Source organism: Herbidospora sp. RD11066, from assembly GCF_054661255.1.
Genome location: NZ_BAAGDO010000009.1, coordinates 165,269 through 389,737, shown reverse-complemented (window position 1 = coordinate 389,737; position 224,469 = coordinate 165,269). Strand labels below are relative to the sequence as shown.

Sequence of the window (224,469 nt, the reverse complement as noted above, 5' to 3'; positions counted from 1 at the left end):
ACATCCGGAGGTCTTCCATTTGATCAAGCATCAGCTACGGCGAGTCACCAACCTGATGGCCGAGTACATCTAGCGCCGAAGGGGTCCCGGCGTCATCCCCACAGGTGTACGGGTTCGTTGGTGTGCATGTTGGCCATGTACTCGAGCGTCATGCGGCGCATGGCCTCGTGGCCGCCGCCGTGCTCGGCGACCTTGCGGACCTGCCAGGTGGCGCCGGTGACCCCGGTCAGGCAACGCTGCTCGATGATGCCGAGCAGGCGGTCGCGGCACTTCGGGTCGCAGCCCCACAGGTTGAGGCCGTCGTGGGCCAGCGGCAGCAGGCGGCGCAGGATCAGCTCGGACGCGGTGACCTCGCCCAGGCCGGGCCAGTAGAGGTGGGCGTCGATGCCGTACCTGGCCGCCGCGCGCAGGTTGTCGGCGGCGGCGGAGAACGACATCTGCGTCCAGACCGGGCGTTCGGCGAACGGGAGCACCCGCATCAGGCCGTAGTAGAAGGCCGCGTTCGCCAGGATGTCGGCCACCGACGGGCCGGCGGGCAGCACCCGGTTCTCCACGCGCAGGTGCGGGAGGCCGCCGGAGACGGCGTAGACCGGGCGGTTCCAGCGGTAGACGGTGCCGTTGTGCAGGGTCAGCTCGCCCAGTGAGGGGATGCCGCCGGCCTCCAGGACCATGGCCGGATCCTCGTCCTCGCACAGCGGGAGCAGCGCGGGGAAGAAGCGGTTGTTCTCCTCGAACAGGTCGAAGACCGAGGTGATCCAGCGTTCGCCGAACCAGACCCGGGGGCGTACACCCTGGGCTTTGAGCTCGTCGGGCCTGGTGTCGGTGGCCTGCTCGAACAGGCTCAGGCGGGTCTCACGCCACAGTTCCTTGCCGAACAGGTAGGGCGAGTTGGCCGCGACGGCCACCTGCGGGCCCGCGATGGCCTGGGCGGCGTTCCAGTGGGCGGCGAAGTTGCGGGGGCTGACCTGGAGGTGGAGCTGGACGCTGGTGCAGGCCGCCTCGGGGGTGATGCTGTCGGCGTAGGTGTGCAGGCGCTCCACGCCGTCGATCGCGATGCGCAGGTCTTCGCCCCGGGCGGCGAAGATCTGCTCGTTCAGCAGCTTGTAGCGGGGGTTGGCCGAGAGGGTGCCCTCGTGGAGGTCGCTCTCGCGCAGGGTCGGCAGGATGCCCACGAGCACCATGTGGCCGCCGACCGTGCGGGCCTGCTGTTCGGCGTGGTTGAGCGAGTTGCGGATGGTCTGTTCCAGCTCGACCATGCCGTTGCCGCCCAGCTCGCGCGGCTCGACGTTGATCTCGACGTTGAACTGGCCCAGCTCGGTGGCCCAGTCGGGCGCCGCGATGGCGTCGAGCACCTCGGCGTTCTTCATCGCGGGCTCGCCCTGGTCGTCGACCAGGTTGAGCTCGATCTCCAGCCCGGCCAGCGGGCGCTCGGAGTCGAAGCGGGCCTCGCCCAGCATGCGGGCGAGCACGTCGAGCGAGCGCTTCAGCTTGTCGCGGTAGCGCCGCCGGTCGTCGCGGGAGAACTGCGTCGCGGGTACGTCTCGCCCCATTCGGTCAGACTGCCACGACAGGGGCTTTCAAACCAGACGGCGTGCGGTGGCCCATCTCGACAACTCGTGGCGGTTGGAGAGCTGGAGCTTCCGCAGCACCGACGAGACGTGGGTCTCGACGGTCTTCACGCTGATGAAGAGCTCTTTCGCGATCTCCTTGTACGCGTACCCGCGCGCGATCAGCCGCAGCACCTCACGCTCACGCTGGGTCAGGGAGTCGAGCTCGGGGTCGATCGGCGGGGCCTCGGTGGAGGCGAAGGCGTCGAGCACGAACCCGGCCAGGCGAGGAGAGAAGACGGCGTCGCCGTCGGCCACCCGGGAGATGGCGTCGGTCAGCTCGGCGCCGCTGATCGTCTTGGTGACGTAGCCGCGGGCGCCGCCCCGGATCACGCCGATCACGTCTTCGGCGGCGTCGGAGACCGACAGCGCCAGGAACCGCACCTGCGCCCCCGAACCGAGCACCCGGCGCAGCACCTCGACCCCGCCGCCCCCGGGCATGTGGACGTCGAGCAGCACCACGTCGGGTTCGAGCTCGGCGATCGTGGCCACGGCGGTCTCGACGTCTTCGGCCTCGCCGACCACCTGGATGGAGGGGCCGAGCTCGGCTCGTACACCCGAACGGAACAACCGGTGGTCGTCCACGATCAGCACTCTTACCGTCTTCATCCTGTGGTCCTCTTCATCGTCAGCATGATCTCGGTGCCCTCGCCCTGGGCCGTCTTGACGCGCGCCGTGCCGCCGAAGCGCTCCATCCGGCCGATGATCGACTGGCGGATGCCCATGCGGTCGTCCGGTACGTCGTCCATGACGAACCCCTTGCCGCGATCCCGGACGAAAACGGTCGCCTCGCCGGGCTCGACCTCAAGGTAAACCGATACCACGGGCGATTCGGAATACTTCGCCGCGTTGACCATCGCCTGACGGCTCGCGTGGACCATGGCGCGCAGCCCGTCGTCGAGGTCGCAGTCGCCGACGCAGACGATCTCGATGGGGACACCGTGGGCGTCCTCCTCCTCGGCCGCGGCCCGGCGCACGGCGGCGGCGAGGGTGGCGTCGGCGTCCTGTTTCGGCATGTAGAGCCAGTTGCGCAGGTCGCGCTCCTGGCTGCGGGCCAGGCGGGTGACCTCGCGCGGGTCGTGGGCGGCGCGCTGGATCAGGGTCAGGGTGTGCAGCACCGAGTCGTGGACGTGCGCGGCGACCTCGGCGCGCTCCTCCTGCCTGATCCTTTCCGTACGTTCCTTCTGCAGCTCCCGCCACAGACCCGCCAGCCACGGGGCGGCGATCAGCGCGACGCCACCGAGCACGACCCCGGTGAAGACGAGACCGGTGCTGGCCTGGGCGAGCTGGTCTTGCGCGGCAAGGAAGCCGACCACGCCGACGCCGACGAGCAGCAGCCCGATGCCCGAGCGCACCCACGTGGCGCGCACCCGGCCGACGGTCGAGTTCATCCACTTCTGCCGGCGGCCCGGCTCGGCCTGCTGCCACAGGATGAGCGAGCCGATGCCGCCGACCGCGATCGGCCACATGGCCAGGCCACCGGCCGCCGCCCCGCTGACCAGGGCGAGCGCGCCGAACGCGAAGCCGAGCAGGCTGTAGGCGGCCACCTGGCCCCAGTCGCGGCTGCCCGCACGGTCGTGGTGCTCGGGGTGCTCGGTCGCGGTGAACATCCACAGGGCGGCGTAGGCCACCACGCCGACGCCGTCGAGGATCGTGAGCAGCACGAACGCCAGCCGCAGCACGACAGGGTCGAGGCGCAGCTGAGCGGCGGCCCCCTGGGCGACACCGGCGACCACGCGCCCGGCCCGGGGCCTCAGCATTCTGGGGGACGCCTCGGCGGCGCCAGGGTTATCCGACATTGCTCCTGCATCGTCACATGTCGCGTCGCGCGCGGGCATCAGGGCGAGCCCCTGAGAGGGGTCTCAGGGACGTCCCCGATGGCGGTCATCCCAGGAAAACGGACAGGATGGGGACCATGACCGTGGTACCACCCGAGGAGAACCCGCCGGCCCACGAGCCGCTGGCCCGTGCGTCGGAGGGGCGCATGCTCATGGGCGTGTGCGCCGGGCTGGGCCGCTTCACGGGCATGGACCCGGTGCTGTTCCGCGTCGGTTTCGCGGTACTGCTGCTGGGGTCCGGCATCGGCATCATCCTCTACATCGCCGCTTTCCTCCTGATGCGCGAGCCGGGCGGGGGGCCCGGCTACGTCGAGCAGTGGACGCGCAGGATATTCGACGCCGAGACCGTGATGGCCGCCCTGGTGTCGGTCTTCCTGCTCGGGCTGATCGTGAACCTGGCCTCGGGGGGCATCGACCGGGGCACGATCGTGGTGGGCGTGCTGCTGGCGATCGCCCTGCTGGCGGCCCACTCACGCGGCGTCGACGTGGTCGGGTTGATCACGTCGATCCCCGAGCGGCTGGCGGGCCGCCGGGGCGTGACCCGCATGGAGCCCGTGTCCGTCGCGTCCACCTCCTCCTACACGGTGGGGGCCTTCACGACCGGGGCGACGGGGGGCAACTTCCGCGAGACGGTCAAGGAGTCGTTCCGGGAGTCCTACCGGATGTCCTTCGGCCGGGAGCCCGGGGGCGTGAAGACGCCCGAACCCGAGACGCCGCCTCAGGAAGCACCCACCAGGGAGTCCAGGTCGCCCGATGGTTACCGGCGGTTGTCCGATCTGGCCTATGAGGCCAGGCAGGCGGCCTACGCGACGGGTGAGGCGTTCGCGCCCCACGGGCCGTTCGCCAAGCGGGCGCCGGCCCCACCGCCGCCGCCCCCGTCTTTCAAGGTGCCGAAGGCGCCCAAGGTCAAGAAGCGCAGGTCCTATATCGGCCGCCTGACATTCGTGCTGGCAATGCTCGTTGGAGGGGTCATGGTCGCCGTGCAGCAGCCCGGCACCGAATCGGTGAGCCTGCCGATGGTCGGCGGGGCGATGCTCGCCGTCATCGGCGGCGGTCTGCTCGTCGCCACCTGGTTCGGCCGGGGGGCCGGGCTGATCGCGCTGGGCGTGATCGTCGCGGTGGCGCTCGTCGTGGGCACCTCGGTCACCGGCATACCGAAGCGGGTCGGCAGCTATACCTGGCATCCGACCACGGTCGCCATGGCCGAGCGCACCTACGCCGTGGGCGTCGGCGCGGGCGAGCTCGACCTCACCGACCTGGAGATACCTCCCGGAACCCGCGTGCGCTTCGACGCGTCGGTGTCGCTGGGGCAGCTCACCGTGGTCGTCCCGCCCGACGCGATCATCGTGGTACACGGCGAGACCCGGCTGGGCGACATCAAGATCGACCATCAGGTCAGCGACGGCACCGACGTCCGGATCAGCCGGACGCTCAGCCCCGTGACCACTCCCGAAGGCCAGGCGGCCACGATCGAGCTGCACGTCTCCGCGGGCGTCGGCGATGTGGAGGTGCGCCGTGGCGCCTGACGTTCCCGACAGGTCCGACCGCAAGAGGGGCCACCGCACCGACTGGATGGCACTGCTGTGCGGCCTGTTGTTCGTGGGGGTCGGGGTGCGCTATCTGACCGACCCGACTCCCGATCCGGCGATCATCGGGCCTATCCTCATCGGGGGTCTGGGGATGGCCGGTATCGCGGGCATCCTGGCCAAGGTGATCCGGAAGCGGTGACCCGAGGGTTGATCTGCGACTTCGCAGGCGTACGTTCGGAGTTTGGCGGTAGTTGTCTCCGGAGCGGCTTTGAGAGAACGGAGTCGAGCCATGCGATTCGAGCACGAGTTCACCGTGCCGGTCCCGGTCGACCAGGCGTGGTCGGTGCTTCTCGACGTGGAACGGCTGGCCCCCTGCCTGCCGGGCGCCACGCTCGACTCCGTCGAGGGTGACACCGCCGTCGGCTGGATGAGGGTCAGGGTCGGGCCGATCATGGCCGTCTACCGGGGCAGCGTCGAGATCGCCAACGTCGACAAAGACGCCCGGACCGTCCAGATCACCGCGCGCGGGACGACCGGCGCCGAGACCGGCGAGGCGACCATGGTCGCCCGGCTGGCTGAGGAGGCCGAAGGCGCCCGGGTGGTCCTGGAGCTGACCTACGCGGGCCCCGAAGACGTCGGTGCCCGGTTCGCCGCCAATCTGGCCGCCGCGATCGAGGGGCGGCGGCATCTGACGGTCGTCCCCGATCCCCTGCACGAATCCCACCCTTCGGGCACGCTGCGCACCTCCCGGACCGCCGAGGAGGAGGCGTTCGACCTGCGGGAGGCCGCGGGCGCGTCGCTGCTCAAGCGGCTGGCCCCGGTGGTGGGCGGGCTCGGGGCGATCGGGCTGATCGTTTACGCGGTGCGGCGCTGGGGTCGCCGGTAAGCCGTCGGCAAAGGTTGACCACAGAGGGCAATCGTCCGATTTCATAGGGGAACATCCCATATCAGCGATTTTCGTCTGATATCGGGAGGTGGCCCATGGCGGCCCGACCGGCAGTAAGCGTGGTCGTGATCACCTACAACGACGCGGCCCGCCTCCCGAGGGCCGTGCGGTCCCTGTACGCCCAGACCCTCTGCGACCTCGAGATCATCGTGGTCGACGACGCCAGCACCGACGACACGCCCGACGTCTGCTCCCGCTTCCCGGGGGTGCGCTACATCCGGCGCGAGGAGAACTCGGGCGGCTGCGGCGCCCCCAGGAACATGGGATTGGACGCGGCGCGGGCGCCGTACGTGATGTTCCTGGACAGCGACGACGAGCTGCCGCGCCACGCGTGCAAGGCGCTGCTGACGGAGATCGAGCGGACCGGCGCCGACTTCGTGTCGGGCCAGATCATGCGCGTCTACGAGCCCAGCGGCACGACCGCGCCCTACTACCCCGAGCTGTTCACGCCCCGGCGCGTGGTCGAGGGCATCCGGGCCGAGCCCGGCCTGTTCCTCGACGGCTTCTCCACCAACAAGATCTACGACGTCGGCTTCCTGCGCCGCCACGAGCTGCGATTCCGGGAGAACCTGCACTACGAGGACCATGTCTTCACCGCCGAGCTCTACGCCCGCTCCGAGCGGTTCGCGATCGTGCCGTGGCACGTCTACCTGTGGCACCGGGCGTCGGGCGAAGGCCGGTCGATCTCCCTGAATCTGCGGGACGTGGCGAACGTACGGGCCAGGATCGCCGCCGCCGAGAGCGCCGACCAGGTGCTGCGCGACGCCCTGATGGGCGACCTCGTGGCCCATCGCCAGTTCCGGTTCGTCCAGCAGGACCTGCGGGTCTACCTCAACGCGCTGCCGAAGTTCGACGCGGTGTGGGCCAAGGAGATGGCCGCGGTCGTGCGGCCCTACCTGGAGCGGCTCGACCACGGGGTGCTGGAGCGGGCCGACCCGATGACGCGGGTCTGCGGCGAACTGCTGCTGCGCGACCGGGTCGAGGACCTGTGCGTGGCCGCCCGCAGCCTGACCGGCCCGAAGGCGCCGCCGCGCCACGCGGTCAGGGTCGACGGGCTGACCTACTGGGGCACCGAGCCCGACCCGGCGTTCGAGATCACCTCGATGCGGCTGGCCGAGCTGCCCTATTCGCAGGCGCGGCTGCGCCACGAGGTGACCGAGATCTCCGCCGCCGGTTCGATCCTGTCGCTGTCGATCACCACCTACGACCCCTTCGGCATCGTCTGCCTGGACGCCGTGGCCGACCTGATCGCCAAGGGCCGGCGCGTCCGCCTGATGCCGCGCCGCCAGCCCGACGGGACGATCCTGACCGAGGTCGACCTCGACCTGGCCACGATCCCGCTGGGCCACAGCGGCGCCTACGAGCTCCGCCTCGGCTTCACCCGGCCGCTCGACGGCCACACGGCCGGCGACAAACTGCTGGTCAGCGCCGGTCTCGAACCGCTGACCCTGACGACGAAGGGCTACGAGATCACCGCCCGCCCGTGCGGCGACACCGCGACCCTGCGGCTCCACTGGCGCAGAACCGGGCTGCTGCGGACGATCGCCCGGCGTCCCCGGATCCGCCCGCACGCCGAACGGATGGCCGGGCTGCCGATGCTCGTGCGCAGGCGCCTCGCGCTCCGCCACGTGAAACTCGCGGTCTACAAGGTGCTGGTCCGTTTCGTACCGAGAAAAAACGATCTTGTCCTGTACGAGGCCGACTGCGGCCGCGGCTACACCGGCCACCCGCGCTACCTCCACGAAGAGGTGACCCGAAGGGGCCTGGACCTGAAAGCCGTCTGGTCGCGCGCGTCGGGTGTGTTCCCCGGGCACCTGACGACGGTCCGCCGGATGAGCTGGCGGCACATCTGGACCATGGCCCGCGCGGGCTGGTGGGTCGACAGCCACGGCATGCCGCTGGGCTTCCCGAAACCGCGCAAGACCCGCTATCTCCAGACCTGGCACGGCCAGGGCATCAAGTCGGTCGGCCTGGACGCTCCCGACCTGCGCGGCGACTTCCTCGGCCCGCGCGAGGAGTGGCGCGCCAACGTGGCCCGCTGGGACGTGCTGATCTCCCCCGGCGCCGAGTTCGAGCGCACCTTCGTCCCGTCGAACGAATACGCCGGCCCGGTGCTCCGCTTCGGCTCCCCGCGCTGCGACGTGCTCTTCCACGGCGACCCCGAGGCCGCCCGGCGGGTGCGTAGAAAACTGGAGATCCCTTCGGACAAGAAGATCATCCTGTACGCACCCACCTACCGGGACCTCACGAGGGGCGCCTCCGTCCGGGCCGACCTGCGCGCCCTGGCCGAGGACCTGGGCGACGAGTGGGTCGTGGTCCTGCGCACCCATCCGATCGAGACGTACGCCGTCCCGGAGAACCTGCGCTGGTTCGTCCGCGAGGCGGGCGCCTACCCGGAGGTCAACGACCTGATGCTGGCCGCCGACGTGCTGGTGACCGACTATTCGTCGCTGATGTGCGACTTCGCCGTCACCGGCAAGCCCATGGTCTTCCTCATCGACGACTGGGACACCTACCGCACCACCGAACGCGGCAGCGCCTACGACCTGCCCGCCATCGCCCCCGGCCCCTGCGTCACCACGACGAAGGACCTGGCCGAGGCGATCCGCGCCCCGTGGAGCCCGGAGCGGTACGCCGCCTTCCGCCGCACCTGGTGCGCCGACGAACGGGGCCACGCGTCGGCCCGCGTCGTGGACGCCTTCTTCGAAGGCCGCGCCTCCGACCTGCCGGTACCCGAAATCCATCTTCCGACGGAGGCCACCCTGTGAACACCGTCGCCTTCGCCTGCATGGACGCCGACACGCTCGGCGGCATCCAGCGCGTCTCCCACACCCTGGCCCAGGGCCTGGCCCGGCGGGGATACGACGTCCACGTGATCGGCCTGCACCGCTCGGCCGACCCGGTGACCTACATCGACGACCCGGCCTACGGCCAGCACGAGATCAACCCGGGCCCCCGCTGGCGCTTCGGCGCCACCAAACGCGCCCGCGCCCTGCTCGACGGCATCTCCCCAGGCCTCCTGGTCATGACCTCACCGGGAGTCGTCACCCGCCTGGGCGGCCTGCTCGGCGGCCACCGGGGCATCGGCCAGTACCACGGCTCCTTCGCCCACGCCCGCGGCACCTGGCACTTCGGCTCGGTCAGAGCCCTGTACGGCAACCTCGACCAGTCCGTCTTCCTCAGCGAGGACGACGCCTGGCGCTTCGCCGAGGAGGCCCTGCTCCCCAACACCTGGTACATCCCGAACCCGCTCCCCGGCTGGCCCCACCGGGTGTCGCCGCTGTCGGAGAAACGCGTCTTGGGCATCGGCCGCCTGACCGGCGTCAAACGCTTCGACCGCCTGATCACGGCCTTCGCCCGCGCGGGCCACCCCGACTGGGAACTCCACCTCATCGGCGACGGCGACGACACCGACCGCCTGATGCTCCACGCCGTGACCGAGGGCGTATCGGCCCAGGTCAGATTCCGGGGCCGCATCCCTGCCGGCGAGATGCCGGCCGAATACCGCGCGGCGTCACTGGTGGCCCTGTCGAGCGAACACGAGGGCCTCCCGCTGGTCCTGGGCGAGGCCGCGGCCTTCGGCCTCCCGACGGTCGCCTTCGACGTGTCGGGCGGCGTCCGCTCGCTGATCGACCATGACCGAACGGGCCTGCTGGTCCCTCCGGGCGACGTCCCCGCCCTGGCTGCGGCGTTGACGACCCTGATGGCCGACGGGCAGCGCCGCGCGGAGATGGGCGCGGCGGCCCGAGAGCATGCAGCGACCTTCCGCCTAGAACCGGTCCTGGACCAGTGGGAACTCCTCTTCACCCACCTCAGCCGGTGAGGTCAGGCCACTTTCACCGAGTGAGAGCCCACGCTGATGGTGATGTCGAGGTGCCCGCCGAGCGCGGCGGCATAGGCGCGGAGCGTCTCCAGCTCCATGACCTCGATGTTGCCGTTCTCGATCTGGGAGATCCGCGACTGGGTCACCCCGAGGATCTCGGCGACCTCGGCCTGCGTCTTGCCGATGGCTTTGCGCAGTTCTCCGAGCTGGTAGCCAGCGATGTAGGCGTCTTGATCGGCACGGGCCTTCGCCCTGCGTTCTGGGGTGGCCCTTTCGGGATTGAGGCGGTGCGCCTCGGCTTTGACGTCTTCCCAGCGACGAGCTCTCATCGACCGGCCTCCTTCTCCAGTTTCGCCCGGTATTCGGCGTAACGTGCCTCAGCGAGCGGTATGGCCTTCTCGTACCAGCGGGACCATTCTCCCGCTTTGTCTCCGGCAACTAAGAAGATCGCAGAACGGTCCGGGTCGAAGACGAAGAGCAGTCGGATCTTCGATCGCCCACGAGAGCCGGGCCGCAGCTCTTTCAGGTTCCGGAGGTTGCTGTGCTCAAGGGTGTCGACCATTGGCCGCCCCAGCACAGGTCCGCATTCGGCGAGACGGTCGATCGCGGCTTCAATCGCATCCGCCGTCTCGGGATCGGACACGTTGAGCTTCAGAAACCACGACTCCACCGGTTCCAGAAGGACGATATCCCAGGTCATGCGAGGAACATAACCTCAGACTAATACCCTGACGGGCGATTTCCCAGGGCTGGTGTCCCAGGAAATCGCCCGCCTACGACGATTCGACCAGTTGGTGTTGCGGCAGAGGCGGGAGGCCCGCCAGGGCTCGTTGGCCCGTGGTGAGCAGGGCCGGGATCGGGCCTGGTTCCCACAAGCGGCTCAGGTGTTCGCGGCTCACCCGTTTCAGCCTGGCGCCCCGGCGCTTGGCCGCGGTCGTCCGGTAGGCGAGGCGGTGTTCTCTCGCCGCGGGGGCCGTGTCGGTCAGTTCGTAGCCGTGGCGGGCCAGCCTGGAGCCGAGCATGGTCTCGCACAAAGCTATTTGCCAGGGTTCCAGGCGGTTGGACCAGCTGCCGCTGCGTGAGGTCGTCACGGCGGAGTGGGTGTTGGCGTGCCAGACCTTGTGGGATGGGACCGCCACGTCGGCGAGGTGGTGGGGTTCGCACATGGCGGGGTCGAACTCCTCGCCGATGAAGCCGCACAGCCGCTTCAGGGACAGTTCGGGGTCGGCCGTCAGGTCCTCGTAGCGCAGTTCGTAGTACGAGCCGCCCGGCAATGTCGCCGCGTGGTGTCTGCCGAAGTCGATGGCCTCGGCCCAGTTGGCCATCGCGTGGTAGACGTCCAGTTTGTACCAGGGCATCTCCATCAGCGAGGCCACGCAGTCGCGGCCGTCGCGGACCAGGTGGATGAACTGGGCGTCCGGGAACAGGCGCAGGAGCATGTCCACGTTCTTGAAGTAGCTCGGCCTCTTGTCGCCCCAGCGCGGCTTGCCGAAGCGGGCCGCGTAGTCGCGGAAGACCGTCCCCAGGACCGAACCGAGGGTCCCGGGGGCCGACACCGCGTGCCGGACGTAGTCGCCACGGTCCAGGCCGAGTTCGCGGAACTTGGTGTCCCTGTCGCCGGCCACCCACTCGGCCAGCCGCCGCCGGTTCTCCGGCCGTCGCATGTCTCCGTGCGACCGCCGGGCGGCGTAGGCCTGGATCATGAAACGGGTCTCCGGCGGGACCGCGATCCGTGGGTGGCTGTGCAGCATGAGCTGCAGCATCGTGGTGCCCGAGCGGGGGCAGCCGATGACGAAGACCGGCCTGTCCAGTGTGGCCATAGGGTCAGGAGCCCAGCCCGGCCAGCTCTCGCTGGCCGTCGGTGAGCTGGGCGGCGACCGGGCCCGCCTCGCGGAAGCGGTTGAACCATTCCGTGACGGCGCGCTTGCGGTAGCGGCGCTTCCAGTGCGCGGCGGTCTTCTCGTACGCCGCGACGTGCTTACGCTCGGCCTTCGGGGCGCCCGACAGCTCGTAGCCGTACGACGTCAGGCGCTCGCCCATGACGGTCTCGCACAGCGAGATCTCCCAGGGCTCCAGGCGTTCCGACCAGGTGCCGGCGCGGGCGGTGGTGACCTCGCCGTGGGTGTTGGCGTGCCACGACTTGTGCGACGGGATCGTGTCGGCGACCTTGCTGGGCTCGCGCATCGCCGGGTGGTAGTCCTCACCCAGGAAGGAGCACAGCTTCTTGAGTTCGAGCTCGGGGTCGGCCGTCAGGTCCTCGTACCGGAGCTCGTAGTAGCTGTCGGGGCCGAGGCCGCACTTGCGGCCGAAGTCGATGGCCTCGCACCAGCGGTTGACCGCCTGGTAGATGTCCTCCTTGAACCAGGGCATCTCCTTCAGCGACGACACGCAGTCGCGGCCGTCGCGGATGATGTGGATGATCTGGCAGTCGGGGAACATCGCGATGAGCGCGTCCATGTGCTTGATGTACGGCGGGCGCTTGTCGCCCCAGCGCGGCTTGTCGTGCTGCTCGCCGAACATCTTGTAGACCAGCCCGACGACCGAGCCGAGCGAGCCGGGGCCGGCCACGGCGCGCTCGATGAACTCGTTCTTGTCGATGCCGAGGTCGCCGAACTGGGTGCGGGAGCCGCCGGTGACCCACTGCGCCATCTCGCGGCGGCGGTCGGGGTTGCGCAGGTCGCCGAAGCGGCGGCGCTTGAGGTAGGCCTGCACGAGGATGCGCGTCTCCGGCGGGATCGCGATCCGTGGGTGGGCGTGCAGCATGAGCTGGAGGAGCGTGGTCCCCGAGCGGGGGCACGCGACGATGAAGATCGGCCGATCAGACAAGCACTTTCACCCTTTCCGGTACGACCCGGTCGGCCTCACGGGCCGCCAGCCAGGTGCGGTAGACGAGAGCGGCCTCGAACGCGGCCAGCAGCGCGCCCGTGGCGAGCGCGGTCCAGAACATCGCGGTCGCCCCGAACAGGGGCGCGACGACGAAGATCGCCGCGTGGAACTCGATGCCGCTCATGAGATGGGTCCGGACGCGGCGCCGCCCGAGGAACAGGCGGAACCGGTCGAACCAGGGGAATCTGCGGCGGAAGGCCGACTGGAGATCGACGACGTGGTCGTCCCGAGGGTCGGCCAGCGGATTGGCCAGCAGGACGTCCTCGACGAACACGGGGTCGCCGCCCGTCGAGGCCCGCACCCGGTTGCGGGCGGCCTCCCTGACGTTGAGGAGCTGGGGGCCGTTGACGTACCGGAACAGGTCCAGGACGACGATTCCGGCCGCCAGCCACACGTGGTCGTGACCGAGGGCGAAGCCGAAGGCGCACGCCCCCACGCGCAGCCGGTCGCCGACGTAGTCGAGCCACAGGCCGAACGGGGTCCCGTTGCCCTTCAGCCGGGCGATCTTGCCGTCCATGCAGTCGACGGTGAAGCTCAGGTAGAACAGCACCGCGCCCGGAAGCAGGGCACCGGCCGCGAAGCAGGCGGCCGACGCCAGACCGAGCAGCATCGACACGGCGGTCAGCCCGTTGGGCGTGATCGAGGTGTGGTTAGCGGTCAGGAGCGCGAGCCTGCACGCGACCGGGTCGACCGCGAAGACGGTCCACCAGGAGTCCCGTGGCTTGCGCGCCGCCAGTATGTCGTCGAGCGTGAAGCCCCCCATGAACGTAAGAATGACTACGCCGAGTAGTCGTCAACGGGTTCTTCTGGGCTCCCCAGAGCATCTCGTTGCCACTTCTTGACCATTGCCCTGACGTGGGCAAAGCCCCCGCCAACGCGCTCGGACGTCCGGTAGGGTCGCCGCATTCTTCGGGGGGAGAGCCATGCCGGTGTCCACGTTGTACCGACAGCTTCACAGCCGCCTGACCGCGCGCGAGCCGATGCCGCCCAAGGTGGCGTTGATCAGGCAGGACGCCAGTCCCGCACAGGCGTCACGGGAGACTTTCGACCTGATCTGCCGGTCCCTGACCGGATCGGCCATTCCGTTCTTCTGTGTACGGCCCATGCGCGGCCGTCCACCGGTCATCGCGGTGCGCTCGTCGTACCGGCAGAGGGCCATCACGTCGCTGTCCCGCCACGGCCTCTACGCCGCGCGGCTGCCGGGTGGCCGGCACAAGGTCAACGAGCTGGGCAAGGTCCGCCAGCTGCGCCGCAACGACATGGGCGACGCCAAGGCGATCCGGCTGTGGCTCTACTACGCGAGCCCGTCCCGGACCCTCACGCTCGGCCCGGAGTCGGGCGTCGACGTGGAGTTCTGGTCGCGTGAGGGCGAGCTGCTGGTGGCGCCCCGGCCCAACCGGGTGTGCGAGGCGGTGCCGGTCGAGGACGACTGCGTCGAGGCGCCCGAGTCGATGTTCAACCGGCTCGTCTCCGACAGCGCTCGGGTCTATCCGACGCGCCCGGAGTTCGCCCGCCGCCTGGTCGACGACGTCGACTTCCCGATCGACGCGGTCTACACCTGGGTCGACGGCAACGACCCGGCCTGGCGGGCCCGCAAGGAGCTCGCGCTGACCGGCGGGCTGAGCGACCTGGCGACCAGCGACGCGCGGTTCGTCAGCCGCGACGAACTGCGCTACTCGCTGCGCTCGCTGATGACGTACGCGCCCTGGATCAGGAACATCTATGTGGTCACCGACCAGCAGCGGCCGTCGTGGCTGGTGGAGGGCGATCGCATCAGGATCGTCGACCATCGGGAGATCTTCGCCGACCATTCGGTGCTGCCGGTGTTCAACAGCCACGCGATCGAGTCGCGGCTGCACCACATCGAGGGGCTCTCGGAGCACTTCCTCTACCTGAACGACGACTTCTTCCTGGGCAAGGTGCTCTACCCCGAGACGTTCTTCGAGGGCAACGGCATCACCCGGTTCTTCCCGTCGATCGCGCAGGTGCCGTTCACGCTCAACGAGGACAACCCCGTCCACCAGGCCGGCATGAACAACCGCCGCATGCTGGAGGAGCTGTCCGGGCGCACGCTGACGCAGAAGATGAAGCACGTGCCCTACGCGCTGCGCCGCTCCTTGCTGTTCGAGCTGGAGGAACGGTTCCCGACGGCGTTCAAGGAGGTCTCGGGGAGCCGGTTCCGCCGCTCCAGCGACATCTCGACGGCGTCGTCGCTGGCCCACTACTACGGCTATCTGAGCGGCCGGGCGGTGCCGGGCCAGATCGACTACACCTACGTCGACCTGGCGCTGCCGAAGACCCCGGCGAAGCTGCGGCGGATGCTGGCCAACCGCGAGCACGACGCGTTCTGCCTCAACGACACGGCGACGACGACAGCGGACCAGGACAACGCCCTGGCCCGCTTCCTCGACGCCTACTACCCGATCCCTACACCGTTCGAGATGAACCACTGAGCAGGATGTCGACCACGCGGGACGACGCCCTCCCGTCGTCCCACGGGCAGAACCTCCGCTGGAACAGCGTGTAGGCGGGCGGCACCGACGCCTCCCTGATCGCCTCGATGGTCTCGTCGGTGGTCCGCGTCAGCGGTCCCGGCGCCTCCTCGGTGAAGTCGAAGTAGAAGCCGCGCAGCGTGTCGCGGTAGCGCTCCAGGTCGTAGGTGTAGAAGACCATCGGCTTGCCGGTGCACGCGAAGTCGAACATGGCCGACGAGTAGTCGGTGACGAGCACGTCGGCCGCCTGGTAGAGGTCGGCGACCTCGGGGTAGTTCGTCACGTCGATCGCCGGGGCCGGGACCTTGGGCCGGTCGGTGATCAGGTGGTGGGCCCGCACCAGCACCACGTGGTCCTTCAGCGCGAACTGCATGCGGGCCAGGTCGAGCTCCATCGACAGGCGGCGCCTCTTGCCGCGGTGGAGGTCGTCTCGCCACGTGGGTGCGTACAGGACGACCTTCTTGCCCGGCGGGATGCCGAGCCTCTTCCTGACGGCGAAGGCGCGGTCCCTGAAGAGCAGGTCGTTGCGGGGGTAGCCGGTCGACAGCACCACTCCCCGGTAGCCGAACGCGCGCCGCATGATGGGCGTCGAGAACGGGTTCGGGGAGATCAGCAGGTCCCACTGCGGCACGTCGCGGGCCATCCAGTCGAGCAGCTCGGTCCGCCGGAACGGCAGGTCGCGCAGGTCGTGGCCGAGTTTCTTGAGCGGCGTGCCGTGCCAGGTCTGGAGGTAGGTCTGGCCGGGCGGCTTGGTGTACCAGTGGGGCTGGGTGCGGTTGCCGACCAGGTAGCGCGCCGTCGCCAGCGCGTGTTCGTGCTCCTTGGAACCGTGCAGGACGACCCGGGAGTCCTCCGGCGTGTCGAACGAGCCGTCGCGGGTGACCCAGACGTACTCCAGCGGCAGGTTCCGCGTCCGCATCTCGTCGAAGATCGCGCGCGGGTTGCAGGAGGCCAGCCGGCCCCCATAGGCGTCGAAGACGACCGTCTCCCGCAGACCGCCCTTCTTGAAGTGCCTGACCGTCCCCCGCAGGCGCCGTTCGGCGAACCGGCCCCGCTCGTCGTCCTCCAGCGCGGGCTGCACCACCACGAGGACCTCCCCTTCCAGTTCGGTACGGAACGACACCCGGTGCACCCCGATCCGGCGCGGAGACGGCGACACCCCCACGCGCAGGCGAAGGGGTGTGCCGTCGACCTTCCGCAGGCGCCAGACGCCCACGCGGGCGGGCGGGGTGATGAGAACCCTGCCGTCGTCGCCCGGCTGGTGGGTGGTGCCCTGGAACACCAGCGGCTGGACCTTCCTGGTCTTCACCGCGAGCCGGTCGCCGGCCCACTCGACCCAGGCGTGGCCCCGGTCCTTCACCGGCCGCCGCAGCACCAGGCCGTCTTCGGTCAGGCTCGGCTGGTGGGCTCCCCCGGCGGGATAGCGCCGATATCCGGTGTCGGGATGGGCCTGCGGCACGCCCTTCCTGACGACCTTCCCGTGGGTCACCGAGCAGTGCAGGTTCCAGCGGCCGGGGGCGACGTCGGCCAGGTCGATCGAGGCCTCGAACCCGGCGTCGTCGTGGCAGGTGGCCGACTGGCCCGAGTCGGCGGTGGCGTCCATCCGTTTGGTCCGCTTCACCGCCAGGGGGAGCCGCACCCCGTCGCGCTGGAGCCACACGTCGATGGCGCCGTGCGAGCTCTCCAGGTGGGTGATGTAGGCGTAGCCGCGGGCGGTCATCCGCGATCCGTCCATCTGGACGCCGTCGACGACCGCCTTCAGGGTGAAGTCGACCGCAGGGTCGTACACCGAATCGGGGATGCCCTTCGCGGGGTCGCGCAGGCCCGGATAGTCCATGAACCAGCGGCGTTTGAACCAGCCGTGGCGGACCGCGCCCGCGTCGCTGAGCGAGGCGCGGCGGAACATCCGGACCTCGCGCAGTTCGGGCACCATCCGGTTGGCGGCCAGGTGGAGTTCGAGCCGCCGGATCGACGGCTGCCGGGCGATCGCCTTCGGGTGGAGCACGCCGAGGGTCTCGGCCAGCGAGTCGAGCAGGTCCTCCTGCTCCTGCCCCTCGGCCGTCTCCAGCGACTCCAGCAGGAACGCCAGGTCGAACTCGGTGACCTGGAGGTCGTGCTTGGCCCACAGCCTCGGCGCGCGCTCCTTCAGGAACTCCGACACCGCCCGCATCGAGGCCAGCCGGTCGAGCACGTTGGCCGGTTCGGTGCGCCGCTGGGTGATCGAGCCCGAGCGGATGCGCCAGTGGTAGACGACGTCCTCGAGCACGTCGGTCGAGCCCGCCAGGACGTGGGCCGGGATGGTGACCGGCGAGTCCTCGTAGTGGCGGGCCGGGAACGCGAAGGCGTGGCGGTCCCAGAACTCGCGCCGGAAGACCTTGTTCCAGACGGTCCGGTCGGTGATGAGCGCGTGGTGGCGGCGGATGTGGGTGCCGGTGATCGTGGTGGCGAACGCCTCGGCGTGCCCGGCCGAGGGCCGCAGCTTGCCGCTGATCAGGCGTTTGACGTTCCCGCAGGCCAGGTCGGAGCCGCTGGCCTCCAGGCTGGCCACCAGCGTCGAGTAGGCGAGCCTGGGCACCGTGTCGTCGCTGTCGGCGAAGGCCAGGTAGGTGCCCCGGGCCGCCCGCGCCCCCGTGTTGCGGGCGGGCCCGAGGCCCTGGTTCTCCTGCTCGATGAGCACGAACCGGGGATCGGCGGCGGTCATCTCCTTGGCGATGACCGCGCTGCCGTCGGTCGAGCCGTCGTCGACCAGGACGTACTCGACGCTCTTGAGCCGCTGCTTGGCCAGCGAGGCCAGGCAGCGGGGCAGGAACTCGGCGACGTCGTGGAAGGGCACCACGACCGACAGCTTCGGGCGGCTCATACGTTCACCAGCCGTCGCGCGAAGCGCAGCGCCCGCCGCCACAGCGGCACCCTGACCGGCTTCTTGACCAGGCCGTACCGGATCAGCCGCTGGCGCGGGAAGTAGCGCCAGCGCAGTTCCTTCGGCAGTTCCCGCACCGCCGCCTCGGCGCTGGCCCGCAGGTGCGGCATCCGCTTGCGCTGCGCGCAGTAGACGACCCCCTCGACCAGGCGGGGCAGCAGGTCGGGCGAGACCGGCGCCGGGACCAGCGCGCCGACCTTGGTCAGCTCGGGCACCGAGGCGTCGACGATCGTGAGGGCGACCCGGTTGCTGTTCTCGTAGGGCCGCAGCCGCTCCAGCACGCGCGGGCAGCCGACCGTGGCGACGGGGATGCCGAAGTAGTGCCGGGCGGTGATCAGGCCGGTGGAGAACGTGCCGACGACCAGGTCGGGCCGGTAGGTGGCGAAACACGTCTCGGCCGGCACCGCCTCGGGCACGACGGTGAGCTGCACGCCGAGCGACTCGGCCAGCGCCGTCATGCCGCGCACCTGGCGGCGGCCCGCCGACGGGTGGGGTTTGAACCGGACCGTGGTGAAGCCCCGGGCGACGACGCCCTGCAGCATCGCCGCGTGGATCGCCTCCTCCTCTTCCCACGTGATGAGCCCGGCGTCGGACATGTACTGGCTGAGCAGCAGCGCCCCGCCGCGCCCGCCGACGGGGGTGACCGCGCCGACCTTGCCGACGATGTCGCGGAAGGCCACGTCGGGCACCGCGACCGCCGGGACCTTGTGCTCCGACAGCAGCAGCGGGCGCATCCCCTCGATCAGGTCGAGGTAGAGCAGCCGCTCGACGCGGGCGCCCAGGTCGCCGGGGATGGGGTCGCGGGTCGGGCCGTAGCTCATCAGGCCCTCGGAGTAGACCGTGATTGGGCAGCCGGAGAAGATCTCCGCCAGCCCGCGCGCCGGGTAGGCGCCGATCGACTCGACGATCAGCTCGTCGGGGGCGTGCCCGTCGAGCAGCCGCTGGGTGAGCAGCCGCCGCAGCAGCGGCCCCTGCTCGGGGCGCACCCGCACGCGCACGGGGTGGTAGGGGGCGATCAGCTCGTTCCAGAAGTGCACGTGGTCGAACCGGTCGCCGATCGCGTCGAAGGCGGGCGTCCGGTGGAGGGGGGAGATCAGCTCGGGTACGGCCACGTTGCTCGACACGAGCAGCACGCGCCGCCCGGCCGGGCCGAACAGACCGGCGTCGATGGCCGCGGCCAGCGTCATCGCCCCGAACAACGTCGAACAGTAGAAGAGCTGGGTTTTCAAGGCAGAAACCTCCTGAGCAGCTTCTCGCGGGCGTGGCCCAGCGTCGGCAGGACCACCGCGAGGGCGTCCGGCGGGACCTCCCGCAGGGCGGCGGTGGCCCGGGTGGCGAAGGTGGCCGCGACCTCGGGCTTCAACCGCCCGCGCAGCTTGTGGTGGTAGGCGATCAGCGCGCACAGGTTGTGCGTCGCCTTGCGGACCAGCTCCGGGTCGTCCCCGTCGAGGTCGTGGATGACGCCGAGGTAGGCGTCGATGAAGTGCAGTTGCCGTTCGTCGCCGACCTGGGTGAGCGAGGCCTTGAGGCCGCGCCGGTAGAACACGCCGGTCAGCGAGGCGACGGCGAAGGTGGCGGCGTGGAGGTGCAGCCGCCACACCCAGGCCCGGTCTTCCGCGGTGGCCAGGGTGGGGTCGAACGTGAGCAGCCCCTGGTCGGCGAGGGAACGCCGGTAGATCCCGGCCCAGGGCACCGGATAGTCGACCATGCCGAGCTTCCCCATGCCCGTGATGCCCTCACGAGCGGTGAACACGACGCCGCGCCGCTGCTCGGGGGCCCGGCGCACCTCACGGTTGACGCCGGTCACCCGCACGTGGTCGACCCGGACGAAGTCGCAGCCCAGCCTCTCGATGGCGTGGACCAGCTGAGGGAGGTAGCCGGGGGCGTACCAGTCGTCGCCGTCGAGGTAGGTGACGTAGGTGCCGGTGGCGGCGGACAGGCCCAGGTTGCGGGCCGCCGAGACGCCGGAGGAGGCGTCCCTGCCGATGACGGTCAACCCGGGCAGGTCGCCGCGGAACCCCTCGGCGATCTCCCGGGTCGCGTCGGCCGAGCCGTCGTCGACGACGATGAACTCGAAGTCGGCACGCGCGTTGGCGCGCAGGGAGGTCAGGGCGTCGGCGATGTGGCGTTCGCCGTCCCTGACGGGAACGATCACCGAGAGGGTGGCGGCCATACGGGGCGACTCCAACGGGCGGAACGGTGTGGCTGACAGGGCGGTTACCCCCGCAACCCTGCCCGTCACGGTGAGTCACGGCCGATCTCTTGACCCATCCTTGAGGCGCAGGTCACCCGCCCGTGGCGGGTGCGTGCTCGCCCTCCCCCCGAAAGCCGGGATAACGTGACGCGATCGGTCAATCACGGAGAGAGTCGATGGCGAACAAGACGATCCTCACCGGCTGGGGCCGTACCTCCCCGAGCGTCGCCGAGCTGCTGCGGCCCGAGGCGGAGGAAGACCTGGCCTCGCTGGTGCTGGCCTCGGGCGGGCGCGGGATGATCGCGCGCGGCCTCGGCCGCAGCTACGGCGACCCGGCGCAGAACGCGGGCGGGCTGGTGCTCGACATGACCGGGCTGGCCGCGATCGGCCCGGTCCGCGACGGCTACGTCACGGTCGAGGCGGGGGTGAGCCTCCACCGGCTGATGCGCGAGCTGGTGCCCGAGGGGTGGGTCCCGCCGGTCATCCCGGCGACCCGGCAGGTGACCGTGGGCGGCGCCGTCGCCGCCGACATCCACGGCCGCAACCACCACGCCGACGGCTCGTTCGGCTGCCACGTCACCGCTCTCGACCTGCTCGGCGCCGACGGCGTGACCCGCACGCTCACCCACGACGACCCCGACTTCTGGGCGACCGTGGGCGGCATGGGCCTGACCGGGGTGATCACCAAGGCCACGATCAGGCTGCTGCCGATCGAGACCTCCCGCATGATCGTCAACACGTGGAAGTGCCGCGACCTCGAGACCGTGATGTCCCGGCTGGCCGAGGCCGACGCCGTCCACCGCTACACCGCCGCCTGGCTCGACTGCCTGTCGCCGCAGGGCCGGGGCGTCGTCGAGGGCGCCGACCACGCGCGGCAGGGCGCGGCCCGCTCGTTCCGGGCCCGGCCGTTCGAGGCCTCCCCCGGATTCCTGCCGGTCGGGCTGCTCAACCGCCACACCACGAGCCTGGTCAACCGGGCTGTCTACCTCACCGCCAAGCGCGAATCGGTGCAGGTCAGGCCGCTGGCGTCGTTCTTCCACCCGCTCGACAGGGTCGGCCACTGGAACCGCTTCTACGGGCCGCGCGGGCTGGTGCAATACCAGTTCGTGGTGCCGCTGGGCGCAGAGCAGACGCTCATGAAGGTCGTCGAGCGCATCAGGCGCAGCCACGCCGCCTCGTTCCAGACCGTGCTCAAGCGGTTCGGGCCCGGCAGCGGCGGCTGGCTGTCGTTCCCGACGCCCGGGTGGTCGCTGGCGCTCGACTTCCCGACCACCACCAAGGGGCTGGCCTGGCTGCTCGACCGGCTCGACGAACTGGTGGCCGAGGCGGGCGGGCGGGTCTACCTGGCCAAGGACTCGCGGCTGCGGCCCGAGCTGCTGCCGGTGATGTATCCGGGGCTGGCGGCCTTCCGGGAGCGGCGCCGGGAGCTCGATCCACGCCTGGTCTTCCAATCCGACCTCGCCAGGAGGCTGTCCCTGTGAAGAACGCGTTCGGCGAACCGCAGAGCCTGCTGCTCGTCGGCGGCGCCTCCGAGATCGCGATGGCGACCGCGATGCGGCTGGTCCGCCGCCGGGTGCACCGCGTGATCCTGGCCGGGCGGCCGTCCCCGGCCCGCGACGCCGCGGCGGTCCGGCTGGCCGAGGCGGGCGCCACGGTCGAGACGGCCGACTTCGACGCCTTCCGGGTCGAGGAGCACGCCAAGGTGATCGGCGACGTGTTCTCCACCGGCGACGTCGACGTCGCGCTGATCGCCTGCGGCCTGCTGGGCGACACCGACCTCGACCCGCTGAAGGCCGCCGACGTGGCGATGGTCAACTACGTCGGGGCGATGACCTCGGCGATCGTCTGCGCCGACGCCATGCGCCGGCAGACCCACGGCGCGCTGGTGGTCTTCTCGTCGGTGTCGGCCGGGCGCCCTTCACCCACCGATTTCCTGTACGCCTCCGCGAAGTCGGGCCTCGACTCCTTCGCCCGCGGCCTGGCGGGAGCCCTGCGCGGATCCGGCGTCCACGTGATGGTGGTCCGGCCCGGCTTCGTCCGGACGAAGCTGACGAAAGGGGTGAACCCGCCCGCCTTCGCGACCAGTCCCGAGACCGTGGCGGGCGCGATCCTCGACGGCCTGCGGGCGAAGTCGCAGGTCGTGTGGGTGCCGGGGATCCTGGGTCAGCTGATGCGGCTGCCCGGTTCGGTCATCCGCCGCATCACCGGGTGACATACCTCAGAAATCTCCCAAGAACGGGCGTTACGCTTCCGGGGTTGAGTGAAGCTTTTTTAACTTGAACCCCGCGAGACGCAGGAGTCTCTGATGCGCCGCCTGATCCCCGCCCTCGCCGCAGTCGCGATGGTGATGACCCTGCCCGCCGCGCCCGCCGTGGCGGCGCCGAAGAAGGCACCGAAGAAGCCCTTCTGCGCGACCCACAAGTGCATCGCGCTGACCTTCGACGACGGCCCGGGGCCGTACACGACCAAATTGCTGGCGACGCTGAAGAAGTACAACGCCAAGGCCACGTTCTTCGTGATCGGCCGCGAGGTGAACAAGCACCAGACGCTGCTGAAGACCGTCGCGAAGGCCGGTCACCAGATCGGCAACCACACGTGGACCCACCCCTGGCTGACCGAGCTGACCCGCACCGAGGTCTACGACGAGGTCAACGAGACCCAGAAGCTGATCAAGAAGGTCACCGGGAAGAACCCGTCGGTGATGCGCGCCCCCGGCGGCCTGACCGACGACACGGTCCGCGAGATCGCCGCCAAGCTGAACATGGTGCTGATCCCCGGCACGACCTCGACCGGTGACTGGATCGCCGACAACCGCCAGGTCGGCTACCTGACCAGCAAGACGCTGGAGGTCGCCAAGCGCGGCGCGGTCATCCTGATGCACGAGACCGTCAAGGAGACGGTCGACTCGATGCCGAGGGTGCTGGCCACGCTGAAGAAGCAGGGCTACTACTTCGTCACCGCCTCGACCCTCCTGGAGGGCACGAAGCTCACGCCGGGGATGTCCTACCCGGCGCCGCCACCCGCGCCCGAGGGCAGCGACGACGACGGCCAGTTGCTCGAAGACGAGGAAGACCCGTTCGGCGGCGAGCCCGCCGGTGAGGTCTGAGCCTTGACGATCCGCCTGCCCAGTCGCTGGGCGGGCAGTTCGACCCATCGGTAGGTCGCCCAGCTCACCAGCAGGAGCACGACCAGGTAACCGAGAGCCAGCAGCGCGCGTTCGGCCACCGGCTTCGACAGCATGTGGCCGAACAGCACCGGCACCATCCGCAGGATCGGGTGGTGCACGAGGTAGACCGAATAACTGATCAGCCCGAGCCAGACGAACACCTTCGGGAACGCGCGGTGGCGCAGCGCCCGCCCGGCCCAGAAGGTCGCCCCGGCCAGCACCAGCGTGGTGATCCACACGGGCGGCTGCACCCACCACCACCCGGCCGCGATCGCCCATCCCGGCGCGGCGGCGACCAGCGCGAACGCGGCGAACACCGGCCAGAGCGGGCCGGTGCCCCTCTCCCAGCGGTAGAGCGCGGTGCCGGCGAACATCATCGCGAGGATGGCCGCCCCGAACCACGGCACGTACGACGACCCGACCAGCAGCACGAGGGCCATCGCGCCGAGCACGTAGGCGGCGATTTTCTGCAGGCCGGGAACGAACAGCGCGACCATCCCGGCCACGAACACCACGCCCGACCCGATCGCGGGCCACGACCCCGACAGCCACGGCGCCCCGATGACGATCCCGGCGACCACGGCCAGCGCGCCGAACCCGATGGCGTACCACCCGCTGAACCGGTGGACGCCCTTCACGAACAGGGCCGTGACGATCAGGTAGAACACCATCTCGTACGACAGCGTCCACATCGGATCGGCCAGCCCGCCGACGTGGACCACGTCGAGCAGCATCGACACGTGCGCCAGCACCCCGGACGCGTCGCGCGGCACCTGCTCGCGCACCGGCACCCACAGCCCGACCAGCAGCGCGATCGCGCACACCGTGAGGTAGAGCGGGTAGAGCCGGAACAGCCGGCTGGTCCAGAAGGCCCGCACGTCTCCCCGCCCCTCGAGAGAGGCGGGGATGATGTAGCCGCTGACCAGGAAGAACACGACCACGCCGTACATGCCCACGTTCATGAACGTGGGCCGCAACGGTGGATAGACCCACGGGAGCAGGTGCTCGGCGACCACGGCGAGAGCGCCGATGCCGCGAAGTGCGTCAAGCCAGGCCAGGCGGTGAGACGTGGTCACCGGGGCCAATTTACCCCGAGAGAGACTATTCCCACTCGATGGTGCCCGGCGGCTTGCTCGTGACGTCGAGCGTGACGCGGTTGATCTCGCGGACCTCGTTGGTGATCCGGGTGGAGATCCGGGCCAGCACGTCGTAGGGCACCCGCGACCAGTCGGCCGTCATGGCGTCCTCCGAACTGACCGGCCGCAGGACCACCGGGTGGCCGTAGGTGCGGCCGTCGCCCTGCACGCCCACCGACCGCACGTCGGCCAGCAGCACGACCGGGCACTGCCAAATGTCGCGGTCGAGCCCGGCGCGGGTCAGCTCCTCGCGGGCGATGGCGTCGGCGTCGCGCAGGATGTCGAGGCGCTCCTGGGTGACCTCGCCGATGATCCGGATGCCGAGGCCCGGACCCGGGAACGGCTGCCGCCACACCATGGACGCGGGCAGGCCGAGCTGCTCACCGGCCCGGCGCACCTCGTCTTTGAACAGGGCGCGCAGCGGCTCGACCAGGTCGAACTGGAGATCGTCGGGCAGGCCGCCCACGTTGTGGTGGCTCTTGATGTTGGCGGTGCCGGTGCCGCCGCCCGACTCGACGACGTCGGGGTAGAGGGTGCCCTGCACCAGGAAGTCGACCGGGCCGTCGGCCAGGATGGCGCGCTGCTCGTCTTCGAAGACGCGGATGAACTCGCGGCCGATGATCTTGCGCTTCTCCTCGGGGTCGGTCACCCCGGCCAGCGCCTTGAGGAACCGCTCGGCGGCGTCGACCACCCGCAGCTTCACGCCGGTGATCTCGACGAAGTCGCGCTCGACCTGCTCGGCCTCGCCCTTGCGCAGCAGGCCGTGGTCGACGAACACACAGGTCAGCCGGTCGCCGATGGCGCGCTGCACCATCGCGGCGGCCACGGCGGAGTCGACCCCGCCCGACAGCGCGCAGATGGCCCGGCCGTCGCCGATCTTGGCCTTCACGGCCTCGACGGCGTCTTCGACGATGTTGAGCATCGTCCAGCTCGGGCGGCACCCGGCGGCGTCGAGGAACGCCTTCAGCACCCTCTGGCCGTGGTCGGTGTGCATGACCTCGGGGTGGAACTGCACCCCGTAGAAGCCGCGCTCGGGGTGCTCGAACCCGGCGACCGGGGTCTCGGTGGTCGAGGCGGTGACCGTGAACCCCTCGGGCGCCTCGGCGACGGAGTCGCCGTGGGACATCCACACCTGCTGGGCGACCGGCAGGGTGTCGAAGAGGCGGCCCGGCTCGACGACGGTCAGGTCGGTGCGGCCGAACTCGGCGATGCCGGTCTTGGCGACCGTGCCACCGAGGGCCTGCGCCATGACCTGGAAGCCGTAGCAGATGCCGAACGTCGGCACCCCGGTCTCGAACAGCCCCTCGGGGGCGGCGGGGGCGCCTTCGGCGTAGACCGAGGACGGCCCGCCGGACAGGATGATCGCCTTGGGCTTCTTGGCCAGCATTTCCGCCACGGGCATCGTCGAGGGGACGATCTCGGAGTAGACCTGGCATTCACGTACCCGGCGGGCGATCAACTGGGCGTATTGCGCCCCGAAGTCGACGACCAGGACCGTGTCGAACTCTGACACAGGAAGGCTCCCTGAAAGATGAACCGGCGGTGACGCCAGTCTACCGGGGTGGCCAAACGCCGCCGGAAAACGGCTGGACCGTCGCCGGACAGCCGATCTAGGTTCTGGGTCATGTCCAGCCCGGAGGCATCAAGACGGTAGCCGCTCGCGCGGCCAACCCCCGTTCACCGGAGCGGCGCCTGAGTGCGCCGCTGTCTTGTCATGCCTTCTGGAGAGCTTCGTGCCATTCGTCGTTTACGTGCTCGGAGTGGCGGTCTTCGCCATGGGCACCTCCGAGTTCATGCTGTCCGGGCTGCTCCCGGACATCGCCCGTGACCTGGGCGTATCCATTCCCGCCGCCGGCGGGCTGACCGCCGCGTTCGCGGCCGGGATGATCGTCGGGGCGCCGCTCATGGCGCTGCTGAGCCTGCGGTGGCCACCCCGGCGGGCCCTCCTCGCGTTCCTGCTGACCTTCCTGGTGGCGCACGTCGCCGGCGCGGTCACCACCTCCTACCCGGTCCTGCTCGCGACCCGGGCGCTGGCGGCGCTGGCCACGGCGGGGTTCCTCGCCGTGGCGCTGGCCGTCGCGGTGCGGATGGTCGCGCCGGAGGCCAAGGGCCGGGCCACATCGATCCTGCTGGGCGGGGTCACGCTCGCGTGCGTCGCCGGGGTGCCCGGCGGGGCCGTGCTCGGGGAGGCGTTCGGGTGGCGGTCGGCGTTCTGGGCGGTGGCGCTGCTGTCGCTGCCCGCGCTGGCCGCCGTGTCCCGGGAGCTCCCCGCCCCCGCGGCGGCGGGTTCCCGGCGGGAGACGTCGGCGCTGCGCCGTCCCAGGGTTCAGGTGGCGCTGGTGCTCGGGGCGCTGGTCAACGCGGCCACGTTCGGCGGGTTCACCTATCTGGCCGTCGCGGTGGACGGTGTCTGGGTGCCGGGGCTGCTCGCGCTGTTCGGGGTCGGCTCGTTCGCCGGTGTCACGCTCGGCGGGCGGCTGGCCGACACCCGGCCGATGCTGGTGCTGGTCCCGGGCGGGATCGCGCTGCTGGCCGGGTGGGTGCTGTTCGCCCTCACGGCCGCGCCGGTGCTGGCCTTCGTCCAGGGCACGCTGTCGTTCGCCGTCGGGTCGACGCTGATCACCCGGATCCTGTACGAGGCCCACGACGCCCCCTCGCTCGGCGGCGCCTTCGCCACCTCGGCGATGAACGTGGGCGCCACGGCCGGACCCCTCGCGGCGGGGATCGCGGTCGCCGCGGGGAGCTCGCCGTTCTGGGTGAGCGCGCTGCTGGTGGCGGGCGCGTTCGTGGTCGCCGGGGTGGCCCTCGCCGTCAGCGGAGGCGGAACCTCTTCATCGCCTTGAGCAGGGTGACCAGGGTGTCCGCATAGGTCTCGTAGGGCATGCCGAGGATCGGGTCGAAGCCGAGCCACGACGCCTGGGTCGAGATCGTCTGGCTCTCGGTGAACTTCAGCAGCCCCTCGGAGCCGTGCCGCCGGCCCAGGCCGGAGTTCTTCATCCCGCCCATCGGGGCGTCGAACGAGCCGTAGGCCGAGGCGTAGCCCTCGTTGATGTTGACCGTCCCGGCCTTGATGTGGGCGGCCAGCGCGCGGCCCTTGGCCGGGTCGCCGGTCCAGATCGAGGCGTTGAGGCCGTAGGCGGTGTCGTTGGCCAGCTCCAGCGCCTCGGCGGCGTCGCGGACCCGGTAGAGGGCCACGACCGGGCCGAAGGTCTCGTCGCGGCACAGCGCCATGTCGTCGGTGACGTTCTCCAGGACGGTCGGCTCGTAGAAGAACGGGCCCAGGTCAGGGCGGGCCTTCCCGCCGGTGACGACCTTGGCGCCCTTGGCGACGGCGTCGTCGACGTGGGCGGTGACGGCGTCGAGCTGGCGCTGGGAGGTGAGGGAGCCCATCTGGGTGGCCCAGTCGTGGCCGGGGGCGATGCTCATGTTCGTCACCGCGCGGGAGAACCGCTCGGCGAACAGGTCGTAGATGCGGTCGTGGACGTAGAGGCGCTCGATCGACACGCACAGCTGCCCGGCGTTGGTGAAACACGCCCTGATGGCACCGGCGGCGGCCCGGTCGACGTCGGCGTCGTCCAGGACGATCATGGGGTTCTTGCCGCCGAGCTCCAGCGAGCAGCCGATCAGCCGCTTGGCGGCGGCCTCGGCGACCGCCCGGCCCGCCCGGGTCGAACCGGTGAAGGCGACGTAGTCGGCGCCGTCGATCAGGGGTTCGCCGATGTCGGCCGGGTCGCCGATCACGACCTGCCAGATCTCCGGCGGCATGCCCAGCTCGACCAGCAGGTCGATCGTCCACAGCGTGGAGAGCGAGGTCTGGGTGTCGGGTTTGTGGACGACCGCGTTCCCGGCCATCAGCGCAGGTACGACGTCGCTCACCCCCAGCGACAGGGGATAGTTCCACGGGCTGATCAGGGCCACGACGCCACGCGGATGGCGGATCTCGACCGTGCGGGTGGCCAGCGGGAAAGGACCGCGGCGGGCGTGCGGGGCGAGCAGCCCGGGGGCCTTGCGCACGTAGTGGAGGCCGCTCGCGGCGACGTCGAGGACCTCCTCGTAGGCGTGGCGGCGGGCCTTGCCGGTCTCCCACTGGACGATGTCGAGGATCTCCGCGCGCCGGTCGAAGATCGCGTCGTGCAGCCGCTCGAACGGCCGGATCCGATCCTTGATCGGCAGCTCCGCCCAGGCCGCCTGCGCCTCCCTGGCCAGCTGGTGGGCCCGGCGCACGTCGTCGGCCGACGAGATCGGCACCTCGGCCAGCGGCGCCCCCGTGAACGGCGTGACCACCGTCTGGGTCTTGCCCTCCGACGTGACGTGACGCAGGAGACGGTCGAGCAGCGCGGGGTCGGGAACCCGGATTTCACCAGCCATACCGGCGAGACTATTCCGGAGCGAAGCTCATGACTACCGGCCGGTACGGTCAATTCGCAACGCCCTCCCACCCAGGTGATGGGCCACAATTCGAGTCATGGCGACTCCTTTACGGCCGACCGACCCGCGCGCGCTCGGCGGATACCGGCTCGAGTCGGTCCTCGGGGAAGGCGGCCAGGGCATCGTCTACCTCGCGACCGGCCAGGCGGGCGAGCGGGTGGCGATCAAGTGGCTGCGACCGGAACTCGCCGCCGACCAGGACATGGTGCGGCGGTTCCTCCACGAGGTCAGCGCGGCCAAGCGGGTGGCGCCCTTCTGCACCGCCCAGGTGATCGACGTGGGGGCGGCGGACGCCCGGCCGTACATCGTGAGCGAGTTCATCGAGGGCGAGTCCCTGGCCCAGGCGATCCCCCGCAGCGGCCCGCGCACGGGCAGTTCCCTCCACCGGCTGGCGATCGGCACCGCTACCGCGCTGGCCGCGATCCACCAGGCGGGGATCGTGCACCGCGACTTCAAGCCGCCGAACGTGATCCTCGGCTCCGACGGCCCGCGCGTGATCGACTTCGGCATCAGCAAGGCCCTGGGCAGCCACACCGCGCTGACCTCGACGATGATCGGCACCCCCGCCTACATGGCGCCCGAGCAGCTCGTCGGCGGCCCGATCGGCCCCGCCGCCGACCTGTTCGCCTGGGCCGGCACGATCGCCTACGCCGCCACGGGCCGGGCCCCGTTCGGCAACGACACCATGCCCGCCGTGATCAACCGGGTGCTGCGGATGCCGCCCGACCTCGGCGACATCCCCCAGCCGCTGCGCGGCATCCTGCTCGACTGCCTGAACAAGAACCCCGCGCAGCGCCCGACCGCCCGCCAGGTGATCGACCGGCTGCTGGTCAGCGACCCGGCGACGGCCCGGGTGACCGTCCCCGGGCAGCTCCCCGTTCCGCCGCGCAAGTTCCCGACGCTGGCCGTCGTGACGGGCGCGACCGCGCTGGCGGTGATCGTGGCGCTCGGCGGCGTGTGGGCCGCCACCACCGGCGACGAGACACCCGTCGCCAGGAGGAGCTCACCGGCCCCCGTCTCGGCGCCGCCCAGCCCCAGCCCCAGCCCCGAACCCATGGTCATCGACATGGACGACACCACCGCCGTGGCCCGGGAGCTGCCGACCGACCCGGCCTACCTGTCGATCTTCTGGGTGAAGCTGGAGAAGTGGGACGCCTACGTCCGCGAACCCGGCAAGACCACCTTCACGCGCCACTCCTACGCCGACGCCGCCCCCAGCCCGACCGGCGACCGGCTGGCCGGGATCCCGTGGCAGTACGACGACGATGACTCCGACACCCTGAAGATCACCCAGGTGTCGACCGGCACGCCGGTGACCGTGAAGACCGTGGCCAAGCCGCTCACCACCAACTACGTCCACTGGTCGCCCGACGGCACCAAGATCCTGCTGACCTCGCTGAAGAAGACCGGCGAGAACACCGTCACCCAGGGCTTCGTGGTGGTCGACCCGGCCGCCGCGACCGCCCAGGTCGTCAGCGTCCCCGGCCTGAAGGGCGACACCGCGTTCGCCTGGACCGGCACCGGCGACTCGGTGACCACGGTCATCGACCAGACCCCCCACATCTACGACCTGCTCGGGAAGGAACAGCGGACGCTCCCGCCGATCGGCGGCACCCTGTCCGACCCGCGCGACATGTTCACCGACGGCGGCGGCTCGTTCGTGGCCCGCTGCGAGGACAAGGACGTCACCTTCTGCGTCTGGGACACCGCGACCGGCGCGATCCTCAACGAGTTCGAGTCGGGCTGCGACACCGTGCTGGGCTGGTGGGACGCCACCCACATCTACTGCACGGCCGTCGCCGACGACGATGAGGACGCCGTGGTGGTCAGCGACCTCAACGGCGCCGAGACCCAGACCCTCATCACGGCCACCGACACGGCGATGGACAAGCTCTACTTCCGCTCGTCCTATCTGCACCGGTCGTAGTCGCCCGAACCGAGGTGGCCTTCGATCCGTCTTGTGGACATGACCACCTCGATTCGCGTGGCCGGCGCCATCGCGATAGCACTGCTGGCGGCGGCGTGCACGCCGGGTGCCGCCAAGTCACCCGACCCGGTGACGCCGATCAACCTGACCGAGAACATCAAGCTGGTCTCCTTCGACGACTGCGACAGCATGCTCGAAGGGCTGCGCGAGGCCGCGGTCAAGCACGCCGAGACCTTCCAGATGGTGCCCCTGGCGGCCCGGTCGAACGAGGCCGCCGACAGCGCCAGGTCGACCGCCGCCTCCGGCGCGGCCCCCGCCCACTCGACGACCAACGTCCACGAGGCCGGGGTCGACGAGCCCGACCTGGTCAAGACCGACGGCGACCGGGTCATCACGGTCAACCGGGGCGTGCTGCGGATCATCGACGCCGCCTCGCGCAAGGTCACCGGCACGCTGCGACTGGTCGCCGCGGAGCAGGGCTGGTCCGAGGCGAACCTGCTGGTGTCGGGTGACCGGGCGCTGGTGCTGTTCAACTACGGCGGCTACGCCCCCGCCGGTGACGCCGCCCGGATCAAGCCCGAGATGCTGTCGGCACCGCGCTACGTGCTGATCGACCTGGCCGGGACGCCGAAGGTCATCGGCAGCATGGCGCCCGTCAACGCCCAGCACGTCGACGCGCGGATGGTCGGCTCGACGGTCCGGATCGTGGTGCGCAGCGAGCCGCAGGTGCCGCAGCCCGAATACGACGCCAACATGACCCAGCAGGAGATGCTCGACGCCGTCAAGGACACCTACCGGAAGGCGCCGCTCGACGCCTGGCTGCCCAAATACGAGATCGAGTCGGGCGGCCAGACCACGCCGGGCGCGGTGAAGTGCGAGAACGTCAGCCACCCCGCCGACTTCACGGGCAAGTCGCTGGTGACCGTCCACACCCTCGACCTGAACGGCTCCTTCGGCACGACCGAACCGATCAGCGTCGCGGCCGACGGCGACACCGTCTACGGCACCGGCACCAGCCTCTACGTGACGAGCAACCCGTTCTGGTGGGGCGGCTTCTTCCCGATGCCCATCGCCGTGGACGTCGCCCCGGCTCCGGTCCCCGAAGCCGCTCCCGTGGCCCCCGCGCCCGATCCGGACATGCCGACCCAGATCCCCGACCCCGGCAAGGTCGCACCCGAGGCCCAGCCCACTCCGAGTGACGGGGAAAAGGTCGTCCCCACGGCCGAGACCGTCGCGACGCCCACCCCGGCCCAGGCTCCCCCGACCGCCGAGGTCGTCAGCCCGTCTCCGTCGGAGAACGGCGACACCGTGCGTGAGGTCGCTCGCGCCGAACGCACCGAGATCCACCGGTTCGACATCACCGGCACCGGTGTCCCCCGTTACGTCGCCTCCGGTTCGGTCACCGGGCGGCTGCTCAACCAGTACTCGCTGTCCGAATACGAAGGCCACCTGCGCGTCGCCACCACGACCAACTCCTCCCAGACCTCCGAGAGCGGCGTCTACGTCCTGAACGCCGACACCCTCGCGGCGGCCGGTCAGGTGACGGGCCTGGGCAAGGGTGAGCGGATCTACTCGGTGCGGTTCATCGGCCCGGTCGGCTACATGGTCACCTTCCGCCAGGTCGACCCGCTCTACACCCTCGACCTGCGCGACCCGCAAGTCCCGAAGGTCACCGGCGAGCTGAAGATCACCGGCTTCTCCGCCTACCTCCACCCGGCGGGCGACGGCAGGCTGATCGGCGTCGGCCAGGAGGCCGACACCAAGGGGCGGACGCAGGGCACCCAGGTCTCGCTGTTCGACGTGCGCGACCCGGCCGCCCCGGCCGTGCTGTCCCGCTACCACCAGGAGGAGTCGGCCACCCAGGCCGAATGGGACCCGCACGCCTTCCTCTACTGGGCCCAGGACGGACTCGCCCTGCTCCCCATCGCCAGCTGGGGCACCGACTACTACGACGGCTCGCAGGCGCTCGTCCTCAAGATCGGCGACACGATCGAGAAGGCCGGGGTGATCACCCACCCGAAGGCCGACCCGAACGTGCCGCTCGACCCGTCGATCAGGCGCAGCGTGATCATCGGCGACACCGTCTGGACCTTCTCCGACCTCGGCGCCAAGGTCAGCGACAAGTCGAGCCTCGCCGACGAGGCGTGGATCGAGTTCTAGATCGAGTTCTAGATCGAGTTCTAGACGGGCTTACGGTCGGGCGCGGCCACCGGGACGATCTCCGGAGCGCCCAGGGTGATCGCGTCGGCCTCCTGGTCGGTGGCGGTCTCCTGGGCGGCGCGCTCGGCCTCGATCCGCTTGGTGTAGTACTCCACCTCACGTTTGACCTGGTCGTCGTCCCAGCCCAGCGGCCCCGCGAGGAGCTGGGCGACCTCCTCGGCGACGGCCAGGCCGCGGTGGAAGGTCTCGATGGAGATGTGGGTGCGGCGGCTGAGCACGTCGTTGAGGTGCCGGGCGCCCTCGTGGGTGGCGGCGTAGACGATCTCGGCCCGCAGGTGGTCGTCGGCGCCGGTCAGCGGCCGGGCCAGGCCGGGGTCGTCTTCGATGAGGGCGAGGACCTCGTCCATCATCGAGCCGTAGCGCTGGAGGAGGTGCTCGATGCGGGCGACGTGGAGCCCCGACTGCTGGGCCAGCCGATAGCGGGAGTTCCAGCGAGCCTGGTAGCCCTCGGCCCCCGCGAGCGGCACGGTGTCGGTGCACGACGGCGGCACCCGCGTGGCCAGCCCGTGGACCACCGCGTCGACCGCGTCGGCGGCCATCTTCCGGTAGGTGGTGAACTTGCCGCCCGCGACCAGCACCAGGCCGGGCACCGGATGGGCGACGACGTGTTCGCGGCTGAGCTTGGACGTCTGCTCGGACTCGCCGCGCAGCAGCGGCCGCAGGCCGGCGTACACCCCCTCGACGTCGTCTCTCGTGAGGGGCACCGACAGGACCTCGTTGACGTGGTCGAGCACGTAGTCGATGTCGGTACGTGAGGCGGCCGGGTGGGCCAGGTCGAGGGTCCAGGCGGTGTCGGTGGTGCCGATGATCCAGTGGCGCCCCCACGGGATCACGAAAAGGACCGATTTCTCGGTACGGAGAATGATCCCGGTCAGCGAGTGGATGCGGTCACGCGGCACCAGCAGGTGGACGCCCTTCGACGCCTTCACGTGGATCTGCCCGCGCCCGCCCACGAGCTCCTGGATGTCGTCGGTCCACACCCCGGTCGCGTTGACGACCTGCCGGGCCCGGATGTCGATCTCCTCACCGGTCTCCAGGTCGCGGACACGTACACCGGTGACCCGCTCGCCCTCCCGCAGGAACCCCACCACCTGGGTGCGGGAGGCGACGTGGGCGCCGTAGGTCGCGGCGGTGCGCAGCATCGTCATGACGTAGCGGGCGTCGTCGACCTGGGCGTCCCAATACTGCACGGCCCCCTTGAACGCCGTCTTCCGCAGCGCCGGGGCCAGCCGGAGCGCCCGGGTGCGGGACAGGTGCCGGTGCCCCGGCACCCCCCGCGTGAACCCGAACGAGAACCCCAGCGAGTCGTAGAGCACCAGCCCCGCGCCCACATAGGGCCGCTCCCACCCGGCGTGGGTGAGCGGGAACAGGAACGGTACCGGCCGCACGAGATGCGGCGCGATCCGCTGCAACAGCAGCGCCCGCTCCTGGAGCGCCTCTCTGACCAGGTCGAAGTTGAGCTGTTCGAGATAACGCAGCCCGCCGTGGATCAGCTTGGACGACCTCGATGAGGTCCCCGAGGCGTAGTCGCGCGCCTCCACGAGCCCCACGGAGAGCCCCCGCGTGACCGCGTCGAGCGCGACCCCCGCGCCGACCACGCCGCCACCGACCACCACGACGTCGAGCTCCTGCGCGGCCATCTGCGACAGCGCCGCGTACCGCTCCGCGGGCCCGAGCCGCCCCGTCCCCATAAGCGCGGTCATGGGTATAACTCTCCCTTTGTACGGCTAAGCGCCTACCCCTGTCGTCCTACCCATCCTGTCAGGATCGGCAGCACGACCGCCGACCGCATGGCGCCCATGTGGTCGAGCCCGTCGAGAACCCGCACCTCCCAGCCCCTGACCTCGATCTCCTCGCGCTCGCGGAGAAGTGGTCCGGCGATGTCGACGGTCACCCCACCCCACTTGTCGCTGTAGACGATCGCGTCCTCGGACCCCGCGAAGCACAGTCTGGGGATGTCCAACGCGACCGACCGGTCGTCGAATTCCTGAAGTTCCTGGTAGAGAGCCATGAACTGACCGGTCTGAGCCGGACTGGCACTCGGCGTGGCATTGTCCCAGTCGCCCGGGGCGACGTTCGCGGCGGGCGGCGCGGGGTTCTTCGCGAACTCCCAGGCCGCCTCGGTGACCGCGAGCATCTCCCGGTAGGGCCCGTGAAGGGGCGGATATCCCCCCATGACCAGATCCGTGACGCGCCGGGACCGGAGGGCGAGCTGAAGCCCCAGCATCCCGAGCCAGGAGTAGCCGTAGTAGGCGAAGGTCTCCGCCCCCGCGGCGTCCGCGACCGCGAGAAAGTCGCCGACCACGTTCCCGGGCGTCAGATCCTTTTTCGGTACGGCCAGACAGTGCCCCTCGTAGTCGAAGGCGATGACCCTGAACCGGTCTTTGAGCCCGTTGACCAGGTTGAACCCGAGGTCGGGCTCCCCGCCCCAGGCGCGCATGGCCTCGGTGGCCGGCCCGTCGTCGGCGGGCCTGGGGTTGACGGGGAGCAGGAAGGCGGGCCCGTCGCCGTGGACCTCGATCTCGATCTCTGCGCCGTCGTGAAGGGTGGCGATCATGGCGATCTCCTTATGTCGTAAGCTATTAACGAGCCCGAACAATAGCTTATGCCGTAAGGAGTTAAAAGCCGGTGGTCGTGTACGCAGGCCAAGGTGACCCCGAGCGCACCCTGGCGCTCCTCTGGCGCACGGGCGACGGCGTCCGAAAACGCGGCCCCCGTCCGGCCCTGACCGTCGACGCGATCCTGGAGGCCGCCATAGCCGTGGCCGACGAATCAGGCTTGGATGGCCTCTCGATGCGCGCGGTGGGCGATCGCCTGGGCAAGACGGCGATGGCCCTCTACACCTACGTCCCCACCAAACGAGAACTGATCGACCTCATGTACGACCAGGCACACGCCGACGCGATCCCCGACCTCCCCGGCGAGTGGCGCGAGGCGGTCGAGTCCTGGTCCCTGGCTCTCCACGAGCGCTACCTGCGCCACCCGTGGCTGTTGCAGGTCTCCCACGCCCGCCCGGTCTTGGGCCCCCACGAGCAGACGGTGCTGGAAAAACTCCTGGAGGTCCTCCCGGACGTAGCACTCCGAGCCACGGTCAACGCCCTGTTCAGCCTGGTCAGAGGCTCAGCTAGAACCCTCGCCGAAGCCCAACGAGCCGCCACCGACACCGGGACGTCGGACCAGGAGTGGTGGACCGCCAGATCCCACCTGCTGAGCGACTTGGTCCCCGACTTCGCAGAACGTTTCCCCAGGTCAGCGAACATGCCCCCGACAGAATGGGACAAGGCCGCCCGCGAGGCTTTCACGGACGGCCTGAACCTCCTCCTGGACGGCCTGGAGAGACAGACCGCCCGCCGAAACCACTAAGCCCTGCTCCGAACCACCCGAGCCCGCGCACTGTCGGCCGCCCAGCCCCGGGCACTCCGTGCCCGAAATTTCGGCATATCGCCGACCACCCAGAGGGCCCGTCTCCCAACGAAGGCAGGGACCGCGCCGGTGCGGCGAGACCCGTAACCCGCATCACCGGCGCGAGCCCGCGCGCTGTCAGCCGCCCAGCCCCGGGCACTTCGTGCCCGAAATTTCACGACATGGCCAACGTCAGACCAGGCGGCGGATGTCGCCAAACGCCCGGTAGAAGCCGCCGTTGCCCGACGGCCGCAACCCCTCCACCACGTACCGCGCCCCCGGTTCGCGGATCTCGCGGGGGAACTGGACGTTCCACGCCTCGTACCCCGGGCTGAGGACCCTGATCCGCAGGCGGCCGCCCTCGCTGAAGCACTCCACGAGCACGCCGTCGCCCGTGTCGGTCGTCGTCTCCACGGTGATCGACGGCTCGACCACCGGCAGGGACGCCGCGATCTTGACGTCGCGGGCCTGCGGCACCGTACCCTCCCGGGCCGCCGCGATGGCCTGCTCCGTCGCGTCGATGCAGGCCAGCGACCCGTCGGTGGTCACGATGTAGAGGCGCTCGTCCAGATACTGCATGGAGAACGCCGACCCGTAGCCGGTCGCCAGCTTCCAGAGCCGGGTCCCGTCCGCCGAGAAGCAGTAGACCGACGAGGACGAGTCGCCCGCGAAGACGTACTGCCCGCCGGGCGAGGTCGCGCAGGAGTAGATCGCCGCGTCGCACTGGTAGACCGCTTCGACGGCGCCGTCGGCCTTGGCCAGCTTGTGGACGGTCCGGCTCGCCGTGCCGGCGTACACCGACTTCTCCTCCTGCCAGCCGAACAGGACGCCGTCGGCGGCCTTCTGGAACCACGACTGGTTCCCCTGGAGGTCGTAGCGGGCCACGCCGCCGGAGTGACCGTGGTAGACGGCGTCGCTGTCGTTGCGCACCATCCAGCCGGAGCTGCCACCGCCGGTGCGGGCCCAGAGGAACTCGTCCTCATAGTCGATCATGGTGATCCGGCCGGAGTCGTCGGACACCCCGAGGACGCCGTCGGCGATGTCGAGCCAGTAGATGTCGACGTCGGAGGCGATCTCGTACGCCGCCCGGGGCACCTTCCCGCTCAGGTCGTAGACCTTGCCGTCGTCACAGCCCGCGTAGATCCAGAAGTCGTCGGCAACGATGCACTTGACGCCGTCGGGCAGCTTGTAGCGCCCGGTCATCACGCCCTCGGGGGTCAGCGTGAAGACGTGCCCGGCCTGGTTGCCGACCCAGCAGCGCTCCTGGTCGACGAAGATCCCGAACGCGGCCGAGCCGCTGGCGAAGCGCCACAGCACCGGCGCCTGCTTGGCGGTCGAGCGGGTGCTGGTGATCGCCCGGCGGGTGACCGCGCGACGCTGCCGGACACCCCGGACCGCGGGGGCGTACCCCTTCTTGGTCTTCTCCGCGACCTTCTTCGCCGCGGCGGCCCGCGCCTTCTCCTCCGTCGGGAAGTCGGTGACCTTGACCTGCCCGTTCTCTCCGATGCGGCCGTACGTGATGGTCACCCGCGTCCCCGAGACCACGGCCTCGTAGAACTTGTGCGCCCCGCCGCCTTCCTCGGACAGCTCCAGGTACGTCATATCCCCATTTCCTCCCTTTGCTCAGTGATCGCGAGCGTAGGGGAAGACGCAGACATTTTTTTCGGTACGGATGTAGAGACCCCGCGATCGGCTCCGACCCAGTGACGCAACGACAACCTGAGGAGCGGACATGCGCAAGCTGATCTACATCGTGAACACCTCGCTCGACGGCTACATCGACGGCCCCGGCGGCGCCTTCGACTGGACCACCGTCGGCCCCGAGTTCTCGGCCGTCTCGGAGGACCTGACCGACGCCACCGACATCCTGCTCTACGGCAGGGTCGTGTACGGCTGGATGGCCTCCTACTGGCCCACCGCCGACCAGGAGGAGGGCGCCCACCCCCACGACGTCGCCTACGCGCCCAAGTGGCGGGCCCGGCCCAAGGTCGTCGTGTCGGACACCCTGACCGAGGTCCCCGACGACGCCCGGATCGTCCGGGGCGCCACCCTGGAGGCCGACCTGACGGCTCTGAAGAACGAGGGCGGCGGCCACATCCTGCTGACCGGCGGCAACGCCCTGGCCTCGACCCTGGTCGGCCTGGGGCTGGTCGACGAGATCGTCATGGTCGTCCACCCGGTCGTCCTGACCGGCGGCACCCCGTTCCTGAGCGGGCTGAAAGACCGTCTCCGGCTGCGCCTCATCGACTCGCGGACCTGCGACGACACGGTGATCATCAACCGCTACGCCCCCGCCGCTTCCTGAGCGACGCGTCTGGATAAAGTGCCGGTTGTGACGCACACCGAATCGGAAATCGCCTCACAACCGGCCTGCTGGGCCCGAGCCGCCGAGGTCGCCGCGGGCGCCCCACTCCCCCAGCCGGGGGAACGGGTCGCCGTGGTCGGCTGCGGCACGTCCTGGTTCATCGCCCAGGCCTACGCCGCCCTCCGGGAGTCCCGGGGCCTGGGCGTCACCGACGCCTTCGCGGCCTCGGAGTTCCCCCTGGGCCGCACCTACGACCGCATCCTCGCGCTGACCCGGTCGGGGACGACGACCGAGGTCCTGGCCCTGCTCACCACCGTCGACACCCCGACCGTCGCGATCACCGCCGACCCGGCCACACCCGTCATGACGGCGGCCGGCGAGGTGGTCGTGCTCGACTTCGCCGACGAGCGGTCGGTCGTCCAGACCAGATTCGCCACCACCCAGCTGGCCCTGCTCCGCGCCCACCTGGGCGAAGATCTGACCGGCGCGATCGCCGACGCCGAGATGGCCCTGTCCGACGACCTCGGCGCCCTGACCGACGCCGAGCAGTACACCTTCCTCGGCCGGGGCTGGAGCAACGGCCTGGCGGCCGAGGCGGCCCTGAAGATGCGCGAGGCGGCCCGCGCCTGGACCGAGAGCTACCCGGCGATGGAATACCGCCACGGCCCGATCTCGATCTCCGGCCCGGGCAGGGTGACGTGGATGCTCGGCACCGCCCCCGAGGGCCTGGCGGCCGAGGTCGTGAGCTGCGGCGGCACCTTCGTGGAATCCCCGCGAGACCCGATGGCCGAGCTCGTGAAGATCCAGCGCGTGGCCGTCGCCCGCGCCCAGGCCCACGGCCTGAACCCCGACGAGCCCATGCACCTCACCCGGTCGGTGATCCTCCCGTGAGCCAGACCATCGTCGACGCCCGGATCGTCGCCGAATACGCCGTCTTCGACGGCTGGCTCTCCATCGAGGAGGGCCGCATCACCCACATCGGCCACGGCCCCGCCCCCCGCGAGGGCGACTCGGTCGGCCACCGGTTGGTGGTCCCCGGCTTCGTCGACATGCACGTCCACGGAGGCGGCGGCGCAGGCTACCCGGCAGGCTCGGAGGAGCAAGCCAGGCAGGCCTTCGCCTTCCACCTCTCCAAGGGCACGACGACCGCGGTGGCCAGCCTGGTCACGGCCCCGCTCGACTCGCTCCGCGCGGCGGCCGGCATGCTGGCGGGTCTCTGCGCCGAGGGCCTGCTGGCCGGTGTCCACTTCGAGGGCCCGTACATCTCAGCCGCGAAATGCGGCGCCCACCGCCCCGGACTACTCCGCACCCCGTCGGTCGGCGAGTTCACCGACCTGATCGAGGCCGCCAAGGGCCACGCCCGCATGTTCACCGTGGCCCCCGAACTCCCCGGCGCCCTGGCCGCCATCGCCACCTGCGCCGAGTCGGGCGTGATCGCCGCCATCGGCCATACCGACGCCACCTACGACGAGGCCCGCGCCGCCATCGACGCGGGCGCCACCGTCGCCACCCACTTGTTCAACGCCATGCGCCCCCTGGGCCACCGCGACCCCGGCCCGATCACAGCGGCCCTGGCCGACGAACGCGTGACCGTCGAACTGATCAACGACGGCATCCACCTGCACGAGGCCGTGATCGACCTGGCCCTGCGCAGCGCGAGGGGCGGCGTCGCCTTCATCACCGACGCCATGGACGCGGCGGGGATGCCCGACGGCGACTTCGACCTGGGGCCCATGAAGGTCGAGGTCCGAGGAGGCGAGGCCCGCCTGGCGGGCGGCGGCTCGATCGCCGGCAGCACCCTGACCATGGACCGCGCCTTCCGCCGAGGCGTCCACCTCAACGGCCTGTCCCTGGGCGAGGCCATCGAGGTCACCTCCCTCAACCCGGCCCGAGCCCTCGGCCTCGACGACGAGATCGGCAGCATCGCCGTAGGCAAACGAGCCGATTTGGTGGTCTTGGACGACAACCTGGAAGTCCACCGCGTCATGCGCCAGGGCGAATGGGTCTGACCCCCAAGCCTCCCGACCCACCCAACCGCCCTGACCGACCCTCAAGGACCCCGCTCCAGACGTACAAAACCTGAGGCCCCTCACCCGAGCGCCCGTGCAACATCCCCCACCACCTCCGACCCTCCGCGCCGGACATTTCGCCATACGACCCACCAGCACCGCCAGCGAGCCGCGAGACCACGCACGACCGAAAGCACCCGCACCGACCGAGACCTCGCGCGAATCTCCCGTCACCCGTGCCGGAAATTTCGGCATACGCCCACCGGAACCACCAAGTCGACTCCGGGGCCCCACAAGAACCGGCAGTAGCCATACGACCCAGAAGCACCACCGAGCCTTCCGGCGCTCTGCGCCGGAAATTTCGGCATAAGCGCACCCGCATAAGATCCGCTCCGCGCTAATTACGAGTTCCGGATGTCGCCGGACGGATCTGGATGCGAAAGGAATCCGTCGGGCGCACAACGCCGAAATTTCCGCTTTAGCGCCCCCCGAGAACCGCCTCGCAACATAAGGCCGATATTTCAGGATCCCGCAACCAAGACCCCGCGCAATTGACCTTGAGACGGCACCACCCGCCACCCGACATTTCGGCATACGCTCGCCCCGGAAACGCGACAGGGCGCCGGAGAATCCCCCGGCGCCCTGTCAGAACGGCTCTTACGGCGTCGGCGGGGCCACCACGACCTCGACGCGCTGGAACTCCTTGATGTCGGAGTAGCCCGACGTCGCCATGGTCCGCTTCAAGGCGCCCATCAGGTTCATCGACCCGTCGGCCACCGACGACGGGCCGTGGAGGATCTCCGCCAGTGTCCCTATGGTCCCGAACTCCACGCGACGGCCCCGGGGCAGATCGGGGTGGTGCGCCTCGGAGCCCCAGTGGAACCCGCGCCCGGGAGCCTCGGCCGCGCGGGCCAGCGGCGAGCCGACCATGACCGCGTCGGCGCCGACCGCGATGGCCTTGGCGATGTCGCCCGAGCCGCCCATGCCGCCGTCGGCGATCACGTGGACGTAGCGGCCGCCCGATTCGTCCATGTAGTCACGGCGGGCCGCCGCGACGTCGGAGATCGCGGTCGCCATCGGGACCACGACGCCCAGCACGTTGCGGGTCGTGTGGGACGCGCCGCCGCCGAAGCCCACCAGGACACCCGCCGCGCCGGTGCGCATCAGGTGGAGGGCCGCGGTGTAGGTGGCGCAGCCGCCGACGATCACCGGGACGTCGAGTTCGTAGATGAACTGCTTCAGGTTCAGCGGCTCGGCCCGGCCCGAGACGTGCTCGGCCGAGACGGTGGTGCCGCGGATCACGAAGATGTCAACGCCGGCGTCGATCACGGCCTTGTGGTGCTGGACCGTGCGCTGCGGCGACAGCCGCACCGCCGTGGTCACCCCGGCCGCGCGGATCTCCTCGATGCGGCGGCCGATCAGCTCGTCTTGGATCGGCGCGGTGTAGATCTCCTGCAGACGGCGGGTCGCGGCGGCCGTGCCCAGCTCGGCGACCTCGTCGAGCAGCGGCTGCGGGTCGTCGTAGCGGGTCCAGAGCCCTTCGAGGTCGAGGACGGCCAGGCCACCGAGGCGGCCGATCTCGATCGCCGTACGGGGTGAGACCACGCTGTCCATCGGGCTGACCACGACGGGCAGGTCGAACCGGTAGGCGTCGATCTGCCAGGAGATCGACACCTCCTCGGGGTCGCGGGTGCGCCGCGAGGGGACGATGCCGATCTCGTCGAGGGCGTAGGCGCGCCGCCCGGTCTTACCGCGCCCGATCTCCACCTGCTGAGTCATGTGCGTTTCCTGTTGGTCGATAGAGGTCAGCGACGGTGGTAGTTCGGAGCCTCCACCGTCATCTGGATGTCGTGGGGGTGGCTCTCCTTCAGACCGGCCGCGGTGATCGGCATGAGCTCGCCGTTGTCGCGGAGATCTGCGATCGTGCGCGACCCCGTGTACCACATGCCCTGCCTGACCCCTCCGACCAACTGATGGGCCACTGCGGCTACCGGACCGCGGTAGGGAACCTGGCCCTCGATGCCCTCGGGGATGAACTTGTCGTCGCCGCTCACGGCGTCCTGCGCGTAGCGGTCCTTGGAGAAGGACTGCCCGCCACGCTCACGATTGCGCACCGCGCCGAGCGAGCCCATGCCCCGGTAGGACTTGAACTGCTTGCCGTTGATGAAGATCAACTCACCCGGCGACTCCTCGCAGCCCGCGAGCAGGGAACCGAGCATGACCGCGTCGGCTCCGGCCGCGATGGCCTTGGCGATGTCGCCGCTGTACTGGAGGCCGCCGTCGCCGATCAGCGGCACCCCGGCGGGACCGGCCGCGAGCGAGGCCTGGTGAATGGCGGTGACCTGCGGGGCGCCGACGCCGGCGACCACGCGGGTGGTGCAGATGGAGCCCGGCCCGACGCCGACCTTGACGGCGTCGGCGCCCGCGTCGATGAGCGCCTGGGCGCCCGAGCGGGTGGCGATGTTGCCGCCGACGACCTGGACGGCGGTGTTGGCCTTGAGTTTGGCGATCATGTCGCCGATGCCCTTGGAGTGACCGTGGGCGACGTCGACGACGATCACGTCGGCCCCGGCCTCGATGAGGGCGCGGGCACGCTCCTCGGCGTCGCCGCCGACCCCGACCGCCGCGCCGACCACGAGGCGGCCGTCGGCGTCTTTGGTGGCCAGGGGGTATTGCTCGCTCTTGGTGAAGTCTTTGACCGTGATGAGGCCCTGGAGGCGGCCCCGGTCGTCGACCAGGGGCAGCTTCTCGACCTTGTGGGTGCGCAGCAGGCGGAACGCCTCGTCGCGGGAGACCCCGACCGGCGCGGTGACCAGCGGCATCTTGGTCATCACGTCGCGTACGAGCTGCGTGTGGTCGGTCTCGTAGGCCATGTCGCGGTTGGTGACGATGCCGACGAGCACGCCGTCGGCGTCGGTGACCGGGGCGCCGGAGATCCGGTAGGTCGCGCAGAGCTTCTCGACGTCGGCCAGCGTGTCGTCGGGCGAGCAGGTGACCGGGTTGGTGACCATGCCGGCCTCGGAGCGCTTCACGAGGTCGACCTGGCGGGCCTGGTCGTCGATCGACAGGTTGCGGTGCAGGATGCCGACGCCGCCCTGGCGGGCCATCGCCACCGCCATGCGCGCCTCGGTCACCGTGTCCATCGCGGCGCTGATCAGCGGAATCTTCAGCGTGATCCCGCGCGTGAGCCGGGTGCCGGTGTCGGCGTCACCTGGCTGCAGGTCCGAGTAGGCGGGCACCAACAGTACGTCGTCGTACGTGAGCCCTTGTTCGGTGAATCTGGCCATGGCGTCCGCGAACCCCCTCCGGCGGCAAAGAAGACCTTGTCAGGCCTTCGGCCCAGTCTAGAGCTCACGGAAAGAAGCGACCGCCACGGGCGCTCGTACGCAGAGTCATCTTGAACACAGAAAGGGGGGCCGCCATAAGACGGACCCCCCTGACGCGCCGGATGGCGGGACCCCCACGGTGACCGCCGAGCCCCCCTCCGCGCCCGGTCGGTCACGGCGTCCCACCCGTGCCGACGCAGGGTCAAGAGTGCGTCACCCTGGGTCCCGGCACAATGTCCGAACCTGCAATTACACGAAGCTGCACCTCTGGCGGTTTTCTCCATCGGAAACGCAATAGCGCGTTATCCTCGCGAAGTCGCTCGGTGGCCCGGCCGCGGCGGTTTCCTGGCGAGGGAGCAGACATCCGGGCGTGACCACGACCTGAAACTGGACCGACGATGACCACCTCTGCCGACCCTTTGGAACGCCTGGGCCTCAGCCGGGCCCAGACGGCGGTGTACGAAACCGTCTTACGGCTGCACCGGGCCACCCTGCCCGAGATCGCCCAGGCCGCCGACGAACCCGCCGACGACGTCGCCGGCCAGCTGGCCGGGCTGGTCCGCCTGGGCGCGATCGACGAACAGGCCGGGCAGTTCCTGGCCCGCCACCCCGCCGCCGCGATCGGCCGCCTGATCGCCGCCCGGCTCGACCGCCTGGCCGAGGAGAGCCGCCAGATCGACGAGGTGCTGGCCTCGGTGGGCGGCCTGACCCTGACCTACGACGCCGGGCGCGACTACCAGAGCAGCCGGTTCCCCGTGGAACTGGTCAACGGCGCCGACGAACTCTACGAGAGCGTGATCGGCCTGGCGCTCCAGTCGCCGCCGTCCGATCTGGTGACCGCGATCCCCGATGAACGCGGGCTCACGGATTTCATCCGGAAATACGCCGACACGTGGATCGAGGCGCTCAAAAGTGATCTCCTCACGGCCCGTGCGGTGATCCCGGCCTCCGCCCTCGCCATCCCCGGAATGCGCGACTCCCTCGACCGGCTGGCCGCCGCCGGGGCGGGCATCCGCGTTCTTGATCGCGTACCGAGCTGGTTCTTCGCGCTCGGCCACGACGCCGCCGGCCTGCCCGCCGACTGGGGGGTGTCGCTGCCCGGCAGCGCCTACAACTGTTACCTGGTCAGAGCACCTATCGTGGTCGGCGCGCTGCGCACGCTGTTCGACGAGATGTGGCAGCGGGCGACGCCGATCCGCTACTCGCCGGGGGCCGTCCAGGTGCTGCGGCTGGCGTCCCAGGGGATCTCCGACGACACCATCGCCCGGCGCCTGGGGCTCTCGGTCCGGACCGTCCGGGCCCGGTTCGCCGACGCCATGGCGGAGCTGGGGGCCCAGACCCGCTTCCAGGCCGGGGTCGAGGCGGCGCGGCGCGGCTGGCTGTCCTGACCCGGTCTTTGAGCACACCGGGGGCGATGGGAGTCATATGGTGGTTACGTGCTGGAAGACGTCCCCCGCGACCCGTTCGCGGACGACCCCAACGACCCTGCCGTGGAGCTGGGCGAGCTCGATGACGCCGAGCCGCTCACGATGTCCGAGCGCGACGAGGCCCTGACCGACCTCGCCGACGTGGAGGTCTTCCGCTCCCTGCTCGAGCCCCAGGGGGTGCTCGGCCTGGTGCTCGACTGCCCGGAATGTGGCGAACAGCACTACTTCGACTGGGACCTGCTCCGGGGAAACCTCCGCCAGATGATCGACAACGGGCGGCCGCAGGTCCACGAACCCGCCTTCCAACCCGACCCGGCCGACTACGTCAGCTGGGAGTACGCCCGAGGCTACGTCGACGGCGTCATCGACACCGAAGAGAGCCGCTGAGCTTCCTGAATGCTGTCCACATCGGCGACCAGGGCTCGCAGAACCAGGATCGCCGGATCGGAAGACCGCACCGCCTCGCGCCGGGCCAACGCGTCGAGAACGGCGTCAACGTCGATTGTCACGCAATCGACTCTAGCTCCGCCATCTGACGGAGCCGAGCAAGAGCACGATGCTGGGCCACTCTGACCGCACCGGGTGACATTCCGAGGACGTTGCCCGTCTCCTCCGCCGACAGCCCGGAGACCACCCGCAGGATGAGGATCTCCCGCTGGTTCTCCGGCAGCCGCGACAGCAGCGCGCGGGCGTGCTCGGCCTCGATGTAGCGCACCACGGTCTCCTCGGGACCTGGACCCTCGTCGGGCCCGTCGGGGAGATCCTGGGTCGGCACCGCCGACCTCACCGAGCTGCGCAGCGCGTCGGCCACCTTGTGCGAGGCGATGCCGAAGACGAACGACGCGAACGGGCGGCCCATGTCCCGATAACGCGGCAGCGCCGACAGCACCGCGATGCAGACCTCCTGGGCCACATCGTCGGCATTGTGATAATGCCCCGAAACCCGGCCGAGCCTGGCCCGGCAATAGCGCACGACCATCGGCCGCAGCTGCGTCAGCAGCCTCTCGATGGCGGTGCGGTCCCCTGTCACGGCCAGACTGGTCAGCTCCCTGAGGTCGGACTCCTCCGGCCTCACGTCGACTCTGGACCCAATCGCAAGCCTTACCCCAGTTGCGGCGTCGGCGACGCATCCCTCGGTCACGTTAGGCATGATGCCCGCCACACAGAGAACTGTCGTCATGGTGAACGGATACGGATTGGTCACATTGATGCGGCGATAACTGCAAGTAATCGCACGAACACTCGACGGTTTTGGACATTTCAGTAATACGTACAAAATGCTGCGTTTTTGTCAGATGTTCTGACAGGTCAGGCCCATAGGAAGTGACAGCTTCTATATAGAACTACGGCCCCCACCCCGCGAATGGGGTGAGGGCCGTAGAACGGCAACCGTTATTAGTGACCGTGCCCGTGGCCGTGACCGCCCGCGGGGGCGGGGGCCTCCTCCTCGGGCTTGTCGACGACGAGCGCCTCGGTCGTCAGCAGCATGCCGGCGATGGACGCGGCGTTCTGCACGGCCGACCGGGTGACCTTGACGGGGTCGATGACGCCCTGGGCGACCAGGTCGCCGTATTCACCGGTGGCGGCGTTGAGGCCGTGGCCCACGGGGAGGTCGGTGACCTTGGCGGTCACGACGTAGCCCTCGAGGCCGGCGTTCTCGGCGATCCAGCGGGCCGGCTCGACGAGCGCCTTGCGCACGATGGAGACACCGGTCGCCTCGTCGCCCGTGAGGCCGAGGTTGTCGAGGTCGGAGGCGACGTGGACCAGCGCGGAACCGCCGCCGGACACGATGCCCTCTTCGATCGCGGCGCGGGTGGCCGAGATCGCGTCCTCGAGACGGTGCTTCTTCTCCTTCAGCTCGACCTCGGTGGCCGCGCCGACCTTGAGCACGCACACGCCGCCCGACAGCTTCGCCAGACGCTCCTGGAGCTTCTCGCGGTCCCAGTCGGAGTCGGACTGCTCGATCGCGAGCTTGATCTCCTTGACGCGGTCGGCGATGGCCGAGCCCTCACCGGCGCCGTCGACGATCGTCGTGGCGTCCTTGGTGATGACGACGCGGCGGGCCGTGCCGAGCACCTCGAGGCCGACGTGCTCCAGCTTGAGGCCGATCTCCTCGGAGACGACCTGCGCGCCGGTCAGGATCGCGATGTCCTGCAGCATGGCCTTGCGGCGGTCGCCGAAGCCCGGGGCCTTGACGGCGACCGAGGTGAAGGTGCCGCGGATCTTGTTGGTGACCAGGACGGCCAGGGCTTCGCCCTCGACGTCTTCGGCCACCACGAACAGGGCCTTCTTGGTCTGGGCGACCTTCTCCAGCAGCGGGAGGAAGTCGGCCAGGGAGGCGACCTTGCCCTGGGTCAGGAGGATGTAGGGGTCGTCGAGGACGGCCTCCATGCGCTCCTGGTCGGTGACCATGTAGGCCGACAGGTAGCCCTTGTCGAACTGGAGGCCCTCGGTGAACTCGAGCTCCAGGCCGAGCGCGTTGCTCTCCTCGACGGTGATGACACCGTCTTTGCCGACCTTGTCGAACGCCTCGGCGATGAGCTCGCCGATCTTGGCGTCCTGGGCGGAGATCGTCGCGACGTGGGCGATCTCCTTCTTGTCCTCGACGTGGCGGGCCGAGTCGAGCAGCTTCTCGCTGACGGCCTTGGCGGCCAGGTCGATGCCGCGCTTGAGCGACAGCGGCTGGGCGCCGGCGGCCACGTTGCGCAGACCCTCGCGGACCATGGCCTGGGCCAGGACGGTCGCGGTGGTGGTGCCGTCACCGGCGACGTCGTTCGTCTTGGTGGCGACTTCCTTGGCGAGCTGGGCGCCGAGGTTCTCGTAGGGCTTGTCGAGCTCGACTTCACGAGCGATGGTCACGCCGTCGTTGGTGATCGTCGGCGCGCCGAACTTCTTGTCGATGACCACGTTGCGGCCACGCGGGCCGAGGGTCACCTTCACCGCGTCGGCGAGGGCGTTCACGCCACGCTCAAGAGCGCGGCGGGCGTCCTCGTCGAACGCCAGGGTCTTGGGCATTAAAAAGTCCTCTCAGCGTAGGAAACCCCGGGCGCTCGTCGCACCCGGGGTCTCCTCACGGCCTACTTCTCGATGATGGCGAGCACGTCACGGGCGGAGAGCACGAGGTACTCCTCGCCGCCGTACTTGACCTCGGTGCCGCCGTACTTGCTGTAGAGGACGACGTCGCCCTCACTGACGTCGAGCGGAACCCGCTTGGTGCCGGACTCGTCCCAGTTGCCGGGACCCACGGCGAGGACGCGGCCCTCCTGGGGCTTCTCCTTCGCGGTGTCCGGGATGACCAGGCCGGAGGCGGTGGTCTGCTCGGCCTCAAGCGGCTGGACCACGATGCGGTCGCCGAGCGGCTTAACGGGAACCTTGGTGGCGGTCGTCACGATCGGACCTCCCCTTCAGATTGCGATGAATGAGCTGAAGAGGCGACCAGCGGCCTGCCGTCGCGGGTGTCAGACCTATCTGCGTCGCATTGGCACTCTCACTAGGCGAGTGCCAACACGACACAGTATGCACCTTCCCGGAGCTCGTCAACACGAGCGCGACTACGGTCAGCGCACTCCGGGCGGATGTTGACAGTGAGGAGTCAGAGTCGTTCATTGATCTCGCCCTCGCTTGTGCCACCAATCGAAGGGAAGGGCAATGCGCAGACTGTTATCGGCCCTCACGGGCCTCCTGCTCACGGCAGGGCTCCTCGTCACACCCGCGTACGCGGAGTCGAACGGCGGCATCCGGGTGATGCCGCTGGGCGACAGCATCACCGACGGGTTCAACGTCCCCGGCGGCTACCGCATCAATCTATGGCAACGGCTCGTCCAGGCAGGTCACACGGTCGATTTCGTCGGCTCGGGGTTCAACGGCCCGGCCGGTCTCGGCGACCACGACCACGAGGGTCACTCGGGCTGGCGCATCGACCAGATCGACGCCCAGATCGTGGGGTGGCTGGCGGCGTACACCCCCAGAACGATCCTGCTGCACATCGGCACCAACGACATGGGCCAGCAGTTCCAGGTGGCCACGGCGCCCGCGCGGCTGTCGGCCCTGATCGACAAGATCCGTGCCAACGCCCCGCAGGTGCAGCTCTTTGTCGCACAGATCACACCGTCCGCCGATCCGGCGTTCAACGCCAGGATCCAGACCTTCAACGCGGCGATCCCCGGCATCGTGGCCCAGAAGGGCCCGCTGACCCACCTGGTCGACATGAACACCGGATTCACCACCGCCGACCTGGCCGACGGCCTCCACCCCAACCAGACCGGCTACGACAAGATGGCGCTCCGCTGGTGGAACGCCCTCCAGTCGGTCCCGGCCGGCCTGACCCCCGGCGCCCTCAACTACGTGAACGCCGCCTCCGGCCGCTGCCTCGACGTCAGCGGCGTCTCCCAGGCCCAGGGAGCCCAGATCCACCTGTGGGACTGCCACACGCAGGCCAACCAGCGCTGGACCAGAACGACCGCCAACGAACTCAAGGTGTACGGAACCCGCTGCCTCGACGTCAACGGCAACGGCACCGCCGACGGCACCAAGATCCAGATCTGGGCGTGCAACGGCACGGCGGCCCAGAAGTTCACCCAGAATTCGGCCGGCGCCCTGGTCGGCACCGGGTCAGGCAAGTGCCTCCACGCCACGGGAACCACCAACGGCGCCCTGGTGGAACTCCGCACCTGCAACGGCTCGACCGCCCAGCGGTGGACCACCCGATGACGGGCGAACACTCGGGCCTGTCCCTCGGGTGAGCGCTCCGCCGAACCCGGCGCCCGGCAACGGCGGATTGCCGGGCGTGGTCCGAGTTCGTGTGGGGAGCGGCGAGCGCTAGCGTCTCCGTGTGGATCTGGAGAGCTTCGCCCGCCTGCTGACGTCCGACGGGCAGACGGCCTTGGCCGAGGCCGGCGCGGTTCTGGCGAACGGCGCCGGTCCGGTCGAGGCCGTGAGCGCTCTGCGGCGCCGGTTCGACCCCGATCTGGTCTCGGCCGCGCTGACCCAGGCGGGCCTGCGGCGACGCGCGGTCGCGAAGTTCGGCGACGACGCCGCGAAGATGTATTTCACCCCCAACGGCCTCGAACAGGCCACCCGCCCCGAAGTGGCCGAACACCGGGCCAAGCGCTTGGCGGGCCTCTCGGTCGCCGACGCCTGCTGCGGCATCGGCGGCGACCTGATCGCCCAGGCCAGAGCGGGCTGCGAAGTCGACGCGGTCGACCTCGACCCCCTCACGGTCGCCGTGGCCACTGCGAACGCCGAATCTCTGGGTGTACGAGCCCAGGTCCGCATCGCCGATGCTTCGGGGTTGGACGTTGGAGCCTATGACGCCCTGTTCGCCGACCCCGCCCGGCGGACCACGAGGGGCCGCGTCTTCGACCCCGCCGCATACTCCCCTACCTGGGACGTGATCCTCGACCTCATCCAGAAGGCGAAAAGGGCCTGCCTGAAGGTCGCCCCCGGCATTCCCTACGAGTACATCCCCGACGGCATGGAAGCCGAATGGGTCTCGTTCAAGGGCGAGGTCAAAGAGGCGGTCCTGTGGTCGGGAGCCTCGGGCCGGAGGGCGACGCTGCTCCCGTACGGCGAGACGATGACGGCGCGCGACGTCGAAGCCGACGTCGCCCCGATCGGGAGTTTCCTGTACGAACCCGACGGCGCCGCCGTCCGCGCCCACCTGGTCGGCGAGGTCGCCGAGATCGTCGGCGGCTGGCTGATCGACCCCCAGATCGCCTACCTGTCGGCCGACTCCCACGTGCCCACTCCGTGGGCGGCGGGCTACCGGGTCGAGGAGGTCATGCCCTTCTCGCTCAAGAAGCTCCGTTCAGCGCTCCGCGAACGGAAAGTGGGCGCTGTCACGATCAAGAAAAGAGGATCGGCGGTCGACGTCGAGAAGCTCCGTCACGATCTGCGACTGTCCGGCGAGGGGTCGGCGGTGGTCCTGCTGACCCGTCTGGGCACCCGTCCCGTGGCCGTGCTCGCCTCGGAAATGGGCAGGTAAAGCAGCCAGTTCGGGCAATCCATCGGGAACCCCGATGTTTCCCTGTCCCCGGGAAAGTGTCGGCGCCGAGGGTTATCGTTCGGTGACATTACGTGTTCACGTCTTCCTCTTGATCCGGAGCTCCTCGGTGGAAAACCACACCCTCCTTCAAGCGGGCAGTCAGGCCGCCGTGTCCGACCGGATGCGCGAGCTGCTGGCCCGCGCGGCCCAGGACCATGTCTACGAGCAGCGCACCCAGGGGGCCGTGCTCGACGAGATCCGCCAGCGCATGGAGGGCATGGAATGGCTGCTCCGCGAGGTCCGCGAGCGCGAGCTCGGCGGCATCAGCGCGACGATGGAATCGGTCGGCGGCCGCCTCGACGACCTGACGGGCCGCCCGCCGTCGTGGGCCGAAGGCCTGGCCCAGCACATCGAGATGGTCCGTGACCACGTCGACACCGTCGGCGAGAAGGTCACCCCGATCGGCGAGCTCCCCAGCCTGTGGGCCGACGTCGGCACCGTCGGCGAGAGCGTCGAAGAGTCCCTCAGCCGCCTCACCACGGTCGCCGACCGCCTCACCCAGATCCAGGCGAGCATGGAGACGGCCGCGGCCCGCTTCAGCCGCATCGACAAGGCCGTCACCGACCTGACCGAGCGCCTCGACCGTCTTGAGGCCGACGTCACCGAGTCCCTCACCACCGGCCTCGACAACGCGGTCACCCGCCTGACCGCCACGCTCGACCAGATCGCCACCCGCATCTCCGGCGTCGAGGGCCAGCAGTCGGCCAGCAACGCGCGGCTGAGCACCATCAGCGAGGCCCAGGCCGGGGCCAAGGCCCAGTTCCACGCCCTCGAAGGCCAGGTCGCCGGCGTGACCGCCCGCCTCGACCGCATCGACTCCCGCATCGAGACGGCCGACGAGTGCCTGGCCGACATCGACACGAGGGTCACCGGCATCGAGGCCAAGCTCACCGAGAACGGCGAGAAACTCGACGTCACCGACCGCGCCGTGACCACCTTGGACGAACGCCTGGGCGTCTGCGTGGGCGACTCGGAGACCCGCCTGTCCGCCAAGGTAGAGGCCCTCGAAGAGCAGCTGGGTGAGCGCTTCGACGGCGTCGACGACCGCGTCGAATCCATCAACCAGCGCCTGGGCCAGCTGCCCGCGACGCTGGAGATCGGCGAACTCCACCGCCTGGTCGGCGAGATCGGCCCCCTGGTCGAGACCCGCCCCGACCGAGAGGCGGTCCGCGAGGCCCTGTCGACCACGGTGGAGCCCGCCCACACCGACCTGACCCGGAGACTGGGCGCCCTCGAAGAAACCATGCTGGCGCTCGCTGAGGCCCTCCTGAGGCCGACGAGGGGCACCAAAGACTGACCGTCCACACACGAAGAAAGGCCGGGACCGCGCAAGCGGCCCGGCCTTCTTCATGTGGTCAGACGTTGATCGTGGTGATCGGCATCGACGAGTCGGCCGGGATGTCGAGCAGGGAGGGCGTCGCGCCCGCCGCCACCAGGTTCGAGCCCAGCGCCGCGACCATCGCCCCGTTGTCGGTGCAGAGCCCCGGACGCGGCACCCGCAGCTGGATGCCCGCCGCGTCGCACCGCTCCTGGGCCAGCGACCGCAGCCGCGAGTTGGCCGCCACGCCGCCGCCGATCAGCAGGTGGTCGACGCCGTGCTGCCTGCAGGCCGCCAGGGCCTTGCGGGTCAGGACGTCGACCACGGCCTCCTGGAACGAGGCCGCCACGTCGGGCACCGAGACGTCGCCGCCCTGCTTCTCCACATAGCGCGCCACGGCCGTCTTCAGGCCGGAGAACGAGAAGTCGAGGGTCCCGTCGTCGACCTTGCCCCGGGGGAACGGGATCGCGTCGCCGCGCCCCTCGCGAGCCGCCCGGTCGATGTGGGGGCCGCCGGGGAAGGGCAGGCCGAGCACCCGGGCCACCTTGTCGAACGCCTCACCGGCGGCGTCGTCGACGGTCGAGCCCAGGGAGACGACCTCCCGGGTCACGTCGGGCACCAGCAGCAGCGACGAGTGGCCGCCGGACACGAGCAGGGCCATGCACGGCTCGGGCAGCGGCCCGTGTTCGAGCTGGTCGACGGCGACGTGGGCGGCCAGGTGGTTGACGCCGTAGAGCGGGACGCCGAGGCCGACCGAGTAGGCCTTGGCGGCGGCCACGCCGACCAGCAGGGCACCGGCCAGGCCGGGACCGGCGGTGACGGCGATGGCGTCGATGTCGGAGAACTTCAGGCCCGCCTTGGCCAGGGCGCTGTCGACCGTGGGGGCCATCGCGTCGAGGTGGGCCCGGGAGGCCACCTCGGGGACGACGCCGCCGAAACGGGCGTGTTCGTCCATGCTGGAGGCGATCGTGTCGGCCAGCAGGGTGTGGCCGCGCACGATGCCGACGCCCGTCTCATCGCAGGACGTCTCGATTCCCAGGACGATCGGTTCGTCAGCCATCGACTTTCCTCACCATCGTGATCGCGTCGGTTCCGTCGTCGTAGTAGCCACGGCGCAGGCCGAGGTGCTGGAAACCGAACCGTTCGTACATGGCCTGGGCGGGGGTGTTGTCCGCCCGGACCTCAAGGAAGACGGCGGAGGCGCCGCGCCGGGCGGCCTCGTCGAGCAGGGCGTTGAGCATCAGGGCGCCCACCCCGGCCCGCCGGTGTTCGGCCAGGACCGCGATGGTCTGCACGTCGCCCTGGTCGGCGGCCACGGCCAGCCCGGCGTAGCCGACGATGGCGCCGTCGCGTTCGGCCACGATGTAGTGGCGGGTGCGGGGCTGGTCGGCGAGTTCGCCGAGCATCATGCGCTCGCTCCACGCGTCGGCCGGGAAGGTGGCGCGTTCGAGCTCCATGACGGCGGCCAGGTCGTCGACCTTCATGCCGCGCAGCGTCACGACGCTCACGCCGTCACCTTCTTGGGCGCCCCGGGCACCTGAGCGTCGGGACGCCGCAGGTAGATCGGCACCGGCGGGCCGAGGATCGCCCGGTTCTGGGCGGCCTCGACCGAGTCGATGCGCCCCTCGGGCAGCTTCGCCGCGGCGGCGGCCTCCTCGGGCGACAGCTTGGCGAGCTGCGCGGCGGCCAGGGCCGCCATCGAACCCGCCGAAGGGTGCTCGGGGCCGGTCACGTCGTCGAGGTAGAGCCGCGCGCCCACGACGGCGCCCTGAACGGGCACGTCGGCGGGCCGGTCGACCCTCGGGCCGTCGAGGCGGGTCACGCCGTCGGAGTAGACCGCCCAGAAGAGTTCCTTGCGGCGCGCGTCGGTGATCACCGTGAACGGGCCGGGCAGGTCGGCCGCGTAGGCGATCGCGTCGAGGGTGCAGATGCCGTAGGCGGGCACGCCGAGCGTCGTCGACAGCGCCCGCGCCGTTATCAGCCCGACCCGCAGGCCGGTGTACGGCCCGGGACCCGCCCCCGCCACGACAGCGGTGACGTCATGGATGGAAACGCCCGCCTCGCGGAGGACGGTCTCGATCGCCGGCGCGAGCAGCTCCCCATGGCGCCGGGCATCGATGGTGGTGGATTCCGCCAGCACGCGCGTTCCGTCGTGCACCGCGGCGGTCACGGCAGGGGTCGCCGTGTCGAAGGCCAGGACCAGCACGAAAAGCAAGCCTAGCCCTACGCGGAGTGTGCTCAGGAGCGGGAGGCGTACACGATCACGTTGTCCTTGTACTCGTGGGCGTCCCAGTCGAACTGCCCGCCACACGTGACCAGACGCAGCCCCTCGCCCAGATAGACCTTCTCTGCGGGGAAGTGCTCCTTGGGGATCTGCTCGACGGCGTCGACCCGGTAGGAGATCGTCTTGCCGTCGGACCTGACCACTTTGACGACCGCGCCCTTCTTGAGCTCGCGGAGCCGGTAGAAGACGGCGGGCGCGGTCTTGGTGTCGACGTGTCCGATGATCACGGCGGCGCCCTTGTCGCCGGGGACGGCGCTGCCCTCGTACCAACCGGCGATCTTCGGCTTTTCGTACGGCGGCAGCTCGACCTCCCCGCCTCCGGTCAGGCCGAGCTTGATCAGCGGGGCCTTCATGTGGAGGACGGGGATGTCGATGCGTTCGGGCACGGCTTTACCGCGCGCGCCGTCGACCTCGGCCGTGTCGGGCTTGGTCAGGGCGAACAGGACGAACCCCGAGACGACCGCCGCGACGACCATCCGGGTGGAGACGGCCAAGGCTCAGCCCCGGGCGCGCCTGCGGGCCGCCGCGATGCCGACACCGGCCACGGCGAGGAGCCCGATGGCGAACGGAGCGACCGGCACGCCCGAGTCGTCGGTGGGACCACCGGCCGCCGTGCCGCCGCCACCGGCGCCGGGCGCCTTGGTCGGGAAGCGGGTCTCCTCGTCGGTGACGGTCCCGCCGCGCACAACCTGGAGGCGGGCGTTGCCGATGTCGTTGGTGGCCGAGCAGCGCACCTCGACGCGGTAGCCGCCGGCCTTGGCGCTGGCCTTGAGCACGGCCACGCCGGTCAGCCGGGGCGCGGGGGCGGGGGACGGCGCGGGGGTCTCGGGCGCCGGGGCCAGCAGGCTCACGATGCCGGTGAAGGCGTCGGAGTGAGCGCTGGCCTGGTAGTTGGTGCCCGGCAGAGCGGGCGGGCAGTAGGCGGTGACCCGGATGTTGCGGGACTGGCCGCCCTGGATCTCCTTGGGCTCGACGACGACCCTGACCTCCTGCCTCGGCGGCACGGTCGCGGTGATCGTCGGCGTCGGCACGGTCACCGTGATGGACGGCTCGGGCTCGACCCCCGCCTCAGCGGAACAGCCGGCGACTCCGAGTAACACCACCCCGGTCAACGCGGCCCTCGATAAAGCGTTCATGGCCCACCCCTCCCACCGCCGACCATTACCCAGAAAATCTAGGCCAATCCATCAGCAAAGATCTTCATTTTCTAACGAATCGGCGGTTGGGTGGAAGGCTCCAAGCAGGAACGTACTAGATCGTCACCACCGGAATTTCCGACCAACGATCCCCAACACCCCGTAGCAGGACATACCTACTCTCGTCGGAGTCGTCCCGGTCGATCACGATCTCAAGCCGTTCGTCCGAAAGCCCCTCCACGAGACCCTCGCCCCACTCGACCACGGTGACCGAATCGGCCAGCGAGGCGTCGAGGTCGAGGTCGTCGACCTCCAGCGCGCCGCCCAGGCGATAGGCGTCGGCGTGGACGAGGGCGGGGCCCCCGGACAGCGACGGATGCACCCGGGCGATCACGAAGGTCGGCGAGGTGATCGGGCCGCGTACCTTCAGCCCCTCGCCTATCCCCTGGGTCAGAGTCGTCTTCCCCGCGCCCAACGGGCCGGTCAGCACGACCAGATCGCCCGCCCGCAGCAGCCCGGCGATCTTCACGCCGAGCGCGCGCATGTCCTCGGCCGTGGCCGCAGGCTCCTTCACCGCTCCCCCTGTTCCGCCCGTTCGATCAGGTCGATCAGGGCGTCGTTCACGATTCCCGGGCACTCGAGCTGAACCAGGTGGGAACTGTCGCTCACCATGGTCAGCGTCGCCGTCGGGACGGCCGCCGCGATCGCCCGGCTGTGCTCGGGCGGGGTCAGCCAGTCACGGTCGCCGACGATGATAGACGTCGGCACCTTGTTCAGCACGTCGAGCGCCTTCAGCTTGTCATGTGACATGAGCGCCGGGTAGAAACCGGCGATCACGTCGGAGGGCGTGGCCCGGATCATCGACTCGGCGAAGTCGACCAGGGTCGGGCTGACCTTGGTGGAGTCGCCGAAGCCGAGGTGGCGCAGCAGCAGGAACGAGATGTCGTTGCCGGCCTGGCGCCCCCGGTCGACGAGCGCGGCCTTCTTTTTCATGACCGCAACGGCCGTCGGGGTGGCCTTGTGGACCAGCTTGGCGACCAGGGCGGGCATGCCGAGGCTGAGCTCGGCCAGCTTCCCTGCGGAGGTCGAGATGAGCGCGACGCCCTTGATCTTGTCGCCGAACAGCTCGGGCCGCTCGTCGGCCAGCGCCATGATCGTCATGCCGCCCATCGAGTGGCCGACCAGCACACACGGCCCCGGGACGAGGTCGTCGATGACCTGCGCGAGGTCCTCACCCAGGCGGTCGATCGACTGGTCGACGTCGAGCGCCCGCTCGGACTGGCCGTGACAGCGCTGGTCCCAGACGACGACGCGGTATTTCTCGCGCAGCATCCGCCACTGGTAGTGCCACGAGTCGGAGGTCAGGCAGTAGCCGTGGCAGAGCACGATGGTCAGCGGGGCGTCGGCGGGGCCGTCGACCTCGGCGGCGAGGGTGAGGTTGTCGGAGGTGACGACCCGGGCGGTGGTGCCGTGGAGCTCCCCGAAGGGCTCACTGGCCTCCAGGTCGGGCCGCAAGCGGATGCGGCCGACGGCGTAGCGCTTGGCCAGGGCGGCCGCGGCCACCCCCGCGGAGGCCGCGCCGATGACGATCCCCGCGATGCCGGCTGTGCGCCGAACTGTCATTCCCGCTCTCCTTGCCGCACGTGTACACGTGGCACCCGGGCACCGATTCTCGTCACGATCTCATGAGTGATCGTCCCGAGGGAATCCGCCCATTCCTGACATGTGGGTTCATTTCTATCGCCTGGCCCGAAAAGGACAACCTCGTCCCCCTCGGCTGCGGGATGGTCTCCCAGGTCGACGGTGAACTGGTCCATGCAGACGCGACCGGCGATGGTGAAGCGCCGGTCGTTGACGAGCACATGGGCCCGATTGGTGGCATTTCGCATGATTCCGTCCGCGTACCCCACGGGGATCAGGCCAAGCGTCGTGTCGGCCTCGGTGGTGTAGAGGTGGCCGTAGGAGACGCCGGTGCCCTTCGGGACGCGCTTGACGAGGGCGAGCTTGGCGGTGAGGGTCATCGCGGGCCGCAGGCCGAAGTCGCCCATCTCGGGGATCGGGCTGAGGCCGTAGAGCGCGATGCCGGGCCTGACCAGGTCGTAGTGGGCCTGCGGCAGGGTGACGATGGCGGCCGAGTTGGCGATGTGCCTGCGGGCGGTGATGCCCGCCTTCCTGGCCAGGTCGGAGGCCTCGTCGAAGGCCCTGAGCTGGGCCTCGATCGACGGGTGCCCGGGGATGTCGGCGCACGCGAAATGGGACCAGACGCCGTCGATCACGATCAGCCCCTCGGCCTGCGCCTTGAGCGCGGTCTCGACCAGATGGGGCCAGTCGGCGGCGGAGGCGCCGCCCCGGGAGATGCCCGTGTCCACCTTGAGGTGGACATTGACCGTCTTTCCGGTACGTCGCACCGAAGCCGCGATCTCCTCGACCAGCCACGGCGCCCCGGCCGACAGGTCGATGTGCCGCGCCACGGCCTCGTCTATCGGCTCCCCCGGCGGGATCAGCCACGCCAGCACCGGCGCGATGACCCCGCCGTCACGCAGTGCGATGGCCTCGCGGATCGTGGCGACCCCCAGACTGGACGCCCCACCCGCCAGCGCGGCCTCCGCGCAGGGGACCAGACCGTGGCCGTAGGCATCGGCCTTGACGGCCGCCATCAGCTCGGCCCCGCCCGCGGCCTCCTTCAGAAGGGCGGCGTTGTGACGGATGGCGGACAGGTCGACCCTGGCCTCGGCAGGAGTGACGAAGCTGCTGCTCATGACTCCATATTTGCAGCCGTACGGAGGTGCCGGATCACATCCGGCAACGAGATGGCCACATCGAGTGCGGCGATAGGGGCACCCCTGGCGGCCTTGCGGGCGGCCTCGCCGTGGAGGAAAGCCGCCACGCTTCCGGCGTCGTAGGGGGCCAGTCCGGCGGCCAGCAGCGTCCCCGAAATGCCCGACAGGACGTCGCCCGTCCCGGCCGTGGCCAGCCACGGGGTGCCGGTGGTGTTGACGCGGAGCGACCTGCCCTTCTCGGCGACCAGCGTGGTCGACCCCTTGAGCAGGACGGTCACCTGGAGCTCCTCCACCGCCTTCAGGGCGTGTTCGACCCGTCTGGCCTCGACCTCGCGAGGGTCGACGCCCAGGAGTCTGCCCAGCTCACCGGCGTGCGGGGTGATCAGCGTGGGGGCCTGGCGGTGCAGCAGCTTGGGGTTCTGGGACACGACGGTGAGCGCGTCGGCGTCGACGATCACCGGCAGATCGGTGCCGAGCACCTCGGCGACGATCCGCTGAGCCCGCTCGTCGGTCCCCATTCCGGGCCCCAGCACCCACGCCTGCACCCGGCCGACCTGGTGTACCGGATCGCCGTCGAGAACGGTTGTGATCGCCTCGGGCCACCGGGCCCTGACCTGGTGGACGGCGTCTTCCGGCCCGGCGAACCTGACCATCCCGGCGCCCGACCTGACCGCCCCGCCGACGGCGAGCACGGCCGCCCCCGCGAAGCGGTCGCTCCCGGCGAGGACCCCGACGACCCCGCGCCGGTACTTGTCCGACTCGATCCCCGGCACCGGCAGCAGCCGGGCCACATCGTGGCCGGTCAGCGCGGTCAGCTCGGGTTCGGGCAGATAGTCCGCCAGCCCGATGTCGACGAACTCGACGACACCCGCCCGCTCGGCCCCCGGATCGACGAGCAGCCCGGCCTTCCGCGCCCCGAAGGTGACGGTGACGTGGGCTCTGACGGCCTCCCCCGCGACCTCACCCGTACTGGAATCCACACCGCTGGGGATGTCGACCGCGACGACCATGGCCCCCGACTCGGCGGCGATCCGGGCGAGCGTGACGAACGGCTCCCGCAACGCGCCCTTGCCGCCGATCCCGAGCAGCCCGTCGAGGATCAGGTCGGGCGTCCCGACCTCCCCCGGCTGGACGACCCGGCCACCGGCCCTCTTGAGCGCCGCGAGCCCGCCCTCGTGGGTCTTGCTCCCCGCGAGCACCGCCTCCACCCGGGCCCCCCGGCCCGCGAGCCGCGCCCCGGCGTAGAGCGCGTCGCCGCCGTTGTCCCCGCTCCCCACGAGCAGGACGACCCGGGAGCCGTAGACCCCCGGCAACAGCCTCGCGCAGATCGCGGCGAGCCCGGAGGCCGCCCGCTGCATGAGCTCGCCGTCGGGCACCGTGGCCATCAGCGCGTGCTCGGCCTGCCTGACCTGATCACTGGTGAAAGCGGTCCACATGTACTCGACGCTATCCCGAAGGCCTCGGCGATCAACCGGCCCCTCGGCGCCGGTCAAAGCTCGGCCGTTGCGGCGCTTCACATGAGCGGCTGAGGAGCGTCAGGTGACGGTCCGCCACCTGGTCGGCGGGCGGTGCCAGGGTAGGCGGAGCCGTAACGGAGCGACCGAATTCCCCTGACGACGGCGGTCAGCCCTCCGCGATCACATAGGCGACCGCGAACCCCCCGTCGTGGCTCAGGGACAGGTGCCAGCTGCGGACCCCGAGTTCGCCCGCGATCTCCTCGGCCCGGCCGCTGACCATCAGCACCGGCCGGCCGTGTTCCCCCACGACGACCTCGGCCTCGCGGTGGGCCAGGCCCGGCGGGCCGCCCAGCGACTTCGCCACGGCCTCTTTGGCCGCGAAGCGCGCCGCCAGGGACGCCACCGGGACGTCGCGGCCCGCGTCGGCGAAGGTCTCGCCGCAGAGTTCGTCTCCGGCGTGGCCGGTGCACAGGGCCCCGGACTGGCCGGAGACCAGCCCGGTGGACACCGAGCGGCCCTGGAGTTCCACCTCCGTGAAGAGGCGTTCCCGCAGTGCGGGACGGCGTTCCAGGGTGGCCGCGAACCGCGCCACGTCCACCAGGTCGACCCCGATACCGACGATCACTCGTCCCCCGTGAGTGAGAGCACCCTTAGTCGCTGACCCGCCCAGATCACCGATCCGACCACGACGATCGCCATGGCCGGGACGGCGAAGCTCAGCGCCACCTCCGACTTCATGAAGGCCGAGGTCGTCACCTGGTCGGCGATCGACTGGGCCCACTGCTGAATGGAGAAGCGCCGGGCCCCCGGCACATACCCGCCGATCAGCCCTTCCCACACGAGAGCGTAGATGACTCCGATGGTGACGGCGTGCCGGGAGACCACTCCGAGGAGGAAGAAGACCGCGGCGTAGGCGATTCCGGCGAACAGGGAGCCCAGGGCGAACCCGGCGGCGATCCCCGATTCGGAGCCGATCAGGACGTAGGCCGCGATGTAGGTCGGGATCACCGAGAACCCCACCATCAGCGACGCCGCCACGAGGTATTTGGTGAACGCGATCACCGGACGCGAGATCGGCTTCGACATCAGGTGGATGATCGTGCCGTCTTCGATCTCCGGCGCGATCACCCCGGTTCCGGCGATCAGGCCCAGCAGGGGCAGCATGGTGCCGATCGCGAAGGTGCTCATGAGCTCGACCGCGACGCTCTCGTCGCCGCCCCCGATGAAGCGGAACAGGAACGCGATCGCGATCAGCGAGATGGGCAGCAGGGCCAGCAGCCAGACGCGCTTGCGGCCCAGCATGGCCCGGTAGGTGATGGACGCGACGACGGTGTTCATGATCGGCCGCTCAGGTAGGAGAAGACGCTTTCCAGGTCTTCGTCGGTCGGGGACACCTGCCACAGGCGGACGCCCAGGTCGCGGGCGAGCCTCGGGAGCTGGTGGGTGAAGCGCCGGAAGTCCTCGGTGCGGACCTCCAGGCCCTGCGGCGTGAACGAGACCCCGCCCGAGGCGGTGTCGGCGATCAGCGCGGCCGCCAGCCGCCGGTCGTCGGAGGAGCGGACCCGGAACAGGTGGGGCCGGTCGGTCATCCGCCGCCGGATCTCCCGGTAGTCGCCGGAGGCGGCGTGGCGCCCGGCGACCATGACCTCGATCTGCTGGGCGACCCGCTCGACCTCTTCGAGGATGTGGGAGCTGAACACGATCGTCTTGCCGGCCGCGCCGAGCTCGCGGACCAGGTCCATCAGGTGGAGGCGCTGGCGCGGGTCCATGCCGTTGAACGGCTCGTCGAGCAGCAGCACGGCGGGCTCGTGGACGAGCGCCCCGGCGACCTTGATGCGCTGCCGCATGCCCTTGGAGTAGGTCTCGATGCGCCGGTCCTTCGCGTCCACCATGTCGACCTGTTTGATGGCCCGCTCGGCCGCGTCGTCGCCGAGGCCGTGGAGGCGGGCCGCCGACTGCACGAACTGCCAGCCGGTGAGGAAGCCGTAGACGCCCTCCTTCTCGGGCACCAGGCCGATCGTGCGGTAGACGTCGTAGTTCTTCCAGATCGGCTTGGCGTCGAGCGTGACCGTGCCGCCGGAGGGCTGGAGGAAACCGGCCATCAGGTGGAGCAGGGTCGACTTGCCGGCGCCGTTGGGGCCGAGCAGGCCGGTCACGCCGGGGCCGATCGTCATCGTCACGTCGTTGACCGCGACGACGTTGCCGTACCAGCGGCTGACCTGCCGGATCTCGATCACGCTCATGCGGCCAGCGCCTTCCGGTAGCGGGCGTAGATCGCGGCCAGGGCGAGGGCCACCACGGCGACGACGAGCAGGATGGGGCCCGCCCCGGCCGGATAGGCGTCGCCGTAGACCGGCTGGGTGCCGAACAGATTGGTCTGGACGGCGTTGATCAGGAAGAACGGGTTGATCAGGATGCTCCACTGGGCGGCGCCGCTGTAGCCCTCGCTCATGAAGACCCCGGAGAGCACCGCGGAGGCGGCCAGCGTGAACATGTAGAACGCGATCACCGACGCCACCCCGAGCCCGCGGCGCGGCGTGAACGAGGCGAGCGTCAGCCCGACCGAGGCCAGCAGCACCGCGCCGATCACCGACGTGCCCAGCGCGGCCAGGTAGTCGGAGGTGTAGGGCGGTCCGGGCATGTCGATCAGCAGTTCGCCGACGAACTGCACGGTGATCGGCACCACCATCAGGATCAGCAGCGCCGCGATCATCGCCGCGAGCTTGGCCCCGATGTAGTCGACGATCGTGATGGGCCGCGACAGGTAGAGCGGGATCACCTTGTGGCGCAGGTCGGGCGCGACCAGCACGGGCGACTGCGCGGCCAGGAAGATCGCGATGATCGGCTGCATGAAGACGATGTAGTCGGGATAGCGCATCGGCTGCTGCTTGAGCAGCGCCATGATCGCGATCGACACCACCGCCGGCAGCATCATGGCCCCGAACAGCAGGAACGGCATGATCTTCGACTTGAACGTCCGCCCCAGCCCGAAGGTCCCGCGCAGGCTGTGCACGCCCAGGGCCACGGCGGCGCCGCCGCGCCCGAGGCGGGGCCCGTCGTAGTGGCGGTAACCGATGTCATGGATGACGCCGGTGGGCTGACTCATCGGAACACATCCTCAATGCGGGCGTGCCGCTGTTCCAGCCGGACCAGGTTGAGTTCCAGGTCGACGACCGCGTCTCTGAGCAGGTCGTAGGTCTCGTCGGCGCGGGCCTGCACCATCAGCGCGCGCCCCTCGACGGCGACGGTCTCGCCCGCCTCGGTCAGCCGCGCGGCCAGCTTCTCCATGCCCTCCTCGACCTCCACGGAGATCACCTGGGAGGCCTGGGTGAGCTCGCCGATCGCCGAGGCGCGCAGCAGCCGCCCGCCCTCGATGACGATCACGTGGTCGCAGATGCGTTCGAGCTCACCGAGCAGGTGGGAGCAGACCAGGACGCTGATGCCGAACTCGGTGCCGATGCGGTGGACCAGCCGCAGCATCTCGTCGCGGCCCTGCGGGTCGAGGCCGTTGGTCGGCTCGTCGAGAAAGATCACTTTGGGGTCGTGGACGAGCGCCTGGGCCAGCTTGACCCGCTGCTTCATGCCGGTCGAGTAGCCCCCGATCGGACGGTAGCGCTCCTCCTGGAGACCGACGTGGCGCAGCGTGTCGGCGGCCCGCTCACGGGCGGCGGTGCGCGGCAGGCCGGACATGCGGGCCATGTGCACGACGAACTCGGTCGCGGACTGGTCGGGCGGCAGGCAGTCGTGCTCCGGCATGTAGCCGACGGAGCGGCGGATCTCCTGCCCCTGCGTGGCCGGGTCGAGGCCGAGCACCCGGGCCGAGCCCTCGCTCGCCGGGACCAGCCCGAGAAGGATTTTGATCAGCGTGGACTTGCCCGCGCCGTTGGCGCCCACCAGCCCGGTCACCCCGGTGCCGACGCTGACCGTGAGCCGGTCGAGCGCGGTGACCCGGGGGTATCGCTTGGTGAGTGCCTCGGTGGCGAGGATGGTCATGATCGGGACAGTACTCCCTCACTCCACGACGGGTCGTCGGCCGTAAGAATGACTCATGGGTCAGACCTGGGTCGCGGGCCGACGCGCTCGCCGTACCGTCCCCAGAGGACGCGCTGGACCAGCAGGGTGAGCGTGCCCGCGATGACCATGCCGAGGATGTTCACCCCGAGTTGCAGTGCGGCGTGACCGACTTCGGCCCAGTCGCCGAGGGCGACCGCGACGGCGGCGTATCCGGCGGCCGGGACGGTGGTGACCGAGATGAACACGCCGACCAGCGACGACGACTTCCCCGCCGTGACCGACAGCACCCCGGCGACCCCGGCCAGCAGGGCGACGATGAACGACCACCGGTCGGGCTTGACGATGAAGTTCACCTCTTCGGTGTTCCCCTCAGCGATCATGGACGGCTCGATCCAGCCGAGCCCCCGCGCCACCAGCGCGCAGGCCAGGGTGACCGCGATGGCCACGGCGAACCCGATGAGCAGGTTGCGGAGCGCCGCCCCGATCAGCCCGAACTCCCGCTGGAGCAGCCCGAAACACACGGCCGCGATCGGCCCGAACTCGGGCCCCAGGACCATCGCCCCGACGATCAGGATCGGCGAGTTGAGCAGCACCCCGATGGCGGCGAGCTGGGTGGCGATGGCAAGGAAGACGATGAACGCCCAGGTCATGCGGCTGTCGTCGGCCACCCGCGCGGCGAGCTCCTCCCACACGACCGCGTCGTCGCCCTCGCCGGGAGCCTCTTCACGGGCCCGGTCGGCGGCGTCGGAGATGGCGATGTCGATCTTCTCGACCGCGATCGACCCTTCGGTCTCGATGCCGAGCCCGCGCAGCGAGTCGATGACCCCGTTGGCGGCCTCGCGGGCCACGTCGAACTCGACGAGGTCACCTTCGGGCGAGCGGGCCACTCCTGGTAGGACGACCACGTTGGTGACTCCGGTCGCCTCCCGCAGGCACCCGACGACCCCCTCGGTGTCGGATGCGGGGCTGATCACGCGTATGTGCAGCACGCGACCGATTATGGTCGCGGCTCAGACGCGCCTCAGCCGGATCCTTCTGATGGAGTGGTCGGGGCCCTTCTGGAGGATGAGGCCGGCCCGTCCCCGGGTGGGAGCGATGTTCTCCACCAGGTTGCGCTCGTTGATGTCCCGCCAGACGTTCCTGGCGAAGACCGTGGCCTCGTCTTCGGAGAGCTCGGCTATGTGCCGGAAGTAGGACTTCGGGTCGGAGAACGCGGTACGCCGGAGCTTGTGGAAACGGTCGACGTACCAGCCGCGGATGTCCTCGACCCTGGCGTCGACGTAGATCGAGAAGTCGAAGTAGTCGTTCACGGCCAGCGCGGTGGGCGGCGCGGGCTGGAGCACGTTGAGACCCTCGACGATGAGGATGTCGGGCTTGGAGACGATCTGCCGGGCTCCCGGGACGATGTCGTATTCGAGGTGGGAGTAGACCGGGGCGTACACCTCGGGGCGGCCGCGTTTCACGTCGGCGACGAACTTGACCAGGGCGCGGCGGTCGTAGCTCTCGGGGAAGCCCTTGCGGTGCATGATGTCGCGTTCGGCCAGCAGCGCGTTGGGGTGCAGGAAGCTGTCGGTGGTGACGAGGTCGACGCGGGGGTGCTCGGGCCAGCGCGCGAGCAGGGTGTGCAGGAGGCGGGCCGTCGTCGACTTGCCCACCGCGACGCTTCCGGCGATGCCCAGGATGTACGGCGGCGGCGCCGCGTCGTCGCCCAGGAAGGTGCTGACGGCGGCCCCGCGCTGCCGGGCGCCGGTGAAATGGAGGTTCAGCAGCCGGGTCAGCGGCAGGTAGATATCGGTGACCTCGGCCAGATCGATCGGGTCGTCGACCCCTCGAAGCTCTTCGAGTTCGGCCTCGGTGAGCGTCATCGGCGTATTGCGCCGCAGCTCACCCCACTGGGCCCGGTTCAGCTCGACGTACGCGTCGCGATCCGCCACGACGCCCAACCCTACCCCGATCTTGACCGCCGGTGGAGTTTCCAGGACTGGCGAAATGGAATGTTCTGTCCCATAAGTGATTGGGGGCGAACTATGTGCGGGATTGTCGGATACGTGGGCTCACGTCTCGCCATCGACGTCGTCGTCGACGGCCTGGCCCGATTGGAGTATCGCGGCTATGACTCGGCCGGGATCGCCCTGGTCAACGGGAAGCTCAGCGTACAGAAACGAGCTGGGAAGCTCGCCAATCTGCGGGCCGCGCTGGCCGAGACGCCGCTGGTCGAGTCGACCGTCGGCATCGGGCACACCCGCTGGGCCACCCACGGGGCCCCGACCGACCTGAACGCCCATCCGCACACCGACTGTCCCGCCCAGGTCGCGGTCATCCACAACGGGATCATCGAGAACTTCGCCACCCTGCGCGCCGATCTGGCCGCCAAGGGCCACATCCTGGCCTCGGACACCGACACCGAGGTCGTCGCCCACCTCATCGAGGACGAACGGGCCGCCGGCGCCGGGCTCGCCGAGGCGATGCGGCGGGTCTGCCGCCGCCTGGAGGGGGCGTTCACGCTGCTCGCGGTCGACACCGCCGAGCCCGACCTGGTCGTCGGCGCCCGCCGCAACTCACCGCTGGTCGTCGGGCGGGGCGACGGCGAGAACTTCCTGGGCTCCGACGTGTCGGCCTTCATCGCGCACACCCGGCGGGCCATCGAACTGGGCCAGGACCAGGTCGTCGAACTGCGCGCGCACGACGTGACGATCACCGACTTCGACGGGATCCCCGTCTCCTGCCGCGAGTTCGTCGTCGACTGGGACGCCTCGGCCGCCGAGAAGGGCGGCCACGACCACTTCATGCTCAAGGAGATCGCCGAACAGCCCCGGGCCGTGGCCGACACGCTCCTGGGCCGCGTCGACGAGCAGGGTCATCTCCGGCTGGACGAGATCCGCCTGCCGCTCGGCACCGTCGACAAAATGATCATCGTGGCGTGCGGCACCAGCTACCACGCGGGCCTGATCGCCAAACACGCCGTCGAACGCTGGGCCGGGCTGCCCTGTGAGGTCGAACTGGCCAGCGAGTTCCGCTACCGCGACCCGATCCTGTCGTCCGGGACCCTGATCGTGGTCATCTCGCAGTCGGGCGAGACGATGGACACCCTGATGGCCCTGCGGCACGCCCGCGCGCAGGGCTCGGCGGTCCTGGCGATCTGCAACGTCAACGGCTCGACCATCCCGCGCGAGGCCGACGCGGTGATCTACACCCACGCGGGCCCGGAGATCGCGGTCGCGTCCACGAAGGCGTTCCTGACCCAGCTGGTCGCCTGCTACCTGATGGCCCTCTACCTGGCCCAGTCGCGCAGCACCCTCCCCGACGAGGAGATCACCGCGATCCTCACGCGCCTGTCCAAGGCGCCCGCCGACGTGGAGGCGGTCCTGACGACCGTCGAGCCGGTACGCGAACTCGCCCGCTCCCTGAAGAGCCGGCGTTGCGTCCTCTTCCTGGGACGCCACGTCGGCTACCCGGTGGCCATGGAGGGCGCGCTCAAGCTCAAGGAACTGGCGTACATGCACGCCGAGGGCTTCGCGGCCGGGGAACTGAAACACGGCCCGATCGCCCTCATCGAAGAGGGGCTGCCGGTCGTCGTGGTGGTCCCCTCGCCCCAGGGCGAGCCCACGCTGCACGACAAGATCGTCTCCAACATCCAGGAGATCCGCGCCCGCGGCGCCATGACGATCGTCGTCTGCGAGGACGGCGACACCACCGTCGAGCCCTACGCCGACGCGCTGATCCGCGTCCCGGCCGTGCCGACCCTGCTCCAGCCGCTGGTCACGACCGTCCCGCTCCAGGTCTTCGCCTGCGAACTGGCCTCCGCCAAGGGCCTGGACGTCGACCAGCCCAGGAACCTGGCCAAATCGGTGACCGTGGAGTGAACGCGGAAGAGCGGCCCCCGGGAAGGGGCCGCTCTCAGGAAACCGACTTCATCCGCAGGTGACTCGGACGACCTCGGCCAGACGTTCGGCCATCTCCGTCGCCTGGTCGTGCGAGGCCGCCTCGACCATGACGCGGATCATCGGCTCGGTGCCGCTCGGCCGGATCAGCACCCGGCCGGTGTCACCGAGCTCCGACTCGGCCTGCGCCACGGCCGCCAGCAGGGCGGCGTCGCGGGCGCGGGACTTGTCGACGTTCTTCACGTTGACCAGGACCTGCGGCAGCTTGGTCATCACCGCCGCCAGCTCCGCCAGCGGCTTGCCCGAGCGGGCCATCGCCGCGAGCAGGTGAAGCGAGGTCAGCAGGCCGTCGCCGGTGGTCGCGTGGTCGAGCATGATCACGTGACCGGACTGCTCACCGCCGAAGGTGAAGCCGTCCTCCTGCATGCGCTCCAGCACGTAGCGGTCACCGACGGCCGTCTCCATGACCGTGATGCCCGCCTCGCGCATGGCCAGCTTGAAGCCCAGGTTGGACATGACCGTCGCCACGACCGTGTCCTTCGCCAGGCGGCCTTCGGCCCGCATCTCCGTGGCCAGGACGGCCATGATCTGGTCGCCGTCGACCTCGGAGCCGTCGGCCGTCACCGCGAGGCAACGGTCGGCGTCGCCGTCGTAGGCGATGCCCACGTCGGCCTTACGGGACAAGACGGCGTCGCGCAGCGGACCCAGGTGGGTGGAGCCCACGCCGTCGTTGATGTTGAGCCCGTCGGGGGCCGTGCCGATCGTCTCGACCTCGGCTCCGGCGCGCAGCAGCGCCTCGGGAGCCACCATGTGGGCGGCGCCGTGGGCGCAGTCGACGACGACCCGGAGGCCGTCGAGACGGTGGGGAAGCGAGCTCAGGACGTGGGAGACGTAGCGTTCGGTCTCGCCGTACGCCTCCCGGACCCGCCCGACGGCCGAGCCGACGGGACGTTCCCATTTCTCCCCGAGACGCCGTTCGATCTCGTTCTCCACCGCGTCGGGCAGCTTGAAGCCCTTGCCGGTGAAGAACTTGATGCCGTTGTCGGGCGCCGGGTTGTGCGAGGCCGAGAGCATGACACCGAGGTCGGCTCCCAGCTCAGGGGTCAGATGAGCGACCGCCGGGGTGGGCAGCACGCCGAGACGGAGCACGTCCATGCCGGACGACGCGAGGCCGGCGACCACAGCGGCTTCGAGGAATTCCCCCGAAGCGCGCGGGTCCCGGCCTACGACGGCGAGCGGGCGGCTCCTCCCGGCATCGCGCAGCACGTGCGCGGCGGCCACGGACAGGTCCATGGCCAGTTCGGCGGTGAGGTCGCGACCCGCGACCCCACGTACCCCGTCGGTGCCGAAGAGGCGGCCCAACTTAACGCTTGCTGTACTGCGGAGCCTTACGGGCCTTCTTGAGGCCGTACTTCTTCCGCTCCGTGGCGCGGGCGTCACGGGTGAGGAAGCCGGCCTTCTTCAGCGGCGGCCGGTTGGTCTCGGCGTCGAGGATGGCCAGCGCGCGGGACAGGCCCATGCGCAGGGCGCCGGCCTGGCCGGTGACGCCGCCACCGTCGATGCGGGCGATCACGTCGAACTGCTCTTCGGCGCCGAGGACGACGAAGGGCTCGTTGACGATCTGCTGGTGGACCTTGTTGGGGAAGTAGACGTCGATGCTACGACCGTTGATCGTCCACTTGCCGGTGCCCGGAACGATCCGGACACGGGCGACGGCCTCCTTGCGGCGGCCGGTGCCGTACGAGTTGCCCGTGGTGACGGGCTTGCGCACGGGGGCGTCGGCGGCGGGGGCCGACTCGGTGGTGTACTCGGACGGGAATTCCTCGCCCGCGAAGTCCTCGAGCTCGCCCTCGACGACCGTCTCGGTACCGGTGGTCTCAGCCACGGTTCTCCTCTTTACTTTCCTGGCTCGGCGTTACTGGGCGATCTGGGTGATCTCGAAGGGCACGGGGCTCTGCGCCTGGTGAGGGTGCTCCGAACCGGCGTAGACCTTGAGCTTCTTGGCGATCTTCCGACCGAGGGCGTTCTTGGGCAGCATGCCCTTGACGGCCTTCTCGACGGCCCGGTCGGGACGCTTCTCCATCAGCTCGCCATAGGTGACCGAGCGCAGACCGCCCGGGTAGCCGGAGTGGCGGTAGGCCTTCTTCTGCTCCAGCTTGTTGCCGGACAGGGCGACCTTCCCGGCGTTGATGATGATCACGAAGTCGCCGGTGTCGACGTGGTTCGCGAAGATCGGCTTGTGCTTGCCACGGAGCAGGTTCGCAACGTGGCTGGCCAGCCGGCCGAGCACGACGTCGGTGGCGTCGATGACGTACCACTGACGTTCGACGTCGTTGGGCTTCGGGGTGAACGTGCTCACGGCAGTGCCTTCTGTCGGATGGTGAACAGTCGGAGGTCGCGCGGGCACACGGCGGCACAACCATCCGTCTCCACACAACGGGAGGTGACGCCGGACGCGCCGTGTTCAGTCAGCGATGGACTGAAGCACACACAACGATCCACCACCATACCCGCAAGCGTTGACTTGAGCAAAACGCAACGGTCCAAAACGGAGCACTTGCTCCGGTGGTCTGATCTGCGGCTCCTGTACCCATCCGGTCTCTCCAATCTCATTTTCAACAGGCCGCTGTATCCCTATATTTGGCTGCGGTATGTGGCAGACCCCTCACAACCGGCATACCCAGCCAAGCGCCCGACGCGGGACGCTGCTGGGTGTTCTGGCATGCGTTCTCGCGGTCCTCGTCCTCGGCATCGTCATCGGCCGGATCACCGTGCTCGGCAACGGCGCGAGCGAGGTCTACCTGCGGGACAACCAGCCCTTCGCCAAGGCCTCGCCGTCGCCGCCGCCCCGCGTCCGGCCCGCGTTAGTGCCGGTCGCCCCCGTGGGCGGCGAGGAGCAGGTGCCCACCCCGCCGAACGGCCTCACCACCCCCCTTCCCGTCAGCCCCCACGTGGCCGAACTGGAAGACGACGTGCTCTTCTTCGTCAACGAGGCCCGCGCCAAGGCCGGCTGCCCCGCGCTGCGGATCGACTCCCGCCTGGTGGCCTCGGCCCGGCTCCACTCGGCCGACATGGCCTCCACCGGCAAGTTCGACCACGAGTCGCCCGACGGATCGAGCCCCTGGGACCGCATGGCCCGCGCCGGATACCGCCTGGGCGGCGCCGAGAACATCGCCAAGGGCTACCAGAAGGCCCCCGACGCGGTGAAGAGCTGGCTCAACAGCCCCTCCCACCGGCGCAACATCCTCAACTGCCAGCTGACCGTGACCGGGGTCGGCGTCAACCTCGATCCGAGCGGTCCGTGGTGGACGCAGGACTTCGGCTATTCCTGACCGACTCGGCACCAACCGCGCGACATGGTTAATCTCAAGGTCATGGGTTCCCCCGCCTGGCGCCGGTCCGGACTGGTCGCCCCACTGGTCATCACCGCCGTCATCGGCCTGCTCAGCGGCTGTTCCGAGGGTGCGGCGCCACCCGCCGCCACCACGTCGGCCGCGCCGAAGCCCACCATTCCCGTCGCGCCGGGAAACGAGTTCGGGTACGCCGCCTCGCGCGCCACCGACCCCGATCCGCTGACCCAGAACGAGATCTTCGGCCGCAGCGGTTTCACCAGCAACGGCCGGAAGTACAAGATGACCGTCCGCAAGTCCGACAAGGCCTGCAAGGACGCCGTCACCGGCGACAAGCTGACCAAGGCCCTGAAGTCGGCCGGGTGCACCCAGCTCCTGCGGGCCAGCTTCCACGACGCCAAGGGCGTGGTGATCGGCACGGTCGGGGTGGCCAACCTGAAGACGTCCAAGGGCGCCACGGGCGTCGCCGGGGCCGGCGCGGGCAAGGAACGCAAGGACTATCTGAAGCCCCTGGCCGGTAAAGACGAGCACACCAAGGAACTGGGCGACGGCGAGGCCTACGCCGGCGGCTGGACCCACGGCCACTACGCGATCCTGCTCTGGTTCCAGTTCAAAGACGGCCACGAACCGAAGAAAGCCGAGCTCAAGCGCCTTTACCAGGCCGCCGTCGACATCACCGACGCGATCGTGTTCCCGCCCCTCGACAGCAGGTCGGTGCGCGGCACCCGAGGCTAGCTCAATGCTGAAACGCCCATAGCGGCACGACGATCTCGTCTGCGCAGATACGCTTCCGGGTATGCGTGGCCAGGATTCCGGTTCCGAGCACGAGCACGACCACGAGGGCAAGGTGCCCCCGCCCAGCTTCGGGCAGTCGTCTCGTGACGAGAGCTACTCGCAGCCCGACGAGGGCTCGGGAAGCGGCTGGTTCGCGGCCCCGACGGCCCGTCCGCCGCAGCCCGAGTGGCCACCCGCGCCCGCCGCGCAGCGCCCCGAGCCGCCCACGTGGCCCCCGGCGCCCGCCCGCGAGCCCGCCGAGTCGTCGGGAGGCTGGTTCTCCGAGGCGACGCCCGCGGCCGAGACGGAGCGGCCCGAGGAGCCCGGCGCCACCTGGCCGACCCCCCGTTCGTGGCAGCCGCCCGCACCGGTGACCGAGCACACCCCCGAGGCGGCCGGGCATTTCGGCGCCGCCGGCCTCGACCAGCGGTCGGCCTGGCCTCCTCCCGTCTACGACGACACGACGGAAGACACCATCGACTCCCGGGCGTCGTGGCCGCTCACCGGCGACTCCAGGTCGGCCTGGCCCGCCCCCGTCTACGACCCCGACACCGAGGACACGCGCGACTCCCGGGCCTCCTGGCCCCCGCTCCAGCGCCCCGAGGGGTCCGGCTGGGCGCCGAAACCCGAGGCCGAGATCGACACGCAGGACACCCGGAACACCGACTCCGCGTGGTCGCCGCCCGTGCCCACCCCCGAAGCCGAGATCGACACCCAGGACACCCGCGACCACAACGCGTCCTGGCAGGTCCCCGCCTACGACCCCGAGACCGAAGAGACCCGCGACCACACCAAGGCCGGTTCCTGGCCCCCGGCCCAGCAGTGGGCGGGCTGGCCCACCGCCTCCGTCGAAGAGCCGGTTTCCGTGGACGCCACCACCTCCGGCCTCCCCCCGCTCCCCGAGTGGCCCGCCGGCGACGAACGCCCCGGTGAGCCCGGCGACATCGCCGTCTGGCCGCCACGCCTGCCGGGCGAGGAGACGACGGCGACCACCGTCGAGATGACCGAGTCCGACGACGACCCGCCCGTCTACCCCCGCCACTGGCCCCCACCCGCCCGCCACACCGACACGGTCACCGAGCCCGACACGGGCGTGGCCACCGTCCCCGGCGACCGCCCCGAGGGCGCGACCTGGCCGCCCGCCCACCAGTGGGCCAGCGACACCGGCACCCGCTGGCCGTCGGCCGCGATCCCCGGCGAAGAACCCGCGGAGACCACGATCCCGCGCGAAGAGGCGCCGGTCTTCCAGGAGCCCGGCCCCGCCGTGTTCAACGGCACCGTGACCGACATCCCCACCGATCCGGAGATGCCGGTGCAGAAGACCGACCCCAAACCGGAGCCCGAACAGGACAGCCTGTTCGCCTCCCCGATCCCCCCGGTCGCCCCGGCCTCACCCGGGCGTGGCTTCGAGAGCCTGGCCGCCGCCCCGGCGACCCCGCCCACAGTCGCGGCGGCGCCGACGGTGGCGGAGGGGATCGTCCACCCGCCGCTGCCCAAGGGCTACCGCCCGGCCGAGGCGACCCTGGTCACCGAGGTGCCCGCCAAGAAGAAAAAGGGCGGCGGCACCCGCAAGGTGCTGCTGGCCGGTGGCGCCGTGGTCGTGATCGCGGCCATCGGGGCCTCGGCCTACATGGCCTACAGCGGCGAGGAGGAGACGACCGGCGAGGCAGCGCCTCCCCCGGCGACCACCGCCCCCGCCACGCCCGGCGCCCAGATCGCCGACCCGGTTCCCACGGTCGAGGCGGCGGTGCTCGACTCGGAGACGACCGACCCGCGCAAGCTGACCCTCGCCGAGGCGTTCCCGGCCGCGAAGGTCACCCTCAACGGCCGGACCTTCAAGCGCGTCAAGGTCAACATCACCGACGACTGCGCGGCGGCCGCCGCGGGCGCGTTCGCCCAGTCGCTGTCGGAGAACGACTGCCGCCGGGTGCTGCGGGCGACCTACGTCGACGGCAAGAAGCAGTACGCCGTCACGACCGGCATCGCCGTGCTGCCCACCAAGGAGGCGGCCCTGGCCGTCGACCAGACCAAGAACCTCGGCAGCAACCTGTGGTTCCGCGGCCTCAACGGCGACGCCGACTCGGGCGCCGACCGCGTGGCCATCAGCGGCGGCTACGCCGCGGGCATGGTCTGGGGCCGCTACATCGTCTTCAGCTACGCCACCTACGCCGACGGCCACACCCCGGGCGAGAAGGAGAAGGACCTCGGCCCGGTCAGCGGCGCCTTCCGCGACCAGACGGCCGAGATCATCGAAAAGCGCGTGACGAGCTAGCCGTACACAACCGAAAGGCGCCCTGAAAACGGGGCGCCTTTCGCGTATTACGTGCTGAGGGTCCGCACCCGGCGGGTCATCGCCGCCCGCTCCGCCAGCTCCGCGTCGGCCGGGTAGCGGACCTCTTCCAAGGTCAGCCCCACCGCCGGAGCCACGTGTACTCCTGAATCACGCACCGCGCGGCGAAGGACCTGGCCCGGCCAGTCGATGGGCTGGCGGCCGTCGCCGACCATCAGGAGGGAGCCGACCAGCGCGCGGACCATGGAGTGGCAGAACGCGTCGGCGACCACGGTGGCGATGAGGAAGGTCTCCTCGCGCTCCCACGACAGGCGCTGGAGTTCGCGGATCGTGGTCGCGCCCTCGCGCTTCTTGCAGAAGGCCGCGAAGTCGTGTTCGCCCAGCAGGGCGGCCGATCCGGCGTTCAGGAGGCCGACGTCGAGCGACCGGTTGTACCAGAGCACGTCCTTGCGCCGTAGCGGGTCGACTCCCCCGGCGTTGTCGCTGACGCGGTAGCCGTAGCGGCGGGACATCGCCGAGAAGCGCGCGTCGAACCCGGGAGGGGCGACGCTGACCCGGTTGACCCGCACATCGGGCGGCAGCACCCCGGCCAGCCGCCGCAGCAGCGCGGCGGGCTCCTCGATGTCGTCGGCCAGGTCGACGTGGGCCACCTGCCCCCGCGCGTGGACGCCGGCGTCGGTGCGCCCCGCCACCGTCAGCGACGGCGGCTCGGGCAGGCGCAGGATCCGGCCCAGAGCGGCTTCGAGCTCCCCCTGGACGGTCCGCCGGGTGGGCTGCTTCGCCCAGCCCGAGAAATCGGTCCCGTCGTATCCGAGATCGAGCCGCAGCCGCATGGAGCACCCCTTTGGTGAAAAAGAAACGGGTCCAGTGTCCCGTAAGGACACCGGACCCGTGGAAACCCGATGGATCAGGCCTCGTCGTCCTTCTTGGCCTCGGTCTCGGTGACCTCGGCCTCGTCGGCGGCGGCCTCCGCCTTCGTCTCCTCGACCTCGTCGGCCTTGGGCTCCGGCGCCGGGGCGGCGGCGGGCTCGGGGGCCTTGCGGGTCGTGGTGACGGCGTTCAGCGGCTCGGTGACGAGCTCGATGACAGCCATGGGAGCGGCGTCACCCTTACGCTGACCGATCTTGGTGATGCGGGTGTAGCCACCGGGACGCTCCGCGAAGGTCACGGCGATCTCGGTGAACAGGTGGTGCACGACGCTCTTGTCACGAACGACGGCGGCGACCTGGCGACGGTTGTGGATGTCGCCCTTCTTCGCCTTCGTGATCAGCCGCTCGGCCACCGGGCGCAGGCGCTTGGCCTTGGCCTCGGTGGTCTTGATCTTTCCGTGCTGGAAGAGCTGAGTCGCCAGGTTCGACAGGATCAGCTTCTCGTGAGCCGCGGAACCACCGAGACGTGCGCCTTTGGCGGGCTTGGGCATGACATGCTCCTTTTGATAACCCGCCCCGGCCGTATCAGGTACCGGGGTCGGGCCGATCGAATGATCGTTACTTACCGAAGAATCAGTACTGCTCGGTCTCGATGAAACCGCCGTCTTCGTCGTCGTAGCCGCCACCGGCGACAGCGGACGGGTCGAAGCCGGGAGGGCTGTCCTTGAGGGCGAGACCCATCTCGTGCAGCTTCTGCTTGACCTCTTCGATGGACTTCGCGCCGAAGTTGCGGATGTCCAGCAGGTCCTGCTCGCTGCGGGCCACGAGCTCGCCCACGGTGTGGATGCCCTCGCGCTTGAGGCAGTTGTAGGAACGAACCGTCAGGTTCAGCTCCTCGATCGGCAGCGCCAGGTCGGCCGCCAGGGCGGCGTCGGTCGGCGACGGGCCGATGTCGATGCCCTCGGCCTCGACGTTGAGCTCACGGGCCAGGCCGAACAGCTCGACGAGGGTCTTACCGGCCGAGGCCACCGCGTCGCGGGGCTTCATGCACGGCTTGGTCTCGACGTCGAGGATCAGCCGGTCGAAGTCGGTGCGCTGCTCGACACGCGTCGCCTCGACCTTGTAGGTGACCTTGAGCACCGGCGAGTAGATGGAGTCGATCGGGATGCGGCCGATCTCCTGGCCGGGCTGCTTGTTCTGGGCGGCGGAGACGTAGCCGCGACCGCGCTCGACGGTCAGCTCCATCTCCAGCTTCGCCTTGCCGTTGAGCGTGGCGATGTGGAGGTCGGGGTTGTGCACCTCGACACCGGCCGGGGGCGCGATGTCGGCGGCGGTGACCTCACCGGGGCCCTGCTTGCGCAGGTACATGACCACCGGCTCGTCGTGCTCGGAGGAGACGACCAGGTTCTTCAGGTTCAGGATGATGTCGGTGACGTCTTCCTTGACCCCGGGAACGGTCGTGAACTCGTGGAGCACACCCTCGATGCGGATGGAGGTCACGGCCGCGCCCGGAATGGACGACAGCAGCGTGCGCCGCACGGAGTTGCCGATGGTGTAGCCGAAACCCGGCTCCAGCGGCTCGATGACGAACTTGGACCGGTGCTCGTCGAGGGACTCCTCAACGAGACTGGGACGCTGTGCGATGAGCATGCGTGATTCCCTTCGAAACGGCGGCGCCCGTTATTTGACGCCACTCGGTTAAACCAGTGTGCCGCACGGCCCGATATGCACGAGCCGTGCGGCAGACAAGCCTTACCCCAAGGACTACTTGGAGTAGAGCTCGACGATGAGCTGCTCCTGGACCAGCGTATCGATCTGCTGGCGGACCGGAAGCTGGTGCACGAGCACCCGCATGGCCTCGGGGGCGACACCCAGCCACGCCGGGACGGTCTTGTCACCGGACGTGGCGCGAGCCACCTCGTAGGGCATGAGGTTGCGCGACTTCTCGCGGATCTCCACGATGTCGTGCTCGCGGACGCGGTAGGACGGGATGTCCACCTTCTTGCCGTTCACGATCACGTGACCGTGGCGGACCTGCTGGCGGGCGGCGTCACGCGACTCGGCGAAGCCGGCGCGGTAGACCACGTTGTCGAGACGGCTCTCCAGGATCTGGAGGAGGTTCTCGCCGGTCTTGCCCGACTTGCGGTTGGCTTCCTCGTAGTAGTTCCGGAACTGCTTCTCGAGGATGCCGTAGATGCGGCGGGTCTTCTGCTTCTCACGAAGCTGGAGCTGGTACTCAGACTCCTTGGGACGACCACGACCGTGCTCACCCGGGGGGTAAGGACGGATTTCGATGGGGCACTTCGCGGACTCGCACTTCTTGCCCTTGAGGAAGAGCTTGGTCTTCTCTCGACGGCAGAGCTTGCAGTCCGCACCCGTGTAACGAGCCATTTTCTCTTATCTCCTGGACGTCAGACGCGGCGGCGCTTCGGCGGACGGCAACCGTTGTGCGGGACCGGCGTCACGTCCTGGATGGAACCGACCTCGAGCCCGGTCGCCTGCAGCGAGCGGATCGCGGTCTCCCGGCCGGAGCCGGGACCCTTGACGAAGACGTCGACCTTGCGCATGCCGTGCTCCATGGCGCGGCGAGCGGCGTTCTCGGCGGCCATCTGGGCGGCGAACGGGGTGGACTTACGGGAGCCCTTGAACCCGACGTGGCCGGCGCTGGCCCAGGAGATCACGTTCCCGTTGGGGTCGGTGATCGAGACGATCGTGTTGTTGAACGTGCTCTTGATGTGGGCGTGCCCGTGAGCGACGTTCTTCTTTTCCTTGCGGCGCACCTTCTTGGGTGCGCCCTGGCGGCTCTTCGGCGGCATTTAAGCGCTATCTCCTGAAATGGGCTGCAGCTAAGGACTACTTCTTGCCCGGCTTCTTCTTGCCGGCCACGGTCTTCTTCTTGCCCTTGCGGGTACGCGCGTTCGTCTGCGTCCGCTGACCGTGGACGGGCAGCCCCTTGCGGTGCCGGATGCCCTGGTAGCAGCCGATTTCGATCTTGCGACGAATGTCGGCCTGAACTTCGCGACGGAGGTCACCCTCGATCTTGTAGTTCGCCTCGATGTAGTCACGCATGGGCACGAGCTCGGTGTCTGAGAGCTGGTGCACGCGCAGGTCGCCGGAGACGCCGGTGGCGTCCAGGATTTCGAGCGCGCGGGTACGGCCGATGCCGTAAATGTAGGTGAGAGCGATCTCCAGCCGCTTGTCGCGGGGGAGGTCGACGCCAACCAGGCGAGCCATGGTCGGGCATTCTCCTTCGTTTCGCGGAGGTCCTGCGCCCCACGCCCCTCCCCAATGCCCGGGGTGAGGGCCCCGGCCTCCGACCGGGGGTCTCCCGCGTGGTTCGTCCCCATGAAAAGAAGACGCCTTCGCGAGTGTGGCGCGCGATTACAGACCCGGCCCCATACACGTCGAGTCCGCCACCTCGGGCGGACTCAGCAGGGACCGGTGGCGACTAGCCCTGACGCTGCTTGTGGCGCAGGTTGTCGCAGATCACCATGACTCGACCGTGCCGGCGGATCACCTTGCACTTGTCACAGATCTTCTTGACGCTCGGCTTGACCTTCATAGTCCTTAATCGTTCCTACTTGTACCGGTAGACGATCCGGCCGCGAGTGAGGTCGTAGGGGCTAAGCTCCACGACGACCCGGTCGTCCGGGAGAATGCGGATGTAGTGCATACGCATCCTGCCGCTGATGTGGGCCAGGACCTTATGGCCGTTGTCGAGCTGCACCCGGAACATGGCGTTCGGGAGCGACTCGACCACAGTGCCCTCGATCTCGATGGCGCCGTCTTTCTTGGCCAAAAGTTCCTCACGTTTCACTGATGCTCGGTCGTCTGAGGCTTCGGAACACTAATCAGCCGCGACCTTGAGGCGTTTCAGAGAGCGGCGGCTGCAAGGCCGCCCACGCAAAAGGTCATAGTGAACCGACAAAGGAGTGTACGGCAACCCGGTGCGGAACGCGAAACGATCTCGCAGAACGGGCCCTCGTACACAACCGCTCTCCAGGATACCGCAAAACCGGGCCCACCCGTCCGGCACCGCCGACATGCCGGATCGGGTGGGCCCGGTGGCTCAGCGCCCGGACGGCCCGCTCAGCCGGGACGCCCGGCGGCCGAGGGACTCCCACCCGGCCGACAAAGATCACCTACCCGGGGACAACCGCGCCAACAGGCCAGAAGGGCAAAAGATAGGGCCCGTCCTGGTCAGGACGGGCCCCGGAAGGTGGGATGCGGCATGGCTCAGAAGGCGTCGCCCCAGCCACCGCAGTCGTCGAACCTGTTGACGCCCTCGCAGACGCGGAAGTCCACGTCCTTCACGAAGCCCTTCTTGAAGCCGAAGAACTTGTTGAACCGCTTGCCGTGGCCGAACGAGTTGTTCTTGAAGAACTTCTCGTGGCTCTTGCCGAACTTGTCGGTGTAGCGGTACCAGACGTAGGTCCACTGGCGGTCGCGGTCGGTGTCGAAGACGTCGCCGTAGAACCAGTACTGGCCGCCGGTGTTGGTCCAGTAGCCCTTGAAGTAGGACTTGTGGCTCTTCTCGAAGCCGTTGCTCCAGTGGGAGTGGTACGGGCCGAAGAAGTGCTTCGACGAGGCGGCCGCGACCGAGCCGGTGGAAGCGGTGGCGCTGGCGGCGGCGGGGGCGGCCAGGGCGCCGGCCATGAGACCGGCGGCGAGGGCGGTGCCGGCGAGAACCCGGGGGAGCTTGCGCATTTGTCTGTCCTCCTGTGAACCTTCCCGGGGATGCTGCTCATCTCCGGACACCGCTCACATTAGGAAGACTCGGGCCGACGTTCTGTGCACGAATACGCAGGGCGTACAACGGCACATTCAGGAGCCCAATTCGCGCTTTTTCTCGCCGTTCTGCTTAGTCGCGAGCGTGGCGATGAGCAGGCCGATCCCCCACGGGCCCATCACCCAGAGCGGCCAGGGATAGACCGCCTCGCCACCCGCCATGAAGATCGACAGCCAGACGCCCCAGTTGACCAGAGAGACGAAGGCCCATCCGGCCCACGCGCCCTTGAGCCCGTTCGGCGGCTGGCCGACCTGCGCTTTCACCGGCTCGGGACGGGCCGGGAGGTTCTTCAGGTCGATGTCGGGCAGGTCGCGCGTGAGCACCTGGAGGTCGCCGAAGGTCCGGGCGGCGTAGGCCGCCTCCAGTCGCTCGCCGAACTCCTCGGCGTTCAGACGGCCTTCGACCATGTGCTCGCGAAGGGCGGCCGCGACCTTCTCCCGGTCGGCGTCTGAAGCGCGCATCTCCGGACTGAATGCCATGGCCGAACCTCCGAATACGTCTTTTTACCAATTATGTAGTGGCGAACCGTTCTTTGCCGCCGTCGAGTGCCGTCAATACGAGCGGCCCTTCGGCGGTCACCGCCACACTGTGCTCGAAATGCGCCGAGGCCTTGCCGTCCTGGGTGACGACCGTCCAGTCGTCGGACAGCACGCGGGTCTGGTCGGTGCCCAGGTTCACCATGGGCTCGATCGCCAGGCACATGCCGGCCTCCAGCTTCGGCCCCCGGCCGGGCTTGCCGTGGTTGGCCACCCACGGGTCCATGTGCATCTCGGTGCCGATGCCGTGGCCGCCGTACTCCTGGGGGATGCCGTAGCGGCCCTGGGAGCGCACGTACTTCTCGACACGGTGCCCGATGTCCGAAAGGTGGACGCCGACCTTCAGCGCCCCGATGCCCGCCCACATGGCCTCTTCGGTCACCCGGATCAGCTCCAGCAGCTTGGGGTCGACCTCCCCCACCGGGACGGTCACGGCCGAGTCGCCGTGCCAGCCGTCGAGGATCGCGCCGCAGTCGATCGAGATGATGTCGCCCTCGCGCAGCGGCCGGGCGTCACCCGGGATCCCGTGGACGACCTCCTGGTTGACCGACGCGCAGATCGTGGCCGGGAAACCCTGGTAGCCCTTGAACGACGGGATCGCGCCCTCGTCCCTGATCGCCTTCTCGGCGATCGCGTCGAGGTCGAGCGGCGTGATGCCCGGCTCGACCGACCGCTTCAGCAGATCGAGCGTGCGCCCGACCACCAGGCCGGCCGCGCGCATCTTGACGACCTGCTCGGGCGTCTTGATCTGGATCCCGTGCTTGTTCTTCCGAAACATCCCGTAGGCACCCCTTGGGTGGATCATCTTTCAGGGGCATATGCCCGATTCAATACATTGTCCCCCACATGCTGAACGCCACCCCACGCAATCGTGGGGTGGCGTTCCAGTGGGTCTGACGCTTCTAGTTCTTGGCGTCGTCGCCGTCCTGCTCCTGCTCGGGGCCACGGGTGAACCCGCGTAGCTCGCCCATCGCGCGGCCGGTGACCTCTTCGACCGGACCGGTCGCGTCGACGCCCCGCAGGATGCCCTCGTCGGCGTAGAAGTTGACCAACGGCGCCGTCTGCTCCTGGTAGACCTCCAGGCGGTGCCTGATGGTCTCCTCGCGGTCGTCGTCGCGTTGGAACAGCTCGCCGCCGCAGGCGTCGCAGACGCCCTCCTTCTTCGGCGGGTCGAAGTCGACGTGCCAGACCTTGCCACACGAGCGGCAGGTGCGCCGCCCGGCCAGGCGCCGGACCACCTCGTCGTCGTCGACGACGAGCTCCAGCACCAGGTCGAGCCCGGAACCCAAGTCGGCCAGCATCTTCTTGAGCACCTCGGCCTGCGCCACGTTCCGCGGGAACCCGTCGAGCAGGAAACCGTCCTGCGCGTCGTCTTCGGCGAGGCGGCCGCGCACCATCGCGATCGTCACCTCGTCGGGAACCAGGTCCCCGCGATCCATGTAGGTCTTGGCCAGCTTTCCGAGCTCCGTGCCACCCGACACGTTGGCGCGGAAAATGTCACCTGTCGAGATTTTCGGGATCGACAGATGCGATGCGATGAACTGGGCCTGCGTCCCCTTGCCCGCTCCGGGGGGCCCGACCAGGACGAGACGCACTATCTCAGGAAGCCCTCGTAGTTGCGCTGCTGGAGCTGGCTCTCAATCTGCTTCACCGTGTCGAGACCGACACCCACCATGATCAGAATGCTCGTTCCTCCGAACGGGAAGTTCTGGGAAGCGCCGGCCAGCGTGAGGGCGAAGATCGGGACCATGGAGATCAGGCCCAGATACAGCGACCCCGGTGCGGTCAACCGGGTGAGCACGTAGTTCAGGTACTCGGCGGTCGGCCGGCCCGGACGAATGCCCGGAATGAACCCACCGTACTTCTTCATGTTGTCGGCGACTTCAACGGGGTTGAAGGTGATGGACACGTAGAAGTACGTGAAGAACACGATCAGGAGGAAGAAGGTCGCCATGTAGATCGGGGTGTCTCCGGAACCGAAGTTCTGGGCGATCCACTCGACCACGACGTTGCTCTCCTGGCTGTTGGCGAACAGCGTCACCAGCAGCTGCGGCAGGTAGAGCAGCGAGGAGGCGAAGATGACCGGGATGATGCCGGCCTGGTTGACCTTCAGCGGGATGTAGGTCGAGGTGCCGCCGTACATCCGGCGACCGACCATCCGCTTGGCGTACTGCACCGGGATGCGGCGCTGCGCCTGCTCCACGAACACGACCGCGGCGATCATGAAGATGCCGACGATCATGACGATGACGAAGGTGAAGGCGCCCTTCTGCCGGAAGATGTTCATCAGTTCCGACGGGAAGACCGCGATGATCTGGGTGAAAATCAGGATCGACATGCCGTTGCCGACGCCGCGGTCGGTGATGAGCTCACCGAGCCACATGATGACGGCCGTACCCGCGGTCATGGTGATGACCATCACGACGACGGTGAAGATGTCGTCGTTGAGCAGGATCGGAAGGTCGTTGCCGGAGGTACCGAACAGCTGTCCGGACCGGGCCAGGGCGACGAACGCCGTCGACTGGAGAATCGCCAGGCCGATGGTGAGGTAACGGGTATACTGTGTGATCTTGGCGGTGCCCGCCTGACCCTCCTTCTTGAGGGCTTCGAGGCGAGGGATCACGACAGTCAACAGTTGCAGGATGATGCTGGCCGTGATGTAGGGCATGATGCCCAGCGCGAACACTGAAAGCTTCAGCAACGCGCCGCCACTGAAGAGCTGGACCATCCCGTAAATACTGCTGAGCTCGCTAGATTGAACCGCTTCCAGAGCCTTACGGGCGTTCTCGGTATTCACACCAGGGGTCGGCAGAACCGAGCCCAGGCGGAAGATCACAATGATACCCAGGGTGAAAAGCAGCTTCTTGCGCAGGTCCGGCGTCCGGAATGCCCGGGTAAGAGCGGTTAGCACGGTCCCTCCTGCGCGCCAGAGACGCGGTAACGGTGAGCGATGGTGCGGGGGTCGTCCATCGGCATGTCTTCTTGCGGTCTTGCCAATACAGCGGGTCTTACCAAACCAAACGAGCGGTTTGACAGTGAACCAGGGGCCACTGTCCAGCGAACTCTAACGCACTACGGGCGCGGAGGCTCATAACGAGCCTCCGCGCCTCGTGATGCATGAGACCTACAGCTCCGTGGTGGAGCCGCCGGCCGCAGCGATCTTCTCCTTGGCACTGGCCGAGAAGGCGTGCGCCTTCACGTTCAACGCCACGGAGATGTCGCCGGTTCCGAGAACCTTGACCAATTCGTTCTTCCGGACCAGGCCGTTCGCCACCAGGTCGGCGACGGTCACGTCGCCGGCGGAGGTGAAGACCTCGGAGAGCTTGTCAAGGTTGACGACCTGGTAGGTCGTCTTGAACAGGTGGTTCGAGAAGCCCTTCAGCTTCGGCAGCCGCCGCTGGAGCGGAACCTGGCCACCTTCGAAACCGAGGGGAACGGTGGTACGGGAGTGGGAACCCTTCGTACCACGACCGGACGTCTTACCCTTGGAGCCCTCGCCGCGGCCCTTACGGACCTTGGACTTGTTGGCACCCGGGGCGGGACGAAGGTCATGAATCTTCAGCGGTGCGTTCTCAGTCATGACTAGTCGACCTCTTCAACCTCGACGAGGTGCGTCACGACGGCGACCATCCCGCGGATCTCGGGACGGTCCTCCTTCACGACGACGTCGCCGATTCGCTTCAGGCCAAGCGAACGCAGCGAGTCACGCTGGTTCTGCTTGCCACCGATCTTGGACCGGGTCTGCGTGATCTTCAGGCGGGCCATGGCTAGCTCCCCGCCTTCGCGGCGGCCGCGGCCTCGGCGAGACCCTCGGCGCGCGCCTTGAGCATCGCCTTGGGGGCGACGTCCTCGATCGGCAGACCACGGCGGGCGGCGATCTCCTCGGGGCGCGAGAGGCCCTTCAGAGCCGCCACGGTGGCGTGCACGATGTTGATCGGGTTGTCCGAGCCGAGCGACTTGGACAGCACGTCGTGGATCCCGGCGCACTCCAGGACCGCGCGCACCGGACCACCCGCGATGACACCGGTACCGGGCGAGGCCGGACGCAGGAGGACGACGCCGGCGGCGTCCTCGCCCTGCACGGTGTGCGGGATGGTGCCCTGGATGCGCGGCACCTTGAAGAAGTGCTTCTTGGCCTCTTCGACACCCTTGGCGATCGCCGCGGGCACTTCCTTGGCCTTGCCGTAGCCGACCCCGACGAGGCCGTTGCCGTCGCCGACGATGACCAGCGCGGTGAAGCTGAACCGGCGACCACCCTTGACGACCTTGGCCACGCGGTTGATCTTCACGACGCGCTCGATGTACGAGACGCCCTTCTCCTGGGCGCCACCGCGGCGATCGTCACGACGTTCCCGCCGCTCGCCACCGCCGCCGGCACCGCGACGCGGAGCTCCAGCCATCAGTGGTTCCTCTTCTCATTGCTCATAGGACGGGTTGTCATCAGAAGCTCAACCCGCCTTCACGGGCGCTGTCCGCCAGAGCCGCGATGCGACCCGCGTAGCGGTTACCACCACGGTCGAAAACGACAGCGGTGATCCCGGCGTCCTTGGCCCGCTGAGCGAGAAGCTCGCCGACCTTCTTCGCCTTCTCGGTCTTGTCGGCCTCCAGGGAACGCAGCTGGGCGTCCATGGTGGAGGCGCTCACGATCGTGTGGCCCTGACCGTCGTCGACGATCTGCACGAACAGGTGCCGCGCCGACCGGTTGACGACCAGACGCGGACGCTCGAGCGTGCCGACGACGTTCTTGCGCACACGACGGTGGCGGCGGGCTCGCGAAATGGCGCGAGCGGCGCTGTGCTTGCCGTACTTCGCAGCCATGACTACTTACCAGCCTTTCCGACCTTCTTGCGGACGACTTCGCCCTGGTAGCGCACGCCCTTACCCTTGTACGGGTCGGGCTTGCGCAGCTTGCGGATGTTGGCCGAGACCTCGCCAACCTTCTGCTTGTCGATCCCGTCCACGTGGAACAGGGTCGGACGCTCGACGCGGAAGGTGATGCCCTCCGGCGCGTCGATGATCACCGGGTGGCTGAAGCCGAGCGAGAACTCGAGCTGCGTCGGGCTCTTGGCCTGGACGCGGTAGCCGACGCCGACGATCTCCAACGTCTTCGAGTAACCCGAAGTCACACCGACCACCATGTTGGAGATCAGCGTGCGGGACAGGCCGTGCAGCGCACGGACCTTGTTCTCGTCGTTGGGACGGGTGACGGCGATGTTGCCGTCGTCACCGCGCTGAACCTCGATGGGCTCGGCGACGGTGTGAGAAAGCGTGCCCTTCGGGCCCTTGACCTGGACAGCCCGGCCGTCGATCGTGATGTCGACACCGCTCGGTACAGGGATGGGCAGCCGTCCGATTCGCGACATGCTGTGGTTCCTCCCCTCTTACCAGACGTAGGCGAGGACTTCCCCGCCCACTCCGCGCTTGCCGGCCTGCTTGTCGGTCATCAGGCCGCCGGACGTCGAAATGATCGCGACGCCCAGCCCGCCCAGGACTCGGGGCAGGTTGTCCTTCTTCGCGTAAACCCGCAGACCGGGCTTGGAAACCCGGCGGATGCCCGCGAGCGAACGCTCACGGGTCGGCCCGAACTTGAGCTCCACCACGAGGTTCTTGCCAACCTTGGCGTCTTCGACGCTCCAGGACTGGATGTAGCCCTCCTGCTGAAGGATCTCGGCGATGTGCGCCTTGATCTTCGAGTAGGGCATGGTGACGGTGTCGTGATAGGCCGAGTTCGCGTTCCGCAGACGCGTCAGCATGTCTGCGATCGGGTCGGTCATCGTCATGATCGATGGCCCTCCTCGCCGCGGTTTCCCAAAAATGAAGGGGACCTACGGCGTAGTGAACTTGCTCTGGAATTACCAGCTGGACTTGGTGATGCCGGGCAGCTCGCCCCGGTGCGCCATCTCGCGGAAGCACACACGGCAGAGCCCGAACTTGCGGTAGACGGCGCGAGGCCGACCGCAGCGCGAACAACGAGTGTACGCGCGCACTTCGAACTTCTGCTTGCGGGCCGCCTTGACCTTGAGCGACGTCTTCGCCATGTGATCAGGCCTCCTTGAACGGGAAACCGAGCAGCTTCAGCAGCGCGCGGCCCTCGTCATCAGTGCGGGCGGTCGTGACGACCGTGATGTCCATACCGCGCTGCCGGTCGACCTTGTCCTGGTCGATCTCGTGGAACATGACCTGCTCGGTGAGACCGAAGGTGTAGTTCCCGTGCCCGTCGAACTGCTTGGGCGACAGGCCGCGGAAGTCGCGGATACGCGGCAGGGCCAGCGACAGCAGGCGGTCGAGGAACTCCCACATGCGGTCGCCACGCAGCGTGACGTGCGCGCCGATCGGCATGCCCTCACGCAGCTTGAACTGCGCGATCGACTTGCGGGCGCGAACGACGGCCGGCTTCTGGCCGGTGATGGCGGTGAGGTCGCGCACGGCGCCCTCGATCAGCTTGGAGTCGCGAGCGGCCTCGCCGACACCCATGTTCACCTTGATCTTGGTGAGACCGGGGATCAGCATGACGTTCTCGATGCCGAACTGCTCGCGCAGCTGGGCCGCGATCTCCTCGCGGTACTTCTGCTTGAGTCGGGGGGAAACCCGCTCAGCGGTCTGGGCAGTCATCAGGCGTCCTCGTCCTTCGGCTTCTCGTCATCCTTGAGCTTCTTGACGTTGCTCACGTGGATGGGGGCCTCCAGGGTGGTGACGCCGCCTTCCTTGGCGCCGCGCGGACCCTGGTTGGTCTCCTTCGAGTGCTTCTTGATCATGTTCACGCCAGCGACGATCACACGATCCTCGGACGGCAGCGCGGCGATGACCCGGCCCTTGGCGCCCTTGTCCTTACCCGCGATGACCTGAACCAGGTCACCCTTCTTCACGTGCAGCTTGCCCATTTAGAGCACCTCCGGCGCGAGCGAGATGATGCGCATGAACTTCTTGTCACGCAGCTCGCGGCCGACCGGGCCGAAAATACGCGTGCCCCGGGGGTCACCGCTGTCCTTGATGATGACCGCGGCGTTCTCGTCGAACTTGATGTACGAACCGTCCTGGCGGCGGCGCTCCTTGACGGTGCGCACGATGACCGCCTTGACGACGTCACCCTTCTTGACACCGCCACCGGGAATGGCGTCCTTGACGGTGGCGACGATGATGTCGCCGATCCCGGCGTAGCGCCTCCCCGAGCCACCGAGAACGCGGATGCAGAGAATCTCCTTGGCACCCGTGTTGTCGGCGACCTTGAGTCGCGACTCCTGCTGAATCACAGCTGAACTCCTGGTGTGTCGAGCCGGTTCTCGGGGTGAACCCCGAGCCTGGCCGAACCTACATGTCTTGTCCCTCGGCGCCAGCCATCAGCTGACCGCCGCCGCGGGCGAACCCCTCTTCCGAGAGGCTCCTTGGACACCGTCATGGGGGCCGGGCCGAAGCACGGCCCCCACGAGGCGCGATCGCGTTATATTACTTGGCCCGCTCGAGGACCTCGACCACTCGCCAGCGCTTGGTCGCCGACAGCGGACGGGTCTCCATGAGGAGGACACGGTCGCCGACACCGGCGGTGTTCTCCTCGTCGTGGGCCTTGTACTTGGTCGTACGGCGGATGACCTTGCCGTACAGCGGGTGCTTCACGCGGTCTTCGACGGCGACGACGACGGTCTTGTCCATCTTGTCGCTGACGACCAGGCCCTCACGGGTCTTGCGGTAGTTCCGCGCGCTCTTCTCGGTGGTCTCGACGTTCTCAGTTGTTTCAGCCATCGCTCGGCTCCTTCTCGACCGTGACGATTCCAAGCTCGCGCTCGCGCATCACGGTGTAGATACGGGCGATCTCGCGGCGGACGGCGCGCAGCCGCCCGTGGCTCTCCAACTGTCCGGTCGCGGCCTGGAAGCGGAGGTTGAACAGCTCCTCCTTGGCCTCCTTGAGCTTCTGGACGAGCACCTCCCCGTCCTCCACGCGCAGCTCACCGGCGGTCAGGCCCTTAGCCATCACGCCTCACCCACTTCACGCTTGACGAACCGGCACTTCATGGGGAGCTTGTGGATGGCGCGGCGCATCGCCTCGCGGGCGATCTGCTCCGGCACACCGGAAAGCTCGAACATGACGCGTCCGGGCTTGACGTTGGCGATCCACCACTCGGGCGAACCCTTACCGGAACCCATGCGCGTTTCCGCGGGCTTCTTGGTGAGGGGACGGTCGGGGTAGATGTTGATCCACACCTTGCCGCCACGGCGGATGTGCCGGGTCATGGCGATACGAGCCGACTCGATCTGGCGGTTGGTCACGTAAGAGTGCTCAAGCGCCTGAATGCCGAACTCGCCGAACACGACCCGCGTGCCGCCCTTGGCGGCACCGCTGCGGTCAGGCCGGTGCTGCTTGCGGTGCTTGACCCTGCGCGGGATCAGCATGGTCAGCTCCCTTCAGCACCCGGCTGCTCCGCCGGGCCGGTCTCGGGGGCGGCCTGAGCGGCCGCCTCATTGCGGGGGGCGCGGTCACCACGACCGGCACCTGCGCCACCACGGCGCGGACGGTCGCCGCCGCCACCACGACGGGGACGCTCGGCGCCGCCGCCGCCACCGCCACGACGGTCGTTGTCGCGACGCTGGCCACCGGCGCGGGCGCCGGCTGCAGCGGCCTCACGCTCGGCGCGCGAGGTGGGGGCTTCGCCCTTGTAGATCCAGACCTTCACGCCGATGCGGCCGAAGGTCGTCTTGGCCTCGTAGAAGCCGTAGTCGATGTCGGCGCGGAGCGTGTGCAGGGGCACGCGGCCCTCGCGGTAGAACTCCGAACGCGACATTTCCGCGCCGCCCAGACGACCCGAGCACGCGACCCGGATGCCCTTGGCGCCGCTCTTCATCGCCGACTGCATCGCCTTGCGCATGGCACGACGGAACGAGACACGGCTGGAGAGCTGCTCGGCCACACCCTGTGCGACCAGCTGCGCGTCGATCTCGGGGTTCTTGACCTCGAGGATGTTGAGCTGAACCTGCTTCTTGGTCAGCTTCTCCAGGTCGCCGCGGATGCGGTCGGCCTCCGCACCACGACGGCCGATGACGATGCCCGGCCGGGCGGTGTGGATGTCGACCTGGACGCGGTCGGTCGTGCGCTCGATCTCGACCTTGGAGATGCCGGCCCGCTCCATGCCCTTCTGCAGCATGCGACGGATCGCCACGTCCTCGGCGACGTACGACTTGTAGAGCTTGTCGGCGTACCACCGGCTCTTGAAGTCGGTCGTGATGCCGAGGCGGAACCCGTGCGGGTTAACCTTCTGACCCACTAGCGGGCCCTCCCCTTCGGCTCGCGGGACTCCACGATCACGGTGATGTGGCTGGTCCGCTTGTTGATCCGATAGGCGCGACCCTGAGCGCGGGGGCGGAACCGCTTGAGCGTCGGGCCCTCATCGACCCACGCGCGGCTCACGACCAGCGTTTCGCGGTCGAGCTTGAAGTTGTGCTCCGCGTTCGCGATAGCGGACGAGAGGACCTTGAAAACGGTCTCGCTCGCCGCCTGCGGCGCGAACTGCAGCACGGCCTGCGCCTCCGAAGCGCCCAGGCCGCGAATGAGGTCCACCACGCGGCGGGCCTTCCGGGGCGTGTGGCGCGCGTACCGCGCCTGTGCCCTGGCTTCCATCGCTGTCTCCTATTGCTTTTCGAAGGACGCTTACCGCCGGCTGCGGCGGTCTTCCTTGACGTGGCTGCGGAAGGTCCGCGTGGGCGCGAACTCACCGAGCTTGTGACCGATCATCGACTCGGTGACGAACACCGGGACGTGCTTGCGGCCGTCGTGCACGGCGATCGTGTGTCCGAGCATGTCGGGCACGATCATGGAGCGCCGCGACCACGTCTTGATGACGTTCTTGGTGCCCTTCTCGTTCTGGACGTCGACCTTCTTCTGAAGGTGGTCGTCCACGAAGGGACCCTTCTTAAGGCTACGTGGCATTTCGGCTGCTCCTACCGCTTCTTCCTCTTGCTCCGACGCCGGATGATCAGCCGGTCGCTGGCCTTGTTGGCCTGACGGGTGCGGCCCTCGGGCTTGCCCTTCGGGTTCACCGGGTGGCGACCACCGGAGGTCTTGCCCTCACCACCGCCGTGCGGGTGGTCAACCGGGTTCATCGCGACACCACGGACGGTCGGGCGCTTGCCCTTCCACCGCATACGGCCGGCCTTACCCCAGTTGATGTTGGCCTGCTCGGCGTTGCCGACCTGGCCGATCGACGCCCGGCAGCGGATGTCGACCTGGCGCATCTCACCGGACGGCATACGCAGCGTGGCGTACATGCCCTCCTTGGCGAGGAGCTGGATCTGCGCACCGGCGCTGCGGCCGAGCTTGGCGCCACCGCCCGGACGGAGCTCCACCGCGTGGATGAAGGTACCGGTCGGGATGTTGCGGAGCGGCAGGCAGTTGCCGGGCTTGATGTCGGCCCCGGGGCCGTTCTCGATGCGGTCACCCTGCTTGATGCCGGTCGGCGCGAGGATGTAGCGCTTCTCACCATCGGCGTAGTGCAGCAGGGCGATGCGGGAGGTGCGGTTCGGGTCGTACTCGATGTGAGCGACCTTGGCCGGGATCCCGTCCTTGTCGTGGCGTCGGAAGTCGATGATCCGGTACGCCCGCTTGTGGCCGCCGCCCTGGTGACGAGCGGTGACCCGCCCGTGGACGTTGCGGCCGCCCTTGCTGTGCAGGGGAGCAAGCAGCGACTTCTCGGGCGTGCTGCGCGTGATCTCGGAGAAGTCCGAGACGCTCGCGCCGCGTCGACCCGGGGTCGTCGGCTTGTATTTACGGATGCCCATCTTTTTCGTTCATCCCTGTCTCATTGCCGTGCCTCCGGCACGGCGGGCCTGGCCGCCTTCAGTCCCCGTCTCTCGACGGGGACCCGGCCAGGCCGCTACTTAACCTGCTTTCAGCCGATCTGGCCGAAGATGTCGATGCGCTCACCCTCGGCGAGGCTCACGATCGCCCGCTTGGTGGCAGGACGCTCGCCGTACCCGAACCGGGTGCGCTTGCGCTTGCCCTGGCGGTTGATGGTGTTGACGCCGGTGACCTTCACGCCGAAGATCTGCTCGATCGCGATCTTCACCTGCGTCTTGTTCACACCCTGCTTGACCAGGAAGGTGTACTTGTTGTGCTCGTCGATCAGGCCGTAGCTCTTCTCGGAGACGATCGGCTTGATGATGATGTCGCGCGGGTCGGTGATCTTTTCCATCAGGCGTCTTCCTTCCCGCTCTTCTCCAGGCGCGCCACGACGTCGTCGTAGGCGTCCTTGGTGAAGACGATGGCGTCGCTGCACAGCACGTCGTACGTGTTGAGCTGGCCGGCGTCCAGGAGGTGGACCTCCGGGGCGTTGCGCAGGCTCAGCCAGGTGAGCTCGTCGTGCTCCGTGACGACCACGAGCACGCTGCGCGAGCCGGTGATCTTGCGGAGCGCCTCGAGCGCGCTCTTGGTCTTGGGCGTCTCACCGCTGACCAGGGAGCTGACGACGTGCACGAGGTTGCCGCCGGCCCGGTCGGACAGGGCCTGGCGCAGGGCCGCGGCCTTCATCTTCTTGGGCGTGCGCTGCTCGTACGAGCGCGGCTGCGGACCGTGGACGACGCCACCGCCGGTGAACTGCGGCGCGCGGGTCGAACCCTGACGGGCGCGGCCGGTGCCCTTCTGGCGGTACGGCTTCTTGCCACCGCCGCGGACGTCGCCGCGGGTCTTGGTGGCGTGCGTACCCTGACGGCGCGCGGCCAGCTGGGCCACGACGACCTGGTGGATCAGCGGCACGTTGACCTTGGCGCCGAAGATGCTCTCGGGCAGGTCGACGCTGTCGCCGGTCTTGGCGCCGCTCGCGTCGAGGACGTCAATGGTGCTCACTTGGCAGCCCCCTTCTTGGCAGCGGTGCGGATGAGGACCAGGCTGCCGTTCGCGCCGGGGATCGCACCCTTGATCAGGATGAGGCCCTTCTCGGCGTCGACGGCGTGCACCTTCAGGCTCTGGATGGTGGTGCGGACGTTGCCCATCCGACCGGCCATGCGCAGACCCTTGAAGACGCGGCCCGGGGTGGCGCAGCCACCGATGGAGCCGGGCGAGCGGTGCTTGCGCTGGGTACCGTGCGAAGCGCCCAGGCCCTTGAAGCCGTGGCGCTTCATGACACCAGCGAAGCCCTTGCCCTTGCTCTTACCGGTGACGTCCACGAACTGGCCGGCCTCGAAGGTGCCGGCGGTGACTTCCTGGCCGAGCGTGTACTCGGAGGCGTCGTCGGTGCGGACCTCGACGAAGAAGCGGCGCGGGGTGATGTCGTGCTTGCGCAGGTAGTCGCCCAGGGGCTTGTTCACCTTGCGCGGGTCGATCTGGCCGAAGCCGAGCTGAACGGCGCTGTAGCCGTCGCGCTCCGGAGTGCGGACCCGGGTCACCACGCACGGACCGGCCTCCACGACGGTGACCGGAACGATCCGGTTGCCCTCGTCGAAGACCTGGGTCATGCCGAGCTTCTTGCCCAGGACGCCCTTGATCTGGTTAGCCATGTCAGTGCGTTCCCTCAGAGCTTGATCGAGATGTCGACGCCGGCAGGCAGGTCGAGCCGCATGAGCGAGTCGACGGTCTTGGGCGTCGGGTCGATGATGTCAATCAGCCGCTTGTGCGTACGCATCTCAAAGTGCTCGCGGCTGTCCTTGTACTTGTGCGGCGAACGGATCACGCAGTACACGTTCTTCTCGGTCGGCAGGGGCACCGGGCCCGCGACCTTGGCGCCCGTACGCGTCACCGTCTCGACGATCTTCTTGGCCGAGCTGTCGATGACCTCGTGGTCATAGGCCTTGAGCCGAATGCGGATCTTCTGTCCCGCCATAATGGCCTCGGTGTCCTTCGCTGTCGTCTGAACAAGTAACGTGCGGCAGGTTGCCGCTATGTGTCCGTGATCCGGCAGTCACTTCGGGGTTCCGAAGCGGCTGCGGGATCACGGCAGGTGGAGCAGTGGGTCGTGCAATGTGATGGCCGGGCCCCTGAGGACCCGGCCATCGGGTACTACTTGATGATCTTGACCACGTTGCCGGCGCCGACCGTACGGCCACCCTCACGGATGGCGAACTTGAGGCCGTCTTCCATGGCGATGGGCTGGATCAGCTGGACGGTCATCTCGGTGTTGTCACCGGGCATGACCATCTCGGTGCCCTCGGGCAGGTTCACAACACCGGTCACGTCAGTCGTACGGAAGTAGAACTGCGGACGGTAGTTGTTGAAGAACGGCGTGTGGCGGCCGCCCTCGTCCTTGCTCAGGATGTAGACCTGGGCCTCGAACTCGGTGTGCGGGGTGGTCGTGCCCGGCTTGATGATGCACTGGCCGCGCTCGACGTCCTCACGCTTGATGCCACGGAGGAGCAGACCGACGTTGTCGCCCGCCTGGCCCTCGTCGAGGAGCTTGCGGAACATCTCGACGCCGGTGACGGTCGTCGTGGTGTGCTTCTCCTTGATACCGATGATGTCGACGGTCTCGTTGACCTTGACGATGCCGCGCTCGATACGACCGGTCACGACGGTGCCACGGCCGGTGATCGAGAAGACGTCCTCGATCGGCATCAGGAACGGGCGGTCGATCATACGGACCGGCTCCGGCACGTTGTCGTCCACCGCGGTCATGAGCTCGATGATCGAGTCGCCCCACTTCTCGTCGCCCTCGAGCGCCTTCAGCGCCGAGACGCGGACGACGGGCAGGTCGTCGCCGGGGAACTCCTGAGCCGAGAGCAGCTCGCGGACCTCGAGCTCGACGAGCTCCAGGATCTCCTCGTCGTCCACCATGTCGGCCTTGTTCAGGGCGACAACGATGTAGGGCACGCCGACCTGGCGGGCCAGGAGCACGTGCTCCTTGGTCTGCGGCATCGGGCCGTCGGTGGCGGCCACGACCAGGATCGCGCCGTCCATCTGAGCGGCACCCGTGATCATGTTCTTGACGTAGTCGGCGTGACCAGGGCAGTCGACGTGCGCGTAGTGGCGCTTCTCAGTCTGGTACTCGACGTGGGCGATCGAGATCGTGATGCCACGAGCCTTCTCTTCGGGCGCCTTGTCGATCTTGTCGAAAGGAGTCGCCTCGTTGATCGCCGGGAAACGGTCGTGAAGCACCTTGGTGATCGCCGCGGTCAGAGTCGTCTTGCCGTGGTCGATGTGCCCAATGGTGCCGATGTTCACGTGCGGCTTGTTCCGCTCGAACTTGGCCTTGGCCACTGGTCTGTCTCCTTAGAGATTTCTGACTGACTTCATTCGCCAGGTCCCACCGGCCGCTCGCGCGGCCGGTGGTTAGCGACGGAATTACTCGCCGCGGACCTTCGCGACGATCTCCTTGGCGATGCCCGGGGGCACTTCCGCGTAGGAGTCGAACTGCATGCTGTAGCTCGCGCGCCCCTGCGTCTTGCTACGGAGGTCGCCCACGTAGCCGAACATCTCAGAGAGCGGAACAAGTGCCTTGACGACACGGGCACCGGCCCGCTCGTCCATGGCCTGGATCTGCCCGCGACGACCGTTGAGGTCGCCGATGACGTCACCCATGTAGTCCTCGGGCGTGGTGACCTCGACGGCCATCATCGGTTCGAGGAGAACGGGGTCGGCGCGGCGCGCGGCCTCCTTGAAGACCATCGAGCCGGCCATCTTGAAGGCCATTTCGGACGAGTCGACCTCGTGGTACGCGCCGTCCTGGAGGGTGACCTTCACGCCCACCATCGGGTAACCCGCGAGGACACCGAACTCGGCGGCCTGCTGGGCGCCCGCGTCGACCGACGGGATGTACTCCCGCGGGATGCGGCCACCGGTGACCTTGTTGGAGAACTCGTAACCGTCGTTGCCCTCGCCCAGCGGCTCGAGGTCGATGAGGACCTTGGCGAACTGGCCGGAACCACCGGTCTGCTTCTTGTGCGTGTAGTCGATCTTCTCCACCTTGCGGCGGATCGTCTCGCGGTACGCGACCTGGGGACGACCGACGTTGGCCTCGACCTTGAACTCGCGGCGCATGCGGTCGACCAGGATCTCCAGGTGGAGCTCGCCCATGCCGTGGATCACGGTCTGGCCGGTCTCCTCGTCGCGGCGGACCTGGAAGGACGGGTCCTCCTCCGCCAGACGCTGGATCGCGGTGCCGAGCTTCTCCTGGTCGCCCTTGGTCTTCGGCTCGATCGCGACGCTGATGACCGGCGCCGGGAACGTCATCGACTCGAGGACGACCTGGTTCTGGATGTCGGACAGCGTGTCGCCGGTGGTGGTGTCCTTGAGACCCATCACCGCGACGATCGACCCGGCGACCGCGGACGGACGCTCTTCACGCTTGTTGGCGTGCATCTGGTAGATCTTGCCGATCCGCTCCTTCTTCCCCTTCACCGAGTTGATCACGGTCGTGCCGGATTCAAGGGTGCCGGAGTAAAGGCGGATGTAGGTGAGCTTGCCCAGGTGGGGGTCGCTCATGATCTTGAACGCGAGGGCGGAGAACGGCTCGGAGGCGTCCGGCTTGCGCTCGATGACCTTCTCCTCGTCGCCGACCGCGTGGCCCTTGAAGGCCGCGACGTCGGTGGGCGCGGGGAGGTAGGCGACGATCGCGTCGAGCAGGGGCTGCACGCCCTTGTTCTTGAACGCGGTGCCGCACAGGACCGGGTTGATGACGCTCTTCAGCGTGGCGCGGCGGATGGCCGCGATCAGCTGCTCCTCGCTGGGCTCGACGCCCTCGAGGAAGAGCTCCATGAGCTCGTCGTCGTTCTCGGCCACGGTCTCGACCAGCTTGTCGCGCCACTCACGGGCGACCTCGGCGTGGTCGGCGGGGATGTCGACGACGTCGTACATCTCCCCCTTCGCGGCCTCGGCGCTCCAGATCAGGCCCTTCATCTGGACCAGGTCGATGACGCCCTTGAAGTCGGCCTCGACGCCCCAGGGCAGCTGGATGACCGCGGGGGTCGCGGCCAGCCGGCTGATCATCATGTCGACGCAGCGGTGGAACTCCGCGCCGACGCGGTCCATCTTGTTGACGAAGCAGATCCGCGGTACTTCGTAGCGGTCGGCCTGACGCCAGACCGTCTCCGACTGCGGCTCCACCCCGGCGACACCGTCGAACACCGCGACGGCACCGTCGAGGACGCGGAGCGAGCGCTCCACCTCGATGGTGAAGTCGACGTGTCCGGGCGTGTCGATGATGTTGATGGTGTGGCCGAGCCACTCACAGGTCGTCGCGGCAGACGTGATCGTGATGCCGCGCTCCTGCTCCTGCTCCATCCAGTCCATCGTGGCAGCGCCCTCGTGGACTTCACCGATCTTGTAGTTGATACCGGTGTAGAACAGGATGCGCTCGGTCGTGGTGGTCTTGCCCGCGTCGATGTGGGCCATGATCCCGATGTTGCGGACCTTGGCCAGGTCAAGCGTGGTCGCCACTTCTCTCGCGTCCTCGTCGTCTCGTCGAAATTCCGCCGACTACCAGCGGTAGTGGGCGAAGGCCTTGTTGGACTCGGCCATCTTGTGGGTGTCCTCGCGCTTCTTCACGCTCGCCCCGAGGCCGTTGCTGGCGTCGAGGAGCTCGTTCATGAGGCGCTCGGTCATGGTCTTCTCGCGACGTGCACGCGAGTACTGCACCAGCCAGCGGAGGGCCAGCGTGGTGCTGCGCGCGGCGCGGACCTCGACCGGGACCTGGTAGGTCGCGCCACCGACACGGCGGCTGCGGACCTCGAGGGTCGGCTTCACGTTGTCCAGGGCGCGCTTCAGCGTGACGACCGGGTCGTTACCGGTCTTGTCCTTGCAGCCTTCGAGGGCGCCGTACACGATCGACTGGGCGATCGAGCGCTTGCCGTCGAGGAGAACCTTGTTGATCAGGGCGGTGACCAGCGGCGAGTTGAAAACCGGGTCGGCCATGAGCTGGCGGCGGCCAGGAGAACCCTTGCGAGGCATTACTTCTTCTCCTTCTTGGCGCCGTAGCGGGAGCGGGCCTGCTTACGGTTGCGGACGCCCTGGGTGTCCAGCGAACCGCGAATGATCTTGTAACGAACGCCGGGGAGGTCCTTCACACGACCGCCACGAACGAGCACGATGCTGTGCTCCTGGAGGTTGTGACCGACGCCCGGAATGTAGGCGGTGACTTCGATGCCGTTGGTCAGGCGAACACGCGCGACCTTACGAAGAGCCGAGTTCGGCTTCTTCGGGGTGGTGGTGTAAACGCGGGTGCAGACCCCGCGCCGCTGAGGGCTGCCCTTGAGCGCAGGAGTCTTGGTCTTGGAGACCTTGTCCTGCCGGCCCTTTCGGACCAACTGCTGAATCGTGGGCACTACAACAACTCCGTTTCGTGCCTTGGCCGGTGATTCGAGAACATGCTTTTCGCAGGTACTGCCGGTGTCATGACCTGCTGGTTTTCCCTCTCCGCCGACCCACGCGGTCGGGCGTGTCGCGTACTGATGACGCAACACCCCGGACCTGGAAATCGGGAACCAGGGGCACACGGCGCGCTTCGCTTCTTCAGCTGCGCGCACGCGTGTTGGGCCCATGAACCCATGGGCACGAAAGAGAAGACTACCCAGCCGGTAGCGACACGTCAAAACGGTCGCGTATATGGGTCGTCGGGATTCGTGCTTGTGAGTCCCGCGGCCCGCCTTTCAAACGCAGGCCGTGATTGAGTCCGTATCAACTATAGCGGACGTAGACAAGTGAAAATGCCGGAAGCCCGGCCGAGGCCGGGCTTCCAGGTGAAACCTTGCTGATGCCGAGGTGACTAGCGGCCGTACTGACCGAAGTCGTACTCCTCCAGCGGGACGGCCTCGCCGCTGCCCGAACCGAAGGTGTAGTCGGACGCGGAGCCGTCGTAGCCGCCAACCGTGTACATCGCGGCCTTGGCCTCCTCGGTCGGCTCGACCCGGATGTTGCGGTACTGGGGCATGCCAGTTCCGGCCGGGATGAGCTTACCGATGATGACGTTCTCCTTGAGGCCGAGCAGGCTGTCCGACTTGGCGTGGATCGCCGCGTCGGTCAGGACCCGCGTGGTCTCCTGGAAGGACGCCGCCGACAGCCACGACTCGGTGGCCAGCGACGCCTTGGTGATACCCATCAGGACCGGACGGCCGGAGGCCGGCTGCCCGCCCTCGGCGACGCACTCACGGTTGATGCGCTCGAACCGCGGACGCTCGACCAGCTCACCGGGCAGCATGTCGGCGTCGCCCGACTCCAGCACGTTCACGCGCTTGAGCATCTGACGGACGATGACCTCGATGTGCTTGTCGTGGATCGACACACCCTGCGACCGGTAGACCTGCTGCACCTCTTCGACGAGGTGGAGCTGGACCTGACGCGGGCCGAGGATGCGCAGCACCTCGTTGGGGTTGCGGGCACCGGCGATGAGCTGGTGACCCACGTCGATGTGCTGACCCTCGGAGACCTGGAGCCGCGACCGCATGGAGACCGGGTAGGCGATCTCCTCGGAACCGTCGTCGGGAGTGATGACGATCTTGCGGGTCTTGTCGGTCTCGTCGATGCGGACCCGGCCGGTGACCTCGGAGATCGGGGCCACACCCTTGGGGACGCGGGCCTCGAAGAGCTCCTGGACACGCGGCAGACCGTGGGTGATGTCGGCGCCCGCCACACCACCGGTGTGGAAGGTACGCATCGTCAGCTGGGTGCCGGGCTCACCGATCGACTGGGCGGCGATGATGCCGACCGCCTCGCCGACGTCGACGAGCTTGCCGGTGGCCAGCGAGCGGCCGTAGCAGGTCGCGCAGACACCGATCTTGGCCTCGCACACCAGCGTGCTGCGGGTGCGGACCGTCTCGATGCCGGCCTCGACCAGCGCGGTGACGGTGATGTCGTTGATGTCGGTGCCGACCGCGGCGATGAGCTTGCCGTCGACCTCGACGTCCTCGGCCAGGATGCGGCCGTGGATGTTCGACTCGGCGTTCTCCGCCTTGACCAGGGTGCCCGACGAGTCGCGCTCACCGGTGTGCAGCGGGACCGCGCGGTCGGTGCCGCAGTCGATCTCGCGCACGATGACGTCCTGGGCGACGTCCACCAGACGACGGGTCAGGTAACCCGAGTCGGCGGTACGCAGGGCGGTGTCGGCCAGACCCTTTCGCTGACCGTGGGTGGAGATGAAGTACTCCAGCACCGACAGGCCCTCGCGGAAGGAGGACTTGATCGGACGCGGGATCGTCTCACCCTTGGTGTTGGACACCAGGCCGCGGATGCCGGCGATCTGGCGGACCTGCATGAGGTTTCCTCGAGCGCCCGACTGGACCATCATCCAGATCGGGTTGGTCTTGGAGAACGCGTCCTGCATGTCCTGGGTCACGTCGCTCGTGGCCTTGGTCCAGATCTCGATGAGCTCCTGACGGCGCTCCTCGTCGGTGATCAGACCGCGGTCGTACTCGCGCTGGACCTTGTCGGCCTGCTTCTCGTACGACTCCATGATCGTCGCCTTGTTCGGAGGCGCGATGACGTCGTCGATCGAGATGGTCACACCGGCGCGGGTGGCCCAGTAGAAACCGGCGTCCTTGAGGGCGTCGAGCGCGTTGGCCACTTCGACCTTGGGGTAGGTCTCGGCCAGCTCGTTGACGATCGCGGACAGCTGCTTCTTGCCGACCTGGTAGTTCACGAACGGGTAGTTCGCGGGCAGCGTGTTGTTGAACAGGCAGCGGCCGAGCGTGGTCTCCAGGCGCAGCGGGTCGCCGGCCTCCCAGCCCTCGGGGGCCTCCCAGCCACGCGGCGGGGCGACGTCCTTCAGGCGGACCTTGATCTGGGCCTGCAGGTCGAGCTCGTGACGGTCGAAGGCCATCATGGCCTCGGAGACCGACGAGAACACCCGTCCCTCGCCCACGGCCGTGTCGGCCTGGGTGGTGAGGGAGTAGAGGCCGATGACCATGTCCTGGGTGGGCATCGTCACGGGCTTGCCGTCGGCGGGCTTCAGGATGTTGTTGGTCGACAGCATCAGGATGCGCGCCTCGGCCTGGGCCTCGGACGACAGCGGAAGGTGCACGGCCATCTGGTCGCCGTCGAAGTCGGCGTTGAACGCCGTGCAGACGAGCGGGTGGATCTGGATGGCCTTGCCCTCGACCAGCTGCGGCTCGAAGGCCTGGATGCCCAGGCGGTGCAGGGTCGGCGCGCGGTTCAGCAGCACCGGGTGCTCGGTGATGACCTCTTCGAGCACGTCCCACACGACCGGACGGGCCCGCTCGACCATGCGCTTGGCGCTCTTGATGTTCTGCGCGTGGTTCAGGTCGACCAGGCGCTTCATCACGAACGGCTTGAACAGCTCCAGCGCCATCTGCTTGGGCAGACCGCACTGGTGCAGCTTCAGCTGCGGGCCGACGACGATGACCGAACGGCCGGAGTAGTCGACTCGCTTACCGAGCAGGTTCTGACGGAAACGACCCTGCTTGCCCTTCAGCATGTCGCTGAGGGACTTCAGGGGCCGGTTGCCGGGGCCCGTCACCGGGCGGCCACGACGGCCGTTGTCGAACAGCGCGTCGACGGCCTCCTGGAGCATGCGCTTCTCGTTGTTGACGATGATCTCGGGGGCGCCGAGGTCGAGAAGCCGCTTGAGGCGGTTGTTGCGGTTGATCACTCGCCGGTAGAGGTCGTTCAGGTCGGAGGTGGCGAAACGGCCACCGTCGAGCTGGACCATCGGGCGCAGGTCCGGCGGGATCACCGGGATGCAGTCGAGCACCATGCCCGCGGGCGAGTTGCGGGTCTGCAGGAACGCCGCCACGACCTTGAGACGCTTCAGGGCGCGGGCCTTCTTCTGGCCCTTGCCGCTGCGGATCGTCTCGCGGAGGTTCTCGGCCTCCTGGTCGAGGTCGAAGTTGACCAGACGGTCCTGGATCGCCTGCGCGCCCATGCCGCCCTTGAAGTAGCGGCCGAAACGGTCGCGCATCTCGCGGTAGAGCAGCTCGTCGCCCTCGAGGTCCTGGACCTTGAGGTTCTTGAAGCGGCTCCAGACCTCGTCGAGCCGGTCGAGCTCGCGCTGGGCCCGGTCGCGGAGCTGACGCATCTCGCGGTCGGCGCCCTCGCGGACCTTGCGGCGCTGGTCACCCTTGGCCCCGGCGGCCTCGAGCTCGGCCAGGTCGGCTTCGAGCTTCTTCTGCCGGGCCTCGATGTCGGCGTCACGACGCTGCTCGACGTGCTGACGCTCGACGGAGATCTTCGCCTCGAGGGAGGGAAGGTCCCGGTCGCGCATCTCGGCGTCGACCTGCGTGATCATGTACGCCGCGAAGTAGATGACCTTCTCGAGGTCCTTCGGGGCGAGGTCGAGCAGGTAGCCCAGCCGCGACGGAACGCCCTTGAAGTACCAGATGTGAGTGACCGGAGCGGCGAGCTCGATGTGGCCCATCCGCTCACGACGCACCTTGGCGCGAGTCACCTCGACGCCACAGCGCTCACAGATGATGCCCTTGAAGCGCACCCGCTTGTACTTGCCGCAGTAGCACTCCCAGTCCCGCGTCGGACCGAAGATCTTCTCGCAGAAGAGTCCGTCCTTTTCGGGCTTGAGGGTTCGGTAGTTGATCGTCTCCGGCTTCTTCACCTCGCCGTGGGACCACTGGCGGATGTCGTCGGCGGTGGCGAGGCCGATCCGGAGCTCGTCGAAGAAGTTGACGTCCAGCATTAGCTAATTCCCCCTCAGACTTCTTCCACGCTGCTCGGCTCGCGCCGGGACAGATCGATACCGAGCTCCTCCGCCGCGCGGAAGACGTCCTCGTCGGTGTCCCGCATCTCGATGGACATGCCGTCGCTGGAGAGCACCTCGACGTTCAGGCACAGCGACTGCATTTCCTTGATGAGGACCTTGAAGGACTCGGGGATGCCGGGCTCGGGGATGTTCTCGCCCTTGACGATGGCCTCGTAGACCTTCACACGGCCGAGGACGTCGTCGGACTTGATGGTCAGGAGCTCCTGAAGCGCGTAGGCGGCGCCGTAGGCCTCCAGGGCCCACACCTCCATCTCGCCGAATCGCTGGCCACCGAACTGCGCCTTACCACCCAGCGGCTGCTGGGTGATCATCGAGTACGGACCGGTCGAACGCGCGTGGATCTTGTCGTCGACCAGGTGCAGCAGCTTCAGGATGTAGATGTAACCGACCGAGATCGGGTGCGGGAACGGCTCGCCGGAGCGGCCGTCGAACAGCCGCGCCTTGCCGTTCGGCTGCACCATGCGGGAACCGTCGCGGTTCTTCAGGGTGCTGTTCAGCAGACCGACGATCTCTTCCTCGTGGGCACCGTCGAACACCGGGGTGGCGACCTTGGTCCACGGCTTGATCGCGGTCATCTCGGCCTCGCGCAGGCGCTCGGCCCACGCCTCCTCGATGCCGGAGACGTCCCATCCTCGGGCGGCGATCCACCCCAGGTGTGTCTCCAGGACCTGGCCGACGTTCATTCGGCCGGGCACACCGAGCGGGTTGAGCACGATGTCGACCGGGGTGCCGTCTTCGAGGAACGGCATGTCCTCGACCGGGAGGATCTTGGAGATGACGCCCTTGTTGCCGTGACGGCCGGCCAGCTTGTCGCCGTCGGTGATCTTGCGCTTCTGGGCCACGTAGACGCGGACCAGCTCGTTGACGCCGGGGGGGAGCTCGTCGCCCTCCTCGCGGCTGAACACGCGCACGCCGATGACCTTGCCGGACTCGCCGTGCGGAACCTTCAGCGAGGTGTCGCGCACTTCGCGCGCCTTCTCACCGAAGATCGCGCGCAGCAGGCGCTCCTCGGGGGTCAGCTCGGTCTCACCCTTGGGGGTGACCTTTCCGACGAGGATGTCACCCGTGACCACTTCGGCGCCGATCCGGATGATTCCCCGCTCGTCGAGGTCGGCCAGGACCTCCTCGGAGACGTTCGGGATGTCCCGAGTGATCTCCTCCGGGCCGAGCTTGGTGTCGCGGGCGTCGACCTCGTGCTCCTCTATGTGGATAGAGGACAGGACGTCGTCCTGCACGAGGCGCTGCGACAGGATGATCGCGTCCTCGTAGTTGTGGCCCTCCCACGGCATGAACGCCACGAGCAGGTTCTTGCCGAGCGCCATCTCACCGGTGTCGGTGCAGGGGCCGTCGGCGATGACCTTGCCGACCTCGACCCGGTCGCCTTCGGCGACGATGGGCTTCTGGTTGAAGCAGGTGCCCTGGTTGGACCGCTTGAACTTGGCGACGCGGTAGGTGATCCGGGTGCCGTCGTCGTTCATCACGGTGATGTAGTCGGCGGAGACCTCCTCGACCACACCCGCCTTCTCGGCGCTGATGACGTCGCCGGCGTCGGTCGCCGCGCGGTATTCCATGCCCGTGCCGACCAGCGGGGCCTCGCTCCGCAGCAGCGGCACCGACTGGCGCTGCATGTTCGAACCCATGAGCGCGCGGTTGGCGTCGTCGTGCTCGAGGAACGGGATCATGGCGGTCGCCACCGACACCATCTGGCGCGGCGAGACGTCCATGTAGTCGACCTCGGACGGGTGGACGGCCTCGAACTCGCCGCCCTTACGGCGGGCGAGCACGCGGTCTTCGGCGAAGCTGCCGTCGGTGTTCAGGCGCGTGTTGGCCTGGGCCACGACGTGGCGGTCTTCGACGTCGGCCGTGAGGTAGTCGACCTGCTCGCTGACCTTGCCGTCGATGACCTTCCGGTAGGGGGTCTCGACGAAGCCGAACGAGTTGATCCGGCCGAACGACGCGAGCGAGCCGATCAGACCGATGTTCGGGCCTTCAGGCGTCTCGATCGGGCACATGCGGCCGTAGTGGGACGGGTGCACGTCACGGACTTCGAAGCCGGCCCGCTCACGCGACAGACCACCGGGCCCGAGCGCCGAGAGACGACGCTTGTGGGTCAGGCCCGCGAGGGGGTTGGTCTGGTCCATGAACTGCGACAGCTGCGAGGTGCCGAAGAACTCCTTGATCGACGCCACGACCGGGCGGATGTTGATCAGGGTCTGCGGCGTGATCGCCTCGACGTCCTGGGTCGTCATGCGCTCGCGCACGACGCGCTCCATGCGGGCCAGACCCAGGCGGACCTGGTTCTGGATCAGCTCTCCGACCGTGCGCAGACGACGGTTGCCGAAGTGGTCGATGTCGTCGACCTCGACGATGACGTTGCCGTTCTCGCCCATCGCCTCTTCACCGGCGTGGAGCCGGACGATGTACTCGATGGCGGCGACGACGTCTTCTTCGGTGAGGGTGCCCTGCGTGATCTCGGAGTCGCAGCCGAGCTTCTTATTGATCTTGTAACGGCCGACCTTCGCGAGGTCGTACCGCTTGGGGTTGAAGTAGAGGTTCTCGAGCAGCGCCTGCGCGGACTCCTTCGTCGGGGGCTCGCCCGGGCGCAGCTTGCGGTAGATGTCGAGCAGCGCGTCGTCCTGGCCGGAGGTGTGGTCCTTCTCCAGGGTGGCGCGCATCGATTCGTACTGGCCGAAGCGCTCCAGGATCTGGTCGCTCGTCCAGCCGAGCGCCTTGAGCAGGACCGTGACGGCCTGCTTGCGCTTACGGTCGATGCGGACGCCGACGCTGTCACGCTTGTCGATCTCGAACTCGAGCCAGGCACCCCGGGACGGGATGACCTTGGCGCCGTAGAGGTCCTTGTCGGACGTCTTGTCGACGGTGCGCTCGAAGTAGACACCGGGCGAACGGACCAGCTGGGACACCACGACACGCTCGGTGCCGTTGATGATGAAGGTGCCCTTCGAGGTCATGAGCGGGAAATCGCCCATGAACACGGTCTGGCTCTTGATCTCGCCGGTGGTGTTGTTGATGAACTCCGCCGTGACGAACATCGGGGCGGAGTAGGTCATGTCCTTGTCCTTGCACTCGTCTACCGAGTACTTGGGCGGCTCGAACCGGTGATCCCGGAACGAGAGGGACATGGTGCCGGAGAAGTCCTCAATGGGACTGATCTCCTCGAAGATCTCCTCGAGACCCGACTGGGCCGGCACATCGCGGCGGCCCGCCTGGCGGGCCGCCTCGACCCGGGCCTTCCACTTTTCGTTGCCGAGCAACCAGTCGAAGGACTCGGTCTGCAGAGCTAGAAGATCAGGAACTTCCAGAGGTTCCTGGATACGAGCGAACGACACGGTGCGGGGACCGGCGGGTACGGCGGAGGCGTTGCGCGAGGCTGCCAACAGATGTCCTTCCGAGGGCTCGCGGACTGACTACACGCACGCCAGACGACCAAGGAAAGCGAGGTTACTCAGAGAAACGGTCGTCAAAGGGCAGCGCAAAGGGGCAGTGTAGCCGATGGGCATACACCTGTCCACTCCGCTCTCGCTCTGCGCTCCACGTTGCTGGCAGCATCACCCGTCTGGGCTCAAACGTCAAGCCCGAGAGACGACATTTCGGCTAACCAATGGCCAGCACGCTGGGTTTATCCCTCCCGTGAGACGACCGTCGGTTGCGAAGCCCTATCGACAACCCGCCGAGCCCAGTCGATACCCTCGACCCGAGTCCGCTAACGCTCTGTCACACGGAAGCCCCAACGATGACCGTCGATCGACCTTCCGACGCCCTGGACTTTCCCGTACACGCCTGAACCAAAACACAAACGTGACTAACAATTGGGTCGCGCGGCTCAGCGGATGGGCGTGTTGCCGATCAGAGTCGACAGGCCGGACACGAGCCAGCGACCGTCCGTAACCACCATGACCAGCCGCGCCCGGTTCTGTACGACCTCGGCCGGCCCCTCGGTCTGGCTGGTGGTCGTGTTGAGGAAAACCAGCACTTTGACCCTTTCGGGAGTGGCCTCCTCGACCGCCACGGCGGCCACCGTCGCCTGCTGCACCTTCTGCTGGCGACGCACCTGCGGGATGAACGTCCCGGCCAGGTTGGTGTACTGCTCGGCCAGCGGGCCGGTCGCGTGGCTGCGGGCCCTGGCCAGGTCGGCCTCGATGGTCCGGTGGTCGTAGGAGAGCATGTCGGCCGCGTAGGAACGCGCCGCCTGGGCGGCCTCCGCGGCCGCCGCCGAGGTGTTCTGTGCCCGCCTGAGGTCGAGATACAGCCAGCCGAGGACGCCCAGGGCCAGCACGACCAGCACCACGAGCAGCGACGTCAGCCGGAGGGCCCGCTGGACGACGGCCATCACGACACCAGCTCCGCCGCCGCGACCAGCCACTGGCCGCTCTCCTTGGCCAGGTCCATGCGCCAGCGGTAGAAGCGCTCCTCGGGCTCGTCGCCCTCGCGGCCGGTGAAGTCGATCATCACGTCGGCGACCACGAGCACCTGGGCCCGGGTGCCCTCGGCGTTCATCGACGCCAGCCCGGCGCCCCGTAGCACCCCGGTCTGGAGCACCTTGTCCTTCATCACCGTCGCGCGCGCCGCGGCCTGCTCACGTTCGTAGCGGGCCCTGGTCTCCCCCGTCGAGGTCGACAGCACCCGGCGGAAGGCCGTGTCGAAGGTGCGGTGGTCGAGCGACATCAGGCTGACGGCGTGGGTGGAGGCGGCCGTCACCGCGGCGGCCTCATCGGCCTCCCTCGCCAGCGCGCCTGATCTGAGCGTGGCGACCCACCCGATGGCGGCGCCCAGAAGGACGACGGCGGCCAGCAGGGCCAGGTTGAGACGACGAGGGGCCTCACGGCGGATCCTGGCCACGGCGGGATTGTAATCGGGCTTATCGAACGCCGGTTCAAAACAGACGGAATGGGCCTGAAGATCCGCGTACCGAAATAGCCCGGAAATGCCGAAAGCGGCCCGCCCAGGCACCTGGAGCGGACCGCTTCGCGGGACGTGCAGACTACTTGACGGTGACCTTGGCGCCGGCGCCCTCGAGGGCAGCCTTGGCCTTCTCCGCCTGCTCCTTGTTGACCTTGCCGTCGAAGACCGACTTGGGAGCGCCGTCGACGAGGTCCTTGGCCTCCTTGAGGCCCAGGCTGGTCAGAGCGCGGATCTCCTTGATGACCTGGATCTTCTTGTCGCCGGCGGCCTCGAGGATGACCTCGAACTCGTCCTGCTCCTCGGCCTCTTCGGCCGGAGCGGCGCCACCGGGGCCGGCAACGGCCACGGCCGCGACCGGGGCGGCGGCCTTGACGTCGAAGGTCTCCTCGAACAGCTTCACGAAGTCGGACAGCTCAAGGAGGGTCATCTCCTTGAAAGCGTCGAGCAGCTCGTCGGTGCTGAGCTTCGCCATGATGGTTCCTCCATAAGGATCGTGCTGAAAACGTGGAAAAGGGACCGCGGTTTGCGTTTCCCCCCGCTCGCGCGGACCTGCTTATTCGGCGGACTCCGCCGGCGCCGCAGGCGCAGAGGACTCTTCGCGCTTCGCGCGCAGGGCCTCGGCCAGACGAGCCATCTGCGTGGGCAGCGCGGCGAAGGTGGCGGCAGCGGTGGACTGCTTGGCCTTCAGGGCACCGGCCAGCTTCGAGAGGAGAACCTCTCGCGACTCGAGGTCAGCAAGCTTGGAGATCTCGGAGGGGTTCATCGCCTTGCCGTCGACGACACCACCCTTGATCACCAGAAGGGGGTTGGCCTTGGCGAACTCACGCAGACCCTTGGCGGCCTCCACCACGTCGCCCTTGACGAACGCGATCGCGGTCGGGCCGTAGAGCAGGTCGTCGAGGACCGTGATCCCGGCGTTGTTCGCCGCGATCTTGGCCAGCGTGTTCTTCGCCACGGCGAACTTCGCATGCCCACCGAGAGAGACGCGCAGCTGCTTGAGCTGGGCGACGGTGAGCCCGCGGTATTCGGTCAGAACGGCGGCGTTGCTGCCATCGAACTCAGCCTTGAGCTCATCGACAGCGCCGCCCTTTTCCGCCTTCGCCATGGGCCTCCTTCCAGATGTGCCGCCGGAAGGGTAGAGAAGACCCCAGAAAACAGACGAGCCCCGGGCGCAGGGGCGCACGGGGCTCTCAGCAAGCACGGAACGGCTTGGCAGAGGCTCTCAGTCACACCTGCGCGGGTCGCCCACAAAGTGGGACCTTCGGTCACCGGGATACACACCCGGAGACAACCGGCGGTCTTTGGCAGGACTAAGAGTACGGTGTCAAGGCCGCAACGCCAAATCAGCCGCCCAGGGGCATGTTCTTGGGCAGGTCGCCCACCTGGTCGGCGGCCGGCGCGGCGATCTCGAGCTTCTCGTTGAACGACTTGAACAGCAGGGTGGCGGAGAAGCTCGCACCGCTCTCGGCGCCGTTGATGCCGATCTTGCGCGGCAGCCCGTCGGCGTCGATCCAGGCGTCGAACTTCACGTTCTTCAGGTGCGACAGCTGACCCTTGACCTGCTCCTGGGTCTTCTGCGGCAGCAGCAGCACCGCGGCATCGGCCGGGAACGTGCCCGAGTAGTGGGTGGTGTCGACGCCGTTGACCGACTCGGTGCCGACGGCCTTGACGTCCTTGGACGCGGTCAGCAGCGTGACGCTCGTCTTCAGGTCGATCTGCTGGGCCTGCTCGAGGAACTGCCCGGCGGCCTCGGCGCCCCCGGCCTGCTTCAGGTCGACCTTCACCCACGGCTTCTCGGTGCCGAGGACGGCCTTCAGCATGTCCATCTTCACGTAGGCGATCTCGTCGGCCAGGATGACCCGCAGGCCACCCGGAACGTTCTGACCACCGAAGGACACCTGGCTGAGCGTCACGTCGGAGGCGAGGGAGGGCTTCTGCTGGAACAGCATGCTGCCCTGGACGCTCCCCTTCTGGCCCTTCGGATCGGCGAAGTCGATCACGATGTCGGCGCTGTAGGAGTCGATCGAGTCCGCCTTCTGGGCGGTCTGCTGGATGGCCTCGGCGGCGGAGAGCTTGACGTCCCCCAGCGGCTGGGCAGACGTGGTTCCGCAACCCGCGACCGCGAGGGCGGCGACGACCCCGGCGGCCACTAAGAATCTGCGCATTTTGTCAATCCCTTCGTCGGCCCGAGCCTACGTGGGGCCGTTCTGACGCGCGTTCCTGTCCTCAGGATTCGCACAGAAAAGACACAATCCCCGTCCGGTACCCGGACGGGGATTGTTCAGACCTTTTCGATCAGTTGAATGATCAGGCGACGTCTTCGACGGTCACGCGGACGACGTTGGGGTCGACCGGGATGCCGGGGCCCATCGAGGTCGCGAAGGTGACCTTCTTGAGGTAGCGGCCCTTGGCGGCGGACGGCTTGAGACGCAGCACCTCGTCGAGGGCGGCGGCGTAGTTCTCCAGGAGCTGACGCTCCTCGAAGGACGCCTTGCCAATGATGAAGTGCAGGTTCGCGTGCCGGTCGACACGGAACTCGATCTTGCCGCCCTTGATCTCGGTGACGGCCTTGCCGACGGCCGGGGTGACGGTGCCGGTCTTCGGGTTGGGCATGAGGCCACGGGGACCGAGCACGCGGCCCAGGCGGCCGACCTTGCCCATGAGGTCGGGGGTGGCCACGACGGCGTCGAAGTCGAGGCGGCCCTTGGCGACCTCGTCGATGAGCTCGTCGGCGCCGACGATGTCGGCACCCGCGGCGCGGGCCTCCTCGGCACGGTCACCGGTCGCGAAGACCAGGACCCGGGCGGTCTTACCGGTGCCGTGCGGGAGGTTGACGGTGCCGCGGACCATCTGGTCGGCCTTGCGCGGGTCGACGCCCAGACGCAGGGCGACCTCGACGGTGGCGTCGAACTTGGTGCTCGCGGTCTTCTTCGCCAGCTTGACCCCGTCGATCGGGCTCAGCAGGGCGTCGCGGTCGATCTGCGCCGCCGCGTTCTTCCAGCTCTTGCTGCGCTTCACAGCTACATCTCCTGAAGGGAGTTCGTGGTACGGGCCGCGCTAGGCCCTTCCACTGTGGTCAAGGTGCCGTGCCTGTTCGGAACGGCGGGTACTACTCGGCGATCGTGATGCCCATGGAACGGGCGGTGCCGGCGATGATGCGCTCGGCCATCTCGATGTCGTTGGCGTTCAGGTCGGGCATCTTCTGCTCGGCGATGGCGCGCAGCTGCTCCTTGGAGAGCTGGCCGACCTTCGTCTTGAGCGGGTTGTTCGAACCGCTCTTGAGACCGAGGGCCTTCTTGATCAGCTCGGGCGCCGGAGGCGTCTTGGTGACGAACTGGAAGGTGCGGTCTTCGAAGATGGTGATCTCGACGGGGATGATGTTGCCCCGCTGGGACTCCGTCGCAGCGTTGTACTGCTTGACGAACTCCATGATGTTGACGCCGTGGGGACCGAGGGCGGTACCGACCGGCGGGGCGGGGGTGGCCTGGCCAGCGGGAAGCTGGACCTTCACCAACGCCGCGATCTTCTTCTTGGGAGGCATGACTCTCTCCGGGTCCTGTTTGGGTGATGCGTTCCCCCGGCGAAACGGAGGGGGAACATGTCGGCGAGCCGCCCTTCGCGAAGGAGCGGCTCGACCGAACGTCTAATTGTAGGCGACAGCCTCAGATCTTCGAGACCTGGTTGAACGAGAGCTCCACCGGAGTCTCTCGGCCGAAGATCGACACCAGCACCTTGAGCTTCTGCGACTCGGGGCTGATCTCGCTGACCGAGGCCGGGAGCGTGGCGAACGGGCCGTCCATGACGGTGACCGACTCGCCGATCTCGAACTCGACGGTCGAGGCGGACGCCTTGCTGGCGGCCTTCTTGACCTCTTCGGTCGGCTCGGGCGCCAGCAGCTTGGCGACCTCGTCGAGGTTCAGGGGGCTGGGCTTGTTGGACAGGCCGACGAACCCGGTGACGCCCGGCGTGTTGCGGACCGCCGCCCACGACTCGTCGGTGAGCTCCATGCGGACCAGGACGTAGCCCGGCAGCACGCGCTCCTTGATCGGGGTCTTCTTGCCGCCCTTGAACTCGGTGACCGTGTGGGTCGGCACCTCGACCTGGAAGATGTAGTCCTCCATGTTGAGGCTGCCGGTGCGGCTCTCGATGTTCTGCTTCACGCGGTTCTCGTAGCCGGCGTAGGAGTGGATCACATACCACTCGCCGAGCTGACCGCGGAGCTGGCGCTTGAACTCCTCGACGGGGTCGACGTCGGGGAGGATGTCGCCGTCTTCGTCGACGTTGGCTTCGACGTCGGAGTCGGCGGCGACGGAAGCCTCAGCCTCGGTGGCCTCGTCGGCTTCCGCAGCGTCGTCAGCGGCCTCGTCGACCTCTTCAACGGCCTCGTCGTCCCACTCGTCGCGGGAGTCGTCGGCGTGCAGCGGAGACTCGGACACGATGGCTTTTCCTCTTTCCGTCGGGTTTTACGTGCGGAGCGGGTCAGGAACCGAAGACCGCCAGCACACCCTGCGTCAAAAGGAAGTCCAGTGCGGAAACGATTCCGACCATGATCAGGCAGAAAACAAGGACCACGATGGTGTAGTTGATCAGCTCCTTGCGCGTCGGCCAGATGACCTTGCGGAGCTCCGCTACAGCCTGCCGGTAGAAAAGGGCAGGGGTGGTGCGCTTGGCCTTCTTCTCGCCACTCGGCTTTTCCGGCTGAGCCGCGGCCTCGCCGCGCGTGTCGATCGCCACAGTCCTCACCTGATCCGTCGTGTCCATCGCATCTGGCGGCTCATACGCCCTTAGTGCGCGGACCGCACTCCGCAGGGCACGAGGGACTCGAACCCCCAACCGCCGGTTTTGGAGACCGGTGCGCTACCAATTGCGCTAGTGCCCTAAGCCGTGCACCACACTACAGGAGAACGGGCGTGCCGTTCACCGCCGTTGTGGCCCACTAGACGCTGAAGTGTACGCATGATCGAGCACTTCGTCGAACCAGTACGGCCGCGCAGGTCAACGGTACCGTCCGCATCGTGGAAATGGCGGGGTGGCCGGATACCGGTCTGAAAACATGTGAACATGAACCGCATCTCCGCGCGTGTCGCCGCGATTTCCGAGTCAGCCACCCTCGCCGTCGATGCCCGGGCCAAGGCCATGAAGGCCGCAGGTCGGCCCGTGATCGGGTTCGGTGCCGGGGAGCCCGACTTCCCCACGCCCGCCTACATCGTCGAGGCCGCCGTGGCCGCCTGCGCCGAGACGCGGTTCCACAAGTACACGCCGCCGGGCGGGCTGCCCGAGCTGAAGCAGGCCATCGCGGCCAAGACGCTGCGCGACTCCGGCTTCGAGGTCGACCCCGGCCGGGTGCTGGTCACCAACGGCGGCAAGCACGCCGTCTACGCGGCCTTCGCGACCTTGCTCGACCCGGGCGACGAGGTGCTGGTCGTGGCCCCCTACTGGACCACCTACCCCGAGGCGATCAAGCTGGCCGGGGGCGTCCAGGTCGACGTGCTCACCGACGAGACCAGCGGTTATCTGGCCTCGGTGGAGCAGCTGGAGGCCGCGCGGACCGGGCGGACCAAGGCGCTGCTGTTCGTGTCGCCGTCCAACCCGACCGGGGCGGTCTACTCCCCCGAGCAGGTCGAGGCGATCGGCCGCTGGGCGGTCGAGCATGATCTGTGGGTCGTCACCGACGAGATCTACGAGCATCTCGTGTACGGCTCCACGACGTTCACCAGCATCGCGACCGCCGTCCCCGAGCTGGCCGACAAGGTCGTGGTGCTCAACGGCGTGGCGAAGACCTACGCGATGACGGGCTGGCGGGTGGGCTGGCTGATCGGGCCGTCCGACGTGGTGAAGGCGGCCACCAACCTGCAGTCCCACTCGACGTCGAACGTGTCGAACGTGGCCCAGGCGGCGGCGCTGGCGGCGGTTTCGGGTGATCTGTCGGCGGTGGCGGAGATGCGGGTCGCCTTCGACCGGCGCCGCCAGGCGATGGTCCGCACGCTGAACGAGATCCCGGGCGTGGTCTGCCCCGAGCCGCTGGGGGCGTTCTACGCCTACCCGTCGGTCAAGGAGCTGATCGGCAAGGAGATCCGCGGTAAGCGGCCCGCGTCGTCGGTCGAGTTGGCCGAGCTGGTGCTGGAGGAGGCCGAGGTGGCGGTCGTCCCGGGCGAGGCGTTCGGCACGCCGGGCTATTTCCGGCTCTCGTACGCCCTGGGCGACGACGACCTCGCCGAAGGGATCGCCCGCCTGGGCAAGCTCTTCGGCGAGGCCCGCTAGCGGATCGAGATCCCCTCGACGACCTTCTCCAGGTCGGTGCCGTCTGTGAAGACCGTCACGGCCAGGCCCGGTTCGACGACCCAGAGGAAGTAGCGGCCGGTCGCCCCCGTCGCGAGGCTGCCCCGGCGGCCGGCGATCTCCGCGGTCGTGCTCCTCACCGGGATGACCTGCTCGTTTCGGTGGAAGGCCGGGTCGTCCCTGACGCCCTCGCCCCGGTAGACGTTGAGCGTGATCACCTGGCCCTGGCCGCGCCAGGTGGCGGTGGTGCAGTCGATGTCCCTCTCCATCGCGTAGGACTTGGCGGGCTCGGAAACGAGGCCGGGCGGCAGGTGGTCGAGGTCCACCGAAACGACCCGGTCGGGAGATGCGGCCACCGTGCCGAGGCTCTGGGGGATGAGGAACCACCCCACGGCGGCGAGGAGGGGGACGATCAGCGCCGCCAGGCGGGTTCGCCACTTCCTGCGGTGGGTCCGCTGTTCGACGCGTTCGGCCAGGTCGGGGGCGATCACCAGACCCGCCGTTTCGGCGGTCATGGCCGCCTTGAGGTCATGTTCCAGCATGGGTCACCTCCTCGCCCAGCAGGGTGCGTAAGCGGGCCATGGCCTTGGCGGTCTGGCTCTTCACCGTGCCGGTGGTGCAGCCGAGGATCTCGGCGGTCTGGGTTTCGGTCAGGTCCTCCCAGTAGCGCAGCACGATCACCGCGCGTTGCCGGGGTGGCAGGGCTCGCAGGCCGTCCATGAGGACGTGGCGTAGGACCACGTCGTCGGGTGGCGCCGGGCGTTCGGGGGGCGATCCCGTGGGGATGATCCGCAGGATCGCCCGTCGTCTGGCCCGGCTGATGACGGTGTTGACGATGATGCGCCGTACATAGGGCTCCGGATCGCGCCCGTCGATCCGGGACCAGTTGCGGCAGGCCTTCTCCAGGGCCGTCTGCAGCACGTCTTCCGCCTCATGGACGGACCCGCAGGTGAGGTACGCCGTCCGGAGCAGCGCCGTGCCCCGGGCGGCGACGAATTCCGCGAATCCCGTCATGCCCTCACATACGCCTGACCGATCGAGGAGGTTGCCCTACTTCTCCTGGCGGATGTGGTCGAGCACCTTGACGATCTCCACGCGGGCCTTCGACTCGCCGAGGGAGGCGCTGTAGTCGGGGCTGAACAGGACCTGGACGGCCATCCCGCCGTCGAAGAAGCGGGTGGCGGTGAGGGTGGTCGAGGGGCCCAGCTTGGCCGGCTGGCCGCCCTCGTCGAAGACGCTCAGGTAGGCCTCTCCGGGGCCGACCTTCTCGCCGGTCCGCCACGACGGACTCGGTTCGTGGGTGACGATCACCTGGACCGAGTACATGCCCTCCCCGAGGCCGGCGACGGCGTAGGGGACGGTGGCCGACTTCTTGCCGAAACCGCCCTCGTAGGAGTTGCCGGTCCAGGCGACGCCCTCGGGGAGGTAGCCGACGTGGATGCCCATCCAGGTCAGGCCGTCGCCGAGGTCGCCCAGGTCGGAGATCTTGCCGACAGCCTCGGGCGAGGCGGTCGGCGCCGGCGTCGGGACGGTGATCCTGACGGTGGCGGCCTCTTCGGCCACGGCTCCGGCGGACGGGTCCATCTGGAGCACCTTGGTGCCGGGGGGCACCGCGATGTCCTCGTCGTCGATGCCCTCGGCGACGATCCTGGGGGTGAAGCCGGCCTTCTCCAGCGTGACGAAGGCCTCCTTGACGCCCATGCCGACCACGTCGGGCACCACGATGCCGGGCACCGCCAGGGCGGGCGCGCTCTCGCTCGCCGGTCCCGAGGTCTCGGCGGTGCTGGTCAGCACGATGGGGACGGTCACGGCGACGGCCGCGGTGACGAGCACGGCTCCGGCCGTACGGAAACGGGTCAGTGAACGGCGGCGGCGGCGCCGGACGGCGGCTCCCATCGACGGCGGGGCGTAGACCTCGTCGACCCGGGCGCGCATCGCCTCTTTCAGTGCTTCCTCGACGTTCATGCGGGCACTCCTTCAACCATTGCCTGTCTGATCCTGGTGAGCCCCCGCGCCGCCTGGCTCTTCACCGTGCCGACCGAGCAGCCGAGCAGGGCGGCCGTCTCGATCTCCGACTGGTCCTCCCAGTAGCGCAGGACCAGCACGGCGCGCATCCGGGCGGGCAGTTTGCGCAGTTCGGCGAGCATCGCCTCGCGCAGACCGAGGTCCGGGCCGTCGACGGGGGTGTCGGGTGGCGCGGCGAAGGTGATCTCCTGGATCACCTTGCGGCGGCGCGAGCGGGTGATGGCGCTGTTGACCACCACTTTCCTGGCGTAGGCCTCCGGGTTGTCGGACCGGATGCGGGACCAGTGGCGGTAGACCTTCTCCAGCGCGCCCTGGACGAGATCCTCGGCGTCGTGCGCGCTGGCGCCGCAGACGAGGATCGCGGTCCGGAGCAGCGCCGTACTTCGCGCGGCCACGAACTCGTCGAAGGCCGCTTCGTCTTCATCGGTCATGGGCTCCCCTTTCGCTCGTCCACAACGCGCGAACCGGGTCCGAGGTTGAGTGCCGTGCGTCAGGATATGGAGATGCGGCGTCCACTCGACAAACTCCCCAAAGCACACCTCCACCTGCACTTCACCGGCTCGATGCGCCATTCGACGCTGATCGAGCTCGCCGAGCAGCAGGGGGTGCACCTGCCCGACGCGCTGGTGCAGGACTGGCCGCCGCAGCTGCACGCCACCGACGAGCGCGGCTGGTTCCGGTTCCAGCGCCTCTACGACATCGCCCGGTCGGTGCTGCGGCAGCCCGCAGACGTCTACCGGCTGGTCCGCGAGGCGGCCGAAGACGAGGCCAGAGAGGGGTCACGCTGGCTGGAGATCCAGGTCGACCCCTCCGGTTACGCCTCCCGGTTCGGCGGGCTGACCGAGACGCTGGAGCTGGCGCTCGACGCGGCCCGGCTGGCGGGTGAGTCGACCGGGGTGGGCGTGGCGGTGATCGTGGCGGCCAACCGCACCCGGCATCCGCTCGACGCCCGCACCCTCGCCCGGCTGGCCGGGCAGTTCGCCGACCAGGGCGTGGTCGGGTTCGGGCTGTCCAACGACGAGCGACGAGGCCGGGCGCGCGACTTCGACGCGGCGTTCCGGATCGCCAAGCGGGCCGGGCTGCTGGCCGTGCCCCACGGCGGTGAGCTGCTGGGCGCCCCGAGCGTGGCCGAGTGCGTCGACGACCTGGGGGCCGATCGCGTGGGTCACGGTGTACGCGCCGCGGAGAGCCCCCGGCTGATGGAACGGCTGGCCGACCGGCAGATCACCTGCGAGGTCTGCCCGCTGTCGAACGTGGGTCTGGGGGTGGCGAAGGGGCCTGAGGACGTACCGCTCAGGAGGCTCTTCGACGCCGGGGTGCCGATCGCGCTCGGCGCCGACGACCCGCTGCTGTTCGGAGCCCGGCTGCTGCCGCAGTACGAGCTGGCCAGGGACGTCTACGGGTTCTCCGACGCGGAGCTCGCCGAGCTGGCCCGCCAGTCGATCCGCTCGTCGGCGGCCCCCGAGCCGGTGAGGAAGGAGATCCTCGCCGACATCGACGCCTGGTTGGCGACTCCCGCCGCAGGCTGAGGCCGAAGGCTGAGGTCCGGCGCCGGTCAGCGGACCGACGAGGCGATCCTGATGGCTTCCGGCAGGGTGGGGACGCCTTCCAGGCGAAGGCCGACGCGGCCGATCTGCCAGATCAGCGTCGGGCCCGCCAGTCGCAGGGAGACCGGGTTCCCGCCACCCGCCGGCAGGTATTCGATGCCGTGCTGCTGCGGAATCCAGACCGCCGAAGTGGCGCCGATCATCGTCGATTGGGGGAACGGTTCGCCGAGTTGTTTGTGCCAGACCTCGCGCAGAGTGCCGTCGTACTGGTCGAGACGGATCCCGTCCCAGTACATGCTGACCACCTGACCGCCGTCGGCCACCCTGACCTGGTCGGGTTCGCCGAGCGCGGCCGGGACGACCAGCGGGAACGCCACCATCCGGCGGGCCTCGGCGAGGGCTGCGCTCGTCTCCGAGGGCAAGGGTTCTCCGGGCGACGCCGAAGGAAGCGGCTCCCGGTTCCCGACTTCGATCTCGACCCCCGCGAAACGCAGCACCTCGACGACGGCCGCGCGCCCCTGCGGGGTGGCGGCGACCAGCACCACCAGGAAGGCCGCCACGACGGCCACCAGGCGTTTCGTGGTGAAACGCGGCTTCCTGACGGGCTCCTGAAGAGCCGCCAAGACTCGCGCCTCCATGTCCCCCGGTGGCGGTGGCACGTGCAGCGACTCGCCCAGGGCGCGCAGTTCGGCTTCGAAGGCGTCGTCAGAGGAGTTCACGGTCCACCTCCTCCCGCAGTCGTCGCAGCCCCCGGTGGGTGCGGCTCTTCACCGAACCGATCGGGCAGCCGAGGATCTCCGCCGTCTCCGCTTCGGACAACTGCAGGAAGTACCGGCAGACCACCGCTTCGCGTTCCCGATCGGGCAGGGCCCGGACCGCCGCGAGCAACCGCGCCGACCGGTCGCCGGCCACCGCCGTGTCCTGCGGGTCTTCGGGGGTGTACGGCTCCCGCACCCCCGAAAGCCGGACCGAGAGATCGGCCCGCCGTCCCCGGGACCGGGTCAGGTTGTGGGTCTCGTTGGCGACGATCCGCAGCAGCCACGGCCGGAACGCCGAGTCGCGCCGGAAGGACCTCAGATGACGATAGGCCTTGACGAACGCCTCCTGGACCACGTCCTCGGCCTCGTCGCCGGCCCCGAGCAGGAACGCCGTGCGTTGGGCGATCGACGTGTACCGGCTGACCAGCGCCGCGTAGGCGCCCAGGTCACCGGAGAGCGCGCGGCCGACCGCGTCGTCGTCGGTCAGCGGGTCATCGGCATTCATCGGCGGGATGATTCCACCGCATGGCTCCCGAAATGGGAAGCCCGCCCAGGGCATAACCGACGCCCGCGTCGAGCGGCAGGCGCCGCCCCTCGCCGTAGGCCTCCAGGTAGTCGCGCTCCCCCAGCACCCGGCGGGTCCGCCGGTCGGTGCGGGCCCGCGACTCGACGAAGCCGGGCGGGGCGAAGTGGGTCGGGCCGAACTCCGACCACATCCGCTCCCCCACGCCCAGCAGGCGGGCCGCGCGCGGCGCGTCGCCCATCGCGACGGCGCAGGCGGCCAGGCGTTCGACGGCCATCGCGCTGCCCATGACGTCGCCCAGGCGCCAGACCGCGCGCAGGGAGGTGCGGGCGTAGCGATCGGCGGTGACGGCGTCGCCCCGGCCGAGTTCGGCGGCGGCCCTGATCTGGTCGCCCATCGAGCGGGCCCACTCCTCGCCGAGCGACTCGCACGCGGCCCGTTGGCGCTCCAGCACGAGCACCGCCTCGGCGGGGTCTCCCCGGCCGATGAGGGCCAGCGCGAGCAGCGACATGGCCGACAGGCGGGCGACGTAGCGGCCGCCGACGCGGTCGAGGTGGTCGATGGCCTCTTCGGCGAGCAGACGTACGGCGTCGAAGTCGCCCTGGAACAGCGCCAGGCCGGCGGCGCCGGTGCAGGCGTGGCCGATCGCGGCCGGGTCTTCCTGGGCCAGGGCGGCCTCGCGGGCCTGGGTGAGGCGGATGGCCATCTGGTCGTGGTCGCCCTGGGCGAAGGCGACGAACGCGGCCGACCACAGGGCGCGGGTGCGCTCGGGGCTGTCGGCGGTGTTACGTTCCAAGGCGCGATCGAGGTAGTAGCGGCCCTCGCGGGCGTGCCCGAGGCAGTACCAGACGAACCAGAGGCGGCCGACCAGGTCGAGGCCGATCGGGCTGGCGATGCTCCGGTCGAGGGCCAGCCGCAGGTTGGACATCTCGCCCCGGGCCCAGTCGGACCACGTCGCCTGGTTGGCGCCGCACCAGTCGGCCTCGGCGCGGCGGGCCACGGCGACGTAGTGGTCGCGGTGGCGGAGCATCATGTGCTCCTCCTCGCCGAGTTCGCGCAGCCACTCGCGGCCGTAGTCACGGATGGTGTCGAGCATGTGGAAGCGCTCGCCGATCGAGCAGACGACCGATTTCTCGGCCAGTTTCGCGAGCGTGCCGGGCACGTTGGGCAGCCGGTCGTCGCCGCAGACGTAGGCGGCGGCCTCGGCCTCGAACGTCCCGGCGAACACCGACAGCCGGGCCCAGAGCAACCGCTCCTCGGGGGTGCAGAGTTCGTGGCTCCAGCCGACCGAGGTGCGCAGCGCGGCGTGGCGGCCGGTGCGCCCGGGGTGGCCCGAGAGCAGTGCGAACCGGTCGTCGAGCCGGTCGGCGAGTTCTTCCGGGGTCATCGTGCGCAGCCGCCGGGCGGCCAGTTCGATGGCGAGCGGCAGGCCCTCCATGCGCCGGCAGAGCCGGGCCACCTCCTCGGTGGAGGCGAAGCCGGGGACGACGGCGGCGGCGCGTTCGGCGAACAGGTCGAGCGCCTCGGCCTCGGCCAGCGGGCAGACCCGGAACACGCGCTCGGCCGGATGCCCGAGCGGCTGACGGCTGGTGACCAGGAAGCGGACGCCGGGCGCCGCCGCGAGCACCTGCCCGACGAGGGTCCGGGCGGGCCCGAGGAGGTGTTCGACGGTGTCGAGGACGATCAGCAGACGATGGTCGGCGAGGTGCGCGGCCAGCACCTCGCCCTGGGGCCGGACCGACTGTTCCGGAAGGCCGAGCGCAGCGGAGACCGCGTGGGCGAGCAGATCGCCGTTGCGCTCGGCGGCCAATTCGGCCACCCGGACCGGCTCCAGGTGAACCTTGGCGTAAAGTTCCGCCGCGCGGAACGCCAGACGCGTCTTCCCCACGCCGCCCAGACCGGAGAGCGTCACCAGAGAAGACTCGGTGAGCAGTCGGCCGACCTCGGACAACTCCGCGTCTCGCCCGACGAACGTGCTTGTTTCCGCCGGAAGGTTCACGGCCGTCAGGCTTTCACGACACACTCACGTTTGCTGGACAGCGGTGGATAATTCTCTACCTCTGGTGGAGATTTCTAACGCCCGGTCGAGTCCCAGTCTCCGGCCGCGCGCCAACTCCGATCGGTAGGCCTCGTCGCCGAGTTCCGCGACCGCCAATCGGGCGCATTCGTCGTGGGCGGCGGTGAAGTGGCGGGAGCCGTACAGGGGAGAGCCGATCGACTCCCACACGACCGCCGCCGCCCCTTGCAGGAGCGCGGCACCGGCGGGGTCGCCGGTCCCGACCAGCACCAGTGCGAGCAGTTCGGCGTCGAGCACCGTGCCGATCAGATCGTTGAAGATCCTGCTGTACGTGAGCGACTCGCGCGCCAGCCGCTCGGCCCCGGCGTGGTCACCGGCCTGCCAGGCCAGGTGGGCCTCGACGTAGCAGACGTAGGAGAGCACCCACTTCTCGCCGTGGTCTTCGCACAGCCGCCGCACGTCGCGGCAGATCGCCCCGGCCGGTCCGAGCCGGCCGGTGAACGCCTGGGCCATGGCCAGTTCGATCTTGCCCATCAGCACGTGGGTGTCGAGCAGCCCCATGTCCTCGTATTCGGCCAGGGCGTGCAGCAGGAGCGGGATCGCCCGGTCGAGTTCGTCGCCGAGCATCGCCAGGGCGCCCAGCCGCTGGACCGCGCGGGCCCGCGACCGGTCGTCGCCGCGCTCGCGGCACTCGGCCAGCAGCGTCACGGCCCTGGAGGTGTCGCCCAGCATGATCGCGATGTATCCGGCCACCCACAGGGCCTTGGCCCGCTCGGGCGTGGGCGAGGCGTCGGAGTCGAGCACCTGGCCGAGCCAGTGGCGGCCCTCGCCCAGGTGGCCGCAGCAGATCCAGTAGAACCAGAGGGTGGCGGCCAGGTCGAGGCCGTCGCGCTCCTCGCCCGGGGTGGAGACGCAGAACTCCAGGGCGGCCCGGAAGTTGCCGTGTTCGGCGTGGGTGCGGGCGTAGATCGCCTGCTGGCCGGGCCCGAACCACTGCGACTCGCCGCGCCGGGCCAGCCGCAGGTAGTGGTTCTTGTGCTTGCGCCGCAGCCGGTCGTTCTCGTCGGGGCCGAGCCGGTGGAGCCACTCTTCGCCGTATTCGCGCACGGTGTCGAGCAGCCGATATTGCCCGCCCGACCGGGCCACGATCGACCGGTCGACCAGACTGCTCATGAGACCGAGCAGCTCATGGGCCGGGAGGGTCCGGTCGGCGCACACCTCTTCGGCGGCGGCCAGCCCGAACGACCCGGCGAACACCGACAGCCGCGCCCATAACAGGCGCTCGGCCGGGGAGCACAGCTCGTGGCTCAGCCCGATCGCCGCGCGCAGGCCGTCGAGCAGCCGGAAGCGGTCGTCGAGCCGCCGCACCAGCTCCTCGACCGGGAACTCCCCCAGCCGCACGGCGGCCAGCTCGATCGCCAGCGGGATGCCGTCGAGCCGCTCACAGAGCCCGCCGTCGTCGCCGACCGGCGCCGCGGCCCGGTCGGAGAGCAGTTCCAGTGCTTCGGTACGGGTCATCGGCGCCACCGAGAACAGGTGTTCCCCCGCGACGTCGAGCGGCTGACGGCTCGTGACCAGCACGCGCAGCCCGGGAGCGCCGCGCAGCAGTTGTTCGGACAGCTTGGCGCAGGCGTCGACCAGGCGGTCGGCGCCGTCGAGCACCAGCAGCGCCCGGCGGTCGGCCAGATGGGCGGTCAGCACCTCGTCGGCGGGCCGGGTGGTGCGGTCGGTCAGCCGCATCGCGTCGGCGACGGCATGGCTGAGCAGCTCGGGATCGCCCACCTTGACCAGGTCGGCGACGAACACGCCGTCGGGGAACCCGGCCTGGGCCACGGCCGCGACGCGCCCGGCCAGCCGGGACTTGCCGACCCCGCCCACGCCGGTCAGCGTCACCAGGCGGGAGACGTCGAGAAGGCGCGCGATCTCGGTGATCTCCGGTTCCCGGCCGATGAAACTGGTCACCTCGGCACGCATTAACGAATCGTAACTCTGTCGCGCCAGATGCCGCAGATAAGAATCGGCGCCATTCTCCGGGGCACTAGACTCGCTCGGACCGTCAGCAGCTGTGAATGAGGAGCCATGTCTGGGTACGACCGTGTAGTACAGCCCGCGGCCGGAGACGAAGCCCTGGAAAACCATCTGGGCGGCGACGAGGCGCGCAACTACCGGCAATACGAGATCGACATGGTGGCCCCACACGTCGGCCGGTCGATGCTGGAGATCGGCTCGGGTCTCGGCCACTTCGCCGAGCAGTGGCTGCCGCGCCTCGACCGGCTGGTCGTCAGCGACTTCGACCCCTACTGCGTCGAGCAGCTGGAGAAGCGGTTCGCCGACAACCCCGACGTCGGGGTCCTCCAGTTCGGCCTGCCGACCGACATCCCGCTTGAGGACAAGGTCGACACGGTCGTGCTGATGAACGTGCTGGAGCACATCGAGGAAGACGTCGAGGCGCTGCGCTCGCTGGCCCGCGTCACCCAGCCCGGCGGCAAGATCATCATCTGGGTGCCGGGCTACATGCAGCTCTACGGCGACTTCGACAAGAAGGTCGGCCACGTCACCCGCTACACGCCCAAGACGCTCGGCGCGACGGTCCGCGAGGCGGGGCTGGGCATCGACACCCTGAAGCCGATCAACTTCCTGGGCGGCATCGCCTGGTGGGCGGCCGTGCGCCGCGGCGGCGTCGGCTACCCCGACCCGCGCCTGGTCAAGATCTACGACCGCACCGTCGTGCCCGCGACGCGCTTCATCGAGCGGTTCATCACTCCGCCGTTCGGCCAGACCGTCTTCTGCGTCGCCACGGTCAAATAACTCAGGCTTTTCCCACCCTTCTCCTCCGGGCGCCACAGGCGTGGAGGAGAAGGTGTGGCGCATGAGACGCCACGATGTGACCGATATGGGGCTTTTAGTGGGAGAAAAGCACCATACTTGAGCTCGCCATGAGTGAGACCAGGATCCTCGTCGTCGAAGACGACCCGAACATCCGCGACATCATCGAGGTCGCCCTCCGCTTCCACGGGTTCACCGTCAAGGCGGTGGCGTGCGGACGCGACGCGTTGCGCGAGTTCGCCGAGCGCAGACCCGACCTCATCGTGCTCGACGTGATGCTCCCCGACATCGACGGGTTCGAGATCTGCCGCCGGGTCAGGGCCGAGGGCGCCACCACGCCCGTGATCTTCCTGACCGCGCGCGACACCGTCTCGGACACCGTTCGCGGGCTCACCATGGGAGGCGACGACTACGTCACCAAACCCTTCTCCGTGGAGGCGCTGGTCGCACGGGTCCGGGCGGTGCTGCGCCGGACGTCCGTGCCCGACGAGGCGGAGCGCCCCAGCCGTGACGTGCTGCGGGTCGCCGATCTCGAACTCGACGAGGCCCGCTGGGAGGTGCGCCGCGGCGGGACCAGGGTGGAGTTGTCACCGACCGAGTTCCGGCTCCTGGCCTTCCTGATGGAACACCCCGGGCTGGTGCTGACCAAACGGCAACTGCTCGACCAGGTCTGGGGGTACGGCGGATCGTCGCAGGTGCTGGAGACGTACATCTCCTATCTGCGGCGGAAGCTGGACCCGCTCGGACCACCTCTGATCCACACACAACGCGGTGTGGGATACGCTCTGCGGCCCTGACGACCGGGGCCAGACGAAATGGCGTTGACGATGTCGCTCCGCTCCCGGCTGCTGGCCGGGCTGCTCGCCGTGAGCACGATCCTGCTGGTGGTGCTGTCGGTCACGAGCGCGGTGGTGCTCGAACAGCACCTCACGAGCCGGCTGGAGAGCCAGCTGCTGGCCGCCACGGCGACCGCCACGCGGCGGGTCGACGCGGTGGAGTCGGTCACCCAGGCGCTCGCCGGATCGCCGTTCGCGGTCGCGCAGGTCAACCTCGAGAACCAGACCCCCAAGCTGGTCAACGGCGACTTCCCGCAGTCGGCGCGGGTGCCGGGCATGCTCACCGAGCTCGGCGTCGACCGGCTGGGCGGGCACGCCGCCGCCGGGCGCACCTTCCAGCTGGGTGACCATCTGCTGGCGAGCGCGGCCAAGGACCGTACCGGAACCAGCATCGTGGTCGTGGCGGTGCCACTCGACGCCGTCGGCGACCCGGTGCGGCACCTGCTGCTGGCCGAGCTCGTCACGGGCGGGCTGCTGATCGCGCTGCTGGCGCTCGGCGGGCGGCTGCTGATCGTCTCGGGCCTGTCCCCCCTCGACAGGATGTCGCGCACCGCGATGCGCATCGCCCAGGGCGGCGACCTGTCGGCCCGGATGCCCGAGGGAGCGACCGAGGTCGGGCGGCTGGGCGGCGCCGTCAACCTGATGCTCGACCGCATCTCCGGCGCCTTCCGCGACCGCTGGGCCTCCGAGGAGCGGGTGCGCCGCTTCGCCGCCGACGCCTCCCACGAACTGCGCACCCCGCTCTCGACGGTACGCGGCTACGCCGAGCTCTACCGCGCCGGCGCGATCCCGCCCGAGGAACTCCCCAAGATCATGGGCCGCATCGAGGACGAGGCCACCCGCATGGGCAACCTGGTCACCGAGATGCTGGAGCTGGCCCGCCTCGACAAGGGCGCCACCCTCAGCCTGGCCGCCACCGACCTGGCCGAGGTGGTCAGGGAGGCCGCCGCCGACGCGGGCGCGCTGAACCCCGGCTCCCCCATCGTCGTCAGCGCCCCCGACTCGCTGGTCGCCGTGGTCGACGAGGCCAGGATCCGGCAGATCATGGTGAACCTGCTGGCCAACGTCCGCGCCCACACCCCCGACGGCACCCCCGCGCTGATCCACCTCGACCAGGACGACACCCGGGTCCTCCTGGAGATCACCGACCAGGGCCCGGGGATGCAGCCCGAACAGGTCGCCCGCGCGTTCGACCGCTTCTCCCAGGGCTCGTCGGAACGCGCCACCGGCGGCGCCGGCCTCGGCCTGGCCATCGTGAAGGCCATCACCGACGCGCACGGCGGACGCTGCTGGATCACCTCGTCCCCGGGAAACGGAACGACCGTGCACGTGGCGTTGCCCACCGCGCGCACGGTCGTCATGAGCGAGGTCTAGGACCTGTTCTCCATGGTGTGATCACTTCTCACTGGAGTGGTTAGCTGAGACCATTCCCCAGAGAATCCAGCCTTCAGAAGGGCCGTTGCGATGGAACCTGGAGCGGTTCTGGGCGGCCGCTACAGGCTCCTGACCCGGCTCGGGCAGGGTGGGATGGGCGAGGTCTGGTCCGCCACCGACCAGGAGCTCGACCGCCAGGTCGCACTGAAGATTCTTCTGGCCCAGCTGAACGACGATCCGGAGCTGATCACCCGGCTGGAGCGCGAGGCGAAGACGGCGGCGGGCCTGCGCCACAGAGGGATCACCGTCGTCCACGACATCGGGCGGCACGACGGATATCCGTTCTTCGTGATGGAGTTACTCGAAGGCACCGACTTCAGGACTCTGACGGCCGGGGCGCCGACGGGGCTGCCGGTGAAGCGGGTGGCCGGATTACTGGCACAGGTGGCCGACGCGCTGGCGTACGCGCATCGCAAAGGGGTCGTGCATCGCGACATCAAACCGGCCAACCTCATGGAGCTCGACGAAGGCGGGTGAAGATCTGCGACTTCGGCATCGCCCGCTACGCCGACGCCACCACCCACCTCACCGCCTCGGGCGGGATCATCGGTTCTCCCGCCTTCATGGCGCCCGAGCAATATCGCGGCGAGCCGATCGACGCGCGGACCGACCTCTACGCTCTCGGCTGCACGCTCCACACCATGCTGACCGGTCAGCCACCTTTCACCGGAGCGTTCGTCACGCTCATGCACCACCATCTGACGATGCCTCCGCCCAGGCTCACCGAAGTGCGGCCGGATATACCGGCCGAGCTGGAACGCCTCGCGCTGAGACTGCTGGCCAAGGATCCGCGCGAGCGTCCCTCGTCCGCCGAGGAAGTGGCCACCACCCTCCACGCGGCCGACTCGATCGGCGTCACGCCGCCCGCCGCAGCTCCAGCGCTCGCCCGCCGTCCGGTCGCACCGATACGAGCCGTTCCACCGAACGTTCCCTCCACGCGCCCTGTGATGACGAACGTGGCACCGCACCGCTCAGCTGCGGAGATCCGCCGCCGCAGGATCCTCGAGGTGGCCATCTTCGCCGTCGGCATCACCGCCGTACCCGTCCTGTACATCCTTTTCGGGACCGAGGATGAGCTGATCACCTATGGTTCCGAGCAGCCATCACGGTCGCAACCACAAGGCGGGCCGACCGTTGTCCGCACCCTGGCCGTCCCCCGATCTCCGATGAGAAACGTGGTGTTCAGTCCCGACGGCGAAATCCTGGCCGTGGGCTACTCCGACAACGTGAGCCTGTGGAGTTGGACCACCAGCCGCCCTTTGGCCGCCGTCGAAAGCCATGCCGGCGCGCTCGCGTTCAGCCCGGACGGCAAGTTCCTCGCCACCGGCGTGGGAAAGGCCGTCCGGCTGACACAGGTGACGACCCGTCGCGAGGCGGCCACCTTCAAGGGCCTTTCCGGCGCCGCCGAGAAGTTGACGTTCAGCCCGGACGGCAAGCAGTTGGCCGCCACCGACGAGAGGAAGGTCCGGGTGTGGAGGACGTCCGACGGCCACCTCACCAGAACCCTCTCTCATCCCGGTGACCTGATGGCGATCACCTTCAGTCCCGACGGCAGGCTCCTCGCCACCAGCGGCAGGGATGGCAGGGTGCGCGTCTGGGATATCGCCGAAGGTCGCGTCAGCCACACCTTCGCCGCCCTGGTCGCCGGGGGCCTGGCCTTCGCTCCCGACGGGCAGCTGCTGATCGGTGGTTCGCAGGTCGTGTCGTTCTGGTTCCTCAATGCTGACGATCCGCGCTCTCCCAAGGCCGCCTTGGGAAACTTCGATTCCGTCGCGGCGTTGGCGCTCAGCCCGGACGGGCTGCGAATCGCCACCGGCGATTCCCTCAGTGGCCAAAAGGGCGTGCAACTGTGGGACGTGGTCACCGGCCGCAGCACGGGCACTCTCGGAAACGGTCACGTCGGCTCGCTCGCCTTCAGCCCCGACGGCGACATGCTGGCCGTCGGCGATGACGAAGAGGTCACCTTGTGGCGGCTCCGATGAGTCCACGACCCGAGAAGCGGCCCCCGCCGGGGCGGCCCGGCCGCGATACAAGCCGGGCGCGCCCACTGCCGTAGACCCGGAAACAGGCCCTAGACGCCGCTCGCCTGGGCGCGGCCCTCGTCGCGGGCTCTGGCCAGCATGTTCTCCAGGTGCCGCCTGCGGCGCTTGGTGATGGCCCGGTAGGCGAAGAAGAGGACCACGAGCAGCGCGATCAGTGCGAGCTGCGGCCACGGGACGGTCCAGACCGTCACGGCGGCGCTCATGGGCGAGCCGCCCTCGACCGAGGGGGTCACGGTGACGTTGGCGGACATCGGGCCCAGCGCCCAGACTCCGTTGATCTTCGTCTCGACCGTCCGGCTGTCGCCGGGGAAGATCTCCGCCACGTCGGCCTTGCCGTCGCGTTCGGCCAGGCCGGTGAGGTCGCTGACGGCCACCGCGCCCGCTCCGCTCGCCGCGACGTTGCCCTCGTTGGTCGCGGTGTACTTGACCGTGACGGTCCCGGAGGTGAAGGGGTTCCACGTCTGGTCGTAACTGGCCGACAGGCCGCTGACCGCGACCGCCGCCTTGATGTCGCCGGTCGCGCGCATCATGACCCGGAAGCCCACGCGGCTCTCGACGGCCACGGTGCCGTTGGCGCTGTGCACCGCCGCGGCGATGCCGGCGGGGTGGTCGCCGGGGGTGGCGTTCCGCGGCACGGTGATCGTGAACGGCACGACCTTGGTCTCGTTGGGGCCGACCTTGATCTCGTTCTGGACGTCGATCCAGGTGCCGCCGTCCTTGGAGGTCTGGTTCGACTGGAGCATGTTGAAGCGGCCCTTGTCGGTGAGGTAGCCGTCGGCCGCCTTCAGCGAGAAGGTCGCGGCGCCGTCACTGAAGTTCCGCACGGCCAGGTGCTCGGTCACGGTGGCACCTGGGTCGAGGGACAGTTCGATCCAGCGGCGGCCGTCGGGTCCGGCCGCGGTGGCCGGCTGAACCGACCAGGTGAGCGTGTCCTTCTCCGGCTCGGCCATCGCGGCGGCGGGCCAGAGGGGCACGGTCATGAGCGCCGCCGCGAGCACGGCGAGGGTTTTTCTGATCACGAGGCCCTCCGGAGAAAGGGACGGTGGGGGGCCGCGGAAACCGCGGCCCCCCACCGGGGACTACTACTCGAACAGGGACAGCGTCAGCGTCGAGCTGTAGGAACCGGCGGCCACGTCGGCCGGGGTCTTCAGGGTCAGATCGGCGTTGACCTTGTACGAGCCCTCGGTGACCTCGGCGGAGTCGAAGGTCGAGACGAGCAGCTCCTGGTCGACCAGACCGACGTTGTTGCCCGGCTGGGTCGGGGCGTCGAGGACGGTCACGACCTCCTCGCCCTCGGCGACCAGGCCGGTGTCGCCACCGTCGATCAGGTTCGGCTTCCAGCCGAGGTGGCCGGCGCTGATGGGCGCCTGGCCGGCGTTGCCGGTGAAGTCGGACGCGTTGCCCAGAACGGCCCACGCGGCGCCGTCGGGGATCTCGTCGCCGGTACGGGTGTCGGTGACGGTCACCGTCGGGAGGGTGCCGGTGAACTGGCGCTCCTCCAGGGTCGAGCCTTCCTCGGCCAGGGCGACCGAGTTGGAGGAGACCGACATGGCGAGGACGCCCGGCTCCTCGATCGGCGCGATGTCGACGGTCACCGCGACGTCGGTGCTGTCACCGGGGTCGGCCATGGCCGCACCCGTGAAGCCGACGGTGGTGGTCATGGCGACGGCGGCGGCGAGCAGCCATTTGTGCTGGATTTTCATGAAATGCTCCACCTTGGGGGGTTTTTCTAATTATGAGGGTTTTGGGACATTAGTTACAGGTGAGGGCGGCGTAATCCTCGGTGTATTCCGAGGTCGTCTCCTCACCGTCGACCGTCCCGCTGGCGGTGACCGTGACCGAACCCGCCGCGATCGAGGCCGTGCGAGTGGCGAACGACTGGTAGGCGTTACCGCCCGGCGCGACGTTCGCGAACGTCTTCTCGCCGAAAGCGGTCTCGACCTGCACGCCGATGGCCGCGTCGTGGTCGTTGCGCACCTGCACGGCCACGTACGCCTTGCCGGCCAGGCAGCGGGGCGTGACGGTGGTCGTGACGGGGATCACGGACGGCTCCTCGGGAGCCGGTTCCTGGGCGAAGACCCGCCACTCCGTGATCGCGACCGCGGAGTAGGTGGTGCCGTTGCCGTTGGCCCGGATCGTGGCCCGCACCCGGGACGTGGTGATCGGGGTGAAGGTGACGCTGTTGAACGCCGTCGTGCTGGTGCCGTAGGCAGACGGGTTCGGAACGTCCTTCCACGCCGAGGCGGCCTCGTCCCAGTACTGCAGCACCCAGCCGTCGGGCTGGGCGACTCCGTCACCGGTGCCCTGGTTGGAGTCGCGCCAGAACTTCAGCTCGGAGCTGATGATCCGGACCGGGCGGGCCCAGTCGTACTGGGTCCAGAGAGTGGCCGGGCGGGTGCCCGACCAGGTGCCCCAGATCTGCGCCTGACTCGGGTTGGCCGGGTCGGCGTTGTCGTTGAGGGCGGTGACCGCGTTCCAGCCCGCCGTGTACGAGGCGGTCGGGGTCGCGATGGGGGCGATGTTGCCGTTGAGGGGAGCCGACAGGTCGGCCGGGATGACGACCGTCTTGGCGGTCTCGATGTTGCCCGCCTTGTCGGTCGCCCGGTACGACACCGTGTACTTGCTGGCGTCGGGCGCGGAGATGACCCCACCGGCGATGGGGGTCCACGGGCCGGTGCCGATGGCGTACTCGATGGTCGCGACGCCGGAGGTCAGGTCGCTGGAGAGGACCTTGACCGTCCGGGCGGCGGCGTTCAGCGTGCCCACGCTGGTCGGCGCCACGGAGTCGATCTTGACGGCCACGCTGGCGGTGTCGGAGACGTTGCCGGCGCGGTCGGTGGCCTTGGCGGTGACGGTGTGCTCGCCCTCGCCCGTGACGTTGGCGTCGGCCTGACGGGCGTCGTTGGTGACGACCGCCGCGGCGTTGTCGACCTTCGTCTCGATGGTCATCCGGCCGCCGCTGTCGTCGACGGCCGCGGCGCGGACCCGGACCGCCGAGCGGTACCAGCCGTTGCTGCCGGCGCTGCCGCTCGGGGTGAGGGTCAGCGTGGGCTTGGTGACGTCGCCTTCGGTGCCCTCCAGCGGGAGGACGGTGACCTGGGCGGTGATGCGAGAGGCGGCGTAGCCGAGCACGGTCCCCTGGATGGAGAGCGTGCCGGGCGCGGCGACCTGCTCGGCGGTCAGCGCGTCCCAGTAGACCGGGATCTGCAGCGGGTCACCGGTGCCGAAGCTCACGGGGACGGTGGAGGGCAGTTCGCGCTCGCCCACCTCGACGCGGACGGCGGGCGGGGTGACCGAGGCCGGCTGGGCGGCCAGGATCTTCCACTCCTCGACCGCGACGGCCGAGTAGGTGCTGCCGTTGGTCGAGGCGTTGAAGGTCGCGCGGACCTGCGTGGTGGTGACGGGGTCGAAGTTGGTGTTCTGGTAGCCGTTGGTGGCCGTGCCGTACCCGCTCGGGTTGGGCACGTCGGCCCACTGGCTCGTGGCGAGGTTCCAGTACTGGATCTTCCAGTTGGCCGGAGCCGCGACGCCGACGCCGGTGCCCTGCTGCGAGTCGTTCCAGAAGTCGATCTGGGAGCCGGAGATCCGCATCGGCTGGTCCCAGGTGTACTGGGCCCACTGCTGCGGCGGGTTGTTCCCGGTCCAGGTGCCCCACATGTCCGGGGGCAGCGGGTTGGGCCGCACGAGTTCGTCGTTGAGCGACTTGATCCAGTACTGGGTCGGAACCGGCTCGTTCGAGACGGTGGCCTTCGCCTCCTGCGCGATGTTCGCGCGGGGGGTGAGGTCGCGGCCCTTGGCCGGAGTCGGCGTGACCATCTTCATGCGGGGCGGGGTCTGGGTGTCGTCCCACTCGACCGGGTCGATCGCGACCGAGCGGCGGAAGTGGTTGCCGCCGACGGCGTCGGCCGTGTGGTAGGCGATGTACCACTTGCCGTTGAACTCCAGGATGCCCGGGTGGCTGGTGGTCGAGGAGACCGGCTTGAGCACCGTGCCGCGGTAGGTCCACGGGCCCTCGGGGGCCGAGGCCGTCGCGTACGCGATGCAGGCGTGGTAGTTCGCCGGGGTGCAGGCCGAGGTCGGACCGGCGTTGTTGCCGGCGTAGGCCATGTAGTAGGTGCTGCCGCGCTTGAACGCCCAGGCCGCCTCGAAGAAGCCGGTCAGGCCGGTGACGGTGCGCGTGGTCGTGACGGGGGTCTTCATGTCGGAGGCGAGTTCCAGCATTCTCAGGTTGCTGAACGAACCCCACCAGATGAAGACGCGCTGCCCGTCGATCAGGATCGTCGGGTCGATGTTGTGGATCGTGTTGGCCGTGGGCACCCGCTGGGAGATCAGCGGCCCGCCGATGTAGTCGGTCCACGGACCGGTCGGCGAGGTCGAGACGGCCACACCGATGGCGAACTTGTCGGAGGCCGTGCTGTCCCGCTCGTTGATCGGGACGTACCAGTAGTAGCGGCCGTCCAGACCCCGGACCACCTGACCGGCGTACGCGCGGGCGGGGGTCGCCCAGGCGAAGACGGCCTCGGGACGCATCAGGGACGGGTAGTGGGTCCACTCACCGGCGGCGACGTCGGTGGTCTTGAAGGCACCCCACTCGTTCATGATGAAGTCGTTGGTGGTGGCCCCGGCCTGGTCGTGGCCGGTGTAGATGTACAGCTCGTCCTTGCCGCTGGTGTTACCCGCGGCGCCGGCCGGGATGACGATCGGGGCGGGGTCGGCGGAGTAGTAGCTGCCGTCCTTCAGGATCGGGTTGACCGTGCTGGTGAACGTGGTCTCGGCGTGAGCCGGAGCGGATATCCCGATCAGGCTCGCGGCTACAAGCGAGGCGGCCGCGGCCGCCCGTATGGCGATCTTCAAGGTGCTCGTCCTTAACCGTCGGCAGGGGTGGCGGCGCCACGAGGACGCCGCCACCAGGGGGTGCTAGCCGCAGTTCTGCGCGCCGAAGGGCACCGTGGACGTCTCGGTGACCGGCAGGCCACCAACGGTTCCGGTGACCTTCACGGTCGCGTTGCCCGCCTGAATGGTCTTGGCGCGGGTGTTGAACGACTGGAAGGCGTTCTTGCCGGGCGCCACGTTGGCCACGGTCTTCGAGCCGTACGGCGTGATGAGCTCGATCGTGACCGGCCCGTCGGTGTCGTTACGGACGTTGAGCGAGACGTAGGCGTTGGTGCCCGTGCACTGGGTCTTCGGCGTCGAGGTGACCGCGAACTGCGGACCGCCCTCGCCGACCACCAGCTTCAGCGTGGTCTTGATCGTGCCGGCCTCACTGACGTAGGGCGGCAGGATCAGGTCGCCGATGATGGTGTAGGTGCCGTCGGTCTGCACGACCGCCGGGTTGAAGTTCCAGTTGACCCCGATGGCCTGGTTGTCCCGGGAGCCGTCGTTGTACGAGACGGACACCTTGGTGGGCAGGACGGGCAGCTCGCCGACCGCGACGTGCTGCTCGAAGGTCTCGGCGCCCTGGATCGAGATGCCGTCGTCGGACATCTCGGGACGGACGTAGATCCGCGCTTCGGCGATGAGGCCGTAGGCGTCGTTGGTGCCGTACACCACGAACGGGTCGACGTTGGTCTCGGCGACCTGGTCGGCGGTGATGGGCTGCCACTTGAAGGCCACGGTGCCGGCGGCACCGCTGGTGTACTTCGCGTCGAGCGTCGCCGGGAGGGTCGGGATCATGCCGACACCGGTCCGGATCAGCACCGGGGAGGCCACCGAGTCGACGGTCTCACCGTTGGCGCGCCAGCGCAGGACGCCGGTTCCGGCGCCACCGGTCTGGAGACCGAAGATCCGGATGCGGATCCGGCTCGTGGTGACCGGCGCGAAGTTGAACTTGTTGTACGTGTTGAGCGTCAGACCGGCGGCGTACGTGGACCCGTTGTTGAGGGTGACGGGGGTCCAGGTGGTGCCGTCGTTGCTGGTCTCGATGACGTAGCCGGTGGCCGACGGGCGACGGGTGCCGCCGTTGTCGTCGTACCAGTAGATGTCGGTCGAGGAGAGCCGGACCGGCGAGGTCCAGGTGTACTGGAGGTACGCCTCGGTCGCCGGGCTGGTGCCGTTGCGCGGCTGGCCCCAGTTGCCCCAGCCGTTGCCGGCGCCGGGGTTGGAGTTGGCCGGGTTGGTGGCCTCGTTGACGCGGTTCTGGTTCTCCCACGACGCGGAGCCGCTGGAGGAGATGGTCGCCGAGGCGCCGAACTCGGCGGCCACGGCCTTCTTGGCGAGGGTCACGTTGACGTTGGCGGTCGACCGCTTCTCGCCGTCGTCGGCGAAGAACCGGAAGACGTAGTCGCCTTCGACGGTGCCGGTCACGCGGGTGGCCAGCGCCTTCGGGTCGGTGAAGATGACGCCCGCGCCGGCCGGAGCCGAGACGGTCTCCCACCCGTAGGTGAGCTCGCTGTCGTAGGGCACGCCGTCGTCGGAGAAGGTGCCGACCACGCGGGAGGACAGGTTGCCGTCCTGCGAGGCGTCCCGGACCGCGGTGACGGTCGGGGCCTGGTTGGTGACCGACGGGACCTCACGGTCGGAGTCGAACACCTGGATCTCGGAGATCGCGGTGTAGTAGGTCGGGCTGTTGGTGAAGACGACGCGCACCTTGTCGGCGGTCACCTTCGGGAACAGCGCCTCGTTGAACTTGGCGGTCGTGGCGGCCGGGTTCTTGAACTGGCCGGGCACTTCCTTCCAGCCACCGCTGCCGTTCGGCACCTGGATCCACCAGCGCGAGGGCTCGTGGTAGCCACCGGCCTGGCGGTCGGAGACGAAGAACGACTTGACGTTGTCGAACGTCTTGGCCGAACCGAAGTCCAGCTCGACGTAGCCGTTCTTGTCGGTGGTGCCGTAGTTGCCCCAGTAGGGCTCGTTGGCGGTCACACCGTCGTTGACGGCGGACAGCGCCACCGGGCGCTCCAGCTCCTTGATGGCGCCGGGGGTGTAGTTCATCGAGGTGGTGCTGTAACCCGGGGTGTGGAACTGACGCCACGCGGCGGGGCGGGCGCCCTGCTGGGTGTACGACGAGCTCAGGGTCGCGCCCTTGGCCAGGTTGGCCGAGTCCTCGGTCAGGTCGATGCCGGCCGTCTTGAGGTAGGAGACGACGCGCTCGTCCTCGATCGGGGTGTTGACCGAGGTCGGGAAGTTGGCGCCCGCGTTGGCCTGGAAGGTCACGGTGAGACCGGCGCCGGGGGCGGGGGTCACGGTGTTGGCGGCCGGGTCGTAGGTGACGTGGCCCAGCTTGTCGGTGGTGAACTTCTTCTCACCGTTGAGGAACAGGCTGTAGCCGGTGCCGAGACCGTAGGCGGTGCCGTCCGGGTCCCAGACCAGGGTGACGTCCTGGCCGTGGTACTTCAGGTTGTTGACCATGAAGTGCTCGTAACCGAAGTTGATCGGCCAGAGCTCGATCTTGTCGTCGGTACGCGGCTGAATTCCACCCATGTCCTCGACATAGATGTAGTTCATGTTGCCGAGCATCACGTGGTTCGGGTTGTTGCGGTTGTACGTCTTGGTGGTCGGGTTCCAGTTGGAGTAGTACTCCGACTGGTTCGGCACCCGCATGTCACCGGCCGGGTAGATGCTCCAGGCCATCCAGTCGAGCAGCCGCTTGGCGTACGCCGGGGTGATGTACTTGCCCGTCGGGTCGTAGTGCCGCAGCGCCGACCGCACCGCGCGGTACTGCACGGTGAAGTTGATGTTGGAGAAGTTGTTCGAGCCGCCGATTCCGTAGGCCGTCCGGTCGTACTGGTTGGCCGTGTAGAACGGGAAGATCGGGAAGTTGTCGCCGTAGGTCAGGAAGCGGAAACCGTCGACGTACGTGCTCGCCTGGTCGAAGGGGATCAGGTTCTCGGAGTAGACGTCGTAGAGGTTCGACTCCTTGGCCGGGATGCTCTTGCGGGCCGCGACCGGGAGCGGGTTCGCGGTGCCGTTGGAGGTCGCGGCGCTGGTGGCGCCGTACGAGGTCTCCGCCAGGAACATCTTGGTGTCCGGGCTCCACAGGTTGGTGAGGATGGAGTCACGGATGGCGTTGGCCTTGGTGCCCATCTCGTCGACCTTGGCCTGCGGGGCGCCGGCGATCGAGTAGAGCTGCTTGGCGGCGTCGAACGCGCCCCACACGTAGGCCGACTCGGGACGCTCGATGGTCCGGGCGCCGGGGGCGCTCGCACCGGTCTTCGGGAAGCCGAAGGAGATGGCGTCCGCGTCGTTGCCGGGCATGTAGTTGGTGTCGTAGGCGATCAGGTTGTCGCCGTCACCGTCGTAGTGCTCCAGCTGGCCCTTGCCGTCGCCCTCGAAGAACTTGGCGAACTTGTCGGCGACCTGGGCGCCACCACCGTGCACCTCGTAGGCCTCCAGGCCCGCGGTGCCGATGTACTGCGAGTAGTGGTTGTTCCAGCTCGTGTGACCCGGGCTGTCCAGGAACGCCGAGGAGCCCGAGAGCTCACCGATGTTGAGGATCTGGCCGTAGGGCAGGTACGGCGTACGCAGCCACTTGGTGTCCTGCAGGTGCATCGGCTGGGTCAGCGCCACCGCGTTCTGATAGAGGTTCACGCCCTCGATCGTGGTGGGGTACTGGTAGACGTAGCCGGTCGCGTTGGCGTCGAGCGTGTTGTACCGCTCGCCCCACCAGCGGTAGACGATGGCCTTCTCCAGCGCGGCGTCCGGAACGTCGATGTAGGGGACGTCCTTGGCCCACTGGCGGTTGAACGCGGTGATGCCGTCCTTGACGGCGTTGGCCGGGCTCTTGGCCGCGTAGGCGTTGTACTCGGTGGTGGCCTGCGGCAGCGAGTCCTGAGTCACCGCGCCGACGACCGACAGCGAGACCGAGCCACCGGCCGGAACCGTGATCTCACGGTCCAGGTTGGCGCCGGTACGGGTGAAGCCGTTACCGGTCAGGTTGACCCGGATCTGGTTCCACGGGGTGTCGATCAGACCGTTGTTCGAACCACTCGTGATGGTCCGGGTGCCGGTCAGCTCGGCGTTGTTCGCACCGGCCTGGGTGGCCAGCGGCGAGGCCGCGCGGACCGTGAAGGTCGCCGCGGAACCGCCGGGGTTGTTGAACGTGATCGCGGTGACCGCGACGTTCTCGTACGTGATGAACTTGGTCAGATCGGCGGTGACGCCGGTCGTGCCGACCGTGTACTGGCTCTTGGCGTGGGAGGGCGCGTTGAACCGGTTGGCGTTCACCTCGGTCACGGTCTGGCCGGGGACGGTGACCGTGTAGAAGTTGCCGAGGTTGTTCGGGCCGCCGACGAAGGCGCTGCCGGCGAAGCCCATGGTGGTGAAGTTGGCGTTGCTGGCGCCGCGCATGTACAGCGAGCGGCCGCGGGTCATCAGTACGGCCGACCCGATCGCGCCCTTCACACCGAGGATGCGGTCGAGGTAGTAGTCCGTTCCACCGGCCGCGAGGTCCTTGTCGAAGATCGACTGGTGCATACTTGAGGCGGTGAACGGAACACCGGGCTTGACCTGGTTGGCGACGTCTCCGACGTTGCTGTAAACCGGGTCGCCGATCTCCATGACATGGTTCTGGCCGTTGGTGTACTTACCGACGTCGCCTTCGTTGCCGGGGACAATCGGGCTTGCGGCGTGGGCGGCGGGCGGCAGGCTGACCAGGCCCGCCACAGTGAGCGCAGCCAGGGCGAGCCACGTGGGCGCCCTGCCTATGCGTCTGGCACTCATTAGACTTCCTCCAGGTACCGGGATCGGTCGGGGTTGCTCGTGAGGGGTGAATCTCGGTCAGGTCGCCGGACGGCGTGGACGCGTCGTCCGGCGACGGTGAAAGGGGACCCGTTACCGCGTTCCCCCAGAGAACGCGGGATCGGGATCGACAGGGAGCCAGACCCGCATGGTCGCGGGCCCGTGATTGCCCCAGCGGTGGTAGGCCACGAGCCGGAGGGTGATCGGCTCCTCCACCGGGGTTTCCTTCTCGGCCGTGTACGGCCATCCGGTCGGCGCCCCTGAGATCAGCGCCGCCTTGACGTCCAGCTCGATGGCCCCGTCGACCACCTGTTCCACGGGCTCGTCCGCCCGGACCACGACGTCGGCCAGCGGGGGGTGGTCCCCCACCGACTCGGCGCAGTAGACCAGCGGGCCGCGCTCGATCGCCACGCTGCCGCGGATCGCGTCGATCCGGGCGTCCGGCACGGTCCACCGTGCCGCCATCGGAAGGTCGAGGGTGATGACGTCACCGGGACGCCAGCCCTCGGAGGACTCGGCCACCGCGTAGCCGGGCGAGACCGCCCGCGTGGTGCCGCCGTACGAGAGGGTCGCGCCGTCGGCCCAGGAGGGCACGCGCAGCGAAATGGTTGCGCTACCACCCTCGACCACGCGAAGCCCGACGGATCCCGACCAGGGATAGTCGGTCTCCACCTTCAGTACCAGCCCGTCGTGCCGGATCTCGGAGGGCGTGTAGTGGTGGACGCGCACCCCCGAGTCGTCCGCGGCGGCAAGGTAGGCCGGCAGCGAGGCGAACGTGCGGGCTATGTTGTTCGGGCAGCAGGACACCGTGAACCACGGCGAGCGCAGCCCGCCCTCGGCCGCGATGTTGATGCCCTCCAGCGGTTCGGCGGGCACCCTGACCTGCAGCGGGTTGGCGTAGAAGAACGATCGGCCGTCGAGGGCGGGCGAGGTGGCCAGCACGTTGTAGAGGGTGCGCTCGGCCAGGTCGGCGTAGCGCGCGTCACCGGTGGCCAGCAGCAGCCGGTGCGAGAGCATGAACGAGGCCACACCGGCGCAGGTCTCGGAGTACGACCGGTCGGAGGGCAGCTCCCAGTCGTCGCCGAACGACTCGCCGAAGTGCCGCGAGCCCATCCCACCCGTGAGGTAGGTGCGCCGGGCGATCGTGGACTCCCACTGCGCCTCGACCGTCTTCAGCAGTTCCTGGTCGCCGGTCTCGATGGCGACGTCCACCACGCCGGAGGCCAGGTAGAGGGCGCGCACGGCGTGGCCGTGGAACACCTTCGCCTGCCGGACCGGGATGGCGTCCTGGAAGTAGCCGCGGCCGAACTCGATGTCGGCGAGGGCGGGCAGCCCCCGGCGGTCGACGAACCGGCGGGCCATCTCCAGGTAGCGCTCGGTGCCGGTCACCCGGTAGAGCTCGACCAGGGCCATCTCGACCACGGGGTGCCCGCAGGTCTCGGTGGTCTCCATGAAGCGGTCACAGATGTGGTCGGCCGCCCGGGTGACGACCTGGGTGAGCTCGTCTTCGCCGTGCATCCGGAAGCGGGCCACGCCGGCCTGGATGAGGTGCCCATAGCAGTACAGCTCGTGGCCCCACTCGAAGTCGGTGTAGCGGGCGTCCTTCCACTTGGTGTTGAGGTAGCCGTCGGGCTCCTGGGCGCGGGCCACGGTCGCGGCCAGTTCCGGCAGCGCCGGGTGGTCTGCCCAGGCCATGCCTTCGAGCAGCTTGTAGATCTCCGAGTCGCTGAACTCCCGGCCTCCGCGCGGCAGTTCGCCGCGGAAGTTGCCGATCCAGCCTTCTCGCTCCATCCACTCCTGGCAGTGGGCCATCGTGGCCTCACGGTTCAGGTCGATCCGGGTGCCCCAGAAACCGGGTGACACGCGGACGGCGTCCAGGCCGAGAGGGGACAGCACACCGGAGGTGGGCAGCACAGGACTAGCCACGCAGAGCTCCTGACATGAATCCGCGCACGTAGTGGCGCTGAAGGACGAGGAAGAGGATCAGGCAGGGGATGGCCATGACCATGACGCCCGACTGCAACATGCCGTAGTTGATGGCGCCGAACGTGTTCTGCGTCATGCTCACCACGGCGACCGGGAGCGTGAAGCTGGCACCGTCGTTGAGCAGGATCAACGGTGCGAAGAAGTCGTTCCACGACGCCAGGAAGGCGAACAGGCCGACGGTGATCAGGGCGGGCCGCACCGCGCGGAGCAGGATGCGGGTGAAGGCGCGGAACGTTCCGCAGCCGTCGACCAGCGCCGCCTCCTCCAGTTCCTTCGGCAGCGCCTCGAACGCGTTGCGCATCATGAACAGCGCGAAAGGCAGCTGGAACATGACGAACACCAGCGCCACGCCGACCAGCGAGTTCTGCAGCCCGATGTAGCCCAGCAGGACGTACAGGGGGATGAGAACGGTCGCGTACGGCACCATCAGGATCGCCAGCGTGGCCAGGAACAGCAGGTTCTTGCCCGGGAACTGGAACCGGGCGAACGCGTAGCCGCCGAGCCCCGACACGAGCAGGGTGCCGATCACGGTCACGCCCGACACGATGATGCTGTTGGTCAGGTAGGTGCCCAGCCCCTCGCCGAACTGGGCCATCTCCACGTAGTTGTGCGGTTCCTCCAGCGATGCCCAGCCGCTCCACACGAGGGGGAACAGGAAGAGCACGGCCAGGGCCGACATCGTGGTGTAGTACCTCACTCCGGCCTCCTGAGGACCCGCATCTGCAGGGCGTTGAGTGCCACCAGGGCGACGAGCAGCACGACCGACAGGGCGGCGGCGCCGCCGAGGTCGAACCGGAGGAAGGCGTCGCGATAGATGACCATGACCATCGAGACGGTGCTGTTGTCCGGGCCGCCGTTGGTGAAGATGAAGAACTGGTCGAAGGCCAGCAGCGAACCGGTGACGCTCATGATGAGCATCAGGGCGATCGTGGGGCGCAGCAGCGGCAGCGTGATCTTGCGGAAGATCACCCAGCGGCTCGCGCCGTCGGTCCTGGCCGCCTCGTACACCGCGAGCGGGATGGCCTGCAGGCCGGTGAGCAGGATGAGCATGTTGAACCCCGCGAAGCGCCAGAGCACCAGCGCGATCGTGGAGAACAGGGCCATGTTCGGCGTGCCGATCCAGCTGATCGGCTCGTCGATGATGCCCAGGGTCCGCAGGATCGGGTCGATCGGGCCGAAGTCGCTGTTGAGCATGCCGTAGAACAGCAGGCCCGCCGCCGCGAACCCGACCGCGCCGGGCAGGAAGAACGCGGTGCGGAAGAACCCCACACCGGGTCGGCGCTCCTGCACGAGCATGGCCAGCCCGAGGGCGAACAGCGACAGGACGACCGTGATGATCACGGTGTACTTCAGCGTGAACCAGACGGAGTCGAGGAAGAGGGGATTGTCGGTGATCTTGGTGTAGTTGTCCGGGAAGTTGAGCTTCGCCTCACCCAGCAACGGCCACTTGTTCAGCGACATCCAGACGACGAGGACGAGTGGCGCCAGGAAGAGCACGACCACGATGACGGCGGTCGGGGCGGCGTACATCCACCCCTGTGCTCCTTGACGGCGCCACCAGGGCGGCGGCGCAGCGGCGGCGGAGGAACCGCCGCGCGCCGCACGCCCACGGGGACGTGTCAGGGTCGTCATGACTGCAGGGAGGCGTTAATCGCAGCGTTGAGCTCGGGAAGCTTGGCGGCGTCGCCGAAGATCGCCTCACGGGCCAGGCGGAGGAACGGTCCCTGCGGGTCGTTGAAGCTCTCACCGAACTTCAGCGCCATCGGGGTCTGACCCTTGCCGACCAGCGAGTTGATCAGGACCACGCGGGGGTCCTCGGCCGAGTACTTGTTGTTCGCCAGGTCGACCCGGGCGAGCACGTCCTTGTTCTTGGCCATGATCTCGACCTGCGCCTCGTCCGAGACCGACCAGGACAGGAAGTCCCAAGCGGCGTCGGCGTTCTTGCTGGTCGAGGAGATGCCGACCGAGTCGCCACCCACGAAGGTGGACTCGCCGCCGTCGGGGCCGGCGATCGGCGCAACACCGATCTTCATGTCCGCGGGCATCGAGCCGAGCGTGGTGGACGGCATCGGCATGACGCCGACCTCACCCTTGGGGAAGAAGCCGGTCCAGGTCGGGCCCTGCTCCTCCTTGGAGGTGGCGCCGGTGACGCCCTTCTCGTAGAGGCCGCGGTAGATGGAGAACACGTCCGTCATCGGCGACTTGTCGTTGAGCGACTCGGTGCCCTCGGCGTTCAGCGTCTGGCCGCCCGCGGCCCAGACCGCCGGCCAGAAGGTGAACACGTAGCAGCCACCGCAGTTGCCGCCGAAGAACGTGCCGCTGACCTTGCCGTCCTTGCCCAGCTTCTCCTGGACGGTGGTGGCCTGCTCGGCGAACTCCTTGAGCGAGGTCGGGCCCTTCTCAGGGTCGAGCCCGGCCTTCTCGTAGAGGTCCTTGTTCCAGAACCAGACCGAGAGGTCAAGCGTGTGCGGGAGGGTGTAGTTCTTGCCCTCCAGCGTGCCCAGCTTCATGTGCGACGGGGCCAGGCTGTCCTTGAACGGAAGGGCGTTGACCCGGTCCGTGATGTCCATGAACAGGCCCTGCGACGTGTAGTTGGGGACGAAGACCACGTCTGAGGCGAAGATGTCGGGCAGCTGCCCGGCTCCCGCGGCCGCGGCGACGCGCGGCTGGTAGTTGTCCGTCGGGATGACGGTCAGTTTCACCTGGTTCTTGTGGCCCGCGTTGTAGGCCTGAACCAGTCGCTCACTCTGAGCCTGGGTCGCGGCGCGCGTCCACATCGTGACCTCGACGGCTGGTGCGTCCGTCGCGGCGGGTGCCCCGGACTGCGGCGCAGCCTGCTCGCCGCCATCCGAACTTCCACACGCCGACATTAATGACACCAATGCGACCAACGCAGCACTGACCAGCACACGTGGCTTCATGGCCTGCTCCTTCCGATACCCCCCGAACCGACGACCGAAATCACCTAAAAGGTTTTCGTAACGTAGAAGAAACCTGCACTAGTGTCAACGGTATGCCGGGTATGATGCGGTTTGACCAGGAAGTGTCAGGCGAAAGGGTTTTCGGGAGTGACCACGAGACGCGCGACCATAACCGACGTGGCCGCCCTGGCGGGCGTCTCCGTCGCCACGGCCTCCAAAGCCCTGAACGGGCGCGACGACGTCCGCGCCACCACGAGACAGCTGGTCCTGGACGCCGCCGCCCAGCTCAGCTTCTCCCCCAATGTGCTGGCTCAGGGCCTGCTCAGCGGGCAGACGCGCACCGTCGGCCTGCTCACGAGCGACATGGTGGGCCGGTTCGGCATCCCCGTTCTGCTGGGTGCGGAAAACGCTTTCGGAGCCGGTGAGATGGCGGTGCTCCTCTGCGACGCCCGCGGCGACGCGATCCGGGAGCAGCACTACATCCGCACGCTGCTCTCCCGCCGCGTCGACGGCCTCATCGTGGTGGGCGAGAGCACCAACCCCCGGCCGTCCATCACCAAGGACGTCCCGGTCCCGGTGGTGTACGCCTACGCGCCCTCAGAGGACCCCAGGGACGTCTCGTTCGTCCCCGACGACCCCGGCGGCGCCAAGCTGGCCGTGCGCCACCTGATCGCGACCGGGCGCACCCGCATCGCCCACATCACCGGCCCGACCACCTACAAGGCCGCCACCGACCGGGCCGACGGAGTCCGCGAGACGCTGGAGGAGGCCGGCCTGGAACTGGTCGGCGAGACGCTGTACGGCGCCTGGTCGCAGCGCTGGGGGCGGCTCGCCGCCGACATGCTGCTGCTCAACGAACCGAAGATCGACGCGGTGTTCTGCGGCAACGACCAGATCGCCGCCGGATTCATCGAGGCCGCCAGGGAACGCGGCCGGCGGGTGCCCGACGACATCGCGGTCGTCGGCTACGACAACTGGGAGGTGCTGTCGGAGGAGACCCGGCCGACCCTCACCACGATCGACCCCGACCTGGAACGACTCGGCCACACCGCCGCGCAGCACCTGTTCGCCGCCATCGACGGAAAGGCCACGCCGGGTGTGCACAGCATGCCCACCCGGCTGGTCATACGCGATTCCACGGCACCGTCGATGCCGGAGGCGTTCTAGAGCCTTTCGATGATCGTGACGTTGGCCTGGCCGCCGCCCTCGCACATCGTCTGGAGGCCGTAGCGCCCGCCGGTGCGCTCCAGTTCGTGCAGGAGCTTGGTCATCAGGATCGCGCCGGTGCCGCCGAGCGGGTGGCCGAGCGCGATCGCGCCGCCGTTCGGGTTGGTCTTCTCGGGGTCGGCGCCGAGCTCCTTCAGCCACGCCATCGGGACCGGCGCGAACGCCTCGTTGATCTCGACGACGTCGATGTCGTCGATGGTCAGCCCGGCCCTCTTCAGGGCCTTCTTCGTCGCGGGGATCGGCGCGGTCAGCATGTAGACCGGGTCGTCGCCGGTGAGCGCCAGGGTCACGATGCGGGCCCTGGGCGTCAGACCATGATCGTGTACGGCCTGCTCCGAGGCCACCAGGATCGCGCCCGACCCGTCGGAGATCTGCGAGGAGGTGGCGGCGGTGATCCGGCCGCCCTCGCGCAGCAGCTTGAGCGAACCCATCTTCTCCAGCGTGGTGTCGGGGCGCGGCCCCTCGTCGTCTTCGACGCCGTTGACCTGGACGATCTGGTCTTTGAAGTAGCCGTTCGCGACGGCCTTGGCGGCGCGCTGGTGGCTCTCGTAGGCGTAGCGGTCCATGTCCTCGCGGGACAGATCCCACTTCTCGGCCATGAGCTCGGCGCCCCGGAACTGGGAGATCTCCTGCATGCCGTAGCGCTCGACCCACATCTCGCCGAACGGGAACGGCATGCCCTTCTCCAGGGCGGCCGTGATGCTGGACCCCATCGGGACGATCGACATCGACTCGACGCCCGCCGCCACCACCAGGTCCTGCGTCCCCGACATGACGCCCTGCGCGGCGAAGTGGATCGACTGCTGCGACGACCCGCACTGCCGGTCGATCGTGACGCCCGCCACGGTCTCGGGCAGGCCCGCGCTCAGCCAGGCGTTCCGCGCGATGTCCATGGACTGCGGCCCGAACTGCATGACACAGCCCATGATCACGTCATCGACGGCGGACGGGTCGACACCCGTCCGCTCGATGAGCTCCTTCAGCGGATACGCGGCCAGATCGACCGGATGGACGGCCGACAGCCCGGCCTTCTTCCTGCCGACGGGAGTACGAACCGCACCGACGATGTACGCCTCTGCCACGATGGCCTCCACCAGTTCACAAAACCGAGCAACATTCGGTCGTTACTTCGGAGGCTACCCCAGACCCTTCTCAGACGCTCCTGGGCGGCAGGAGATCGGCGGGTTCGAAGACCTGGAATCCCCAGTGGTCGACCACGGGACCGTCAAGGGCCGTCCCGAGGGCGAGCGCGACGTTGCCGGGATCGAGCATCCGCGCGTCCCCTTCGAGCTCCCCGGTGACGCTGACCGTGATCTTGACAACCTCGGTCGCGTAGGGCATCAGCCCCGCCACGGAGGCCGGAAAACGATGCACAGGCGTTACCGAAACCCGGAAGCCGCCAGCCTCGTAGACCCCATCGGACGACCAGAGCGACTTACGCGCCTTGGCCGCCTCGGCCTCAGCGGTTTCGGCATCGACGGCCTTGTCGGCGTCGGCGTCCGCATCGACCGTCTCGGCACCGGCGGCGGCTCCGGCCTCATTGGCACCGGCGTTCGCGTCAGCCGCCTTGGCGTCGGAATCCGCGTCGGCCGTCTCAGCGTCGGCGGTCGTTTTGGCGTCGAGATCCTCTGAGAGGGTCGCGGTGCCGTCGGCCGATCGGTTTCCGGCGTTCTCCGCGGCCTTGCCGGAGGCGGCTCCGGCGGAGGCCTCGTTGGCGTTGGCGTCGTCGGCTGCGGTGTCGTGCGGCCGGTCGTCGGCGCTCGCGGCTTCGGTGGTCGTCTTGGGTGCGTCGGCGGTGTCCGCGGTCTCACCGGTCCCGCTCGCGGCGTCTCCCGGCTCCCCGTCGGTCGCCGTGCCTTCTGGGGCGCTGGTGGCGTCTTCTGCCCCACTTTGGATGGATTCCGCGGCCTCTGTGGCGGAGGTGTCGTCAGAGGCTTCTGAGGCGGTCTCAGCGCTCTCGGTGGCGGTGTCCTCTTCCGTGCCGAGGATCTTGATCAGGGCCGGGGTCAGCTCCGACTCCTCGACGGCCGGGAGGTAGACCGCGTACTCCAGCTCGACGTCCTCAGCGGGGTCGTCGGCGGAGCCCTCGCACAGGCAGTAGCCGCCGAGGCGGTAGGCCAGGCCGGCCGCCAGGAGCTTGTCGTAGTAGTCGACCGGCAGCGGGCGCTCGGCCACCACGCGGTGGGCCCAGAGCTTCTCCTCGACGTCGAGGCCGAGCTTCTTGGCCAGGTCGCCGGTCAGTTCGATGCCGTCGTGGATCCGGGTCGCGGCGGCCAGCACGTCGGCGCCGTCGAGTTCGGCCTGCGGGTCGGCCAGCCGGACCAGCTCCAGGATCGCCTCCGGCTTGGTCTTGGCCGGTAGCAGAACCGTGGGGCCGGTGCGAAGACGGCCAGGTAGCAGCAGATTGGAGAGAAGACCCATGTGCCCCTCCTTACGTAGAAGTCAGGACGAGGCTAGGCGCGTCCCTGTCATCGTCGCGTAAACGATGACATTGTCTACGTAGTGACGGGTGGTGCGGTTGTATGTTCCACCACATGTGATCAATCTGAGCTCGGCCATGTCGCTGTTCCCGTACACGCGATCGGTCGGGAAGATCGTCTTGTCGGCCTGCTCGATGCCGCCGACGGTGTAGATCGCGACGGTGCCGTCCTGGCGGGTGATCTCGATCGTGTCGCCATATTGCAGTTCGGCCAGCCGGTTGAACACCGCCGGAGCGTTGGTGGTGTCCCGGTGCCCGACCACGACGGCGGGCCCGGCCGTGCCCGGGGCGGGGCTGCCCCGATACCAACCGGCCAGGTTCGTGTTGGCGAGCGGCGGCGGCTCGATCGCGCCGTTCTTGTCGAGGCCCACCGAACGGATCGGGGCGTCGATGTTCAGCTTCTTGACGACCAGGCGCTTCGGCGACGAGGGCTGGTTCATCGGCGTGATGGGCGTCAGCGGAGGCAGCGGCGCCTCCGCCGTGGGTTCGGCCTGGGTGAGCGGAACACCGGGCCCGCCGGGCCCGACCGCGGAGAGCAGGGGCTTCAGCGTCACCCGGCCGCTGGGCTGCTCACGGTATTCGTCCGGGTTGCCCAGGATGAAGACCAGGCCCAGGCCGACGGTCAGGAGACCGGCCACCGCCGCGATGATCAGCACTAACCTGACGAGCTGAGTGCCGTTCTTCTGCGGCGGCTCCGGCTGCTGCTGCCCCGGGACCTGCTGGTAGAAGACGTAGCCCTGCGGCTGCTGGTTCGGATCCTGCTGCGGGTAGTAGCCGGTCACCGCGGCCTCATCCCTGGAATGGACGTCGCCGGGACCGCATGATCAGTCCGCCGATGCCGGCGGCCAGGACGACCGCCGTGCCGGTCAGCACGAACACCCGCCCGTCGGGCCCGAGCACACCACCACCGCCGGTCGCCACACCACCGTCGGGCGTCTCGACCTGGTCGTCGTCGACGGGCACCTCGGCCGTGGCGGTCTCGGTGACGGTCCTGGTCGCCCGAGCCGAGGGGGTGGTGGACGTCGACGGAGTGGTCGACGGGGTCGTCGAGGGCGTCTGGCTGGTGCTCGCGGTGCTGACGGCCAGCGTCGCGGACGCCGGAGTCGGTAGAGGTGCCACCGTCGGCAGGGAGCAGACGAACTTGGCGGCCTCGGTGGTGGCGTTGGTCATCAACCGGAGCGTGAACGTCTTGGCCGTCAGGGTGAGCTGGGTCGTGCCGGTCGACGGAGTGATCGATGCCGTGGCCGTCGGGAGCGTCGGAAGCGTTCCGCCCTGGGAGATGGGCTGCAGCGGAGCGAGGGAGGTCGTTGGCGTGACCGTGGCGACCGCCGCCGCGCTGCCGTTGCCCTTGACCTCGATCTCTTGGATGATCTGGATCGAGCCTGTTGTCTCGATGGCCGCCAGCGCGGGCGGGACGGTGCCGCTCAGCGCCACGGTCGCGGTGAACCCGGTGTTGACGACTCCTGAGGCCACCGAGGGGGTCAGCGCGACCGTCACGTCGTAGCTCATCGGGTCGGTAGTCGTCCCCTCCAGCGTCGGAATGCAGGAGTACTTCACCGTCTTGGTATCGGCGGTGGCGTTGCCGCTGAGCATGGGGGCGAGGCCAAGAAGGAACCCAGCGCTGACCACACCGGCTGCGGCGGCCTTAGTTGCGATGCGTCGCCGTGCCTTGTCTTTCAGCACTGACTCTCTCCGTTTCAGATTCGATGACCGTTTCATGGCGGATGGGGAGATCCTAGGGACAAAGCCTGGGAGAAGGCAGGGACAACCCCTACTCTGACAACATTTAGTCAAGAATCCGTCAAGACACCACGCGTCTCCGCAGTAACAGTCCGGCGATCATCGCGGCGAGCGTGACAGTGCCTCCGGCCAGCACGAACACCCGCCCGTCCGGCCCGAGCGCCCCTCCTCCGCCGGTGGCGATCCCCCCGTTGGGGGTCTCGACCTGAGCGGTGACGGTCGCGGTGGCGGTGCGGGTGGAACGGTCGACCGGTGTGTCGGCGGTCACCGTGGCGGTCGCGGTCACCGTGCCCTTGGGCGTCGGTGTGGCGCTGGGAGTCGGGGTCGGGGTCGGGGTGGGAGTGGGGGTCGTGGTCGGCGTCGGCGACGCCACGACGGTGATCTTCAGTGCGACGGGGGCCGCGGTCTCCGGCAGGCTGCAGCCGTAGAGGTTGACATCTGCGGTGCCGCCCGTGGGCTTGACCCGCAGCGCGAACTCGCGCACGGACACCTCGAACACACCGGTCGCCTTGGGGGTGATGACACCCGTGAGCTCGGGGATCGGGTAGACGCTGGCGCCCTGGGTGACCGCCGCGCTGACCGTCACCGTAGCGTTCGCCGTCGCACCGGGGTACACCGGGGGCTGGCTCGGCCCAGTGGGGGTCGGCGTGGGGGTCGGCGTCGGAGTCGGGGTCTGGCTGGAGGACGTACTCGAACTCGGCGTCGGAGTGGGCGTCCGGCTCGGCGTCGGGGTGGGGGTTCCGCTCGGTGTCTGGCTCGTCGACCCGCTCGGGGTCGCGCTGGACGACCCGCTCGGAGTCGGCGTCGGAGTGGGGGTCGGTGTCGGGGTCGGAGTGGTCAGCGCGGGACCGGTGGCCCGCAGCACGCCGGACGCGCCGAGCTGGTCTCCGACGGCCAGCGGGGTGGGCACGGTCAGCACCGGCCCGCCGCTGGCCGTGGGTGTCCCCGGAGCCATGCTGAACGCGATCGACACGGCGCCGCTCGGAGTCGGCTGGTCAGGGCCCTTGAGGGCCACCTTCACCTGGTAGGGCGTCGCCGACTCCTCGGTGCCGATGCGGCACTCGAAGGTCGCCGTGCCGTCACTGTTGCCCGCCAGCGCGGGGAGACCGAGTAACAGCAGGGCTCCCACGGCCCCGACGCCCGCTCCGCGCACGGCGAAACGGGCACGGGTCTTCAGCATCCTCATCGCTTGCCCCCGGATACGCCCGTCTATCCGCGTACCTCGGTCAGGGTCGCGTAGACGACGATGTTGTCGGTGTAGTGATGGGTCTTCGAATTGTAGGCACCACCACACGTGATCAACCGAAGGCTTGAGGTGATGGTGTTCCCGTAGACGCGCTTGGTCGGGAAGGACTTCTTGCTGACCTGCTCGACACCGTCGACGGTGAAGACCGCCAGTTTACCGTCCGCGCGCAGGATGCTGATCTTGTTGCCGCGCTTGATGTCCCGCAGGCGGCTGAACACCGCCGCGCCCGAGCGCGTGTTGACGTGCCCGAGGATGACGGCCGGGCCCTGGTCGCCCGGGGCGGGGCCGTTCTTGTACCAGGCGGTCTCCTTCGGCTTGTTCAGCGAAGGAGTGCCGATCTCGCCGTTCTTGGTCACGCCGACGGTACCGATCTTGGCCCGGTTCACGCCGACGGCCGGAATGCTGATCTTCACCGGACGCGACGACTTGGGCGCGGTCACCTTCGGCGTCGAGTTCGACTTGGCGGGCGTCTGCGGGATCTCGACGTTGACGCCCACGCCGTCCGACTGGGCCACCGTCTGCGGCGACAGCGTCAGCGGGGCGATCGGCTGCGTGGCGGGCTGCGGCGGCGGCGCCGTCGGGTCGGCCGCGGTCAGCGGCACCCCGGGCCCACCCGGGCCCACGGTCGGCGGAATGACGTAGGAGTTGCCGGCCGACTGGATGGTGACCTCGCCGTCGGCCTGCTCGTCGGCGGGCGCGGTCGGCGAGAGCACCATCAGGAGCCCGGCCATGATCGCCACGATGCCGCTGAACGAGCCACCGACCAGGAGCGCCGTCAGGGCGCGCTTGGACATCCCCTCGGCGGGTGCCACCTGCGCGGGCACCTGGATGACGGGCACGAGCTGACCGGAGGGCGTACCGGAACCGGGAGCCCCCGGAACCGCACCCGCCGGAACACCGGCACCGGCCACCGGAGCACCCGGAACCTGAGCGCCGGGGACACCTGCACCCGGAACACCAGCAGGGGGAACCTGCGCACCGGGAACCGCACCGGCAGGAGTCGCGGCACCGGGAACCGCACCGGGCGGCTGAGCGCCCGGCACCTGGTTCATCGGCACCATCATGACCGGCACCATGCCCGGCGGCACCGAGCCGCTCGGGACCATCACGACACCGCCCGGCGGAACCGCACCGGGCGCCTCGGCGGCGGGCACGGCGGGGATGTCCGCCGCCGTGGCCTCGTCGGCGGAAGCTGCGGCGGCGGGCTCGATGGGCTTGGCCGGCGTCTCGCCGCTGTCACCCTTCACGAGCTTGTGGCCGGTCGCCTTCAGCAGCCGGTCATAGGGGTGCTGCACGATCGCGGGCCCGGAGGAGGACGCCGCCTTCGGCTGCTCCTCGCCCTCCGGCTCGGGGTCGGGCGTCGGGTAGGGGTTGCGCTTGTCGGTCATCACCGCTCCCCGGCGTGGGCCGCGCGCCTGCGCAGCAGCTTGACTCCGCTGACCATGCCGCCCAGCAGCATCAACGCGCCGAGTGCCAGCACGGCGGGCCCGGAGCCCGACCGCTCGGGCGCCTCACCCGTCGCGGCGCCGCCCAGCGGCGTGATCGCCACCTGCGCCACGGTCGGGGTCGACGTGAGCGTCACGGTCGTGGTCGCCGTGGGAGTGGGCGTGCCCAGCACGACCACCGACACGAGCGGCGTGAAGTTCTCCTGCGGCGTCGCAGGCCTCGACGTACCGGGCGTCGGCGAACCGGTCGGCGTGGTCGTGGGCGTCGTCGTCGGGGTGGTCGAGGGCGTGTTCGACGGGGTGGTCGACGGCGTCTGCGACGGGTCGGACGAGGGGTCCGGCGACGGAGACTGCGTCGTGCTGCCGCCGTCGGTCACCGTCAGCGGGATGAGCGGGAACTTCGGCTCGGGGCTGCAGACCGTGCGGTAGGGCGACTCGTTCAGGTTGTCCGCGGTGCTGGCGTACACCTTCCAGGCGTCCACGCGAGCGAACTTGTCCTGGGTCTGGTTCTTGATCTTGACGGTGTACTTGCCGTAGGGGAGCTCGGCGGCCGCGGTGTACTTCTCCAGCACGCGGCGCTCACCGGCGACCTGCCAGTAGGCGTTGTACTTCTCGGAGGCCTCGTCGGGCGGGTTGCCCTGGTCGGTGACGAGCGTGAACTCGCTCATGTCGTTCTTCTTGTCACCGAAGAGGTCGGCGCCGGTGCCGACGAAGGTGAACGTCGCCTCGTCGCCCTCGTTCTTCGCCTCGCGGAGGTCGTGGTTGTAGTGGGACTTGCCGAAGTAGGCGCCCGGGTCGTTGACGAGGTTCCAGCCCGGCCCGTACCAGTGCGAGAAGTCGCCGACCGGGGTGAAGTCGTTGTTCCACGTCGACTCGACGTCGGCGAGGTCGAGGATGATCGGGCCGACCTCGATCGACCCGGCGCCCGCGCGCTCGGCCGTCGCCAGACCGGGCGAGACCAGACCCAGCGACAGCGGCTTGCCGGTGCGCAGGTCGTCCGCCGGGACCAGGCGGGTGCCGGTCGAGTCGATCGCGCCCTGGCCGGTCCACACGCCATGGGCCTTCACCCGGGCGGTGACCGCGAGGTGGCCGCCCTTGTCGTGGTTCGGGTTCAGCGGGTCGGGGACCTTCACGCTGCGCTGCGCGTCGCCGAGCTGCCAGTTGATGACCAGCTGCTGCCCGACCGTCAGCTCCTTGGACGACAGCGAGATCGACGCCGCGATCGTCGCCCCGTCAGCCAGAGGACCGACACACTTGAAATAGTAGGGACCTTCTGCCGAACCCTGGCTGGTGCCGGGGAAGACGATCAGTGCGCCAGCAGTGGCAATACCCACCGCTCCCAGGGCGGCCAAGCGCCGACGCATCCGTTCCCACCGCATTGCCCACACTCCGAAATAGCGGCATAGCAAACCGAAGGTCGATCTTATGGGGTTAAGCAAGGCCATTGGTGGGAACGTGGCGCACTTGTGATGCGGTCCTCAGCATGTTCTCGGGACTAACAGAATCGTATTCTGGTTGTCATGGACCGAACCCTCTTCGAGGAGGAGCACGAGCTCTTCCGTGAGACCGTGCGCGACTTCATGACCCGCGAGGTCGTCCCCAACCACGGGCAGTGGGAGAAAGACGGCATCATCCCCCGCGAGATCTGGAAAAAGGCCGGTGACCTGGGCATGTTCGCCATGTCGGTCCCCGAGGAATACGGCGGCATCGGCATCACCGACTTCCGGTTCAACGTGGTCGTCATCGAGGAGATCATCAAGGCGGGCGCCAGCGGCCTGGGCTTCGGCCTGCACAACGACGTCATGGCCCCCTATTTCGTCGACCTCACGAACGACGAGCAGAAGGCCCGCTGGCTGCCCGGATTCGTGACCGGCGAGCTGATCACCGCCATCGCGATGACCGAGCCGGGCGCCGGCAGCGACCTCCAGGGCATCCGCACCACCGCCCAGAAAGAGGGCGACGACTACGTCCTCAACGGACAGAAGACCTTCATCACCAACGGCATCAACTCCGACCTCGTGGTCGTGGTGGCCAAGACCGACCCGTCGGCGGGGGCGCGCGGCACCACGCTGTTCGTGGTCGAGCGCGGCATGCCCGGCTTCGAGAGGGGCCGCAACCTCGACAAGATCGGCCTCAAGGCCCAGGACACCGCCGAGCTGTTCTTCGAGAACGTCCGCGTCCCGGCCGCCAACCGGCTCGGCGCCGACGACGGTCAGGGCTTCTTCCAGCTCATGGGCAACCTGCCGCAGGAGCGCCTGTCGATCGCCGTGGTCGCGGTCGCCGCCGCCGAAGCGGTCTTCAAGGAGACGGTCGAGTACTGCCGCACCCGCCAGGCCTTCGGCCGCAACCTCGGCAGCTTCCAGAACACCCGGTTCGTCCTGGCCGAGCTCGCCACCGAGGTCGAGATCGCCCGCCTGTTCGTCGACACCTGCGTGACCTCGCTCAACGCCGGGACCCTCACGGCGGTCGACGCCGCCAAGGCCAAGTGGTGGACCACCGAACTCCAGAACAAGGTCATCGACCGCTGCCTGCAACTGCACGGCGGCTACGGCTACATGAGCGAATATCCGGTCGCCAAGGCCTGGCTCGACGCCCGCGTCCAGACGATCTACGGCGGTACCACCGAGATCATGAAAGAGATCATCGGTAGATCCTTCGGGTTCTGAACCGATCCAAAAGAGGGCCTAAAGCTTCATACTGGGCCCATGGAAATCTCCGGGCTGATCCTGCTGGTCTTCCTGGCGTTCCTGGCCGCCTGGCTGCTGAACAAGGTCCGCCGGTTCTTCCGGCTCGGCAACATCGCCTACGCCGGCGTCATGATCGTCTTCATCATCGCGATGCTGCTGATCTGGGGCCAGACCATCAAATGAAACCCGCGTTCGACCCGGCCCTGCCCGCCGCCGACCGGGCGCTCATGGCCGCCGCCCCCGAATTCCTCCACCCGGTCCCCGGCCGCCCCCGCTGGGGTGGCCGGGTGCCCACCGACGCCTGGGCCGCGCTGCTGTCGGCGTCCTTGTGGGGGTTCCTGCCCGTCGTGATCGGCCGCCTCCAGGGCCGGTGGTGGTTCCCGCTCGGCGCGACCCTGCAGGTCGTCCAGCTCATGATCTGGTTCTTTTACGGCTTCGCCTCCAGCTTCACCATGAGCCTCGCGGTCGAACTCGTGGCATTCCTCGTGCTGCTCACCCTGTCGGGCGAATCCCCCGTCGCGAAACTGGCCCGCAAGCACCAGGGCCACTACGTCATCGACCTGCACCTGCGCGACGCCGAACTGCTGGAGCGCACCCAGAAGGCGGTCGCCGCCGTGCTCGACTCCAGCGTCAACCGGGCCGGTCTGCTCGACGACATCGCCAACACCGTCACCCTCCCCCGCCAGGAGTGGGAGATCGCCGAGACCCTGGCCGAGATCACCCGGCTGCGCCGCGAACAGCGCTCGGCCCGCAAGGGCAAGGTCACCGACCGGATCAAGGACATGCTCGACGCCCACCAGGGCGCCCTGCGGCTGGCCACCGAGTCACTGACCGGTCGCGTCGAGTCGCTGGAGGACTACGCCCTGCGGGTCATGGCCGCCGACGACGCCTACCAGGAGTGGAAGACTCTCCAAGACCTGGCCGACGACGGCGACGCCTACACCGAACTCCTGGCCCGGACGGTCCGCGACCGCCTGGCCACCGAGGAGATCGACGCCCTGACCGAGAAGGCCGCCCGGGTCGAGGCCGCCCTCCGCGACAGTGTCCGCGACGCCCGCATGGCCGGTCTGGTCCTCCTCCCGAAGGCGGGCTGAGATGCCCAAGGTCTCCCCCAGGGCCCGCCGCCTCTACGAGCGCGTCCCCGTGTGGGCCGGCGTTCTCGGCGGCGCCCTCCTGATCGCCCAGGTGATCGCCGGCATCTCCCTGGCCACGGCTTCCGGCGAGAGGCCGGTGGCGATACCCGTACAGGAGCGGGAGACCCCGGCTCCCCCCACGCCGGTCGCCCCGGCGACACCCGAGCCCGAGCCGACGCCGGAACCCGAGGAGACCACCGGCCCCGAGGCCGACCGCATCCCCGAAGGGGAGGTCGTGCAGCTCCCTGCCTTCGACGGCAAGGGCTCGAAGGTGGTCGGCACGGTCCGCGACCGCAAAGCCCGCCTCCGGTTCGCCGAATTGGGCAAGCCCTGGCAACCCGCCAAGCCCCAGCCCGAGGGCCCGATCACCGACGGCGAATACTCCACCCGCCAGACCTTCGTCACCGAGGAGTACGGCGACGACCGCCGCTGGTGGGCCGACTTCGACGTCCTCGACGACCTGCCGACACGCTTCACCCCGGGCGCCACCCTCCACGCCACGGCCGCCGCGCTGCTCGACTACAAGCAGGTCCGCAACTTCCCCGGTGGCACCACCGGCATCGACATCGCCTCCCAGCCGATCAAGGACGGCTGGCTGGTGGCCCGCGAGATGCGCATGCCCCCGAGCAGCGAAGGCCGCAAGGCCGAACGGGAACTCGCCGTCGCCGTGGCGATGGACACCGGCGCCGACGACCCGGCACTCGTCTGGATCACCATCCCCGAGACGCACAAGCGCCTGTGGCCCGACGTCCAGACGGTCGTCAGTTCGCTGCGCGTGCTCCGTTGAGGATCACCCGGGCCACCAGCTCGGGATCGTCGGTCATCGGGACGTGCCCGCAGCCCGACAGGAGGTGCACCCGCCGCTGCGCCCACCGCCCCGCCCTGACCGCCTGACGCCGGGGCAGCATCCGGTCTTTATCACCCCAGGCGATCGTCACCGGCACCTTCGGCGGTGCGGGCGGCGGCATCCAGTAGAACGCGTCGAGGGTCTCGTAGAAGCCGGGCGCGTCCTTCAGCGCCTGCCAGCCGGCGTGGAGCACCTCGTCGGACACGCGTTCGGGATGGTTCACGACGAGCCCGAGACCGGCCCGGCTGATCGGCCCCGACCGCATCGCCTTGAGCACACTTCGTAGCCAGAGCAGCTCGGTACGCGACCAGAATCCGGCCGGGGAGATCGCGGTGGCCGTCCGGCAGACCCCGCGCGAGGCCATGTCGAGGGCGAGGTAACCACCGAGGGAGTTGCCGGCGACGTGGGGTTCCTCGATGCCGAGGTCGTGCCAGAAGGCCTCGACGGCGTAGGCCAGCGACTCGGCGGTGGAGATCGTGCCCGGCGGCAGCGGCGGCGAGGCGCCGAACCCGGGCAGGTCGACGGCGATCACATCATGATGCCTGGCCAGCAGGTCGAGGACCGGCCGCCAGGCCTGCCAGTGGTGCCCGATCCCGTGCATCAACACGAGTGGCGGGCCGGATCCCGAGCGGTGGTGCACCAGCTCCATGGGTTCGAGTCAAACACCGAAACCCGGAGAAAGCCAGCTCAGCGACCGCCCACCGGGATCTCGAACCACACGGCCTTCCCGTCGGGGGTCGGCCGGGAACCCCACCGCCGGGCGAGCTGGTCGACCAGGTAGAGCCCTCGCCCGCCTTCGTCGTTCTCCCCGGCGCTGCGGATGCGGGGCAGCCGCAGGTCCTGGTCGAACACCTCGACCCAGATCGACTCGCCACCCCGGCGCAGCCGGAGCGTGAACTTCTTCTCGGGGTCGGCGGCGGCGTTGAGCGCGGCGATGCCCTCACGGCCGAGGTCGAGATCGAGGTCGACGTCGAGCTCGGGGAAGTCCCACGACTCGTCGAACGGCAGCGGCGGCCCGTCGAGCACGAGCTCGCGGCGGGGCGCGCTGGTCGAGGCGGCGTGGAGCACGACGTTGGTGACCACCTCGGAGACGAGCAGGCAGGCCAGCTCACCCTTCTCCTCGGGGATGTTCCAGCGTTCGAAGGCGTTGCGGGCCATGCGGCGCGCCTCACCGACCATGATCGGCTGGGCCGGGTAGTCGCACTCCTCGAACTCCAGCTCGCCACCGCTCGACCGGACGACCAGGATCGCCATGTCGTCGTCGATCTCACCGGGGACCGCCGTGGTCGCGACGTCGGCGATGCGCTCGACCGTGTCGTCGGCGATCTTGGAGATCTCGTCGCACAGCACCCGCACGGCCTCGTTGAGGTCACGCGGAATGCCCGACTCGCGCAGCGGGCGCCGGTCGACCAGGCCGTCGGTGTAGAGGAGCAGGGTCGCGCCCGGGGGCAGCACCCGCGTCTCCTCCTTGTAGACCAGGTCGGCGTGGACGCCGGTGGCCCGCACGCCCAGCGGCTTGCCGACGTCGCCGATGTCGAGCTCGGTGACCGAGCCGTCGACGATCAGCAGGGGCGGCGAGTGCCCGGCGTTGGCGAACGACAGCTCGCGCGACCAGGCGTCGTAGACCATGTATTGGCAGGTGACGATCGGCGGGCTGGTGACGTCGGCGCCGAAGTCGTCTTCCTCGGGCGAGGCGAGGATGCGGGTCCACTCATCGAGGCGGGCCAGGATGTCGGCCGGGGGCTTGTCATCCTGCGCGAAGGCGCGCAGGGCGGCGCGGAGCTGGCCCATCACGGCGGCGGCCTTGGCGCCACGACCCTCGACGTCGCCGATCACGATGCCGACGCGACCGGCCGACAGCGGGATCACGTCGTACCAGTCGCCGCCGACCTGGGTCTGGATGCCCTGGCCGTGGCTGGACAGCGGGGCGGCCGGGAGGTAGCGCACGGCGATGTCGAGGCCGTCGAGCTTGGGCAGGTCACGCGGCAGCAGATGCTTCTGGAACGACTCGGCGGTGTGGCGCTCCTCCTCGAACAGGAGGGCGTTGTCGACGGCGATGGCGACCCGGGTGGCGATGGCACCGACGAAGTCGCGGTCGAAGGCGTCGTAGTGGGGCGAGCGCCGGTCGGTCAGGTTGGACATCGACAGGTACATCAGCCCGAGGGCCTCGCCGCGGGCGAGCAGCGGCGCCACGATCGCCGAGGTGACCCCGATCTCGCCGTCGACGCGGGCCGCGCCCTCGCTGATCGAGGGGTAGCTGACCTGGGAGAAGTCTTCGACCAGGATGGTCTCTTGGCGGCGCAGCGCGCTGTCGGCGTAGTGGCCGATGGGATAGCGGATCTCGGAGCCGACCGGCTTCCAGGAGTCGGCCGGGGGCTGCCAGCCTGCGACGTGGGTGGAGACCTTGCGGACCAGCCGCTCGCCCTCCATCAGCTCGATGAAGCAGTGGTCGGCGAACTGGGGCACGAGCATCTCGGCGACCCGGTTGAGGGTCTCCTCGACGTAGAGGGAACCGGCCAGCCGCTCACCGATGCGCTCCAGGAGCCCGAAGCGGTCTTTCTCCCGCTCGTTGCTCTTCAGCGCCTCACGCGCGGTGATCACGATGCCCGTCACCGACCCGGAGGTGTGCCGCATCGGCACGGCCTGGGCCCGGACGTATATCAACGTGCCGTCGTGGCGGACGACGTCGAACGTCCCCTCCCACACGTTGCCCTTGAGCACGTGTTTGGCGAGCTCGACGCCCAGCGGATGATCGCGCTCCATGATGCTGATGGAGATCGTGTCATCACGCCCGTGGGCATAGCCCGGGCGGCCGAACAGCTGTTCGGCGAAGGGGTTCCAGTAAAGGACGTTGCTGAACCTGTCGGTGACGACGACGGCCAACTCCGCCTGGTCGAGTACCGCGCCAGCGGAGAGGTGGTCGGTCGTGTCCTGCGACAGGTCCCCCCAACGCTTCATCCGACGACCACTCCTAGGAGAACAGAGCTGGACCCGTGGGGATCAGCGCTTGGAGACGAAAACGTGCGCGGCGACATCACGGGAGAGCTCCGCGAGGTTGTTGTCAGCCTGTTCGTCACCAGTCACCCGCACACCGTCGTCGCTCGCCGCGAGCGTCACCTCGCGTCCGGGTTGTATCCCAACTTGCTTGAGTTTAAGCATCACAGCGGGATCGCTTTGCACTTGTTCGCTAATTCGCCGCACGACTACGGGTATATCTCTGGGCCCTGCGATGTCGGCCATAGGCGAGACCGGCTCAATTTCCGTCAAACCGGACGCGCCGAGTTCTTCCAGCCCCGGGATGGGGTTCCCGTGGGGGCAGACGGTCGGGTTGCCGAGCAGCGCCACGAGGCGGACCTCGACCTGCTCCGACATGACGTGTTCCCAGCGGCAGGCCTCGACGTGGACGTCTTCCCACGGCATGCCGATCACCTGGATCAGCAGGCACTCGGCGAGACGGTGCTTGCGCATGACGCGGATCGCCTGCTTGCGACCGGCCTCGCTCAGCGTGAGGTGGCGGTCACCCTCCACCTTGACGAGCCCGTCGCGCTCCATGCGGGCGACGGTCTGGCTCACGGTGGGACCGCTCTGCTGCAGCCTCTCGGCGATCCGGGCGCGCAGCGGGACGATCCCTTCCTCTTCGAGCTCGAAGATCGTGCGGAGATACATCTCCGTCGTGTCGATCAGGCCGTGTGCGGTCAACGGTCATCCTCCCCGGTCCTGTTCGATGCTACGACCCACAAGCGCGTTCCCGCCGACCTTACTGGTCCGGGAAAGCACCTTGGGCAACAGCCGAACGACCGAAAAGCTTCCTGGCTACGAACCGACCCGGTAATTGCGGAACGACTTCACGGAAAGCCCGACCGCGAAGACGCTCACGGCGCACAGCAATCCTCCCCCGACCCACGCCGGGACCAGCCCGAACGCCGAAGCGGTGGCCCCCGCCCGGAGATCGCCGAGCCGCGGCCCGCCGGCCACCACGACGAAGAAGACGCCCTGGAGCCGCCCGCGCATCTCGTCCGGCGCATAGGTCTGGAGGATCGTCTGCCGCCAGACCGCCGAGACCAGATCGGCGAAACCGCCGACCGCGAGCAGGGCGACGCACAGCCACAGGGGCTCGGCCAGGCCCGCCAGAGCCACGCTGAGGCCCCACAGGGCGATCACTATGGTCAGGGCCACCCCCTGGCGTCGTACGCGCCCCACCCAGCCGGAGAAGACGCCGCCGACGACCGAGCCGAGGGCGATCGAGGCCGACAGCCAGCCGAAGGCGAACTCCGAGCCGTCGAACCGCTCGGCGGCCATCTGGGGGAACAGCGCCCTCGGCAGCGCGAAGGCCATCGCCACGATGTCGACCGCGAAGCTCATCAGCACGATCGGGCTGGTCCAGATGTAGCGCAGCCCGTCGGCCACGGCCTTCGGTCCGGGGGCGGTCACCTCGCCGAGGGGTTCGAGGGCGGGGAGCCGGTAGGAGGCGTACAGGGTGGCGGTGAACAGGACGGCGTCGATGGCGTACGCGGCCGAGAAGTCGGTCGTGGCCAGGATCACCCCGCCGAGCAGCGGGCCCAGCACCGAGCCGAGACTGGAGAACAGGAAGCTCAGCGTGTTCGCGGCCGGGACGAGGTCTTTGGGGACCAGCCTCGGGACGACGGCCTGCCGAGTCGGCGAACTGACCGCGAACCCACTCGACTGGACGAAGACCGCCGCCATGATCACCCAGATGTTCTTGGCGGTGAGCGCGTTGACGAGCAGGACGATCGTGGCGCCCCACGTGCACAGCGAGCTCATCAGCAGGAGCTTCCGCCGGTCCATGGCGTCGGCGACCGCGCCGCCCCACAGACCGAAGACGACCAGCGGGACCAGGGCGACCGGCCCCATCATCCCGACCCAGAACGACGACTTGGTGATCGAGTAGATCTCGGCGGCCACGGCGACGCCGGTGAGCTGGAACCCGATGAACCCGACCGCCTGCCCGGCCAGGAGGCGCCGGTAGGCGGGGATCTTCACTGGGCGGGTGTCCGCGAAGTGCCGTTCGAGTGCCCGCCTCACCTTGCTCACGGGTGGACACCCTACTCATGGGGGAAATATCACCTATTTCCGGGTATGTCCTGGTGGCGGCCCCGCCCTTGTGGGTGGGCCCGATCCTCCCGCCCCCGGCCGACAATCTCACCCGGGCCGCGCACACCCTGTGGACAACCGTCAGGGAGCCAGGCGCTCGACCGTCCAGCCCGATCCCGCCCGGCGGTAGCGCAGGCGGTCGTGCATGCGGTCTCCGCGGCCCTGCCAGAACTCGATCTCGCCCGGCATCACCAGGTAGCCGCCCCAGAAGTCGGGCACCGGCGGATCTTCCGGCCACCGTTCCGCGAGTTCCCGGTAGCGCTCTTCGAGCTGTTCTCTACTGCGAACCACGGCCGACTGTCGTGAGGCCCAGGCGCCGATGCGGGAGCCGTACGGGCGGCTGCGGTAATAGGCCGCGGTGTCGTCGCGGGAGATCCGGTAGACGCGGCCCTCGACGCGGACCTGGCGGCTCATGGCATGCCAGGGGAAGACGAGGGCAGCACGGGGGTTCTCGGCCAGATCGCGGCCCTTGCGGGACTCGTAGTTGGTGAAGAACGTGAAACCTTGCTCGTCGGCGCCTTTCAGCAGAACTGTCCGGGCCGAGGGTCTTCCCCCGGCCGACGCCGTGGCGAGCACCATGGCATTGGGTTCCGGAACTTCCGCCCGCACCGCGTCGTCGAACCAGACGGCGAACTGCGTCATCGGGTCGTCGGCCACGTCGAGCAGGGGATCACCCTGGTAGTTGCGCCGGAGCCCGGCGAGGTGCGATGCGCTGTCCACGGAACGGTATTCTTGCGCGCTTGACAGACGTCGGACACACCAGCCCTAACCAGGGACGACGGCGTTTGGGAGGGACCGGAGGCGACCCGCCACAACCCTGGGGGTTAAATTGACCCGCCGGTATCTCGACATCAAGGCTTTGGACTTCACAAGAGAGGGAGGCGGCCGGGAATGTCCGACTTCAAACCCGGGCTCGAAGGCGTCGTAGCTTTCGAGACGGAGATCGCGGAACCGGACAAAGAAGGGGGCGCCCTGCGGTACAGGGGCGTCGACATCGAAGAACTCGTGGGCCGCGTCTCCTTCGGGAACGTGTGGGGCCTGCTCGTCGACAACGAGTTTTTGCCGGGGCTGCCCCCGGCTGAGCCGTACCCCGTTCCAGTCCACAGCGGTGACATCCGGGTCGATGTCCAGAGCGCGCTCGCCATGCTGGCGCCGGCTCTCGGCTTCCGCCCGCTGCTCGACATCTCCGACACGCAGGCACGCGACGACCTCGCGCGCGCGTCGGTGACCGCACTGTCGTTCGTGGCCCAGTCGGCCCGCGGCGTCGACCTGCCGCCGGTTCCGCAGGAACGGGTCGACCAGGCCGAGAGCATCGTCGAGCGGTTCATGGTCCGCTGGCGCGGTGAGCCCGATCCCAAGCACGTCAAGGCCATCGACGCCTACTGGGTCTCGGCCGCCGAGCACGGCATGAACGCCTCCACGTTCACCGCCCGCGTCATCGCCTCCACGGGCGCCGACGTGGCCGCGTCGCTCTCGGGTGCCGTCGGCGCCATGTCGGGTCCGCTGCACGGCGGGGCTCCGGCCCGCGTGCTGCACATGCTCGAAGGCGCGGAGAAGCTCGGTGACGCACGCAAGTGGGTGCAGAACGAGCTCGACTCGGGTCAGCGCCTGATGGGCTTCGGACACCGCGTCTACCGGGCCGAGGACCCGCGCGCGCGAGTGCTCCGTCGTACCGCCAAGGAGCTGGGCGCGCCCCGCTACGAGGTCGCGGCCGCACTTGAGACGGCCGCGCTCGAAGAGCTGCACGCCCGCAAGCCCGACCGGGTGCTCGCGACCAACGTCGAATACTGGGCGGCGGTGATCCTCGACTTCGCCGAGGTGCCCTCGTCGATGTTCACCTCGATGTTCACCTGCGCCCGCACCGCCGGGTGGGCCGCGCACATCCTGGAGCAGAAGCGCACGGGCAGGCTCGTCCGCCCCAGCGCCACCTACACCGGGCCGGCCTCGCGTTCGCTCAGCGAGGTGCCGGGCAGCTCCGAGATCACCCCTGTCTGAGGTTCTCTCATGTGAGGCTCGCGTCCGTCAGGGCGCGGGCCTTTCGCATTTCTTTGTACGCGCCCATTCCACGGTGGTTACGGCACTTCCGCATCTCAACCACTGGACCGCGTCGGAGACTGATTCGTGACCTCACTAAAGTTGGGTCCGTGGCTGACATCGTGATCCCCAATGACATCAAGCCCGCCGACGGCCGCTTCGGTTGTGGGCCCTCCAAGGTCCGCACCGAGCAGCTCGCCGCCCTGGCGGACTCCGGAGCGGCCCTGATGGGCACCTCCCACCGGCAGAAGCCGGTCAAGAACCTGGTGGGCCGGGTCCGCGCGGGCCTGTCCGACCTGTTCTCCCTCCCGGAGGGTTACCAGGTCGTCCTGGGCAACGGCGGCACCACCGCGTTCTGGGACATCGCGTCCTTCGGCCTGGTCCGCGAGAAGTCGCAGCACCTGCACTTCGGTGAGTTCTCCTCGAAGTTCGGCACCGTCGTCAAGAAGGCCCCGTGGCTGGGCGACCCGACGATCATCTCCGTCGACCCGGGCACCCACCCGCTGCCGGTCGCCGAAGAGGGCGTCGACGTCTACGCCCTGACCCACAACGAGACCTCGACCGGCGTCGCGATGCCGATCAACCGGGTCGGCTCCGAGGGCCAGCTCGTGCTGGTCGACGCGACCTCGGCGGCGGGCGGCCTCCACGTCGACGTGTCCGAGACCGACGTCTACTACTTCGCGCCGCAGAAGAGCTTCGCCTCCGACGGCGGCCTGTGGATCGGCCTGTTCTCCCCGGCCGCGCTCGCGCGGGTCGACGAGATCGCCTCCTCCGGGCGGTACATCCCCGAGTTCTTCAGCCTGCCGGTGGCGGTCGACAACTCGTCGAAGGACCAGACCTACAACACCCCGGCCGTGGCGACGCTGTTCCTGCTGGCCGACCAGCTCGACTGGATGAACGGCAACGGCGGCCTGGCCTGGACGACCGCGCGCACCGCCGACTCGGCCGCGCGGCTCTACCAGTGGGCCGAGAAGACGTCCTACACGAGCCCGTTCGTGGCCGACCCGGCGCAGCGCTCCAACGTCGTCGGCACGATCGACTTCGACGACTCGGTCGACGCCGCCAAGGTCGCGGCGACGCTGCGGGCCAACGGCATCGTCGACACCGAGCCCTACCGCAAGCTCGGCCGCAACCAGCTGCGCATCGCGATGTTCCCGGCCATCGACCCGGCCGACGTCGAGGCGCTGACGGTCTGCGTCGACTACGTGGTCGAGCGCCTCTAGTCAGTCGAGAGTAGGCGGCGGAACCCAGCCGGGCGGCTGCTCCACCTGAGCCCGCCCGGCCCGCCGCGCCAGTTCGTCGAGCAGCCGCAGGGCGTCGTCGAGATCGACGCTCTGCGCGAACCTGCTGAGCACCGGAGAGCGGTCGGGGCTCTCCGCGAGCGCGGTCAGCATCAGCTCGGTCAGGTGTTCCTCGCGCGATTTGGTGGCGCCGTAGCGGAACGCCTTGCGCTCGGCCGTGCGGAACAGCAAACGTTTTCGGACCAGCCGTTCGGCGACCGTCTGGATGGTCGTGTACGCCCACGGCTTCTCGGCCCGCTGGTTGAGCAGCGTCTGCACTTCGCGGATGAGCAGCGATTCCTTGGCGTCCCAGAGAACGTCCATGATCGCGCGCTCCAGGGGCCCCAAGTTCACGAACTCGATTCTGTCAGGATCTCCGCAGCTCGCGCCATGCGAACAGTGATCCGATCGTGTCTATTCGATGCTGGCGGGCGTGACTCGTGTCACGGACGACTTCCTGCGGCGCAGCACCCACGCGGCCAACACACCGCCGATCAATCCGAACAGGTGACCCTGCCACGAGATGCCCGCCTCGCCGGGCAGCGCGCCCCACAGGATCGACCAGTAGAGCCCCGCGACGATCACCCCGAGCACGATGTCGAGCAGCCGGAAGTCGAACAGGCCGCGCGCCACGACGTAGCCGAAGTAGCCGAAGACCAGGCCGCTGGCGCCCACGGTGAGCGTGCCGGGCGGGCTGACCACCCACACGCCGAGACCGCTGACGATGGTGATGATCAGGCTGGCGCCCAGGAACTTGCCGATGCCCCTGACCGCGGCCAGGAAGCCCAGGATCAGCAGGGGCAGCGAGTTGGCCATCAGGTGCGGGAAGCCGGCGTGCAGGAAGGGCGCGGCGAAGATGCCGGCCAGGCCGTCGGGCTCGTGGGCGATGATGCCGTAGTGGTCGAGGTAGCCGTCGCCGACGTAGTCGACGACCTCCACGGCCCACATCACGCACACGAGCAGGAGAACCAGCAGTCCGGCGCCGAGGGCTCCGGCGAGAAGGCCGCCGACCTTCTGCCGGGTGGTGGGGGGAATGCCGTCGCTCATGCCCTCACGGTACGCAGTTCTCGCCATGAACGGGCAGTTCCCCCCACGGGGTCGATCATTCCCGGATCATTCACCGCGCCAGACGGGTGCCCGCTTCTCGGCGAAGGCGGCGGCGCCCTCCATGGCGTCCTTGGAGCTGAAGATCGGGTCCATCACCGCCGACTGGCGGGTGAACATCTCGTCGAGGGGCCAGTCGATCGACTCGACGACGATCTTCTTGGTGCCGGCCAGCGACAGCGGCGCGTTCTGGGCGATCCGCCCGGCCAGCTCCTTGGCCCCCGCCAGCGCCTCGCCCTCGGCGACGACCCGGTTGACCAGGCCCAGCTCGTAGAGGCGCTGCGCCGGGTAGAAGTCGCCGGTCAGGGCGATCTCCATGGCGACGTGGTAGGGGATCCGGCGAGGCAGGCGCATCACGCCGCCCGCCGCCGCCATCAGGCCGCGCTTGGGCTCGGGCAGCCCGAACTTGGCCGTCTCGGCGGCCACGATCAGGTCGCACGACAGCGCCAGCTCGAACCCGCCCGCCAGGGCGTAGCCCTCGACCGCGGCGATCAGCGGCTTCTTCGGCGGCGACTCGGCCAGGCCGCCGAAGCCCCGGCCCGCGACGAACGGCATGTCGCCCGTCAGGAACCCCTTCAGGTCCATGCCGGCGCAGAAGGTGCCGCCCGCGCCGGCCAGGACCAGGACCGACACGTCGGAGCGGGCGTCGAGTTCGTCGACGGCCGCCGCGATGCCCTGCGCGACCGCGCCGTTGACCGCGTTCTTCGCCTTCGGGCGGTTGATCGTCAGGACGGCGACGTTGCCGTCGACCTCGACCAGAACCTCTTCGGACATGGGTTTCCCCCTACTTGGGCTGGAAGCGGATGCCGCCGTCGAAGCGGATGACTTCGCCGTTCATGTAGTCGTTCTCGATCAGCGAGCGGACCAGGTGGGCGAACTCGGCGGCCGTGCCCATGCGCTTGGGGAAGGGCACCGGCGCCGACAGGTGGGCCTTGAACGCCTCCGACTCGGGGCCGCTGCCGTAGATCGGCGTGTCGATGATGCCGGGGGCGATGGTCAGCACCCGCACCCCGATCGCGGCCAGGTCGCGGGCCGCCGGGAGGGTCATGCCGATGATGCCGCCCTTGGAGGCCGAGTAGGCGACCTGCCCGGTCTGCCCCTCGATGCCCGCCACCGAGGCGGTGTTGATCACCACGCCGCGCGCGTTGTCGGCGTCGGCGGGCTCGGTCTTCGCCATCGCCGCCGCGCCGATGCGCATGAGGTTGAAGGTCCCGATCAGGTTGACGTCGATCACCTTCTTGTACGACGCCAGGTCGTGCGGCGAGCCGTCGCGCTGGACGGTCCGGGAGGCCCAGCCGATGCCGGCGCTGTTGACCACGGCCCGCAGCGGCTTGCCGAGCGCGACGGCGGCGTCGACGGCGGCCTGTACCGAGGCCTCGTCGGAGACGTCCGTGCGGACGAAGATCCCGCCCAGCTCGTCGGCCAGGGCCTTGCCGCGCTCCTCGTTGAGGTCGGCGATGACGACGGTCGCACCGATCTTGGCCAGTTCACGTGCGGTGCCCTCGCCGAGCCCGCTCGCACCGCCGGAGATGATCGCTACACAGTTCCTCAGGTCCATACGCGGACCCTAACCAAAGAACCGAATGAAGTTCTACTCGGGGTGGCCCAAAATCGCGGTGTCGACGTCGGGGTAGACCTTGATCCGCCGGTCGAGCCCGGTCGTACGGAGAATTCGCGCCACCGGCGCCTGCGGCGCGGCGAGCGTCACGCCGCCGCCCTCGCTCGTGGCCAGCCGCCACGCCTCGATGAGCACGCTCAGGCCACTGGAGTCCATGAACGACAGGGACGTGAGGTCGAGCACCAGCACGGCGCCGTCCTGTTTGATCGCGTCGCGCACCTCGTCACGCAGGAATGGGGCGGTGAACAGGTCGAGTTCGCCCTCGACGGCCACCACCACGGCACCGGAGAGTGATCTCCGGGCAAGCCGCAGTTTCATTGTCGAACCTCCATCCGCGAGGCCCACTTTACTGGTGCATCACCGTGAGTGAGGTGCTTGAACCGTAAGATCGCCTTGTGACAGATGCCGGGATTCGGCTCCCCCAGGGAAAGGTGAGCCCCCTCAGAGCCGTCCTGCAGCGGATCTGGTACGCCTTCGCCGCCCTCGGCGCCGTGTTCCTGCTGGTCGCGATCGACCTCGACGGTTACCGCGACAGCTTCGACGGCAAGGTCTCGCTCCTCGACGCCCTCTACTACGCCACGGTCACCGTCTCGACGACCGGCTACGGCGACATCACCCCGACCTCCGACACCGCACGGCTGATCAACATCGTCCTGGTCACGCCGCTGCGGATCGTGTTCCTCGTCATCCTGGTCGGCACCACCCTGGAAGTCCTCACGCGGCGGACCAGGGAAGATTTCCTCACCAACCGCTGGAGGTCGAAGTTGACCGGGCACACCGTGGTCGTCGGCTATGGCACCAAGGGCCGGGCCGCCGTGCGCACCCTCCTCGACAACGACCGGAGCCGCGACTCGATCGTGGTGATCGATCCGCACGGCGGCGTGATCACCGAGGCCAACGAAGACGGCCTGGTCGGGGTGGTCGGCGACGGCACCCGCAGCAGCGTGCTGCGGCGCGCCCGCATCGAGACCGCCAAAGAGGTGATCATCTCCACCCAGCGCGACGACACGACCGCCCTGATCGTGCTGACCGCGCGCAGCCTCAACCCGAAGGCCACGATCGTGGCGGCGGTCCGCGAGGCGGAGAACGACCCGCTGGTCCGCAGCAGCGGCGCCGACGTGGTCATCACCTCGTCGGAGGCGGCCGGGCGGATGCTCGGCGTGGCCACCCAGAGCCCGGCGGTCTCGACGGTGATCGACGACTTCCTCGCCTACGGCCACGGCCTGGACCTCTACGAACGCCCGGTCAGGCCGGGCGAGGTGGGCGGCCCGTGCGACGCGGCCGAGGGCATGGTCGTGGCGGTCGTCCGGGGCGGGAAGGTCATCCCCTACGCGAAGGTGCCGACTCTGGAGGCGACCGACAGGCTGGTCGTCATCCACGTGCCGGAGGAGTAGGGACGGCGAAGCCGTAGGGCAGTTCCAGGCGGTGTTCGGCGAGCAGGTCGCCGTCGGCCAGGATCTCGTGGGTCGGCCCGTCGGCGGCGATCACCCCGCCCGAGAGGATCACCGAGCGGTCGCAGAGCTCCATCGCGTACGGCAGGTCGTGGGTGACCATCAGCACCGTCACGTCGAGGCTCTTCAGGATCTCGGCGAGCTCTCGGCGGCTGGCCGGGTCGAGGTTGGACGAGGGCTCGTCCAAGACCAGGATCTCGGGGTCCATGGCCAGCACGGTCGCGACGGCGACCCGGCGGCGCTGGCCGAACGACAGGTGGTGCGGCGGCCGGTCGATCGCGTCGGCCATGCCGACCTTCTCCAGGGCCGTGACCACCGCGTGTTCGAGGTCGGCTCCGCGCAGGCCCATGTTGGCCGGGCCGAAGGCGACGTCTTCCCGCACGGTCGGCATGAAGAGCTGGTCGTCGGGGTCCTGGAAGATCAGGCCGACCCTCCTGCGCACCTCTTTGAGGTTCTCCTTGCGGACCGGCAGCCCGGCCACGCTGACCTCGCCGTGGCCGGGGGTGAGGATGCCGTTGAGGTGCATGACCAGCGTGGTCTTGCCGGCGCCGTTGGGCCCGAGCAGGGCCACCCGCTCGCCACGGGCGATCGAGAGGGTGACCCCGAAGAGGGCCTGGGTGCCGTCGGGGTAGGCGTAGGCCAGGTCGCGGACGTCGAGGCTCATGAGACGAACAGTACGGCGGAGGCCACGATGGGCAGCACGGCGGCCATGGCCCACTGGGCCTTCGGCGCCGCGCCGTCCGTGAGAGTGGGCATCGTGCCGGTGTATCCCCTGCTCAGCATGGCCAGGTGCACTCTCTCGCCGCGTTCGTACGACCGGATGAACAGCGCCCCCGCCGATTTGGCCAGCACGGGCGCCTGCCGGACGTCGCGCGGGGTGAAGCCGCGCGACTCCCTGGCGACCTTCATGCGGCGCATCTCGTCGAGGATGACCTCCAGGTAGCGCAGCATGAACGTGGCGATCTGGATCAGCAGCTGCGGGACCCTGAGCCGCTGCGCCCCCAGGAGCAGGGCGCGCGGTTCGGTCGTGGCGGCCAGCAGGATCGAGGCCGCCACCCCCAGCGTGGCCTTGGCCAGGATGTTCCAGGCCGCCCACAGCCCGGCGACGCTGAGCGACACGCCCAGCACCTCGGTCCGCTCCCCCACCCCGATGAACGGGATGGCCAGCGCGAACACCACGAACGGGAGCTCCACCGCCAGGCGTTTGAGCACGTAGCCCACCGGGATCCGCGCGAGCAGGGTGACGGCCGCGAGGCTCAGGGCGTACAGGAGGAAGGCCCAGAACCGCTCGCGCGGCGTCGCCACCACCACGACGGCGAAGAGCACGACGGCGACCAGCTTGCACTGCGGCGCCAGCCGGTGGATCGGCGAGTCGCCCGGCCGGTAGAGCCCCTTCACGCCGCCGTCGTCTTCTGGCGCACCGACCAGAGGATGGCGCCGCCGACCAGCAGCGTGATCACCACGCCGACCACTCCGGCGATCCCGACGGGGATCCCACCGACGTCGCCGTAGTCGGCCAGCGCGAACCCGCCGAAGGCGTGGTCGGTGGCCGCGCCGCTGAAGCCCTGCTCTTCGGCGACCTTCTCCAGGCCGTCGGGCGAGGAGGAGGCGAAGAAGCTGACGACGCCCGCCAGGACCAGCGCCACGGCGACCGAGCCGACGAGGAAGGGCCGCAGCGGCTTGGCGGGCTCGGGCCTGGCCGGCTCGATGACCTGCTCGCCGGTGGCGGTCTTCAGGATGAGGGGCTTGGTGAGGAAGCGGGCGCCGTACACGAGATCGGGACGGACCGCGAGCACGCTGCTGACGGTGACCGCGGTGATCAGCCCCTCACCGATGCCCACCAGCACGTGGACGCCGCCCATGGCGGCGAACACCGCCCCCGTCTCGATGGGCGCGGTCCCGCCGAGCACGAACAGCACCGCGAACGTGAGCGCGGCGATCGGCACCGAGATCAGCGCCGCCACGAACGACCCGGCGATCACCGAGGCCCGGTTCCGCGCCACCCGCGTGACCAGCTGGAAGATCCCCCAGCCGAGGGCCGAGGGGATGATCGCCATCAGCACGATGTTGATCCCGAGGGCGGTCAGCCCGCCGTCGGCGAAGAAGAACCCCTGCACGGCCAGCACGACCGACACGCACAGGACCGCCGTGTAGGGCCCCACGAGTATCGCCGCCAGCGCCCCTCCGAGCAGGTGGCCGGAGGTCCCGGCCGCGATGGGGAAGTTGAGCATCTGCACGGCGAAGATGAACGCGGCCACCAGACCCGCCATGGGCGCGGTCCGGTCGTCGAGTTCGGTCCTGGCCTTCTTGAGCGAGACGGCGACCGCCGCCGCCGCGACGACGCCCGCGCCGATCGCGACCGGCGCGGTGAAGAAGCCATCAGGCACGTGCACGGCGTTCCTCCACTTTTGTACGAATTTTCCACAACCATAGAGCAGTTGCGAGTCATTCGCATTAAGGGGAGGTGTGGATGAGACGACGCTCTTTCCGCAGGCTGAGTGTGCCCGTATGGGTGAGGTAGGGCAGCGCCACCAGATCGTCGGTGAACCGCACCGGCAGCGCGATGTCACGGTCACCTTCGAGCCGGGCCTGCCGTACGATCCCGTCGCACTCGGCGGTGACGTAGACGTCCCAGACGTCCTGCGGATCGCCGTCGCGCAGCACCAGCCCGATCTCCGCCTCGGGGAACCCTTCAAGAGCGGCGGTGAACTCGATGCGCAGCTCGTCGCCCTCCCAGGCGAGGTTGCGCAGCGCCCGGTGCAGCGGCGCCTCGGAGATCCGCGCCAGCCGCTCCAGCCGTCGATGATCCTGCAGCGAGGCCAGCCTGACCCGGTCGCCGGCGTCGAGCTGGGCCCGCACCCCCGGCGTCACCCAGGCCGCGCAGCGGTGCGCGACGTCCCGCACGATGGCGTCCCTGGCCGTGTCGTCGGCCTCCAGGAAGGGCTCGGCGAGGTCGGGCAGCACGTCGCGGGTGATGTGCCGGGCGATCAGCTGATCGCGGAGGTTCCCGTGGGGAAGGTGCGACTGCACCCTCCTGACCAGGCGATCGGGGTCGTGCCGCCCGGTCTGCTGCCGCCCCCGGACCGTGGCGATGCGCCCGGCGTGACAGTAGGCGTGCACCACGAAGTCGGCCGCGTCGGTGAATGTCAGGCGATCACGGAAGCCCGTGCGGAACAGCTTGCCGAGGGACAGGTCGTCGTAGATGTCGGACAACGAGGCGTCGTCACTGGCCTGCGGCGCGACGGCGACCAGGTCGGCCTCGGATCGGTCGGCCGTCTCGATCATGAGGTCGACGGGCGAGAGGTGGTCACCGGCGAAGTAGGTGTATCGGCCTCGTGTCAGGGCGTTGAGGGGATTTTTCGTGATGTGTACGTTGCGGTGGAGGCTCGCATAGAGCCGGGCCAGCCGCGAGTCGGCCACGAGGATCTCTTTGGAGGCCCGCAAAGCCAGCGCGTGCGTCAGCCACCTGTCCAGCTGAACGGGATCGGCGGCCGGAACGACGACGCTGACGTCAAATGGGTGGTGACGTTGCGCGTTCATCGCAGGACATTATGTGAGCAGCGGGTGACCTCCGGGGCCCGGACAAGGCGATATGGCCCGAGGTCTAGTCCCGGGCCATACCGTGTGGGTGATCAGCCCCATGGGTCAGTGGGGGCCGGACACCTGGCTTTCATGGGGATCGGACCGCTGGCTTCAGAGGGTCGGACTGCCGGATTTGCGGTCGGACCCGCTGGCTTTATGGTCAGATCTCCGGCCTTGCGGTCCGACCCGCTGGCTTTGTAGGGCTCAGGCTTCCGGCTCCTTGTGGGTCGTCACCGCGATGCGGTTCCAGGCGTTGATCGTGGAGATGGCCACGACGAGCGCGGCCAGTTGGCCGTCGTCGAAGTGTTCGGCCGCCTCGTTCCAGATCGCATCGGAGACCCCGGGCCCATCGGCGAGCCGGGTCGCCTCCTCGGTCAGCGCCAGCGCCGCCCGCTCCTCCTTCGTGAACGAGGGCGTCTCGCGCCAGGCCGCCACACCCCAGATGCGTTCGTCCGGTTCGCCGGACTTCTTCATGTCGGCGCTGTGCATGTGCACGCAGTAGGCGCACCCGTTGATCTGACTGGCCCGCAGTTTGACCAGCTCGATCACCCGCGAGGGCAACCCGCTGGAGTGCAGGTAGCGCTCCAGCCCCAGCATCGCCTTGTACGCCTCGGGCGCCAGCTCCGCCACATCGATTCTCATCTCAGACTCCTCAGTTTCTCCGGATTGCGGACGATGTCGACCTCGACGATTCGCCCGTCTCTGACCGCCAGCCCGAACACGGACCGCTGATCGTCACGGACCAGCCCGGGCAGCCCGTTGACCGTGACCGGCCGGAACCCGCCCTTCTGGATCCCGACGAGGAACCGCGCGACCTTGTCCGCCCCCAGGACCGGCCGCAGCGCCGACTTGACCAGCCCGCCCCCGTCACTGCGCAGGACCACATCGGGATCCAGCACGGCGAGGAGTTTCTCGATGTCCCTTCCTTCACAGGCCTGGGCGAAGGCGTCGACGACCCGCTTGTGCTCGGCCACGTCGACGTCGAACCTCGGCGCCTTCTCCTGGACGTGCCTGCGCGCCCTGGTGGCGAGCTGCCGGCAGGCGGCGGGGGTCCGGCCCACCGCCCGAGCGATCTCGTCGAAGGGGACGCCGAAGACGTCGTGGAGGACGAAGGCGGTGCGTTCGGCGGGGCTGAGGCTCTCGAGGACGACGAACATGGCCAGGCTGAGTGACTCGTCGAGGGTCACCCGGTCGGCCGGGTCGGCGTCGACGATCGGCTCGGGGAGCCAGGGGCCGACGTATTCTTCGCGTCTCTTCCTGGCCGACTTCAGCACGTCCAGGGCCAGCCTGGAGACGGTGACCACGAGCCAGCCCTCGATGTCCTCGGGCTGCTCACCGAGCCGGTTCAGGCGCAGCCAGGCGTCCTGGACGACGTCCTCGGACTCGGCGAGATCGCCCAGCAGGCCGTAGGCCAAGCGGACGAGTCTTGGCCTGAATGCCACATACGGTTCCACGTTAGAGAGAACGAGATGCGGCAGAGAGATGTGACATGGACATCATCGAACTGAGTGAACTCGCCTGGAAGGCCAACCGCGAGGGGGACGCCGGCTTCTACGACGCGTACCTGACCGACGATCCGGTGTCGATCTCACCGTGGGGGGTGGAGACGGACCGGGCGGCCATCTTGCGTCGGTTCGCGGAGAACGAGAACCCGTACACGCGTACTGAGCAGTCGGAGCACCGGGTGGTGATGTTGACCGACGCGGGCGCGGTGCACACGTCCCGCGTGGAGATCGATTCTCCGCGCGGGACGATGGTCGTCTACGCGACGACGACGCTGGTGCGTGATGAGGCGGGGAACTGGCGGGCGGCCGTTTTCCAGATCACGCCGGTCGCCTCCTAGCGGACCGCCTGGCAGCTCAGACCGTCGCCGGCGATCCTGGTGGCGCCCGCGATGACGTCGGTCGTGAGGTGTTTGCAGGCCATGTAGGGGTCACCGGTGCCGCGGAAGATCAGGCCCGAGCCCTGCGGGGTGTAGCAGCGGAGGCCGCTCGCCTCGTAGAGGCCCAGCCAGGCCAGGGGGTGGACCTTGGCGGCGCAGTATTCGCCGATGCTGAGCGGGCCGAAGTTGAGGTTGACGATGACGGCTTGGGCGGGGGCCGTGAGGACGGTGGTGGCGGTGAGGGTGGCGGCGGCTAGGAGGGTGAGTGCGCGGCGGAGCATGGGACCTCCTGGGGGTTGGATCGTCATCGGGAGTATTTATTAGGAAACTTTCCTATGCAAGACTGCCTTGACGTGCAAAGACACGAAATATTCATCCCCTCCCACCGATTTTGGTTATGGCCAGGATTTAATATTCGATTTGTCTGCCCCTTTTTAGTAAAAGCCGCACGCCGAAGGACTACAGGGAGACACTGAGAGACTGAACCACGGCACCTGCCGGTGAGACCTACCGGCGGAATCAGGTGACGGAGTGAAGGGTGTAAGCGGTTGCCCCACAAGCGAGAAGCCGAGACCCCATCGACCGAACAGGCCTTCCCGGACAACCTCGATGTGACGGAGTTGGCGGCCTCCGGCTGGCGACCAATGGCCTTCCAGCAATTCATCCTGAAAGTACATAGTCGATGCGATCTGGCCTGTCCATCCTGTTATGTCTACAAGATGGCCGACCAGGGATGGCGGTCACAACCCCGGAAAATGTCGCTCGCCGTCGTAGAGAAGACCGCAGAGCGAATAGCGGAACATGCCCGCGCGCATGACGTCGCGGAAGTCGACATCATCCTCCACGGCGGCGAACCCCTGCTCGCGGGGGCCGATTGGCTCGCCATGATCGTGCGAAAGATCAGATCAGCCTGTACGACCGTCGGAACGCGGGTCCGGGTGAGCATGCAGACCAATGCAATCCGCCTCGACGAGACCGCGCTCCGGCTCTTCGACGAGCTCGATATCCGAATCGGCGTCAGCCTCGACGGCTACCAGGAGGCCAACGACCGGATGCGCCTGTTCGCCGACGGCCGGGGCAGCTACGGTGCCGTCGCGAAGTCGCTGGCGTTGCTGTCCGCCGGTCCCTTCCACCACCTCTTCGCCGGACTGTTGTGCACGATCGACCTCAGGAACGACCCCCTGCGGACCTACCGGGCCCTGCTGGAGTTCGACCCGCCGGGCATCGACTTCCTCCTGCCCCACGGAAACTGGGCCGGCCCGCCTCCCGGCCGGTACACCGACAACCCGGTCACCCCCTACGCCGACTGGCTGATACCGATCTTCGATCATTGGCACGACGCGCCGGCGATCGAAACCGAGGTCCGCGTTTTCCGGGAGATTCTCCGGCTGCTTTCCGGCATGCCTTCGAGATGTGAATCCGTGGGGCTGTCGCCGTCGCTGATGCTGGTGATCGAGACTGATGGCTCCATCGAGCAGTCGGACATTCTGAAATCCGTCTCCGAGGGCGCGGCGTTCACCGGGCTCGACGTATTCCGCGATCCGTTCGACCGGGCGCTGACACTTCCTGGAATCGTCGCACGGCAACTCGGCGTCGCCGCACTCTCCAAAGAGTGCAACGGCTGCGTCATCAGAGACGTGTGCGGAGGAGGCCTCTACGCCCACCGTTATGCGGACGGAACCGGCTATCGCAATCCATCGGTCTACTGCCCTGACCTGTACAAGCTGATAACGCACATCGGCGAACAGCACATTCGTGACACCGCTCCGCTGAAGGGACACCCATGACCACCGTGTCCGACGCGACCTTCCGGTCTCTCGCGACAGGGGGCGGCGGCGCCACCGCCGCCGCCGAACTGTACGGCCTGCAGATCAGACGGCGCCTTTCTCTCCTCCGAGGAGTGATGGAGGAGACCCGGCTTTCGAATCACCCGCAGGCTGATCTCGTCACGGCCGCGTACGAAACGATCTCAGAACTGGCCGCGGAGTTCCCCGAAGTCGTTGCCAAGGTGATCCGCCACCCACCGGTGACGGCCTGGGCCTGGACCGTCTACCAGTCGGCACGGTCCCATGGATCTTTCGATCCGCGCCGGATGGGGGCCATCGCCGTCGCGGCCACGGTCGCGGCCGGGGCGTCCCGTCATGTCAAAGTCGTGATGGACGACGACGGAACGCTGATGCTCCCCTCGCTTGGGCTGCTGACACCGGCCGGCACCGCGACGGAGATCGACGTCGACGGCACCCGGCTCAGCGCCAGCGACTGGTCGGCGGATCTCGACCTGTCGGCCGACGGTCCCGGATGGCGTGTGCTCCACCGGATCGAACTGGCGGACGGATTCGAGGTGATCCTCGACGACCTCGACCCCCACCGCTGGTCGGAGACCGGGGAGGTCGCACCCCGCCTGGACGAACAGGCCGCAGCCGACTGGGGCGTTCAACTCCGGGGGGCTTGGAAGGTGCTCAAGGCACGCCACCCCGTCGTGTCAGCCGAGGTCGAGACCATCATTTCGGCGATCGCACCGATCAGGAGTCAGGGATCCGGGGTGGCCAGTGCGTCGTCACGCCAGTCGTTCGGCACGATCGCCATGTCCACCCCCGGAGGCAGACCTGCATGGCTGGCCGAGACGCTCGCCCATGAGATCCAGCACGCCAAGCTCGACGCCCTCATGCAACTGGTCCCGCTGATCCGCTACGAGAGAACCGACCGCTACTACGCGCCGTGGCGCCCCGACCCTCGTCCGGCCCATGGGCTGCTGCAAGGGGCCTATGCCTACCTGGGGGTGGTCGAGTTCTGGCGGCGCGAGCATCCCTTCGAAGGCCGCCTGGGCAGGGTCGAGTTCGCGCGTTGGCGTGAGGCGGTCGAGGACGTCACCGACACCCTGATGAAGGAGCACGTGCTGACGGAGGCCGGAACGACCTTCGTCGACGGAATGCGCACCCGACTGGAGGAACTGCTGGCCGATCCGCTCGACGACGAGAGCGTCAAGGCCGCCCGGAAGGCCGCCGACAGCCACCGTGCCGACTGGGTGGCCCGGAACGGCGCCTCAGATCGGTAGCGGGTCGAAGTCGCAGTTGATGCGCAGCCCCTCCGCGGCGGTCTTCGCATCCGGCTGGCCCAAGTCGAGCCTGACCCGATAACGGTTCGCCACATCCGCCTGCAACCGCACGGCGTCAGGAGCGTCCAGGGCCAGCCGGTCGAGAGCGAGGTTCGCCGCGCACGCCATCGAGAGGAAGTGATCGGCCCCGAACAGTTCGGTGAGCCGTGTGAGAGTGGCCTCGCCCAGACGCACGGCCCGCTCTGCCTCTCCCAGAGTCGCCAGGTCACTCGCGAGGTTCACCGAACACGACAAGACGTAATGGTGGGAGGCGCCCATCCGCTCGGTCATCGCCTGCCGGATGGCGTCGTTGAGCTCGAACGCCTGCTCCGGCCTGCCGAGCAGCCGGTGCAGGATGGCCAGGTTCGCCTGGCAGCCGAGGGTGAAGGGGTGGTCATCCCCGAACTGTGTGGGATAGAGCTGCGACATCTGCTCGGCCAGTTCGAAGGCGCCGACGAAGTCGCCCCGGACCCGGAGGATGTTCGACACGTTCACGGCAGCGGCGATCGTGTCAGGATGTCGAGGGCCGAAGAGCCGGTTCAACCGATGATGTGTGTCCCGGGAGTTCTCCATGGCCAGATCGAGAGCGCCCGCACGGCGTTGTGCGATCGACAGTTCCTTGGCGGTGATCAGCGTGGCCCAGTGGTCTCGGCTCAGCTTCTGCACGCCGAACGCCAGCGCGGCCTCACCAGTGTCGCAAGCTTCCTCGAACTCCCCTGTCAACCGGACCGCTCGGGCCATGCCGTTGCAGGACAGCAAGACGACCTCGGGTGCGGTCGGGTTGGCCGCTTCGCTCTGCGCCAAGTAGACCTCGGTGTGCAGATCCGCGGCCTCCTCGAATCGGCTGTTCAGCCCGTAGTCGAGGGCCAGGCTGTTCTTGGCCCGAAGCGAGAGGACGTGGTTGTCTCCCAGTAGCCGTACGTGCAGGGCCACCGACTCCTCGTCGAGTTCGAGCGCGCCCCGGAAGTCGCCGCTGGCCCGCATGCTCCCTCCCAGGCCGTTGGTGGCGATGAGCGTCTCTTCGTGCTCGGGGCCGAACTCGGCCCGGACCGTCTCAAGTCGCTGGCGATCGAGGTCGTACACCTTCCGGTAGTCACCCATGCGGCGCATGATGTTCGCCTGGTGGCGCTGGGCCCGGAGGACATCAGGATGGTCGCCATGGGGCTTCTTCCAGTCGTCGATGAGCGTGTCGACCAGTTCCAGCGCCGACTGGTAGTTGCCCGAAGAGTAGAGATACCGCACGACATCGAGCGCGAAGCTCCGGACTTGAGCCACTTCGGACGCCACCAGACCCGAGGGGCCGACATGGGGAACCAGTTCGGCGAAGTCGCGCCATTGGGTGATCTCGTCCGGCAACTTCGGCGCGGAGACGGCGAGCAGGCTGTGCACTTCCTTCCGAAGCACTTCCTGATCGTCCTCGGTGAGTTCGTTCCGGAGGAGCGCCTGGATCAGCCGGTGCACCTGGATGGTCCGCGCTTCGGCGTCGTTGCGGATGAGCGCGTGCCGGCTGAGTTCCTTGACGGCTTTGTCGAACATCCTCGGATTCCGGAGCAGCCCCCGCAGACTCTCCGCGTCGGCCTTGTTCCCGCGCCGGAAGACGTCGAGCGGAATGGGGTCGGGACCGAAGAACGCGCAACAACGGAGCAGGCTCAGCGCGACCGGGAGATGTTCGTTCAGCAGCGAGACGGAGACCCGCCAGGCCGCCGTCATCGTCAGCGGATAGTCCTTGGCCCGTTCTGCTCCCAGCAATTGGGCGGTCTGGTGGTCCAGTTGCTCGATGTATTCGTCGACCGTCATGCCGATGCGCCGTTGCAAGGCGCCGACCTGTTCCAGCGCCAAGGGGAGGTCCCCAAGTTTGTCGGCCAGACGGTAGGCATCTTCGCTGGTGATCCGGGAACCGAGCCTTTTCGTCAGGAACTCGACGCTCTCCTCCCGAGTGAAAACGTCCACCGGAAGAGACCGAAACCGGTCATCCCAGTTTGGATTCCGTGACGTGACGATCACATGCCCGGGGCCGCGGGGAATGTACTTCTCGATTCGCGAGTCTTCGGCGTTGTCGAAAATCAACAGCCAATTCGCATACGGCTCGCCATCCTGCAACGCTACGCGAACCGCCTCGGCCGCTTCCTCCACCCCCACCGCCGAAGCGGGGGGCAGGCCGAGTTGAGGCGCCATCGCCGCCAGCGCGGATGGCAGCAAATAGTACTGATCGGCCGGGATCCACCAGATCAGGTCATAGTGCGAGCTATAGCGGTGGGCGTACTCGATGGCCAGGTGAGTCTTGCCGACGCCGCCATAGCCCTGAAGGGTCTGCGGCAAGGGGATGACGGCGGTCACCGACCGGATGCCCTCACGAAGTCGCCGCAGGAGGCTTTCGCGACCGGTGAAGTCAACGTTCCGCAGCGGCACCCTCTCGAAGATCTCAGGCTGCTTACCGCCCAGCGAATGCGACGTTTCGACCACGGTAAACCTCCGGACAAGAAGTGCTCACCCTTGCTTTCCCATGATGTTCAAAGTCCATGAAACCAGCTATACCTACAGTGGAACACTATGCTCGGAATTTCGGGCATTCACAAACCAGACCAACGGCCAGCCAGAAGCGGAGTAGTCCATGATTTCGGACGACAACTTCCCCGCAGAAAACCAAGCAGCATCGGCTCTCGACGACATCAACCAGATCGCCTACGCGCCGTTGAGAGGAGTGCTCGACATGTTCGTCGAGGCACCGGGGCCCGCATCGTCTGGATTCCAGAACTTCATCTGACGGTCCGCCGCAGCACCCTAATCACCGTCCCAAACAAACCACATCAAACGTTCTCATCCACGATGCCCGCACTGACCTAAAGTTGTGATCGAGCCAGGCGTGCGAGGCGGTGTCGATGGACAAGAGCAAGATGGAAATGATGGAGGAGGCCGACTGGGATCGGCTCATCTATCAACTGGAGCGCGGCCTTTGCACCCCATTCGTGGGCGCAGGTGCTTCACTCAGCGTCCTGCCTTCCGGCCGGGCGCTGAGCCGCATATTGGCGGACAGGTGGGGCTACACCGGCAAGCACAGTGAGGATCTCCCCCACGTCATACAGTTCGGGGGCATGAAATTCGGCGACCTGCCCCACGTAAAGGAGATCGTCCGCGACGAACTCGACGTCGGCCGGGTCCCCGATTTCACCGATCCGCACGAACCCCATGGCCTTCTCGCCGGCTTCGACCTCCCGATATTCCTGACGACCAACTTCGACGACTTCATCGCACGCTCCCTGATGGCGGTGGGAAAAACACCGACGAGCGCCATCTGCCCATGGAATTCGGACATCCCGGCCGATGCGAATTTGGTTTCCGGCGACGCCGTCTGGAAGCCGGAACCGAACAACCCTCTCGTCTACCATCTGCACGGCGCCCTCACCGACCCGGGGACACTCGTCCTGGCCGAAGACGACTACCACGAATTCATCTGGACGCTCTCCGCCGAAGCCGCCACCGGACAGCGGCAGATGCTTCCGCCTGCGGTTCTCAAGGCGCTGACGCGGCAACCGCTCCTGTTCATGGGCTACAGCCTGCAGGACCTGTCATTCCGAATTCTTTTCCGGGAACTGAACAAGACGATTCCCGGGATAAGCAAGAGAAAGCACGTCAGCATACAGCTCGAGCCCGCAACCGGAGTAGACGGATGGGGCGTGGAAGAGCTGATGAAGCAGCTGCGCTGGTATTACGGGGACTGGAAGATAACCGTCTACTGGGGAGGCGCCGCAGAATTCTGCGCCGAACTCCGCGACAGGATGGCGGCTCGGAAGTGAGGCGCCCCGAGCCTTACGTCGGGCTGAGGCCGTTCCAGACCACGGAAGCCGCCAAGTTCTTCGGCAGGGAGAAGGAGTCACACGACACCGCCAACCTCTGGCAATCATGTCAGCTGACCGTGCTGTGCGGTCCTCACGGGTCGGGGAAAACCTCCTTGATCAACGCCGGGGTCATCCCGTTGATCGACGGGTCGGTCAACGAGATCCTTCCGGTGAGCCAGGTCTCGATCGGTACCGGCCTGCCCGGCACGCCTGCGTCGACCAACCCCTACACGCTCGCTGCGCTCTCCTCCTGGGCTCCAGACCGTCCGGCGGATCAACTGATCGGCCTCTCCCTGTCGGCCTTCTTCCCGGAGACTTCCGTCCGCACCGTCCATTCCCCCGCGTTCGACGAGGAGGGGGAGAAGGTGGTCGTCCTCGCGGCGATCGACAACTTCGAGGACGTCTTCGCCGGACCCGCCCGCTCCCATCAGGATCAGTTCATCGACCAGATCGTTGAAGCCCTGAGCGAGAATCCCCACCTTCATCTGCTGATCTCCATCACCGAAGATCGATCCCATGTACTGCTGAACGACCCACGACTTCGCCGGCTGCCGAAAGGCGTCGTCCGGCTCGGCCGGATGACGAGGTCGGCCGCGCTCCGCGCGGTCACCGCCCCGGTCGAGGGCACCGGCTCCACCTTCGCCCCGGGTGTGCCCGGTGCGCTGCTCGACAGACTCCCTGCCCACTCCGCCGACGACTTCGACCTGGTCCGACTCCAACTGGCCTGCGTAGACCTGTGGAATGCCGTCCGACCCGGCGAACGGACCGTCGAAGCACGGCACATCCCCACCGGCGCCGAACCGGCCACCACGGTCGCGCGGGCGATCTCCGAGATCGCGCGAAGACATCTGGAGACCGATCCTGGCCTGTTGCGCAGCTGGCTGTACGAGCACTTCATCAAGGAGCGGACCTCGGTGTACCGGGGCGAGGCACTCACCGAGGAGATGCCCAACGAGGTCGTCGACGCCTTAGTCAAGGCGGACATCCTGGCCACCTACACCGACCACTACGGCAACCGGTGGCACGCCATCGCCAAGGGGATCATGGTGGATCTGGTGGAGGGCTTCCTCCAGAACGCCTCACCCACGCGGAGTTCGTCGCGGAGCTATCTCGCGGCGGCCGGGAACGCGTTCCGGGAAGGGAACTTCCGGCTCGCCCGAGTGCAGGCCCAGGAGGCGCTGAGCCGGGCCGAGGACATCAAGATCAAGGGAGAGATCGAGGCGTTCCTCGGCAACGTGGCTTTCAGCCAGGAGCTCTACACCAGCGCAATCGAACACTACGAAAAAGCGGCCACGCTCTTCGAACTTTTCAAGGTCGCACCCGTCATCGGCCGCATGCTCGCCGCCATCGGCAGGTCACGGCGCGCGCAGGGGCACATCACCCTCGCGACCGCGGAATTCCGCGCAGCGCTGGGACGGGTCCCGAACGACTCCCTGATCCGGACCGACCTGGCCTGGGCGATGTGGTACGGCGGACACCCGGAGGACGCACAGACCATTCTGGGGGAGATCCTCAACGAGGATTCCGATCTGACCGCTGCCCTGCTCGCACGCGCCCAGATGTTCGCCGACCTCAACCGGCCTGAGGACGCGCTCCGCGACTTCAAGAGAGTGCTGCCGCTGCGGCGGCCACCGGCACGCGCCGCCTACGCACTGGCGCTGGCCTCGGCCGGGCAATTCGAGAAGGCGAAAGCCGAGGTGCAGGCCATCAAGAACAGCACCAACGGGCACGGCCCGGCCACCCTGCGGTTGGCCAGAGTCGCCCAGCTCACCGGCGATCCGGGACAAGCGGCACGGCTCGCACGCTGGGCACGAGACGCGAGATCGCCTGCACTCCCCCCACATCTCAAGTCGATGGCGCTGGAACTTCTCAGTCAGACTTAACGATCAGATCGGTTGCGGGTCGAAGTCGCAGTCGATCCGCTTGCCCGACGCGGCGCGCACCGCGTCGGGCTGGCCGAGCTCGAGCCGCTCCTGATAGCGCTCCGCCGTGTCCGCGCGCAGTTCCTCAGCGTCGGGAGCACCCACCGCCGCCCGATCGAGAGCCAGATTCGCCGCGCACGCCAGAGTCAGGAAGTGCTCAGCCCCGTAGTTCTCGAGCAGCAGCGCATAGGTCTGCTCCCCCAGCCACCTGGCCTGCTCGAACTCGCCCAGCGAAGCGAGGTCGCTCTGCAGGTTCACCGAACACGCCAGCACATAGTGGTGGGCCGGTCCCAGCTTGGCCAGGCTACGGAGGGTGCCCTCGTTGACGATGCGGGCCGTCTCGACGTCGCCGAGCAGCCGGTGCAGGATCGCCAGGTTCGACTGGCAGGCCAGCGTGAAGGGATGATCACTGCCGAACACCGACGGATAGGTGCGGGTCATCTGGGAGGCCAATTTGAAGGCGTCAGCCAGCTCATCGCGTACCCGCAGGATGTTCGAGACGTTGACCGCCGCCGCGATGGTGTCGGGGTGATCCGCGCCGAAGAGCCGGACGAACCGCTTATGGGTGTCCTGGGCGCCGTCCATGGCCTCGTTGAATGCCCCCGCGCGCCGCTGGGCGATCGACAGATCCTTGGCCGTGATCAAGGTGGCCCAGTGGTCTTTGCCCAGCTTCTGCACACCGAAGGCCAGCGCCGCCTCTCCGGTGTCGCAGGCCTCCTCGAAGTCGCTGGTCAGCCGGACGGCCCTGGCCATGCTGTTCCACGACAGCAGCACGATCTCCACCCCGGTCGGGTTGGCCGCCTCGCTCTGGTCCAGATAGACCTCCATGTGGATCCTCCGAGCCATCTCGTAGTCACTGTTCAGGCCGTGATCGAGGGCCAGACTGTTCTTGGCCCGCAAGGTCAGCACATGCTCAGAACCGAGTACCCGCACGTGAGCGTCGACCGACGCTCTGTCGAGCTCAAGGGCCTCCCGGAACTCTCCCTGTGCGCGGAGGCTGCCACCGAAGCCGTTCGTCGCGATCAGGGTCTCCGGGTGATCCGGGCCGAACTCTTCACGCACCCGCTGCAGGGTGGCCTGGTCGAGCTCGAAGACCCGGCTGTACTCACCCATGCGGCGCAGGAGGTTGGCCTGATGGCGTCGGGCCCTGAGCACGTCGGGCTGGTTCTCCCCGCCTGCGCCCCAGTGGTCGATGAACCCCTCCACCAGCTCCAGCCCCGACCGGTAGTTACCGGAGGCGTAGAGGTAGCGGACCACGTTGAGCGCGAAGTCGCGGACGAGGGGGTCTTCACAGAACACGAGCTGGGACGGTCGGACGTGCGGAACCAGGTCGGCGAAGTCGCGCCATTTGGAGTTGTCGTCCGGAGAAAGCGGCGCGCTCCCCGCGAGCAGGAGATGGACCTCGTCGCGAAGTTGGTGCTGCCTTTCCTCACTGAGATCGTTGCGGAGGAGCGCCTGGATCAGCCGGTGCACCTGAATAGTCCGGGTGTCGGGATCGCTCCGGATCAATGCGTATCGACTGAGTTCTTTCACGGTCTTGTCGAGCATGATCGGGTCGGACAGGATTTTCTCGAGGCTCGGGGCCTTCGCTCTGTTCCCCCGGCGGAAAACGTCGAGCGGAATGGGTTCCGGGCCGAAGAACGCGCAGCACCGCAGCAGATTCAGTGCGACCGGCAGCCGGTCTTCGAGCATCGACACCGAAACCCGCCACGCGGCCGTCATCGTCAGCGGATAGTCTTTCGCGCGTTCCGTGTCGAGCAGCCTGCTGGTCTGTTTCTCCAGCAGATCGATGTACTCATCGACCGACATCGTGCCGCGCCGCTGCAACGCGCCCACCTGCTCCAGCGCCAGCGGCAGATCGCCCAATTTCTCGGCCAGCCGGTTCGCCTCGTCGTCAGTGATCCGCGAGCCCAGCCTCCGCTTCAGGAATTCGACGCTCTCCGTCCGGGTGAAGACGTCGACTGGAAGGGAGCGGAACTGGTCGTCCCAGCTCGGATTGCGTGACGTGATGATCACGTGCCCGCGCCCGTGCGGAATGAATCTCTCGATCCGGGAGTCTTCGGCATTGTCGAAAATCAACAGCCAGTTGGTGTACGGCACCCCATCCTGCAACGCCTTACACACGGATTCCGCCGCCTCCTCCACACCCACGGTGGAAGCGGGCGCCAGATTGAGATGGGGAGCCATGGCCGCCAGCGCCGACGGAACCAGGTAGTACTGGTCGGCCGGAATCCACCAGACCAGGTCGTAGTGGTGGCCGAAGCGGTGGGCGTACTCGATCGCCAGGTGGGTCTTCCCAACGCCGCCATATCCCTGAAGGGCTTGGGGCTGCGGAATGACCACGGTCACCGACCGGACGCCCTCACGGAGCTGGTGCAAAAGGCTGTCGCGGCCGGTGAAGTTCTGGTTCCGATGTGGAACCCTTTCGAAGATCTCCGGCAGGGAGTTCGACGCGGAATGTGTTGGCAAAGAGGAGGATTCGGCCACCATTCGGACCTCCGCTACTTCGACAGGGAGAAGCCTGCTTCTCGTTTCCCTCGGATCAATGTCCGTAACTTCGAATCGGACAGCCGTTATCTATTCACCGGCCCATCACTCAGGGCGATGATGCAATGATGGAGACCCCGATGTTCCAGAACTTTATCTGATAAATATTCAGGTGCTTCTACGATCCTAGGAGACGTTCGACTGACCTTGTGTGAACGCCCAACTTCCGCCGCCGACATCGGAACAAGAAGCGAGCCGTGTGCATGGTCGAAATGAGCGAGGACGATTGGGAACGACTCATTTACCAGTTGAGGACCGGCCACTGCACCCCTTTCGTGGGCGCTGGCGCCTCGCTGAGTGTCCTCCCGTCCAGCCGCCGGCTCAGCGAGATGCTCGCGAAAAGGTGCGGCTATCCCGGCCCCAACCCGACCGAACTCCCCCGGGTCGCGCAGTACGCGGCCATCAAATACGGCGACCTCGATCACGTGAAATACCTCGTCCACGACGAACTCGCCAAACAGGGCGGCGCCCCCGACTTCACCGACGAGAACGAACCGCACGCCCTGCTGGCCGACTTCCCGCTACCTGTCTATCTGACGACCAACTACGACGACTTCATCGTGCGGGCACTGCACGACCGCCGGAAGGAAGCCAGAGCCGCCATCTGCCCGTGGAACGAGACCCTCTCCCCAGACCCGCTGTTCGCGGACACCGCGGGCTGGAACCCGAGTTCCGCGAACCCGCTCGTCTACCACCTGCACGGTGCCATGCGCGATCCCGCCAGTTTCGTCCTCGCCGAAGACGACTACTGGCTGTTCCAGCGGAACTTCGTCGTCGACCGCGTCACCACCAGGCAGCGCATGTTCCCTCCCTCGATCCTCGCGGCACTGGCCACCCGCCCGCTTCTGTTCGTCGGCTACAGCTTGCAGGACTGGTCGTTCCGGCTGCTGTTCCAGGAACTCGGTCAGTCGATTCCGGGGATCAACAGACGCCGCCACGTGAGCATCCAGCTCGCGCCCACCAGCCGCTGGACGATCAAAGACCTGGAGAACGAGCTCGGCTGGTACTACCGCGAATGGCAGATCTCGGTGTTCTGGGGCGGCACCAAGAAGTTCTGCACCGAACTGCGCAAGAGGATGGGAGCCACACCGTGACCGGGCGAGATCCGTCCCTGGAACCCTATGTCGGGCTGCGCTCCTTCCGCCGCCAGGACAGCGGCCGTTTCTTCGGCCGCCAACGCGAAGCCCACGAAGTGTGCGACCTGTGGCGGTCGAACCAGGTGACCGTCCTCTACGGCCCCTCCGGCGCCGGGAAGACCTCCCTGATCTACGCGGGCGTACTGCCGCTGCTCGACCCGTCGCAGAACGACATCCTGCCCGTCGGGCGGGTGTCGGCACGTTCGGGCTACCCCTCCGCGGCGCTGCCCGAGCACAACCCCCACGTCTACGCCCTGCTGTCCTCCTGGTCTCCCGGTGAAAGCCCGGCGCGGCTGGCCGACCTGAGCCTCCAGCGGTTCTTCAGCCGTCGGGGTCCTCGGCAGGACCCCTATGGAGATCCGGTACTGCGACTGGCGGCGATCGACCAGGCCGAGGATCTGTTCCTCGGGAACGACCGCCGGACGCCGTACCAGGAATGGTTCATCGACCAGCTCATCGACGTCCTCAAAGAGGACCTTGACCTGCGGGTACTGATCTCGATCCGCGACGACCAGGTCAGCGCGATCCTGCGCGACGAGCGCCTCGACGACAAGCTGACCAAGGGCCGCTTCGCGCTGCGCGCGCTTGGGCGACCGGCTGCGACCAAGGCCGTCGTGGGTCCGCTGACCGGCACCGGCTGCTCCTACGATGACGACGCCGCCCAGCAGTTGATCGCCGACCTGAGTGGGCCCGAGTCGAAGGTGATCGAGCCGGTCCAGCTCCAGATCGTCTGCACCGTCCTGTGGAACTCCCTCCCGCCGGACGTCACCCGCGTCACCAGGGAGCACGTGCTGCGCTACGCCCGGGTGCAGAGTTCCCTCGAGACGTTCATCGACCAGAACATCGCCGAGATCGCAGGCGACCACCTCAACGGCGACACCGCACGGCTGCGCACCTGGCTGCGCGCCAACTTCGTCATCGGCACCACCCGGGCCCCCGTCTTCCGGGGCGAGACCCTCACGGCGGGCATGCCGAACGCCGTGCTCACCGCCTTGGTCGACCGGCACATCGTCGCCCCGCTCGTCGATGTCGTCGAGGAAACTCCCCAGTGGTACGAGCTGTCACACGAGAATCTGGTTCGGCTCATCCGGGTCGGCGACGGCGAGACTCCGGTGTCCCGACGCACCCCGCAGGAACATCTGCACGCGGCCCAGCACGCACTTCGGGGCGGTGACTTCGCCCGGGCCAGCCGAGAGGGCCGGACGGCGCTGGCGATGACCGACTCCCTCCGCCTCCGCGCGGAGATCGAGTCGTTCCTCGGCGACGTCGCCTTCGCCGGCGCCCGGTACGCCGCCGCCATCGATCACTACCGCGAGGCGGCCCTGGTCTTCGAGGTCAACGGCCAGACCGAGGCTGTCGGCCGCCTGATGGCCGCCATCGGAAGGTCCCGGCGGGCCCGCAGCGAGCACCAGCTCGCGATCAGGGAGCTCGTCTCCGCCATCGCCCGCGTCCCCGACGACATGGGCATACGCACCGAGTTAGCCCGCGCCTACTGGTATGCGGGGCACCCAGTGGCCGCCCTTGAGGTCCTCGACCGCGTTCTCGACGAGGACGCCGGTTCCGCGCCCGCGCTCCGGACCCGGGGGGAGGTGCTGCTTGATCTGGGCAGACCGGAAGAAGCCTTGCTGGATTTCTCCCGGATTCGGCCGATGAGGGAGCCATGGGTCCGGGCGGCGTACGCCTACACCCTGGCCAAGGTCGGCCAGTTGGACAAGGCGCAGATAGAGATCACCGCCGTCCGCTCGATGACCGCCGAACACGGCCCGGCCCTCCTGTACGCGGCACTTGTCGAGGAGGAGGCCGGAAATGCCGCAGCGGCTGCCGAACTCGCCAGAGATGCCAAGGCTGCGGAGGCGCCACCACTGCCCGCGCATCTGAGGCACACCGCCGACCGCCTGGTGACCGCCGACCCGCCCGCCTGAGACGGCGATCCACATCACCATCGCCACGGCCACCATGCCGAACCCCCAGGCGAGCACGTGCGCTGCCCGTTCCACACCGTGGATCGACACCAGCACTCCGCCGAGTGGCGCGGCGAGGGTCACCGCGCTGTGGCCCAGCAGCCGCGAGGCGTCCGCCGTCCACGCCACCTGACATGGATGCCCTCATAGCTGCGCATGACGATGGTGGTGGCCGCACCTCATCCCGTCAGTGGACCCGTCGCGAACGACCACGCGTTGCGTGCACGGCACACGTTCTTCGCCTGATTCGCGCGGCCAGCAAGGTTCCGCCGATGCCGCCGAACATGAGGTGAAACCGATCTCGGTCACGCCGAGGCCGGGAACGTACCCTGCGGTGAAGACCACCATCAGAGCGTTGATCATCAGGTTGGTTGCCGTGGGCCGCAAAAACCTGGCGAGTGATCTGAATGCTGCGCTCAGCCGATCAATTCGACTATCAGAAGATAGACGGTTCTCTTTCAGAGAGTTCCGTGGTGAAGTCGAGCAACCCGCGAAACAGGACACAACGAACATTGGCCTCCCGCAATGACGGGAGACAAAAATTGGAGCCGCCTTGGGGAATCGAACCCCAAACCTTCTGTTTACAAGACAGATGCTCTGCCAATTGAGCTAAGGCGGCCTAGGCGACGCCTAGTCTAGTACACACCTACCTCCGCCGCAGGCGACTAACCTCGTAAAGCGCGATCCCCGCCGCCACACCAGCGTTCAGCGACTCCGCCGCAGCCCCCATAGGAATCCGAACCACCTGGTCACAGGCCTCCCGAACCAACCGGGACAGCCCCTTCCCTTCGGACCCGACCACGACAACAAGAGGCTCAGAAGCAAGGTTCATGTCCCCGATGTCCACCCGAGACTCACCATCGAGCCCCACGATGAACAGCCCCTCGTCCCGGTAAAGCTGCAACGACTGCGTCAGGTTCATCCCCCGAGCCACCCGCAGGTGAGCCAGCGTCCCCGCAGACGTCTTCCACGCCCCGGCCGTAACCCCCGCAGACCGACGCCCGGGAACCAACAGCCCATGAGCCCCAAAGGCAGCCGCAGACCGCGCGATGGCCCCCAGGTTCCGAGGATCGGTAACCCCGTCGAGCGCCACGATCAACGGCACCTCGGCCGCGTCACGAGCGTCGTGAACAAGGTCAAGCGGATGCGCATAGTCGTAAGCGGGAATCTGCAGGGCGACCCCTTGATGCACCCCACCCTCCGTCAACCGGTCAAGCTTCCCCCGGTCGACTTCGAGCAGCGCGATCCCGTTCCCCGCAGCGATCTTGATCGCCTCGCGAACCCGATCGTCGTTCTCGATCCGCGAAGCAACGTAAAGGGCAGAGGCAGGCACACCAGCCCGCAACGCCTCCACGACAGGGTTACGCCCCCCGATGTACTCCGGCGCGTCCTCGCTCTTGCGAGCCCGCACCGGCGTCGCACGACGAGGCGCGGAAGTGCCGCCACGCTCCTCGCGGGAGATGCGCTCAGCCCGCGCCTTGTCCTTGAACCAGTGCCGGTCCTCCGCCTTCGGAGTCGGCCCCTTGCCTTCAAGGGCACGCCGAACCTTGCCACCGGTTCCCCGGGTAGCGCCTTGCCTTTTCCGCCCTGCTGCCATAACTCTCAAGCCTATCCGTCAAATTCAGCGAGCCAGTTCCCACCGAGGGCCCTGAGGGGTGTCTTCCACGACGACCCCGGCGGCGGCCAGCTGCTCGCGGATCGCGTCGGCAGCGGCATAGTCCTTCCGAGCACGGGCGGCCTGGCGCTGCTCCAGAGCGACGGCCACGAGGGCGTCGACCACTTCGTGCAGGCCCGACTCACCCGAAGAGCGCCACTGCGGCGAGCGGGGGTCGAGGCCCAGGACGCCGAGCATGGTCTGGGTCTCGGCGAGCAGGCGGGCGACCGCCTCCTTGTTGCCCTGCGACAACGCGACGTTGCCCTCGCGGACGACCTCGTGGATGACGGCCAGCGCCTGCGACACGTTCAGGTCGTCGTTGAGTGCGTCCACAAAAGCTTGTGGCAGCGGGGCCGTCGCGTCGACGTCGTGGATGACCTCGGCGGCGCGGGAGACGAAGCCCTCGAGCCGGCGGTAGCCCGCGGCCGACTCCTGGAGCGCCTCTTCGGAGTAGTCGATCGCCGAGCCGTAGTGGGCCGCGACCAGGTAGTAGCGCAGTTCGACGGCGCGGACCTTGGTGAGCATCTCGGGGATCAGCAGGGAGTTCCCGAGGGACTTGCTCATCTTGGTGCCGCCGAGCTGCAGCATGCCGTTGTGCAGCCAGAAGCGGGCGAAGCCGTCGCCTGCGGCCTGCGACTGGGCGATCTCGTTCTCATGGTGGGGGAAGATCAGGTCGACGCCGCCACCGTGGATGTCGAAGGTGCCGCCCAGGTATTTGGTCGCCATCGCCGAGCACTCGAGGTGCCAGCCGGGACGGCCGCGGCCCCACGGAGTGGGCCAGGTGGGCTCGCCCTCCTTGGCGCCCTTCCAGAGCGCGAAGTCGCGCGGGTCGCGCTTGAGGGAGTCGGTGTCGGTGTCGCCCGCGGCCCGCATGTTCTCGAGCTTCTGGTTGGACAGTTTGCCGTAGCGGTCGGCGTAGGAGACGACGTCGAAGTAGACGTCGCCGGCCGAGGCGTAGGCGTGGCCCTTGTCGATCAGGCGCTGCATCAGCTCGATCATTTCGGGCACGTGGCCCATCGCCCGGGGCTCGACCGTGGGCGGGAGGCAGCCGAGCTGGTCGTAGGCCCAGGTGAAGGCGCGCTGATTGCGCTCGGCGACGACGAACCACGGCACGCCCTCGCTCGCCGCGACCCGGATGATCTTGTCGTCGAGGTCGGTCACATTGCGGCAGAACGTGACGTCGTAGCCGGAATGGACCAGCCAGCGGCGGAGCACGTCGAAGTTGACGCCGGACCTGATGTGGCCGATGTGGGGCGGAGCCTGGACGGTCGCACCACACAGGTACATCGTGACCCGGCCGGGCTCAACCGGGGCGAATTCACGGACCGTTCGGGTGCTGGTGTCATAGAGTCTCAGGCTCACAAAGGCAAGGCTAACGCCTTCCCGGCCAGCACAGGCCGAGTTAAGAAACCGTGAGCATCAGCCTCGGAGATAGACCTTCTCGGGGGCGATACGCACGATGACGCGTTCGTTGTCGGGGCTTCCCTCGACGAACGGCCCACCGGTGTATTTGTGGGAAAGCTCCTGGATCAGGTCGCCGTGCGGGTCGTCGAAAAGCCGCACCGGGCCCCGGACCTCGGCGTACACGTAGGGATCGGCGGGGTCCACGACCAGAATCGAGACGCGCGGATCGCGTTCCATGTTGCGGTGTTTGCGGCGGCCCTTGACGGTCGAGAAGAGAATGTCGTCCCCATCCGTGCGCACCCACACCACCGAGGCCTGCGGGCTTCCGTCGGGGTTGACGCTGGAGACGGTGGCGAAATTCGCCCCGTCGAACAAGGAACGTGCGCCGTCGGGCAAGGTCTGCTCTCCCATAGGAGCGATCATGCCATTTCGTACGTGTCATAAAACGGCCGGGGCCACCCGAGTCGCTAGGCTCGACACGCCATGGACGCGATTCCCCCCGCGACGGCAGGCGCCGCCTCCCGTCCGTCTTCCTCCGGATCCCGCCTGCTGAGCCGTGTGGCCGTGGGCCTCGCGGGGCTCGCGCTCGCGGTGCTCGCCGGGGCCGCCTGCGTGCTCTCCTTCGACGACCTGCGGGCGCTCGCGCTCGTCGGGCAGGCCGATCCCGAGTTCGCCTACCTCTATCCGGCCGGATTCGACGCCCTGCTGATCGTGGCCCTGCTCGCGGTGCCGCTGGTGCGCCCGGGACGGCTGCTGATCCGCTTACAGGCCGCCCTGATCCTGATCCTGTTATTGATCGGAGCGGCGGCGGCCGACGTCGCGCTGGCCGCCGGAGCGGTCATCCCGCTCCGCCCCGCCGCCGTCGTGGTGGCGCTGGCCCCCTGGGTCATGCTGGTCGTGGGCCTGTGGCTGTTCCTGCTGATCATCCGGTACGCCCAGACCAAGAACTCCGACCTCGACGACGACCCCGACGACGACGTGGTCCCCTTCATCCGCAGCGCCCACGTGACCGCGCCGCCCGACTACACCCCGCCGACCCCCGTGAGCCCGGTGACCGAGACCGTGGCCCCGCCGGAGCTGGCGCCCCCGCTCACCCCCGCCCCACCACCGCGCCCCGCCCGCTGGGGCGACCTGATCAGGCCCAACGTCGGCGACGTGCTCGTCCACCCGCTCCCGGAGCCCGACGACGAGACCGACAAGAAGTACGGCGAGGCCGCCGCCCAGGCCGCCGAGAAGCTGAGCCGGCGCGACGAGTCCGAGGTCGACACCCAGCCGATGCGCAACCTCCCGGCCGACCCCGACCCGGAACACGGCCCCGAGGCCGCCGACCCGGAGGAACTCGAGGCCGCCTCCTGGCGCGAGCCCTACGACGACGAGACCTCCGCTCCCCCCTCGGGCCACCTCCGCAGCACCCCGACCCCACCAAGCGAGTCCTGAACGCCCCATAGGCCATCAACGGCGGCATGTCCCCATACGGGAGGCAGGGAGCATATATCCGGCCGCGTGGGAGGTCTCAGCGCTTGGGCGTGACGGCTCCTCCCCTGAATCGGCCAAGGAGCACCGTTCCGGCCGTGTGGAAGGTCTCAGGGCCCGGGCGTTACGGTTCCTCCCACGAATCGGGCGAGGAGCACCATTCCGGCCGTGTGGAAGGTCTCAGCACCCGGGCGTTGCGGCTCCTCACGAATGACCGAGGAGCACCGATCCGGACCTGTGGGAGGTCTCAGCGCCCAGGGTTGCGGGTTCTTCCCGAACCGGCAGAGGAGCGCCGGGCAGTGAGCCGTTGCGGTGCCGAGCATGAGCGGTTGAGGAGCGCCGGTCGTCTGCCGCCGCCTGTGCGGCGGGCGGGGTCAGGGTAGGCGGAGCCGTAACGGAGCAAAAGGAGCTTTTAAAGCCCTTTGTATGAGCCCGCATGAGCCCCTGCATGAGCCCGCATGAGCAGAAAGCCCGCCGGTTCCGAAACGGAACGGGCGGGCCTTCGCGCAGAGCGCTGACGAGGTGGAATCACCGTGCGCCGCCCTGGGCGAGGTGTCGGACGGGCCGGTGCCCGGCGGCCGGGTGGCCGCCGGGCATCAACCTCTGGATGTGGGTCAGACCCTGGTCCGGCCCCGGCCTCGAATCGCGGCGACCGCGCCGACTCCGATGACCGCCAGGACGACCTGCAGCAGCAGTTCGATCCAGTCGATGCCGTCCGTCGTGGCGACGCCCACCGACTGTGCGATGGCCGTGCCGATGAGGGCGGCGACGATGCCGACGACTATGGTCAGGATCCACCCGATCGGCTGGCGGCCGGGCAGCAGCAGGCGGCCCAGCACGCCGATGACGGCGCCGATCACGATGGCGCCAAGAATGGTCTCGATGGTCATTATTCGACCTCCCCTTGAGGGTGACACCTTCACGCTCAAGCGGTCGAATACCCTCCACCGGCAAAATATGCGTTAAGCCGGAATTTTTCAGATCCCGCTGTGCCCCGGCCGGCCCGTGGCCCCGCCGTGCCCACGGCCCTTGCCCGTGGCGATGCCCCGTCCGGCCACGAAGGCGACACCGATCACGGCCAGCACGAGCTGGAGGATGTGCTCCCACCAGTCGAAGCCGCGGGTGTTGGCGAATCCGAACAGGGCCGCGATGAGTGAACCGATCAGCGCGGCGACGATCCCGACCAGGATCGTCATCCCGATGCTGATGTTCTGCCGCCCCGGCAGAATGAGGCGCGCCAGCGCCCCAATCACCACACCGATGATGATGGCGCCAAGGATCGAAGCGATCATGACATTCCCCCCGATGAGGTGACATCTGCACCTCTAGGGGATGAAGTACCCAAAAAGGGACGGCGATCCACGCACCGCGCCTGGTTACGGGATCGCCGCCCCAACCGCATATGAGACGCCACATCCCGGGCACCGGTTGCCATCCACTTTGGAACGGACCAAAGCGTTACCGTCCAACAGCGACAGAGCCCAGTCTCCGTTACGGCTCCGCCTACCCTGACCCCGACCACCGCCGCAGATCAGGACCCCACCCGGCGCCCCTCAACCGCTCACAGCAAGCGCCGTAACGCCGCAGGCCATATCCCGAAATTTCCGGCGCAGGGCGCAGGACGAGAACCCGCACCGGCTCAACCCGATCCACCGGAACGGGAGCGATCACAAACAGCCCACCGCACCGCGATCAACGCCGTCGACACCACGCCACGCCAATACCGCAGGGATATCGCCCCACGATCAACGCTTTCGACCCATACCGACACCGCGAGAATCACAGCGACCACCGTCCGCGCCGGACAATGCCGGAGCCAAAGCGTCCCGACCAGCCCTTTCGCGATGGGCAACACCAGAACGGCGGCGGCTCAACCAGCCTTCTCGACGGGCGACGCCAGAGCTATCTCGCCACGATCAGGGCGTTCGCGATCGCCGCGATCCCCTCGCCGCGCCCCGTCAGCCCGAGCCCGTCGGTGGTGGTCGCGCTGACGCTGACATCAGCCCCCACCGCGGCCGAAAGAGTCTTCTCCGCCTCGGCGCGCCGAGGTGACAGTTTGGGCCGGTTGCCGATGATCTGAACCGCGATGTTCCCGATCTCGAACCCCGCCTCACGCACCAGCCGAGCCGTCTCGGTCAGCAACGTCACCCCCGACGCCCCCGACCAGCGCGGATCGGAGGTCCCGAAGACCTTCCCCAGATCCCCCAGCCCGGCCGCGGAAAGCAGAGCATCACAACACGCGTGAGCAGCCGCGTCGCCGTCGGAATGCCCGGCCAGCCCGGTCTCGTCGGGCCAGAACAGCCCGGCCAGGTGAAGGTCACGCCCAGAAGCGAAAGGGTGGACGTCGACACCGACGCCCACCCTAGGAAGTTTCGCGCTCAGGAGTTCAGCACCTCGTCGAGCAGGGCTTCCGCTTTGTCCTCGTTGGTCTTCTCAGCCAGGGCGAGTTCGCTGACCAGAATCTGCCGAGCCTTGGCGAGCATTCGCTTCTCACCAGCGGAGAGTCCACGCTCGCGGTCGCGGCGCCAGAGGTCCCGAACCACTTCGGCCACCTTGTTGACGTCACCCGACGCGAGCTTCTCGAGGTTCGCCTTGTAACGACGGGACCAGTTGGTGGGCTCTTCCGTGTGAGGCATGCGCAGGACGTCGAAGACCTTCTCTAGGCCCTCCTGACCGACCACATCGCGCACGCCGACGAGCTCCGCGTTCTCCGCAGGCACCTGGACGGTGAGGTCGCCCTTGTCGACCTTCAGTACCAGGTAGGTCTTTTCCTCACCCTTAATCGTCCGAGTGGTGATGGCTTCGATCCGAGCAGCCCCGTGATGGGGGTAGACGACCGTGTCGCCGACCTGGAAAGTCATGTGACAAGTACCCCTTCCGCTGTACTCCAGGGTACCACGCGCCAACAGTCTCCCGGAACAGTGAAATCACCATAACTGCAGGTCAAAGCCTCATTTTGGGACTTGACAAGAGCTCGACTGTGTGAATCGAGCCGTCCAACAGGCGGGATGACCTGCACCTCCAGGGTTCCTCTGCCCAATAACAGGGCGGTTATCGGACGGCCATGCCTCGCCGATATGGTGATCCCCGCATACGATCGCGCGCGTTACAAGGAGACTCTCGACCGTGACCACGACCAGCCGCAGGGTGATCGCCATCGCCGCGTTTCTGGCCGCCGCCCCCGCGCTGGCCGCGTGTGGCGCCGGGACCGACGCGAACACCAACAAGCCCTACGCCCCGACCGAGGCCGGCGTGCTGATCCGCGACGGGGCCTACGGCGTCAACGGCATCAAGGTCAGCCAGGCCTACATGCTCGGGCCCGACCCGGGCGGCCAGATCCCGGCCGGCGGCACCGTCCCGCTCTACCTGTCGATCACCAACGACACGACCGTCCCCGACACGCTGCTGGGCATCACGCCCGACGCCAACGCCGCCGCGACCGCGCAGGGCGGCGCCGTCCCGCTGCCCGCGGGCACCCTCGTGCACACCGGCACCGGCGCCAACCCGCAGATCCAGATCCAGGGCGTCAAGAGCGCGCTGCGCGGCGGCGAGAGCATCCCGCTGACGCTCAACTTCCAGAACGCGGGCCAGGTCACGATGGTCGTCCCGGTCATCACCCGCAACCGCGAATACGCCACCCTGCCGCCGGTCCCGGGCGCGATCCCCGCCCCGAGCCCCACGGCCGCCGCCTCCCCCGCCGCGGGCGAGTCGTCCGGCCACTGAGCGAACAAGGTCCGGCCCGCGCATCCCGCGCGGGCCGTTTCGTTTTAAACCCCGGAGTTCTTGTACGGCTCCCGCCCCCTCCATGGCAGAACGAGTCTTATGCCACGCCTGACAGGACACCCGGGCGGGGTCAGGGTGGGCGAAGCCGTAAACGCCTGAAGCCGACCCGCGCGTCCGTGCACGGGCCGGCAGGAGCCGAGCGAATACCTAGTCTTCGATCACCGGGTCGAACTTGTAGCCCAGGCCGCGCACGGTGAGGATGCAGCGCGGGTTGGCCGGGTCGGACTCGACCTTGGCCCGCAGCCGCTTCACGTGCACGTCGAGGGTCTTGGTGTCACCGACGTAGTCGGCACCCCAGACCCGGTCGATGAGCTGACCGCGGGTCAAGACACGGCCGGCGTTGCGCAGCAGCACCTCAAGGAGCTCGAACTCCTTCAGCGGCAGCTGCACCTGACGGCCGCGGACGGCCACTATGTGACGGTCGACGTCCATGCGGACCGGGCCGGCCGCCAGGACGGCCGACTCGACCTCCTCGACGTCACCCTGGCGGCGCAGCACGGCGCGGATGCGGGCGACCAGCTCACGGGAGCTGAAGGGCTTGGTGACGTAGTCGTCGGCGCCGAGTTCCAGACCGACGACCTTGTCGATCTCGCTGTCCTTGGCGGTGAGCATGATGACGGGAACCTTGGACCGCTGCCGGAGGGATCGGCAGACCTCGGTGCCCGGGAGCCCCGGGAGCATCAGGTCGAGCAGCACGAGGTCGGCGCCGTTGCGGTCGAAGGTCTCCAGCGCCTCGGGCCCGGTGGCCGCGACCGCGACCTCGAAGCCCTCTTTGCGCAGCATGTAGGAAAGGGCGTCGGAGAACGACTCCTCGTCTTCCACGACGAGTACCCGGGTCATGTGGCCGCCTCCAGGGGAGTTGACGTTGTGCGGGGTGGGGCGACCGCGACCCCGCCGAAGGCGGGGAGGCGGAGTGTGAAGGTCGATCCGGAGCCTTCTTTGCTCCAGACCGAGACCTCGCCGCCGTGGCAGACGGCGACGTGTTTGACGATGGCGAGCCCGAGGCCGGTGCCACCGGTCGAGCGCGACCGGGCCGCGTCGACCCGGAAGAAGCGCTCGAAGATGCGTTCCTGGGCGGTCTCGGGGATGCCGATGCCCTGGTCGCTGACGCTGATCTCGACCGAGTCGCCGGCCGGACGGGCACTCACCACGATGCGGGTGTGCTCGGGGCTGTAGGCGACCGCGTTGTCGATCAGGTTGCGCAGGGCGGTGACGAGCAGTTCGTCGTCGCCCCAGATGTTCAGCCCACCGGCGCCACCGGCGACCAGCAGGATGTCTTTGGACGCGGCCTTGGTGCTGCACCGGTCGATGGCCTCGTGGACCGCCTCGTCGACCGGGACGGGCTCGGGAGTGGGGATCTTCTCCGCGCCCTGGATGCGGGACAGCGTGATCAGGTCTTGGATGAGGTAGGTGAGCCGGGCCGCCTCGTGTTGCATGCGGCCGGCGAAGCGGGTGACCGCCTCGGGGTCGTCGGCGGCGTCCTGGATCGTCTCGGCGAGCAGGCTGAGCGCGCCGACCGGGGTCTTGAGCTCGTGGCTGACGTTGGCGACGAAGTCGCGGCGGACCGCCTCGACCCGGAGCCGGTCGGTCTGGTCTTCGGCCAGCACCAGCACCTGGCCGGTGGAGCCGAGCGGCGCGACACGCACGGCGAAGTTGGTCGACTCCTGGCCGAACTTACGGCCCGGGACCTCGATCTCGCCCTCGCGGATCTCGCCGTCGCGGCGGACCTTGCGGGCCAGCGCGAGCAGTTCGGCCGAGATGAGGTTGTCGCCCCGGACCAGGCCGTAGGCGCGGGCCGCCGAACTGGCCCGCAGGACGCGGTCTTCCCTGTCGAGGACGACCGCCGAGGACGGAAGCACCGCGAGCAGGGAGGCCACACCCGGAGACAGCGTGTCTTCGGGTGGGGAGGTCGGCAGCGCTGGAGGTTCGGACTGCCGCCGGATCGCCAGCATGACGAGGGTGCCCACCAGGAAGCCACCCATCGCGGCAAGACTCGCCAGCAACTCATTCACGCCTCGATGCTAGGCGGGAATATGGATGTTCCTCACGGCCTAATGCCTACTGACCACGGCCTTTCCGGAAGAGTTCACTTTCCGGTTTCAGATCGTTCACGAAGCGACGATTACCGTGACGGGCATGCGCGACGCCTATCATCTCGAGTTGGACACCCTCACGATCAAGCTGGTCGAGATGACCCGCCTGGTTCGCTCGGCCATGTCCCGGGCCACCACGGCCCTTCTCGATGCCGATCTTCACCTGTCCGAGAGTGTGATCTCTCAGGACGAAGAGGTCAACCGGCTCTACGCCGAAGTTGAGACCTCCATCTACGAGCTGATGGCCACTCAGCAGCCCGTCGCGATCGACCTCCGTACGGTCATCACCGCGCTGCGCATGGCCGCAGACCTGGAGCGGATGGGCGACCTGGCCGAGCACATCGCCAAGATCGCCCGGATGCGCCACCCCGAGTCGGCCATTCCCGCCGAGCTCCGCGACACCATCGTCGAGATGGACCAGATCGCCGAGCGGCTGATCACCAAGACCGGCACCTGCATCGCCACCCGCGACGTCGAGCTCTCCAAGGAGCTCGAGGCCGACGACGACGCGATGGACATCCTGCACCGCCGCCTGTTCCGCGTGCTGCTCTCGCCGAACTGGAGCCACGGCATCGAGGCCGCGATCGACATCACCCTCGCGGGCCGCTACTACGAGCGCTACGCCGACCACGCGGTCCGCGTCGCCCGCGACGTCGTCTACCTGGTCACCGGCTCCCGCGACGGCGGCGAGGAGTAAACCCCAAAACGAAATCCCCGGCCCTCGGGGGGCCGGGGATTTTCTTATGCCTGAAACGAGTTATTTGCCCTGGTTGGCCACGGCCTCGATGGCTGCTGCGGCGGCCTCGGGGTCGAGGTAGCCCGAGCTGACCGGCTTGTAGTCGGCGTCGAGCTCGTAGCGCAGGGGGATGCCGGTGGGGATGTTCAGGCCGGCGATGTCGGCGTCGCTGATGCCGTCGAGGTGCTTGACCAGGGCGCGCAGCGAGTTGCCGTGGGCGACCACGAGGACGGTCTGACCGGCGGCCAGCTGCGGCACGATCGAGTCGTACCAGTAGGGCAGCATGCGGTCGACGACGTCGAGCAGGCACTCGGTCTTCGGGCGCACCTCGGCCGGCAGGCCCGCGTAGCGCGCGTCGGCGAACTGGGAGAACTCGTCGTCGTCGGCGATCGGGGGCGGCGGGGTGTCGTAGGAGCGGCGCCAGAGCATGAACTGCTCATCGCCGAACTCGGCGCGGGTCTGCGCCTTGTCCTTGCCCTGGAGGGCGCCGTAGTGGCGCTCGTTCAGCCGCCACGACCGCTGGACCGGCAGCCAGAGCAGGTCGGCCGCCTCCAGCGCGAGGTTGGCCGTGCGGATCGCGCGGGTGAGCAGGGACGTGTGCACCACGTCGGGGCGGACGCCCGCCTCAAGCAGCAGCCGGCCGCCGCGCGCGGCCTCCTCCTCTCCGGCGGCGGAGAGGTTGACGTCGACCCAGCCCGTGAACAGGCCCTTGACGTTCCATTCGCTCTCGCCGTGCCGGAGCAGTACCAAAGTCGCCATGACCGGCATCTTAGTGGTGGACGGTTAACGCTCCGGGTCGGCGAAACGGGCGAAAGCCTGCAAATTGGCAGTCGACTCCCCGCGTTCGAGCCGCCACTCCCACTCACGCCGTATCGAGGTGGCGAAGCCGATCTCCAGGGCCGGGTCGAACAGCTCGTCGGCGTAGGTCAGCACGCACCCGAGCAGCCGGTCGACCTCGGCCTCGGTGACCCCCTCGTGGGGGATCCGGCCGACGAGGTGGACGTCTCCCCGGTGGTCGAGGGCGAAGTGGACGCCGTACATCGAGCCGTTCTTGGCCAGGAGCCAGCGGTAGAACTCCTGGTGGTTCTCGTCGGGGCCGCGGCAGAAGAAGGCCTCGATGTTGAGGGCCTGTTCGTCTTCCACCAGCCAGACCATGGTCTGGAGCTTGTGGGTGCCGGGGAGCTTCACCAGGTAGGAGCCCGGCCGCGGGCTCTCGTAGGTGAGCTCCATCGACGTCAGGGCCGTCTCGATCACGGGTGCGACGCTCATCGGGCGGCCGCCACGGGCAGGAGCTGGCTCATGGCTCCGGTATACACCTCCACCAGCCGCGCGGCGGTGGCCGACCAGCCGAACGCGGCGGCGTGGCGGATCGCCCCCTCGGCGAGGAAGTCGCGCCAGGCGGGGCGGTCGAGCAGCCCGGCCAGCGTGCGGGCCCAGTCGGCCGGGTCGTGACCGTCGACGAGCAGGCCCGAGACGCCGTCCTTGACGGCGGTGCGCAGACCGCCGACCGACGCCGCCACGACCGGGGTGCCGCACGCCTGCGACTCCAGGGCGACCAGGCCGAACGACTCGTTGTGCGAGGGCACCACGGTGACGTCGGCGGCCCGGTACCAGTCGGCGAGCTCGGGCTGGGGCGCGGGCGGCGCGATCCGGACGAGATCGGCGATGCCCAGCTCGGCCGCGAGATCGGTGAGCAGCGACGGCCGGGCCAGGCCGGTGCCGCTGGGGCCGCCGACGCAGGCCACCACGAGCCGATCCCTTAACGCCGGGTCGTCGGCGATCATGCGGGCCGCCGCCTTGAGCAGCACGTCGGGGGCCTTCAGGGGCTGCACGCGGCCGACGAAGAGGAGCACGGCGGCGTCCTGCGGCAGGCCCAGCCGGTGGCGCGCGGCGCCCTTCGAGGCGGGCTGGAACACCCGGAGGCTGACCCCCGGGTTCACCACGCTCACGCGGTCGGGCGAGGCGGCGTACAGGGAGATGAGCTCCTGGGCCTCGGCGGCCGTGTTGGCGACCAGCTTGTCGGCGACGTCCACCACCTGTTCCTCGCCGAAGACGCGGGCCGGGGGTTCCGGGCGGTCGCCCTCGGCCAGCAGCAGGTTCTTGACCTTGGCCATGGTGTGCATGGTGTGCACCAGCGGCACGCCCCAGCGCTCCTTGGCCAGCCAGCCGACCTGGCCGGACAGCCAGTAGTGCGAGTGGATCACGTCGTAGCGGCCGGGCTCGTAGATCGCCTCGGTCCGCAGGACGCCCGACAGGAACGCGCACATCTGGCCCGGGAGGTCCGAGCGGTCGAGCTCCTCGTAGGGGCCCGCGGTGACGTGGCGGACCGTCACCCCCGGCGTCAGTTCGACGATCGGTGGCAGGTCACGTGCCGTCTGCCGGGTGAAGATCTCGACCTCTATGCCGAGCTCGGCCAGCCTTTTGGCCGTCTCCACGATGTAGACGTTCATCCCGCCCGCGTCGCCGGTTCCCGGCTGATCGAGCGGTGACGTGTGCATGCTGATCGTCGCGACCCGGTTCACCCGACGCACCCCACACCACCTCCAAACAACGACTAACCATGACACTCAGCCCAAGATTCCCGCCCTCACTAGGATTGCGGACATGACGAGAACAGCGGTGGTCACGGGGGCCAGCAGCGGAATCGGTGCCGCGACGGCCCGGCGGCTGGCGAAAGAGGGGTTCCAGGTCGTGGCGGCGGCCCGTCGTCGTGAACGGCTCGACGACCTCGCCGCCGAGCACCCGGGGATCGTCCCGATGACCCTCGACGTCACCTCGCAGGAGTCCGTCGACGCCTTCAACGCCGCCGTCCCGACGGTCGACGTGCTGGTCAACAACGCCGGTGGCGCGGTCGGCCTCGAACCGGTCGCCTACGGCCTGCTCGACGACTGGCGCGAGATGTACGAGGTCAACGTCCTGGGCACGCTCCGGATGACCCAGGCGCTGCTGCCGAAGCTGGTCTCCAGCGGCGACGGCGTGCTGGTCATGCTGACCTCGGTGGCCGGGCTGGTCTCCTACGAGGGCGGCGGCGGCTACTGCGCGGCCAAGCACGGCCAGACCTCGATGACCGAGGTGCTGCGCCTGGAGCTCGTCGGCGAACCGGTGCGGATCATCGAGATCGCCCCCGGCATGGTGGAGACCGAGGAGTTCGCGCTCAACCGCTTCCGCGGCGACGCCGACAAGGCCAAGAAGGTCTACGAGGGCGTGCCCGGCCCGCTGACCGCCGACGACATCGCCGACGTGATCTCCTTCGCGGTCACCCGCCCGGCCCACGTGAACATCGACCGACTGGTGATCCGGCCCCGCGCGCAGGCCGCCCAGCACAAGGTCCACCGCGTGTCATGAGACCCGTCGGGGCGATCACCCGGGGCACCACCGGCCACAACCGGCTCCGGCGCGCCGACCGCTGGCTGGCCGCCGTCCACGGCGGGCTGTTGCGGGCCGCCGCCGATCCGCTGGTGATGGACCTCGGGTACGGCGCCTCCCCCGTCACCACGCTTGAGCTGTTCGCCCGGCTTCGCGCGGTCCGGCGGGAGGTCGAAGTGGTGGGAGTGGAGATCGACCCCGAACGGGTCGCCGCCGCGATGGCGTACAGGACCGAGGGGTTGGATTTCCGCCGGGGCGGCTTCGAGATCCCGGGACGTTCCCCGCTGGTGATCCGGGCCTTCAACGTGCTGCGGCAGTATCCCGAGGCCGAGGCCTGGCGCCACTGGGAGCTGATGGCCTCCCGGCTCCAGCCCGGCGGGGTGATCGTCGAGGGCACCTGCTCGGAGATCGGCCACCGGGCCGTCTGGGTCGGCCTCGACCGCGAGGGGCCGCGCACCCTGACCTTCGCGGCCCGCTTCAACGGCGTCGACCGGCCCTCCGACCTGGCCGAACGGCTGCCCAAGACGCTCATCCACCGCAACGTTCCCGGCGAGAGGGTGCACGCCTTCCTCACCGACTGGGACCGGGCCTGGGCGGTCTCCGCACCTTTCCGCGCCTACGGGACCCGGCAGCGCTGGATCCGGGCGGCTGAAAGTCTTCAGGACTCCTGGCCCGTCTACCGGACCGCTCCGTTCGGCGGAACGGCCCGATGGCGGCTCGGTGAGCTGTCCCTGCCCTGGTCGGCGCTTGTAAGCTGAACCACAACCCACCCTCCCTCTACGGGACGTAGTACTACGCCGGGTAGGCTGAATGTCGTGAAGGGTCTTGGCGAGCTTGAGCGCAGCATCATGGACGTTCTCTGGGCGGAGCGGGCTCCGTTGACCGCCCGCGAGGTGGGGCGGCTGATCGCCGATCGCGATCTGGCGCCGACGACCGTCATGACCGTGCTCGACCGGCTGACGCGCAAGGGCTTCCTGACCCGCGTCCGCGACGGCCGCGCCTGGCGATACGAACCGGCCGCGAGCCGGGACGCCTACATCGCCGAGCTGATGCTGGAGGCCCTCGACATGACCGGAGACCGTTCCGCCGCGCTCACCAGGTTCGCCCAGGCCGTGTCCGGCACTGAGGCCGACGTGCTCCGAAAAGCTCTCACGGAGCTGGAGGAGGAGTGATCGCGGCCGTCGCGCTCGCCGCGCTCGCGACCGTCTGCGCGCTGGCCGCGTGGCGGATGACGTCGGTCCGCTGGACCTGGCGGGCGCCGAGGGCCGCGATCGCCCTGTGGCAGGCCCTCGGCCTGACATGGGGGCTCGCCTCGGTGGGCGCGCTGCTGGCCTACGCCCTCGAACCGTGGGGGCGCGGGGTGATCCACGGGCTGGTCTACCTGGTCACCCACTGGCGTGAGCCCGCGGGGCTCCAGCGGGTGGGCGCGCTGGCCGCCGGGCTCGCGCTGCTGACCGTGCTGCTGGCCGTGGTCGTGGTGGCCATGGCGCAGACCCTCCAGGCCCGCCGCCGCCACCGCCTGCTGCTGTCGCTGGTGGCCCGCGACGAACCCGCCGTTCCGGGTGTACGTGTGGTCGACCACCCCGGCGCCGCCGCCTACTGCGTACCGGGGCTGAAGTCGCAGGTCGTGATCAGCGAGGGCACCCTGAGCCTGCTGTCCCGCGACGAACTCGCCGCGGTGCTCGCCCACGAAGACGCCCACGCGCGCGAGCGCCACGACCTGGTGCTGCTGCCGTTCGCCGCGCTGCGCTGGGTGCTGCCGTGGTCGAAGGTGGTCCGCGACGCCAACGCGTCGGTCGCGCTGCTGGTCGAGATGGCCGCCGACGACCACGCCCGGCTGCGGGTGCCGCCCAAGCGGCTGGCCACCGCGCTGCTGCGCTTCGGCGCGGCCGGCGTCGCCCTGACCCCCCACGGCGCGCTCGGCATGGGCGCCGAAAACGTGATGGCCCGGGTGAACCGCCTGGTCAAGCCCGGTCCGGCGATGCGCAGACGCTACCGCTACGGCATCGTCGCGGGGGCCGCCCTGCTTACCACGTCGGCACCCCTTTTGTGGTTCTTGCCCCAGTGAGTTAGCTATCGTTAACCAGAGCGTTTGCAAATGCATACAAGCTCTGGCAAGCTGGACGACATGGAACTCCCCAAGGTCGGCTCGATCGGTGAATACATCCGCGAGCAGCGGACGCAGGCGAAGATCTCGCTTCGTCAGCTCGCGGCCCAGGCGGGGGTGTCCTTTCCATACCTGAGCCAGGTCGAGCGAGGCGTGCGCAAGCCGAGTGCCGAGATACTCAACCAGATCGCCAAAGGGCTGCGCATCTCGTCCCAGGCGCTCTACGTGCAGGCCGGACTGATCGACGAACGTGAGCCCGACAGTGACGTCCTGGCGGCGATCCGCGCCGACGTCACGATCACCGGGCGCCAACGCCAGGTGCTGGTCGACATCTACGAGTCGTTCCGCAAGGAGAACCGGGCCGCGGAAACCGAAGGAGCCCAGCCGACGCAACCGGCTGAGCCCCTGGATGCGGCCTCACTAAACGGTCACGCCACTTCAGAAGGGTACAACCTGTCATGACCATCGCCACCGAGGTCAAGAAGATCACCGAGTCCAAGCCGTTCTACGCGCTGACCGGCGCCGGCGACTACGCGGTCGAGAAGCTGCGCGAGATCCCCGACCGCGTCATCCAGCTCCAGCAGATCCGCCGGGAAGAGGCCTACGCCTACGCCGGCCGCGTGCAGGGCAAGGCCGAAGACGTCGCCAACACCGTCGCCGAGCGGCTCAACGCCCTCTACGAAGACCTGGCCAAGCGTGGCCGCCAGATCGTCAGCCAGGCCAGCGGCGAGGCCGCGCTGGAGCTGACCGAGGTCTCCGAGGCGGCCGACCCGGCCACCGCGGCCAAGGCCACCACGCCGGTCAAGCGCCCGGCTCCCCGCAAGACCCCGACGGCCTCGAAGGCGTCGTAACGACCGAGGTCGACGGCCCCGGCGGGAGGAATCCCGCCGGGGCCACGGTTTTCTCGTCCTGCGCACTACCGAAACCAGACACTAGGCTGGTGGACATTCCGACCTTGACCCAGCGGGAGTGACGAGATGCTCAACCCTGTTCTGGACATCATCTTCTGGGGCCTCACTGTCGCGGCGTTCGGGATGTCGGCGTGGGCCCTGATCCACGCGATCCGCACCCCCGCACGGGCCTTCCAGGCCGCAGGCAAACTCAGCAAGAACCTTTGGATGATCTTCACTGCGCTGGCAACGCTATTCACCCTCGCCGCCGCGACCGGATACATGGGCGAGGGGATGTACATGCTGAACTTCCTAACCATCGCCTCGGTGATCGCGTCCGGCATCTACCTGGCCGACGTGAAGCCTGCCGTCAACGAGTACAAAGGCGGCAGCGGCGGCAACCAGGGACCCTACGGTCCGTGGTAGGGGGCCTGTTCAGTCGAGCAGATGCCCGACGCGGGCAACGGCCGACCTTCGCCCGTCCGCGTCGTTAAAGCCAGTCGCGCTTTTTGAACTGGGTGTAGAGGATGACCGACGCGACCAGCCACAGGCCGGTCGACGTCCAGAATCCCCACGGCTGCTGCGAGCCCGGGTAGGGCACGTTCTGGCCGTAGAAGCCGGTGATCATGGTGGGCACGGCGATGATCGCGGCCCAGCTGGTGACCCGCTTCATGATCAGGTTCATCTTGTTGTTGGCCATGGTCATGTGGGCCTCGCGGATGTTGCCCAGCAGGTCGCGCAGTGAATCGGTCCATTCGGCGGCACGCACGGCGTGGTCGTAGACGTCCTGGAAGTAGGGCGCCAGGCTGCTGTCCCTGATGACGTCGTTGCGGCGGAACAGGGTGTTGACGAGCTCCCGCATCGGGGCGACCACCCGCCGCAGGCCCACCAGGCTCTTGCGCAGCTCGAAGGTCTGCCGCTGTTCGTCCCGGCCCGGCAGGGTCTCGTGGAACAGGCCCTCTTCCAGTTTCTCGATCTGGTCGTCCATCGCCTCGACGACGTCGAAGTGGGTGTCGACGACGTAGTCGAGCAGGCCGTGCAGCAGGAACGCCACCCCGTGTTCGGCCAGGTTGCCGCCGGAGTCCCAGCGCCGCTGGACCTGGTCGATCGAGAACGACTCGCTGGTGCGTACCGTGACCAGGGCCCGTTCGGTGATGAACGCCGACGCCTCGACCGACTCCAGACGACCCGTGTGCTCGTCGAAGTGGGTGGCGTAGACGTTCAGGAACATGTGGGTGTCGTAGATGTCGAGCTTGGGGCGCTGGCTCGGGTGCAGGGCGTCTTCGATGGCCAGCGGGTGGAGGCCCAGCTCCTCGCTGATCGCGTCGAGGTCGGCGCGCGTCGGCGTGCACAGGTCGAACCAGACCACCGCGTCGGGCTCGTCGAGATGATCGGAGACGTCGGCGATCGGGAAGCCCTCGGCTTCGAGTTTCCCGTTGCGGTAGAGCCGGGTGCGTGCCACCGGCTCAGCCTACTCCGCAGGTGTTTCAGGCCATTCTGACCCGGAGCTCCCCCACCGGCCGGCCGCCGCCCGTGATCGGCGGAACCAGGCCGTCGGGGACGTCTTCTCCCAGGGCCTTCAGCGCGTAGGCGGTGACCGCGACGCGGGCCCGCTGGCCGCCGTCGACGATCTTCACGGCGGCGGCACGGCCGTCGGACAGCGCGAACGCGTCGAACGCCTCCGCCCCCGCCTTCAGCATCAGCCCGGGGACCCCGCGCATGAGCGCCGCCTCGGGCCGCTTCGTGCCGCTCGTGTGCTCGGGGTGGGCGCGCATGGCGTCGGCGACCCGGCGCTCTCTCGTCCCCTCGGCGGCGGTGACGATCCGCCGGAACGCGCGGACGACCCCGACCATCGACACGTAGAACAGCGGCGCCCCACAGCCGTCGACGCCGGTGGCGGCGATCCGCTCCGAGGTGAGCTCCTCGACGGTGCCCCTGATCGACTTCTGCAGCGGATGGGTGGGGTCGAGGTAGCCCTCGGTCGGCCAGTCGTTGACCGCGCAGGTCGCGAGCATCGCCGAGTGCTTGCCGGAGCAGTTCATGTAGACGCGGCCGTGGTCGAGGGAGGCCCGGTCGTCGGGGTAGTCCTCCGGGCACCGCAGCGCCGACTCGTCGAGACCGGCGTCGCCGAGGATGCGCCGGGCGCCCTCGACGTGGATGGACTCGCCCGCGTGGCTGCCGCAGGCCAGCGCCAGCAGCTCGCCGTCGAGGTCGAGCCCGGCGTGCAGCATCCCGACGGCCTGCAGCGGCTTCATCGAGGAGCGGGGCGAGGCGGGGGCCTGCACGTCGCCATGGACCAGGACGGGGGAACCCTCGGCGTCGACGGCGACGACCCGGGCGCGGTGGACCGACTCCACGAACCCGGAGCGGACCACCTCGACCAGCAATTCGGACATGCCGTCGACTGTAGGGCATGGCAGAATCCGGCCATGCGCGCGGTGGTCCAACGAGTGAGCCAGGCCTCGGTGACGGTCGACGGGACCGTCGTCGGAGCAATAGATGAACCCGGCCTGATGGTCCTGGTCGGTGTCACCCACACCGACGGGCCCGCCGAATCGGTCAAACTGGCCGCGAAACTGTGGGGGCTGCGGATCCTCGACGGCGAGAAGTCCTGCTCCGACATCGGGGCGCCGCTGCTGGTGATCAGCCAGTTCACCCTCTACGCCGACACCAAGAAGGGCCGCCGCCCGACCTGGCAGGCCGCCGCCCCCGGCCCGGTGGCCGAGCCCCTGGTCGTCGCGGTCGTCGACGAACTCCGCAGGCTCGGCGCGCGGGTGGAGACGGGCCGGTTCGGCGCCGACATGAAGGTCAGCCTGCTCAACGACGGCCCGATCACCCTGGTCATCGACGTCTAGGCTCGCCAGATCCCGATGCCGAGCTCGGCCAGTTCGGCGGTGGCGCCCCGCGGGTCGGTGACCGCGCGTTCGGCCACCCCGGTCAGGTCGAGGGGGCTCCCGTCTGACGTGACCAGTTCGGCCGGTTCGCTCCAGGAGTGCCGGAACGTGGCCTTCCCCGCGTGGACCGCCGCCAGGTTCATCAGCATCTCCAACGGCGTCAGGAACAGCTCGGACAGTTCCTCGGTCTTGGCGTCCGGGAAGAGCGGCCGCGCGACGTCTTCGAGCTGGCCGTCTTCGAGCATCCGCAGCACCTGCGGCAGCCCAGGGCCGGTGAGCCCGATGGTGGCGAGGATCCCGTCGGCCTCACGCTGGAGTTGCGCGGTGGTGGCCGCATGGGTGAACTCGGGCCAGGCCAGCACCATGTCCTCTTCGGGCTCCCTGCCCTCGGCCCGAATGGCCGCCACAGTGATCTCCAGCAAAGTGGCTTGCACCGCCGCCTGGGCGGCGGGCAGGTCGTGGATCAGCGCTGTGGCGGGCCGCCCGTCCGACGGGACGAGGGACTCGCGAAACCGCGCAGCCCGGGTCGCCGAGGCCGGATAGGGATCCCGCCATGACTCTTTGCCGGGGAGCGGCTTGGCCCGCAGGGCGTCGACCTCGCTCTTGCGCGCGGCGACGAATTCGGCGAACCCGCCGAACAGGTCGCCGGCCAGATGTCCCGCGTCCAGACCCGGCTGCAGGTGGAACTCGTGGAAGGAGTTCCATGCGGAGCTGATCGCCCAGATCTCGTGCATCGCATCGAGCGCGGCGGCCGACCCGGCCACCCGCACGCCGATGGCATCGGCGCGGAACTCCCAGCGACGGCAGACGAAGCCGTCGATCACCCCGCACAGCCACCTGTACGCACGGAACGCCCACCCGGCCGGATTGGTGGGGCCGAGGGCCTCGGCGGTGGCGGTGATGGCCGTGCCGCACCGGAGGGCGACCCCGACCCACCGGGTGTGACCAGCGGCGAAGTGCCCCAGGTGGTGCGCAAGGCCGAACCGGACCTGGCCGACCGTCATCGTCTGGAGCAGCGGCAGACCGAGGAACAGAGCGCGGTGGCCCCGCACGAAGGCATGGCCGTACCAGAAATTGATCTCCGACGTGATCCGGACCTCGTGCGGAGGACGCGTTCCGGCCTCCTCTGCGACCTCCCGCACCAGCCGCCACAGCCCGGGGGCCTGATCGGCGTCGAGGGCGGGCCCGGACGAGTGTTCGTCCCGCCACCGCAGCGCCCGCCACAGCCCACGCCCCAGCGCGTAGACCAGGCAGCCGGCCCAGCCGAACATGACCAGCACGAGCAGCACGAAGCCACCTGCCGGCACGCCTCCCGGGGGTATCGCCCGTAACAGCAGAACGAACCCGATGAGCTGCGCAGCGGCCACTCCGATCAGCCCGCACAACATCACGATCGACACCAGGGCACGTCCCATGCGAGCACGTTAGTGCCAACGGGGCTTTTGTATCAGTTTGTGGCGTTTGCCGGAGTGTGTTCGCGGGCCGACGCCACAGTACCGCCGGGCGTTTGGAGGAACACTCACGGGCCACCCTCACGGCCTGACAACTCGGTCCGCCGGGCGCTCACATCAGGTCGGCGCGTTCAGCCAACCGCCCACCGGCCACCATCACGGCCCGGCACCGCAAGTACCGCCGGACGTTTGGCGGAGCACCCACGGGCCTCCATCACGGCCTGACAACTCGGTCCGCCGGGCGCTTACACCAGGTTGAGGCGTTCAGCCGACCGTCCACCGGCCACCATCACGGCCCGGCGGCCGCAGTATCGCCGATTGAGGCGCTCAGCCGGCCGTTCACGGGCCGTAAGGGGGCCGGCGCCGCAGTTCCGCCGGGCCTTTACATCAGATTGGGGCGTTTGGCGGAGCGCTCGCGCTCCATCTTCGCGGCCTGGCGCCGCAGTTCCGGGTCGACCGTGACGTTGCGACCGGCGTCTGGCGGCACGATCACCTCCTGCTTGGCGGCCACATGACCGGCCACCAGGTCGATGTCGACCGGGACGGTGCGCTTGACCACCGCGAGGGCGATCGGCCCGAGTTCGTGGTGGCGTGCGGAGGAGCCCACGAACCCGATCTGGCCCGGGGTCGCCGCGCCGTCGGTGGCCGCCTCGGGGTCGGCCTCGGCCGGGGTGCTGACGCCCAGAGTCACCGGGGTTCCGTGGGGAGGCAGGTCGTCGACGCTGCCGTCGAGGTGGAGGAAGACCAGCCTGCGCGGCGGGTGGCCCAGGTTGTGGACCCGCGCCACCGTCTCCTGCCCCCGGTAGCAGCCCTTCTTCAGGTGGACGGCCGTCTCGATCAGCCCCAGCTCATGAGGGATCGTCTTGTGGTCGGTGTCGAACCCGAACCGGGGGATGTACGCCTCGATGCGCAGCGCCTCATAGGCCCACAACCCGGCCAGCGACGACTGTTCGGCCAGCTCGGAGCGGGGGATCAGCCGGTCGTCGCCCGGCACGCCGGAGATCACGGCCCAGTCGGCCGAGACGTCGGTGATCTCGACACGGAGCATGAAGCGCATCTTCTCGAGCCAGGTCACCAGCGCCTCGGACGCACCGGGCTCGACGTGGATCCACGTCGTGTCGCCGTCGTCGCGGAGGTAGAGGTGGTGTTCGAGGCGGCCCTGCGGGTCGAGGAACAGCGTCTGCGTCCAGACCCCGGGCTTGAGGTCGTCGAGTTTCTGGGAGCTCAGGCTGTTGAGCCAGCTCAACCGGTCGGGCCCGGAGACGGTGATCACGGGACGGTTGCTGCGGTCGACCACGGCCCGCCCGGCCGCCAGGGCCCGCTGTTCGGCGTAGAGATCGCCGTAGTGGGCGGCCACGGCGTCGTCGGGGGACGCGGCGGGGACTGCTCCGGGGACGTCCAGCAAAGGGCTGCGCATACCTCTCAGGCTAAGCCCGCTCAGCGGCAGTCGCGGCACCGCCCGAAGATCGTCAGGTGGTGGACGTCGGTCTGGAAGCCCATCTCGGTGTCGAGCCTGGCCACCATGTCGCCGACCAGCTCGGGAGGCGCCTCGATGATCTGCCCGCACCCCCGGCAGACCAGGTGGACATGGTCGGCGTCGGCGGCCAGATGGTAGGTCGGCGCCCCGTGGCCGAGATGGGTGTGGGTGACCAGCCCGAGCTCCTCGAGGAGTTCGAGGGTGCGATAGACGGTCGAGATGTTCACGCCGCGCGCGGTCTCCTGGACCTTCGCGCAGATCTCCTCGGGAGTGGCGTGGGTGAGCGCACTGACCGCCTCGAGGACGAGCTGGCGCTGCGGAGTGACCCGATATCCGCGGGCCCGGAGCTCGTCGTGCCAGGTGTCGGTCATGCGGAAATCCTACGGCTCGTAATTGACTTGCCCGCCCCGGAAGGGAGCGCTTAGCGTACGAAGCACGCAGAAAGGAGGTGGTCCGACTAATGATTAATCATGATTGGGCTAGCGAGGTGGCTGTCCGCTAGGACATCCGATCCGGGCCAGCTCCGGGTCGGCGCGTCCGAGCGCAGATCCAGACAGACACCGGAACCCCGGGCAGCCGGCGGGTCAGGGCGTTAGACCCTTTCCCATTGGTCCAGCCGGCCCGCTCATCCGAGCGGAACGCGCCCGGGGTTTCTTCTTGCCCCCGTGTCATCGCACCACCGGGCCACACCCGCCAAAGACTTGCCTCACCACTGGGCTACGTCCGCGAACGACCCGCTGCCCGCGGGGCCGCGCCTGCGAAAGACTTTCTGTGCTGCCGGGGCCACTCCCGCGAACAACTTGCCGCACCGCCGGCCACACCCGCGAACGACCTGATGCTCGCCGGGATATGCCCAAGAAAGACTTTCTGTGCTGTCGGGCCGCCCCCGCGAATAACTTGCTGCAGCGCCGGACCACGTCTGCGAAAGACTTGGCCGCAACGCCGGGCCCTACTCGGGAACAACTTGTTGCACCACCCGCGCCATGCCCGCGAACGACCTGCTGCACCGCCGCGCCCCTACCCGCGAACAACCCACTGCCCGCCGAGCCACATCCGCGAGAGACTTCCTGCGCCGCCGGCCGTGCTCGTGAGCGGCGTGCGTGGGCCCACTTCGTGTCTTGCTTACAGGCCGCCTCAGTGGCTCCTCGGCAGGCCGGTTCGCGTTCCTGTCGGTGCGGGCCGTCTCAGTGGCCTCTCGGCTCGACGCCCAGGATCTCGCACGACTGCTGGTAGAGCTCGACAACCGCCTTGCGGACCTGGGCGCGTTCGGTGATCGGCGCGGGCCACTTGACCGTGATCGGGTCGCCGTCGGCCTCGAAATGGATCGCCTCGGTGTCGACGTCGGTCGTGCGGGCCGCGGTGGCGTCGGGCTTGCCGCCCAGGGCCCGCACGATCAGCAGCGCGTCGGCCGCGTGGTCGTCGTTCATGTGCTTCTTGATCGCCTCGACCGCGTCGGAGGTCAGCGGGGTGCTCATGGCGCCCGATCCTAGTCGGCGACCTTCTTCAGCTCCGCCGAGGCGTGGTCCTGCAGGGGGAGGCCGACGGCGGCCATCTCGTAGGCGTACATGAGATTGCCGTTGACCAGGCCGTAGAGGCGCTTGCCGGCCGCATAGTCCTTCGAGGTGACGGTGCGCGCCACGACGTCGGTGATGAGTTCGATCTTGTGGAAGACGACCTCGCCGACGTAGATCTCGATGATCCCGGTCGGGTGGGCCAGCATGACCTCGATCTGGCGCTCCGGCTGTACGCGCCAGAAGCCCGACTCGCTGGCGAGCGGACGGACCTTCTCGCCCTTCTGGTCGAGCAGCCAGGTGCGGCTGCGGTAGCTGAGGAACGGCTTGCCGTTGTGTTCGAAAACGATCTCCTGGCCGAAGTTGGCGCTCTCCATCGTCGGGTAGCCGATGACCCCGGCGCCCTCCCAGTGGCCCAGCAGGAACGCGATCGGCTCAAGATCGGGATGTACGTCCATGCCGACAAGGCTAGTGCGGGTTTAGGCTGCGGGCATGGCACGCCAACTGGTGATCAAAGTGACCGCGGGCGCCGACGCCCCCGAGCGGTGCAACCAGGCCTTCAACGTCGCCGCCGCGGCGATCGTCAGCGGGGTCGGGGTGTCGCTCTGGCTGACCGGCGAGTCGTCGTGGTTCGCCCTGCCCGGCCGGGCCGAGGAGTTCAAGCTCGCCGAGGCGGCCCCGCTCGAAGACCTGCTGGCCGCCGTGCTGGCCGCGGGCCGGGTGACCCTGTGCACCCAGTGCGCCGCCCGGCGCGGCATCACCCTCGACGACCTGATCGAGGGGATCCGCATCGCGGGCGCGCCGACGTTCGTCGAGGAAATCACCCAAGAAGGTGTCCAGGCGCTGGTCTACTGAGGCCATTAAGCTTCGGCCTGAGCGAGGCAAGTCCCTTCTATTCTTGTACGGGGCTTAAAGATGACACCCGGTGACCCGCTGGCCGAATTACGTTCCCGCCTTCAGGAGCAATACCGCGTGGCCGGGAAACCGAGCTACCGCGAACTCGCCAAACAGACCGGCATGAGCCACACCACGGCGAGAACGGTCATCCTCTGCGAACGCCTCCCCAGATGGGGCGCCCTCGAACTGATCGCCGAAGCCCTGGGCGCCCGGACCGAAGAATTCCACCGCCTGTGGCTCACCGCCGACGCCGCCATCACTGCCCCGATCGCAGGCACCCCCGCGACGCCCTCCGGCCCGGCCGCCCCCACGCCCCACGACATCGGAAGCACCACACCACATCACGAAATTTCCGGCACGGGTGCGCAAGGCCGACACCTCCCAGCAGACCAGCCACCTTCCGAGGCAAGATCCACTGCCGCGGAGGCCAAGACTGCCGGCCAATCGCTCCCCGGCGCAGGACCCGTGCCTGCGATAACACATGCTCAGACGAACCCCGCCGCGCAAGAGATCGCCGCCGCAGATACCGGGACAACGCCAACACACGCTCAGACGGTCCCCGCTGTCGTAGGACAAGAGAGCACCGCGCCCACGCCACCAGACGCCCGGACGATTCCGACAGCCACCGCGCGAGAGACCACCATCGCGGAAAAGGTGCCGTCCGCGCCCCACATTCAGACGACCCCCGCAGCGGCCGCACAAGAGACCGCCGCAGAAACCGCGCTCACGCCACCACACGCTCAGACGACCCCTGCAGCAGCCGCACAAGAGACCGCCGCAAAAACGGTGCCCGCAGGAACGCACACCCAGACGACCCCCGCACCCTCCACACAAGAGATCACCGCCGCGGAAACCGCGCCCTCAGCGCCCCACACCCAGACAATCCCCCCAGCCGCCGCGCAGAAGATCCCCGCCGCAGAAACCGCGCTCGCGCCACCACACGCTCAGACAATCCCGGCAGCAGCCGCACAAGAGATCGGCGACTGGGGTGCGGCCACACCTGACCAGGCATCCCACGCCAAATCGGATGTGGCCCGTTCCTCTGGATTGTCGCGGCGGACGCTGCTCATCTCAGCGGCACTCGTGGCTGCCGCAGGTGCGGTGCTGGTGCCTCGGTTGTGGTCGGGTGAGCCTGGGCCGCGGGAAGGGACGCTCTTCGGTGGGCCGCTGTCGGGGGAGCACGGTGCCGTCTGGTCGGTGTCCTGCGGGTTTCTCGGGGAGCGGCCCGTCGTGCTGTTCGGGTGTCAGGACGGCACGGTGCACCTCCGCGACTTCGTCACCGGTGAGCGCATCGGCGGGGTGCTCACCGGTCACGACCGGGCCGTCTTCGCCGTCAAGGTCGCCACTCCCCCAGGCGGGCCGACGATCGGGGTGACCGCAGGAGCCGACGGCACGGTCAGGGTGTGGGATCTGGCCTCGGGCCAGGGGCGGGTGCTCAACGCCGGACAGGAGACCGGCGGGATCAACGCCCTCGCACTCGGGCTCATCGGCACGCACCTGGTCGCCTACTCGGCCGGAGACGACGGAACGATCCGCCAATGGGATGTGGCGTCGGCCACCCCGGAGCACCGGGTGCTGGGCGAGCCGCTCGCGCTCCCACCCAAGGCGATCGCGTTCGACCTGGTCGGCGGGGTGCCGGTGCTGCTCTCGGGAGGGGACGACCGGCTGGTCAGACGGTGGTCCCCGCTCGACGCCAAGCCCACGGGCGTGCCCCTCGGCGGTCACGACGGCACGATCTGGAACCTCACCATGGGCCGCGCCGACGGCAAGGCGGTCGCCCTGTCGGCCGGTGAGGACGGCACCGCCCGCCTCTGGGACCTGACGGCCGAGCAGCCCCTCGGCCACCTGCTGGGGGAAAGGCTGCCCAACCCGGTCAAGTGCGTCGCGCTGGCCGACGTCGGCGGCACCACGATCGGGTTCTCGGGCGCCGACGACGGCACCCTCCGTGAGTGGAACCTGACCACGTCGAAGCAGGTCGGCCCTCCACTCGGAGGGCCGAGCACCGGGCCCGAGGGCATGGAGGTCGCTCACCTGAACGGGCGGACCCACCTGTTCGCCGGCACGTGGGACGGCTCGGTGTGGACGTGGGACCTCGGCCCTACGGCTTGAGCACGGCGTCGAGGCGTTCGTTGCGGAGGCGGTCGTACCAGGTGTCGTCGATCTGCGGGAGCGGGCCGACGGCCCAGCGGAGCAGCAGGTCGGCCAGGGCCGGGTTGCGGGCGAGGGCGGGGCCGTGCAGATACGTACCGATGATCTTGCCGGCGAAGCAGCCCTCGGTGCCGTCGCCGTTGCCGGTGCCGACGAGGGTGCGCGACAGCGGGGTCACGCCGGGGCCCAGGCGGGTCACGCCCATGTGGTTCTCGAAGCCGGTCAGGGTCGGCAGGCCCAGCGACGGGTCGACCTCGGCGGCCAGTTCGCCGACCGAGCGGCGCTCGCCCCGGCCCGACGAGATGTCGAGCAGGCCGATGCCGGGCACCGGCTGGCCCTCTTCGCCGCCGAACACCGAGCCCATGATCTGGTAGCCCGCGCAGACGGCCAGCAGGGACGCGCCCCGCTGGATCGCCCGGTGGAGGCCGCCGTCACGGCGCAGCCGCTCGGCCCCGAGGATCTGGGGGCGGTCTTCGCCGCCGCCGATGAGGTAGATGTCGCCCTGCTCGGGGACCGGGTCGGACGACCGCACGTGGACGGTCTCGACCGGGATGCCCCGGCTGCGCGCGCGCTGTTCGAGCACGAGCACGTTGCCCTGGTCGCCGTAGGTGGAGAGCAGGTCGGGGTAGATCCAGACGATGCGGAGACTAGACTGCACGGCCGAACTCCGTCCGGATCGACTGGAACGCGGTGTAGTTGGCGATGACGTCGATCTCGCCGGGAGGGAGCGCGTTGACCGCCTGGCCGAAGGTGTCGACCAGGACGAAGCGCACTCCGGCGACGTCGAGGCGCAGGGCCAGGTCGAGGCGGCGTTCGCCGGTCACGTAGACCTGGCGGCCCGAGAGGATGCGGTAGTCGACGTCCCACAGCCAGGAGGTGTCGCGGCCGTCGGGGCCCTGCGCGTTGACCGACAGGATGATCGGGCGCTCGGCGCGGGTGACGTCGAAGGCCTCCAGCCAGCCCGCCGGGTTCTTGGCCAGCAGGAGCTTCATCACGCGGCCGTCGCGCTGGACGGTCGTGTAGCGCCCGGCCACCGAGGTGACCTCGCGCAGGCGGGGCAGCGCGCGCTGGGGTTCGAGGCCGAAGGCGGCGGCGGTGGCCAGCGCGATGACCGCGTTGGAGCGGTTGGCCTGGCCGGGTAGCTGGAGGTCGAGCCGCCAGCGCTGGCCGTAGGGGTCGATGGCGTCTTCGCCGTCGAGGATCCAGTTGGGCTCGGGACGGCTGAACGTGCACTCGCGGCAGGCCCAGTCGGCGTTGACGATGCCCTCGGCGCGGTCGAGCGGGCCGCCGCACTCGGGGCAGCACCACGAGTCCTCGTGCCAGCGCTGACCGCCGGCGACCCAGGTCACCCGGGCGGCCGTGGAGGCGCCCCAGGTCACGAGCGGGTCGTCGCAGTTGGCGATCACGTGGGCGGGCTTGCCGGCCAGGGCGCGGCGCCACTTCTGCGCCAGCAGCCAGATCTCGGCCGCGCGGTCCATCTGGTCGCGGCTGAGGTTCATCAGCGTGACGACCCCGGCCTCGGTGGTGGCCAGGACCTCGGGCAGGTATTTCTCGTCGACCTCGAGCACCCCGTAGGGGGCGCTCTTCTGCGAGGAGAGCGCCGAGACGTGCCCGGCGGGCATGTTGGCGCCGAACGCGTTGGTGGCGACCTCACCGAGCTCCTGGAGCGCCGAGGCGATCAGGCGGGTCGTGGTGGTCTTGCCGTTGGTGGCGCTGACGAGCGCGAGCTTCTTGTCGGCGGCGAGCTTGCGCAGGAGGTCGGGCTCCAGCAGCATGCCCACCCGGCCGCCGATCACGGATCCGTCGCCGCGCCCGGTCGCCCGGGAGAGCGTCGCGGCGGTGCGGCCGAGCGCGCTGGCGAGCTGGGCGCGCAAGGGCAACTGACTCATGTCGGTGATCCTATCCGCGCTCGGCGGGGACGGGGTCGGTGAAGGACAGCTCGGCCGGGGTGTCGCCGTCGAACGGGAGAACGAACCGGCGCGGCCAGGAAAGGATGGTTTCCAGCCACGCCGCCCCCATTGTGTGGGCGACATGCCGGATACGTTCCCGGGGCTCGACACCGACCGCGACGGTCGAGATGTCGCGCTGGATGCCCTCGTGCTCGTCGTCGCCGAGGATCACCCGCCAGGCCAGCGCGCGGTTGCGGTCGACCTCCATCGACAGCGGATGGTGGCGCAGGGCCTTGGCCCGATGTCCGAGAAGTTCCGTTCTGGTCTCGACCGCGACGCCACCCCCGTTCACGCCGGCGTGCAGGTAGGGGCGGCCTGAGGGGTCCGTACCGAAAAGGGCGTATTCCATGGTCGGCGCGGGGCTGCGCAGGTTGGGCGCCGGGTGGCCGTAGGGGAACAGGCGGTCGACCTCGTGCAGCCATCTGATCTGCGGGATCACCCACGCCGGGCCGGGCTTGTCGCCGGCGCCCGAACCGGCCAGCAGCCCGGCGGCGATCTCGGCGGCCTTCTCGGTCAGCAGGGTCGGGTCGAACCAGGTGCGCAGCGACCAGGCGCGGCGGGCGACGCTGCGCTCCACGAGCGTCGCGAGCAGGCATTCGCGGCGCCTTGTGGGCAGTTCCGACCAGATGTCGGCCAGGATGCGCGGCACGCCGGGCAGCGACCGGTTCGCGACGAACGACAGGATCACGGTGTCGGTCCAGATCCGGAGCCACGCCCACTCGGGCGCGACGGCGAGCAGGTCCGCTTCGCGGACCTCGAAGAGCGTGCAGGCCTTTCCGGTACGGCACTCTCGACCGCAGGCGGCCGATCGGCGGCCCTTGATGGGCGGCGCCGGGCTCTGGCGCACCTGCTCCCTGCCCTCCCCCAGCGGCACCTGGATGCGCAGAGGCCGGTCCATGCCGTCGGCGAAGACCGCCGCGAAGCCCGGCTGGAGCGACACGACCTGGCGCGACTGTTCCTCCGACAGGTTCATGGCGGCACCGACGAGCAACCTGTCGTCTTCGGCGGGAAGACGGTGCACGACCTTCAGAGCGGTGTTCTTGACGACGTCCGAGACGAGCTTGGTGGGGATCTGCTCGGCCACGACGATGCCCTCGCCGTAGGCGCGGATCTCGGCCAGCATGCCCGCGAGCAGCTCGACCGCGTGGGTGGAGGCCCGCTGGGAACCCCGGTCGCGCAGCAGCCGGTGGGCCTCCTCGATCACGATGACGTGCTGGAGCCCCCGCGACTTCTCCTGGCGGGCCCGCATCCGCAGGTGCTCGACGATGCGGATGATCAGGGTGCCCATGAGGAACGCCTTGTCCTCGTCGTTGGCGACGTCCTCGATCGCGAGCACCACGTTGCGCTGGAGCAGGCCGCCGATGTCAGCGGGGTGGCCGCCCTCGAAGAACCGCCCGGCCGAGCCGACCCGCAGCGACCGCAGCCGCAGCGAGATGAAGCCCTCGACGTCGGCCTGGACCTCGTTGCCGTAGCCGATCTCCTCGATGACCTCCAGGGCGTGCTGCTGGAGCTGCTCCAGCGTCGGCACCTGCGGCTGGACCGCCGCGCCCGGTATGCCGCCGCCGGTGACGACGTCCCAGCCGTTGGCCTCGTAGACGCGCTGGAGGGCCAGCGACATGATCTGCGGGAACGGCTCCTCGGCGTCGAAGGCGGCCATGAACAGCGCCCGGACCATGTCGATGTGGGCCTGCACCGGATAGCCCGGTTCGGGCGCCAGCGGGTTGACGCTGAACGGCACGTCGCCCGGCGCCGACGGGTTGATCACGGTCAGCGGGGCCAGGCCCTCGATGCGCCCGGCCATGGCGGCGTATTCGGACTTGGCCGGTTCGATGGCCAGCCACGGGATGCCCGCCTTGGTGAGCTGTTCGAGCAGGTGCCGCACGGTCTGCGACTTGCCCGAGCCGGTCGCGCCGGTGACGAAGGCGTGCCGGTTGAGCGTCGCCAGCGGCACCCGGAAGGTGCCGACCGCCCGGTCCTGCCCGTCGACGATGGCCCCGAGGTCGAGCATGTCGCCGCCGGTCGAGTCGGCCTCGCTGGTGACGTCGAAGAATCCGGCGTCGAGGACGCGTACACCCGGAACCTCACGCCTGGGCAGCCCGGCCAGTGCCGCGAGCGCGCCCGCCGTGGCGGCGAAGGGCGCGGCGGCGCTGTCGGTCGGGTCCTGGAAGTTGACGTTGAGGGCCTCGGTGAAGCTGTAGACGGGCTCCTGGGCGGTCGGCCGGGCCGGGCCCGCCATCGCGCTGCGCAGGCGGTAAGGGTGGTGGCTCATCTCCACCGAACCGACCAATACCGGCGCTATCTGGCGGAGCTCCTCGGGGCCCGCCGCGCCCGCCAGGACGCGCACGTTCCACAGGCCCGCCTCGCGGAAGGCGTCGAGCTCCTGCATGCGGCGCTCGGCGCGCTCGGCGTCGTATCTGGAGCGTTCTGACGCGTCGCCGTACTGGCGCAGCACGTTGAGCTGGGTGCGCAGGTGGGCGACCTCGGCGTCGAGCAGGTCGGTCGGCTCGGCGACGACTACCCAGCCGAACGGGCGCGACATCAGCGTGGTCAGGGTCGACTCGAACAGGGTCGGCTGCTTCGGCTCGTCGGGCTCCGGCTCGCGCCGCCCGTTCAGCGGCGGGGCCTGACGGCCCGGACACGGCGTCCACACCAGATCGGCGAGGTCGGCGAGCCAGTCGTCGCCGATCTCGACGCCCCGGGCGCCACCGGGGAACAGCAGCGGCTGCGGCCCGGTCGGCACCACCTCGATCGGCGAGACGGCGGCCCGGCGCGGCGAGCGCGGCGGGGTCAGCGGCCCTGCGTTGGTGATCAGTTCGAGCGGCGCCCCGGACCCCCGGGACAGCCAGCCGATGACGAAGGGCCGGTCACGCTGCGCCGCTGACAGCACGGCGGGCAGCACGTTGACGAAATCCCACTCGGCCGACGACGTGCGCGAGGGAGCGGTGATCGCCTGGATCCGATACCACGGCCCGCTCAGGGGGAACGGTTGCATGAGACCCCTCTCTGCCAGGCTTTCACGGTCCTTTGCCGATCATGGTCACACATCCCCGTTGACGAACCCCTTACCCGGGGCGCATTCAGGATTTGCGCCAGTCAAGCCGGGGTGGGGGCGGACCGAGATTCGGTGGCGGTGCTTCTTCGTCGGGTTTGGCGGGGACCACGGGAGGGGTGGTGGCCAGGGTCCTGACCTCTTCCAGGGTGGTCTTCGGAAAGGTCAGGATGGCCGGGTTGGCGTCGGCGAGCCGCACCTCGCGGCCCTCGGCGGTGGCGTGGGTGACGATCACCGAGGTGGTCGGGAGCTGCTGGAGCTGGTGCGGCTCGACCAGGAACTCCCGCGACCGCTGCATGACGCCCTCGGTGACCGAACCGGCGCTGCGCCCCCACTCGGTCGACTCGGTGATGCCCTCTTTCAGGTCGCCTTCGGCGAGGGCTCCTTGGTGTGTACGTCCTTCGCCCACCGTCGACGTGTAACTCCCCCGCGACCCGTTGACGGCGGAACTCACCGACTCGGTCAGCTGGGCCAGCTCCAGGCGGTGTTCGGTGCCGACGTGCTCGCTGGCGACCCTGGCGTCCTCGGCGTTGCCGAGGCGCATGAAGGCGACGGCCGCGTGGCCTCTGCCGAGCCGCTCCCTGACGGTCGGGGTCAGGGCACGGTAGGTGAGGACCAGGCCGGTCTTGGACGTCTCACAGGCGTCCATGAGCCGGTCGAGGACGTCGCCGCGTAACTTGTCGGCCCCGGCCACGATGATCGTGTGGTGCCAGGGCCGCTCACCCGCCGGGGACTGCCGCAGTATGTGGGTCAGCGCGGTCGCCACGTAGGTGCCGAGCACCCGGTTGCCGAACACCCCGGCCTGGCGGTCCATGCTGACCACGCGTAAGCGCGCCGGGGGCAGCCGCACGGCGTCGGCGCCCAGGGTCTCCAGCTTGCGCAGCTGCGATTCGAGGGCCCAGGCGCGTTCGATGACGACCCGGTCGGCCACGCCCCGGCCGAAGAGGGTGCCGATGCGTTCCAACTGGGTCGCGGTCAGCTGCCCCGACTTGAGGTCGTCGCGCGGGTCGCCCACCTGGGCCAGGGCCCGCAGCGCGGCGGTGACCTGGCTGATCGTGGCGGTCTCGCCGAGCACTTCGAGGACGCGCTCCAGGATCGCGTTGTCGAACCCTATGTCGCGGCTGGTCTCCTCGCTGACGCTGACCACGTGGGCCAGGACGTCGGCGAAGGCCTCGGGCTTGAGGGTCGCCCCGAGGTCGAGCTTGGGCAGGTCGGAGGGGAGCACCCAGACGAGCGGGTCGTCGCCGCCGCGCCGGGCGAGCTCGATCAGGTCTTTGGCGATCACCCCCTCGGACAGGTCGAGGACGGTCAGGTGGCCGCCGCTGTAGAGGCGGGTGGCGCCGATCAGGGTGATGAGGGCCGACCAGCCGGGGAGCGTGCCACCGGCGACGTCGATGCGGTCGATCGCGTCGGGGACGGCGACGGCGTACCAGCTGATCTGCTTGTCGTAGACGGCCTTGCGCTCGGCCCACTCGCGGTAGCGCTCGGCATGCTCCTCCTGGAGCCGGACGTTCTCGCGCTCGCGCTTGGCCCGGCCGCGCTCGGCCTGGGCGAGGCGTTCCTGGACGCGGAACCGGACCGCCCGGTTGCCCTGGTTGATCGCGAAGGAGCAGACCCCGAAGACCACGGCGGCGACGATCACTCCCATGCCGACGAACGGCCAGCCGATCACCCCGGCGAACCCGAGCACGGCGACGACCACGGCGAGGCCGGCGACGACGTTGCGCAACAACTTGACCGGCCGGTTCAACAGGTCTTCTTGTAGTCGTTCGGCGCGCAGCAGTTCGGGCCCGGGATCGGGGGGTGACTCGGCGTCGTCGCGCGGGGGGCGTTTCGGCGGCGGGCCGGGATCGGGGTGCAGCAGAAGGTACTGCCACCCGAGGTAGATGCGGTCGGCGCGCAACTCCGCGTGCTCGGGGTGCGCGTCGGTCAGCCTGCCCATGGTCGCGCCTGGCCCCTCCGTATTCGTCGTAGGGTCAAAGCGTAGGAGCTACTTACCCTGTCAGGGCAGGGTTCTCGCCATTCGGACGTGTTTCCCACCAAAGATAGGGACGATTGCGGCGGATGGGTCGTGTGTGGGCGTACTACCATCCATTGCCATGAGTCGGCGAGCGGTGCGCGTGCCCGTGGTGGCGCTGCTTTCGGCGTCCCGGCTCGGGGTGACCGCCGTGACCGATGAGCAGCCCGGTTCCCCGCCCAGGCCACGCCGGGCCGAAGATCGAAGTCTCTGCCGGACTCGGTTCGTCAAGCCGGACGACCTTGCCGAGGGCCGCCGGCACCCGATGGAATTAGTACTCAAGGTCACCAACGTTGGTGACCTGACCGAAAATGGCGTCGCCGCGCACGTACGGATTGATCTCGGGCTGACCGGCGGCGAAGCGCCGGTGGAGCACAACGCGCTGGCCCGGGAGGGCACGTGAACCAGCAAGAGCCACCACGCGACTGGTTTTCCCCACCGCCGTCGCAGCCGACCGAGATCGACGACATCACCTATTCGGGACCGCTCCCGCAGATGATTCCGTCCTACATCCCGCCGCTGGCTCCGCCCAGCGACGTTCTCGTGTGGCCGCCGCCCCCGCCTCCCCCGGCGCCCGAGGAGGACGACGAGGGCTACTCGACCCAGCCCTTCCCGGCCATCGCGGCCGGGCGCCCGCTGCCGCGCACGCAGCCCCAGCCGGCCTTCCACGACCCCTATCCGCCGTTCCCCGACCCGCCTCCGGCCCAGGAGGAGCCGCCGCCTCCCCCGAGGCCGGCCGAGCCCGAGAAAAAGAAGAAGGGCTGGGGCCGCTTCTTCTGACCCCGCGCCCGTCCGTCCTAAAGGTCAAAGATCCGCCGTCCGGGCTGGTCAACGACGGGTATGCGAGGGGCGAGGTGGGACACTCCCTGAAGTCGTAGATCGGGGATTCAGACAGTGAGTGCGGAACGGGACGCCGGCCCCGGCCGGAGCCCGGGTTTCCTGCTGTGGCGGGCGACCCTTCGGTGGCAGCGGGAGATCACCACGGCGCTGAAGACGATGGGCCTGACCCATGTGCAGTTCGCCCTCCTCGTCGACCTGTGGTGGTTCGACAGTCAGGGCGTCCGCCCCAGCCAGCGCGAACTGGCCGAGCACGCCACCATCGACGTGATGATGACCAGCCAGGTCGTGCGGGTGCTGGAGGTCAAGGGCCTGCTCGGGCGCGAGGACGACCCCGCCGACATGCGCAAGAAGGTGCTGGCGATCACCGACGAGGGCCGCGGGCTGGCCGAGCGGGCCGCCGCGGTCGTGGAGGACGTCGACCACGAGTTCTTCAAGGTCGCGGGGGAGCACAACGCGCTCATCGACGTGCTGGAACAACTGGCCGGACAGCACTGAAGGGCCCGTTCACGCGGAACGGGCCCTTCGGTGGAACGCTACCTAGACGGCGACGGCGAGCTGGGCGACCTCGCCCAGCTTGGCCTCGACCGCGACGTCCTTGGTCCGGCCGCCGCCCGCGATGATGCGGACGGTCCACGAACCGGGGGCGGCGAAGAAGCGGAAGATGCCCTCGTCGGAGACGACGACCTCGCCGGTGAACTCACCGGAGTGGTCGAGCAGGCGGGCGTAGGCGGTGCCGGCGCCGGTCACGACGCCCTGGATCACGGCCTGCTTGGACAGATCGATCCCGGCCGGCAGCGCGACGGTCTGCTCGGGCGCGGCGCATCCCTGCGTCTGAATGGTCATC

Annotated in this window: 223 protein-coding genes and 2 tRNA genes (1 of these 225 running past the window's edge); 65 read left to right on the top strand and 160 right to left on the bottom strand. The window is 68.8% G+C overall.

The window, feature by feature from the left end; genetic code table 11:
• Positions 1-92: 92 nt before the first annotated feature.
• Genes ACYQ78_RS31425 through ACYQ78_RS31415 form a run of 3 tightly spaced genes read right to left on the bottom strand, consistent with a single transcriptional unit; the run spans position 93 to position 3,367 of the window.
• The gene (locus ACYQ78_RS31425) at positions 93-1,550 is read right to left on the bottom strand and encodes a glutamate--cysteine ligase (RefSeq protein ID WP_459804564.1); all 1,458 of its coding nucleotides are present in this window, start codon (positions 1,548-1,550) and stop codon (positions 93-95) included.
• 27 nt (positions 1,551-1,577) lie between these two features.
• Positions 1,578-2,216 (bottom strand): response regulator, encoded by a 639-nt coding sequence (locus tag ACYQ78_RS31420; RefSeq protein ID WP_459804563.1) that lies wholly within the window; start codon positions 2,214-2,216, stop codon positions 1,578-1,580.
• Positions 2,213-3,367, bottom strand: coding sequence for an ATP-binding protein (locus tag ACYQ78_RS31415; RefSeq protein WP_459804562.1), 1,155 nt, complete (start codon positions 3,365-3,367; stop codon positions 2,213-2,215). The genes ACYQ78_RS31420 and ACYQ78_RS31415 overlap by 4 nt, the downstream gene beginning before the upstream one ends.
• A gap of 155 nt (positions 3,368-3,522) precedes the next feature.
• Here ACYQ78_RS31415 and ACYQ78_RS31410 point away from each other — a divergent pair, with 155 nt between their 5' ends.
• The 5 genes from ACYQ78_RS31410 to ACYQ78_RS31390 all read left to right on the top strand — a co-directional run bounded on the left by ACYQ78_RS31410 (position 3,523) and on the right by ACYQ78_RS31390 (position 9,743).
• A complete protein-coding gene (locus tag ACYQ78_RS31410; protein WP_459804561.1) occupies positions 3,523-4,971 on the top strand; it encodes a PspC domain-containing protein in 1,449 nt (482 codons plus the stop codon).
• Positions 4,961-5,173 carry a hypothetical protein gene (locus tag ACYQ78_RS31405; RefSeq protein WP_459804560.1) on the top strand — a complete coding sequence of 71 codons (213 nt, stop codon included), beginning with the start codon at positions 4,961-4,963 and terminating at the stop codon, positions 5,171-5,173. The genes ACYQ78_RS31410 and ACYQ78_RS31405 overlap by 11 nt, the downstream gene beginning before the upstream one ends.
• 90 nt (positions 5,174-5,263) lie before the next feature.
• On the top strand, positions 5,264-5,860 hold the full coding sequence (locus tag ACYQ78_RS31400; protein ID WP_459804559.1) for an SRPBCC domain-containing protein: 597 nt from the start codon (positions 5,264-5,266) through the stop codon (positions 5,858-5,860).
• Between the two features lie 95 nt (positions 5,861-5,955).
• The gene (locus ACYQ78_RS31395; protein WP_459804558.1) at positions 5,956-8,688 is read left to right on the top strand and encodes a CDP-glycerol glycerophosphotransferase family protein; all 2,733 of its coding nucleotides are present in this window, start codon (positions 5,956-5,958) and stop codon (positions 8,686-8,688) included.
• Positions 8,685-9,743: a glycosyltransferase gene (locus ACYQ78_RS31390; protein WP_459804557.1), complete on the top strand. Its 1,059-nt coding sequence runs from the start codon at positions 8,685-8,687 to the stop codon at positions 9,741-9,743. The genes ACYQ78_RS31395 and ACYQ78_RS31390 overlap by 4 nt, the downstream gene beginning before the upstream one ends.
• 2 nt (positions 9,744-9,745) lie before the next feature.
• Here the strand turns inward: ACYQ78_RS31390 and ACYQ78_RS31385 are convergent, their stop codons facing one another.
• The 5 genes from ACYQ78_RS31385 to ACYQ78_RS31365 form a co-directional block, all read right to left on the bottom strand.
• Entirely contained in the window at positions 9,746-10,072 is a 327-nt protein-coding gene (locus tag ACYQ78_RS31385) for a helix-turn-helix domain-containing protein (RefSeq protein WP_459804556.1), read from the bottom strand.
• Positions 10,069-10,443: a type II toxin-antitoxin system RelE/ParE family toxin gene (locus ACYQ78_RS31380; RefSeq protein ID WP_459804555.1), complete on the bottom strand. Its 375-nt coding sequence runs from the start codon at positions 10,441-10,443 to the stop codon at positions 10,069-10,071. Before ACYQ78_RS31380 ends, ACYQ78_RS31385 begins: the two co-directional genes overlap by 4 nt.
• 73 nt (positions 10,444-10,516) lie before the next feature.
• The gene (locus ACYQ78_RS31375) at positions 10,517-11,563 is read right to left on the bottom strand and encodes a sulfotransferase family protein (RefSeq protein WP_459804554.1); all 1,047 of its coding nucleotides are present in this window, start codon (positions 11,561-11,563) and stop codon (positions 10,517-10,519) included.
• 4 nt (positions 11,564-11,567) lie between these two features.
• Positions 11,568-12,569 (bottom strand): sulfotransferase family protein, encoded by a 1,002-nt coding sequence (locus tag ACYQ78_RS31370; protein WP_459804553.1) that lies wholly within the window; start codon positions 12,567-12,569, stop codon positions 11,568-11,570.
• Positions 12,562-13,392: a CDP-alcohol phosphatidyltransferase family protein gene (locus tag ACYQ78_RS31365; RefSeq protein WP_459804552.1), complete on the bottom strand. Its 831-nt coding sequence runs from the start codon at positions 13,390-13,392 to the stop codon at positions 12,562-12,564. Before ACYQ78_RS31365 ends, ACYQ78_RS31370 begins: the two co-directional genes overlap by 8 nt.
• A gap of 175 nt (positions 13,393-13,567) precedes the next feature.
• On the opposite strand from ACYQ78_RS31365, the gene ACYQ78_RS31360 reads away from it, so the two are divergent.
• Entirely contained in the window at positions 13,568-15,082 is a 1,515-nt protein-coding gene (locus tag ACYQ78_RS31360; RefSeq protein ID WP_459804551.1) for a stealth family protein, read from the top strand.
• Here the strand turns inward: ACYQ78_RS31360 and ACYQ78_RS31355 are convergent.
• Genes ACYQ78_RS31355 through ACYQ78_RS31345 form a run of 3 tightly spaced genes read right to left on the bottom strand, consistent with a single transcriptional unit; the run spans position 15,057 to position 20,214 of the window.
• On the bottom strand, positions 15,057-17,981 hold the full coding sequence (locus ACYQ78_RS31355; RefSeq protein ID WP_459804550.1) for a CDP-glycerol glycerophosphotransferase family protein: 2,925 nt from the start codon (positions 17,979-17,981) through the stop codon (positions 15,057-15,059). The genes ACYQ78_RS31360 and ACYQ78_RS31355 overlap by 26 nt on opposite strands.
• Positions 17,978-19,270, bottom strand: a complete 1,293-nt coding sequence (locus tag ACYQ78_RS31350) for a polysialyltransferase family glycosyltransferase (protein ID WP_459804549.1) — start codon at positions 19,268-19,270, stop codon at positions 17,978-17,980. The genes ACYQ78_RS31355 and ACYQ78_RS31350 overlap by 4 nt, the downstream gene beginning before the upstream one ends.
• On the bottom strand, positions 19,267-20,214 hold the full coding sequence (locus tag ACYQ78_RS31345) for a glycosyltransferase family 2 protein (protein ID WP_459804548.1): 948 nt from the start codon (positions 20,212-20,214) through the stop codon (positions 19,267-19,269). Before ACYQ78_RS31345 ends, ACYQ78_RS31350 begins: the two co-directional genes overlap by 4 nt.
• 197 nt (positions 20,215-20,411) lie before the next feature.
• Between ACYQ78_RS31345 and ACYQ78_RS31340 the strand changes: the two genes are divergently transcribed.
• The 3 genes from ACYQ78_RS31340 to ACYQ78_RS31330 all read left to right on the top strand — a co-directional run bounded on the left by ACYQ78_RS31340 (position 20,412) and on the right by ACYQ78_RS31330 (position 23,341).
• The gene (locus tag ACYQ78_RS31340) at positions 20,412-21,716 is read left to right on the top strand and encodes an FAD-binding oxidoreductase (RefSeq protein ID WP_459804547.1); all 1,305 of its coding nucleotides are present in this window, start codon (positions 20,412-20,414) and stop codon (positions 21,714-21,716) included.
• The gene (locus tag ACYQ78_RS31335) at positions 21,713-22,447 is read left to right on the top strand and encodes an SDR family NAD(P)-dependent oxidoreductase (protein WP_459804546.1); all 735 of its coding nucleotides are present in this window, start codon (positions 21,713-21,715) and stop codon (positions 22,445-22,447) included. The genes ACYQ78_RS31340 and ACYQ78_RS31335 overlap by 4 nt, the downstream gene beginning before the upstream one ends.
• Before the next feature lie 93 nt (positions 22,448-22,540).
• Positions 22,541-23,341 carry a polysaccharide deacetylase family protein gene (locus ACYQ78_RS31330; protein WP_459804545.1) on the top strand — a complete coding sequence of 267 codons (801 nt, stop codon included), beginning with the start codon at positions 22,541-22,543 and terminating at the stop codon, positions 23,339-23,341.
• Here ACYQ78_RS31330 and ACYQ78_RS31325 read toward each other — a convergent pair.
• Entirely contained in the window at positions 23,239-24,477 is a 1,239-nt protein-coding gene (locus tag ACYQ78_RS31325; protein ID WP_459804544.1) for an acyltransferase family protein, read from the bottom strand. The two genes, ACYQ78_RS31330 and ACYQ78_RS31325, sit on opposite strands and share 103 nt — an antisense overlap.
• A gap of 25 nt (positions 24,478-24,502) precedes the next feature.
• Complete coding sequence (guaA, locus tag ACYQ78_RS31320; RefSeq protein WP_459804573.1) at positions 24,503-26,089, bottom strand: glutamine-hydrolyzing GMP synthase; 1,587 nt, start codon at positions 26,087-26,089, stop codon at positions 24,503-24,505.
• 181 nt (positions 26,090-26,270) lie between these two features.
• Between guaA and ACYQ78_RS31315 the strand changes: the two genes are divergently transcribed.
• On the top strand, positions 26,271-27,380 hold the full coding sequence (locus ACYQ78_RS31315) for a Cmx/CmrA family chloramphenicol efflux MFS transporter (protein WP_459804543.1): 1,110 nt from the start codon (positions 26,271-26,273) through the stop codon (positions 27,378-27,380).
• On the opposite strand, the gene ACYQ78_RS31310 is transcribed toward ACYQ78_RS31315, so the two are convergent.
• Positions 27,349-28,905 carry a succinic semialdehyde dehydrogenase gene (locus ACYQ78_RS31310; RefSeq protein ID WP_459804542.1) on the bottom strand — a complete coding sequence of 519 codons (1,557 nt, stop codon included), beginning with the start codon at positions 28,903-28,905 and terminating at the stop codon, positions 27,349-27,351. The two genes, ACYQ78_RS31315 and ACYQ78_RS31310, sit on opposite strands and share 32 nt — an antisense overlap.
• A 97-nt stretch (positions 28,906-29,002) precedes the next feature.
• Between ACYQ78_RS31310 and ACYQ78_RS31305 the strand changes: the two genes are divergently transcribed.
• Positions 29,003-30,892: a protein kinase domain-containing protein gene (locus ACYQ78_RS31305; RefSeq protein WP_459804541.1), complete on the top strand. Its 1,890-nt coding sequence runs from the start codon at positions 29,003-29,005 to the stop codon at positions 30,890-30,892.
• 39 nt (positions 30,893-30,931) lie between these two features.
• Positions 30,932-33,052 (top strand): beta-propeller domain-containing protein, encoded by a 2,121-nt coding sequence (locus ACYQ78_RS31300; RefSeq protein ID WP_459804540.1) that lies wholly within the window; start codon positions 30,932-30,934, stop codon positions 33,050-33,052.
• Positions 33,053-33,072: 20 nt separating this feature from the next.
• On the opposite strand, the gene ACYQ78_RS31295 is transcribed toward ACYQ78_RS31300, so the two are convergent.
• Both ACYQ78_RS31295 and ACYQ78_RS31290 read right to left on the bottom strand, forming a co-directional pair.
• Entirely contained in the window at positions 33,073-34,815 is a 1,743-nt protein-coding gene (locus tag ACYQ78_RS31295) for a glycerol-3-phosphate dehydrogenase/oxidase (protein WP_459804539.1), read from the bottom strand.
• Positions 34,816-34,847: 32 nt separating this feature from the next.
• Positions 34,848-35,669: an alpha/beta fold hydrolase gene (locus ACYQ78_RS31290; RefSeq protein WP_459804538.1), complete on the bottom strand. Its 822-nt coding sequence runs from the start codon at positions 35,667-35,669 to the stop codon at positions 34,848-34,850.
• A gap of 71 nt (positions 35,670-35,740) precedes the next feature.
• Between ACYQ78_RS31290 and ACYQ78_RS31285 the strand changes: the two genes are divergently transcribed.
• Complete coding sequence (locus ACYQ78_RS31285; RefSeq protein WP_459804537.1) at positions 35,741-36,475, top strand: TetR/AcrR family transcriptional regulator; 735 nt, start codon at positions 35,741-35,743, stop codon at positions 36,473-36,475.
• Positions 36,476-36,706: 231 nt separating this feature from the next.
• On the opposite strand, the gene ACYQ78_RS31280 is transcribed toward ACYQ78_RS31285, so the two are convergent.
• Entirely contained in the window at positions 36,707-38,116 is a 1,410-nt protein-coding gene (locus ACYQ78_RS31280) for a WGR domain-containing protein (protein WP_459804536.1), read from the bottom strand.
• A gap of 130 nt (positions 38,117-38,246) precedes the next feature.
• Between ACYQ78_RS31280 and ACYQ78_RS31275 the strand changes: the two genes are divergently transcribed.
• The 3 genes from ACYQ78_RS31275 to nagA are packed head-to-tail and all read left to right on the top strand — an operon-like array spanning position 38,247 to position 40,828.
• A complete protein-coding gene (locus ACYQ78_RS31275; RefSeq protein ID WP_459804535.1) occupies positions 38,247-38,819 on the top strand; it encodes a dihydrofolate reductase family protein in 573 nt (190 codons plus the stop codon).
• A gap of 27 nt (positions 38,820-38,846) precedes the next feature.
• A complete protein-coding gene (locus tag ACYQ78_RS31270) occupies positions 38,847-39,710 on the top strand; it encodes an SIS domain-containing protein (protein WP_459804534.1) in 864 nt (287 codons plus the stop codon).
• Positions 39,707-40,828, top strand: coding sequence for an N-acetylglucosamine-6-phosphate deacetylase (gene nagA / locus ACYQ78_RS31265; RefSeq protein WP_459804533.1), 1,122 nt, complete (start codon positions 39,707-39,709; stop codon positions 40,826-40,828). The genes ACYQ78_RS31270 and nagA overlap by 4 nt, the downstream gene beginning before the upstream one ends.
• A gap of 657 nt (positions 40,829-41,485) precedes the next feature.
• Here the strand turns inward: nagA and ACYQ78_RS31260 are convergent.
• A complete protein-coding gene (locus ACYQ78_RS31260; protein WP_459804532.1) occupies positions 41,486-42,607 on the bottom strand; it encodes a GuaB3 family IMP dehydrogenase-related protein in 1,122 nt (373 codons plus the stop codon).
• A 26-nt stretch (positions 42,608-42,633) separates the two neighbouring features.
• On the bottom strand, positions 42,634-44,115 hold the full coding sequence (gene guaB, locus ACYQ78_RS31255; RefSeq protein WP_459804531.1) for an IMP dehydrogenase: 1,482 nt from the start codon (positions 44,113-44,115) through the stop codon (positions 42,634-42,636).
• A gap of 437 nt (positions 44,116-44,552) precedes the next feature.
• On the opposite strand from guaB, the gene ACYQ78_RS31250 reads away from it, so the two are divergent.
• A complete protein-coding gene (locus ACYQ78_RS31250) occupies positions 44,553-45,542 on the top strand; it encodes a helix-turn-helix transcriptional regulator (RefSeq protein WP_459804530.1) in 990 nt (329 codons plus the stop codon).
• A gap of 48 nt (positions 45,543-45,590) precedes the next feature.
• Positions 45,591-45,968, top strand: a complete 378-nt coding sequence (locus ACYQ78_RS31245; protein WP_459804529.1) for a DUF5319 domain-containing protein — start codon at positions 45,591-45,593, stop codon at positions 45,966-45,968.
• On the opposite strand, the gene ACYQ78_RS31240 is transcribed toward ACYQ78_RS31245, so the two are convergent.
• From ACYQ78_RS31240 to groES, 4 genes are all read right to left on the bottom strand, one after another.
• Positions 45,929-46,090: a hypothetical protein gene (locus ACYQ78_RS31240; RefSeq protein WP_459804528.1), complete on the bottom strand. Its 162-nt coding sequence runs from the start codon at positions 46,088-46,090 to the stop codon at positions 45,929-45,931. The two genes, ACYQ78_RS31245 and ACYQ78_RS31240, sit on opposite strands and share 40 nt — an antisense overlap.
• Positions 46,087-46,731: a sigma-70 family RNA polymerase sigma factor gene (locus ACYQ78_RS31235; protein ID WP_459804572.1), complete on the bottom strand. Its 645-nt coding sequence runs from the start codon at positions 46,729-46,731 to the stop codon at positions 46,087-46,089. The genes ACYQ78_RS31240 and ACYQ78_RS31235 overlap by 4 nt, the downstream gene beginning before the upstream one ends.
• A gap of 245 nt (positions 46,732-46,976) precedes the next feature.
• A complete protein-coding gene (gene groL, locus ACYQ78_RS31230; protein ID WP_459804527.1) occupies positions 46,977-48,596 on the bottom strand; it encodes a chaperonin GroEL in 1,620 nt (539 codons plus the stop codon).
• Between the two features lie 62 nt (positions 48,597-48,658).
• Positions 48,659-48,970 (bottom strand): co-chaperone GroES, encoded by a 312-nt coding sequence (gene groES / locus ACYQ78_RS31225; protein ID WP_459804526.1) that lies wholly within the window; start codon positions 48,968-48,970, stop codon positions 48,659-48,661.
• A 259-nt stretch (positions 48,971-49,229) separates the two neighbouring features.
• On the opposite strand from groES, the gene ACYQ78_RS31220 reads away from it, so the two are divergent.
• The 3 genes from ACYQ78_RS31220 to ACYQ78_RS31210 all read left to right on the top strand — a co-directional run bounded on the left by ACYQ78_RS31220 (position 49,230) and on the right by ACYQ78_RS31210 (position 52,921).
• Positions 49,230-50,291, top strand: coding sequence for a ricin-type beta-trefoil lectin domain protein (locus ACYQ78_RS31220; protein WP_459804525.1), 1,062 nt, complete (start codon positions 49,230-49,232; stop codon positions 50,289-50,291).
• Between the two features lie 121 nt (positions 50,292-50,412).
• Positions 50,413-51,564 (top strand): class I SAM-dependent methyltransferase, encoded by a 1,152-nt coding sequence (locus tag ACYQ78_RS31215; RefSeq protein ID WP_459804524.1) that lies wholly within the window; start codon positions 50,413-50,415, stop codon positions 51,562-51,564.
• Between the two features lie 127 nt (positions 51,565-51,691).
• Complete coding sequence (locus tag ACYQ78_RS31210; protein ID WP_459804523.1) at positions 51,692-52,921, top strand: coiled-coil domain-containing protein; 1,230 nt, start codon at positions 51,692-51,694, stop codon at positions 52,919-52,921.
• A 58-nt stretch (positions 52,922-52,979) separates the two neighbouring features.
• Here the strand turns inward: ACYQ78_RS31210 and tsaD are convergent, their stop codons facing one another.
• The 16 genes from tsaD to coaA form a co-directional block, all read right to left on the bottom strand.
• The gene (gene tsaD, locus ACYQ78_RS31205; RefSeq protein WP_459804522.1) at positions 52,980-54,002 is read right to left on the bottom strand and encodes a tRNA (adenosine(37)-N6)-threonylcarbamoyltransferase complex transferase subunit TsaD; all 1,023 of its coding nucleotides are present in this window, start codon (positions 54,000-54,002) and stop codon (positions 52,980-52,982) included.
• Entirely contained in the window at positions 53,995-54,426 is a 432-nt protein-coding gene (gene rimI / locus ACYQ78_RS31200; RefSeq protein ID WP_459804571.1) for a ribosomal protein S18-alanine N-acetyltransferase, read from the bottom strand. Before rimI ends, tsaD begins: the two co-directional genes overlap by 8 nt.
• A gap of 20 nt (positions 54,427-54,446) precedes the next feature.
• Positions 54,447-55,148, bottom strand: coding sequence for a tRNA (adenosine(37)-N6)-threonylcarbamoyltransferase complex dimerization subunit type 1 TsaB (tsaB, locus tag ACYQ78_RS31195; protein ID WP_459804521.1), 702 nt, complete (start codon positions 55,146-55,148; stop codon positions 54,447-54,449).
• Between the two features lie 32 nt (positions 55,149-55,180).
• Positions 55,181-55,720, bottom strand: a complete 540-nt coding sequence (locus ACYQ78_RS31190) for a class F sortase (RefSeq protein ID WP_459804520.1) — start codon at positions 55,718-55,720, stop codon at positions 55,181-55,183.
• A 3-nt stretch (positions 55,721-55,723) separates the two neighbouring features.
• Positions 55,724-56,362 (bottom strand): hypothetical protein, encoded by a 639-nt coding sequence (locus ACYQ78_RS31185; protein WP_459804519.1) that lies wholly within the window; start codon positions 56,360-56,362, stop codon positions 55,724-55,726.
• 115 nt (positions 56,363-56,477) lie between these two features.
• Positions 56,478-56,906, bottom strand: a complete 429-nt coding sequence (tsaE, locus tag ACYQ78_RS31180; protein ID WP_459804570.1) for a tRNA (adenosine(37)-N6)-threonylcarbamoyltransferase complex ATPase subunit type 1 TsaE — start codon at positions 56,904-56,906, stop codon at positions 56,478-56,480.
• Positions 56,907-56,932: 26 nt separating this feature from the next.
• Positions 56,933-57,985 (bottom strand): alpha/beta fold hydrolase, encoded by a 1,053-nt coding sequence (locus tag ACYQ78_RS31175; protein WP_459804518.1) that lies wholly within the window; start codon positions 57,983-57,985, stop codon positions 56,933-56,935.
• On the bottom strand, positions 57,982-59,121 hold the full coding sequence (gene alr / locus ACYQ78_RS31170; protein ID WP_459804517.1) for an alanine racemase: 1,140 nt from the start codon (positions 59,119-59,121) through the stop codon (positions 57,982-57,984). Before alr ends, ACYQ78_RS31175 begins: the two co-directional genes overlap by 4 nt.
• Positions 59,118-60,578: an NAD(P)H-hydrate dehydratase gene (locus ACYQ78_RS31165; protein ID WP_459804516.1), complete on the bottom strand. Its 1,461-nt coding sequence runs from the start codon at positions 60,576-60,578 to the stop codon at positions 59,118-59,120. The genes alr and ACYQ78_RS31165 overlap by 4 nt, the downstream gene beginning before the upstream one ends.
• Positions 60,579-60,765: 187 nt before the next feature.
• On the bottom strand, positions 60,766-61,224 hold the full coding sequence (locus ACYQ78_RS31160) for a holo-ACP synthase (protein WP_459804515.1): 459 nt from the start codon (positions 61,222-61,224) through the stop codon (positions 60,766-60,768).
• Complete coding sequence (locus ACYQ78_RS31155) at positions 61,221-61,937, bottom strand: ABC transporter permease (RefSeq protein WP_459804514.1); 717 nt, start codon at positions 61,935-61,937, stop codon at positions 61,221-61,223. The genes ACYQ78_RS31160 and ACYQ78_RS31155 overlap by 4 nt, the downstream gene beginning before the upstream one ends.
• Complete coding sequence (locus ACYQ78_RS31150) at positions 61,934-62,842, bottom strand: ABC transporter ATP-binding protein (RefSeq protein WP_459804513.1); 909 nt, start codon at positions 62,840-62,842, stop codon at positions 61,934-61,936. Before ACYQ78_RS31150 ends, ACYQ78_RS31155 begins: the two co-directional genes overlap by 4 nt.
• Positions 62,839-63,705 carry an ABC transporter permease gene (locus ACYQ78_RS31145; protein WP_459804512.1) on the bottom strand — a complete coding sequence of 289 codons (867 nt, stop codon included), beginning with the start codon at positions 63,703-63,705 and terminating at the stop codon, positions 62,839-62,841. The genes ACYQ78_RS31150 and ACYQ78_RS31145 overlap by 4 nt, the downstream gene beginning before the upstream one ends.
• Positions 63,702-64,592: an ABC transporter ATP-binding protein gene (locus ACYQ78_RS31140; protein WP_459804511.1), complete on the bottom strand. Its 891-nt coding sequence runs from the start codon at positions 64,590-64,592 to the stop codon at positions 63,702-63,704. Before ACYQ78_RS31140 ends, ACYQ78_RS31145 begins: the two co-directional genes overlap by 4 nt.
• A 53-nt stretch (positions 64,593-64,645) precedes the next feature.
• Positions 64,646-65,602, bottom strand: coding sequence for a DUF389 domain-containing protein (locus tag ACYQ78_RS31135; protein ID WP_459804510.1), 957 nt, complete (start codon positions 65,600-65,602; stop codon positions 64,646-64,648).
• Between the two features lie 21 nt (positions 65,603-65,623).
• Positions 65,624-66,547 (bottom strand): type I pantothenate kinase, encoded by a 924-nt coding sequence (coaA, locus tag ACYQ78_RS31130; protein ID WP_459804509.1) that lies wholly within the window; start codon positions 66,545-66,547, stop codon positions 65,624-65,626.
• Between the two features lie 60 nt (positions 66,548-66,607).
• Here coaA and glmS point away from each other — a divergent pair, with 60 nt between their 5' ends.
• On the top strand, positions 66,608-68,476 hold the full coding sequence (gene glmS, locus ACYQ78_RS31125) for a glutamine--fructose-6-phosphate transaminase (isomerizing) (RefSeq protein ID WP_459804508.1): 1,869 nt from the start codon (positions 66,608-66,610) through the stop codon (positions 68,474-68,476).
• A 48-nt stretch (positions 68,477-68,524) separates the two neighbouring features.
• On the opposite strand, the gene glmM is transcribed toward glmS, so the two are convergent.
• The 3 genes from glmM to rplM are packed head-to-tail and all read right to left on the bottom strand — an operon-like array spanning position 68,525 to position 70,853.
• Complete coding sequence (gene glmM / locus ACYQ78_RS31120; protein WP_459804507.1) at positions 68,525-69,856, bottom strand: phosphoglucosamine mutase; 1,332 nt, start codon at positions 69,854-69,856, stop codon at positions 68,525-68,527.
• A 1-nt stretch (position 69,857) separates the two neighbouring features.
• Positions 69,858-70,379, bottom strand: a complete 522-nt coding sequence (rpsI, locus tag ACYQ78_RS31115; protein WP_459804506.1) for a 30S ribosomal protein S9 — start codon at positions 70,377-70,379, stop codon at positions 69,858-69,860.
• A gap of 30 nt (positions 70,380-70,409) precedes the next feature.
• Complete coding sequence (gene rplM / locus ACYQ78_RS31110; RefSeq protein WP_459804505.1) at positions 70,410-70,853, bottom strand: 50S ribosomal protein L13; 444 nt, start codon at positions 70,851-70,853, stop codon at positions 70,410-70,412.
• A 292-nt stretch (positions 70,854-71,145) separates the two neighbouring features.
• Here rplM and ACYQ78_RS31105 point away from each other — a divergent pair, with 292 nt between their 5' ends.
• The 3 genes from ACYQ78_RS31105 to ACYQ78_RS31095 all read left to right on the top strand — a co-directional run bounded on the left by ACYQ78_RS31105 (position 71,146) and on the right by ACYQ78_RS31095 (position 74,890).
• The gene (locus tag ACYQ78_RS31105) at positions 71,146-71,826 is read left to right on the top strand and encodes a CAP domain-containing protein (protein WP_459804504.1); all 681 of its coding nucleotides are present in this window, start codon (positions 71,146-71,148) and stop codon (positions 71,824-71,826) included.
• A gap of 42 nt (positions 71,827-71,868) precedes the next feature.
• The gene (locus tag ACYQ78_RS31100) at positions 71,869-72,579 is read left to right on the top strand and encodes a hypothetical protein (protein ID WP_459804503.1); all 711 of its coding nucleotides are present in this window, start codon (positions 71,869-71,871) and stop codon (positions 72,577-72,579) included.
• Between the two features lie 61 nt (positions 72,580-72,640).
• Complete coding sequence (locus ACYQ78_RS31095; RefSeq protein WP_459804502.1) at positions 72,641-74,890, top strand: hypothetical protein; 2,250 nt, start codon at positions 72,641-72,643, stop codon at positions 74,888-74,890.
• A 47-nt stretch (positions 74,891-74,937) separates the two neighbouring features.
• On the opposite strand, the gene truA is transcribed toward ACYQ78_RS31095, so the two are convergent.
• From truA to ACYQ78_RS30845, 50 genes are all read right to left on the bottom strand, one after another.
• On the bottom strand, positions 74,938-75,741 hold the full coding sequence (truA, locus tag ACYQ78_RS31090; RefSeq protein WP_459804501.1) for a tRNA pseudouridine(38-40) synthase TruA: 804 nt from the start codon (positions 75,739-75,741) through the stop codon (positions 74,938-74,940).
• A gap of 74 nt (positions 75,742-75,815) precedes the next feature.
• On the bottom strand, positions 75,816-76,328 hold the full coding sequence (gene rplQ / locus ACYQ78_RS31085) for a 50S ribosomal protein L17 (RefSeq protein WP_459804500.1): 513 nt from the start codon (positions 76,326-76,328) through the stop codon (positions 75,816-75,818).
• 82 nt (positions 76,329-76,410) lie between these two features.
• The gene (locus tag ACYQ78_RS31080; RefSeq protein WP_061295255.1) at positions 76,411-77,427 is read right to left on the bottom strand and encodes a DNA-directed RNA polymerase subunit alpha; all 1,017 of its coding nucleotides are present in this window, start codon (positions 77,425-77,427) and stop codon (positions 76,411-76,413) included.
• Between the two features lie 114 nt (positions 77,428-77,541).
• On the bottom strand, positions 77,542-78,168 hold the full coding sequence (rpsD, locus tag ACYQ78_RS31075) for a 30S ribosomal protein S4 (protein ID WP_459804499.1): 627 nt from the start codon (positions 78,166-78,168) through the stop codon (positions 77,542-77,544).
• Positions 78,169-78,188: 20 nt separating this feature from the next.
• Positions 78,189-78,593, bottom strand: a complete 405-nt coding sequence (gene rpsK / locus ACYQ78_RS31070) for a 30S ribosomal protein S11 (RefSeq protein ID WP_020542285.1) — start codon at positions 78,591-78,593, stop codon at positions 78,189-78,191.
• 37 nt (positions 78,594-78,630) lie between these two features.
• The gene (rpsM, locus tag ACYQ78_RS31065; RefSeq protein WP_061295253.1) at positions 78,631-79,011 is read right to left on the bottom strand and encodes a 30S ribosomal protein S13; all 381 of its coding nucleotides are present in this window, start codon (positions 79,009-79,011) and stop codon (positions 78,631-78,633) included.
• 214 nt (positions 79,012-79,225) lie between these two features.
• Positions 79,226-79,339: a 50S ribosomal protein L36 gene (gene rpmJ, locus ACYQ78_RS31060; RefSeq protein WP_003956441.1), complete on the bottom strand. Its 114-nt coding sequence runs from the start codon at positions 79,337-79,339 to the stop codon at positions 79,226-79,228.
• Positions 79,340-79,354: 15 nt separating this feature from the next.
• Positions 79,355-79,576, bottom strand: coding sequence for a translation initiation factor IF-1 (gene infA, locus ACYQ78_RS31055; protein WP_030451477.1), 222 nt, complete (start codon positions 79,574-79,576; stop codon positions 79,355-79,357).
• Positions 79,577-80,013: 437 nt separating this feature from the next.
• Positions 80,014-80,484 (bottom strand): hypothetical protein, encoded by a 471-nt coding sequence (locus tag ACYQ78_RS31050; RefSeq protein WP_459804498.1) that lies wholly within the window; start codon positions 80,482-80,484, stop codon positions 80,014-80,016.
• Between the two features lie 117 nt (positions 80,485-80,601).
• The gene (locus ACYQ78_RS31045; protein WP_459804497.1) at positions 80,602-81,027 is read right to left on the bottom strand and encodes a DUF1707 SHOCT-like domain-containing protein; all 426 of its coding nucleotides are present in this window, start codon (positions 81,025-81,027) and stop codon (positions 80,602-80,604) included.
• 49 nt (positions 81,028-81,076) lie between these two features.
• Positions 81,077-81,880, bottom strand: coding sequence for a type I methionyl aminopeptidase (gene map / locus ACYQ78_RS31040; protein WP_459804496.1), 804 nt, complete (start codon positions 81,878-81,880; stop codon positions 81,077-81,079).
• 124 nt (positions 81,881-82,004) lie between these two features.
• Positions 82,005-82,697 carry an adenylate kinase gene (locus ACYQ78_RS31035; RefSeq protein WP_459804495.1) on the bottom strand — a complete coding sequence of 231 codons (693 nt, stop codon included), beginning with the start codon at positions 82,695-82,697 and terminating at the stop codon, positions 82,005-82,007.
• Positions 82,697-84,013 carry a preprotein translocase subunit SecY gene (gene secY / locus ACYQ78_RS31030; protein ID WP_459804494.1) on the bottom strand — a complete coding sequence of 439 codons (1,317 nt, stop codon included), beginning with the start codon at positions 84,011-84,013 and terminating at the stop codon, positions 82,697-82,699. The genes ACYQ78_RS31035 and secY overlap by 1 nt, the downstream gene beginning before the upstream one ends.
• Positions 84,014-84,226: 213 nt before the next feature.
• Positions 84,227-84,682: a 50S ribosomal protein L15 gene (gene rplO / locus ACYQ78_RS31025; RefSeq protein ID WP_459804493.1), complete on the bottom strand. Its 456-nt coding sequence runs from the start codon at positions 84,680-84,682 to the stop codon at positions 84,227-84,229.
• Between the two features lie 2 nt (positions 84,683-84,684).
• Positions 84,685-84,867 (bottom strand): 50S ribosomal protein L30, encoded by a 183-nt coding sequence (gene rpmD / locus ACYQ78_RS31020; protein WP_030451484.1) that lies wholly within the window; start codon positions 84,865-84,867, stop codon positions 84,685-84,687.
• 2 nt (positions 84,868-84,869) lie between these two features.
• Positions 84,870-85,502: a 30S ribosomal protein S5 gene (gene rpsE, locus ACYQ78_RS31015; protein WP_030451485.1), complete on the bottom strand. Its 633-nt coding sequence runs from the start codon at positions 85,500-85,502 to the stop codon at positions 84,870-84,872.
• 40 nt (positions 85,503-85,542) lie between these two features.
• Positions 85,543-85,920 carry a 50S ribosomal protein L18 gene (gene rplR, locus ACYQ78_RS31010; RefSeq protein WP_459804492.1) on the bottom strand — a complete coding sequence of 126 codons (378 nt, stop codon included), beginning with the start codon at positions 85,918-85,920 and terminating at the stop codon, positions 85,543-85,545.
• A gap of 2 nt (positions 85,921-85,922) precedes the next feature.
• Positions 85,923-86,465, bottom strand: a complete 543-nt coding sequence (gene rplF / locus ACYQ78_RS31005) for a 50S ribosomal protein L6 (protein ID WP_459804491.1) — start codon at positions 86,463-86,465, stop codon at positions 85,923-85,925.
• Between the two features lie 18 nt (positions 86,466-86,483).
• On the bottom strand, positions 86,484-86,882 hold the full coding sequence (rpsH, locus tag ACYQ78_RS31000) for a 30S ribosomal protein S8 (RefSeq protein ID WP_061295243.1): 399 nt from the start codon (positions 86,880-86,882) through the stop codon (positions 86,484-86,486).
• A gap of 72 nt (positions 86,883-86,954) precedes the next feature.
• Entirely contained in the window at positions 86,955-87,140 is a 186-nt protein-coding gene (locus ACYQ78_RS30995; protein ID WP_030451489.1) for a type Z 30S ribosomal protein S14, read from the bottom strand.
• A 4-nt stretch (positions 87,141-87,144) separates the two neighbouring features.
• Entirely contained in the window at positions 87,145-87,714 is a 570-nt protein-coding gene (rplE, locus tag ACYQ78_RS30990) for a 50S ribosomal protein L5 (RefSeq protein ID WP_459804490.1), read from the bottom strand.
• Complete coding sequence (gene rplX / locus ACYQ78_RS30985; RefSeq protein ID WP_459804569.1) at positions 87,714-87,974, bottom strand: 50S ribosomal protein L24; 261 nt, start codon at positions 87,972-87,974, stop codon at positions 87,714-87,716. Before rplX ends, rplE begins: the two co-directional genes overlap by 1 nt.
• Positions 87,975-87,983: 9 nt before the next feature.
• The gene (gene rplN, locus ACYQ78_RS30980; RefSeq protein ID WP_030451492.1) at positions 87,984-88,352 is read right to left on the bottom strand and encodes a 50S ribosomal protein L14; all 369 of its coding nucleotides are present in this window, start codon (positions 88,350-88,352) and stop codon (positions 87,984-87,986) included.
• A 193-nt stretch (positions 88,353-88,545) separates the two neighbouring features.
• Entirely contained in the window at positions 88,546-88,839 is a 294-nt protein-coding gene (rpsQ, locus tag ACYQ78_RS30975; protein WP_459804489.1) for a 30S ribosomal protein S17, read from the bottom strand.
• Positions 88,832-89,068, bottom strand: a complete 237-nt coding sequence (gene rpmC, locus ACYQ78_RS30970; protein ID WP_030451494.1) for a 50S ribosomal protein L29 — start codon at positions 89,066-89,068, stop codon at positions 88,832-88,834. Before rpmC ends, rpsQ begins: the two co-directional genes overlap by 8 nt.
• A complete protein-coding gene (gene rplP / locus ACYQ78_RS30965; RefSeq protein WP_459804488.1) occupies positions 89,068-89,487 on the bottom strand; it encodes a 50S ribosomal protein L16 in 420 nt (139 codons plus the stop codon). The genes rpmC and rplP overlap by 1 nt, the downstream gene beginning before the upstream one ends.
• A 2-nt stretch (positions 89,488-89,489) precedes the next feature.
• Positions 89,490-90,356, bottom strand: a complete 867-nt coding sequence (gene rpsC / locus ACYQ78_RS30960; protein WP_066368967.1) for a 30S ribosomal protein S3 — start codon at positions 90,354-90,356, stop codon at positions 89,490-89,492.
• Positions 90,356-90,709, bottom strand: coding sequence for a 50S ribosomal protein L22 (gene rplV, locus ACYQ78_RS30955; protein WP_459804487.1), 354 nt, complete (start codon positions 90,707-90,709; stop codon positions 90,356-90,358). Before rplV ends, rpsC begins: the two co-directional genes overlap by 1 nt.
• Before the next feature lie 30 nt (positions 90,710-90,739).
• The gene (gene rpsS, locus ACYQ78_RS30950; RefSeq protein ID WP_012887835.1) at positions 90,740-91,018 is read right to left on the bottom strand and encodes a 30S ribosomal protein S19; all 279 of its coding nucleotides are present in this window, start codon (positions 91,016-91,018) and stop codon (positions 90,740-90,742) included.
• Between the two features lie 11 nt (positions 91,019-91,029).
• Positions 91,030-91,866, bottom strand: a complete 837-nt coding sequence (gene rplB, locus ACYQ78_RS30945; protein ID WP_030451499.1) for a 50S ribosomal protein L2 — start codon at positions 91,864-91,866, stop codon at positions 91,030-91,032.
• Positions 91,867-91,976: 110 nt separating this feature from the next.
• A complete protein-coding gene (rplW, locus tag ACYQ78_RS30940; protein ID WP_459804486.1) occupies positions 91,977-92,279 on the bottom strand; it encodes a 50S ribosomal protein L23 in 303 nt (100 codons plus the stop codon).
• Positions 92,279-92,929 carry a 50S ribosomal protein L4 gene (rplD, locus tag ACYQ78_RS30935; RefSeq protein WP_459804485.1) on the bottom strand — a complete coding sequence of 217 codons (651 nt, stop codon included), beginning with the start codon at positions 92,927-92,929 and terminating at the stop codon, positions 92,279-92,281. The genes rplW and rplD overlap by 1 nt, the downstream gene beginning before the upstream one ends.
• A complete protein-coding gene (gene rplC / locus ACYQ78_RS30930; RefSeq protein ID WP_459804484.1) occupies positions 92,926-93,579 on the bottom strand; it encodes a 50S ribosomal protein L3 in 654 nt (217 codons plus the stop codon). The genes rplD and rplC overlap by 4 nt, the downstream gene beginning before the upstream one ends.
• Before the next feature lie 14 nt (positions 93,580-93,593).
• Positions 93,594-93,902 (bottom strand): 30S ribosomal protein S10, encoded by a 309-nt coding sequence (gene rpsJ, locus ACYQ78_RS30925; protein ID WP_012887830.1) that lies wholly within the window; start codon positions 93,900-93,902, stop codon positions 93,594-93,596.
• 176 nt (positions 93,903-94,078) lie between these two features.
• Positions 94,079-95,272: an elongation factor Tu gene (gene tuf, locus ACYQ78_RS30920; RefSeq protein ID WP_459804483.1), complete on the bottom strand. Its 1,194-nt coding sequence runs from the start codon at positions 95,270-95,272 to the stop codon at positions 94,079-94,081.
• 84 nt (positions 95,273-95,356) lie between these two features.
• A complete protein-coding gene (fusA, locus tag ACYQ78_RS30915; protein WP_459804482.1) occupies positions 95,357-97,450 on the bottom strand; it encodes an elongation factor G in 2,094 nt (697 codons plus the stop codon).
• Between the two features lie 39 nt (positions 97,451-97,489).
• Positions 97,490-97,960 (bottom strand): 30S ribosomal protein S7, encoded by a 471-nt coding sequence (rpsG, locus tag ACYQ78_RS30910; RefSeq protein ID WP_061295231.1) that lies wholly within the window; start codon positions 97,958-97,960, stop codon positions 97,490-97,492.
• Positions 97,960-98,334: a 30S ribosomal protein S12 gene (gene rpsL, locus ACYQ78_RS30905; protein ID WP_030451506.1), complete on the bottom strand. Its 375-nt coding sequence runs from the start codon at positions 98,332-98,334 to the stop codon at positions 97,960-97,962. The genes rpsG and rpsL overlap by 1 nt, the downstream gene beginning before the upstream one ends.
• A gap of 440 nt (positions 98,335-98,774) precedes the next feature.
• Positions 98,775-102,650, bottom strand: coding sequence for a DNA-directed RNA polymerase subunit beta' (locus ACYQ78_RS30900; RefSeq protein ID WP_459804481.1), 3,876 nt, complete (start codon positions 102,648-102,650; stop codon positions 98,775-98,777).
• Positions 102,651-102,664: 14 nt separating this feature from the next.
• Positions 102,665-106,129, bottom strand: a complete 3,465-nt coding sequence (gene rpoB, locus ACYQ78_RS30895; RefSeq protein WP_459804480.1) for a DNA-directed RNA polymerase subunit beta — start codon at positions 106,127-106,129, stop codon at positions 102,665-102,667.
• 446 nt (positions 106,130-106,575) lie between these two features.
• Positions 106,576-107,115, bottom strand: coding sequence for a hypothetical protein (locus tag ACYQ78_RS30890; protein ID WP_459804479.1), 540 nt, complete (start codon positions 107,113-107,115; stop codon positions 106,576-106,578).
• Positions 107,082-107,591 carry a hypothetical protein gene (locus tag ACYQ78_RS30885; RefSeq protein WP_459804478.1) on the bottom strand — a complete coding sequence of 170 codons (510 nt, stop codon included), beginning with the start codon at positions 107,589-107,591 and terminating at the stop codon, positions 107,082-107,084. The genes ACYQ78_RS30890 and ACYQ78_RS30885 overlap by 34 nt, the downstream gene beginning before the upstream one ends.
• 142 nt (positions 107,592-107,733) lie before the next feature.
• Positions 107,734-108,126, bottom strand: coding sequence for a 50S ribosomal protein L7/L12 (gene rplL, locus ACYQ78_RS30880; protein ID WP_459804477.1), 393 nt, complete (start codon positions 108,124-108,126; stop codon positions 107,734-107,736).
• 81 nt (positions 108,127-108,207) lie between these two features.
• A complete protein-coding gene (gene rplJ / locus ACYQ78_RS30875; RefSeq protein ID WP_459804476.1) occupies positions 108,208-108,759 on the bottom strand; it encodes a 50S ribosomal protein L10 in 552 nt (183 codons plus the stop codon).
• A 238-nt stretch (positions 108,760-108,997) separates the two neighbouring features.
• Complete coding sequence (locus ACYQ78_RS30870; protein WP_459804475.1) at positions 108,998-109,819, bottom strand: LppX_LprAFG lipoprotein; 822 nt, start codon at positions 109,817-109,819, stop codon at positions 108,998-109,000.
• A 142-nt stretch (positions 109,820-109,961) separates the two neighbouring features.
• Entirely contained in the window at positions 109,962-110,672 is a 711-nt protein-coding gene (gene rplA, locus ACYQ78_RS30865) for a 50S ribosomal protein L1 (protein WP_459804474.1), read from the bottom strand.
• Between the two features lie 91 nt (positions 110,673-110,763).
• On the bottom strand, positions 110,764-111,195 hold the full coding sequence (rplK, locus tag ACYQ78_RS30860) for a 50S ribosomal protein L11 (protein WP_030451515.1): 432 nt from the start codon (positions 111,193-111,195) through the stop codon (positions 110,764-110,766).
• Between the two features lie 121 nt (positions 111,196-111,316).
• The gene (gene nusG, locus ACYQ78_RS30855; protein WP_459804473.1) at positions 111,317-112,090 is read right to left on the bottom strand and encodes a transcription termination/antitermination protein NusG; all 774 of its coding nucleotides are present in this window, start codon (positions 112,088-112,090) and stop codon (positions 111,317-111,319) included.
• Between the two features lie 43 nt (positions 112,091-112,133).
• Positions 112,134-112,388 (bottom strand): preprotein translocase subunit SecE, encoded by a 255-nt coding sequence (gene secE / locus ACYQ78_RS30850; RefSeq protein WP_030451517.1) that lies wholly within the window; start codon positions 112,386-112,388, stop codon positions 112,134-112,136.
• A gap of 72 nt (positions 112,389-112,460) precedes the next feature.
• Positions 112,461-112,533: transfer RNA gene (locus ACYQ78_RS30845), tRNA-Trp, on the bottom strand.
• A 182-nt stretch (positions 112,534-112,715) separates the two neighbouring features.
• On the opposite strand from ACYQ78_RS30845, the gene ACYQ78_RS30840 reads away from it, so the two are divergent.
• On the top strand, positions 112,716-113,915 hold the full coding sequence (locus tag ACYQ78_RS30840; RefSeq protein WP_459804472.1) for a pyridoxal phosphate-dependent aminotransferase: 1,200 nt from the start codon (positions 112,716-112,718) through the stop codon (positions 113,913-113,915).
• Here the strand turns inward: ACYQ78_RS30840 and ACYQ78_RS30835 are convergent.
• Genes ACYQ78_RS30835 through ACYQ78_RS30820 form a run of 4 tightly spaced genes read right to left on the bottom strand, consistent with a single transcriptional unit; the run spans position 113,912 to position 116,389 of the window.
• Positions 113,912-114,475, bottom strand: coding sequence for a hypothetical protein (locus tag ACYQ78_RS30835; RefSeq protein ID WP_459804471.1), 564 nt, complete (start codon positions 114,473-114,475; stop codon positions 113,912-113,914). The two genes, ACYQ78_RS30840 and ACYQ78_RS30835, sit on opposite strands and share 4 nt — an antisense overlap.
• A complete protein-coding gene (locus ACYQ78_RS30830) occupies positions 114,462-114,947 on the bottom strand; it encodes a SigE family RNA polymerase sigma factor (RefSeq protein WP_459804470.1) in 486 nt (161 codons plus the stop codon). Before ACYQ78_RS30830 ends, ACYQ78_RS30835 begins: the two co-directional genes overlap by 14 nt.
• A gap of 36 nt (positions 114,948-114,983) precedes the next feature.
• The gene (locus tag ACYQ78_RS30825) at positions 114,984-115,898 is read right to left on the bottom strand and encodes a PASTA domain-containing protein (RefSeq protein ID WP_459804469.1); all 915 of its coding nucleotides are present in this window, start codon (positions 115,896-115,898) and stop codon (positions 114,984-114,986) included.
• Positions 115,895-116,389: a SigE family RNA polymerase sigma factor gene (locus tag ACYQ78_RS30820; protein WP_459804468.1), complete on the bottom strand. Its 495-nt coding sequence runs from the start codon at positions 116,387-116,389 to the stop codon at positions 115,895-115,897. The genes ACYQ78_RS30825 and ACYQ78_RS30820 overlap by 4 nt, the downstream gene beginning before the upstream one ends.
• A gap of 72 nt (positions 116,390-116,461) precedes the next feature.
• Between ACYQ78_RS30820 and ACYQ78_RS30815 the strand changes: the two genes are divergently transcribed.
• On the top strand, positions 116,462-117,487 hold the full coding sequence (locus ACYQ78_RS30815) for an adenosine deaminase (RefSeq protein ID WP_459804467.1): 1,026 nt from the start codon (positions 116,462-116,464) through the stop codon (positions 117,485-117,487).
• A 26-nt stretch (positions 117,488-117,513) separates the two neighbouring features.
• On the opposite strand, the gene ACYQ78_RS30810 is transcribed toward ACYQ78_RS30815, so the two are convergent.
• From ACYQ78_RS30810 to ACYQ78_RS30795, 4 genes are read right to left on the bottom strand one after another with little or no spacing between them, the layout of a single operon-like run.
• Complete coding sequence (locus tag ACYQ78_RS30810; protein ID WP_459804466.1) at positions 117,514-118,224, bottom strand: hypothetical protein; 711 nt, start codon at positions 118,222-118,224, stop codon at positions 117,514-117,516.
• Positions 118,211-118,768 carry an RNA polymerase sigma factor gene (locus ACYQ78_RS30805; RefSeq protein WP_459804465.1) on the bottom strand — a complete coding sequence of 186 codons (558 nt, stop codon included), beginning with the start codon at positions 118,766-118,768 and terminating at the stop codon, positions 118,211-118,213. The genes ACYQ78_RS30810 and ACYQ78_RS30805 overlap by 14 nt, the downstream gene beginning before the upstream one ends.
• Complete coding sequence (locus ACYQ78_RS30800; protein ID WP_459804464.1) at positions 118,755-120,785, bottom strand: ATP-binding protein; 2,031 nt, start codon at positions 120,783-120,785, stop codon at positions 118,755-118,757. The genes ACYQ78_RS30805 and ACYQ78_RS30800 overlap by 14 nt, the downstream gene beginning before the upstream one ends.
• Before the next feature lie 24 nt (positions 120,786-120,809).
• Positions 120,810-122,777 (bottom strand): ATP-binding protein, encoded by a 1,968-nt coding sequence (locus ACYQ78_RS30795; protein ID WP_459804463.1) that lies wholly within the window; start codon positions 122,775-122,777, stop codon positions 120,810-120,812.
• Between the two features lie 105 nt (positions 122,778-122,882).
• Between ACYQ78_RS30795 and ACYQ78_RS30790 the strand changes: the two genes are divergently transcribed.
• The 5 genes from ACYQ78_RS30790 (at position 122,883) to ACYQ78_RS30770 (ending at position 127,881) form a co-directional block, all read left to right on the top strand.
• Entirely contained in the window at positions 122,883-123,611 is a 729-nt protein-coding gene (locus tag ACYQ78_RS30790; protein WP_459804462.1) for a class I SAM-dependent methyltransferase, read from the top strand.
• Positions 123,612-123,739: 128 nt separating this feature from the next.
• A complete protein-coding gene (locus tag ACYQ78_RS30785; RefSeq protein ID WP_459804461.1) occupies positions 123,740-124,426 on the top strand; it encodes a response regulator transcription factor in 687 nt (228 codons plus the stop codon).
• A 30-nt stretch (positions 124,427-124,456) separates the two neighbouring features.
• A complete protein-coding gene (locus ACYQ78_RS30780; RefSeq protein WP_459804460.1) occupies positions 124,457-125,839 on the top strand; it encodes a sensor histidine kinase in 1,383 nt (460 codons plus the stop codon).
• 90 nt (positions 125,840-125,929) lie between these two features.
• Positions 125,930-126,376 (top strand): serine/threonine-protein kinase, encoded by a 447-nt coding sequence (locus ACYQ78_RS30775; protein ID WP_459804459.1) that lies wholly within the window; start codon positions 125,930-125,932, stop codon positions 126,374-126,376.
• Positions 126,373-127,881: a protein kinase family protein gene (locus ACYQ78_RS30770; RefSeq protein WP_459804458.1), complete on the top strand. Its 1,509-nt coding sequence runs from the start codon at positions 126,373-126,375 to the stop codon at positions 127,879-127,881. The genes ACYQ78_RS30775 and ACYQ78_RS30770 overlap by 4 nt, the downstream gene beginning before the upstream one ends.
• Positions 127,882-127,970: 89 nt before the next feature.
• On the opposite strand, the gene ACYQ78_RS30765 is transcribed toward ACYQ78_RS30770, so the two are convergent.
• The 8 genes from ACYQ78_RS30765 to ACYQ78_RS30730 form a co-directional block, all read right to left on the bottom strand.
• Entirely contained in the window at positions 127,971-128,960 is a 990-nt protein-coding gene (locus ACYQ78_RS30765) for a WxL protein peptidoglycan domain-containing protein (RefSeq protein WP_459804457.1), read from the bottom strand.
• 63 nt (positions 128,961-129,023) lie between these two features.
• Positions 129,024-129,644: a hypothetical protein gene (locus ACYQ78_RS30760; protein WP_459804456.1), complete on the bottom strand. Its 621-nt coding sequence runs from the start codon at positions 129,642-129,644 to the stop codon at positions 129,024-129,026.
• Between the two features lie 49 nt (positions 129,645-129,693).
• Positions 129,694-132,795, bottom strand: a complete 3,102-nt coding sequence (locus ACYQ78_RS30755) for a family 43 glycosylhydrolase (RefSeq protein ID WP_459804455.1) — start codon at positions 132,793-132,795, stop codon at positions 129,694-129,696.
• A 63-nt stretch (positions 132,796-132,858) separates the two neighbouring features.
• Positions 132,859-137,598 carry a discoidin domain-containing protein gene (locus tag ACYQ78_RS30750; RefSeq protein ID WP_459804454.1) on the bottom strand — a complete coding sequence of 1,580 codons (4,740 nt, stop codon included), beginning with the start codon at positions 137,596-137,598 and terminating at the stop codon, positions 132,859-132,861.
• Positions 137,599-137,709: 111 nt separating this feature from the next.
• The gene (locus ACYQ78_RS30745; protein WP_459804453.1) at positions 137,710-139,542 is read right to left on the bottom strand and encodes a glycoside hydrolase family 127 protein; all 1,833 of its coding nucleotides are present in this window, start codon (positions 139,540-139,542) and stop codon (positions 137,710-137,712) included.
• Positions 139,535-140,299 carry a carbohydrate ABC transporter permease gene (locus ACYQ78_RS30740; RefSeq protein ID WP_459804452.1) on the bottom strand — a complete coding sequence of 255 codons (765 nt, stop codon included), beginning with the start codon at positions 140,297-140,299 and terminating at the stop codon, positions 139,535-139,537. The genes ACYQ78_RS30745 and ACYQ78_RS30740 overlap by 8 nt, the downstream gene beginning before the upstream one ends.
• Positions 140,296-141,132, bottom strand: a complete 837-nt coding sequence (locus ACYQ78_RS30735; protein WP_459804451.1) for a carbohydrate ABC transporter permease — start codon at positions 141,130-141,132, stop codon at positions 140,296-140,298. The genes ACYQ78_RS30740 and ACYQ78_RS30735 overlap by 4 nt, the downstream gene beginning before the upstream one ends.
• A gap of 98 nt (positions 141,133-141,230) precedes the next feature.
• Entirely contained in the window at positions 141,231-142,379 is a 1,149-nt protein-coding gene (locus ACYQ78_RS30730) for an ABC transporter substrate-binding protein (RefSeq protein WP_459804450.1), read from the bottom strand.
• A 291-nt stretch (positions 142,380-142,670) separates the two neighbouring features.
• On the opposite strand from ACYQ78_RS30730, the gene ACYQ78_RS30725 reads away from it, so the two are divergent.
• Entirely contained in the window at positions 142,671-143,690 is a 1,020-nt protein-coding gene (locus ACYQ78_RS30725; RefSeq protein ID WP_459804449.1) for a LacI family DNA-binding transcriptional regulator, read from the top strand.
• On the opposite strand, the gene ACYQ78_RS30720 is transcribed toward ACYQ78_RS30725, so the two are convergent.
• The 7 genes from ACYQ78_RS30720 to ACYQ78_RS30690 all read right to left on the bottom strand — a co-directional run bounded on the left by ACYQ78_RS30720 (position 143,687) and on the right by ACYQ78_RS30690 (position 152,024).
• Positions 143,687-144,832, bottom strand: coding sequence for an acetyl-CoA C-acetyltransferase (locus ACYQ78_RS30720; RefSeq protein WP_459804448.1), 1,146 nt, complete (start codon positions 144,830-144,832; stop codon positions 143,687-143,689). The two genes, ACYQ78_RS30725 and ACYQ78_RS30720, sit on opposite strands and share 4 nt — an antisense overlap.
• A 70-nt stretch (positions 144,833-144,902) precedes the next feature.
• On the bottom strand, positions 144,903-146,171 hold the full coding sequence (locus tag ACYQ78_RS30715; RefSeq protein ID WP_459804447.1) for a hypothetical protein: 1,269 nt from the start codon (positions 146,169-146,171) through the stop codon (positions 144,903-144,905).
• Between the two features lie 21 nt (positions 146,172-146,192).
• Positions 146,193-147,011, bottom strand: a complete 819-nt coding sequence (locus ACYQ78_RS30710) for a class F sortase (RefSeq protein ID WP_459804446.1) — start codon at positions 147,009-147,011, stop codon at positions 146,193-146,195.
• 7 nt (positions 147,012-147,018) lie between these two features.
• Positions 147,019-147,912: a hypothetical protein gene (locus tag ACYQ78_RS30705; protein ID WP_459804445.1), complete on the bottom strand. Its 894-nt coding sequence runs from the start codon at positions 147,910-147,912 to the stop codon at positions 147,019-147,021.
• 118 nt (positions 147,913-148,030) lie between these two features.
• A complete protein-coding gene (locus ACYQ78_RS30700; protein WP_459804444.1) occupies positions 148,031-149,155 on the bottom strand; it encodes a hypothetical protein in 1,125 nt (374 codons plus the stop codon).
• A gap of 23 nt (positions 149,156-149,178) precedes the next feature.
• Positions 149,179-150,603 (bottom strand): class F sortase, encoded by a 1,425-nt coding sequence (locus ACYQ78_RS30695; RefSeq protein ID WP_459804443.1) that lies wholly within the window; start codon positions 150,601-150,603, stop codon positions 149,179-149,181.
• Positions 150,603-152,024, bottom strand: a complete 1,422-nt coding sequence (locus ACYQ78_RS30690; RefSeq protein WP_459804442.1) for a hypothetical protein — start codon at positions 152,022-152,024, stop codon at positions 150,603-150,605. Before ACYQ78_RS30690 ends, ACYQ78_RS30695 begins: the two co-directional genes overlap by 1 nt.
• Before the next feature lie 156 nt (positions 152,025-152,180).
• Here ACYQ78_RS30690 and ACYQ78_RS30685 point away from each other — a divergent pair, with 156 nt between their 5' ends.
• From ACYQ78_RS30685 to ACYQ78_RS30670, 4 genes are read left to right on the top strand one after another with little or no spacing between them, the layout of a single operon-like run.
• Complete coding sequence (locus tag ACYQ78_RS30685; RefSeq protein ID WP_459804441.1) at positions 152,181-153,326, top strand: acyl-CoA dehydrogenase family protein; 1,146 nt, start codon at positions 152,181-152,183, stop codon at positions 153,324-153,326.
• 39 nt (positions 153,327-153,365) lie between these two features.
• Complete coding sequence (locus ACYQ78_RS30680) at positions 153,366-153,530, top strand: hypothetical protein (RefSeq protein WP_459804440.1); 165 nt, start codon at positions 153,366-153,368, stop codon at positions 153,528-153,530.
• Positions 153,527-154,441 (top strand): hypothetical protein, encoded by a 915-nt coding sequence (locus ACYQ78_RS30675; protein WP_459804439.1) that lies wholly within the window; start codon positions 153,527-153,529, stop codon positions 154,439-154,441. Before ACYQ78_RS30680 ends, ACYQ78_RS30675 begins: the two co-directional genes overlap by 4 nt.
• A gap of 1 nt (position 154,442) precedes the next feature.
• A complete protein-coding gene (locus tag ACYQ78_RS30670) occupies positions 154,443-155,267 on the top strand; it encodes a hypothetical protein (RefSeq protein ID WP_459804438.1) in 825 nt (274 codons plus the stop codon).
• Here ACYQ78_RS30670 and ACYQ78_RS30665 read toward each other — a convergent pair.
• The 5 genes from ACYQ78_RS30665 to pdxH form a co-directional block, all read right to left on the bottom strand.
• Positions 155,242-155,976 carry an alpha/beta fold hydrolase gene (locus ACYQ78_RS30665; protein WP_459804437.1) on the bottom strand — a complete coding sequence of 245 codons (735 nt, stop codon included), beginning with the start codon at positions 155,974-155,976 and terminating at the stop codon, positions 155,242-155,244. The two genes, ACYQ78_RS30670 and ACYQ78_RS30665, sit on opposite strands and share 26 nt — an antisense overlap.
• A gap of 38 nt (positions 155,977-156,014) precedes the next feature.
• The gene (locus ACYQ78_RS30660) at positions 156,015-158,285 is read right to left on the bottom strand and encodes an ATP-binding SpoIIE family protein phosphatase (protein ID WP_459804436.1); all 2,271 of its coding nucleotides are present in this window, start codon (positions 158,283-158,285) and stop codon (positions 156,015-156,017) included.
• A 42-nt stretch (positions 158,286-158,327) separates the two neighbouring features.
• The gene (locus ACYQ78_RS30655) at positions 158,328-159,026 is read right to left on the bottom strand and encodes a metal-dependent transcriptional regulator (RefSeq protein WP_459804435.1); all 699 of its coding nucleotides are present in this window, start codon (positions 159,024-159,026) and stop codon (positions 158,328-158,330) included.
• Between the two features lie 114 nt (positions 159,027-159,140).
• A complete protein-coding gene (locus ACYQ78_RS30650; RefSeq protein WP_459804434.1) occupies positions 159,141-160,379 on the bottom strand; it encodes an MFS transporter in 1,239 nt (412 codons plus the stop codon).
• 141 nt (positions 160,380-160,520) lie between these two features.
• Positions 160,521-161,159: a pyridoxamine 5'-phosphate oxidase gene (pdxH, locus tag ACYQ78_RS30645; protein WP_459804433.1), complete on the bottom strand. Its 639-nt coding sequence runs from the start codon at positions 161,157-161,159 to the stop codon at positions 160,521-160,523.
• A 171-nt stretch (positions 161,160-161,330) separates the two neighbouring features.
• On the opposite strand from pdxH, the gene ACYQ78_RS30640 reads away from it, so the two are divergent.
• Entirely contained in the window at positions 161,331-162,434 is a 1,104-nt protein-coding gene (locus ACYQ78_RS30640; RefSeq protein WP_459804432.1) for a citrate synthase 2, read from the top strand.
• A gap of 149 nt (positions 162,435-162,583) precedes the next feature.
• On the top strand, positions 162,584-163,696 hold the full coding sequence (gene serC, locus ACYQ78_RS30635) for a phosphoserine transaminase (RefSeq protein WP_459804431.1): 1,113 nt from the start codon (positions 162,584-162,586) through the stop codon (positions 163,694-163,696).
• Here the strand turns inward: serC and ACYQ78_RS30630 are convergent, their stop codons facing one another.
• The 5 genes from ACYQ78_RS30630 to ACYQ78_RS30610 form a co-directional block, all read right to left on the bottom strand.
• Positions 163,697-164,107, bottom strand: coding sequence for a BlaI/MecI/CopY family transcriptional regulator (locus tag ACYQ78_RS30630; protein ID WP_459804430.1), 411 nt, complete (start codon positions 164,105-164,107; stop codon positions 163,697-163,699).
• 60 nt (positions 164,108-164,167) lie between these two features.
• The gene (locus ACYQ78_RS30625) at positions 164,168-164,800 is read right to left on the bottom strand and encodes a rhomboid family intramembrane serine protease (protein WP_459804429.1); all 633 of its coding nucleotides are present in this window, start codon (positions 164,798-164,800) and stop codon (positions 164,168-164,170) included.
• Between the two features lie 66 nt (positions 164,801-164,866).
• Positions 164,867-165,631 carry a crotonase/enoyl-CoA hydratase family protein gene (locus ACYQ78_RS30620; protein ID WP_459804428.1) on the bottom strand — a complete coding sequence of 255 codons (765 nt, stop codon included), beginning with the start codon at positions 165,629-165,631 and terminating at the stop codon, positions 164,867-164,869.
• Between the two features lie 10 nt (positions 165,632-165,641).
• A complete protein-coding gene (locus ACYQ78_RS30615) occupies positions 165,642-166,415 on the bottom strand; it encodes an SDR family NAD(P)-dependent oxidoreductase (RefSeq protein ID WP_459804427.1) in 774 nt (257 codons plus the stop codon).
• Positions 166,416-166,448: 33 nt separating this feature from the next.
• Positions 166,449-166,793: an STAS domain-containing protein gene (locus ACYQ78_RS30610; protein WP_030451563.1), complete on the bottom strand. Its 345-nt coding sequence runs from the start codon at positions 166,791-166,793 to the stop codon at positions 166,449-166,451.
• A gap of 113 nt (positions 166,794-166,906) precedes the next feature.
• Here ACYQ78_RS30610 and ACYQ78_RS30605 point away from each other — a divergent pair, with 113 nt between their 5' ends.
• On the top strand, positions 166,907-167,869 hold the full coding sequence (locus ACYQ78_RS30605) for a potassium channel family protein (protein WP_459804426.1): 963 nt from the start codon (positions 166,907-166,909) through the stop codon (positions 167,867-167,869).
• On the opposite strand, the gene ACYQ78_RS30600 is transcribed toward ACYQ78_RS30605, so the two are convergent.
• The 6 genes from ACYQ78_RS30600 to sigJ form a co-directional block, all read right to left on the bottom strand.
• On the bottom strand, positions 167,847-168,590 hold the full coding sequence (locus ACYQ78_RS30600; RefSeq protein ID WP_459804425.1) for an energy-coupling factor ABC transporter ATP-binding protein: 744 nt from the start codon (positions 168,588-168,590) through the stop codon (positions 167,847-167,849). The two genes, ACYQ78_RS30605 and ACYQ78_RS30600, sit on opposite strands and share 23 nt — an antisense overlap.
• Positions 168,587-169,324, bottom strand: coding sequence for a cobalt ECF transporter T component CbiQ (cbiQ, locus tag ACYQ78_RS30595; protein ID WP_459804424.1), 738 nt, complete (start codon positions 169,322-169,324; stop codon positions 168,587-168,589). The genes ACYQ78_RS30600 and cbiQ overlap by 4 nt, the downstream gene beginning before the upstream one ends.
• Positions 169,321-170,319, bottom strand: coding sequence for an energy-coupling factor ABC transporter permease (locus tag ACYQ78_RS30590; protein ID WP_459804423.1), 999 nt, complete (start codon positions 170,317-170,319; stop codon positions 169,321-169,323). Before ACYQ78_RS30590 ends, cbiQ begins: the two co-directional genes overlap by 4 nt.
• 61 nt (positions 170,320-170,380) lie before the next feature.
• The gene (locus tag ACYQ78_RS30585) at positions 170,381-171,466 is read right to left on the bottom strand and encodes a hypothetical protein (RefSeq protein WP_459804422.1); all 1,086 of its coding nucleotides are present in this window, start codon (positions 171,464-171,466) and stop codon (positions 170,381-170,383) included.
• Positions 171,467-171,712: 246 nt separating this feature from the next.
• On the bottom strand, positions 171,713-172,150 hold the full coding sequence (locus ACYQ78_RS30580) for a carboxymuconolactone decarboxylase family protein (protein WP_459804421.1): 438 nt from the start codon (positions 172,148-172,150) through the stop codon (positions 171,713-171,715).
• Positions 172,147-172,950 (bottom strand): RNA polymerase sigma factor SigJ, encoded by an 804-nt coding sequence (sigJ, locus tag ACYQ78_RS30575; protein ID WP_459804420.1) that lies wholly within the window; start codon positions 172,948-172,950, stop codon positions 172,147-172,149. The genes ACYQ78_RS30580 and sigJ overlap by 4 nt, the downstream gene beginning before the upstream one ends.
• Positions 172,951-172,997: 47 nt before the next feature.
• On the opposite strand from sigJ, the gene ACYQ78_RS30570 reads away from it, so the two are divergent.
• A complete protein-coding gene (locus ACYQ78_RS30570) occupies positions 172,998-173,351 on the top strand; it encodes a nuclear transport factor 2 family protein (RefSeq protein WP_459804419.1) in 354 nt (117 codons plus the stop codon).
• On the opposite strand, the gene ACYQ78_RS30565 is transcribed toward ACYQ78_RS30570, so the two are convergent.
• Complete coding sequence (locus tag ACYQ78_RS30565; protein WP_459804418.1) at positions 173,348-173,671, bottom strand: hypothetical protein; 324 nt, start codon at positions 173,669-173,671, stop codon at positions 173,348-173,350. The genes ACYQ78_RS30570 and ACYQ78_RS30565 overlap by 4 nt on opposite strands.
• 267 nt (positions 173,672-173,938) lie before the next feature.
• Here ACYQ78_RS30565 and ACYQ78_RS30560 point away from each other — a divergent pair, with 267 nt between their 5' ends.
• Positions 173,939-175,177, top strand: coding sequence for an FxsB family cyclophane-forming radical SAM/SPASM peptide maturase (locus ACYQ78_RS30560; RefSeq protein ID WP_459804417.1), 1,239 nt, complete (start codon positions 173,939-173,941; stop codon positions 175,175-175,177).
• On the top strand, positions 175,174-176,445 hold the full coding sequence (locus ACYQ78_RS30555; protein ID WP_459804416.1) for an aKG-HExxH-type peptide beta-hydroxylase: 1,272 nt from the start codon (positions 175,174-175,176) through the stop codon (positions 176,443-176,445). The genes ACYQ78_RS30560 and ACYQ78_RS30555 overlap by 4 nt, the downstream gene beginning before the upstream one ends.
• Here the strand turns inward: ACYQ78_RS30555 and fxsT (ACYQ78_RS30550) are convergent.
• Positions 176,434-178,947 carry an FxSxx-COOH system tetratricopeptide repeat protein gene (gene fxsT / locus ACYQ78_RS30550; RefSeq protein ID WP_459804415.1) on the bottom strand — a complete coding sequence of 838 codons (2,514 nt, stop codon included), beginning with the start codon at positions 178,945-178,947 and terminating at the stop codon, positions 176,434-176,436. The genes ACYQ78_RS30555 and fxsT (ACYQ78_RS30550) overlap by 12 nt on opposite strands.
• A 148-nt stretch (positions 178,948-179,095) precedes the next feature.
• Here fxsT (ACYQ78_RS30550) and ACYQ78_RS30545 point away from each other — a divergent pair, with 148 nt between their 5' ends.
• From ACYQ78_RS30545 to ACYQ78_RS30535, 3 genes are all read left to right on the top strand, one after another.
• The gene (locus ACYQ78_RS30545) at positions 179,096-179,248 is read left to right on the top strand and encodes a hypothetical protein (protein ID WP_459804414.1); all 153 of its coding nucleotides are present in this window, start codon (positions 179,096-179,098) and stop codon (positions 179,246-179,248) included.
• 115 nt (positions 179,249-179,363) lie between these two features.
• The gene (locus tag ACYQ78_RS30540) at positions 179,364-180,278 is read left to right on the top strand and encodes an SIR2 family NAD-dependent protein deacylase (protein WP_459804413.1); all 915 of its coding nucleotides are present in this window, start codon (positions 179,364-179,366) and stop codon (positions 180,276-180,278) included.
• Positions 180,275-182,203, top strand: a complete 1,929-nt coding sequence (locus ACYQ78_RS30535) for a tetratricopeptide repeat protein (RefSeq protein WP_459804412.1) — start codon at positions 180,275-180,277, stop codon at positions 182,201-182,203. Before ACYQ78_RS30540 ends, ACYQ78_RS30535 begins: the two co-directional genes overlap by 4 nt.
• Positions 182,204-182,206: 3 nt before the next feature.
• On the opposite strand, the gene fxsT (ACYQ78_RS30530) is transcribed toward ACYQ78_RS30535, so the two are convergent.
• The gene (fxsT, locus tag ACYQ78_RS30530; RefSeq protein WP_459804411.1) at positions 182,207-184,732 is read right to left on the bottom strand and encodes an FxSxx-COOH system tetratricopeptide repeat protein; all 2,526 of its coding nucleotides are present in this window, start codon (positions 184,730-184,732) and stop codon (positions 182,207-182,209) included.
• A gap of 386 nt (positions 184,733-185,118) precedes the next feature.
• On the opposite strand from fxsT (ACYQ78_RS30530), the gene ACYQ78_RS30525 reads away from it, so the two are divergent.
• From ACYQ78_RS30525 to ACYQ78_RS30515, 3 genes are read left to right on the top strand one after another with little or no spacing between them, the layout of a single operon-like run.
• Positions 185,119-185,883 carry an SIR2 family NAD-dependent protein deacylase gene (locus ACYQ78_RS30525; protein WP_459804410.1) on the top strand — a complete coding sequence of 255 codons (765 nt, stop codon included), beginning with the start codon at positions 185,119-185,121 and terminating at the stop codon, positions 185,881-185,883.
• Entirely contained in the window at positions 185,880-187,847 is a 1,968-nt protein-coding gene (locus ACYQ78_RS30520; protein WP_459804409.1) for an nSTAND1 domain-containing NTPase, read from the top strand. Before ACYQ78_RS30525 ends, ACYQ78_RS30520 begins: the two co-directional genes overlap by 4 nt.
• 34 nt (positions 187,848-187,881) lie before the next feature.
• A complete protein-coding gene (locus tag ACYQ78_RS30515) occupies positions 187,882-188,019 on the top strand; it encodes a hypothetical protein (protein ID WP_459804408.1) in 138 nt (45 codons plus the stop codon).
• 410 nt (positions 188,020-188,429) lie between these two features.
• Here the strand turns inward: ACYQ78_RS30515 and ACYQ78_RS30510 are convergent.
• The 4 genes from ACYQ78_RS30510 to ACYQ78_RS30495 all read right to left on the bottom strand — a co-directional run bounded on the left by ACYQ78_RS30510 (position 188,430) and on the right by ACYQ78_RS30495 (position 191,355).
• Positions 188,430-188,505: transfer RNA gene (locus ACYQ78_RS30510), tRNA-Thr, on the bottom strand.
• Between the two features lie 27 nt (positions 188,506-188,532).
• On the bottom strand, positions 188,533-189,483 hold the full coding sequence (gene rlmB / locus ACYQ78_RS30505) for a 23S rRNA (guanosine(2251)-2'-O)-methyltransferase RlmB (protein ID WP_459804407.1): 951 nt from the start codon (positions 189,481-189,483) through the stop codon (positions 188,533-188,535).
• Positions 189,484-189,507: 24 nt separating this feature from the next.
• Positions 189,508-190,902, bottom strand: coding sequence for a cysteine--tRNA ligase (gene cysS / locus ACYQ78_RS30500; RefSeq protein ID WP_459804406.1), 1,395 nt, complete (start codon positions 190,900-190,902; stop codon positions 189,508-189,510).
• Between the two features lie 57 nt (positions 190,903-190,959).
• A complete protein-coding gene (locus ACYQ78_RS30495) occupies positions 190,960-191,355 on the bottom strand; it encodes a PPOX class F420-dependent oxidoreductase (RefSeq protein ID WP_459804405.1) in 396 nt (131 codons plus the stop codon).
• Between the two features lie 72 nt (positions 191,356-191,427).
• On the opposite strand from ACYQ78_RS30495, the gene ACYQ78_RS30490 reads away from it, so the two are divergent.
• A complete protein-coding gene (locus tag ACYQ78_RS30490) occupies positions 191,428-192,381 on the top strand; it encodes a DUF2637 domain-containing protein (protein WP_459804404.1) in 954 nt (317 codons plus the stop codon).
• Positions 192,382-193,031: 650 nt separating this feature from the next.
• Here ACYQ78_RS30490 and ACYQ78_RS30485 read toward each other — a convergent pair.
• The 4 genes from ACYQ78_RS30485 to ACYQ78_RS30470 all read right to left on the bottom strand — a co-directional run bounded on the left by ACYQ78_RS30485 (position 193,032) and on the right by ACYQ78_RS30470 (position 195,278).
• Positions 193,032-193,307 (bottom strand): GlsB/YeaQ/YmgE family stress response membrane protein, encoded by a 276-nt coding sequence (locus ACYQ78_RS30485; RefSeq protein ID WP_459804403.1) that lies wholly within the window; start codon positions 193,305-193,307, stop codon positions 193,032-193,034.
• Between the two features lie 87 nt (positions 193,308-193,394).
• Complete coding sequence (locus tag ACYQ78_RS30480) at positions 193,395-193,709, bottom strand: GlsB/YeaQ/YmgE family stress response membrane protein (protein WP_459804402.1); 315 nt, start codon at positions 193,707-193,709, stop codon at positions 193,395-193,397.
• A 610-nt stretch (positions 193,710-194,319) separates the two neighbouring features.
• On the bottom strand, positions 194,320-194,778 hold the full coding sequence (ispF, locus tag ACYQ78_RS30475) for a 2-C-methyl-D-erythritol 2,4-cyclodiphosphate synthase (RefSeq protein WP_459804401.1): 459 nt from the start codon (positions 194,776-194,778) through the stop codon (positions 194,320-194,322).
• Between the two features lie 17 nt (positions 194,779-194,795).
• Complete coding sequence (locus tag ACYQ78_RS30470) at positions 194,796-195,278, bottom strand: CarD family transcriptional regulator (protein WP_061295170.1); 483 nt, start codon at positions 195,276-195,278, stop codon at positions 194,796-194,798.
• 265 nt (positions 195,279-195,543) lie between these two features.
• Between ACYQ78_RS30470 and ACYQ78_RS30465 the strand changes: the two genes are divergently transcribed.
• Positions 195,544-196,140 (top strand): copper chaperone PCu(A)C, encoded by a 597-nt coding sequence (locus ACYQ78_RS30465; RefSeq protein ID WP_459804400.1) that lies wholly within the window; start codon positions 195,544-195,546, stop codon positions 196,138-196,140.
• A gap of 207 nt (positions 196,141-196,347) precedes the next feature.
• Here ACYQ78_RS30465 and ACYQ78_RS30460 read toward each other — a convergent pair whose 3' ends face one another.
• Both ACYQ78_RS30460 and ACYQ78_RS30455 read right to left on the bottom strand, forming a co-directional pair.
• On the bottom strand, positions 196,348-197,040 hold the full coding sequence (locus tag ACYQ78_RS30460; RefSeq protein ID WP_030451587.1) for a response regulator transcription factor: 693 nt from the start codon (positions 197,038-197,040) through the stop codon (positions 196,348-196,350).
• Positions 197,037-198,182 (bottom strand): sensor histidine kinase, encoded by a 1,146-nt coding sequence (locus ACYQ78_RS30455; RefSeq protein ID WP_459804568.1) that lies wholly within the window; start codon positions 198,180-198,182, stop codon positions 197,037-197,039. Before ACYQ78_RS30455 ends, ACYQ78_RS30460 begins: the two co-directional genes overlap by 4 nt.
• A 154-nt stretch (positions 198,183-198,336) precedes the next feature.
• On the opposite strand from ACYQ78_RS30455, the gene phoU reads away from it, so the two are divergent.
• Positions 198,337-198,990, top strand: a complete 654-nt coding sequence (gene phoU, locus ACYQ78_RS30450; RefSeq protein WP_459804399.1) for a phosphate signaling complex protein PhoU — start codon at positions 198,337-198,339, stop codon at positions 198,988-198,990.
• Between the two features lie 60 nt (positions 198,991-199,050).
• Here the strand turns inward: phoU and ACYQ78_RS30445 are convergent, their stop codons facing one another.
• From ACYQ78_RS30445 to mshA, 3 genes are read right to left on the bottom strand one after another with little or no spacing between them, the layout of a single operon-like run.
• Positions 199,051-199,788, bottom strand: coding sequence for a phosphoglyceromutase (locus ACYQ78_RS30445; protein ID WP_459804398.1), 738 nt, complete (start codon positions 199,786-199,788; stop codon positions 199,051-199,053).
• A gap of 24 nt (positions 199,789-199,812) precedes the next feature.
• A complete protein-coding gene (locus ACYQ78_RS30440; protein WP_459804397.1) occupies positions 199,813-200,298 on the bottom strand; it encodes a type III secretion system chaperone family protein in 486 nt (161 codons plus the stop codon).
• The gene (gene mshA, locus ACYQ78_RS30435; RefSeq protein WP_459804567.1) at positions 200,295-201,527 is read right to left on the bottom strand and encodes a D-inositol-3-phosphate glycosyltransferase; all 1,233 of its coding nucleotides are present in this window, start codon (positions 201,525-201,527) and stop codon (positions 200,295-200,297) included. The genes ACYQ78_RS30440 and mshA overlap by 4 nt, the downstream gene beginning before the upstream one ends.
• Before the next feature lie 106 nt (positions 201,528-201,633).
• Between mshA and ACYQ78_RS30430 the strand changes: the two genes are divergently transcribed.
• From ACYQ78_RS30430 to ACYQ78_RS30400, 7 genes are all read left to right on the top strand, one after another.
• Entirely contained in the window at positions 201,634-202,374 is a 741-nt protein-coding gene (locus ACYQ78_RS30430) for an SDR family NAD(P)-dependent oxidoreductase (protein ID WP_459804396.1), read from the top strand.
• A complete protein-coding gene (locus tag ACYQ78_RS30425) occupies positions 202,371-203,153 on the top strand; it encodes a class I SAM-dependent methyltransferase (RefSeq protein ID WP_459804395.1) in 783 nt (260 codons plus the stop codon). The genes ACYQ78_RS30430 and ACYQ78_RS30425 overlap by 4 nt, the downstream gene beginning before the upstream one ends.
• A gap of 57 nt (positions 203,154-203,210) precedes the next feature.
• Entirely contained in the window at positions 203,211-203,567 is a 357-nt protein-coding gene (locus tag ACYQ78_RS30420) for a BlaI/MecI/CopY family transcriptional regulator (RefSeq protein WP_459804394.1), read from the top strand.
• Positions 203,564-204,463, top strand: coding sequence for a M56 family metallopeptidase (locus ACYQ78_RS30415; RefSeq protein WP_459804393.1), 900 nt, complete (start codon positions 203,564-203,566; stop codon positions 204,461-204,463). The genes ACYQ78_RS30420 and ACYQ78_RS30415 overlap by 4 nt, the downstream gene beginning before the upstream one ends.
• A gap of 60 nt (positions 204,464-204,523) precedes the next feature.
• Complete coding sequence (locus ACYQ78_RS30410; protein WP_459804392.1) at positions 204,524-204,964, top strand: helix-turn-helix domain-containing protein; 441 nt, start codon at positions 204,524-204,526, stop codon at positions 204,962-204,964.
• The gene (locus ACYQ78_RS30405; protein WP_459804391.1) at positions 204,961-205,353 is read left to right on the top strand and encodes a hypothetical protein; all 393 of its coding nucleotides are present in this window, start codon (positions 204,961-204,963) and stop codon (positions 205,351-205,353) included. The genes ACYQ78_RS30410 and ACYQ78_RS30405 overlap by 4 nt, the downstream gene beginning before the upstream one ends.
• Positions 205,354-205,479: 126 nt before the next feature.
• Positions 205,480-205,818, top strand: a complete 339-nt coding sequence (locus ACYQ78_RS30400) for a DUF2516 family protein (protein ID WP_459804390.1) — start codon at positions 205,480-205,482, stop codon at positions 205,816-205,818.
• A 64-nt stretch (positions 205,819-205,882) separates the two neighbouring features.
• Here ACYQ78_RS30400 and ACYQ78_RS30395 read toward each other — a convergent pair whose 3' ends face one another.
• Both ACYQ78_RS30395 and ACYQ78_RS30390 read right to left on the bottom strand, forming a co-directional pair.
• The gene (locus ACYQ78_RS30395; RefSeq protein WP_459804389.1) at positions 205,883-206,854 is read right to left on the bottom strand and encodes a magnesium transporter CorA family protein; all 972 of its coding nucleotides are present in this window, start codon (positions 206,852-206,854) and stop codon (positions 205,883-205,885) included.
• 25 nt (positions 206,855-206,879) lie between these two features.
• Positions 206,880-207,788 (bottom strand): asparaginase, encoded by a 909-nt coding sequence (locus ACYQ78_RS30390; protein WP_459804388.1) that lies wholly within the window; start codon positions 207,786-207,788, stop codon positions 206,880-206,882.
• A gap of 33 nt (positions 207,789-207,821) precedes the next feature.
• Here ACYQ78_RS30390 and dtd point away from each other — a divergent pair, with 33 nt between their 5' ends.
• Positions 207,822-208,247, top strand: a complete 426-nt coding sequence (gene dtd, locus ACYQ78_RS30385; protein WP_459804387.1) for a D-aminoacyl-tRNA deacylase — start codon at positions 207,822-207,824, stop codon at positions 208,245-208,247.
• On the opposite strand, the gene ACYQ78_RS30380 is transcribed toward dtd, so the two are convergent.
• The 5 genes from ACYQ78_RS30380 to ACYQ78_RS30360 form a co-directional block, all read right to left on the bottom strand.
• A complete protein-coding gene (locus tag ACYQ78_RS30380) occupies positions 208,244-209,701 on the bottom strand; it encodes a M48 family metallopeptidase (protein ID WP_459804386.1) in 1,458 nt (485 codons plus the stop codon). The two genes, dtd and ACYQ78_RS30380, sit on opposite strands and share 4 nt — an antisense overlap.
• Before the next feature lie 418 nt (positions 209,702-210,119).
• Complete coding sequence (ygfZ, locus tag ACYQ78_RS30375; RefSeq protein WP_459804385.1) at positions 210,120-211,154, bottom strand: CAF17-like 4Fe-4S cluster assembly/insertion protein YgfZ; 1,035 nt, start codon at positions 211,152-211,154, stop codon at positions 210,120-210,122.
• A 20-nt stretch (positions 211,155-211,174) separates the two neighbouring features.
• The gene (locus ACYQ78_RS30370) at positions 211,175-211,585 is read right to left on the bottom strand and encodes a Fur family transcriptional regulator (protein ID WP_459804384.1); all 411 of its coding nucleotides are present in this window, start codon (positions 211,583-211,585) and stop codon (positions 211,175-211,177) included.
• A gap of 813 nt (positions 211,586-212,398) precedes the next feature.
• On the bottom strand, positions 212,399-212,689 hold the full coding sequence (locus ACYQ78_RS30365; RefSeq protein WP_459804383.1) for a DUF2470 domain-containing protein: 291 nt from the start codon (positions 212,687-212,689) through the stop codon (positions 212,399-212,401).
• 11 nt (positions 212,690-212,700) lie between these two features.
• On the bottom strand, positions 212,701-213,183 hold the full coding sequence (locus tag ACYQ78_RS30360; RefSeq protein WP_459804382.1) for a heme-binding beta-barrel domain-containing protein: 483 nt from the start codon (positions 213,181-213,183) through the stop codon (positions 212,701-212,703).
• 34 nt (positions 213,184-213,217) lie between these two features.
• On the opposite strand from ACYQ78_RS30360, the gene ACYQ78_RS30355 reads away from it, so the two are divergent.
• Both ACYQ78_RS30355 and ACYQ78_RS30350 read left to right on the top strand, forming a co-directional pair.
• Positions 213,218-213,580: a DsrE family protein gene (locus ACYQ78_RS30355; RefSeq protein ID WP_459804381.1), complete on the top strand. Its 363-nt coding sequence runs from the start codon at positions 213,218-213,220 to the stop codon at positions 213,578-213,580.
• A 1,149-nt stretch (positions 213,581-214,729) separates the two neighbouring features.
• Positions 214,730-215,731, top strand: a complete 1,002-nt coding sequence (locus tag ACYQ78_RS30350; protein WP_459804380.1) for a WD40 repeat domain-containing protein — start codon at positions 214,730-214,732, stop codon at positions 215,729-215,731.
• Here the strand turns inward: ACYQ78_RS30350 and ACYQ78_RS30345 are convergent.
• The 4 genes from ACYQ78_RS30345 to ACYQ78_RS30330 all read right to left on the bottom strand — a co-directional run bounded on the left by ACYQ78_RS30345 (position 215,721) and on the right by ACYQ78_RS30330 (position 222,710).
• Positions 215,721-216,428: a type 1 glutamine amidotransferase gene (locus ACYQ78_RS30345; RefSeq protein WP_459804379.1), complete on the bottom strand. Its 708-nt coding sequence runs from the start codon at positions 216,426-216,428 to the stop codon at positions 215,721-215,723. The genes ACYQ78_RS30350 and ACYQ78_RS30345 overlap by 11 nt on opposite strands.
• Positions 216,418-217,659, bottom strand: coding sequence for a MurT ligase domain-containing protein (locus ACYQ78_RS30340; protein WP_459804378.1), 1,242 nt, complete (start codon positions 217,657-217,659; stop codon positions 216,418-216,420). The genes ACYQ78_RS30345 and ACYQ78_RS30340 overlap by 11 nt, the downstream gene beginning before the upstream one ends.
• A 10-nt stretch (positions 217,660-217,669) precedes the next feature.
• Entirely contained in the window at positions 217,670-220,711 is a 3,042-nt protein-coding gene (locus ACYQ78_RS30335; RefSeq protein WP_459804377.1) for an ATP-binding protein, read from the bottom strand.
• An 85-nt stretch (positions 220,712-220,796) separates the two neighbouring features.
• Positions 220,797-222,710, bottom strand: a complete 1,914-nt coding sequence (locus ACYQ78_RS30330) for a hypothetical protein (RefSeq protein ID WP_459804376.1) — start codon at positions 222,708-222,710, stop codon at positions 220,797-220,799.
• Between the two features lie 157 nt (positions 222,711-222,867).
• On the opposite strand from ACYQ78_RS30330, the gene ACYQ78_RS30325 reads away from it, so the two are divergent.
• The 3 genes from ACYQ78_RS30325 to ACYQ78_RS30315 all read left to right on the top strand — a co-directional run bounded on the left by ACYQ78_RS30325 (position 222,868) and on the right by ACYQ78_RS30315 (position 224,120).
• Positions 222,868-223,188 (top strand): hypothetical protein, encoded by a 321-nt coding sequence (locus ACYQ78_RS30325; protein ID WP_459804375.1) that lies wholly within the window; start codon positions 222,868-222,870, stop codon positions 223,186-223,188.
• Positions 223,185-223,565, top strand: a complete 381-nt coding sequence (locus ACYQ78_RS30320) for a hypothetical protein (protein WP_459804374.1) — start codon at positions 223,185-223,187, stop codon at positions 223,563-223,565. The genes ACYQ78_RS30325 and ACYQ78_RS30320 overlap by 4 nt, the downstream gene beginning before the upstream one ends.
• Before the next feature lie 114 nt (positions 223,566-223,679).
• On the top strand, positions 223,680-224,120 hold the full coding sequence (locus tag ACYQ78_RS30315; protein ID WP_459804373.1) for a MarR family winged helix-turn-helix transcriptional regulator: 441 nt from the start codon (positions 223,680-223,682) through the stop codon (positions 224,118-224,120).
• 42 nt (positions 224,121-224,162) lie between these two features.
• Here the strand turns inward: ACYQ78_RS30315 and ACYQ78_RS30310 are convergent, their stop codons facing one another.
• Both ACYQ78_RS30310 and ACYQ78_RS30305 read right to left on the bottom strand, forming a co-directional pair.
• Positions 224,163-224,468 carry a DUF1416 domain-containing protein gene (locus ACYQ78_RS30310; RefSeq protein ID WP_459804372.1) on the bottom strand — a complete coding sequence of 102 codons (306 nt, stop codon included), beginning with the start codon at positions 224,466-224,468 and terminating at the stop codon, positions 224,163-224,165.
• Positions 224,465-224,469, bottom strand: the end of a protein-coding gene (locus ACYQ78_RS30305) for a sulfurtransferase (RefSeq protein ID WP_459804371.1). It continues 835 nt past the right edge of the window; only the last 5 of its 840 coding nucleotides appear in the window; its start codon lies beyond the right edge, outside the window — the gene reads right to left on this strand; its stop codon occupies positions 224,465-224,467. Before ACYQ78_RS30305 ends, ACYQ78_RS30310 begins: the two co-directional genes overlap by 4 nt.

What these genes read in the sequence shown, in the direction of transcription:
- ACYQ78_RS31385 (WP_459804556.1), bottom strand. Translation starts at nt 10,072, where the DNA reads ATGAGAGCTCGTCGCTGGGAAGACGTCAAAGCCGAGGCGCACCGCCTC.
- ACYQ78_RS30570 (WP_459804419.1), top strand. Translation starts at nt 172,998, where the DNA reads ATGGACATCATCGAACTGAGTGAACTCGCCTGGAAGGCCAACCGCGAG.
- ACYQ78_RS31080 (WP_061295255.1), bottom strand. Translation starts at nt 77,427, where the DNA reads ATGCTCATCGCACAGCGTCCCAGTCTCGTTGAGGAGTCCCTCGACGAG.
- ACYQ78_RS30485 (WP_459804403.1), bottom strand. Translation starts at nt 193,307, where the DNA reads ATGACCATCGAGACCATTCTTGGCGCCATCGTGATCGGCGCCGTCATC.
- ACYQ78_RS30370 (WP_459804384.1), bottom strand. Translation starts at nt 211,585, where the DNA reads ATGACCGACACCTGGCACGACGAGCTCCGGGCCCGCGGATATCGGGTC.
- ACYQ78_RS30775 (WP_459804459.1), top strand. Translation starts at nt 125,930, where the DNA reads ATGGAACCTGGAGCGGTTCTGGGCGGCCGCTACAGGCTCCTGACCCGG.
- ACYQ78_RS31305 (WP_459804541.1), top strand. Translation starts at nt 29,003, where the DNA reads ATGGCGACTCCTTTACGGCCGACCGACCCGCGCGCGCTCGGCGGATAC.
- rpmC (WP_030451494.1), bottom strand. Translation starts at nt 89,068, where the DNA reads ATGGCTAAGGGCCTGACCGCCGGTGAGCTGCGCGTGGAGGACGGGGAG.
- ACYQ78_RS30675 (WP_459804439.1), top strand. Translation starts at nt 153,527, where the DNA reads ATGAAACCCGCGTTCGACCCGGCCCTGCCCGCCGCCGACCGGGCGCTC.
- ACYQ78_RS30640 (WP_459804432.1), top strand. Translation starts at nt 161,331, where the DNA reads ATGTCCGACTTCAAACCCGGGCTCGAAGGCGTCGTAGCTTTCGAGACG.
- ACYQ78_RS30455 (WP_459804568.1), bottom strand. Translation starts at nt 198,182, where the DNA reads ATGGGTGGCTTCCTGGTGGGCACCCTCGTCATGCTGGCGATCCGGCGG.
- rpsH (WP_061295243.1), bottom strand. Translation starts at nt 86,882, where the DNA reads ATGACGATGACCGACCCGATCGCAGACATGCTGACGCGTCTGCGGAAC.
- ACYQ78_RS31275 (WP_459804535.1), top strand. Translation starts at nt 38,247, where the DNA reads ATGCGCAAGCTGATCTACATCGTGAACACCTCGCTCGACGGCTACATC.
- rplP (WP_459804488.1), bottom strand. Translation starts at nt 89,487, where the DNA reads ATGCTGATCCCGCGCAGGGTCAAGCACCGCAAGCAGCACCGGCCTGAC.
- ACYQ78_RS31105 (WP_459804504.1), top strand. Translation starts at nt 71,146, where the DNA reads ATGTGGCAGACCCCTCACAACCGGCATACCCAGCCAAGCGCCCGACGC.
- ACYQ78_RS30525 (WP_459804410.1), top strand. Translation starts at nt 185,119, where the DNA reads ATGCTCGCGAAAAGGTGCGGCTATCCCGGCCCCAACCCGACCGAACTC.
- ACYQ78_RS30480 (WP_459804402.1), bottom strand. Translation starts at nt 193,709, where the DNA reads ATGATCGCTTCGATCCTTGGCGCCATCATCATCGGTGTGGTGATTGGG.
- rimI (WP_459804571.1), bottom strand. Translation starts at nt 54,426, where the DNA reads ATGAAGGTCGACGACCTGGCCGCCGTCATGGAGCTCGAACGCGCCACC.
- ACYQ78_RS31175 (WP_459804518.1), bottom strand. Translation starts at nt 57,985, where the DNA reads ATGACAGTTCGGCGCACAGCCGGCATCGCGGGGATCGTCATCGGCGCG.
- ACYQ78_RS31420 (WP_459804563.1), bottom strand. Translation starts at nt 2,216, where the DNA reads ATGAAGACGGTAAGAGTGCTGATCGTGGACGACCACCGGTTGTTCCGT.
- ACYQ78_RS30430 (WP_459804396.1), top strand. Translation starts at nt 201,634, where the DNA reads ATGACGAGAACAGCGGTGGTCACGGGGGCCAGCAGCGGAATCGGTGCC.
- ACYQ78_RS30365 (WP_459804383.1), bottom strand. Translation starts at nt 212,689, where the DNA reads ATGAGCACCCCGCTGACCTCCGACGCGGTCGAGGCGATCAAGAAGCAC.
- ACYQ78_RS30390 (WP_459804388.1), bottom strand. Translation starts at nt 207,788, where the DNA reads ATGTCCGAATTGCTGGTCGAGGTGGTCCGCTCCGGGTTCGTGGAGTCG.
- ACYQ78_RS31375 (WP_459804554.1), bottom strand. Translation starts at nt 11,563, where the DNA reads ATGGCCACACTGGACAGGCCGGTCTTCGTCATCGGCTGCCCCCGCTCG.
- ACYQ78_RS31165 (WP_459804516.1), bottom strand. Translation starts at nt 60,578, where the DNA reads ATGTGGACCGCTTTCACCAGTGATCAGGTCAGGCAGGCCGAGCACGCG.
- ACYQ78_RS30360 (WP_459804382.1), bottom strand. Translation starts at nt 213,183, where the DNA reads ATGGACGTACATCCCGATCTTGAGCCGATCGCGTTCCTGCTGGGCCAC.
- rplJ (WP_459804476.1), bottom strand. Translation starts at nt 108,759, where the DNA reads ATGGCGAAGGCGGAAAAGGGCGGCGCTGTCGATGAGCTCAAGGCTGAG.
- ACYQ78_RS30325 (WP_459804375.1), top strand. Translation starts at nt 222,868, where the DNA reads ATGAGTCGGCGAGCGGTGCGCGTGCCCGTGGTGGCGCTGCTTTCGGCG.
- ACYQ78_RS31140 (WP_459804511.1), bottom strand. Translation starts at nt 64,592, where the DNA reads ATGACCATCCTCGCCACCGAGGCACTCACCAAGCGATACCCCCGGGTC.
- ACYQ78_RS30805 (WP_459804465.1), bottom strand. Translation starts at nt 118,768, where the DNA reads ATGAATGCCGATGACCCGCTGACCGACGACGACGCGGTCGGCCGCGCG.
- ACYQ78_RS30335 (WP_459804377.1), bottom strand. Translation starts at nt 220,711, where the DNA reads ATGCAACCGTTCCCCCTGAGCGGGCCGTGGTATCGGATCCAGGCGATC.
- ACYQ78_RS30825 (WP_459804469.1), bottom strand. Translation starts at nt 115,898, where the DNA reads ATGAACGTCGAGGAAGCACTGAAAGAGGCGATGCGCGCCCGGGTCGAC.
- ACYQ78_RS30545 (WP_459804414.1), top strand. Translation starts at nt 179,096, where the DNA reads ATGATTTCGGACGACAACTTCCCCGCAGAAAACCAAGCAGCATCGGCT.
- ACYQ78_RS31280 (WP_459804536.1), bottom strand. Translation starts at nt 38,116, where the DNA reads ATGACGTACCTGGAGCTGTCCGAGGAAGGCGGCGGGGCGCACAAGTTC.
- ACYQ78_RS30680 (WP_459804440.1), top strand. Translation starts at nt 153,366, where the DNA reads ATGGAAATCTCCGGGCTGATCCTGCTGGTCTTCCTGGCGTTCCTGGCC.
- groL (WP_459804527.1), bottom strand. Translation starts at nt 48,596, where the DNA reads ATGCCCAAGACCCTGGCGTTCGACGAGGACGCCCGCCGCGCTCTTGAG.
- truA (WP_459804501.1), bottom strand. Translation starts at nt 75,741, where the DNA reads ATGCGGCTGCGGCTCGATCTCGGATACGACGGGACCGATTTCTCGGGC.
- ACYQ78_RS31340 (WP_459804547.1), top strand. Translation starts at nt 20,412, where the DNA reads ATGGCGAACAAGACGATCCTCACCGGCTGGGGCCGTACCTCCCCGAGC.
- ACYQ78_RS31250 (WP_459804530.1), top strand. Translation starts at nt 44,553, where the DNA reads ATGACCACCTCTGCCGACCCTTTGGAACGCCTGGGCCTCAGCCGGGCC.
- ACYQ78_RS30620 (WP_459804428.1), bottom strand. Translation starts at nt 165,631, where the DNA reads ATGTCCGAAGAGGTTCTGGTCGAGGTCGACGGCAACGTCGCCGTCCTG.
- alr (WP_459804517.1), bottom strand. Translation starts at nt 59,121, where the DNA reads ATGAGCAGCAGCTTCGTCACTCCTGCCGAGGCCAGGGTCGACCTGTCC.
- rpsE (WP_030451485.1), bottom strand. Translation starts at nt 85,502, where the DNA reads ATGGCTGGAGCTCCGCGTCGCGGTGCCGGCGGCGGTGGCGAGCGGCGG.
- rplE (WP_459804490.1), bottom strand. Translation starts at nt 87,714, where the DNA reads ATGACTGCCCAGACCGCTGAGCGGGTTTCCCCCCGACTCAAGCAGAAG.
- rplV (WP_459804487.1), bottom strand. Translation starts at nt 90,709, where the DNA reads ATGGAAGCCAGGGCACAGGCGCGGTACGCGCGCCACACGCCCCGGAAG.
- rplQ (WP_459804500.1), bottom strand. Translation starts at nt 76,328, where the DNA reads ATGCCCAAGCCCGCCAAAGGCGCACGTCTCGGTGGTTCCGCGGCTCAC.
- ACYQ78_RS31155 (WP_459804514.1), bottom strand. Translation starts at nt 61,937, where the DNA reads ATGAACACCGTCGTCGCGTCCATCACCTACCGGGCCATGCTGGGCCGC.
- ACYQ78_RS30760 (WP_459804456.1), bottom strand. Translation starts at nt 129,644, where the DNA reads ATGAAAATCCAGCACAAATGGCTGCTCGCCGCCGCCGTCGCCATGACC.
- ACYQ78_RS31300 (WP_459804540.1), top strand. Translation starts at nt 30,932, where the DNA reads ATGACCACCTCGATTCGCGTGGCCGGCGCCATCGCGATAGCACTGCTG.
- tsaE (WP_459804570.1), bottom strand. Translation starts at nt 56,906, where the DNA reads ATGCGCGCGCTCGGCGTGAAGATCGCCGGGCTGCTGCGGGCGGGCGAT.
- ACYQ78_RS30660 (WP_459804436.1), bottom strand. Translation starts at nt 158,285, where the DNA reads ATGAAGCGTTGGGGGGACCTGTCGCAGGACACGACCGACCACCTCTCC.
- ACYQ78_RS30490 (WP_459804404.1), top strand. Translation starts at nt 191,428, where the DNA reads ATGGACGCGATTCCCCCCGCGACGGCAGGCGCCGCCTCCCGTCCGTCT.
- ACYQ78_RS31290 (WP_459804538.1), bottom strand. Translation starts at nt 35,669, where the DNA reads ATGATCGCCACCCTTCACGACGGCGCAGAGATCGAGATCGAGGTCCAC.
- ACYQ78_RS30665 (WP_459804437.1), bottom strand. Translation starts at nt 155,976, where the DNA reads ATGGAGCTGGTGCACCACCGCTCGGGATCCGGCCCGCCACTCGTGTTG.
- ACYQ78_RS30780 (WP_459804460.1), top strand. Translation starts at nt 124,457, where the DNA reads ATGTCGCTCCGCTCCCGGCTGCTGGCCGGGCTGCTCGCCGTGAGCACG.
- rplC (WP_459804484.1), bottom strand. Translation starts at nt 93,579, where the DNA reads ATGGCTAACCAGATCAAGGGCGTCCTGGGCAAGAAGCTCGGCATGACC.
- rpmD (WP_030451484.1), bottom strand. Translation starts at nt 84,867, where the DNA reads ATGGCCCGCCTGAAGATCACGCAGACCCGGTCCAAGATCGGTGGCAAG.
- ACYQ78_RS31185 (WP_459804519.1), bottom strand. Translation starts at nt 56,362, where the DNA reads ATGAACGCTTTATCGAGGGCCGCGTTGACCGGGGTGGTGTTACTCGGA.
- dtd (WP_459804387.1), top strand. Translation starts at nt 207,822, where the DNA reads ATGCGCGCGGTGGTCCAACGAGTGAGCCAGGCCTCGGTGACGGTCGAC.
- ACYQ78_RS30495 (WP_459804405.1), bottom strand. Translation starts at nt 191,355, where the DNA reads ATGGGAGAGCAGACCTTGCCCGACGGCGCACGTTCCTTGTTCGACGGG.
- rplB (WP_030451499.1), bottom strand. Translation starts at nt 91,866, where the DNA reads ATGGGCATCCGTAAATACAAGCCGACGACCCCGGGTCGACGCGGCGCG.
- ACYQ78_RS30340 (WP_459804378.1), bottom strand. Translation starts at nt 217,659, where the DNA reads ATGAGTCAGTTGCCCTTGCGCGCCCAGCTCGCCAGCGCGCTCGGCCGC.
- ACYQ78_RS30840 (WP_459804472.1), top strand. Translation starts at nt 112,716, where the DNA reads ATGAACCGCATCTCCGCGCGTGTCGCCGCGATTTCCGAGTCAGCCACC.
- ACYQ78_RS30580 (WP_459804421.1), bottom strand. Translation starts at nt 172,150, where the DNA reads ATGAGAATCGATGTGGCGGAGCTGGCGCCCGAGGCGTACAAGGCGATG.
- rpmJ (WP_003956441.1), bottom strand. Translation starts at nt 79,339, where the DNA reads ATGAAGGTCAAGCCGAGCGTCAAGAAGATCTGTGACAAGTGCAAGGTG.
- ACYQ78_RS30380 (WP_459804386.1), bottom strand. Translation starts at nt 209,701, where the DNA reads ATGGGACGTGCCCTGGTGTCGATCGTGATGTTGTGCGGGCTGATCGGA.
- ACYQ78_RS30670 (WP_459804438.1), top strand. Translation starts at nt 154,443, where the DNA reads ATGCCCAAGGTCTCCCCCAGGGCCCGCCGCCTCTACGAGCGCGTCCCC.
- rpsS (WP_012887835.1), bottom strand. Translation starts at nt 91,018, where the DNA reads ATGCCACGTAGCCTTAAGAAGGGTCCCTTCGTGGACGACCACCTTCAG.
- ACYQ78_RS31045 (WP_459804497.1), bottom strand. Translation starts at nt 81,027, where the DNA reads ATGCGCGCTTCAGACGCCGACCGGGAGAAGGTCGCGGCCGCCCTTCGC.
- ACYQ78_RS30690 (WP_459804442.1), bottom strand. Translation starts at nt 152,024, where the DNA reads ATGCGTCGGCGCTTGGCCGCCCTGGGAGCGGTGGGTATTGCCACTGCT.
- ACYQ78_RS30750 (WP_459804454.1), bottom strand. Translation starts at nt 137,598, where the DNA reads ATGAGTGCCAGACGCATAGGCAGGGCGCCCACGTGGCTCGCCCTGGCT.
- map (WP_459804496.1), bottom strand. Translation starts at nt 81,880, where the DNA reads ATGTTTCGGAAGAACAAGCACGGGATCCAGATCAAGACGCCCGAGCAG.
- ACYQ78_RS30615 (WP_459804427.1), bottom strand. Translation starts at nt 166,415, where the DNA reads ATGGACCTGAGGAACTGTGTAGCGATCATCTCCGGCGGTGCGAGCGGG.
- ACYQ78_RS30555 (WP_459804416.1), top strand. Translation starts at nt 175,174, where the DNA reads ATGACCACCGTGTCCGACGCGACCTTCCGGTCTCTCGCGACAGGGGGC.
- rpsK (WP_020542285.1), bottom strand. Translation starts at nt 78,593, where the DNA reads ATGCCGCCGAAGAGCCGCCAGGGCGCACCCAAGAAGGTGCGCCGCAAG.
- ACYQ78_RS30515 (WP_459804408.1), top strand. Translation starts at nt 187,882, where the DNA reads ATGCCGAACCCCCAGGCGAGCACGTGCGCTGCCCGTTCCACACCGTGG.
- ACYQ78_RS30790 (WP_459804462.1), top strand. Translation starts at nt 122,883, where the DNA reads ATGTCTGGGTACGACCGTGTAGTACAGCCCGCGGCCGGAGACGAAGCC.
- ACYQ78_RS31100 (WP_459804503.1), top strand. Translation starts at nt 71,869, where the DNA reads ATGGGTTCCCCCGCCTGGCGCCGGTCCGGACTGGTCGCCCCACTGGTC.
- ACYQ78_RS30445 (WP_459804398.1), bottom strand. Translation starts at nt 199,788, where the DNA reads ATGGCGACTTTGGTACTGCTCCGGCACGGCGAGAGCGAATGGAACGTC.
- ACYQ78_RS30540 (WP_459804413.1), top strand. Translation starts at nt 179,364, where the DNA reads ATGGACAAGAGCAAGATGGAAATGATGGAGGAGGCCGACTGGGATCGG.
- ACYQ78_RS31310 (WP_459804542.1), bottom strand. Translation starts at nt 28,905, where the DNA reads ATGGCTGGTGAAATCCGGGTTCCCGACCCCGCGCTGCTCGACCGTCTC.
- ACYQ78_RS30820 (WP_459804468.1), bottom strand. Translation starts at nt 116,389, where the DNA reads ATGACCGATGAAGACGAAGCGGCCTTCGACGAGTTCGTGGCCGCGCGA.
- ACYQ78_RS30835 (WP_459804471.1), bottom strand. Translation starts at nt 114,475, where the DNA reads ATGCTGGAACATGACCTCAAGGCGGCCATGACCGCCGAAACGGCGGGT.
- ACYQ78_RS30735 (WP_459804451.1), bottom strand. Translation starts at nt 141,132, where the DNA reads ATGTACGCCGCCCCGACCGCCGTCATCGTGGTCGTGCTCTTCCTGGCG.
- rplL (WP_459804477.1), bottom strand. Translation starts at nt 108,126, where the DNA reads ATGGCGAAGCTCAGCACCGACGAGCTGCTCGACGCTTTCAAGGAGATG.
- ACYQ78_RS30815 (WP_459804467.1), top strand. Translation starts at nt 116,462, where the DNA reads ATGCGGCGTCCACTCGACAAACTCCCCAAAGCACACCTCCACCTGCAC.
- rpsJ (WP_012887830.1), bottom strand. Translation starts at nt 93,902, where the DNA reads ATGGCGGGACAGAAGATCCGCATTCGGCTCAAGGCCTATGACCACGAG.
- phoU (WP_459804399.1), top strand. Translation starts at nt 198,337, where the DNA reads ATGCGCGACGCCTATCATCTCGAGTTGGACACCCTCACGATCAAGCTG.
- ACYQ78_RS30715 (WP_459804447.1), bottom strand. Translation starts at nt 146,171, where the DNA reads ATGGGTCTTCTCTCCAATCTGCTGCTACCTGGCCGTCTTCGCACCGGC.
- ACYQ78_RS30565 (WP_459804418.1), bottom strand. Translation starts at nt 173,671, where the DNA reads ATGCTCCGCCGCGCACTCACCCTCCTAGCCGCCGCCACCCTCACCGCC.
- ACYQ78_RS31395 (WP_459804558.1), top strand. Translation starts at nt 5,956, where the DNA reads ATGGCGGCCCGACCGGCAGTAAGCGTGGTCGTGATCACCTACAACGAC.
- ACYQ78_RS30730 (WP_459804450.1), bottom strand. Translation starts at nt 142,379, where the DNA reads ATGTGGACGCGCGCCGCGACCCAGGCTCAGAGTGAGCGACTGGTTCAG.
- ACYQ78_RS30405 (WP_459804391.1), top strand. Translation starts at nt 204,961, where the DNA reads ATGACCATCGCCACCGAGGTCAAGAAGATCACCGAGTCCAAGCCGTTC.
- rpsG (WP_061295231.1), bottom strand. Translation starts at nt 97,960, where the DNA reads ATGCCTCGCAAGGGTTCTCCTGGCCGCCGCCAGCTCATGGCCGACCCG.
- ACYQ78_RS31050 (WP_459804498.1), bottom strand. Translation starts at nt 80,484, where the DNA reads ATGCGCAAGCTCCCCCGGGTTCTCGCCGGCACCGCCCTCGCCGCCGGT.
- ACYQ78_RS30695 (WP_459804443.1), bottom strand. Translation starts at nt 150,603, where the DNA reads ATGACCGACAAGCGCAACCCCTACCCGACGCCCGACCCCGAGCCGGAG.
- ygfZ (WP_459804385.1), bottom strand. Translation starts at nt 211,154, where the DNA reads ATGCGCAGCCCTTTGCTGGACGTCCCCGGAGCAGTCCCCGCCGCGTCC.
- ACYQ78_RS31220 (WP_459804525.1), top strand. Translation starts at nt 49,230, where the DNA reads ATGCGCAGACTGTTATCGGCCCTCACGGGCCTCCTGCTCACGGCAGGG.
- tsaD (WP_459804522.1), bottom strand. Translation starts at nt 54,002, where the DNA reads ATGGCTGACGAACCGATCGTCCTGGGAATCGAGACGTCCTGCGATGAG.
- ACYQ78_RS30785 (WP_459804461.1), top strand. Translation starts at nt 123,740, where the DNA reads ATGAGTGAGACCAGGATCCTCGTCGTCGAAGACGACCCGAACATCCGC.
- ACYQ78_RS31425 (WP_459804564.1), bottom strand. Translation starts at nt 1,550, where the DNA reads ATGGGGCGAGACGTACCCGCGACGCAGTTCTCCCGCGACGACCGGCGG.
- ACYQ78_RS30425 (WP_459804395.1), top strand. Translation starts at nt 202,371, where the DNA reads ATGAGACCCGTCGGGGCGATCACCCGGGGCACCACCGGCCACAACCGG.
- fxsT (WP_459804411.1), bottom strand. Translation starts at nt 184,732, where the DNA reads ATGGTGGCCGAATCCTCCTCTTTGCCAACACATTCCGCGTCGAACTCC.
- rplK (WP_030451515.1), bottom strand. Translation starts at nt 111,195, where the DNA reads ATGCCTCCCAAGAAGAAGATCGCGGCGTTGGTGAAGGTCCAGCTTCCC.
- ACYQ78_RS30330 (WP_459804376.1), bottom strand. Translation starts at nt 222,710, where the DNA reads ATGGGCAGGCTGACCGACGCGCACCCCGAGCACGCGGAGTTGCGCGCC.
- ACYQ78_RS30685 (WP_459804441.1), top strand. Translation starts at nt 152,181, where the DNA reads ATGGACCGAACCCTCTTCGAGGAGGAGCACGAGCTCTTCCGTGAGACC.
- ACYQ78_RS31295 (WP_459804539.1), bottom strand. Translation starts at nt 34,815, where the DNA reads ATGACCGCGCTTATGGGGACGGGGCGGCTCGGGCCCGCGGAGCGGTAC.
- glmS (WP_459804508.1), top strand. Translation starts at nt 66,608, where the DNA reads ATGTTCTGTCCCATAAGTGATTGGGGGCGAACTATGTGCGGGATTGTC.
- ACYQ78_RS31145 (WP_459804512.1), bottom strand. Translation starts at nt 63,705, where the DNA reads ATGAGTCAGCCCACCGGCGTCATCCATGACATCGGTTACCGCCACTAC.
- ACYQ78_RS31330 (WP_459804545.1), top strand. Translation starts at nt 22,541, where the DNA reads ATGCGCCGCCTGATCCCCGCCCTCGCCGCAGTCGCGATGGTGATGACC.
- ACYQ78_RS31260 (WP_459804532.1), bottom strand. Translation starts at nt 42,607, where the DNA reads ATGACTCAGCAGGTGGAGATCGGGCGCGGTAAGACCGGGCGGCGCGCC.
- rlmB (WP_459804407.1), bottom strand. Translation starts at nt 189,483, where the DNA reads ATGGCAGCAGGGCGGAAAAGGCAAGGCGCTACCCGGGGAACCGGTGGC.
- ACYQ78_RS30410 (WP_459804392.1), top strand. Translation starts at nt 204,524, where the DNA reads ATGGAACTCCCCAAGGTCGGCTCGATCGGTGAATACATCCGCGAGCAG.
- ACYQ78_RS30625 (WP_459804429.1), bottom strand. Translation starts at nt 164,800, where the DNA reads ATGAGCGACGGCATTCCCCCCACCACCCGGCAGAAGGTCGGCGGCCTT.
- ACYQ78_RS30440 (WP_459804397.1), bottom strand. Translation starts at nt 200,298, where the DNA reads ATGAGCGTCGCACCCGTGATCGAGACGGCCCTGACGTCGATGGAGCTC.
- rplW (WP_459804486.1), bottom strand. Translation starts at nt 92,279, where the DNA reads ATGGAAAAGATCACCGACCCGCGCGACATCATCATCAAGCCGATCGTC.
- ACYQ78_RS30400 (WP_459804390.1), top strand. Translation starts at nt 205,480, where the DNA reads ATGCTCAACCCTGTTCTGGACATCATCTTCTGGGGCCTCACTGTCGCG.
- ACYQ78_RS31415 (WP_459804562.1), bottom strand. Translation starts at nt 3,367, where the DNA reads ATGCTGAGGCCCCGGGCCGGGCGCGTGGTCGCCGGTGTCGCCCAGGGG.
- ACYQ78_RS30355 (WP_459804381.1), top strand. Translation starts at nt 213,218, where the DNA reads ATGGCACGCCAACTGGTGATCAAAGTGACCGCGGGCGCCGACGCCCCC.
- ACYQ78_RS31345 (WP_459804548.1), bottom strand. Translation starts at nt 20,214, where the DNA reads ATGGCCGCCACCCTCTCGGTGATCGTTCCCGTCAGGGACGGCGAACGC.
- ACYQ78_RS31235 (WP_459804572.1), bottom strand. Translation starts at nt 46,731, where the DNA reads ATGCCTAACGTGACCGAGGGATGCGTCGCCGACGCCGCAACTGGGGTA.
- ACYQ78_RS30900 (WP_459804481.1), bottom strand. Translation starts at nt 102,650, where the DNA reads ATGCTGGACGTCAACTTCTTCGACGAGCTCCGGATCGGCCTCGCCACC.
- ACYQ78_RS30310 (WP_459804372.1), bottom strand. Translation starts at nt 224,468, where the DNA reads ATGACCATTCAGACGCAGGGATGCGCCGCGCCCGAGCAGACCGTCGCG.
- ACYQ78_RS31410 (WP_459804561.1), top strand. Translation starts at nt 3,523, where the DNA reads ATGACCGTGGTACCACCCGAGGAGAACCCGCCGGCCCACGAGCCGCTG.
- ACYQ78_RS30470 (WP_061295170.1), bottom strand. Translation starts at nt 195,278, where the DNA reads ATGACTTTCCAGGTCGGCGACACGGTCGTCTACCCCCATCACGGGGCT.
- ACYQ78_RS30460 (WP_030451587.1), bottom strand. Translation starts at nt 197,040, where the DNA reads ATGACCCGGGTACTCGTCGTGGAAGACGAGGAGTCGTTCTCCGACGCC.
- ACYQ78_RS30585 (WP_459804422.1), bottom strand. Translation starts at nt 171,466, where the DNA reads ATGAACGCGCAACGTCACCACCCATTTGACGTCAGCGTCGTCGTTCCG.
- rpsD (WP_459804499.1), bottom strand. Translation starts at nt 78,168, where the DNA reads ATGGCTCGTTACACGGGTGCGGACTGCAAGCTCTGCCGTCGAGAGAAG.
- ACYQ78_RS31380 (WP_459804555.1), bottom strand. Translation starts at nt 10,443, where the DNA reads ATGACCTGGGATATCGTCCTTCTGGAACCGGTGGAGTCGTGGTTTCTG.
- rplF (WP_459804491.1), bottom strand. Translation starts at nt 86,465, where the DNA reads ATGTCGCGAATCGGACGGCTGCCCATCCCTGTACCGAGCGGTGTCGAC.
- rplR (WP_459804492.1), bottom strand. Translation starts at nt 85,920, where the DNA reads ATGGCTGCGAAGTACGGCAAGCACAGCGCCGCTCGCGCCATTTCGCGA.
- rplO (WP_459804493.1), bottom strand. Translation starts at nt 84,682, where the DNA reads ATGACTGAGAACGCACCGCTGAAGATTCATGACCTTCGTCCCGCCCCG.
- ACYQ78_RS31150 (WP_459804513.1), bottom strand. Translation starts at nt 62,842, where the DNA reads ATGAGCGTGATCGAGATCCGGCAGGTCAGCCGCTGGTACGGCAACGTC.
- rpsM (WP_061295253.1), bottom strand. Translation starts at nt 79,011, where the DNA reads ATGGCTCGCCTGGTTGGCGTCGACCTCCCCCGCGACAAGCGGCTGGAG.
- rpsQ (WP_459804489.1), bottom strand. Translation starts at nt 88,839, where the DNA reads ATGGCTGAAACAACTGAGAACGTCGAGACCACCGAGAAGAGCGCGCGG.
- ACYQ78_RS30995 (WP_030451489.1), bottom strand. Translation starts at nt 87,140, where the DNA reads ATGGCGAAGACGTCGCTCAAGGTCAAGGCGGCCCGCAAGCAGAAGTTC.
- ACYQ78_RS31365 (WP_459804552.1), bottom strand. Translation starts at nt 13,392, where the DNA reads ATGGGGGGCTTCACGCTCGACGACATACTGGCGGCGCGCAAGCCACGG.
- mshA (WP_459804567.1), bottom strand. Translation starts at nt 201,527, where the DNA reads ATGCACACGTCACCGCTCGATCAGCCGGGAACCGGCGACGCGGGCGGG.
- ACYQ78_RS30600 (WP_459804425.1), bottom strand. Translation starts at nt 168,590, where the DNA reads ATGAGCCTCGACGTCCGCGACCTGGCCTACGCCTACCCCGACGGCACC.
- ACYQ78_RS31355 (WP_459804550.1), bottom strand. Translation starts at nt 17,981, where the DNA reads ATGAGCCGCCCGAAGCTGTCGGTCGTGGTGCCCTTCCACGACGTCGCC.
- ACYQ78_RS30870 (WP_459804475.1), bottom strand. Translation starts at nt 109,819, where the DNA reads ATGCGCAGATTCTTAGTGGCCGCCGGGGTCGTCGCCGCCCTCGCGGTC.
- ACYQ78_RS30830 (WP_459804470.1), bottom strand. Translation starts at nt 114,947, where the DNA reads ATGACGGGATTCGCGGAATTCGTCGCCGCCCGGGGCACGGCGCTGCTC.
- ACYQ78_RS31400 (WP_459804559.1), top strand. Translation starts at nt 5,264, where the DNA reads ATGCGATTCGAGCACGAGTTCACCGTGCCGGTCCCGGTCGACCAGGCG.
- ACYQ78_RS30795 (WP_459804463.1), bottom strand. Translation starts at nt 122,777, where the DNA reads ATGCGTGCCGAGGTGACCAGTTTCATCGGCCGGGAACCGGAGATCACC.
- ACYQ78_RS31095 (WP_459804502.1), top strand. Translation starts at nt 72,641, where the DNA reads ATGCGTGGCCAGGATTCCGGTTCCGAGCACGAGCACGACCACGAGGGC.
- ACYQ78_RS30610 (WP_030451563.1), bottom strand. Translation starts at nt 166,793, where the DNA reads ATGAAACTGCGGCTTGCCCGGAGATCACTCTCCGGTGCCGTGGTGGTG.
- guaB (WP_459804531.1), bottom strand. Translation starts at nt 44,115, where the DNA reads ATGGCCAGATTCACCGAACAAGGGCTCACGTACGACGACGTACTGTTG.
- ACYQ78_RS30700 (WP_459804444.1), bottom strand. Translation starts at nt 149,155, where the DNA reads ATGAGGATGCTGAAGACCCGTGCCCGTTTCGCCGTGCGCGGAGCGGGC.